The sequence below is a fragment of the Microbacterium sp. NPDC089188 genome, assembly GCF_040685155.1.
In the GTDB taxonomy this organism is placed as follows: domain Bacteria; phylum Actinomycetota; class Actinomycetes; order Actinomycetales; family Microbacteriaceae; genus Microbacterium; species Microbacterium galbum.
Window position 1 is genome coordinate 455,480 of record NZ_JBFBHH010000001.1, and the last position, 224,779, is coordinate 680,258.

The 224,779-nt window shown below is 69.7% G+C and carries 217 protein-coding genes, 3 tRNA genes and 1 pseudogene (1 of these 221 only partly in view); 94 read left to right on the plus strand and 127 right to left on the minus strand.

The features are described from left to right. Positions 1 to 533 precede the first annotated feature (533 nt). The 3 genes from AB0N80_RS02040 to AB0N80_RS02050 all read right to left on the minus strand — a co-directional run bounded on the left by AB0N80_RS02040 (position 534) and on the right by AB0N80_RS02050 (position 4,537). Positions 534 to 1,091, minus strand: a complete 558-nt coding sequence (locus AB0N80_RS02040) for a dihydrofolate reductase family protein (RefSeq protein WP_363577260.1) — start codon at positions 1,089 to 1,091, stop codon at positions 534 to 536. 99 nt (positions 1,092 to 1,190) lie between these two features. Further along, positions 1,191 to 2,378 carry a hypothetical protein gene (locus tag AB0N80_RS02045; RefSeq protein WP_363577262.1) on the minus strand — a complete coding sequence of 396 codons (1,188 nt, stop codon included), beginning with the start codon at positions 2,376 to 2,378 and terminating at the stop codon, positions 1,191 to 1,193. Next, positions 2,375 to 4,537 (minus strand): AAA family ATPase, encoded by a 2,163-nt coding sequence (locus AB0N80_RS02050; RefSeq protein WP_363577264.1) that lies wholly within the window; start codon positions 4,535 to 4,537, stop codon positions 2,375 to 2,377. The genes AB0N80_RS02045 and AB0N80_RS02050 overlap by 4 nt, the downstream gene beginning before the upstream one ends. Positions 4,538 to 4,629: 92 nt before the next feature. Here AB0N80_RS02050 and AB0N80_RS02055 point away from each other — a divergent pair, with 92 nt between their 5' ends. Continuing rightward, positions 4,630 to 5,127, plus strand: coding sequence for a hypothetical protein (locus tag AB0N80_RS02055; RefSeq protein WP_363577266.1), 498 nt, complete (start codon positions 4,630 to 4,632; stop codon positions 5,125 to 5,127). Positions 5,128 to 5,175: 48 nt separating this feature from the next. Here the strand turns inward: AB0N80_RS02055 and AB0N80_RS02060 are convergent, their stop codons facing one another. The 6 genes from AB0N80_RS02060 to AB0N80_RS02085 form a co-directional block, all read right to left on the minus strand. Continuing rightward, positions 5,176 to 5,529 (minus strand): dihydrofolate reductase family protein, encoded by a 354-nt coding sequence (locus AB0N80_RS02060; RefSeq protein WP_363577268.1) that lies wholly within the window; start codon positions 5,527 to 5,529, stop codon positions 5,176 to 5,178. Between the two features lie 122 nt (positions 5,530 to 5,651). Further along, on the minus strand, positions 5,652 to 6,968 hold the full coding sequence (locus AB0N80_RS02065) for a hypothetical protein (RefSeq protein WP_363577270.1): 1,317 nt from the start codon (positions 6,966 to 6,968) through the stop codon (positions 5,652 to 5,654). Next, positions 6,965 to 7,975 (minus strand): AAA family ATPase, encoded by a 1,011-nt coding sequence (locus AB0N80_RS02070; RefSeq protein ID WP_363577272.1) that lies wholly within the window; start codon positions 7,973 to 7,975, stop codon positions 6,965 to 6,967. Before AB0N80_RS02070 ends, AB0N80_RS02065 begins: the two co-directional genes overlap by 4 nt. After that, a complete protein-coding gene (locus AB0N80_RS02075; RefSeq protein ID WP_363577274.1) occupies positions 7,957 to 8,745 on the minus strand; it encodes a hypothetical protein in 789 nt (262 codons plus the stop codon). Before AB0N80_RS02075 ends, AB0N80_RS02070 begins: the two co-directional genes overlap by 19 nt. Further along, complete coding sequence (locus tag AB0N80_RS02080) at positions 8,699 to 10,006, minus strand: DNA adenine methylase (RefSeq protein WP_363577276.1); 1,308 nt, start codon at positions 10,004 to 10,006, stop codon at positions 8,699 to 8,701. The genes AB0N80_RS02075 and AB0N80_RS02080 overlap by 47 nt, the downstream gene beginning before the upstream one ends. Further along, the gene (locus AB0N80_RS02085; RefSeq protein WP_363577278.1) at positions 10,003 to 11,226 is read right to left on the minus strand and encodes a hypothetical protein; all 1,224 of its coding nucleotides are present in this window, start codon (positions 11,224 to 11,226) and stop codon (positions 10,003 to 10,005) included. Before AB0N80_RS02085 ends, AB0N80_RS02080 begins: the two co-directional genes overlap by 4 nt. A gap of 287 nt (positions 11,227 to 11,513) precedes the next feature. Between AB0N80_RS02085 and AB0N80_RS02090 the strand changes: the two genes are divergently transcribed. After that, positions 11,514 to 12,122: a hypothetical protein gene (locus AB0N80_RS02090; protein WP_363577280.1), complete on the plus strand. Its 609-nt coding sequence runs from the start codon at positions 11,514 to 11,516 to the stop codon at positions 12,120 to 12,122. Here the strand turns inward: AB0N80_RS02090 and AB0N80_RS02095 are convergent. The 3 genes and pseudogenes from AB0N80_RS02095 to AB0N80_RS02105 all read right to left on the minus strand — a co-directional run bounded on the left by AB0N80_RS02095 (position 12,097) and on the right by AB0N80_RS02105 (position 14,465). Further along, complete coding sequence (locus AB0N80_RS02095; RefSeq protein WP_363577282.1) at positions 12,097 to 12,324, minus strand: hypothetical protein; 228 nt, start codon at positions 12,322 to 12,324, stop codon at positions 12,097 to 12,099. The two genes, AB0N80_RS02090 and AB0N80_RS02095, sit on opposite strands and share 26 nt — an antisense overlap. Before the next feature lie 308 nt (positions 12,325 to 12,632). Continuing rightward, positions 12,633 to 13,022 (minus strand): annotated as a pseudogene (locus AB0N80_RS02100) (DnaB-like helicase C-terminal domain-containing protein); the annotation flags it as partial. A 90-nt stretch (positions 13,023 to 13,112) separates the two neighbouring features. Further along, positions 13,113 to 14,465, minus strand: a complete 1,353-nt coding sequence (locus tag AB0N80_RS02105; RefSeq protein WP_363577284.1) for an aspartate aminotransferase family protein — start codon at positions 14,463 to 14,465, stop codon at positions 13,113 to 13,115. Positions 14,466 to 14,602: 137 nt separating this feature from the next. On the opposite strand from AB0N80_RS02105, the gene AB0N80_RS02110 reads away from it, so the two are divergent. Beyond that, positions 14,603 to 16,123 (plus strand): PucR family transcriptional regulator ligand-binding domain-containing protein, encoded by a 1,521-nt coding sequence (locus tag AB0N80_RS02110; RefSeq protein ID WP_363577286.1) that lies wholly within the window; start codon positions 14,603 to 14,605, stop codon positions 16,121 to 16,123. 112 nt (positions 16,124 to 16,235) lie between these two features. Here AB0N80_RS02110 and AB0N80_RS02115 read toward each other — a convergent pair whose 3' ends face one another. After that, positions 16,236 to 17,765, minus strand: coding sequence for a CoA-acylating methylmalonate-semialdehyde dehydrogenase (locus AB0N80_RS02115; RefSeq protein ID WP_363577288.1), 1,530 nt, complete (start codon positions 17,763 to 17,765; stop codon positions 16,236 to 16,238). A 336-nt stretch (positions 17,766 to 18,101) separates the two neighbouring features. Between AB0N80_RS02115 and AB0N80_RS02120 the strand changes: the two genes are divergently transcribed. Next, positions 18,102 to 18,425, plus strand: coding sequence for a hypothetical protein (locus AB0N80_RS02120; RefSeq protein ID WP_363577290.1), 324 nt, complete (start codon positions 18,102 to 18,104; stop codon positions 18,423 to 18,425). A gap of 267 nt (positions 18,426 to 18,692) precedes the next feature. On the opposite strand, the gene dnaB is transcribed toward AB0N80_RS02120, so the two are convergent. Beyond that, the gene (gene dnaB / locus AB0N80_RS02125) at positions 18,693 to 19,988 is read right to left on the minus strand and encodes a replicative DNA helicase (RefSeq protein ID WP_315994599.1); all 1,296 of its coding nucleotides are present in this window, start codon (positions 19,986 to 19,988) and stop codon (positions 18,693 to 18,695) included. Positions 19,989 to 20,652: 664 nt separating this feature from the next. On the opposite strand from dnaB, the gene AB0N80_RS02130 reads away from it, so the two are divergent. Continuing rightward, positions 20,653 to 21,753, plus strand: coding sequence for a hypothetical protein (locus AB0N80_RS02130; RefSeq protein WP_363577292.1), 1,101 nt, complete (start codon positions 20,653 to 20,655; stop codon positions 21,751 to 21,753). A 78-nt stretch (positions 21,754 to 21,831) separates the two neighbouring features. Further along, on the plus strand, positions 21,832 to 23,343 hold the full coding sequence (locus AB0N80_RS02135; RefSeq protein ID WP_363577294.1) for a chaplin family protein: 1,512 nt from the start codon (positions 21,832 to 21,834) through the stop codon (positions 23,341 to 23,343). 146 nt (positions 23,344 to 23,489) lie between these two features. On the opposite strand, the gene AB0N80_RS02140 is transcribed toward AB0N80_RS02135, so the two are convergent. The 10 genes from AB0N80_RS02140 to rpsF form a co-directional block, all read right to left on the minus strand. Continuing rightward, positions 23,490 to 24,233 carry an amino acid ABC transporter ATP-binding protein gene (locus AB0N80_RS02140; protein ID WP_363577296.1) on the minus strand — a complete coding sequence of 248 codons (744 nt, stop codon included), beginning with the start codon at positions 24,231 to 24,233 and terminating at the stop codon, positions 23,490 to 23,492. Next, positions 24,230 to 25,096 (minus strand): amino acid ABC transporter permease, encoded by an 867-nt coding sequence (locus AB0N80_RS02145; RefSeq protein ID WP_363577298.1) that lies wholly within the window; start codon positions 25,094 to 25,096, stop codon positions 24,230 to 24,232. Before AB0N80_RS02145 ends, AB0N80_RS02140 begins: the two co-directional genes overlap by 4 nt. Positions 25,097 to 25,102: 6 nt before the next feature. Then, the gene (locus AB0N80_RS02150; RefSeq protein WP_363577300.1) at positions 25,103 to 25,969 is read right to left on the minus strand and encodes an ABC transporter substrate-binding protein; all 867 of its coding nucleotides are present in this window, start codon (positions 25,967 to 25,969) and stop codon (positions 25,103 to 25,105) included. A 231-nt stretch (positions 25,970 to 26,200) separates the two neighbouring features. Beyond that, complete coding sequence (locus AB0N80_RS02155; protein WP_363577302.1) at positions 26,201 to 26,659, minus strand: cupin domain-containing protein; 459 nt, start codon at positions 26,657 to 26,659, stop codon at positions 26,201 to 26,203. Continuing rightward, entirely contained in the window at positions 26,656 to 27,945 is a 1,290-nt protein-coding gene (locus AB0N80_RS02160; RefSeq protein ID WP_363577304.1) for an amidohydrolase family protein, read from the minus strand. The genes AB0N80_RS02155 and AB0N80_RS02160 overlap by 4 nt, the downstream gene beginning before the upstream one ends. Beyond that, positions 27,942 to 29,318 (minus strand): adenosylhomocysteinase, encoded by a 1,377-nt coding sequence (locus AB0N80_RS02165; RefSeq protein WP_363577306.1) that lies wholly within the window; start codon positions 29,316 to 29,318, stop codon positions 27,942 to 27,944. The genes AB0N80_RS02160 and AB0N80_RS02165 overlap by 4 nt, the downstream gene beginning before the upstream one ends. 278 nt (positions 29,319 to 29,596) lie before the next feature. Continuing rightward, the gene (rplI, locus tag AB0N80_RS02170) at positions 29,597 to 30,049 is read right to left on the minus strand and encodes a 50S ribosomal protein L9 (protein WP_295839745.1); all 453 of its coding nucleotides are present in this window, start codon (positions 30,047 to 30,049) and stop codon (positions 29,597 to 29,599) included. A 10-nt stretch (positions 30,050 to 30,059) separates the two neighbouring features. Further along, complete coding sequence (gene rpsR, locus AB0N80_RS02175; RefSeq protein WP_013584646.1) at positions 30,060 to 30,314, minus strand: 30S ribosomal protein S18; 255 nt, start codon at positions 30,312 to 30,314, stop codon at positions 30,060 to 30,062. A 104-nt stretch (positions 30,315 to 30,418) separates the two neighbouring features. Beyond that, positions 30,419 to 30,937, minus strand: a complete 519-nt coding sequence (locus AB0N80_RS02180) for a single-stranded DNA-binding protein (protein ID WP_076673071.1) — start codon at positions 30,935 to 30,937, stop codon at positions 30,419 to 30,421. 5 nt (positions 30,938 to 30,942) lie between these two features. Then, positions 30,943 to 31,335 carry a 30S ribosomal protein S6 gene (gene rpsF, locus AB0N80_RS02185; RefSeq protein WP_058622540.1) on the minus strand — a complete coding sequence of 131 codons (393 nt, stop codon included), beginning with the start codon at positions 31,333 to 31,335 and terminating at the stop codon, positions 30,943 to 30,945. Between the two features lie 188 nt (positions 31,336 to 31,523). On the opposite strand from rpsF, the gene AB0N80_RS02190 reads away from it, so the two are divergent. The 6 genes from AB0N80_RS02190 to AB0N80_RS02215 all read left to right on the plus strand — a co-directional run bounded on the left by AB0N80_RS02190 (position 31,524) and on the right by AB0N80_RS02215 (position 35,905). Beyond that, positions 31,524 to 32,678, plus strand: a complete 1,155-nt coding sequence (locus tag AB0N80_RS02190; RefSeq protein WP_363577308.1) for a hypothetical protein — start codon at positions 31,524 to 31,526, stop codon at positions 32,676 to 32,678. Between the two features lie 92 nt (positions 32,679 to 32,770). Then, positions 32,771 to 33,061 carry a WXG100 family type VII secretion target gene (locus AB0N80_RS02195; protein WP_315994166.1) on the plus strand — a complete coding sequence of 97 codons (291 nt, stop codon included), beginning with the start codon at positions 32,771 to 32,773 and terminating at the stop codon, positions 33,059 to 33,061. Then, entirely contained in the window at positions 33,058 to 33,606 is a 549-nt protein-coding gene (locus AB0N80_RS02200) for a hypothetical protein (RefSeq protein WP_315994165.1), read from the plus strand. Before AB0N80_RS02195 ends, AB0N80_RS02200 begins: the two co-directional genes overlap by 4 nt. Continuing rightward, positions 33,599 to 33,922 (plus strand): hypothetical protein, encoded by a 324-nt coding sequence (locus AB0N80_RS02205; protein WP_315994164.1) that lies wholly within the window; start codon positions 33,599 to 33,601, stop codon positions 33,920 to 33,922. The genes AB0N80_RS02200 and AB0N80_RS02205 overlap by 8 nt, the downstream gene beginning before the upstream one ends. Next, the gene (locus AB0N80_RS02210; protein ID WP_315994163.1) at positions 33,919 to 34,719 is read left to right on the plus strand and encodes a hypothetical protein; all 801 of its coding nucleotides are present in this window, start codon (positions 33,919 to 33,921) and stop codon (positions 34,717 to 34,719) included. The genes AB0N80_RS02205 and AB0N80_RS02210 overlap by 4 nt, the downstream gene beginning before the upstream one ends. A gap of 61 nt (positions 34,720 to 34,780) precedes the next feature. Continuing rightward, entirely contained in the window at positions 34,781 to 35,905 is a 1,125-nt protein-coding gene (locus AB0N80_RS02215; protein WP_363577310.1) for a hypothetical protein, read from the plus strand. A gap of 146 nt (positions 35,906 to 36,051) precedes the next feature. Here the strand turns inward: AB0N80_RS02215 and AB0N80_RS02220 are convergent, their stop codons facing one another. The 6 genes from AB0N80_RS02220 to AB0N80_RS02245 all read right to left on the minus strand — a co-directional run bounded on the left by AB0N80_RS02220 (position 36,052) and on the right by AB0N80_RS02245 (position 43,899). After that, positions 36,052 to 37,743, minus strand: a complete 1,692-nt coding sequence (locus AB0N80_RS02220) for an ABC transporter ATP-binding protein (RefSeq protein ID WP_363577312.1) — start codon at positions 37,741 to 37,743, stop codon at positions 36,052 to 36,054. After that, the gene (locus tag AB0N80_RS02225) at positions 37,740 to 38,804 is read right to left on the minus strand and encodes an ABC transporter permease (protein ID WP_363577314.1); all 1,065 of its coding nucleotides are present in this window, start codon (positions 38,802 to 38,804) and stop codon (positions 37,740 to 37,742) included. Before AB0N80_RS02225 ends, AB0N80_RS02220 begins: the two co-directional genes overlap by 4 nt. Position 38,805: 1 nt before the next feature. Continuing rightward, positions 38,806 to 39,879 carry an ABC transporter permease gene (locus AB0N80_RS02230; RefSeq protein WP_315994159.1) on the minus strand — a complete coding sequence of 358 codons (1,074 nt, stop codon included), beginning with the start codon at positions 39,877 to 39,879 and terminating at the stop codon, positions 38,806 to 38,808. Between the two features lie 70 nt (positions 39,880 to 39,949). Continuing rightward, entirely contained in the window at positions 39,950 to 41,581 is a 1,632-nt protein-coding gene (locus AB0N80_RS02235; protein WP_363577315.1) for an ABC transporter substrate-binding protein, read from the minus strand. 204 nt (positions 41,582 to 41,785) lie between these two features. Further along, positions 41,786 to 42,535, minus strand: coding sequence for a 3-hydroxybutyrate dehydrogenase (locus tag AB0N80_RS02240; RefSeq protein WP_315994157.1), 750 nt, complete (start codon positions 42,533 to 42,535; stop codon positions 41,786 to 41,788). A 5-nt stretch (positions 42,536 to 42,540) separates the two neighbouring features. Next, the gene (locus tag AB0N80_RS02245; RefSeq protein ID WP_363577318.1) at positions 42,541 to 43,899 is read right to left on the minus strand and encodes an MFS transporter; all 1,359 of its coding nucleotides are present in this window, start codon (positions 43,897 to 43,899) and stop codon (positions 42,541 to 42,543) included. A gap of 105 nt (positions 43,900 to 44,004) precedes the next feature. Here AB0N80_RS02245 and AB0N80_RS02250 point away from each other — a divergent pair, with 105 nt between their 5' ends. Next, positions 44,005 to 44,907 (plus strand): LysR family transcriptional regulator, encoded by a 903-nt coding sequence (locus tag AB0N80_RS02250; RefSeq protein WP_363577320.1) that lies wholly within the window; start codon positions 44,005 to 44,007, stop codon positions 44,905 to 44,907. 7 nt (positions 44,908 to 44,914) lie between these two features. Here AB0N80_RS02250 and AB0N80_RS02255 read toward each other — a convergent pair whose 3' ends face one another. Then, on the minus strand, positions 44,915 to 45,955 hold the full coding sequence (locus AB0N80_RS02255; RefSeq protein WP_363577322.1) for a putative FMN-dependent luciferase-like monooxygenase: 1,041 nt from the start codon (positions 45,953 to 45,955) through the stop codon (positions 44,915 to 44,917). Positions 45,956 to 46,060: 105 nt separating this feature from the next. Then, positions 46,061 to 47,194, minus strand: a complete 1,134-nt coding sequence (gene sfnG, locus AB0N80_RS02260) for a dimethylsulfone monooxygenase SfnG (RefSeq protein WP_363577324.1) — start codon at positions 47,192 to 47,194, stop codon at positions 46,061 to 46,063. A 124-nt stretch (positions 47,195 to 47,318) separates the two neighbouring features. Here sfnG and AB0N80_RS02265 point away from each other — a divergent pair, with 124 nt between their 5' ends. Further along, positions 47,319 to 48,380, plus strand: a complete 1,062-nt coding sequence (locus AB0N80_RS02265; RefSeq protein ID WP_363577326.1) for an LLM class flavin-dependent oxidoreductase — start codon at positions 47,319 to 47,321, stop codon at positions 48,378 to 48,380. A gap of 2 nt (positions 48,381 to 48,382) precedes the next feature. On the opposite strand, the gene AB0N80_RS02270 is transcribed toward AB0N80_RS02265, so the two are convergent. Next, the gene (locus tag AB0N80_RS02270) at positions 48,383 to 49,696 is read right to left on the minus strand and encodes a PLP-dependent transferase (protein WP_363577328.1); all 1,314 of its coding nucleotides are present in this window, start codon (positions 49,694 to 49,696) and stop codon (positions 48,383 to 48,385) included. Further along, on the minus strand, positions 49,689 to 50,630 hold the full coding sequence (locus AB0N80_RS02275) for an alpha-L-glutamate ligase (protein WP_363577330.1): 942 nt from the start codon (positions 50,628 to 50,630) through the stop codon (positions 49,689 to 49,691). The genes AB0N80_RS02270 and AB0N80_RS02275 overlap by 8 nt, the downstream gene beginning before the upstream one ends. 102 nt (positions 50,631 to 50,732) lie before the next feature. Here AB0N80_RS02275 and AB0N80_RS02280 point away from each other — a divergent pair, with 102 nt between their 5' ends. Beyond that, on the plus strand, positions 50,733 to 51,563 hold the full coding sequence (locus tag AB0N80_RS02280) for a class I SAM-dependent methyltransferase (RefSeq protein WP_363577332.1): 831 nt from the start codon (positions 50,733 to 50,735) through the stop codon (positions 51,561 to 51,563). Here AB0N80_RS02280 and AB0N80_RS02285 read toward each other — a convergent pair. The 3 genes from AB0N80_RS02285 to AB0N80_RS02295 are packed head-to-tail and all read right to left on the minus strand — an operon-like array spanning position 51,541 to position 54,115. Then, complete coding sequence (locus AB0N80_RS02285; protein WP_363577334.1) at positions 51,541 to 52,047, minus strand: hypothetical protein; 507 nt, start codon at positions 52,045 to 52,047, stop codon at positions 51,541 to 51,543. The two genes, AB0N80_RS02280 and AB0N80_RS02285, sit on opposite strands and share 23 nt — an antisense overlap. A gap of 5 nt (positions 52,048 to 52,052) precedes the next feature. Further along, on the minus strand, positions 52,053 to 53,828 hold the full coding sequence (locus AB0N80_RS02290; protein ID WP_363577336.1) for an alpha/beta hydrolase: 1,776 nt from the start codon (positions 53,826 to 53,828) through the stop codon (positions 52,053 to 52,055). Further along, complete coding sequence (locus AB0N80_RS02295) at positions 53,825 to 54,115, minus strand: type VII secretion target (protein WP_363577338.1); 291 nt, start codon at positions 54,113 to 54,115, stop codon at positions 53,825 to 53,827. The genes AB0N80_RS02290 and AB0N80_RS02295 overlap by 4 nt, the downstream gene beginning before the upstream one ends. Before the next feature lie 190 nt (positions 54,116 to 54,305). Between AB0N80_RS02295 and AB0N80_RS02300 the strand changes: the two genes are divergently transcribed. From AB0N80_RS02300 to AB0N80_RS02315, 4 genes are read left to right on the plus strand one after another with little or no spacing between them, the layout of a single operon-like run. Continuing rightward, complete coding sequence (locus AB0N80_RS02300; RefSeq protein ID WP_363577340.1) at positions 54,306 to 55,235, plus strand: ABC transporter ATP-binding protein; 930 nt, start codon at positions 54,306 to 54,308, stop codon at positions 55,233 to 55,235. After that, positions 55,232 to 56,029: an ABC transporter permease gene (locus tag AB0N80_RS02305; RefSeq protein WP_363577342.1), complete on the plus strand. Its 798-nt coding sequence runs from the start codon at positions 55,232 to 55,234 to the stop codon at positions 56,027 to 56,029. The genes AB0N80_RS02300 and AB0N80_RS02305 overlap by 4 nt, the downstream gene beginning before the upstream one ends. 17 nt (positions 56,030 to 56,046) lie before the next feature. After that, the gene (locus AB0N80_RS02310) at positions 56,047 to 57,156 is read left to right on the plus strand and encodes a sensor histidine kinase (protein ID WP_363577344.1); all 1,110 of its coding nucleotides are present in this window, start codon (positions 56,047 to 56,049) and stop codon (positions 57,154 to 57,156) included. Then, positions 57,153 to 57,758 (plus strand): response regulator transcription factor, encoded by a 606-nt coding sequence (locus AB0N80_RS02315; protein ID WP_315994143.1) that lies wholly within the window; start codon positions 57,153 to 57,155, stop codon positions 57,756 to 57,758. Before AB0N80_RS02310 ends, AB0N80_RS02315 begins: the two co-directional genes overlap by 4 nt. A 7-nt stretch (positions 57,759 to 57,765) precedes the next feature. Here AB0N80_RS02315 and AB0N80_RS02320 read toward each other — a convergent pair whose 3' ends face one another. From AB0N80_RS02320 to AB0N80_RS02350, 7 genes are all read right to left on the minus strand, one after another. Then, positions 57,766 to 58,569, minus strand: coding sequence for a hypothetical protein (locus AB0N80_RS02320; RefSeq protein WP_363577347.1), 804 nt, complete (start codon positions 58,567 to 58,569; stop codon positions 57,766 to 57,768). A 59-nt stretch (positions 58,570 to 58,628) separates the two neighbouring features. Beyond that, positions 58,629 to 58,901: a hypothetical protein gene (locus AB0N80_RS02325; RefSeq protein WP_363577349.1), complete on the minus strand. Its 273-nt coding sequence runs from the start codon at positions 58,899 to 58,901 to the stop codon at positions 58,629 to 58,631. An 839-nt stretch (positions 58,902 to 59,740) separates the two neighbouring features. Further along, the gene (locus AB0N80_RS02330; RefSeq protein ID WP_315994598.1) at positions 59,741 to 60,133 is read right to left on the minus strand and encodes a DUF779 domain-containing protein; all 393 of its coding nucleotides are present in this window, start codon (positions 60,131 to 60,133) and stop codon (positions 59,741 to 59,743) included. 98 nt (positions 60,134 to 60,231) lie between these two features. Continuing rightward, on the minus strand, positions 60,232 to 61,782 hold the full coding sequence (locus AB0N80_RS02335; protein ID WP_315994141.1) for an aldehyde dehydrogenase family protein: 1,551 nt from the start codon (positions 61,780 to 61,782) through the stop codon (positions 60,232 to 60,234). Positions 61,783 to 62,216: 434 nt separating this feature from the next. Further along, positions 62,217 to 62,741 (minus strand): hypothetical protein, encoded by a 525-nt coding sequence (locus AB0N80_RS02340; protein WP_315994140.1) that lies wholly within the window; start codon positions 62,739 to 62,741, stop codon positions 62,217 to 62,219. A 76-nt stretch (positions 62,742 to 62,817) separates the two neighbouring features. Then, positions 62,818 to 64,104, minus strand: a complete 1,287-nt coding sequence (locus AB0N80_RS02345; RefSeq protein WP_363388364.1) for a GAF domain-containing protein — start codon at positions 64,102 to 64,104, stop codon at positions 62,818 to 62,820. A 93-nt stretch (positions 64,105 to 64,197) separates the two neighbouring features. Next, positions 64,198 to 64,749, minus strand: a complete 552-nt coding sequence (locus tag AB0N80_RS02350; protein ID WP_363577351.1) for a hypothetical protein — start codon at positions 64,747 to 64,749, stop codon at positions 64,198 to 64,200. A gap of 111 nt (positions 64,750 to 64,860) precedes the next feature. On the opposite strand from AB0N80_RS02350, the gene AB0N80_RS02355 reads away from it, so the two are divergent. Continuing rightward, positions 64,861 to 65,895 carry an NAD(P)-dependent alcohol dehydrogenase gene (locus tag AB0N80_RS02355; RefSeq protein ID WP_363388361.1) on the plus strand — a complete coding sequence of 345 codons (1,035 nt, stop codon included), beginning with the start codon at positions 64,861 to 64,863 and terminating at the stop codon, positions 65,893 to 65,895. A gap of 61 nt (positions 65,896 to 65,956) precedes the next feature. On the opposite strand, the gene AB0N80_RS02360 is transcribed toward AB0N80_RS02355, so the two are convergent. Together AB0N80_RS02360 and AB0N80_RS02365 are read right to left on the minus strand one after the other, a co-directional pair. Continuing rightward, positions 65,957 to 67,384, minus strand: coding sequence for a CCA tRNA nucleotidyltransferase (locus AB0N80_RS02360; RefSeq protein WP_363577353.1), 1,428 nt, complete (start codon positions 67,382 to 67,384; stop codon positions 65,957 to 65,959). Between the two features lie 104 nt (positions 67,385 to 67,488). Further along, complete coding sequence (locus tag AB0N80_RS02365; RefSeq protein WP_363577355.1) at positions 67,489 to 69,000, minus strand: methyltransferase; 1,512 nt, start codon at positions 68,998 to 69,000, stop codon at positions 67,489 to 67,491. A 131-nt stretch (positions 69,001 to 69,131) separates the two neighbouring features. On the opposite strand from AB0N80_RS02365, the gene AB0N80_RS02370 reads away from it, so the two are divergent. The 4 genes from AB0N80_RS02370 to trxA all read left to right on the plus strand — a co-directional run bounded on the left by AB0N80_RS02370 (position 69,132) and on the right by trxA (position 74,445). Next, complete coding sequence (locus tag AB0N80_RS02370) at positions 69,132 to 71,384, plus strand: DUF6049 family protein (RefSeq protein WP_363577357.1); 2,253 nt, start codon at positions 69,132 to 69,134, stop codon at positions 71,382 to 71,384. Further along, positions 71,381 to 73,000: a murein biosynthesis integral membrane protein MurJ gene (gene murJ, locus AB0N80_RS02375; protein WP_315994134.1), complete on the plus strand. Its 1,620-nt coding sequence runs from the start codon at positions 71,381 to 71,383 to the stop codon at positions 72,998 to 73,000. Before AB0N80_RS02370 ends, murJ begins: the two co-directional genes overlap by 4 nt. Before the next feature lie 72 nt (positions 73,001 to 73,072). Further along, on the plus strand, positions 73,073 to 74,059 hold the full coding sequence (gene trxB, locus AB0N80_RS02380; RefSeq protein WP_363388344.1) for a thioredoxin-disulfide reductase: 987 nt from the start codon (positions 73,073 to 73,075) through the stop codon (positions 74,057 to 74,059). A 62-nt stretch (positions 74,060 to 74,121) separates the two neighbouring features. Beyond that, on the plus strand, positions 74,122 to 74,445 hold the full coding sequence (gene trxA / locus AB0N80_RS02385) for a thioredoxin (RefSeq protein WP_315994132.1): 324 nt from the start codon (positions 74,122 to 74,124) through the stop codon (positions 74,443 to 74,445). Positions 74,446 to 74,950: 505 nt separating this feature from the next. Here trxA and AB0N80_RS02390 read toward each other — a convergent pair. The 9 genes from AB0N80_RS02390 to rpmH form a co-directional block, all read right to left on the minus strand. Then, the gene (locus AB0N80_RS02390; protein WP_315994131.1) at positions 74,951 to 75,301 is read right to left on the minus strand and encodes a tryptophan synthase subunit alpha; all 351 of its coding nucleotides are present in this window, start codon (positions 75,299 to 75,301) and stop codon (positions 74,951 to 74,953) included. A gap of 69 nt (positions 75,302 to 75,370) precedes the next feature. Continuing rightward, positions 75,371 to 76,336 (minus strand): ParB/RepB/Spo0J family partition protein, encoded by a 966-nt coding sequence (locus AB0N80_RS02395; protein ID WP_315994130.1) that lies wholly within the window; start codon positions 76,334 to 76,336, stop codon positions 75,371 to 75,373. Then, positions 76,336 to 77,256: an AAA family ATPase gene (locus AB0N80_RS02400; protein ID WP_315994129.1), complete on the minus strand. Its 921-nt coding sequence runs from the start codon at positions 77,254 to 77,256 to the stop codon at positions 76,336 to 76,338. Before AB0N80_RS02400 ends, AB0N80_RS02395 begins: the two co-directional genes overlap by 1 nt. 5,288 nt (positions 77,257 to 82,544) lie before the next feature. Beyond that, positions 82,545 to 83,174 carry a 16S rRNA (guanine(527)-N(7))-methyltransferase RsmG gene (rsmG, locus tag AB0N80_RS02405; RefSeq protein WP_363577361.1) on the minus strand — a complete coding sequence of 210 codons (630 nt, stop codon included), beginning with the start codon at positions 83,172 to 83,174 and terminating at the stop codon, positions 82,545 to 82,547. Positions 83,175 to 83,182: 8 nt separating this feature from the next. Beyond that, entirely contained in the window at positions 83,183 to 83,686 is a 504-nt protein-coding gene (locus AB0N80_RS02410; protein WP_315994127.1) for a R3H domain-containing nucleic acid-binding protein, read from the minus strand. A gap of 15 nt (positions 83,687 to 83,701) precedes the next feature. Continuing rightward, positions 83,702 to 84,775 carry a membrane protein insertase YidC gene (gene yidC / locus AB0N80_RS02415; protein ID WP_315994126.1) on the minus strand — a complete coding sequence of 358 codons (1,074 nt, stop codon included), beginning with the start codon at positions 84,773 to 84,775 and terminating at the stop codon, positions 83,702 to 83,704. A 2-nt stretch (positions 84,776 to 84,777) separates the two neighbouring features. Continuing rightward, positions 84,778 to 85,134, minus strand: a complete 357-nt coding sequence (gene yidD / locus AB0N80_RS02420; protein ID WP_315994125.1) for a membrane protein insertion efficiency factor YidD — start codon at positions 85,132 to 85,134, stop codon at positions 84,778 to 84,780. Beyond that, positions 85,131 to 85,469 carry a ribonuclease P protein component gene (rnpA, locus tag AB0N80_RS02425; protein WP_315994124.1) on the minus strand — a complete coding sequence of 113 codons (339 nt, stop codon included), beginning with the start codon at positions 85,467 to 85,469 and terminating at the stop codon, positions 85,131 to 85,133. Before rnpA ends, yidD begins: the two co-directional genes overlap by 4 nt. A gap of 8 nt (positions 85,470 to 85,477) precedes the next feature. Beyond that, on the minus strand, positions 85,478 to 85,615 hold the full coding sequence (rpmH, locus tag AB0N80_RS02430; protein WP_005054680.1) for a 50S ribosomal protein L34: 138 nt from the start codon (positions 85,613 to 85,615) through the stop codon (positions 85,478 to 85,480). 294 nt (positions 85,616 to 85,909) lie between these two features. Here rpmH and dnaA point away from each other — a divergent pair, with 294 nt between their 5' ends. The 10 genes from dnaA to AB0N80_RS02480 all read left to right on the plus strand — a co-directional run bounded on the left by dnaA (position 85,910) and on the right by AB0N80_RS02480 (position 96,665). After that, positions 85,910 to 87,340 carry a chromosomal replication initiator protein DnaA gene (dnaA, locus tag AB0N80_RS02435; protein ID WP_363577363.1) on the plus strand — a complete coding sequence of 477 codons (1,431 nt, stop codon included), beginning with the start codon at positions 85,910 to 85,912 and terminating at the stop codon, positions 87,338 to 87,340. A gap of 450 nt (positions 87,341 to 87,790) precedes the next feature. Further along, on the plus strand, positions 87,791 to 88,942 hold the full coding sequence (gene dnaN, locus AB0N80_RS02440; RefSeq protein WP_363577365.1) for a DNA polymerase III subunit beta: 1,152 nt from the start codon (positions 87,791 to 87,793) through the stop codon (positions 88,940 to 88,942). A 59-nt stretch (positions 88,943 to 89,001) separates the two neighbouring features. Continuing rightward, entirely contained in the window at positions 89,002 to 90,156 is a 1,155-nt protein-coding gene (recF, locus tag AB0N80_RS02445; RefSeq protein WP_363388317.1) for a DNA replication/repair protein RecF, read from the plus strand. Continuing rightward, positions 90,149 to 90,637: a DciA family protein gene (locus AB0N80_RS02450; protein ID WP_363577367.1), complete on the plus strand. Its 489-nt coding sequence runs from the start codon at positions 90,149 to 90,151 to the stop codon at positions 90,635 to 90,637. The genes recF and AB0N80_RS02450 overlap by 8 nt, the downstream gene beginning before the upstream one ends. Before the next feature lie 119 nt (positions 90,638 to 90,756). Continuing rightward, entirely contained in the window at positions 90,757 to 92,793 is a 2,037-nt protein-coding gene (gyrB, locus tag AB0N80_RS02455) for a DNA topoisomerase (ATP-hydrolyzing) subunit B (RefSeq protein ID WP_363388311.1), read from the plus strand. Positions 92,794 to 92,852: 59 nt separating this feature from the next. Beyond that, positions 92,853 to 95,480 (plus strand): DNA gyrase subunit A, encoded by a 2,628-nt coding sequence (gene gyrA / locus AB0N80_RS02460; RefSeq protein WP_315994118.1) that lies wholly within the window; start codon positions 92,853 to 92,855, stop codon positions 95,478 to 95,480. Then, on the plus strand, positions 95,477 to 95,878 hold the full coding sequence (locus AB0N80_RS02465; protein WP_136586371.1) for a DUF3566 domain-containing protein: 402 nt from the start codon (positions 95,477 to 95,479) through the stop codon (positions 95,876 to 95,878). The genes gyrA and AB0N80_RS02465 overlap by 4 nt, the downstream gene beginning before the upstream one ends. A gap of 65 nt (positions 95,879 to 95,943) precedes the next feature. Continuing rightward, a tRNA-Ile gene (locus tag AB0N80_RS02470) sits at positions 95,944 to 96,017 on the plus strand. 13 nt (positions 96,018 to 96,030) lie between these two features. Beyond that, positions 96,031 to 96,103, plus strand: a tRNA-Ala gene (locus AB0N80_RS02475). A 130-nt stretch (positions 96,104 to 96,233) separates the two neighbouring features. Beyond that, positions 96,234 to 96,665, plus strand: a complete 432-nt coding sequence (locus AB0N80_RS02480; protein WP_315994117.1) for an NUDIX hydrolase — start codon at positions 96,234 to 96,236, stop codon at positions 96,663 to 96,665. Positions 96,666 to 96,671: 6 nt separating this feature from the next. On the opposite strand, the gene AB0N80_RS02485 is transcribed toward AB0N80_RS02480, so the two are convergent. Beyond that, positions 96,672 to 97,145, minus strand: coding sequence for a YbaK/EbsC family protein (locus tag AB0N80_RS02485; protein WP_315994116.1), 474 nt, complete (start codon positions 97,143 to 97,145; stop codon positions 96,672 to 96,674). Continuing rightward, complete coding sequence (locus AB0N80_RS02490; protein WP_315994115.1) at positions 97,142 to 97,714, minus strand: DNA helicase; 573 nt, start codon at positions 97,712 to 97,714, stop codon at positions 97,142 to 97,144. Before AB0N80_RS02490 ends, AB0N80_RS02485 begins: the two co-directional genes overlap by 4 nt. Before the next feature lie 101 nt (positions 97,715 to 97,815). Here AB0N80_RS02490 and AB0N80_RS02495 point away from each other — a divergent pair, with 101 nt between their 5' ends. Next, complete coding sequence (locus tag AB0N80_RS02495; protein ID WP_363388302.1) at positions 97,816 to 98,373, plus strand: peptidylprolyl isomerase; 558 nt, start codon at positions 97,816 to 97,818, stop codon at positions 98,371 to 98,373. A 16-nt stretch (positions 98,374 to 98,389) separates the two neighbouring features. Further along, positions 98,390 to 99,316 carry a rhomboid family intramembrane serine protease gene (locus AB0N80_RS02500; RefSeq protein WP_315994113.1) on the plus strand — a complete coding sequence of 309 codons (927 nt, stop codon included), beginning with the start codon at positions 98,390 to 98,392 and terminating at the stop codon, positions 99,314 to 99,316. A 51-nt stretch (positions 99,317 to 99,367) separates the two neighbouring features. Here AB0N80_RS02500 and AB0N80_RS02505 read toward each other — a convergent pair whose 3' ends face one another. Beyond that, positions 99,368 to 99,607, minus strand: a complete 240-nt coding sequence (locus AB0N80_RS02505) for a cell division protein CrgA (RefSeq protein WP_076673116.1) — start codon at positions 99,605 to 99,607, stop codon at positions 99,368 to 99,370. 54 nt (positions 99,608 to 99,661) lie between these two features. Between AB0N80_RS02505 and AB0N80_RS02510 the strand changes: the two genes are divergently transcribed. Genes AB0N80_RS02510 through AB0N80_RS02520 form a run of 3 tightly spaced genes read left to right on the plus strand, consistent with a single transcriptional unit; the run spans position 99,662 to position 101,252 of the window. Next, positions 99,662 to 100,444, plus strand: coding sequence for a class E sortase (locus AB0N80_RS02510; protein ID WP_363577370.1), 783 nt, complete (start codon positions 99,662 to 99,664; stop codon positions 100,442 to 100,444). Continuing rightward, entirely contained in the window at positions 100,444 to 100,599 is a 156-nt protein-coding gene (locus tag AB0N80_RS02515; protein WP_315994111.1) for a hypothetical protein, read from the plus strand. The genes AB0N80_RS02510 and AB0N80_RS02515 overlap by 1 nt, the downstream gene beginning before the upstream one ends. Continuing rightward, a complete protein-coding gene (locus tag AB0N80_RS02520; RefSeq protein WP_363577372.1) occupies positions 100,596 to 101,252 on the plus strand; it encodes a gamma-glutamyl-gamma-aminobutyrate hydrolase family protein in 657 nt (218 codons plus the stop codon). The genes AB0N80_RS02515 and AB0N80_RS02520 overlap by 4 nt, the downstream gene beginning before the upstream one ends. Here the strand turns inward: AB0N80_RS02520 and pknB are convergent. Genes pknB through AB0N80_RS02555 form a run of 7 tightly spaced genes read right to left on the minus strand, consistent with a single transcriptional unit; the run spans position 101,224 to position 110,163 of the window. Further along, positions 101,224 to 102,924: a Stk1 family PASTA domain-containing Ser/Thr kinase gene (gene pknB, locus AB0N80_RS02525; protein WP_315994109.1), complete on the minus strand. Its 1,701-nt coding sequence runs from the start codon at positions 102,922 to 102,924 to the stop codon at positions 101,224 to 101,226. The two genes, AB0N80_RS02520 and pknB, sit on opposite strands and share 29 nt — an antisense overlap. 29 nt (positions 102,925 to 102,953) lie before the next feature. Then, positions 102,954 to 104,744, minus strand: a complete 1,791-nt coding sequence (locus AB0N80_RS02530; RefSeq protein ID WP_315994108.1) for a serine/threonine-protein kinase — start codon at positions 104,742 to 104,744, stop codon at positions 102,954 to 102,956. After that, entirely contained in the window at positions 104,741 to 106,195 is a 1,455-nt protein-coding gene (locus AB0N80_RS02535) for a penicillin-binding protein 2 (protein ID WP_363388282.1), read from the minus strand. Before AB0N80_RS02535 ends, AB0N80_RS02530 begins: the two co-directional genes overlap by 4 nt. A 40-nt stretch (positions 106,196 to 106,235) precedes the next feature. Continuing rightward, positions 106,236 to 107,639, minus strand: a complete 1,404-nt coding sequence (locus tag AB0N80_RS02540) for an FtsW/RodA/SpoVE family cell cycle protein (RefSeq protein ID WP_315994106.1) — start codon at positions 107,637 to 107,639, stop codon at positions 106,236 to 106,238. Continuing rightward, complete coding sequence (locus tag AB0N80_RS02545) at positions 107,636 to 108,874, minus strand: PP2C family serine/threonine-protein phosphatase (protein WP_315994105.1); 1,239 nt, start codon at positions 108,872 to 108,874, stop codon at positions 107,636 to 107,638. The genes AB0N80_RS02540 and AB0N80_RS02545 overlap by 4 nt, the downstream gene beginning before the upstream one ends. Positions 108,875 to 108,883: 9 nt before the next feature. Then, the gene (locus AB0N80_RS02550; protein ID WP_315994104.1) at positions 108,884 to 109,429 is read right to left on the minus strand and encodes an FHA domain-containing protein; all 546 of its coding nucleotides are present in this window, start codon (positions 109,427 to 109,429) and stop codon (positions 108,884 to 108,886) included. After that, positions 109,426 to 110,163 carry a DUF3662 and FHA domain-containing protein gene (locus tag AB0N80_RS02555; RefSeq protein WP_315994103.1) on the minus strand — a complete coding sequence of 246 codons (738 nt, stop codon included), beginning with the start codon at positions 110,161 to 110,163 and terminating at the stop codon, positions 109,426 to 109,428. The genes AB0N80_RS02550 and AB0N80_RS02555 overlap by 4 nt, the downstream gene beginning before the upstream one ends. Before the next feature lie 152 nt (positions 110,164 to 110,315). Here AB0N80_RS02555 and AB0N80_RS02560 point away from each other — a divergent pair. Further along, positions 110,316 to 110,399: transfer RNA gene (locus AB0N80_RS02560), tRNA-Leu, on the plus strand. 314 nt (positions 110,400 to 110,713) lie between these two features. Here the strand turns inward: AB0N80_RS02560 and AB0N80_RS02565 are convergent. After that, positions 110,714 to 111,631, minus strand: a complete 918-nt coding sequence (locus AB0N80_RS02565; protein WP_363388277.1) for a DUF368 domain-containing protein — start codon at positions 111,629 to 111,631, stop codon at positions 110,714 to 110,716. Between the two features lie 158 nt (positions 111,632 to 111,789). Between AB0N80_RS02565 and AB0N80_RS02570 the strand changes: the two genes are divergently transcribed. Both AB0N80_RS02570 and AB0N80_RS02575 read left to right on the plus strand, forming a co-directional pair. After that, complete coding sequence (locus AB0N80_RS02570) at positions 111,790 to 112,056, plus strand: GlsB/YeaQ/YmgE family stress response membrane protein (protein ID WP_315994068.1); 267 nt, start codon at positions 111,790 to 111,792, stop codon at positions 112,054 to 112,056. 141 nt (positions 112,057 to 112,197) lie between these two features. Continuing rightward, entirely contained in the window at positions 112,198 to 113,196 is a 999-nt protein-coding gene (locus tag AB0N80_RS02575) for an endonuclease/exonuclease/phosphatase family protein (protein ID WP_363577376.1), read from the plus strand. Positions 113,197 to 113,409: 213 nt separating this feature from the next. On the opposite strand, the gene AB0N80_RS02580 is transcribed toward AB0N80_RS02575, so the two are convergent. Genes AB0N80_RS02580 through AB0N80_RS02595 form a run of 4 tightly spaced genes read right to left on the minus strand, consistent with a single transcriptional unit; the run spans position 113,410 to position 116,433 of the window. Then, positions 113,410 to 114,087, minus strand: a complete 678-nt coding sequence (locus tag AB0N80_RS02580; RefSeq protein ID WP_363577378.1) for a response regulator transcription factor — start codon at positions 114,085 to 114,087, stop codon at positions 113,410 to 113,412. Next, complete coding sequence (locus tag AB0N80_RS02585) at positions 114,084 to 115,343, minus strand: histidine kinase (protein WP_363577380.1); 1,260 nt, start codon at positions 115,341 to 115,343, stop codon at positions 114,084 to 114,086. The genes AB0N80_RS02580 and AB0N80_RS02585 overlap by 4 nt, the downstream gene beginning before the upstream one ends. Positions 115,344 to 115,347: 4 nt before the next feature. Next, positions 115,348 to 115,776, minus strand: a complete 429-nt coding sequence (locus AB0N80_RS02590) for a hypothetical protein (RefSeq protein WP_363577382.1) — start codon at positions 115,774 to 115,776, stop codon at positions 115,348 to 115,350. 48 nt (positions 115,777 to 115,824) lie between these two features. Further along, a complete protein-coding gene (locus AB0N80_RS02595; RefSeq protein ID WP_363577384.1) occupies positions 115,825 to 116,433 on the minus strand; it encodes a GntR family transcriptional regulator in 609 nt (202 codons plus the stop codon). Between the two features lie 331 nt (positions 116,434 to 116,764). Between AB0N80_RS02595 and AB0N80_RS02600 the strand changes: the two genes are divergently transcribed. Then, positions 116,765 to 116,971, plus strand: coding sequence for a cold-shock protein (locus AB0N80_RS02600; RefSeq protein WP_315994062.1), 207 nt, complete (start codon positions 116,765 to 116,767; stop codon positions 116,969 to 116,971). A 57-nt stretch (positions 116,972 to 117,028) separates the two neighbouring features. Here the strand turns inward: AB0N80_RS02600 and AB0N80_RS02605 are convergent, their stop codons facing one another. The 5 genes from AB0N80_RS02605 to AB0N80_RS02625 all read right to left on the minus strand — a co-directional run bounded on the left by AB0N80_RS02605 (position 117,029) and on the right by AB0N80_RS02625 (position 123,107). Beyond that, positions 117,029 to 119,092, minus strand: a complete 2,064-nt coding sequence (locus tag AB0N80_RS02605; RefSeq protein WP_363577386.1) for a phosphatidylglycerol lysyltransferase domain-containing protein — start codon at positions 119,090 to 119,092, stop codon at positions 117,029 to 117,031. Between the two features lie 36 nt (positions 119,093 to 119,128). Continuing rightward, positions 119,129 to 120,325, minus strand: a complete 1,197-nt coding sequence (locus AB0N80_RS02610; RefSeq protein WP_363577388.1) for a hypothetical protein — start codon at positions 120,323 to 120,325, stop codon at positions 119,129 to 119,131. Beyond that, positions 120,318 to 121,004 (minus strand): HAD hydrolase-like protein, encoded by a 687-nt coding sequence (locus AB0N80_RS02615; RefSeq protein ID WP_363577390.1) that lies wholly within the window; start codon positions 121,002 to 121,004, stop codon positions 120,318 to 120,320. Before AB0N80_RS02615 ends, AB0N80_RS02610 begins: the two co-directional genes overlap by 8 nt. A gap of 121 nt (positions 121,005 to 121,125) precedes the next feature. Next, positions 121,126 to 121,824: an endonuclease NucS gene (gene nucS / locus AB0N80_RS02620; RefSeq protein WP_076673136.1), complete on the minus strand. Its 699-nt coding sequence runs from the start codon at positions 121,822 to 121,824 to the stop codon at positions 121,126 to 121,128. A 44-nt stretch (positions 121,825 to 121,868) separates the two neighbouring features. Then, positions 121,869 to 123,107 carry an MFS transporter gene (locus AB0N80_RS02625; protein WP_315994058.1) on the minus strand — a complete coding sequence of 413 codons (1,239 nt, stop codon included), beginning with the start codon at positions 123,105 to 123,107 and terminating at the stop codon, positions 121,869 to 121,871. A 77-nt stretch (positions 123,108 to 123,184) separates the two neighbouring features. Between AB0N80_RS02625 and AB0N80_RS02630 the strand changes: the two genes are divergently transcribed. The 7 genes from AB0N80_RS02630 (at position 123,185) to mnhG (ending at position 130,640) form a co-directional block, all read left to right on the plus strand. Continuing rightward, a complete protein-coding gene (locus AB0N80_RS02630) occupies positions 123,185 to 124,234 on the plus strand; it encodes a LacI family DNA-binding transcriptional regulator (protein ID WP_315994057.1) in 1,050 nt (349 codons plus the stop codon). A gap of 96 nt (positions 124,235 to 124,330) precedes the next feature. Further along, the gene (locus tag AB0N80_RS02635; RefSeq protein ID WP_363577393.1) at positions 124,331 to 127,258 is read left to right on the plus strand and encodes a Na+/H+ antiporter subunit A; all 2,928 of its coding nucleotides are present in this window, start codon (positions 124,331 to 124,333) and stop codon (positions 127,256 to 127,258) included. Continuing rightward, positions 127,255 to 127,836 (plus strand): Na(+)/H(+) antiporter subunit C, encoded by a 582-nt coding sequence (locus tag AB0N80_RS02640; protein WP_315994055.1) that lies wholly within the window; start codon positions 127,255 to 127,257, stop codon positions 127,834 to 127,836. Before AB0N80_RS02635 ends, AB0N80_RS02640 begins: the two co-directional genes overlap by 4 nt. Beyond that, positions 127,833 to 129,389 (plus strand): Na+/H+ antiporter subunit D, encoded by a 1,557-nt coding sequence (locus tag AB0N80_RS02645; protein ID WP_315994054.1) that lies wholly within the window; start codon positions 127,833 to 127,835, stop codon positions 129,387 to 129,389. The genes AB0N80_RS02640 and AB0N80_RS02645 overlap by 4 nt, the downstream gene beginning before the upstream one ends. Further along, on the plus strand, positions 129,386 to 130,000 hold the full coding sequence (locus tag AB0N80_RS02650; protein WP_315994053.1) for a Na+/H+ antiporter subunit E: 615 nt from the start codon (positions 129,386 to 129,388) through the stop codon (positions 129,998 to 130,000). Before AB0N80_RS02645 ends, AB0N80_RS02650 begins: the two co-directional genes overlap by 4 nt. Then, positions 129,997 to 130,263: a monovalent cation/H+ antiporter complex subunit F gene (locus AB0N80_RS02655; protein ID WP_315994052.1), complete on the plus strand. Its 267-nt coding sequence runs from the start codon at positions 129,997 to 129,999 to the stop codon at positions 130,261 to 130,263. Before AB0N80_RS02650 ends, AB0N80_RS02655 begins: the two co-directional genes overlap by 4 nt. Then, positions 130,260 to 130,640, plus strand: coding sequence for a monovalent cation/H(+) antiporter subunit G (mnhG, locus tag AB0N80_RS02660; protein WP_363577395.1), 381 nt, complete (start codon positions 130,260 to 130,262; stop codon positions 130,638 to 130,640). Before AB0N80_RS02655 ends, mnhG begins: the two co-directional genes overlap by 4 nt. A gap of 49 nt (positions 130,641 to 130,689) precedes the next feature. Here mnhG and AB0N80_RS02665 read toward each other — a convergent pair whose 3' ends face one another. From AB0N80_RS02665 to AB0N80_RS02680, 4 genes are all read right to left on the minus strand, one after another. Next, positions 130,690 to 132,366 carry an FAD-binding dehydrogenase gene (locus AB0N80_RS02665; protein ID WP_315994050.1) on the minus strand — a complete coding sequence of 559 codons (1,677 nt, stop codon included), beginning with the start codon at positions 132,364 to 132,366 and terminating at the stop codon, positions 130,690 to 130,692. A gap of 116 nt (positions 132,367 to 132,482) precedes the next feature. Next, positions 132,483 to 133,025: an SRPBCC family protein gene (locus tag AB0N80_RS02670; protein WP_363577397.1), complete on the minus strand. Its 543-nt coding sequence runs from the start codon at positions 133,023 to 133,025 to the stop codon at positions 132,483 to 132,485. A 337-nt stretch (positions 133,026 to 133,362) separates the two neighbouring features. Beyond that, the gene (locus tag AB0N80_RS02675) at positions 133,363 to 134,070 is read right to left on the minus strand and encodes an ABC transporter ATP-binding protein (protein ID WP_363577399.1); all 708 of its coding nucleotides are present in this window, start codon (positions 134,068 to 134,070) and stop codon (positions 133,363 to 133,365) included. Positions 134,071 to 134,101: 31 nt separating this feature from the next. Next, positions 134,102 to 135,562 (minus strand): ABC transporter permease, encoded by a 1,461-nt coding sequence (locus AB0N80_RS02680; protein ID WP_363577401.1) that lies wholly within the window; start codon positions 135,560 to 135,562, stop codon positions 134,102 to 134,104. A 133-nt stretch (positions 135,563 to 135,695) separates the two neighbouring features. On the opposite strand from AB0N80_RS02680, the gene AB0N80_RS02685 reads away from it, so the two are divergent. Both AB0N80_RS02685 and AB0N80_RS02690 read left to right on the plus strand, forming a co-directional pair. Next, a complete protein-coding gene (locus tag AB0N80_RS02685) occupies positions 135,696 to 136,418 on the plus strand; it encodes a response regulator transcription factor (protein ID WP_315994046.1) in 723 nt (240 codons plus the stop codon). Further along, positions 136,415 to 137,899, plus strand: a complete 1,485-nt coding sequence (locus AB0N80_RS02690) for a HAMP domain-containing sensor histidine kinase (RefSeq protein WP_363577403.1) — start codon at positions 136,415 to 136,417, stop codon at positions 137,897 to 137,899. The genes AB0N80_RS02685 and AB0N80_RS02690 overlap by 4 nt, the downstream gene beginning before the upstream one ends. Positions 137,900 to 137,992: 93 nt before the next feature. Here the strand turns inward: AB0N80_RS02690 and AB0N80_RS02695 are convergent, their stop codons facing one another. The 3 genes from AB0N80_RS02695 to AB0N80_RS02705 are packed head-to-tail and all read right to left on the minus strand — an operon-like array spanning position 137,993 to position 141,143. Next, complete coding sequence (locus tag AB0N80_RS02695) at positions 137,993 to 139,930, minus strand: YhgE/Pip domain-containing protein (RefSeq protein ID WP_363577405.1); 1,938 nt, start codon at positions 139,928 to 139,930, stop codon at positions 137,993 to 137,995. Then, positions 139,927 to 140,535, minus strand: a complete 609-nt coding sequence (locus AB0N80_RS02700; RefSeq protein WP_363577407.1) for a hypothetical protein — start codon at positions 140,533 to 140,535, stop codon at positions 139,927 to 139,929. The genes AB0N80_RS02695 and AB0N80_RS02700 overlap by 4 nt, the downstream gene beginning before the upstream one ends. Then, entirely contained in the window at positions 140,535 to 141,143 is a 609-nt protein-coding gene (locus AB0N80_RS02705; protein ID WP_315994042.1) for a helix-turn-helix domain-containing protein, read from the minus strand. The genes AB0N80_RS02700 and AB0N80_RS02705 overlap by 1 nt, the downstream gene beginning before the upstream one ends. A gap of 70 nt (positions 141,144 to 141,213) precedes the next feature. Here AB0N80_RS02705 and AB0N80_RS02710 point away from each other — a divergent pair, with 70 nt between their 5' ends. Continuing rightward, entirely contained in the window at positions 141,214 to 141,714 is a 501-nt protein-coding gene (locus AB0N80_RS02710) for a hypothetical protein (protein WP_363388184.1), read from the plus strand. 70 nt (positions 141,715 to 141,784) lie between these two features. Here the strand turns inward: AB0N80_RS02710 and argG are convergent, their stop codons facing one another. The 4 genes from argG to AB0N80_RS02730 form a co-directional block, all read right to left on the minus strand. Continuing rightward, complete coding sequence (gene argG / locus AB0N80_RS02715; RefSeq protein ID WP_363388181.1) at positions 141,785 to 143,227, minus strand: argininosuccinate synthase; 1,443 nt, start codon at positions 143,225 to 143,227, stop codon at positions 141,785 to 141,787. 81 nt (positions 143,228 to 143,308) lie between these two features. Next, positions 143,309 to 143,986: a peptidylprolyl isomerase gene (locus AB0N80_RS02720; protein ID WP_363577409.1), complete on the minus strand. Its 678-nt coding sequence runs from the start codon at positions 143,984 to 143,986 to the stop codon at positions 143,309 to 143,311. A gap of 19 nt (positions 143,987 to 144,005) precedes the next feature. Then, on the minus strand, positions 144,006 to 145,004 hold the full coding sequence (locus AB0N80_RS02725) for a glycoside hydrolase family 6 protein (RefSeq protein ID WP_363577411.1): 999 nt from the start codon (positions 145,002 to 145,004) through the stop codon (positions 144,006 to 144,008). 71 nt (positions 145,005 to 145,075) lie between these two features. After that, positions 145,076 to 145,768, minus strand: a complete 693-nt coding sequence (locus AB0N80_RS02730; protein WP_363577413.1) for a Pr6Pr family membrane protein — start codon at positions 145,766 to 145,768, stop codon at positions 145,076 to 145,078. Positions 145,769 to 145,871: 103 nt separating this feature from the next. Between AB0N80_RS02730 and AB0N80_RS02735 the strand changes: the two genes are divergently transcribed. Together AB0N80_RS02735 and AB0N80_RS02740 are read left to right on the plus strand one after the other, a co-directional pair. Further along, on the plus strand, positions 145,872 to 147,158 hold the full coding sequence (locus AB0N80_RS02735) for an adenylosuccinate synthase (RefSeq protein WP_363388169.1): 1,287 nt from the start codon (positions 145,872 to 145,874) through the stop codon (positions 147,156 to 147,158). Continuing rightward, positions 147,158 to 148,357, plus strand: a complete 1,200-nt coding sequence (locus tag AB0N80_RS02740) for a beta-propeller fold lactonase family protein (protein ID WP_363577415.1) — start codon at positions 147,158 to 147,160, stop codon at positions 148,355 to 148,357. Before AB0N80_RS02735 ends, AB0N80_RS02740 begins: the two co-directional genes overlap by 1 nt. 66 nt (positions 148,358 to 148,423) lie before the next feature. Here the strand turns inward: AB0N80_RS02740 and AB0N80_RS02745 are convergent, their stop codons facing one another. After that, positions 148,424 to 149,548 (minus strand): AI-2E family transporter, encoded by a 1,125-nt coding sequence (locus tag AB0N80_RS02745; RefSeq protein WP_315994034.1) that lies wholly within the window; start codon positions 149,546 to 149,548, stop codon positions 148,424 to 148,426. An 80-nt stretch (positions 149,549 to 149,628) separates the two neighbouring features. On the opposite strand from AB0N80_RS02745, the gene AB0N80_RS02750 reads away from it, so the two are divergent. The 4 genes from AB0N80_RS02750 (at position 149,629) to AB0N80_RS02765 (ending at position 153,680) form a co-directional block, all read left to right on the plus strand. Continuing rightward, on the plus strand, positions 149,629 to 149,934 hold the full coding sequence (locus AB0N80_RS02750) for a chorismate mutase (RefSeq protein ID WP_315994033.1): 306 nt from the start codon (positions 149,629 to 149,631) through the stop codon (positions 149,932 to 149,934). Positions 149,935 to 150,316: 382 nt separating this feature from the next. After that, entirely contained in the window at positions 150,317 to 151,651 is a 1,335-nt protein-coding gene (locus tag AB0N80_RS02755; RefSeq protein ID WP_315994032.1) for a glycine betaine/L-proline ABC transporter ATP-binding protein, read from the plus strand. Then, positions 151,651 to 152,652 (plus strand): proline/glycine betaine ABC transporter permease, encoded by a 1,002-nt coding sequence (locus tag AB0N80_RS02760; protein WP_363577417.1) that lies wholly within the window; start codon positions 151,651 to 151,653, stop codon positions 152,650 to 152,652. The genes AB0N80_RS02755 and AB0N80_RS02760 overlap by 1 nt, the downstream gene beginning before the upstream one ends. Before the next feature lie 125 nt (positions 152,653 to 152,777). After that, the gene (locus AB0N80_RS02765) at positions 152,778 to 153,680 is read left to right on the plus strand and encodes a glycine betaine ABC transporter substrate-binding protein (RefSeq protein ID WP_363577419.1); all 903 of its coding nucleotides are present in this window, start codon (positions 152,778 to 152,780) and stop codon (positions 153,678 to 153,680) included. Between the two features lie 72 nt (positions 153,681 to 153,752). Here the strand turns inward: AB0N80_RS02765 and AB0N80_RS02770 are convergent, their stop codons facing one another. After that, positions 153,753 to 154,484 (minus strand): DUF2071 domain-containing protein, encoded by a 732-nt coding sequence (locus AB0N80_RS02770; protein ID WP_363577421.1) that lies wholly within the window; start codon positions 154,482 to 154,484, stop codon positions 153,753 to 153,755. A gap of 47 nt (positions 154,485 to 154,531) precedes the next feature. Between AB0N80_RS02770 and AB0N80_RS02775 the strand changes: the two genes are divergently transcribed. Next, complete coding sequence (locus tag AB0N80_RS02775; protein WP_363577423.1) at positions 154,532 to 154,792, plus strand: DUF3253 domain-containing protein; 261 nt, start codon at positions 154,532 to 154,534, stop codon at positions 154,790 to 154,792. Between the two features lie 62 nt (positions 154,793 to 154,854). Here AB0N80_RS02775 and AB0N80_RS02780 read toward each other — a convergent pair whose 3' ends face one another. Both AB0N80_RS02780 and AB0N80_RS02785 read right to left on the minus strand, forming a co-directional pair. Further along, entirely contained in the window at positions 154,855 to 155,595 is a 741-nt protein-coding gene (locus AB0N80_RS02780) for a hypothetical protein (RefSeq protein WP_363388156.1), read from the minus strand. Positions 155,596 to 155,620: 25 nt separating this feature from the next. After that, positions 155,621 to 156,610, minus strand: coding sequence for a hypothetical protein (locus AB0N80_RS02785; protein WP_363577425.1), 990 nt, complete (start codon positions 156,608 to 156,610; stop codon positions 155,621 to 155,623). Between the two features lie 91 nt (positions 156,611 to 156,701). Here AB0N80_RS02785 and AB0N80_RS02790 point away from each other — a divergent pair, with 91 nt between their 5' ends. After that, the gene (locus AB0N80_RS02790) at positions 156,702 to 158,072 is read left to right on the plus strand and encodes a potassium transporter TrkG (protein ID WP_363388151.1); all 1,371 of its coding nucleotides are present in this window, start codon (positions 156,702 to 156,704) and stop codon (positions 158,070 to 158,072) included. Continuing rightward, positions 158,065 to 158,760, plus strand: coding sequence for a TrkA family potassium uptake protein (locus tag AB0N80_RS02795; RefSeq protein ID WP_315994024.1), 696 nt, complete (start codon positions 158,065 to 158,067; stop codon positions 158,758 to 158,760). Before AB0N80_RS02790 ends, AB0N80_RS02795 begins: the two co-directional genes overlap by 8 nt. Before the next feature lie 6 nt (positions 158,761 to 158,766). Here AB0N80_RS02795 and AB0N80_RS02800 read toward each other — a convergent pair whose 3' ends face one another. From AB0N80_RS02800 to purL, 3 genes are all read right to left on the minus strand, one after another. Next, positions 158,767 to 159,207: a hypothetical protein gene (locus AB0N80_RS02800; RefSeq protein WP_363577427.1), complete on the minus strand. Its 441-nt coding sequence runs from the start codon at positions 159,205 to 159,207 to the stop codon at positions 158,767 to 158,769. A gap of 19 nt (positions 159,208 to 159,226) precedes the next feature. After that, positions 159,227 to 159,361, minus strand: coding sequence for a hypothetical protein (locus AB0N80_RS02805; RefSeq protein ID WP_315994022.1), 135 nt, complete (start codon positions 159,359 to 159,361; stop codon positions 159,227 to 159,229). A 97-nt stretch (positions 159,362 to 159,458) separates the two neighbouring features. After that, positions 159,459 to 161,798 carry a phosphoribosylformylglycinamidine synthase subunit PurL gene (gene purL / locus AB0N80_RS02810; protein ID WP_363577429.1) on the minus strand — a complete coding sequence of 780 codons (2,340 nt, stop codon included), beginning with the start codon at positions 161,796 to 161,798 and terminating at the stop codon, positions 159,459 to 159,461. Between the two features lie 257 nt (positions 161,799 to 162,055). Between purL and AB0N80_RS02815 the strand changes: the two genes are divergently transcribed. The 9 genes from AB0N80_RS02815 (at position 162,056) to AB0N80_RS02855 (ending at position 173,872) form a co-directional block, all read left to right on the plus strand. After that, positions 162,056 to 162,436 carry a hypothetical protein gene (locus AB0N80_RS02815; protein WP_315994020.1) on the plus strand — a complete coding sequence of 127 codons (381 nt, stop codon included), beginning with the start codon at positions 162,056 to 162,058 and terminating at the stop codon, positions 162,434 to 162,436. Positions 162,437 to 162,445: 9 nt separating this feature from the next. Continuing rightward, entirely contained in the window at positions 162,446 to 163,453 is a 1,008-nt protein-coding gene (locus AB0N80_RS02820) for a glycerate kinase (RefSeq protein WP_363577431.1), read from the plus strand. Positions 163,454 to 163,626: 173 nt separating this feature from the next. Continuing rightward, the gene (locus AB0N80_RS02825) at positions 163,627 to 164,796 is read left to right on the plus strand and encodes an ROK family transcriptional regulator (protein ID WP_315994018.1); all 1,170 of its coding nucleotides are present in this window, start codon (positions 163,627 to 163,629) and stop codon (positions 164,794 to 164,796) included. Between the two features lie 182 nt (positions 164,797 to 164,978). Then, positions 164,979 to 166,262 (plus strand): extracellular solute-binding protein, encoded by a 1,284-nt coding sequence (locus AB0N80_RS02830; RefSeq protein WP_315994017.1) that lies wholly within the window; start codon positions 164,979 to 164,981, stop codon positions 166,260 to 166,262. Positions 166,263 to 166,318: 56 nt separating this feature from the next. Further along, positions 166,319 to 167,248: a sugar ABC transporter permease gene (locus tag AB0N80_RS02835; protein WP_363577434.1), complete on the plus strand. Its 930-nt coding sequence runs from the start codon at positions 166,319 to 166,321 to the stop codon at positions 167,246 to 167,248. Further along, the gene (locus tag AB0N80_RS02840; protein WP_315994015.1) at positions 167,248 to 168,147 is read left to right on the plus strand and encodes a carbohydrate ABC transporter permease; all 900 of its coding nucleotides are present in this window, start codon (positions 167,248 to 167,250) and stop codon (positions 168,145 to 168,147) included. The genes AB0N80_RS02835 and AB0N80_RS02840 overlap by 1 nt, the downstream gene beginning before the upstream one ends. Before the next feature lie 36 nt (positions 168,148 to 168,183). After that, positions 168,184 to 170,223 (plus strand): beta-galactosidase, encoded by a 2,040-nt coding sequence (locus tag AB0N80_RS02845; RefSeq protein WP_315994014.1) that lies wholly within the window; start codon positions 168,184 to 168,186, stop codon positions 170,221 to 170,223. Continuing rightward, on the plus strand, positions 170,220 to 172,433 hold the full coding sequence (gene yicI / locus AB0N80_RS02850; protein WP_363577436.1) for an alpha-xylosidase: 2,214 nt from the start codon (positions 170,220 to 170,222) through the stop codon (positions 172,431 to 172,433). The genes AB0N80_RS02845 and yicI overlap by 4 nt, the downstream gene beginning before the upstream one ends. Beyond that, complete coding sequence (locus tag AB0N80_RS02855) at positions 172,430 to 173,872, plus strand: GH1 family beta-glucosidase (protein WP_363577438.1); 1,443 nt, start codon at positions 172,430 to 172,432, stop codon at positions 173,870 to 173,872. The genes yicI and AB0N80_RS02855 overlap by 4 nt, the downstream gene beginning before the upstream one ends. 9 nt (positions 173,873 to 173,881) lie before the next feature. On the opposite strand, the gene fgd is transcribed toward AB0N80_RS02855, so the two are convergent. From fgd to aqpZ, 15 genes are all read right to left on the minus strand, one after another. Then, complete coding sequence (gene fgd, locus AB0N80_RS02860; RefSeq protein ID WP_363388113.1) at positions 173,882 to 174,892, minus strand: glucose-6-phosphate dehydrogenase (coenzyme-F420); 1,011 nt, start codon at positions 174,890 to 174,892, stop codon at positions 173,882 to 173,884. An 8-nt stretch (positions 174,893 to 174,900) separates the two neighbouring features. Further along, on the minus strand, positions 174,901 to 175,731 hold the full coding sequence (locus AB0N80_RS02865) for a nitrilase-related carbon-nitrogen hydrolase (protein ID WP_363577440.1): 831 nt from the start codon (positions 175,729 to 175,731) through the stop codon (positions 174,901 to 174,903). After that, positions 175,728 to 177,095: an aminotransferase class III-fold pyridoxal phosphate-dependent enzyme gene (locus tag AB0N80_RS02870; RefSeq protein WP_363388107.1), complete on the minus strand. Its 1,368-nt coding sequence runs from the start codon at positions 177,093 to 177,095 to the stop codon at positions 175,728 to 175,730. The genes AB0N80_RS02865 and AB0N80_RS02870 overlap by 4 nt, the downstream gene beginning before the upstream one ends. Next, the gene (locus AB0N80_RS02875; RefSeq protein ID WP_363577442.1) at positions 177,092 to 177,655 is read right to left on the minus strand and encodes an amino acid synthesis family protein; all 564 of its coding nucleotides are present in this window, start codon (positions 177,653 to 177,655) and stop codon (positions 177,092 to 177,094) included. The genes AB0N80_RS02870 and AB0N80_RS02875 overlap by 4 nt, the downstream gene beginning before the upstream one ends. Further along, a complete protein-coding gene (locus AB0N80_RS02880; RefSeq protein WP_363388101.1) occupies positions 177,652 to 178,503 on the minus strand; it encodes a nitrilase family protein in 852 nt (283 codons plus the stop codon). The genes AB0N80_RS02875 and AB0N80_RS02880 overlap by 4 nt, the downstream gene beginning before the upstream one ends. Before the next feature lie 53 nt (positions 178,504 to 178,556). Further along, positions 178,557 to 179,699 carry an ABC transporter substrate-binding protein gene (locus AB0N80_RS02885; protein ID WP_363577444.1) on the minus strand — a complete coding sequence of 381 codons (1,143 nt, stop codon included), beginning with the start codon at positions 179,697 to 179,699 and terminating at the stop codon, positions 178,557 to 178,559. 83 nt (positions 179,700 to 179,782) lie between these two features. After that, entirely contained in the window at positions 179,783 to 180,592 is an 810-nt protein-coding gene (locus AB0N80_RS02890; RefSeq protein WP_363388095.1) for an ABC transporter permease subunit, read from the minus strand. After that, the gene (locus AB0N80_RS02895) at positions 180,589 to 181,383 is read right to left on the minus strand and encodes an ABC transporter ATP-binding protein (RefSeq protein ID WP_363388092.1); all 795 of its coding nucleotides are present in this window, start codon (positions 181,381 to 181,383) and stop codon (positions 180,589 to 180,591) included. Before AB0N80_RS02895 ends, AB0N80_RS02890 begins: the two co-directional genes overlap by 4 nt. Continuing rightward, positions 181,380 to 182,228: an ABC transporter permease subunit gene (locus AB0N80_RS02900; RefSeq protein ID WP_363577446.1), complete on the minus strand. Its 849-nt coding sequence runs from the start codon at positions 182,226 to 182,228 to the stop codon at positions 181,380 to 181,382. Before AB0N80_RS02900 ends, AB0N80_RS02895 begins: the two co-directional genes overlap by 4 nt. A 257-nt stretch (positions 182,229 to 182,485) precedes the next feature. After that, positions 182,486 to 183,307, minus strand: a complete 822-nt coding sequence (locus tag AB0N80_RS02905) for an IclR family transcriptional regulator (RefSeq protein WP_363388087.1) — start codon at positions 183,305 to 183,307, stop codon at positions 182,486 to 182,488. Then, positions 183,304 to 184,311, minus strand: a complete 1,008-nt coding sequence (locus AB0N80_RS02910; RefSeq protein ID WP_363577448.1) for an LLM class flavin-dependent oxidoreductase — start codon at positions 184,309 to 184,311, stop codon at positions 183,304 to 183,306. Before AB0N80_RS02910 ends, AB0N80_RS02905 begins: the two co-directional genes overlap by 4 nt. A gap of 23 nt (positions 184,312 to 184,334) precedes the next feature. Then, on the minus strand, positions 184,335 to 185,759 hold the full coding sequence (gene hydA, locus AB0N80_RS02915; protein ID WP_363577450.1) for a dihydropyrimidinase: 1,425 nt from the start codon (positions 185,757 to 185,759) through the stop codon (positions 184,335 to 184,337). 250 nt (positions 185,760 to 186,009) lie between these two features. Next, positions 186,010 to 188,331, minus strand: a complete 2,322-nt coding sequence (locus AB0N80_RS02920; RefSeq protein ID WP_363577452.1) for an FdhF/YdeP family oxidoreductase — start codon at positions 188,329 to 188,331, stop codon at positions 186,010 to 186,012. Between the two features lie 61 nt (positions 188,332 to 188,392). Then, positions 188,393 to 189,271, minus strand: coding sequence for a formate dehydrogenase accessory sulfurtransferase FdhD (fdhD, locus tag AB0N80_RS02925; RefSeq protein ID WP_315994010.1), 879 nt, complete (start codon positions 189,269 to 189,271; stop codon positions 188,393 to 188,395). Positions 189,272 to 189,383: 112 nt separating this feature from the next. Then, positions 189,384 to 190,196, minus strand: a complete 813-nt coding sequence (gene aqpZ / locus AB0N80_RS02930) for an aquaporin Z (RefSeq protein WP_315994009.1) — start codon at positions 190,194 to 190,196, stop codon at positions 189,384 to 189,386. Positions 190,197 to 190,503: 307 nt separating this feature from the next. On the opposite strand from aqpZ, the gene AB0N80_RS02935 reads away from it, so the two are divergent. From AB0N80_RS02935 to AB0N80_RS02960, 6 genes are read left to right on the plus strand one after another with little or no spacing between them, the layout of a single operon-like run. After that, entirely contained in the window at positions 190,504 to 190,983 is a 480-nt protein-coding gene (locus AB0N80_RS02935) for an Asp23/Gls24 family envelope stress response protein (RefSeq protein WP_315994008.1), read from the plus strand. Next, on the plus strand, positions 190,980 to 191,168 hold the full coding sequence (locus AB0N80_RS02940; protein ID WP_076673182.1) for a DUF2273 domain-containing protein: 189 nt from the start codon (positions 190,980 to 190,982) through the stop codon (positions 191,166 to 191,168). The genes AB0N80_RS02935 and AB0N80_RS02940 overlap by 4 nt, the downstream gene beginning before the upstream one ends. Then, positions 191,165 to 191,557, plus strand: coding sequence for a hypothetical protein (locus tag AB0N80_RS02945; RefSeq protein ID WP_363388067.1), 393 nt, complete (start codon positions 191,165 to 191,167; stop codon positions 191,555 to 191,557). Before AB0N80_RS02940 ends, AB0N80_RS02945 begins: the two co-directional genes overlap by 4 nt. Then, positions 191,557 to 192,135, plus strand: a complete 579-nt coding sequence (locus tag AB0N80_RS02950; RefSeq protein WP_363577455.1) for a DNA/RNA endonuclease G — start codon at positions 191,557 to 191,559, stop codon at positions 192,133 to 192,135. The genes AB0N80_RS02945 and AB0N80_RS02950 overlap by 1 nt, the downstream gene beginning before the upstream one ends. Next, complete coding sequence (locus AB0N80_RS02955) at positions 192,135 to 192,722, plus strand: hypothetical protein (RefSeq protein ID WP_363388061.1); 588 nt, start codon at positions 192,135 to 192,137, stop codon at positions 192,720 to 192,722. The genes AB0N80_RS02950 and AB0N80_RS02955 overlap by 1 nt, the downstream gene beginning before the upstream one ends. Before the next feature lie 19 nt (positions 192,723 to 192,741). Beyond that, a complete protein-coding gene (locus AB0N80_RS02960) occupies positions 192,742 to 193,680 on the plus strand; it encodes an Asp23/Gls24 family envelope stress response protein (protein ID WP_315994005.1) in 939 nt (312 codons plus the stop codon). Between the two features lie 63 nt (positions 193,681 to 193,743). Here the strand turns inward: AB0N80_RS02960 and AB0N80_RS02965 are convergent, their stop codons facing one another. The 4 genes from AB0N80_RS02965 to AB0N80_RS02980 form a co-directional block, all read right to left on the minus strand. Continuing rightward, on the minus strand, positions 193,744 to 195,108 hold the full coding sequence (locus AB0N80_RS02965) for an extracellular solute-binding protein (RefSeq protein WP_363388057.1): 1,365 nt from the start codon (positions 195,106 to 195,108) through the stop codon (positions 193,744 to 193,746). Positions 195,109 to 195,135: 27 nt separating this feature from the next. Continuing rightward, positions 195,136 to 196,071 carry a carbohydrate ABC transporter permease gene (locus AB0N80_RS02970; protein ID WP_363577457.1) on the minus strand — a complete coding sequence of 312 codons (936 nt, stop codon included), beginning with the start codon at positions 196,069 to 196,071 and terminating at the stop codon, positions 195,136 to 195,138. Next, on the minus strand, positions 196,071 to 197,039 hold the full coding sequence (locus tag AB0N80_RS02975; protein ID WP_363577459.1) for a sugar ABC transporter permease: 969 nt from the start codon (positions 197,037 to 197,039) through the stop codon (positions 196,071 to 196,073). Before AB0N80_RS02975 ends, AB0N80_RS02970 begins: the two co-directional genes overlap by 1 nt. Before the next feature lie 304 nt (positions 197,040 to 197,343). Next, the gene (locus tag AB0N80_RS02980) at positions 197,344 to 197,829 is read right to left on the minus strand and encodes a DUF1990 domain-containing protein (protein WP_363577461.1); all 486 of its coding nucleotides are present in this window, start codon (positions 197,827 to 197,829) and stop codon (positions 197,344 to 197,346) included. 127 nt (positions 197,830 to 197,956) lie between these two features. Here AB0N80_RS02980 and glp point away from each other — a divergent pair, with 127 nt between their 5' ends. The 3 genes from glp to AB0N80_RS02995 are packed head-to-tail and all read left to right on the plus strand — an operon-like array spanning position 197,957 to position 200,391. Further along, entirely contained in the window at positions 197,957 to 199,144 is a 1,188-nt protein-coding gene (gene glp, locus AB0N80_RS02985) for a gephyrin-like molybdotransferase Glp (protein ID WP_363577463.1), read from the plus strand. Then, entirely contained in the window at positions 199,138 to 199,968 is an 831-nt protein-coding gene (locus tag AB0N80_RS02990) for an NTP transferase domain-containing protein (RefSeq protein WP_363577465.1), read from the plus strand. Before glp ends, AB0N80_RS02990 begins: the two co-directional genes overlap by 7 nt. Before the next feature lie 6 nt (positions 199,969 to 199,974). Beyond that, positions 199,975 to 200,391 carry a DUF1232 domain-containing protein gene (locus tag AB0N80_RS02995; RefSeq protein ID WP_363577467.1) on the plus strand — a complete coding sequence of 139 codons (417 nt, stop codon included), beginning with the start codon at positions 199,975 to 199,977 and terminating at the stop codon, positions 200,389 to 200,391. Between the two features lie 3 nt (positions 200,392 to 200,394). Here AB0N80_RS02995 and AB0N80_RS03000 read toward each other — a convergent pair whose 3' ends face one another. Genes AB0N80_RS03000 through AB0N80_RS03010 form a run of 3 tightly spaced genes read right to left on the minus strand, consistent with a single transcriptional unit; the run spans position 200,395 to position 202,247 of the window. Beyond that, positions 200,395 to 200,880 (minus strand): type II toxin-antitoxin system VapC family toxin, encoded by a 486-nt coding sequence (locus AB0N80_RS03000; RefSeq protein ID WP_363577469.1) that lies wholly within the window; start codon positions 200,878 to 200,880, stop codon positions 200,395 to 200,397. After that, positions 200,787 to 201,035, minus strand: coding sequence for a type II toxin-antitoxin system prevent-host-death family antitoxin (locus AB0N80_RS03005; protein WP_315993996.1), 249 nt, complete (start codon positions 201,033 to 201,035; stop codon positions 200,787 to 200,789). Before AB0N80_RS03005 ends, AB0N80_RS03000 begins: the two co-directional genes overlap by 94 nt. Positions 201,036 to 201,071: 36 nt before the next feature. Further along, positions 201,072 to 202,247, minus strand: coding sequence for a citrate synthase (locus tag AB0N80_RS03010; protein ID WP_363577471.1), 1,176 nt, complete (start codon positions 202,245 to 202,247; stop codon positions 201,072 to 201,074). A 52-nt stretch (positions 202,248 to 202,299) separates the two neighbouring features. On the opposite strand from AB0N80_RS03010, the gene AB0N80_RS03015 reads away from it, so the two are divergent. Together AB0N80_RS03015 and AB0N80_RS03020 are read left to right on the plus strand one after the other, a co-directional pair. Continuing rightward, positions 202,300 to 203,385: a citrate/2-methylcitrate synthase gene (locus tag AB0N80_RS03015; protein WP_315993994.1), complete on the plus strand. Its 1,086-nt coding sequence runs from the start codon at positions 202,300 to 202,302 to the stop codon at positions 203,383 to 203,385. An 88-nt stretch (positions 203,386 to 203,473) separates the two neighbouring features. After that, a complete protein-coding gene (locus AB0N80_RS03020; protein ID WP_363577473.1) occupies positions 203,474 to 204,673 on the plus strand; it encodes an MFS transporter in 1,200 nt (399 codons plus the stop codon). Positions 204,674 to 204,876: 203 nt separating this feature from the next. On the opposite strand, the gene AB0N80_RS03025 is transcribed toward AB0N80_RS03020, so the two are convergent. Beyond that, on the minus strand, positions 204,877 to 205,764 hold the full coding sequence (locus AB0N80_RS03025; RefSeq protein WP_363577475.1) for an AraC family transcriptional regulator: 888 nt from the start codon (positions 205,762 to 205,764) through the stop codon (positions 204,877 to 204,879). A 95-nt stretch (positions 205,765 to 205,859) separates the two neighbouring features. Here AB0N80_RS03025 and AB0N80_RS03030 point away from each other — a divergent pair, with 95 nt between their 5' ends. Further along, entirely contained in the window at positions 205,860 to 206,369 is a 510-nt protein-coding gene (locus AB0N80_RS03030; protein ID WP_363577477.1) for a hypothetical protein, read from the plus strand. Positions 206,370 to 206,373: 4 nt separating this feature from the next. Here the strand turns inward: AB0N80_RS03030 and AB0N80_RS03035 are convergent, their stop codons facing one another. Further along, positions 206,374 to 206,739 (minus strand): hypothetical protein, encoded by a 366-nt coding sequence (locus tag AB0N80_RS03035; protein WP_363577479.1) that lies wholly within the window; start codon positions 206,737 to 206,739, stop codon positions 206,374 to 206,376. Positions 206,740 to 206,920: 181 nt separating this feature from the next. On the opposite strand from AB0N80_RS03035, the gene AB0N80_RS03040 reads away from it, so the two are divergent. Continuing rightward, positions 206,921 to 207,685, plus strand: a complete 765-nt coding sequence (locus tag AB0N80_RS03040) for a DUF429 domain-containing protein (protein ID WP_363577481.1) — start codon at positions 206,921 to 206,923, stop codon at positions 207,683 to 207,685. Positions 207,686 to 207,724: 39 nt separating this feature from the next. On the opposite strand, the gene AB0N80_RS03045 is transcribed toward AB0N80_RS03040, so the two are convergent. Genes AB0N80_RS03045 through AB0N80_RS03055 form a run of 3 tightly spaced genes read right to left on the minus strand, consistent with a single transcriptional unit; the run spans position 207,725 to position 209,974 of the window. Next, complete coding sequence (locus AB0N80_RS03045; RefSeq protein ID WP_363577483.1) at positions 207,725 to 208,126, minus strand: arsenate reductase ArsC; 402 nt, start codon at positions 208,124 to 208,126, stop codon at positions 207,725 to 207,727. Positions 208,127 to 208,182: 56 nt separating this feature from the next. Next, a complete protein-coding gene (locus AB0N80_RS03050; protein WP_315993987.1) occupies positions 208,183 to 208,695 on the minus strand; it encodes an N-acetyltransferase family protein in 513 nt (170 codons plus the stop codon). 1 nt (position 208,696) lies between these two features. Beyond that, the gene (locus AB0N80_RS03055; protein ID WP_363577485.1) at positions 208,697 to 209,974 is read right to left on the minus strand and encodes an NAD(P)-binding domain-containing protein; all 1,278 of its coding nucleotides are present in this window, start codon (positions 209,972 to 209,974) and stop codon (positions 208,697 to 208,699) included. 84 nt (positions 209,975 to 210,058) lie between these two features. Between AB0N80_RS03055 and AB0N80_RS03060 the strand changes: the two genes are divergently transcribed. The 3 genes from AB0N80_RS03060 to AB0N80_RS03070 all read left to right on the plus strand — a co-directional run bounded on the left by AB0N80_RS03060 (position 210,059) and on the right by AB0N80_RS03070 (position 211,995). Continuing rightward, the gene (locus tag AB0N80_RS03060; protein ID WP_315993985.1) at positions 210,059 to 210,424 is read left to right on the plus strand and encodes a metalloregulator ArsR/SmtB family transcription factor; all 366 of its coding nucleotides are present in this window, start codon (positions 210,059 to 210,061) and stop codon (positions 210,422 to 210,424) included. 117 nt (positions 210,425 to 210,541) lie between these two features. Next, on the plus strand, positions 210,542 to 210,997 hold the full coding sequence (locus tag AB0N80_RS03065; protein WP_363577487.1) for a metalloregulator ArsR/SmtB family transcription factor: 456 nt from the start codon (positions 210,542 to 210,544) through the stop codon (positions 210,995 to 210,997). Positions 210,998 to 211,017: 20 nt separating this feature from the next. After that, positions 211,018 to 211,995: an SRPBCC family protein gene (locus tag AB0N80_RS03070; RefSeq protein WP_363577489.1), complete on the plus strand. Its 978-nt coding sequence runs from the start codon at positions 211,018 to 211,020 to the stop codon at positions 211,993 to 211,995. A gap of 55 nt (positions 211,996 to 212,050) precedes the next feature. Here AB0N80_RS03070 and fdhA read toward each other — a convergent pair whose 3' ends face one another. From fdhA to AB0N80_RS03090, 4 genes are all read right to left on the minus strand, one after another. Continuing rightward, positions 212,051 to 213,268 carry a formaldehyde dehydrogenase, glutathione-independent gene (gene fdhA / locus AB0N80_RS03075; protein WP_315993982.1) on the minus strand — a complete coding sequence of 406 codons (1,218 nt, stop codon included), beginning with the start codon at positions 213,266 to 213,268 and terminating at the stop codon, positions 212,051 to 212,053. A gap of 190 nt (positions 213,269 to 213,458) precedes the next feature. Further along, a complete protein-coding gene (locus AB0N80_RS03080) occupies positions 213,459 to 213,896 on the minus strand; it encodes a hypothetical protein (RefSeq protein WP_363577491.1) in 438 nt (145 codons plus the stop codon). Positions 213,897 to 214,145: 249 nt separating this feature from the next. Then, positions 214,146 to 214,601: a Fe-S cluster assembly sulfur transfer protein SufU gene (gene sufU, locus AB0N80_RS03085; RefSeq protein ID WP_363387990.1), complete on the minus strand. Its 456-nt coding sequence runs from the start codon at positions 214,599 to 214,601 to the stop codon at positions 214,146 to 214,148. Further along, positions 214,598 to 215,839, minus strand: a complete 1,242-nt coding sequence (locus tag AB0N80_RS03090) for a SufS family cysteine desulfurase (RefSeq protein WP_363577493.1) — start codon at positions 215,837 to 215,839, stop codon at positions 214,598 to 214,600. Before AB0N80_RS03090 ends, sufU begins: the two co-directional genes overlap by 4 nt. A gap of 96 nt (positions 215,840 to 215,935) precedes the next feature. Here AB0N80_RS03090 and AB0N80_RS03095 point away from each other — a divergent pair, with 96 nt between their 5' ends. Then, positions 215,936 to 216,286, plus strand: coding sequence for a hypothetical protein (locus AB0N80_RS03095; RefSeq protein ID WP_315993978.1), 351 nt, complete (start codon positions 215,936 to 215,938; stop codon positions 216,284 to 216,286). Position 216,287: 1 nt separating this feature from the next. Here AB0N80_RS03095 and AB0N80_RS03100 read toward each other — a convergent pair whose 3' ends face one another. After that, positions 216,288 to 216,824, minus strand: coding sequence for an Lrp/AsnC family transcriptional regulator (locus AB0N80_RS03100; protein ID WP_315993977.1), 537 nt, complete (start codon positions 216,822 to 216,824; stop codon positions 216,288 to 216,290). A 201-nt stretch (positions 216,825 to 217,025) separates the two neighbouring features. Between AB0N80_RS03100 and AB0N80_RS03105 the strand changes: the two genes are divergently transcribed. From AB0N80_RS03105 to AB0N80_RS03130, 6 genes are all read left to right on the plus strand, one after another. Then, on the plus strand, positions 217,026 to 218,615 hold the full coding sequence (locus AB0N80_RS03105; RefSeq protein WP_363577495.1) for an ABC transporter substrate-binding protein: 1,590 nt from the start codon (positions 217,026 to 217,028) through the stop codon (positions 218,613 to 218,615). An 11-nt stretch (positions 218,616 to 218,626) separates the two neighbouring features. Further along, complete coding sequence (locus AB0N80_RS03110; protein ID WP_363577497.1) at positions 218,627 to 219,685, plus strand: ABC transporter permease; 1,059 nt, start codon at positions 218,627 to 218,629, stop codon at positions 219,683 to 219,685. Next, positions 219,682 to 220,593, plus strand: coding sequence for an ABC transporter permease (locus AB0N80_RS03115; RefSeq protein WP_315993974.1), 912 nt, complete (start codon positions 219,682 to 219,684; stop codon positions 220,591 to 220,593). Before AB0N80_RS03110 ends, AB0N80_RS03115 begins: the two co-directional genes overlap by 4 nt. Beyond that, the gene (locus AB0N80_RS03120) at positions 220,590 to 221,399 is read left to right on the plus strand and encodes an ABC transporter ATP-binding protein (RefSeq protein WP_363577499.1); all 810 of its coding nucleotides are present in this window, start codon (positions 220,590 to 220,592) and stop codon (positions 221,397 to 221,399) included. Before AB0N80_RS03115 ends, AB0N80_RS03120 begins: the two co-directional genes overlap by 4 nt. After that, the gene (locus AB0N80_RS03125) at positions 221,392 to 222,231 is read left to right on the plus strand and encodes an ATP-binding cassette domain-containing protein (RefSeq protein ID WP_363387980.1); all 840 of its coding nucleotides are present in this window, start codon (positions 221,392 to 221,394) and stop codon (positions 222,229 to 222,231) included. The genes AB0N80_RS03120 and AB0N80_RS03125 overlap by 8 nt, the downstream gene beginning before the upstream one ends. A 96-nt stretch (positions 222,232 to 222,327) precedes the next feature. Continuing rightward, entirely contained in the window at positions 222,328 to 222,804 is a 477-nt protein-coding gene (locus AB0N80_RS03130) for a hypothetical protein (RefSeq protein ID WP_363577501.1), read from the plus strand. 167 nt (positions 222,805 to 222,971) lie between these two features. Here the strand turns inward: AB0N80_RS03130 and AB0N80_RS03135 are convergent, their stop codons facing one another. Beyond that, the gene (locus AB0N80_RS03135; protein ID WP_363387974.1) at positions 222,972 to 223,643 is read right to left on the minus strand and encodes a response regulator; all 672 of its coding nucleotides are present in this window, start codon (positions 223,641 to 223,643) and stop codon (positions 222,972 to 222,974) included. Then, positions 223,640 to 224,779: the final stretch of a DUF4118 domain-containing protein gene (locus tag AB0N80_RS03140; protein WP_363577503.1), read on the minus strand. It continues 1,434 nt past the right edge of the window; 1,140 of the gene's 2,574 nt are visible here — the last part of the coding sequence; its start codon lies beyond the right edge, outside the window — the gene reads right to left on this strand; it ends in the stop codon at positions 223,640 to 223,642. Before AB0N80_RS03140 ends, AB0N80_RS03135 begins: the two co-directional genes overlap by 4 nt.

The window sequence follows — 224,779 nt, forward strand, 5'->3', positions numbered from 1 at the left end:
TATGAGCATGTTGCCCTAAAGCGTCACTCAGGGGGCGGCTTCTGGACGAACACGGGATCAGCCACGCAATTCGGTCCAGCCGGGCCCCGCGGAGTTCTCGATGGAGAAGGATCACCGCGCTGGAAGCAACGAGCCTTGTACGACTCGATGCGAGATTCCCTCGCAGCAACAGGAGCGGTGTCGCTCGCTCGACTGTCCGTACACGATCGACTCGGATCTATTCGCCTGGGCGACGCGCTCCGCGCCCCCGCTCTCCTCGACTTGCAGATGCTGCGCGACCTCCTCGTCAGGCGGACCGCGAACCCCTCATTCTCTGATTGATGTCAAAGCGTCTGCGCGGTCCAGTTCGCCCGCGGGTGGCATTGCCGACTACCCCTTCCCCGCTGGGAGTGAGACGAGCAAGGTGCCGAAGTCGAAGATGTCAACTAGCCATCGGCCCACAGGACCGACGCGCACGGCGCTCGAACCACCTGTGGCTGCACACAACTGCCAGTGACAGGAGCGCCGCGCGTGACCAGTTCGCGCGGCGCTCCCTATGCGACGGACCGGTAGCGCTGCACCGTCGCGCCCGATCGGAACTCACTTTGCTCGACCGGCTCGAGCTTCAGGTCGACCCCCTCAAGGAGGCGTGGACCGCGTCCGGCGACCACCGGGTGCACGACGAACGTGAACTCGTCAATGAGCCCATGCGCCGCGAGCGTCACCGGAAGCTTCACGCCGCCGAGTGAGATTCCCCTCCCCGGCTGCTCCTTGAGCCGCCGGACCGCCTCGACCACGTCGCCTCTGACCAGCTCAGCGTTCCAGTCGACGGCGTCCAGAGTCGCGGATAGCACGACCTTCCGCATCGGATCCATCACCTCCGCGAACGCCACCTCGCTGGCATCCATCCAGTCGGGCCACTCCCCCGAATCCGGTCGGCGCCACGCACCCTCCATCAGCTCGTACGTGACTCGCCCGTAGAGGAGGGTGTCGGAACGGCGGAGCTCGTCGGTCCAGAACGCCATGGACTCGGTGTCCGGCGGCAGGCCCGCCTCGTGTGAGCAGCAGCCGTCCAGGGTGACGTTGATCGCGTAACGCAGCGGCTGAGTCATGTCTGATCCTCTCAACGAGACGCGCTCCCTCGCACTTCTGCCTTCATCGTCTCCGCACCGACGACATCCGTCCACCGCTTCCCTGCTGAGATCCGCCACCTACTCAGGCGCAGCGATAACTTTCGCCAGCCGAGCCATCTCGGCCTCAAGATCGTCGAGGCCTCCGGCGAGGCTCACCGCATGCACGTGAACGTCGACTCGTGCCGAGGGAATGCGAATGATCTGAGAGACCACGTCGCCCGAAACGTAGATGAGGTGCGCGGTTCGCACGTTCAGAGCGAGCGCGTAAGCGACCATCTGGTAGACGTCACCGCTGGGCGGACCACCGCTCCCATCAGTGAGCACCTTGTACTTCGTGTCGGCCACGCTCGTCGGCACATGGGTTTCGACCACCATGTCCGGACGAATAGCAACCACGCGCTGCGTGTCCAGCCACCATCTTCTGTCCTGCGGGGTGACCCGCAGACCTTTCGGCTCGAGGAGGGCGCGCAAACGTTCAGCCACGAACGACTCGAACACGGTCGCCATATTTAGCAGGAATGTCCCGCCCCGCCGAACGCCTTCACGATGCGTCCATGAGACCGCCTCGAGGATCAGCCGGGCGAGCATGAGAGCGGGCCCGAGGTGCTCATTCAGTCTCGTGATCACGACAGTCGGCAGCGGCATTCCGCGCGGCACGAGACCCGTCTCCAAGAAGTCCATTCCAAGCTGCAAGCGAATCGACTCGACGCCGCGCGAGAGATCCACTGCTCGAAGCGCACGGATGGCGGTATGCAGGATGCGATTGGCTGGCACATCGTCACTGAAATGGTCGTAGTCGATCTCGAGAGGTAGTGGCAGCCCCGGACGGACGGCTAGTTGTCGCGACACATCCCACCGACCCCGCATGACCGAGGCGGACTCGTGCGTCTCTTCGTAACCCTTCACCAGACCTCGACGCGTGGCACGTTGCACCTCCAAAAGGAATGCGCGGGCGAGAGCCGCGGGGAAGGCTCGCTCCCCGTCGTGATCCACGAGGTGTTGTCCGACGCTAATGTGCCGACGCCCTGAGGACGCCATGTAGACGAGATTCTCGATGGGCGTTTTGGGCACGACGTGCAGCACCGTTTCACCCACCACCGCGGTGCCAACCCGCGTCACGTCCGAGACGCGCCAAAGTCCGGCCTGCGTTGTCGGGCTCACACGACAGAACCGCATCTCCTGCAGTTCCATCGCCTCGCCGAGCGTGAGCTCGACGAGGCTCTCACCCTTCTCGGTGATGAAGGCGCGCGGACGTGATTCGCTCACCTACCCGAGGACTCCTGGACGCCGCTTTCCTGCTCGGGTGGTTGCGCCACCGGGGGAGTGACCTTCTCAAGCAGAACCTCCAGCGAGAACGTCGCGTGTACATCGACAGCACTCCCGAGATGACGCTCCTCGAGCAACGGCATCAGGTTCTCCGTCCAAATCGCATCGAGGGCCTGCCGACTCAGATCTTCGGTGCGCAGCAGGTGACTGGGGCCGATGCGGTCCTCCCGGTCGCGAATGCGCGAATTGAGCTCGGCGAAAAGGGCGGAGATATCAACGGACTGCGGGTGCGCGGCCGTCCACCGATCCAGAATGCCGGCCACCGGCGGAACGTCTGGGTGGAGCTCGAAGAACGAGAAGCGCCGACGCATCGCCGAGTCCAGGAGCGCAATCGACCGATCGGCCGTGTTCATCGTGCCGATGATCACGACGTTCGGCGGAAGCGAGAACGTGTCTCCGCCATCCGTCCCCGATCCGGCGTAGAGCAAATCGATCGGTTCGTCCCGGTACTCGAGGAGGTAGTAGAGCTCGCCGAAGACTTTCGAAAGGTTCGCGCGATTGATCTCGTCAATCATCAGGACGTGCGTCACATCGGGATCACGCCGAGCTGCATCTGAGATGCGGCGCAGAGGCCCCTGCGTCAGTTCGAAAACCAGCTGACCGTCTTTCTCGCGCGGCCGGTAGCCGGCGAAGAAGTCTTCGTACGTGTATGAGGGATGGAACTGAATTCGTCGAGCCGCATCGGGTTTGGTGGTGAGCGCCTCCGTGATCGCCTTGGCGACGAAGGTCTTACCCGTTCCCGGCGGCCCGTAGAGGATAATTTGGCCCCGTCGATACAAGGCATCGATCACGCGAGCAATCCAACCCTCGTCGAGCTTGAGACGTTCGCTCAACGCTGCGGTGTCGATATCGGCTGGGCGGAAGCCGCGTGGGTCGACCTCCTCTACGACTGGTTCTACGGGGACCGGATCGATCACCGGGTCCGGCACATCCAGCCACTGCTCCCGCAGTGGCGTCCGATAGAAATCGATCGGCTTCTGTTTCTTCACCTGAAGTGCGATGGCGATGCGCTGGAGGTCCGCATCGGCGTCGGAGGAGAAGCTCCCCCCGATCTCGCCGATGAATGCTTCGCGAACGCGCCGGCGGTGATCAGCCGAAACAATGGGGCCAAAGAAGCCGGGATGGACGAGATAGAGCAACGACCACCGCTGGGTCGGGAAACCGTCGCCGTCGAGCCCCAAGACGAATTCCCGCCAGCGGAGCGGATCCGCCAGCGTCGATTCTTGTTCATCAGCGTCGAGCTCGACCCACGCTTTCGCCAGGTTGATGATGATCGTGACCGCGTGATTGACATTGGTGAGCATGCCGGATCCGGGGTGGAATGACCCACCGCCGAACGCCTCGTCGAAAAGCGTCGGGATCGACACCTTATGCTGCATGAGCGCGAGAACTGCCTCGACCTTGGCCGTCTTCTTGGCGTGGCCGATGGCCGTTGAAATGGGGAGAATTTGCAGCGCCACCACCTCCGCCATCAGCAATTTGACGTCGTCGCTCTCGTCAGCGAGCTGTAGCGCGACGTTCTCGACGAAGTTCTTGCCCTCGACCTTTTCGCTCGTCGTCCACACCGTGTGCAGGCGCTGAACCGTCTCCAGCGACCACACCTCGCGGCCCGGACTGAAGACGGATTCGCCGGCCTGCAGCGACCTTTCTACCCACACGCGCGCAGCCTCGAGCAGCTTGCGCTGAGCATTGTCGGTCGACACCCACGTCGTCGGGAGGGCCGCGGTGACCGCCGACTGCAACTCAATGCGCCCTGCCGCGTATCGTCGCGTCGCCTCCGCGTGCAACTCGTCGCCCGCGAACCCACGCAGCGCCTGTCTGCCGGCGTCAGTGATTGCCCACTGCCCCGACCCGTCGGGGTGCTTGCGCAGCCACCCGGCGGCAGCGAGATCCGCGCTGGACCACCGCCAATCGCTCTCCCCGCGGGGGCGGCCCTTTCGCACAAGCTCGGCCTCGTGATCTGAGAACGGAACGCGCTCCTGCGTTGCGGCCCACACCTCGGCGAGAGGCAGGAATTGCTCGCCGACGGTGTTCTCATCGAGGTACTCCAGTGACGCTCGAGCACGAGCCGCTCGTCGGACATTCTGATCTGCGGCCACGCTGCTCCCTTGCCTGAACGATGAACGATCCCATTCATCGTGGGCGGTATCCCCCGCCCCAGCCTTTCACGAGCCCGCCGTTTTGAGCGAGCATGGCGACTCAGCGCAGGATTGATCGCGCCCGCTTCGTCATCGAGGTCGCTCAGGCCATCGTCGCCGAGATCGGCGCCGACCGCGTCGGCATCCGCATCTCTCCCGCCCACAACATCCAGGACGTCTGGGAGAAGGACGACGCCGAAACCCGCACCTCCTACGGAGCCCTCATCGCCGGCCTCGCCCAGCTGGGCCTCGCCTACCTCCGCGTGCTGCAAGCCGATCCCGCCGGCGACCTCATCCAGGACCTGCGCCGCGCCCTCGGCGGCACCTTCATCGTCAACTCCGGCTTCTCGAAGATGACCACGCGTGACGAGGCCATCACCGCCGTCGACGAGAGCATCGCCGACCTGATCGCCGTCGGACGCCCCGCCATCGCCAACCCCGACCTGGTGACGCGCTGGGAGCAGGGCGCCGAGGAGAACGAGGTCGACCACGCCTCGGTCTACGGGCCGGATGAGCGCGAGTACACGGACTACCCGTTCCTTCAGGGCTGAGTTTCGGATGCCAGGGCCCCGCGGGATCTAATCGCGCGGGGCCCTGGCCTATGCGATAGGCCGGTAACGCTGGGCGACGGCCCCAGAGCGGAACTCCCGCCGCTCGATCAGTTCGAGCTGCAGATCGACGCCATCGAGCAGTCGCGGCCCGCGCCCCGCGACCACGGGATGCACGATGAACGTGTACTCGTCGATGAGCCCCTGCCCCGCCAGCAACGCGGGGAGCATTACCCCACCGAGCGAGATCCCCCTCCCCGGCTGCTCCTTCAGCCGCCGGACCGATTCGACGACGTCGCCCCGGACGAGTTCGGCGTCCCGGTCGACTGCGTCGAGGGTTCCGGATGCCAGGACCTTCCGCATCGGATCCATTGCTCCGGCGAACGCGACCTCACTGTCGTCCATTCAGTCGGGCCACTGCCCCCCTCAAAACGCCACTTTCAGGCAACGAGGCTTGTTGAGAATTTTGACCTAGGCGAATAGCGATCTGTACCCGCGTGCCGTGATTAGAGCCGGTGGCCACCTAGTCAGTTCGTAATTTGGTTGGTCGCCAGTTTCGGACGGACCACCTGATCACACCATTCGTGATCCGAGCGCCGTAAGGCTCGCACCCCATCGTCGACGGGCACCAGAAGCAGGTCGAGCCGTGCGGTGTCGACATTGTCCTCACCCCAGCGCACAGTCCTGAATGCCTCGTGAGGCGCCTGACCGCCGTCGAGCAGTGGCGCAGCGATTGCGGCCGGCAAAGGGCGCGATTGGTTGTGACGTTGCGCGAGCCTCGTCGCGTAGAAGAAGGTTTGAAAAATGTCTTCGCGGCTCAGGCGATGTTTGCCGCTGGGCTTTTCCCCTCCGGTCGCGTATACCGGTTTGAATTTGCTGTCGATAACACGCTTGGGGACCTCACCGTTGTACACAACAAGGTCCGGCCGAATGGAGCGGTAGGTACGCCCTAGACCGTCGACGAGCGCCTGGCCCTCCGAAGTCTGTCGAGTGACTTGCAAGCCGTGACGCTTGTACGCGAGTGCCGCGATGTCTTCGACAAGAGTCTCGAACAGCAGCGCGAGGTCGAAGGTTGGAGAATTAATGCCCACGTCCGCACGATCCGGCTCGAAGTTCAGGCCGAACAGGAGCGCTTGAGCTAAGGACAGCACAGGTCCGTACGCCTCGGTCAGACGGTTTAAACGGCTCATAGCTATGTCAAAGTCGTGTTTAGCTGGAACGACCGGCTCAGCCAGGGACCGCCACACAAACTCTTGCGTGCGCAGCTGGACCCCGCCGGAAAGCCACCGTTGCGCACCTGCGATGCCGGCGAGAACAAGCCGGTTCTCCAAGACGTCCGTGGTCTTCTCGTCGAACCGGGTCAAGACGGTCCCGTCCTTGGGTCGACCACCTTGTCGATGCCATAGCGGACGACCGCGTACGACTCCGAGGCGTTGGGTGCGTTGCGCGTAAGCCTGGGCAATGTGGGCGGCAGCGAGCTTTTCCGCCTCACGGCCCATCAATAATGCCAGCACCGTCATGATGCTGCGATGTCCTCGGTCGTGCCCGGTCGACGCGAGCTTGTAAGCGCTGTCCGCTAATTCGGGGAGTCCACTGCGTCGGAGCAGCAGATAAAGGAAGGCGGCTGTGCTGAACGGAGGCTCGATCCACAGTGCGAGCGAGGTTGTCCGAACCAGCCCCGCGTACCGTCCGCTGCGCGTGATAGACCATTTGTCCCCCGCAACCTTCACGCGAACCAACTTAGAGAGCGACGCTCGCTCCTTGTCGGTCAGCGACTCTAGTGGGTCCTCGGAGACGATGACCGGGTGTGCGCCGACGATCAACACAGGCACCGCGGCTGTCATGCGAGGGACGTCTTCGCCTCGGCCCCTGTGGGCTGCGCTTCCTCGTTCTCGTCCGTGAGGTCGTCACCAGGGCCCTTCTCCTCAACGGTTTCAGGCACCCAACCTCTGAGCACGTCAACGGTGAGGTCGGCAACCACCAATGCTCCGTTACTGTCGACGATGCCGGGAAGGACGGTTTGCATCCTCTCGGCGTCGCCGAAAAGGTACTCATCGATGAGCGGGTACACGTCGTACTGAATTCGGTCCAGCAGATCCTCCTCGGTTCCGTCCGCTGGAACCGCGAGCAAGGCTTGGCCCACAAGCCGATCGCGCGCGATTCCCACCCCACCCAAGCGTCCGTTGATTCCGGTGAGAAGGTCGGCGAGGTAAATTCCCGCGACCTGCTCAGCCCACCCGTCCGCTGTCGCGAAAGCTGTCGCATCGGGCGGGCAGTCGATGAAACGGAACCGTCGTCGCAGCGCAACGTCCAACAGACTCACACTCTTGTCCGCGGTGTTCATGGTGCCCAGAATGTGCAGGCCTTCGGGAATCGCCTGAGCGACGGTGGGTTGCTGAGCCGTGCGGAAGTTCACCTCACGCTTATCGCGTTCGATGTAGGTAATCATCTCACCAAACACCTTGGCGACGTCAGCACGGTTGATCTCATCGATGACAAGGAGAGTGGGTGTTTTCCGAGCGTGATTTGCAGCTTGCAGCAGCACGCCGGGCGTCAGTATGAACTGCCCGGGGTTTTTCAGGTCCGGACGGAAGCCTTCGATGAAGTCCTCGTAAGAATAGGCCGGGTGGAAGGTGACGTTGATGACACTGTCAGCACCGTGCTCAGCTTCCCACTCACCAGCGACCACCTGGGCCGCGTGGCTTTTGCCCGTTCCGGGAGGCCCAAAGAGAATGACGTTGTCCCCTCGCGCCAACAACCGTCGCGCTTCGGATGGCGGAGATTGATGCTCCAAGAGGGCCATCGCCACGCTGGTTACGTCCTGCGGTGTCGTCATTTTGTGCCCGCCCATTCCTCGATCACTTTGCCCAGAGCCGGCGCGGTGACGCCTTCACCTCGCTGACAGACCGCTTCCATGGCCTGGTGAAATCGGCGACGCGGGCCGATCCGGGCGACGGCAGCTTGCACGCGATCTCGCAGCAGGACGGCGAGCCGTGACTCATCCCACCCATCGGGGATGGCCATCTCGTTCGACCAGGTCTTTAGCTCCGCTTTGTGCTGCCAGGGCGGGACACCTGCGGCGAGCATGACTCTCAGCGGAGTAAAACCTACGCGCTCCACATTGAAGACCAACGACATGATGAGCCCATCTGGATCGTCGAACCACTCCTGCGCCGGGCGAAGGGTTCGCAGATACCGCCAGCGGCTTAGGTACTCCTGGTAGGCCGAAGTATTCATGTCCAAGGCGCGCAGTAGGAGGGCGATGTTGCGCGGCAATTCGTGTCTCTCGGCATCTTCATCGTCGAGCTCCCAGATTGCGTGGGCTTCCAACGTGCGTTTGAACGAACGACCCAGCGGGGTGATGGCTGGCTGGTCCACGTCTCCGGCCACGAGACGGGTATGACGTGTATCAGCGAGACGCTGACCCGCCATCTTCGCCGTCTGCGTGAGCAACGTGCCTGCTTCGATATGGCGCATCGTCTCGAGCGCTTTGGCGATGCTGCGAGTGGAGGACCGATAGGGATCGATGTCAAAAAGCGAGACCTTGGCACCAGCCGGTGCGGTGATGGTCGCGTTAAGCCACCTCTGAAACCCGTCCGTCAACTGTTCTCGCAGCACCACTTTGTCTCCGCTTCTTCGCCACGAGGATGAGCTCCTGGACGGTTCGGGCTTTGTACCCACCGTAGCTGGCGTAATTCTTTCGCTCGACCTCAAGCGCGGTGAACGACTCCGGTTCGAACATGGTGCCGGTCATGAGGCCTCGCAGCAACTCGAGTCCGGTGTCGTTCCGGTCGGAGTTGAATTTGCTCCAGTGATTGGCGCCTGTGTAATACGAGACGACGACCGTGTCGGCTTGCGCGTCACGCATGACGGCGCCCATGTCCGACAGGAACATCTTGGAGCTACAAAATGACGATGTGAAATCATCCTCTGGATTCTGCCCTCGAACGAAGGTGACCTTCGAGAAGTAATCATCGAGGTCGGTGATGCTCGGATACCGGCAGACCAGGTTGAGGAGGAAGTAGTAGGCCGAGTACTGGCGGAAGTTGTAGGGCGGGTCGAGGTAGAGAATCGCGTGAGGGTCCACTGTCTTCACAAACTCGCGAGAGTCTTCTTCCCGTCCGACTCGGTGCCCCGCAACCGGGGAGACCATCGGATCTGTGCTTGCCGCTTCGACGCGAAGCGGGGTGAGCGCTCGCGCGTCCCACGTTTCCCGGGGAAAATCGTGGAAGGTCCCCTGCGTGTTCGCGACGCGTTCCACCGCCCTCATCAGCGTTGCCAGCAGATATGCCTCGACGGGAGGGGAGATGGCGCCGCTGCGGCTCCAAAGACGCACCTGTCCGAGGGCAACGTCGATTCGCTTGCCGTTCGAACTGGAGAAGAACCGTCGACGTCCGGAACGGCCGCGTGATGAGGTGTACCCGGAGTTCTTGCCCTCCTCCGTGTACGTGTCGAAGAAGTCGGTACGGCGGTAGCGCGGAGCTAGGTCCGACTGTTCAACCATATTCAGCCACAATGTGAGAGCGACGAGCCGCGTCGCGAGATGCTGTTGCCCAGCCGCTCTGGTCACGGCAAATCCGCGCTCAGACAGGACGACTGCCTGCGCCTCACGGAAGCACGCTCCACGTGCCCGTTCGGGTATCAGCGCAAGATCAGCTTCCGGCACCCCAGTGGGAACGAGGAACGCTTCACCGATGATGTTCGACAGGAGATTTGCGTCGTTCGCTGAGACGCGGTACCCCGCCTCCTTCATCGCGAGCGACACACTCAGGCTGCCGGAGAAGAGATCTACCACATGGGCGCCCTCTTCCGCATGCGCGCGAAAGGTTGTCAGCAGGTGCTCGAGGTAACGGGTCTTGTTGCCGAGGTATCTCTGAATCACGCGTGTTCCCCCACGATGAGGACTTCTTCGGCGGTGTCACGGTCTCCGCGACGGTTCACAGCGTTGAACTGCCGGTACCCATACTCCAAGGGAATAACCGAAACTCGAGCTGCACCGTACCGTTCGCTCACGATCCGTATCAGTTCGCTTTCGGTGACGGTGCGCTGGTTGCCGGAACGCTGTCCGCTCGTCGAGTAGCTGAGCATCAAGCTGGCACCTCCGGCGTGTGCCGTGTCGGTCAGGCGCTCAAACGCGGCCGGCGCCTGGACGCGCGAGCAGAATGGCGAGCTGTACCGGCCTTCCGGGTACAGACCGCGCAAAGTCTTACCGCGAACAGTCTGCAGCGGAGCGCTCTGACCGCTGATAAGCGTGTCAAGCACGTGATAGAAGCGCGAGTATTGCTGAGCGGTGTAGGGCGGGTCAGCGTACACCACGGCGGTGTCGCGCTCCCGCAGAGTTCCGGCCGTCACCGATAGAGCGTCAATAGTTCGAGCCTCGTGGAAGGCCTTCCCCACGAACCGGCTCGCGATCTTGCTCGCGGCTGTTCGAGCGAGACCCGGGATGGACACCGACCGGTCGTCGAGTGCCCGACTTCGTATGAACGGGTAGTTGTCGGCGCCGGGCACTGCGGCTTGAAGCGGCTGCGCGAAATGCTTACCTGCGCTGTGAACAGCTCGTGACGCAGCGTGACTCAAAGCGGTCAATATCGCGTTCTCTGTCCACCTCCCCAGGTTTCCGTCAGACCTCAACTCCTGCAAGCGGATGCGCGCGGAATCAAGGAGCATTGACTGCTCGAGGGAGAGATACGTCCCCGCGAACGTCGTCGTCATAGGAGTGCGAGCATTCCACGACCCCGCGTGCGCGCTCCAACGTTGGGGGAGCTTCGCGTACAGCGCGAGGAGGCGTTCGTAGTCGCGGCCTTCAAGGGCCTCCTGCTCCTGCTTGAGGTAGGCACTCCACGCCGCCTCGTCGGGGTGGGGAGCATCGAGGACTTCGTCCAGTCGTGTCGGCAGGTCATCGACCTGTGTCGCGTCTGCTCCGACGGGTAGCAACGCGTGCGCGAACGCACCCGCAGCGCGCTGAGTGTCGGTCGCCAAGACAGACATGCCGATATTGCCGGCAGCCTGCGAAACGATTGAAGACCCGGAGAACGCATCCCAGAACCCGCGACCTGCGCCGAGTGTCCGCGCGGTCTCTGAGATGGCTTCGAGCGCGCGCATCTTCGATCCAAGATACTGAACGGGCCTCCACACAGGCGCGGGGCGCGGGTTGCTCCATTCAAGCGGTTCGGCAGCAGGGGGCATAGGTTTCTCTTCAATCTCGAAAGTCTATGGGGGCACGGGCGCCTACCTGAGGCGCCGACACTCCCATGCGCGGTATACCGCGTCAGGATCACCGAGCTGGCCGCATCCGACCTGTCTTGAGCGTTCGCCCGCAACGGTACGCAGGACCACCGACATCGCCCGAGAGGCCGACCCGTCGAGGGCATGGGCGGTGGCGTCACGAGATGCGCCAGCTCGCCATCCCGCAGATCTACTTGTGCGGGTTTGCGACGCGGGATGGCCGCTTGTGGTCGTTTGACCTGCACACGGGCAGATCTCTCGGGATCAAGGCCGACCGCGCCACCACAAAGGACCACCTTTATACCGCTCCGACCTTCTGGACGGAGTTCTTCTTGTACGCCGACGCCGCGCTGCGCGAAGTCGTCGGCCAGCTTGACCCCGCCGACTTCTCGACCCCCGCGCCGGGAGTGGATCCAGCTCGAGTAGCCGAGGCTGCTCGGCATCATCGGCCGGCGCCCCTATACGAGGCGTCGATCTCCGACAAGATCGCCGGGCGCACCACCGTCGGAGGCGACCCGTACGCCAACTGCGATGTGCTCGGCGACGACCCAATTTCCTCCTGCGGCGCTCTAAAAGACGCGGCGACTGAGGCCGTTCGCGCGGGTGACGTTGCAACGTTGATCTCGGGATTGATGTTGGCGAGCACCGACTCCGCCGCGTCCACCAGAGTGAAGTCGCCCGACGCGTACCCGGCGGTGAGGGCGGCGCCGCTCATCTCGATCGGAGCGATGATGGTGGGCTGCGCGGTCATCGGGTCTCCTGCACGTGGCTGATGGTCGGGGTGGCGTCGATGAGGACGCGCGTGTACTCCTGCTGGGGGGATGCGTAGACCCACTCCGTCGAACCCTGCTCGACCATCTCCCCCTTGCGCATGACCGCGACGCGATCGCACAGATACCGCACGACGTGAAGGTCGTGCGAGACGAAGATCAGGGTTAGGCGGTACTCGTCCACGAAGTCGGCGCGTAGAGCCACGGAAATCTGCCCGGACAGCGAATCACGCGCACGCCGTCATCGTCCAGGCTGACTGCTATGAACCTTGAAGAATCGTGGTACTCGCATCTCCGGGCGCAGTGGAAGCCGGCCCACGTCAAACTGCTGTTGATTGCGGAGAGCGCACCGGACGACGGCGGCAGTCTCGAGAACCGTCGGTTTTTCTATTCAGACCGGTTGGCCGCCGACAACCTGTTCGCCAGTAAGAACCGCGCATCGCGCGAACAAACCTTCACAGGCGTCGGCCCACGCTGAGCGGCCCCGCGACATCTCTTACCGACCCATATCCCCGGCGCCACATCCGCGAACCGTGGATAGTGCGCCTTGAACGCCACCGTGATCGTGTTCGTCGGCCCATTACGGTGCTTACCCACGATCAGATCCGTCTCATCCGCGCGCGGGAAGTCCTTCTCATACGCGGCCTCGCGGTGCAGCAGCACCACCATGTCGGCACCCTGCTCGATCGATACCGATTCACGCAGGCCGGACAGGGCCGGCTTCTTGTCGGCGCGCTGCTCGGCACCACGGTTCAGCTGCAAGAGGGCAATGACGGGAACCTGCAGCTCCTTCGCCATCAGCTTCAGCGCACGCGAGAACTCACTGACCTCCTGCTGGCGCGACTCGACACGCTTACCGCTGGTCAGCAGCTGCAAGTAGTCGGTGACGACCATCTTGAGACCTCACACTGGTACTCATCGGGTTGCACCGGTATGCCGCGTCGGCGACTGCGCGCCCGACGAACGACTGAAGGAGCCAACCGCCCGGGGCGCTCAGCCCAACGTCACGCCCGCCTCACCCGCGCCAACCTCCGCAAGCACCGCATCGATGACATCAAGCCCCCGCCGCGCCTCGGCATCCGTCACCACGCACGGCGGCACCACGTGGATGCGGTTGTCGGCGATGAAGGGCAGCAGGCCGCGGCTCAGCAGGGCGGCTTTGATGGCGCCCATCGTCGCGGGCGTGACGGGCGTGCGGGTCTCGCGGTCGGAGACCAGCTCGATCGCCCAGAACACGCCGCTGCCGCGCACCTCTCCGACGATCTCGTGGCGCTCGGCGAGCTCGGCGAGACGCGGGCCGATGACCTCGGCGCCGATGCGCTTGGCGTTGTCGACGATGCCCTCCTCGCGCATCGCGCCGAGGGCGGCGACGATGCTCGCCGCGGCGAGCGGGTGACCCGAGTACGTCAGACCCCCGGGGAACACCGTGTCGTCGAAGTGGTGGGCGATGGCATCCGAGATGATGACCCCTCCCACCGGCACGTACCCGGAGTTGACGCCCTTGGCGAAGGTGATGAGGTCGGGCGTGACGTCGTGCGCGTGGAATGCGAACCACTCCCCCGTGCGGCCGAAGCCGGCCATGACCTCGTCGAGGATCATGACGATGCCGTACCGGTCGCAGATTTCGCGCACGCCGGCGAGGTAGCCCTTCGGCGGCGTCATGATGCCCGCCGTGCCGGGCACGGTCTCGAGCAGGATCGCCGCGATCGTCGAGGCACCCTCGGCCTGAATGACGCGCTCGAGGTGGTGCAGCGCGCGGGCGCACTCCTCCTCTTCGGTGGTCGCCCAGAACTCCGAGCGGTAGAGGTAGGGGCCGAACACGTGCACGTGGCCGCGCGCGTACTCGTTCGGGATCCGGCGCCAGTCACCCGTCGCGACGATCGCCGCTCCGGTGTTGCCGTGGTACGAGCGGTAGCGCGAGATGACCTTGTCGCGACCGGTGACCAGGCGCGCCATGCGGATCGCGTTCTCGTTGGCATCCGCCCCGCCGTTGGTGAAGAAGACCTTCTCGAAGCCCTCGGGCGCGAGCTCGCAGATCATCTCCGCCGCGCGGGCGCGCGTCGCGTTGGCGTGCGCGGGCGCCACGGTGGTGAGCAGCTCGGCCTGCTCGCGGATCGCCGCGACGACCTTCGGATGCTGATGACCGATGTTGACGTTCACGAGTTGGCTCGAGAAGTCGAGGTACTCGTTGCCCTCGGCGTCCCACACGACCGACCCGGACCCCGAGACGATCGGCATCGGCGCGAGCGCCCCCTGCGCCGACCACGAGTGGAAGACGCGGCTGCGGTCGGCCTGCGAGATGTCGGCGTTGCTGCGAGCGGTGAGGGGGTCGGCGACGAACGTCATGGGTCCTCCGGTGATCGGATGCGGTTGCCTCCATCATCACGACGGGAGTGCGAACATGGGATGCCGGTATGTCGTTCGCAGGACCGCTTCTTCGACCATCCGGCATCCCGAACCTCATCCCGAGAGGAAGGCCCCGCGTGCCCGCCGATCTGCGTTCCCTCATGGCCGAGCCGTCGTTCCGGCTGACGCCCCTGGCCGCCGTCGACGACGCCGCCCTCGACGCGCCCCTGCGGTGGGCGCACAACTCCGACCTGCCCGACCCCACCCCCTGGCTCGAACCCGGCGGCCTGCTGCTCACCGACGGCGCCCCGTTCCTCCCGCCGCACAGTGCCCCGGTCGACGACTACGTCGAGCGCCTCGTCGCCCTCGGCGTGCGCGCCCTGGGCGTCTCGGTCGGCATCCTTCTCGAGCGGGTGCCGCCCGAGCTGGTCACCGCGTGCGATCGGCTCGGGATGCCGCTGATCGAGGTCTCGCGCCAGACGCCCTTCATGGGCCTGATCAAGGCCGTCTCCGACGCGACCGCGGCCGACGAGCGGGCACGCCTGGAACGCTCGCTGCTCGCGCAACGCCGGGTCGCGCGCGCCGCGCTCCGACCCGACGGGCTCAGCGCCATCCTGCGCGAACTCGAACGCGCCCTGGAGACCTGGGTCGCCCTCTTCGACGCCTCCGGCGCCCTCGTGCTCGTCCCCGAGACCACGGGGATCCCCGCCGCGCTCGACGAGCCGGTGCGCGAAGCGGTCGCCGCCGCCCTCGCCGGACGACGCGCCGCCGCGGCCCGCGTGAGCCTCGGCGGGGTGGGCGAGGTCACCCTGCAGACCCTCGGGCAGCACGGCACCCTCCGCGGCGTGCTGGCCGTCGGCATCTCGAACGGCCCCTTCGACCGCGCCCGCCAAGACCTCGTCGACAGCGTCATCGCGCTCGCGAGCATCTCGCTCGAGCAGAGCAGCACCCTCGACAGTGCGCGTCGACGCCTGCGCAGCGGCATCCTGGAGCTCCTCGCCGCCGGCGACACCGACGTCGCCGGCGACACGGTCAAGCACCTCTGGGGTCGGCTGCCCCCGGCCCCGCTCCGCGTCGCCCGGCTCGACGTGCGCGATTCGGAGCGGACCCTCGACTCCCACCCGCTGATTCCCGCCCTCGAGGTGCTCGCCGAGAAGCGGCCCGGAGCGCTCTTCTTCGCGCAGCAGGGCGACCACGTCGTCGCGGTGTACACCGACGGCGACGACGCGGGACTGTTCGCCGCCGCGGCCCCTCATCGCCCGACGGGAGGCGTGTCGTCGCGCGTGGGCTGGGACCAGATCGCCGCGGCGCTCGGCGAAGCACGGCGGGCGCAGGAGCGGGCATCGGCCCGACAGCCCATCGTCTTCTTCGACGAGCTCGCCGGATCGGGCATCCTCGGCCATCTCGAGCAGACGCGCGCCCACGACGTCGCGCGCCGCATGCTGCTCCCCCTCGACGACGACCCCGAACTGCGGCGCATGCTGGAGGTCTGGCTCGAGCACAACGGCTCGTGGGGAACGGCAGCGGGGGCCCTCGGCATCCATCGCCACACCCTGCGGCACCGCGTCGACGGGGCGGCGCACCGCCTCGGTCTCGACCTCGACACCTTCGGGGGACGCTCCGAGCTCTGGAACGCCCTGCGCCTCACGGCGGAGTGACGGATGCCGCGGCCGTTCACTCGGACACCCTCGCGCGTGAGGGGTCAAGATCTGTCGCTCTGGCGCGTCCCAGGCGACGAATTCTGACCCCTCACCCGGGAGGAGAGGGAGCTCAGCTGTTCTGCGGGAAGCCCAGGTTGATGCCGCCGTGGGTGGCGGGGTCGAGCCAGCGGCTCGTGACGGCCTTCTCGCGCGTGAAGAAGTCGAAGCCGTGCACGCCGTAGGCCTTCGCGTCGCCGAAGAGCGACTTCTTCCACCCACCGAACGAGTGGTAGGCCACGGGGACGGGGATGGGCACGTTGATGCCGATCATGCCGACCTGCACTTCGCTCTGGAACCGCCGCGCGGCTCCCCCGTCGTTGGTGAAGATCGCGGTGCCGTTGCCGAATTCACCGCTGTTGATGAGGTCGAGACCCTCTTCGTACGACGAGACGCGCACGATCGAGAGGACGGGTCCGAAGATCTCCTCCGTGTAGGCGCGCGAGGTCGTGGGCATGCCGTCGATGAGGGTCGGTCCGAAGAAGAAGCCGTCCTCGTGCCCGTCGACCGTGAAGCCGCGGCCGTCGACGACGATCTTCGCCCCGTCGGCCTCGGCGATGTCGACGTACGACGACACCTTGTCGCGGTGCACGTCGGTGATGAGCGGACCCATGTCGGGCTCCGCGCCGTCGGTCCCGGCGCCGTTGCCGATGCGGAGCTTCGCGATGCGCTCACTGATCTTCGCGACGAGGTCGTCGGCGACAGGCTCGACCGCGAGCACGACGCTGATGGCCATGCAGCGCTCGCCCGCCGCGCCGTACCCGGCGTTGACGGCCGAGTCGGCCACGAGGTCGAGGTCGGCATCCGGGAGGACGAGCATGTGGTTCTTCGCGCCACCCAGCGCCTGCACGCGCTTGCCGTGCTTCGAGGCGGTCTCGTAGATGTACTGCGCGATGGGCGTCGAGCCCACGAACGAGATGGACTGCACGACGGGGCTGGTCAGCAGACCGTCGACGGCGAGCTTGTCGCCCTGCAGCACGGTGAACGCGCCGTCGGGGAGACCGGCTTCCTTCCACAGCTTCGCGATCCAGAGAGCCGCGGACGGGTCCTTCTCGCTCGGCTTGAGCACGACCGCGTTGCCGGCGGCCAGCGCGATCGGCACGAACCACAGCGGCACCATCACGGGGAAGTTGAACGGCGAGATGACCCCGACCACGCCGAGCGGCTGCTTGAGGGAGTAGACGTCGACACCGGTGGAGGCGTTCTCGCTGTACGCGCCCTTGATGAGGTGCGGGAAGCCGGTCGCGAGCTCGACGACCTCCTGGCCGCGCAGGATCTCGCCCATCGCGTCGGAGACGACCTTGCCGTGCTCGCTGGTGACGAGGCGGGCGAGCTCGGGTTTGCGGGCGTTCAGCAGCTCACGGAACGCGAACAGCACCGACTGCCGCTTCGCGATCGAGTACTGCGACCACTCGCGGAAGCCGCGCTCCGCCGAGGCGATGGCCTCGTCGATCTCGGCCTGGTCGGCCAGAGCGACCTCCGCCTGAACGGCGCCGGTGGCGGGGTTGTACACGGGCGCGGTGCGTCCCGAGGTCGAGGGGCGCTCCGCGCCATCGATCCAGTGCGAAACCACCGCGACGTCGACGAGCGACTCACTGACCATGCTGTTCTCCTCCGTTCGGCGCCGGCGGGCGCAAGGGAGACAGTACGTCGGCGTCGTGTGCGGGTGGTCTGCCGAGAGGTCGATTCGTCGCGGTGGGGATCGACAGATCGGCAGGATCCGGCCGATTGGCCGCCCATTCGCGGAAGGCCGCAGCCACGCCAGAGGCGGATGCAGTTCTGACGCCCGCGCAGGTCGCCTCGGTGTTGGGGGTGAAAACGTTGCTCTGCAGGTGGCGCGGGGTCCTCCGAAGAGGGGACAGACCGCGCGGAGCCACAGCCGATAGCGTGACGCCCGGGGAGAGCCGAACGAGAGTCACACCAAGAAAGGGTTTGACACGTGAAGGCTCCACAAAGGGCACGCCGCCTTGCGATCGTCGGCGCGTTGGGGCGCAAACCGATCTTCGCCGGCGTCGCTCTGATCGTCGGTGTCGTCCTAGTTTGGTGGGGCGGCTCGACCATCTACGCGGATGCGGTCGCAGCAGACCTCCAAGGCACACGAGGCGAACTGACGCCGCCACCGCTCCTCGCACTGGCGGTGGGTATCTGCGCTGTCGTGTGGGGCGTATGTGCTCTGGCGTGGCGTCTGGCCAAGGCACTGCACGGCGGCGATCCGTCGACCGAAGAAAGCGTGAACGCGCCCACGCGTCCTGACACTCCCTGACCCCAGGTGCTCCCGGCCTGCGATGAGGCCGGGAGCACCTCAACGCGCGATAAAGAAGCGCGCGCGACCGACGACGCCTCCTACGAGTCCGCGTTGCCTGCCTTGACTTCGTAGTAAATCGCTTGATCGGCGTACCAGGTGAACTTGTCAGCGTCACCGGCAAAAGGCAGATCTCAGTCATCGAAGTGCCCTCCTGGGCACCGCGTGGACAATCCCCCGCGAAACGGGCATTTCAGATGAATCCCTAGAGAGGCCGTGAGCCCCGAGTCACATCCCCGGCGCCATGTCGGCGAAGCGTGAGTAGTGACCCTGGAACGCCACCGTGATCGTGTCGGTCGGACCGTTTCGGTGCTTCGCGACGATGAGGTCGGCCTCGCCGGCGCGCGGGGAGTCCTTCTCGTAGGCCGCCTCGCGGTGCAGCAGCACCACCATGTCGGCATCCTGCTCGATCGAGCCCGACTCGCGGAGGTCGGACAGGGCCGGCTTCTTGTCGGCGCGCTGCTCGGCGCCACGGTTCAGCTGCGAGAGGGCGATGACGGGAACCTGCAACTCCTTCGCCATCAGCTTCAGGGCACGCGAGAACTCACTGACCTCCTGCTGGCGCGACTCGACGCGCTTACCGCTCGTGAGCAGCTGCAGGTAGTCGATGACGACCATCTTCAGACCCTCGCGCTGCTTCAGTCGACGGCACTTCGCACGGATCTCGACCAGCGTCATGTTCGGGCTGTCGTCGATGTAGAGGGGAGCGTCGTTGATGCGACCACGGGTGGCGGCGACGGTCGTCCAGTCGCGGGAGTCGAGGGTTCCCTTGCGCATGCTCTGCAGCGGGATGGCCCCCTCGGCGCTCAGCAGACGCATGGCGATCTCGCTGCGCCCCATCTCGAGCGAGAAGAAGATGCACGGGGCGTTCGACTTGATCGCGGCGGCGCGGGCGAAGTCGAGCGCGAGCGTCGACTTACCCATCGCGGGACGCGCGGCGAGCACGATCATCTGACCGGGGTGCAGGCCGTTGGTGAGCTGGTCGAGACCGGCGAAGCCGGTGGGGATGCCGGTCATCGACCCGTCGCGGCCGCGAGCGGCCTCGATCTCGTCGACCGCGGCATCCACCGCCACCGTCAGGGGGATGTAGTCCTCGGCGCTGTCGTCGCCCGAGACGTTGTAGATCTCGGCCTGCGCGCTGTTCACGAGCTCGACCGGGTCGCCCTCGCCGGCGTAACCCATCTGCACGATGCGCGTGCCGGCCTCGACGAGGCGGCGCAGCATGGCGCGCTCCGACACGATCGAGGCGTAGTAGCCGGCGTTGGCCGCCGTGGGCACGATCGAAGTGAGCGTGTGGAGGTAGTCCGCACCCCCGGCGCGCTGCAGCTCGCCGGTCTTGATGAGCTCGTCGGTCACGGCGACGACGTCGGTGGGCTCGCCGTGCGAATAGAGCGTGAGGATGGCCTCGAAGATCAGCTCGTGCTTCGGCACGTAGAAGTCGGGGCCGCGGAGGGTCTCGATCACATCGGCGACGGCGTCTTTCGACAGCAGCATGCCGCCCAGTGCGCTCTGCTCGGCCAGCATGTCGTGCGGCGGCGTGCGCTCGGGACGCGGTGCTTTTCCGAGACGGTCTTCGGCGATGTCGGCGATGGCCACGTGCTCTCCTTCTGTGCTCGGACGCCCCGTCACCGCCCCACGCGCGCGCGTGAGGGGGATCGGAAACACTGCGGGTGGGACGACCTCGTCAGCATGGAATCAGGGAGTTCCGACATCGACGCGCGCGGCTGGTGAGCGGGATGCCCGACGGGCTGGACCCACGCTAGATACCACGGTCCCCACATGCAAACAGGCCTGTGGATAACTCTGTGGAGAGTTTGCGGGAAACGCCGCCACGTCTGTGCACAACTACTGTGGAGAACTCGGTGGATGGATGCCAATTTGGAGCCGAAAACTGACGTTGATCTGGACAATCTCTGTCCACAGGTTTCCTGCGCAAAACCTGCGTGAACTTCGCCTTGAAGGTTCTGCGCTAGGGACTCCACATGTGCACAACTCGGGGGATAACTCGCCGGAGCACTACCGATCCGAGCCCCCCGCTGTCAAATCTTTTTTTCCATCCGGCGTGTCGCCCGTCACCGCGCGGCAACCCTCCGACTACTGGGATTTCACCCGACCTCTTTCGGAGCCGCGACCGCAGGCGTACCGTGGCCCGCGCAGAATCGCCGACGATTCTCTTGGGGGTGCATCGATGGATGCCATGGCGAAGCGAGGGGTGTCGCACACGCTGCGACTGCTCCTCCTCGGCGCCTGCGCGGCATTCGCCCTCGCGTTCCTCTCGCTCGCCCTGTCGGTGTCGTCGGCTTCCGCCGATGACGGCAGCGGATCAGGACTCCTCGGAGGCATCGTCTCGACGGTCGATGACGCGACCGACACGGTCGAGAAGGTCGCCCAGCCGATCACCGACGTCGTCGAACCGGTCACCGATCACGTCGCCGACACTGCGGCATCCGTCACCGACACCGTCTCGGAGGCTCTGCCCGAGCCCGTGGCGGCCCCGGTCGCCGAGATCACCGACACGGTGACCGACACCGTCACCGACACGGCCGGCTCCGTCGGCGACACCGTGGACGACGTGACCGGCGGGGCCCTCGACACGGTCGACACCGTCGTCGCCGACACGACGCAGGGCGTCTTCGACGTCATCGACTCCGGCGTCGTCGGCACGATCGTCGAGCCGATCGTCGACACCGTCGAATCGCTCCCGGCGGTCGGACCCGTCGTGGGCGACACGGGCCTCGGCGAGGTCGTCACCGACGTCGGAGACGCCGTCGACGGGACGGTCCCCGTCATCGTGGGCGAGCTGCCCTCGGTCGACCCCGTCGTCCCGGTCGTCCCCGCGCCGTCGTTCCCGGTCGAGCCGGTCGACCTCGGCGGAGACGTCGCTCCCCCGGCCGCGACTCCCGCCGCCGACACCGCGCCCCCGACGCCGGTGAGCGCATCGACAACGGCTTCCCCGGCCGCCCCCACCGGTGCGCTCACCGCGCAGGCGCGCGAGACCGCCGCGTTCTTCACCGCGGCCGCGCACTCCGCACCGTCGGCGCAGGCCGCCGCGGCCCCGGCATCCCCCGTGACTCCCGCCGACGCACCCGCGCCTCTCGGCGCAGACGTCGTCTCGGGTGTTCCGGCCTCGTCATCGGCATCCGGGAGCACTCCGACGGCCGCCACACCCTTCGCAACGCCCGCCGACGCCGCACTCGGCGCCGGGCTGCTGCTACTCGCTCTCCACCGCGGCGTCGACGACGACCTGCCGGGGAGCCCCGTCTTCGCCACCGACGTCTCTCCTGACTGAGGACGGTCGCGCCGTGCCCCGCACGGCAGACGACCCCGCGCGTTCGCGCACCCTCATTCACACACAGGAGAAACTCTCATGCGCAAGTTCTACTCGCGTGCCCTGCTGGGCGCGCTCGTCGGGGGCGGCTTGGCCGTCCTCGGATGCGGCATCGCCAATGCCGCGGAGACCTCGGGGGCAGACGGTCTGCTCTCGGGCGACCAGGCGGCGATCTCGGTCGACCTGCCCGTCACCGTCGGCGGCAACGCCGTCTCGCTCATCGGAGACAGCCACAGCGAGGATGCCGACACCTCGGCCCCCGCGCCGGATGCCGCCCCGGTGGCCACCACCGACGGCAGCGACGGAGTGGCCTCGGGAAACCAGGGCATCATCTCGATCGATGTGCCCGTCACCGTCGGAGGCAACGCCGTCTCGGTGATCGGCGACAGCCACAGCGAGGATGCCGACACCTCGACGCCCGCGCCCGAGGCGGCGCCGGAGCCCTCTCCGGAGGCCGCTCCCGAGCTGCACACCATGCCGGTGTACGTCGAGGAGACGCCGAGGGCGACCACGGACGGCACCGACAGCGTCGCGGGCGGCAACCAGGTCGTCGCGCCGGTCGAGGTTCCGGTCACGGTCGGCGGCAACGCCGTCTCGGTGGTCGGCGACAGCCACACCGAGGATGCCACCACCACCGGCGGCACCACCGGCGGCTCGGTCGGTGACGTCGAAACCGACGGCACCGACAGCCTGCTCGGCGGCAACCAGGCGATCATCCCGATCGAGGCACCCCTCACCATCGGCGGCAACGCCGTCTCCGTGATCGGCGACAGCCACACCGAGGATGCCACCACCACCGGCGGCAGCACCGGCGGCTCCACCGGCGACGTCGAAACCGACGGCACCGACAGCCTGCTCGGCGGCAACCAGGCGATCATCCCGATCGCCCTGCCCGTCACGAGCGGCGGAAACGCCGTCTCGGTCATCGGTGACAGCACCTCGACGGGTGCGACGACCACCGGCGGTGCGAACGGTGGGGGTGTCGTTGGGGGCATCATCACCGACGGCACCGACAGCCTCGGCGGTGGTAACCAGCTGATCATCCCGATCCAGCTGCCCGTCACGATCGGCGGAAACGCCGTCTCGGTCATCGGTGACAGCACCACCGAGGGCTCGCACACCGGTGGCACGCCCGGAACCCCGGGGACCCCTGGTACTCCGGGCACCCCCGGAACCCCCGGAACGCCCGGCACCCCCGGCACGCCCGGAACCCCCGGCACCCCCGGGACCCCCGGGACCCCCGGCACCCCGGGAACGCCCGGCACCCCGGGAACGCCCGGCACCCCGGGAACGCCCGGCACCCCCGGTACCCCCGGTACCCCCGGTACCCCCGGTACCCCCGGTACCCCCGGCGGTCACGCGAGCACCGGCGGAACCCCCGTCGTCGGCTCGGTCGCCTCGGCGAGCGCGGTGACGCCGCTGTCGACGAGCGCCGCGAAGACGCTCGCCGTCACCGGAACCGATGGCCCCGCGGCCCTCGGCCTCGGCCTCGCCGGTCTGCTCGCGCTGCTGATGGGAGGGGTGCTGCTGCGCCGCCGCTCCCGCGCATGACCCGCGGAGGGCTCTGACCCTCGGCGGAACGACACCGGATGCCGACGTGCTGTCGTGGCATCCGGTGTCGTCGCGCGCTCGGAACGGGGCTCGACCGGGCCCGGACCCTTCGACAGGCTCAGGGCCCTCCGCCGCGGGGGGCCGCGCTACAGGGCGCCGCCGCGGCGCTCGCGCTCGAGGAACGCGATCGTCTCGGGGCGCTGCGGGGCGTCGAAGATCTGCGCGGGTGTGCCCTGCTCGACGATGCGGCCGCCCTTCATGAACACGATGCGGTCGGCCACCTCGCGCGCGAACGACATCTCGTGCGTCGCCATGAGCATCGTCGAGCCACGGTCGCGCAGCACGCGCACGAGGTCGAGCACCTCGCCGACGAGCTGCGGGTCGAGCGCGGAGGTGATCTCATCCAGCAGCAGCAGCTCGGGGTTCGTCATCACGGCGCGCACGATCGCGACGCGCTGCTGCTGACCGCCCGAGAGGCGGTCGGGGAACTCCCGCGCCTTCGCCCCGAGCCCCAGCTGCTCCAACAGCTCGGTGCCGCGGGCGTAGGCCTCGGCCTTCGGCATCCCGTGCACTTTGCGCGCGGCGAGCGTGACGTTGTCGATCACGCGCAGGTGAGGGAAGAGGTTGAAGTGCTGGAAGACGACGCCGATACGGGCGCGCGCAGCGTCGGGGTCGATCGTCGGATCGGTGAGGTCGTCGCCGTTGAGCAGGATCTGCCCGTCGTCGACGCGCTCGATCAGGTTGATCGTGCGCAGCAGCGTCGACTTGCCCGACCCGGAGGCGCCGATGAGCACGACCACCTCGTGCTGGTCGATCGCGAGGTCGATGCCGTCGAGCACCACGTGGTCGCCGAAGGCCTTGCGGACGCTGCGGACGTCGAGCACGGTCATACGGTCCCGCCCATCTGCTCGCGCTTCGCCAACCGCGCCGAGACGTAATCGGTGAGGCGGATCATCGGCAGCGCCATCGCCACGAAGAGCAGCGCCGCCACGATGTACGGCGTGAAGTTGTAGGCCTGAGCCGAGGCGATCTGGGCCGCACGGACGGCATCCACCGCTCCGAGGACGGAGATGAGCCCGACGTCCTTCTGGAGCGACACGAAGTCGTTCATGAGCGCCGGCACGACCTTGCGCACACCCTGGGGGATCACGACGATCCGCAGCGTCTGCGCGTGGCTGAGGCCCAGCGAGCGGGCGGCGACGCGCTGAGAGGGGTGCACGGCCTCCATCCCCGCGCGCAGCACCTCGGCGATGTAGGCCGAGTAGGTCAGCACGATCGCGATCGTGCCCCACAGCACCACGGGCACGCGGCCGAAGACGCCGAGCGCGGGAAGGCCGAAGCCCACCAGGTACAGCACGATCAGCAGCGGGATGCCGCGGAACAGGTCGGTGTAGATCGTCGCGAGGGCGCGCAGGGGGAAGAACACCGGCCCGCGCAGCGAGCGCAGCACGGCGAGCGTCGTGCCGAGGATCGCGACGGCGATCGCCGCGACGAAGAGCACCTGGATGTTGACCCACAGCCCCGCGAGGATCGACGGAAAGCTCGCCAGCGCGATCTCGGGGTCGAAGAACGCGCGCCGCACGTCTTCCCACCCGGGGCTCGACAGGATCGCCCAGCCGACCACGACGACGAACACGACCGAGCTGACCAGCGCGATCAGCACCGACTTCGTCGATTGCCGACGCCGTGTGGCGCGCCGACCGAGCTCGAGCTCGCTCGGCCGCCACGCGGCCTCGGACGGGGTGGATGCCACGGGGTGTTACTTCAGGACGGGAGCGGCGTCGGTGCCCCCGAGCCAGGTCTGCTGCAACTCGTCGAGCGTGCCGTCGGCGCGCAGGGCGTCGACCGCGTCGGTGACGGGCGCCGTCAGAGGCGAGCCCTTGGGCAGGACGAACGCGAGCTCGTCGCCACCGGCCGAAGAGTCGGGCAGCTGACCGACGACCTTTCCGTCGTCGAGCACGGCCCCGGCGAGGTAGAACGCGGTGGGCAGGTCGACCACGATCGCGTCGACCTGGCCGGACTGCAGGGCGGCGACGGCGTCGTCGTTGGAGTTGTAGACGCTGAGGTTGGCGGTGCCGAGCTGGTCGGCGGCGACCTGGTAGCTCGTGGTCGCACTCATGACGCCCACGGGCAGGTTCTTCAGCTCGGCCACGGTGGTGGCGGACGCGGCGGGCGAGGTGCCGGTCGTGACGACGGCCTGGGTGGTCGTGTAGTACGGCGACGAGAAGTCGACGGCCTGCTTGCGCTCTTCGGTGATCGAGAACTGCTGCAGGTTGAGGTCCCAGTCCTTGGCGCCGGGGGCGATCGCGCTGTCGAAGGTGCTGCGCACCCACACGACGTCGTCCTTCGAGAAGCCGAGCTGCGTCGCGACGGCGTCGGCGACCGCAGCCTCGAAGCCCTCGCCCGAGGCGGGGTCGTCGTTCTCGACCCACGGCGAGAACGCGGGCTCGCCCGTGGCGATCGTGAGCTTGCCGGCCGTGACGGTCTGCAGCGCTCCCTCGGTGGCGGGTGCGGCGCCGGCGTCGGAGCCGGTGGGGGCGAAGGCGCAGGCGGTCAGCGACACGACGGTGGCCGCGGCCACGGCGGTCAGGGCGGCGGCGCGGCGCAGGCGTGCGAGAGCGGTCACGATGTCTCCTCGTGGACGTATCGGGGTCATCCCCGGAGTGCTGTGATGGTCACAGCGTATCCGGGGCATGTTTCGGGGACGGTCACCCGTGAAATCTGGCGACACGGGGCGCCTCGGGACCGGCGGGGCTGTTGCGGGTCGAGTGCGGGCTGCCGTGCAGGGCGACGGGGGTGCGGCGGTGCGGCGGGTCCGGACCCGGCCCCGGGTCACGGCATCCTGCCGACGCGCCCCTCACTCCGCCAGACGCCAATCCTCGAAGCTGAACCCCGGCGACACGAGGCAGCTCACGACGACCTCGGCGTCGCCGGCGGGCCGGGCCGCCTGCCACACGCCCGCGGGCACGGTGTGCTGCAGCACGTGTCCCGCAGCGAGGTCGGGGCCGAGGGTGACCGTCTCCGCCGCGCCCGGCTCGGCCCCCGCTCCACCCAGCGAGAGCTCGAGCGCCCCGGGACCGTGCCACAGCCAGACCTCGTCGCTCGTCACGACGTGCCAGGCGCTGCGCTCGTCGGGCCGGAGCAGGTAGTGGATGCAGGTCGCCGCGGGCCGTGGGCCCGCGGGCGTGTCGACGGCGTACGACCCCGTCCACATGCGGCGGAACCACCCGCCCTCCGGGTGCGGCTCGAGGTCGAGCAGCCGTGCGGTCTGCGGACGGTCGTCCTCAGCCCGAGTGGTGTCGGCTCCATCGGTCATGCGGGCACTCCTGTCTCGCGGGTGAAGGTGTCGGTGACGAAGCGCGCCTCGCCGTCGATGAAGGTCGCCGCCGCCGTTCCCGCCCCGGCCACCACGAGGTGTTCGATCGTGGCATCCACCTCCGACACCGGGACGTCGAAGAACGCCAGATCCGCCACGGCGCCGACCGCGAGGTACCCCGTGCGGGCGGGGCCGGTGTCGAGGCCCATCGCGTGCGCGCCGCCGAGGGTCGCCGCGCGCAGCAGCAGCTCGGGCAGGTCGCGGTTGACGTACCCCTGCGTTCGCGCGAGCCGGTGCAGTTCGGCGACGTCGGCGAGCAGATCGAGCGAGGGACTGGATGCCAGCGAGTCGGTGCCCACGGCCAGCGCGTTGCCCTCGGTGAGGTAGGCCGCGACCGGCGGCTCGTCGAGGCCGATGACCGCGTTCGAGCGCGGACACAGGGCGACGGTCGTCCCCCGGGCGCGCAGGATGGCCCGGTCGCGCGCCGTCATGTACACCCCGTGCGCGATGTGGCAGTCGGGTCCCAAGACGCCGAGCTCGTCGACGAACTCCGTCGCCCCGGTGCCGAACCCCTCGTCGCGCAGGGCACGGAAGCTCGCGGGACGCTGCTTCTGCCACGGCACCGCCTCGCCGTGCTCGCGCTCGAACGCGGCCTCGCCCAGGTGCAGGTGCAGGCGGCTGCCCCGCTCGCGCACGATGTCGGGGATCTCGAGCAGCGGCTCGACGTCGAGCGAGTACGGCGCGTGCGGAGACAGTCCGGTGCCGGGCGGGGAGGGCAGCGCGTCGAGCCGGGCTTCCACCTCGGCGCGGCCGCGCTCGGCCCAGGCGGCGTTGGTCCAGCTCATCACCTCCCAGTACGTGATGCCGTGCAGCCGCGCGTCGTGCAGCGCCGAGGCGGCCTCGACGTCGGTGACGATGTCGGCGACGGCGGTCGTGCCGGCGGCGATCATCTGGAGCGCGCCGGACGCGGCATCCCGAGCCCAGTCGTGACCCGCGCGATACACCGGCGTGAACGCGTCGTCCCAGTCGTCGAAGCCCGCGTACGACCCCCGGCCCACCGCGGCCATGCCGGTGTACTGCAGGTGGGAGTGGGCGTTGACCAGGCCAGGGGCGAGGACCCCCGGCCAGTGCACCTCGTCGAAGGAGACGCCGCGCGTGCGCAGTTCGTGGACCACCCACTCGCGGTCGCCCACGTGCCGGATGCGCCCACCCGCCACCGCGATAGCCCCGCCCGGGATCGGCGGTGCGGTGATCGGCAGGACGAGGGATGCCGAATACACCCTCATCGCCCACCCCCGGCGTAGCGCGGCGACCGCCACTCGTCGAGGCCCTCGGGGTCGAGGGGCCGTGGCACGTCGATCTGCGCGCCGCGCACGCGGAGCGCCTCGTGCGCGACGAGGTCGTCGACGTCGGGCCCGAGGGCGTGCACCCCCGACGACGGACGACGCCGCAGCAGCTCGCCGAGGGCCGCGAGCTGCACGGCGAACGAGAGGTCCATGATCTCGATGGGGTTGCCCTCGGCGGCGGTGATGTTGACGGCTCCTCCCCCGCCGAGTACGAGCGCATCGTTCTCGGCCCCCGGCGCGATCTCGCCCGGCACTCCCCCGGCCACGGCGATCGCCCGCGCTTTCGCGGCGAGCTCCGCGGTCACCGTGCCGGGCACCCCGGTCGCCGAGACGACCAGTGCGCCGGCCGCCGATTCGCGCGCCGGGCCGGTGGAGAACCCATCGTGCCGCGCCTCGAGCGCCCTCACCGGGTCGGTCTCGGCCACGCGCACCTCGGCGCCCAACGCGCGCAGGTGCGCGGCGACGCCCCGCCCCACGGGGCCGTACCCCAGCACGAGCGCCGGTTGGTCGGCGAGGCCGATCCCCCGCTCCTCGAGCAGATCGGCGATGGCGAACACGCACGACTGCCCGGTGCCGTAGCGGTTGTCGAACATCGTCTTCGTGCGCGCGTCGTTCACCGCCATGACCGCGGTGCGCAGGATTCCGGCATGCTGCATCCGCCGCAGGGGTGTGAGCCCGCTCGTCGTCTCTTCGCACGCGCCGATCCACCCCGCGACGAGCGCGGGATCGTCCTCGTGAGCGAGGCGGATGAGGTGCGCGCCGTCGTCGAGCAGCACGTCGAGGCCCGCGCGGAGGAAGGCGCGGGCGGCGGCCAGCTCGGCGGGTCCGCTCAGCGTCGGGTCGGCCGTGACCGCGAGCCCCTCGGCGCGCAGCGCGTCGGCGACCGCGGGGTCGGTCTCGTCGGGATGCGCGTACACCGACACCTCGGCTCCGCGCTCGCGGAGCAGCAGCGACAGCACGGCGGTCTTCGGCTCGAGCACCATCGCCACCCCCACGCGCAGGCCGGTCAGGTCGAGGCGCTCCGCCATCGCGGCCGACACCGGCATGTGCGCCCGGGCGAAAGAGATCCGGCCGGCGGCATCTCCCCGCTCGGGCAGCGGCGCCCCGTCGAGGCTCACCGTGTCGGCATCCAGGTCGAACTCGACCCGCCCGGGGGCGGGATGCAGACTCGGGATGCCACCGAGCCGCACGAGCAGATCGTGCAGGTCCGCGGAACCGGCGCCCTGCACCACGAACGGGCGCCCGGCGAGCATGAGGTTGGACGCACGCGCGAAGCGCCGGACGATGCGCTCGGGTGCGCGAGGGTCGGTCACGGGGTTCAGCCTAGGGTCACGGGTGCAGGCGTCCGCGCGACGGGGAAGCGACGTCAGCTGCTCGGATAACACCCGGCGCTTCATCACCCGCCGCGGCGAGCGCTGCCTGGAGCGGTTTGGGGCGCATTCTTCCGGCTGGGGCGTGAAATTTCGCGCCCCAACCGGAAAATCGTGCCCCAAACCCCGTCCCCCACAGCCCCACACCCCGCCCCCGGACGACGCGGAACGGCCCCGCCCTGCCGAAGCAGGAGCGGGGCCGTTCTCGAGAGTGCAGCGAATTACTTCGCGGCGACCACCTGGAGGGTGATCACGGCGGTGACGTCGTCACGCAGGCGAACGGTCGCCTCGTGCTCGCCGACCGACTTGATCGAGGAGGTGATCTGGATCTTGCGCTTGTCGAGCTCACCGAGACCGGCAGCCTTGACGGCGTCGGCGACGTCGGCGGGCTTGACCGAACCGAACAGGCGTCCCTCGTTGCCGGCCTTGACCGACAGCTTGACGGTGTTCGACTCGAGCGAGTTCTTCAGGGCCACGGCGTCTTCGTGCGCGTGGATCGCGCGGGACTCGCGAGCGGCGCGGATCGACGCGACCTGCTTCTCGCCACCGCGGCTCCAGGCCACGGCGAAGCCCTGCGGGATGAGGTAGTTGCGGGCGTACCCGTTCTTGACCTCGACAACATCACCGGCGCTACCGAGCCCGGTGACCTCATTCGTGAGAATCAGCTTTGCCATCGGGTGCTCCTTAGCGGCCGGCGCCGGCGTAGGGCAGGAGAGCCATCTCGCGCGCGTTCTTGATGGCGCGGGCGATCAGGCGCTGCTCCTGCACGGAGACACCGGTGATACGACGGGCGCGGATCTTGCCGCGCTCCGAGATGAACTTGCGGAGGGTTGCGACGTCCTTGTAATCGATGACGCCGACGCGGATCGCCTTCGCGGGGGCTGCGTTCTTCGCACCCTTCCGCGGCTTGCGGCGGTCGCCAGTGGCCTTGCCAGCCATGCTTCCTTCTTTCGTGTGGTTCGGATGCCGAGGCGGTCACGCGGACCGGGATGCGGCATCCGGAATTTCAGGGGGTCGTCGTGCTCGAGAGAGCGCGGCGAAGATCAGAACGGGGTGTCGTCGCCGTAGGAACCGGGAGTGCTCCACGCGTCAGCGCCGCTGTTGCCGCCGCCGTTGTTCGAACCGGGGGTCGACCACGGCTCGTCGTTCGACTGCTGCACCTGCGCGCGCTGGCCGCCTCCGCCACCCCCGCCGCCACCGGCGGCACGGGTGACCTGGGCGGTCGCGTAGCGGAGCGAGGGGCCGATCTCATCGACTTCGAGTTCGATGGAGGTGCGGTTGTTGCCCTCGCGGTCCTGGTAGGAACGCTGCTTCAGGCGACCGGTCGCGATGACACGGCTGCCCTTCGTCAGCGACCCGGCGACGTGCTCGGCGAATTCGCGCCACACCGAGGCGCGCAGGAAGAGCGCCTCGCCGTCCTTCCACTCGTTCGCCTGACGGTCGAACGTGCGGGGGGTCGACGCGATGGTGAAGTTCGCGACCGGGAGCCCGTTCTGCGTGTAGCGCAGCTCGGGGTCGGCCGTGAGGTTACCCACGACGGTGATGACGGTTTCGCCGGCCATCGTCGTTACTTCGCAGCCTTCTCGGCGGACTCGACCTTGCGGGGAGCGGCGGCCTTGCGGGCGGCCTTCTCCTCGGAGCGCTTGGCCTCGGCGGCGACCTGGGCGATCGCTTCTTCGGCGCGCAGGACCTTGGTACGCATGATCTGCTCGTTCAGCTTCAGCTGACGGTCGAGCTCGTTCGTGGCCTCGCTGGTCGCGACGAAGTTGACGACGGCGTAGATGCCCTCGTTCTTCTTGCGGATCTCGTAGGCGAGACGACGGCGGCCCCAGATGTCGATCTTGTCGATGGTTCCCCCATCGGCCGTGATGACCTTGAGGAATCCGTCGAGCTTCGGAGCGACCTGGCGCTCGTCGACCTCGGGATCGAAGATGACCATGAGTTCGTACTGGTGCGTCACTAACCCACCTCCTTCGGACTAGAACGGCTGACGGGCATTTCCCGGCAGCAGGAGGGTGTGTTGCACGTCACCGCGGGCTCACACGCGCATGGGCGTCGCCGGGCAACCTTCGTAGTCTAACGGATGCCGACTCACCCGGGGAATCGGAGACGGATAGCCTGGACCATCCGACGAGGGCAGGGGGCCGCATGACCGGAATCCGACCGTTCGACGCCCGCGCGCTGACGATGCCGGGCGACACGACTGCGGCACGCGCCTTCACGGCCCGGCTGCGCACGGAAGGGCGTCTGCCCGCGGCCAACACCGCCGTGGCGATCGTCGCGTACGTGTTCGCGTTCGCCCTCGTCGGTGGCGCCGGCCTCTTCCTCGTCGTCCTGCTGGCGATCTTCCGCGCCGCGATCGGCGACGGTGTCGTCGTCCTCGGCCTGGTCTTCGCCATCCCCCTCCTCCTCGGCCTGGGGGCGCTCGTGGCCGCGCTGTTCGCCGTCCGCCACGGTCGACGCGCGCAAGAAGATCGACGGTGGCGCATCGCCGGCTTCGCACGCGACGTCGGTATGGAGTACGTGGCGGCGCTCCCCGAGCCCGCCCTCCCGGGCGCGATCTTCCAGATCGGCGGCGACCGCACCGCGTCCGACCTGGTCCGTTCGTCTCACCCGCGCTTCGTCGAGGTGGGCAATCACTCGTACACCGTGAGCAACGGCAAGAACACCACGACCTCGCGGTGGGGATACATCGCGATCCGTCTCGACGTCCCCCTGCCGCACATCGTCCTCGACGCGATGGGCAACGGCGTCCGGCTCGGGCTGTGGGAGCGCGGTCAGCACCTCAGCCTCGAGGGAGATTTCGACCGGTACTTCCGCTTGTACTGCCCGACCGGCTACGAGCGCGACGCGCTCTATCTCTTCACTCCCGACGTCATGGCGCGCTTCATCGACAACGCCGCCGTGCTCGAGGTCGAGATCGTGGACGACTGGCTGTTCCTGTACTCCCCCACCGAGCTCTCCACGCTCGATCCGGCGCGATGGGCGTGGGTGTTCTCGGTGGTGGCGGCCCTGCTCGACAAGTTGGAGCAGTGGGGCCGGTGGCGCGACGACCGCATGGCGGCCGGGGCCGCGGGCCCACCGCTCGCCGCGCGGACGCCTCCCGCATCCACGGTGTGGGGTGCTCCCGACCCCGCCCCCGCGCCACCGACCCTCCCCGCCCCGCCCGTCGGGGTCGCACCCGTGGGCCGCCGGCTACGGCGACGCAGCCCCTGGGTGATCGTGCTGTCGATCGTCGGCGGAACCTTCGCGCTGGGACTGCTCCTCCTGCTCATCCCGTTGGTGTTCTTCCTCGCTCGCTGACCGTGCGGCCGACCACCGCCTCAGATGAGACGGCGATGAGAAAAACGCAAACCCCTTCCTTCCGCCCGACGGCGCTGGGTAGCGTCGGCGGAATGAGTCCACGAATGTCGTTCGATCCGGCGCTCATCTCCGAGACCGCCTCGAACCTCCGCTCCGCCGCGGATGGCATCCAGGCCCACCTCGCGCAGCTCGAGAGTGAGGCGTCACGTCTGCAGTCCGCGTGGAGCGGTGAGGCCATGGAGGCCTACCGCACGGCGCAGCAGAAGTGGACGGCAGGCTTGCGAGCCCTGAACGGGATCGTCGCCGACGCCTCCCGCGCGGGTCAGGCGTCGTCCGATCGGTACGCCGCTGCGCAGTCGACGGTCGAAGGGATCTGGTCGTGAGCACCGACGCCGCGGCATCCCCGGACGCCCTCTCGCTCTTCCGGGCCCAGCAGGAGCGCATCGCGGAGCTGACGCCGAAGTTCGAAGCCGCCGAAGAACGCGTGCGCGAGCTTCTCAGCCCTCTCGCCCCGCCCGCAGACGCACACGCGACGATCCGGATCGATGAGCGTGGTCTCGTCACGGCCGTCACCCTCGAGCGCGCCGAGGGGGCCACACCCGAGTCCGTGACGGCGGCCTTCTCCGATGCCGCCGTCGCTGCTCGACTGAGCGGCCCCCCTCTCCCCCTCGAGGCCGCCGACGCTCTGCTCACCCTGGCCGCCCGCGGCGAGACCGGACCGGTCGTCACGGTCGCCGACGACCTGCACCAGTTCCGCGTCATGGCCCAGTACGGCGCGATCCTCGGCGTCGACGGAACGCCGGCCTGGCTCACGCAGACCCCTGTCGATGTGATCGCCGACGAGGTCCTGCGGATCGGCCGTAAGGCCGCTCTCGCCTCGGACTCGTTCGACCGCTTCTCGGAAAGCGAAGGAGAATCCCGTGGTTGATGTCGATCCCGATGCCCTGCAGTCCGACGCCAATGACCACTGGCAGAAGTGGAGCCTCGAGCTGGCCGCGTGGCGGACCGACCTCGACGGCATGACGTACTCCCCCAGCGACTTCTCGCTGGCCCCGGGCTCGACCGAAGTGCTGTCGAAGTTCCGCACCTCGGTGCAGCTGCTCTCGGACTATCTGCACACCGGGGAGGAGATCTTCGAGGGCTTCGCCCGCGCGCTGCTCACCACCTCGATCGAGTACATGAAGGCCGAGGGCGACGCGCAGTCGGAGATCGACGCCGTCCAGAAGGAATTGGAGGGGCTGTGAGCTACGTCGACCTCACCCGTCAGGTCATCGCCGGACAACTCGACGATGCCGAGGCGAAAGTCCGCGGCGCCATCAGCTCCGCCCCGGCGAGCATCCGTCGTGCGGTGCAGAAATGGGTGGACGAGCAGGCGCACGGCCTCGGCGTCCTCGTTCCCGACGGCCTCGTCGACCAGGTCGCCGACATCATCATCTCCGTCGCCCTCGACGCCCTCGAGCAGTGCCTCGACACGATCGCCGTGCTCCGCGTGTGCAACGCGTACCTCGGCAGCCCCGACCGGCTGCGCAATATGGCGTCGACGATCGGCGACATCTCGGGCTCCGCCGAGAACCTGCAGATCAAGAAGGACCAGCTCGACGGCCTCATGAGCTGGGACGACGGCAAGGCCAGCAAGGTCTACGAGTACGGCATCGACGACCAGGTACGGGCGCTGGGGGTGCTCCCGGGCAAGCTCGGCGGTGTCGCCGGCGTGCTGCGCACCCAGGCCGACGACATCGAGAGCTTCTACCTCAACCTCGCCGGGCTCGTCGGGGGCACCGTCCTGGCCATCGGCGGTGTGGTCACCGCGATCCTGTCGCTGATCGGCGGGGCGCTCTCCTCCCCCACCGGAGTCGGCGCCGTCGTCGGGCTCATCGGCGCCGCGCTGTCCGCGGTCCTGGCGCTGGCCGGTGTCGGCATGGCCGGCATCTCGGCTCTTCAGCTCTTCCTGTCGGCGATGCAGGGGACGTCGAACAAGCTCGACGACCTCCTTTCGTCGATGCCCGCGTGGGACCCGCCCCGCTTCGCCATCGTCCAGTAGCCGCCCCGGGCCCGCGCGGGGGTCGGATGCCGCCCGTTAGGGTCTGACACGGGGGTGCGACATGACAGACGCCACGACGTTCGATCCGACGCCGCTGACCGCGCCGGTCGATCGCAAGGCAGCGCAGGCCTTCACGGCGCAGCTGCGTCGCGAGGGCCGGCTGAGTGGCACCGTGGTGCCATTCATCGTGTTCGCGATCGTCGGTGCGGCATTCCTCTTCATCGCCATCCCGGTCTTCGCCGCCGTCGCATCATCCCTCTTCGACCGGGGTAGCTCCGGGCCGCTGCCGCTGCTGGTCGTCGTCTTCATTCTCATCGTTGCCTCGTTCATCGTCGGCGCGATCGTGCGCGGTTTCGGGGGTGCTGCCGAACGGCGCTACCGACTCGATCGCTTCGCCCGCGCGAACGGGATGACGTGGCATCCGGGATTCGACGATCCCGAGCTGCCGGGCATGATCTTCGCCCTCGGTCACGACCGCGAATCCCGGGATCTGCTCCGATCCGGCGACCCTCGGTTCGTCGAGGTGGGCAACTACCGGTACGAGACGGGGTCGGGCAAGAGCAAGCAGACGCACCGGTGGGGTTACGTCGCGATACGCCTCGACACCCCGCTTCCCCACATCGTCCTGGATGCCGTGGGCAACAACGGGCTGTTCGGCGCGTCGAACCTGCCGGTCACCTTCGGCCGCGGCCAGAGGTTGAGCCTCGAGGGCGACTTCGACCGGCATTTCGCCCTCTACTGCCCCGAGGGGTACGAGCGCGACGCCCTGTATCTGTTCACGCCCGACGTCATGGCGCGGTTCATCGACAGTGCTGCCGCCCTCGACGTCGAGATCGTCGACAACTGGCTGTTCCTCTACTCCCGCCGCGACCTGTCGACCCTCGACCCCGCGACCTGGCGGTGGTTGCTGACCACGGTCGCGGCGATCGACGAGAAGTTCGCGCAGTGGGCGCGCTGGCGCGACGAACGCCTGGTCGCCGAAAAGCCGTCCACGTCGCACGCGGTCGGCGCCGCGGCATCCGGGGCCCCGGCGCAGGCGCTGCCCCTTCTCACGCCGCCCCCCACCGGGGTCGCGCGGCAGGGCCGACGCCTGCGCCGCGGGTTCTCCTGGGTCACCGGGGTGTTCGTCGTGATCGGCGTCGGCTGGTGGTTGCTGACGATGTTCGCCGACGTGTTCATCCGGTGAGACGGGCGGCTGCGCGCCCCATCAGGCGCCGGTGAGGCCCGCTTCGTCGCGCCTCCGCACGGGTGTACGGCGCCGCTGAGGCGCGCGGCGGAGCTCCCGGTCCCGCCGGAGCCCGCGCCCGACGCGCGGACGCGGAAGGACGCGCCTCAGGCCCCCCGCGTGGTTCGCCAAAGCTCGCGGCGCGCCTCCTGCTCGACCGGGTCGGGCACGGGCAGCGACGCCAACAGCCGCTTCGTGTAGTCGTCGCGCGGCCGGGTGAGCACCTGCACCGTCGTGCCCTGCTCGCGGATGACGCCCTGGCGCAGCACGATCACGCGATCGGCCACCTCGTCGACGACGGCGAGGTCGTGACTGATGAACAGGCACGCGAAGCCGAACTCGGCCTGCAGCTGCGCGAACAGCTCCAGCACGCGCGCCTGCACCGACACGTCGAGCGCGGAGGTCGGCTCGTCGGCGATGAGCAGCTTCGGATCCAGCGCGAGGGCGCGAGCCAGCGACGCGCGCTGACGCTGACCGCCCGACAGCTCGTGCGGGTAGCGGTCGCCGAACGCCCGCGGCAGCTGTACCGCGTCGAGCAACTCGTCCACGCGCTGTCGCGCGGCCCGGGCGCCGCCGGCGCGCTTGTGCACGACGAGCGGTTCGGCGATGCACTCCGCGATCGTGAGCAGCGGGTTGAAGCTCGTCGCCGGGTCCTGGAAGACGAACCCGATGTCGGGGCGCGTCTTGGCCAGGTGCCGGGGTTTGGCCCCTCGCATCTCGGTGCCGAGCACCTTGAGCGACCCGCCGACCACCGACGTCAGCCCCACCATCGCGCGACCGATCGTGGTCTTGCCCGAACCGGACTCCCCCACGAGGCCCAGCACTTCGCCGGGGCCGATCCAGAAGTCCACGCCCTTCACGGCGACCACACCGGCGGAACCGAAGCGTCCGGGGTAACCGATCTCGACCTTCTCGGCCACGACGAGGCTGCCCTCCGGCGGCGCGGTGGGGGCGGGCGTCTCCAGCGACTGCCGGGAGCTCTTCCCCCGGCCCACGTGCGGCACCGCGGCGAGCAGATCGCGGGTGTATTCCTGCTGCGGGCCGGCGAACAGGTCGCGGACCGGAGCCTGCTCGACGATGTCGCCGCGGTACATCACGATCACGCGGTCCGCGAGGTCGGCGACCACGCCCATGTTGTGCGTGATGAGCACGATCGTCGCCCCGAACTCGTCGCGGCACGTGCGCAGCAGGTCGAGGATCTCGGCCTGAACGGTGACGTCGAGTGCGGTGGTGGGCTCGTCGGCGATGATCAGCCCGGCATCCAGGACCAGGGCCATCGCGATCACGACGCGCTGCTTCTGGCCGCCCGAGAACTGGTGCGGATAGTCGTCGACGCGCTTCTCGGGATCGGGGATGCCGACACGGCGCAGGATGTCGACCGCCTTGGCCTTCGCCTCGGCGTTCGACAGCTTCTCGTGCGCCCGCAGTCCCTCGGCGATCTGCCATCCGACGGTGTACACCGGGTTCAACGCGGTGGAGGGCTCCTGGAACACCATCGCCGCGTCGCGCCCGCGCATCTCGCGCAGCTGCGCCCCGGTGGCGTGGACGATGTCGGTCTCTCCGCCGTCGCGACCGCGCACGATCACGGCGCCCGACAGCGTCGCGGTCTCGGGAAGCAGACCGAGCAGCGTGTTCGCGGTCACGGTCTTGCCCGAGCCCGATTCGCCGACGATCGCGAGCACCTCGCCGGCGCGCGCCTCGAGCGAGATGCAGTTGATGGCGGCGACGGGGGCGCCGTCGGTGGCGAAGGTGACGCGCAGGTCGTCGATGCGGGCGACGGATGCCGCGGTGCCGGTCATGAGGGGCTCCCGTCGGTGGTCGAGGCCGGGGTTCCGGCGGGGGCGGTGGTCGACGCGTCGGCCGGAGCCGCGGACGGGTCGAGGGCCGTGACCGGTGCGGGTGCCCGCCCCGCGCGGCGACGCGTACGCAGGCGCGGGTCGCTGAGGTCGTTCAGGCTCTCGCCGACGAGGGTGATGCCGAGCACGGCGAGCACGATCGCGATGCCCGGCGGAATGGCCGTCCACCAGATGCCGCTCGTGACGTCGCTGACCGAGCGGTTGAGGTCGTAGCCCCACTCGGCGGCGGCGGTGGCCTCGATGCCGAAGCCGAGGAAGCCCAGTCCCGCGAGCGTCAGCAGGGCCTCCGAGGCGTTGAGTGTGACGACGACCGGCAGCGAGCGCGTCGAGTTGCGGAGCACGTGGCGCAGGAGGATGCGCGCGGTCGGCACCCCGATGACGCGGGCCGACTCGACGAACGGCTCCGCCTTGACCCGCACCACCTCGGCACGGATGACGCGGAAGTACTGCGGCACGAACACCACGGTGATCGAGATGGCGGTGGCGAGGATGCCACCCCACAGCGTCGACTGGCCCTTCGTGATCGCGATCGACATCACGATGGCGAGCAGCAGCGACGGGAAGGCGTAGATCGCGTCGCACAGCACCACGAGGATGCGGTCGAGCCAGCCACCGAAGTAGCCGCCGACCAGGCCGAGGAAGATGCCGAGGAAGATCGAGAACGCGATCGCGCACACGATCACCAGCAGCGCCGTCTGCGCGCCCCAGATCACGCGCGAGAGCACGTCGTAGCCGCCGACGGTCGTGCCGAGGAGGTTCATGGCATCCGGCGCCTGCTGCGTGCCGAACTTGACCCCGTCCGCCTCCTGCTGCGCGAAACCGTAGGGGGCGAGGAGGGGGGCGAGGACCGCGATGATCACGAACACCGTCGTGATGACCAGGCCCAGCACGAGCATCGTGCGCTGGAGCCCGACGCTGCGACGCAGATGCGAGATGACGGGCAGGCGGTCGCGCAGCGGGACCTTCCGCTCCGACAGGGCCGTGGAGGTCGTGGCATCCGTCATGTCAGTACCTCACTCGCGGGTCGATGATCGCCGCGATGACGTCGACGAGGAAGTTCGTGAAGGCCACCAGCACGGCGATCATGACGACGATGCCCTGCACGGCCACGAAGTCGCGGGCCTTGAGGTACTCGCTCAGCATGAAGCCCAGGCCCTTCCACTCGAAGGTCGTCTCGGTCAGGACGGCGCCCGAGAGCAGCAGGGCGATCTGCAGACCGATGACCGTGATGATCGGGATGAGCGCCGGACGGTACGCGTGCTTGGTGACGAGGCGGTACTCCCCCACGCCGCGGGAACGCGCCGACGTGACGTACTGCGATCCCAACGTGCCGATGACGTTGGTGCGCACCAGCCGCAGGAAGATGCCCGCGGTCAGGATGCCGAGGGCCACACCGGGAAGGATCGCGTGGGTCAGGACGTCGCCCACCGCCGCACCGTCGCCGAGACGGATCGCGTCCAGCAGATAGATGCCGCTCGGGGCATCCAGAGTCGACAGCTTCAATTCGGTGCGGGTGCTGGCACGGCCGGCGACCGGCAGCACGCTCAGCCACACCGCGAAGACGAGCTTGAGCAGAAGACCGACGAAGAAGATGGGGGTCGCGTAGCCGAGGATCGCGCCGATGCGCAGCGTGGCATCCTGCCAGCGGTCGCGGCGGTACGCGGCGATGAGCCCGAACGGGATGCCGATCAGCAGCGCCACGACGAGCGCGTAGATGGCCAGCTCGAGGGTGGCCGAGCCGTACTGCAGCAGGATGCCGATGACCGGACGGTTGTCGGTGATCGTGGTGCCGAAATCGCCCCGCAGCACGCCCCAGATGTACTCGAAGTACTGCTGGTAGAGGGGGCGGTCGTAGCCGGCGGCGGCAATGCGTTCCGCGAGCTGCTCGGGAGGGAGGCGCCCGCCGAGAGCGGCCGTGATCGGGTCGCCGGTGACCCGCATGAGCAGGAACACGACGGTCACGAGGATGAAGACCGTGGGGATGATCAGGACGAGTCGGACGAGGATGTAGCGCCAGAGTCCGCCGCCTTTGGGGGCGGCGGGCGCGGCGATGACGGGGGCGTCGACGGCGGTGGCCATGAGGACCTAACTGGGGGACGGAAAGCGGCGGGCACCCGGTCCGCCGAGGGACCGGGCACCCGCCGATCGATTACTTGTGCAGCGGGGCGTAGCGGAACTTGAAGGAACCGTCGAGGACGGCGCCCTCCACGCTGGAGCCCACGACCGCGACCTGCTTGCCCTGGAGCAGCGGCAGCGTCGAGAGGTCGGCGGCCACCTTGTCCTGGATCTCGCCGAGCTGCTGCTCGCGCGTGGTCTTGTCGGTCTGCGTCGCCTCCTCGACGAGGAGCTTCTGGACCTCGGCGTTGTCGTAGTGGTTGCCGAGGAAGTTGTCCGCCGAGAAGAACGGGGTCAGGTAGTTGTCGGCATCCGAGTAGTCCGGGAACCAGCCGAGCTGGTACGCGGGGTACACGTCGGCCGTGCGGTCCTTGGAGTACTGCACCCACTCGGTCTGCGCGAGGTTGACGGTGAACAGACCGTCCTCCTCGAGCTGCGCCTTCACCGCGGCGTACTCGTCGCCCGACGAGGGGCCGTAGTGGTCGCCGTTGTACTGCAGGTTCAGCGTGACGGGCGTCGAGACCCCGGCGGCCTCGAGCGTGGCCTTCGCCTTCGCCGCGTCGGGCATGCCGCTGCCGTCGCCGTACAGACCCTTCAGGGCCTCGTTGGCGCCCGCGACACCCTGCGGCACGTACGAGTACAGCGGCGAGTAGGTGTCTTTGTAGACGTCGGTCGCGATGGCCTGACGGTCGATGAGGTCGGCCGCCGCCTGACGCACGGCCAGGGACTTGGCCGCATCAGCCTCGGGCGTGGTGGCGCCGAAGGGCATCGTGTCGAAGTTGAAGACGATGTAGCGGATCTCTCCACCGGGGCCGTCGACGATCTTGACCGCGTCGTTCGACGACAGGTCGGCGATGTCCGTCGCGCTCAGGCTGCGGAACGCGACGTCGATCGCTCCGGACTGCACGTCGAGCTTGAGGTTGGAGGCGTCGGCGTAGTACTTCGCCGAGATGCCGCCGTTCTCGGGCTTCGGCAGCGAGCCCTGGTAGTCGGCGTACGGCGCGTACGAGATGAGCTCGTTCTGCTTGTACGACTCGATCGTGTACTGCCCCGCGAAGGGCTTGGCCTCGACGATGGTGTCGTCGGGGGTGACCGCATCGGCCGAGAAGACCTCTTCGTCGACGATGGGCGCTGCCGGACTCGACAGGATCTGCGGCCAGATCTGGTCGTTGCCGTTCTTCAGGGTGAAGACGACGGTGGTGTCGTCGGGCGTCTCGACGCTCTCGAGGTTGCCGAGCAACGAGGACGGGCCGTTGGGGTCGGCGATCGTCACCTGACGGTCGAACGAGAACTTCACGTCCGACGAGGTGAGGTCGTGGCCGTTCGCGAACTTCAGGCCCGACTTCAGCTTCACGGTGTACTCGGTCGGCGAGGTGAACTCCGCCGACTCGGCGATGTCGGGCGTGACGTCCGAGGTGCCGTACTGGCTGTTGAGCAGGAAGGGGTAGACCTGGTTCATCACGGCGAACGAGCCGTTGTCGTACGAGCCGGCCGGGTCGATCGAGCTGATCTTGTCGGTCGTGCCGACCACGAGCGGATCGCCCGAGCCGCTGTCGGAGCCGTTGTCTCCCCCGCCGGCGGAGCAGCCGGCCAGGACGATTGCCGAGGCGCCGAGAGCGCCGAGGGCGAGACCGAGACGGCCTCGACCGCTGGTGTGCAGTGTCATTGCGTTACCTCTGCTGTGAAGTGTCGATCGCGACAAATGCCGCCATCCTTCGGACATCTTTGTCCTCGGCGGGCTGGTCACCAATTGCTCCGAGGTTTTTTTACATTACCGAAACCCACGGGAGAATTCGGATTTCTTCTTGCGCGATCTCCCGGACCCCCGAATATCTCCGCGCGGGAGCGCTCCCGACACGGCCGCCGCCGCTCAGTGCGCCGACCAGCCCCCGTCCATCACGTAGCTCGTCCCGGTGACCATCGCGGCATCCGGTCCCGCGAGCCAGAGGGCGAGGGAGGCGACCTCGGCCGGCTCGACGAGCCGTTTGACCGCGGCGTCCTTCAGCAGCACCGTCTCGAGCACCTCGGACTCCGGGATGCCGTGCGACCGCGCCTGGTCTGCCAACTGCTTCTCCACGAGCGGCGAACGCACGTATCCGGGGTCGATGCACACGCTCGTCACGCCGCGGGCACCGCCCTCCAGTGCGGTCGTCTTGGACAGCCCCTCGAGGCCGTGCTTGGCGGCCACGTACGCCGATTTATATGCCGAAGCGCGTATACCGTGGACGCTCGACACGTTGAGCACTCGTCCGTATCCGCGCTCGTACATGGCGGGGAGCGCCGCGCGGATCAGCAGGAACGGCGCCTCCAGCATGAGTCGCAGCATGAAGGAGAACTTCTCCGGAGCGAAGTCCTCGATGGGACTGACGTGCTGGATGCCGGCATTGTTCACGAGGATGTCGACGTCGAGCTCCAGATCGGCCAACGCCGCCGTGTCCGACAGGTCGACCCCCCAGGCGCGGCCGCCGATCTCGTCGGCGAGGGCCTTCGCCCCCTCGACGTGGAGATCGGCGACCGTCACCTCGGCGCCTGCTTCAGCGAACGCCCGCGCGATCGCCGCCCCGATGCCGCCGGCACCACCGGTGACGAGGGCGCGGCGTCCGCTGAGGTCGATGGTCATGGTGCTCACTTCCCCCGCGCGGCGTCGGCGGCGTCGATGTCGCGCAGCGAGATGCCGCGCGTCTCCTTCAGCGACAGTACGGCGATCGAGGTCAGCACGCAGGCCGCGACGATGTACAGCGCGATGGGCAGCCACGAACCGAAGTCGCGCAGCCACTGCGTCGCGAGGATCGGCGCGAGCGAACCGGCCAGGATGGCCGTCACCTGGGCCCCGAGCGAGACACCCGAGTAGCGCATGCGCGTCGGGAACAGCTCGGCCATGACCGCCGGCTGCGGCGCGTACATGCCGGCGTGGAAGACCAAGCCCAGCGCCACCGCGGCGACGATGACTACGGGGTTCAGCGTGTCGAACATCGGGAAGGCGAAGAACGCCCAGGTCGCGCTGAGGATCGCGCCGGTGAGGTACACGGGCTTGCGCCCGATGCGGTCGGCGAGACGCCCGATCGGGGGGATCACGGCGAAATGGATGACGTGCGCGATCAGGAGCGCGAGCAACAGCTGGCTCGTGTCGTAGGAGTGCACGACCTTCAGATACACGATCGAGAAGCTGACGACGATGTAGTAGACGATGTTCTCCGCGAAGCGCACGCCCATGGCCTGGACGACGCCTTTCGGGTAGCGGCGCAGCACCTCGACGACGCCGAACGAGGTGGCCTTCTCCTGCTGCACCTGCTTCTTGGCCTCGAGGAAGATCGGGGCCTCCTCGACGTGGGTGCGGATGTAGAAGCCGACCAGCACGATCACCGCCGACAGCCAGAACGCGACGCGCCAGCCCCAGTCGAGGAACGCGGCGGGGGAGAGGATGAACGACATCACCAGCAGCACGGTGGTCGCGAGGAGGTTTCCGACCGGGACGGCCGCCTGCGGCCAGCTCGCCCAGAACGCACGGGAGCGGTTCGGGCTCTGCTCCGCGACCAGCAGGACGGCACCGCCCCACTCGCCGCCGACCGCGAAGCCCTGGATGAACCGCAGGGCCACGAGCATGGCGGGCGCCCAGTAGCCCACTGAGGCGAAGCCGGGCAGGCAGCCCATCAGGAAGGTCGCCGCGCCGACGATGATGATCGTCGCCTGAAGGGTGGGCTTGCGTCCGAAGCGGTCACCGATCTGTCCGAAGACGATGCCCCCCAAGGGGCGGGCGACGAACCCGACGGCGTAAGTGACGAAGGCGGCGATGATCCCGTCGAGCGGGGAGCCCGACGACGGGAAGAAGAACGTGCCGAACACCAGGCTCGCAGCCGTGGCGTAGAGGAAGAACTCGTACCACTCGACGACCGTGCCGGCCATCGACGCGGCGACGACCCTCTTGATCTTTCCGGTGGAGGTTTCGGAGGAGGCGCTGCGCTGCGCCGTGGCGGGGGGTTCCATGCTGGCTCCTTCGGTGTCGACGGTGACATCCGTCGTCGAGTCTGCGGCGACCCGTGCGTTGCGGCAATGCCCAGTCCTGCGGAGTGTGTGTGCACAATTGCACACATGGATGCCACGACCGTCCGCGCCGACGACCTCCTTACGCTCCTCGCGGTCGCGCGTACCGGGCGCTACACGGCCGCGGCACAGCTTCGTGGCGTCGACCACACGACAGTCGCGCGGCGGATCTCGGCGCTCGAAGACGCCCTCGGCGGCCGGGTCGTCTCGGCATCCGGCCGCGGGTGGGCGCTGACGCCCCTCGGTCATCACGCGGTCGAGACGGCGGGCCGCATCGAGGCGGCGATGTCGCACCTCGCCGGCGGGGGAGTCGAACCCGACCCCGTGTCCGGCGTCGTGAGGATGTCGGCCACCGACGGCTTCAGCGCCTACATCGCGGCTCCCGCGGTCGCGGCTCTGCGGGAACGGCATCCCGAGCTCTCGGTCGAGATCGTCACGGCGCAGCGACGGGCAGCCCTGCACCCCGGGCTCGACGTCGAAGTGGTGGTGGGGGAGCCGCAGTCGTCGCGGGGGCACGCCGTCGAGCTCGGGCGCTACACGCTCGGTCTGTACGCGTCCTCTGCTTACCTCGCCCGGGCCGGTCGACCCGCGCGCATGGAAGACCTCGAGCAGCATCGGCTCGTGTACTTCGTCGACGCGATGCTGCAGGTCGAAGCCCTCGATCTGCCGCGCCGCGTCGTGCCGCACATGCGCGACGGCCTGAGCTCGACCAACGTGCTCGTGCAGGTCGAGGCGACGCGCGCGGGCGCCGGGATCGGGCTGCTGCCGTGCTTCACGGCCGACCGGCACGACGATCTCGAGCGGTTGCTCCCCGAGGAGGTGAGCGAGAGCCTGCCGTACTGGATGATCGTGCGCGCCGACTCCCTGCGGATCCCCGCCGTCGTGGCCCTGGCCGACGCGCTGCGCGAGCAGACGGCGCGGGCAGCGGCGATGCTCGCCGGCCGAGGGTGACGCCCGGTCAGGACGAGATGGACGGCGTTCCCACCTCGCGGAGCTCCGCAGCGGCCTCCGCTCCCGTCCGCAGTCCCAGCCGCGGCGCGACCTCCGTCGCGAGCAACTCGATCGAGCGGAGGATGATCGCGGGCGCCGGGTCGACGGAGTGCACTTGGAACGCCACATCGGTCGCGAACGCGAGGGTCCGGTCCGCGGAGAGAGAGGTCACGACCTGATCGACCGTCCCCAGGTGCGTATCGGTCAGGCGTGCGAGGTCACGGAGGTCTCCCTTCGCATTCCTCTTGAGGAATGTACGCGTCAAGCGCCGAACACCGTGATCGGCTGCGCTCCACGCCTCATCGAGGTGGTCGGCATCCACCACCACCGCTGTTCGCGAGGCGAGGATGCGCGGCGGCACACCGCCGGGCAGAGCGGCGAGATACGCCTCGACGATCGGGACCTGCACCTCGTGGAGCGTCTGTCGGTCGTCACGCGGTTGCGTGCGGGACAGCAGCAGACCGTCGCCCGCGAGTCCCGCACGGCGGCCTCCCTCGACGGAGAACGTCGCCTGCCAGAGCCGCACGCCGAGATGCGGTGCGGCGGGGTTCAGGAGCAGCTCCGTCCCGCGGATGCCGCGCCCGGCGAACGCATCCCGCAGCACCGCCACGTGAGCGGCCTGTATTTCGCGTCGGTCGTCGGAGAAACGCTCGAACGCGGCGAATGATGACGGGGTTCCGCCCGTACCGATGCCGAGCTGGACGCGACCCCCGCTCAGGGCATCGACGACGGCGGCGTCCTCCGCCACCCGCACCGGATCGTCGAGGGGCAGGGTGACGATACCGGTGCCGAGGGCGATGCGCTCGGTCTGCACCGCAGCCGCCGCGAGGAAGGGGAACGGGGACGGCAGCCCGCCCTCATCCCGGTCGAAGTGGTGCTGCGCGACCCACGCGGAGGCGAACCCGTGCTCTTCAGCGGCGCGCACCTGCGCGAGCCCGGTGCGATACCGCTCGCCGTCGGTACCGGCATCCAGCAGCCGCGTGAAGAAACCGAGCCGTGCACTCGTCATCCCGTCGTCCTCTCCCACTCATTCCCGGTGCGGAATGTCGTCGACGTCCAGGCTAGGACGAGTGCCGGGGGAGCAGGCGGGTGGGCGACGACTCCCACGCCCTTCTCAGCGCGCGGCGACCTCGATCGGGTCGCCGGTGCGGGCGAGATCTGCCTCGAGCTCCCGCACGATCGGGATGACCGTCTCACCGAAGCGCTCGAGCTCTTCCTGGAAGTGCAAGAAGCCGAGGAGGAACAGGTCGACTCCGCGCTTCTTGTAGGCGATGATGCGCTCCGCGATCTGTTCGGCGTCGCCGAAGAGCTGCGTACGGAAGCCGTCGTTGTACTGCACCAGATCTTCGAACGACGAGTCCGCCCACATGCCCTTCTTGTCCGTCGTCGCGTTCCCCGCCTCCTGGACGCTGCGGCGGAAGCCCTCGACGGCCCCTCCATCGGCGTGCGCGATGATCTCGCGCAGCTGCGCCTCGGCCTCGGCCCGGCTGTCGCGCTGGATGACGAAGCCGTTCAGCCCGAACCGCGTGCGACGACCGTGCTCCGCGGCGACACGGGTGACGTCGTCGTACTGCTCGGTGAAGCCGTCGAAGTCCTTACCGTTCGAGAAGTACCAGTCCGAGAACGCCCCGCCGTTGAAGCGGGCAGCTGTCGAGTTGCCGCCCTGGAAGATCTCGGGATGCGGACGCCCCGGCACCTCGTACGGGAACGGACGCAGCGTGAAGTCGGTGATGTCGTAGTACTTCCCGTGGAACGAGAAGGTCTCCTGCGTCCACAGCCCCCGCAGCACCTGGATGAACTCGGCCGCGCGCTCGTACCGCTCGTCGTGCTCGAGCCACTCGAGCCCCAGATCGGTGTATTCGTCTTTGAACCAGCCGCTGACGACGTTGACCGCCGCGCGTCCGTGCGAGAACTGATCGGCCGTGTTGATGAACTTCGCCAACACCGCCGGATGCCAGATCCCGGGGTGTATCGCCGAGATCACCTTCAGCTTCTCGGTGGCCAGCAGCAGGGCGAGGCTGATCGAGGTCGACTCGTGCTGCTGTGCCGCCCCGTAGCTCGAGGCGTAGCGCACCTGGCTCAGGGCGTACTCGAAGCCGACGCGCTCCGCCGTCTGCGCCAGTTCGACGTTGTAGTCGTAGCCCCAGTCGGTGCGCTGCTCGACCGAGCTGATGACCAGCCCGCCGCTGACGTTGGGCACCCAGTAGGCGAACTTCAGCGGCTCGTGGGTGGGAGTGGGATCGGTCACGGGGTCCTCCTCGCGAATCGGAACCCGGCTACCGTCGCACCGCCGTCGACATCGGGCAACGGTGTGTGACGGACCGTTTCCTCGCGTGACGACACACGACGTCGACCGGGTCAGGATGGATGCCATGACCTCCCCCCAGCGCGTGCGTTTCGGCTACTGGACCCCGATCTTCGGCGGCTGGTTGCGCAACGTCGACGACGAACGGACGCCCGTCTCCTTCGCTCACATCGCCGAGATCGCCCGGGTCGCCGAGGAGGGCGGTTTCGATCTGACCCTCATCCCCGAGCTCAACCTGAACGACATCAAGGGCGTCGAGGCGCCGTCGCTCGATGCGTGGGCGGTGACGGCGGGACTCGCCGCGGTGACGTCGACCCTCGAGCTGATGACCGCCGTGCGCCCCGGTTTCCACAACCCGTTTCACACCGCGAAGCAGGCTGCGACGATCGACGAGATCAGCGGCGGCCGATTCACGTTGAACGTCGTCTCGGCGTGGTGGGCCGAGGAGGCCAAGCAGTACGACGGTCTGTTCAGCGCGCACGACGATCGCTACGCGCGGACCATCGAGTGGGTCGAAGTGCTGCGCGGCCTGTGGTCGCAGACGCCGTTCGCGTACGAGGGCGAGTACTACCGCACCGAGGGCACGTACACCGAGCCGAAGCCGCGGGTCGTGCCGCGGTTGTACGCGGGCGGCGAGAGCGAGGCGGGCCGTACGGCGATCACGCGCTTCGCCGACGCGTATTTGACGCACGGCGGCACGCTCGACGAGCTCGAGGTCAAGGTCGCCGACATGCGCCGCCGCCGCGCGGAGGCGGGGGCCACGCCGTTCGAGGCGTTCGGGATGGCCGCCTATGCGGTCGTGCGCGCCACGGAGGACGAGGCGCAGGCCGAGATCGACCGCATCACCGACGTGCGCGGGGGAGCGGCATACGGGTCGTACCAGGACTTCGTGAGCAAGTCGAAGCTCGACACCCAGGTCGACCTCAAGGAGTACTCGGTGTCGAACCGTGGCCTCCGCCCCAACCTCGTCGGAACGCCCGACCAGGTCGCCGAGCGCATCGTGCAGTTCGCGAACGTGGGTGTCTCGACGCTGCTGCTGCAGTTCTCGCCGCACCTGCCTGAGTTGCAGCGCTTCGCGGAAGAGGTCATCCCGCGCGTGCGGCGCTTGGAGGCGCAGCGCGACGCGTGACCTCAGTGCGCTGCGCGCAGCGCGTGCTCGAGATCGGCGATGAGATCGTCGGCGTCCTCGAGGCCGATCGACAGGCGGATGAGGCCGTCACCGATGCCGAGGCGGTCGCGCGTCTCCTGCGCGAAGCCGAGGTGCGTGGTGGTCGCGGGATGCAGCGCCATGGAACGCGTGTCGCCGATGTTCGTCATGCGGCTGAACAGGCGGAGAGCGTCGAAGAAGCGCTCCGCGGCGGCGCGGCCGCCTGCCACGGTGAAGGAGAAGACCGAGCCCGACAGGCCGTCATAGTCCCGCTGTGCGAGCGCGTGCTGCGGATGCGAGGGGAGACCGGCGTAGTCGACGCTCTCCACCGCTTCGTGCTGATCGAGCCATTCGGCGATGGTGCGGGCGCTCGCGAGGTGCTGACGCATGCGAACCGACAGGGTCTCCATGCCCTGTTGCAGGAGGAAGCCGTTCAGCGGCGACAGCGCCGGTCCGGTGTCGTTGGCTATTCCGAAACGCAGCGACAGTTCGAAGGCGCGCGCACCGAAGGCCTCGACGAACGACGGATGCGTGGCCACGGGCGTCTCGGTGAGCGCCGGGTAGGAGCGATCGGATGCCGCCCAGTCGAACGTTCCGCCATCGACGACAGCGCCGGCGAGATTGGCACCGTGCCCCGAGAGGAACTTCGTCGCGGAGTGCACGACGACGTCGGCGCCGTGCTCGATCGGCCGGATGAGGAACGGCGTCGCGATGGTGTTGTCGACCACGAGAGGGATGCCGTGGCGGCGCGCCACCCGCGCGACGGCGTCGATATCGACCACGTCGTTCTTCGGGTTCGGGAGGGTCTCGGTGAAGATCGCCTTCGTCTCGGGTCGGATGAGGGCGTCCCACTCCGCGTCGTCACCGGGGTTCCAGACGTACTCGACAGTGACGCCGAGACGCGCGAACGTGCGGTCGAAGAGCACGCGCGTGCCGCTGTAGATGCTCGCCGTGGACACGATGTGCTCGCCGCTGCCCGCGAGACCGAGGAGCGCCATCGAGATGGCCGCCTGTCCGGATCCCACAACGAGCGCCCCGGACCCGCCCTCGAGCGAGGCGAGACGCCGTTCGGCCACCTGGTTGGTGGGGTTGGCGTTGCGGGAGTACAGGTGGCCGAGGTCGACCGCTCCGAACCGGTCGGTGGCCTCCTGGAACGACCGGAACCGGTATGCCGCCGACAGGTGCACGGGGGTGATCCGCGATCCGTGCGTCAGGTCTTCTTCTTCGCCGGCGTGGACTTGGCGGGTCGCGAACCCGAATCCCGTCCAGTCGGTGTGAGGAGCAGCCGGTTCAGCCACGCAGACCGACCGCTTCCTTCGGGAGCAGAGAGCCGAGCCAACGGGCGACCTCACGAGGGCCCGAGCGGGGAGCGGTGGCCTCGACGTCGGGGTTGTAGTTCGTGTTGGTGTTGACGTCGTAGGTCACGGTGCGACCATCGCGGGTCTCGATGAACTCGATGCCGGCGATACCCACTCCCTCGGCTGCGAGGAAGGCGAGGTAGCGGTCGATGAGCACAGGGTCGACATCATCGCGACGGCGGAAAAGGGGTTCCGGTTCCGCTCCGTCTGCGCCGGGGACGGCGCACGCCTCGGCGGGGCACAGCTCGAAGCTGCCGGCGCTGGTGTCGACGCGAACGGCGTAGACGAACTCACCCGCCACGAACTCCGCCCGGGTGATGAATGGCGACGCGGCGACCAGGAGCTCCTGCAGGAGCGTGATCCCGTCGGGGGAGGGCTCGAAGTCGGGGCTGCCGACCCACTCCGCGAACTCGTCGACCGTCTCCCACCGCCGCACGCCGAGACCCTTGCCGCCCTGGTTGTGCTTGCTGATGAACGGGGCGCCGAACTGCTCGGCCTGGCTGACGAGGTCGTCGATGCCGAACACCGCCACCGTACGCGGGACATCGATGCCCGCGTGTCTCAGCGCCGCGTGCTGCGCGACCTTGCTGACCTCGAGTTCGAGCACATCTGCGCCGTTGATCACCGTTCGTCCCCACGACGAGAGCCACCGCAGGACGGCGCGCCCGAACTCCTTGCTGTGGGCGTGGTCGCGCGTGTGCGCGGAGGCGCTCAGGCGCGACCAGAAAATGCCCTCTGGCGGCTCGACGGCCAGGTCGATCGACCCGTCGGTGAGCATCCACTCCTCGAATGGCACGCCCTCGGCTTCGAACGCCGCAGCGAACGGCGGGATCCACTGGGGATTTTCGTGGATGACATAGACCTTGCCCGACATGCGGCCAGGCTAACGCGAGGCTCCGACATCGCGCTCTCCCGCCGTCACGAGGCGACACCGTCGGCGCTTGTCCCTAGGCTCGAATTCCGCCGAAGGGATGCCATGACTTCTGACTTCATCGACGCCAACCGCGCCAACTGGGATGAGCGCGCCACTCTGCATGCCGCCCGAGACGGTTCGGGCTACGGCGTTCAGCGATACGTGGACGATGCCGAGGCCCTGTCCGACGTCGTCCGCTTCGACGCACCCCTACTGGGAGACATCGCCGGCAAGCGCACGGTGCACCTGCAGTGCCACATCGGCACCGACACCCTGTCACTCGCCAGGCTGGGCGCCCGGGTGACCGGTCTCGATTTCTCCGAGAACGCGGTGACCGAGGCCCGCAGGCTGGCCGATGAAGCCGGCGCCGACGTCGAGTTCGTCCAGTCGGATGTGCGGAAGGCGGCCGAGGTGCTCCCGCACGGCGCGTTCGATCTCGTCTACACCGGGATCGGAGCACTGTGCTGGCTACCGTCCATCGATGAGTGGGCGGGCGTCGTGGCGGATCTTCTGACGCCGGGCGGAACCCTGCACATCCGCGAGGGGCACCCCGTGCTGTGGTCGATGAACGAGACCCTGCCGGGCCTGACCCTGGCGTTCCCGTACTTCGAGCAACCCGTTCCGCTCGAGTGGGACGACGACAGCACCTACGTCGAGGTCTCGGCGCCGCTCACGTCGACGCGCACGTACGAGTGGAATCGCGGGCTCGGTGAGATCGTCACCGCCCTGCTCTCGCACGGACTGCGCATCGACGCCCTGATCGAGCACGACAGTGTGCCCTGGGAAGCGCTGCCCGGTCGGATGACCCTGCGCGCCGACGGCGAATACGCGTTGTCGGAACAGCCTTCCGTGATGCCGCTGAGCTACACGATCAGGGCGACGAAGGTGGGGTAGGCGCGGTCGACGCGGTGCCACCTAGATCCGCGAGATCGCCCTCGATGCAGGGACTGATGACCTGCAGGAGGACCGCCGTCTTATAGAGAGACAACTGGGTCACACTCCCGTCTGCATTTGCGCCCTGCAGATACGCGGGGTCAGAAATGATGAGACCGCCCGTGCCGTCGTCGGATTGCACCACCGGCTTAAGACCAGCCGATCGCCAAACGTCGACAACCATTTGCGCGAGAGCCGGTGTGGCCTCTGGAACGTCGACCAGGCTCTGGGCGACGAACATCGATTGCACATACCCATCGCGAGGGTTTTCACATGGGCCCCACGTCCTCTCTGTGGTCCATTTCTCTGCGGGGACGACCGCCGATGTCCGGGCGAAGATGTCCCTTGCGTCGCGCTCGACTTCATCCGGGGTCACGGTGCTTCCCTCCGACGCTGTGCATCCGGTCAGCGCCAGCGACGCCAACATGGCTGCGGTGATTGCCACGATCCTCATTTGTGAACTCGTCTCATCTCGGCCTCCACTCGCCACGTGACCCGGTCCTCCGGTGTTCCCCTCTCCGGCAACTCGGATCCACGGCCCACGGAAATCATCGCTGCGCTCTTCAAAGCGGCAGAGTTGGCGTCCAAGTAACTGACCCTCCCGTCTTGACCACTGAAAGGTCCATGCATGCCCACCGGGAGCGTTTGCTCGCCGTCCACGAGGACCCCTTCGGAGCTGAACGGGTGCGCGCCGAACTCAGATGAGGTGGGGTCCGCCCGGAAAGACAGGCCCTGACCGACAGGTGCCCATCCGTCTTTTGTCGACTGAGATGCGTACACCTCCCCAGCGGGTACGCGGAGTTCGCTCGCATTCGTCACCTCGTCGGAGACCCCCGCAGAGCCGAGCAATACAAGGTGATCGACTGGCACCTTCTCGATTGCGAGAGCTGCTACGTCGGTTCCATACGAGTGGGCGATGACCGTCAGAGCGATCGACTCCTGGCATGCGTCGTGGGCCGCCGTCAGAGAACCTAAGTCGTAGGCGAGGGACCGGGACCCCACTGATGCGCGCTCGTCCGAGACCACCTCGATCGCGTTCACGATCGGTTCGGGCATCGGCGGGTGATAGCCGATCCATGCGAGAACGCTTACTTCATCAAGCGATATAGAGCCAGCTTGTGCCTCGGCCACTCGCAGCTTTCGCGCCGCCGCGACGTATTCATCGACACTGTCAGCGACCGTGGTCCCCATGCCCGGAACGATGACACTCACATGCCCCGCCGTATCCAGATCCCCCACCGCGACCTGCGCCAACGGCGGCTGATCCAGCACGAGCGAAACGAGCGTGTTGCCGCTCGACGCTCTCTCCAGCGCCTCCAACGCGCGCACCTGATCCGACCCATCCGGCGCGATGTGTCGCGCCACCTCCAGCGCCTGCGCGAGCACGATGCGGTTCGCGCGGTCACGCGCGGCGTATGCCACACCTCCGAGGTTTCCGATGACGCCGGACGCCTCGGCGATCAGCACGTTCTGTTGCTCGGCGGTCAACCGCCGCCACCACGGCGCGACCTCTTCCGGCGGCGTCTGCTTCAAGCGGGCGATCAGGTCGGGGCGCACTCGCAGCAATGCCGTCAACGCCCGCGCATCGAGGGACTGGAGCACGTCGAGAACGCGTTCCGTCGTGACGGTCGCGACCCCCAGGCCGACCCCCACGGAGGCCCAGACATCACCTCGTGCCCGCACTCTCTCGATCGCCGCGCGAACAGCCTGAGCGGCGACCTCGCCGGCGGCCGCCACGTCGGCGCGTGCGTCGGCGAGCATCGCCTCGGCTCGCCGACGCCCCTCCGTCCGCGTCACCGGTGCCGGACCCTGATGCCGCGGGTCGGTGATCAGCACCGGCCACCCGCGTGCGAGCGAGGTGAACGCCTGCGCCGCCGGTGCGGCATCCTCCGGCAAGGTCGATGCGAAGCTCCACGCTTCGATCGCGGCTGCGGCCAGCCCCTGCGCCCGTCGAAGCGCGAGAGCGTACGTCCGCATCGGTTCGACGATCGTCGCCACACCCTGACCGATCTCGACCCACCGCTGCGCGACGGCGCTCATGCGCGCCGCGTAGGAGTCGGCTCCTTCGCCCGTCCAGCCGTCGATCGAGATGTGCCGACGGAGGTCGGTTCCCGCCTCATCGGCGACCTTCTCACGTCGCTGGGCGACGTGGGAGACCTCATAGGCGGCCTCCACGGACCCCGGGACGAGCTGTTCGGGGAAGGACGCCGAACCGAACCCGCTCACGACGGCCGTCCCAACGCTCTGATGCTCGCTTGGGCGCCTTCTTCCGACCGCTCGTAGAGACCGGCGGATTCGCGCAGCCCGTCTGCGACATCGTCGGTCTGCGCGACGGCCTCCGTCCACCCACCCGTCATCGCCTCCATGAGATCGGCCACCGCGGTGCCGAGCGCGCCGTGACCGAGGTCACGCGCATCGGCGACGGCCGTCTCGGCCTCGGCGCGGTGGACCGTCGCGTCGACGCCTGCTGCCGCGCGACGAAGGTTGTCGGGGGTGACCGTGAAGCTCCGCACCCCCGCAAGGTACTCAGAACGCCGCGACGAGCGCGGCGGTTGTCCACAGCCTCACCCGGACCGTGGCCCACCTTCGCCCGAGACGACGACGATGGGCGATCCGCGCCCGACCCCACCCATGACGAACGTCACCCCTGAGACGTGACCGGCGCCCCGGGTGCGCGGACCGGGTCGGCGACAGCATGAACACATGACCTCCTCCACCACCGGCCCCGCCGCGATCGACGCGCGGGGCGTCATCAAGAGTTTCGGCTCCGTCCACGCCGTGCGCGGCGTGGATCTGCGCGTCCAGCCCGGCGAGATCGTGGCATTCCTCGGCCCGAACGGCGCCGGCAAGACCACCACGATCGACATGATCCTCGGCCTCACGAACCCCGACTCGGGCTCGATCGAGGTGTTCGGCCACAACCCGCGCGGCGCTGTCGCGCGGGGCCTCGTCTCCGCCGTGCTGCAGACCGGAGGGCTTCTGAAAGACCTCACCGTCCGCGAGACGGTCGAGCTCACGGCGAGCCTGTTCGCCGAGAAGCGTCCCGTCGACGAGGCGCTCGAGCGGGCCGGCATCCGGAATCTGGCGAGCCGACGCGTCGGCCTCTGCTCGGGCGGTGAGCAGCAGCGACTGCGCTTCGCGATGGCGCTCGTGAGCGACCCCGCCCTCTTGATCCTCGACGAGCCGACCACCGGCATGGACGTCGAAGCGCGCCGCTCGTTCTGGAGCGCGATTCGCGCGGATGCCGCCCGCGGCCGCACCGTGATGTTCGCGACGCACTACCTCGAGGAGGCCGACGAGTACGCCGACCGCATCGTGCTCATGCGCGGCGGCGAGATCGTCGCCGACGGCCCCACCTCCGAGATCAAGAACCTCGTCTCGGGTCGTGTGGTTCACGCGACGCTCCGGGATGCCGACCTCGCCGCCCTCGCGGCCCTCCCCGGCGTCGAGTCGGTCGAGACCGCCGGAGAGCGCGTCGCGATCCGCACGAGCGACTCCGATGCCCTCGCGCGTCATCTGCTCACCACCACGGACGCGCGCGACGTGGAGATCACGGCGCAGAACCTCGAGAGCGTCTTCCTCACCCTCACCGCCGACGACGCCGCACCCACCCTGAAAGAAGCCGTCCGATGACCGCCATCACCCTCGACCGCCCGGTCCCCGCCTTCGGCGGTTTCACCCTCACGTACCTGCGCATCGAGCTGATGCGGAAGCTCCGCAACCCGCGCAGCCTCCTGTTCACGGTCGCCTTCCCCGTGCTGATGTTCTTCATCGTCGGGTTCCAGACGCTCGACGTTCCGCTGACCGATACCCCTCTGGCATCCGGTGGCGTGTCGGTGGCCGCGTACATCATGGTGTCGATGGCGATGTACGGAACCATGATGTCGGCGACCCAGACCGGGGCGTCGGTCGCCGTCGAGCGCGCGCAGGGCTGGAGTCGGCAGCTGCGCCTCACTCCGCTGAACCCCGTCGCGAACGTCGTCGTCAAGATGATGGCGGGCATGGTGTTCGGCCTCATCGCGGTCATCGCGACTTACGCCGTCGCCGCCTTCGCCGGCGTGACCCTGACCCCTGTGCAGTGGATCGTGACCGGCCTCGCGGCCTGGCTCCTCGCGAGCGCGGTCTTCACGACGCTCGGTCTCATGGTCGGGTACATGTTTCCAGGCGAGAACGCGGCGCAGATCACGAGCCTCGCCGTCGTGCTGCTGTCGTTCCTCGGCGGCCTGTTCTTCCCCCTGTCGTCGATGCCCGACTTCCTGCAGACCATCGGCAAGCTAACGCCCGTCTACGGCATCGGCGAGCTCGCCCGGGCACCTCTGACGGGGGATGCCTTCGACCTCGGCGCCCTGATCAACGCGGTGGTCTGGCTCGCGGTGTTCGTCGCCGGGACCGTGTACTTCTTCCGTCGCGACACGCGGCGGGCCTGACGCCTAGGGTGAACGACGTGAGCACGACGACCGGCCCGGAGCGCACCCGCGTTCCGGGCCGCCGTCCGTTCCGCCGCGGCTGGTTCATCGGCGCGTCGATCTCGCTGATCTGGACCTACCCGGTGCTGGTCGAGCTGTGGCAGGGCCCGAGCGTGACGGGTCACCTCGTCGGCACCGCGATCATCGTCGTGTTCGCCGCCGTGTTCATGGCGACGGTCCCCTACGCCCGCGACACCACGTCGCGGCTGCGTCGACTGCTGCCGACGGTGGTGCTCTTCGCGCTGAGCCTCACGCTGCTGCCCTGGCTCGGCACCGACATCCGGTGGATGTGGACCTTCGTCGGCGTCGCCTTCGCCGTCTCGGCGATGGGCCGCCGGACCACCTGGCTCTTCGTCCCGGCCCTGAGCGCTCTGTCCTTCGTCGTGGGTGAAGCGATGGGCGCCGACGCGTTCTCGAGTGTCGTGAACTCGGCCATCATCCTCTCGATCTCGATCATGATGTTCAGCTTCGTCGAGAACATCTCCACCCTCGAGCGCCTGCGTGCGGCGCAGGAGCAGATCGCCGAACTCGCCGCCGAACGCGAGCGCGGCCGCGTCGCGCGCGACGTGCACGACATCCTCGGCCACTCGCTCACCGTGATCACCGTCAAGGCGGAGCTGGCCGGAAGACTGCTGGATGCCGGCTCCCTGGCCGCCCGCGACGAGGTCGCCCAGATCGAGCAGTTGGCGCGCGGTGCGCTCTCCGACGTCCGCACGACGGTCCACGGATATCGCGGGGTGAGCATCAGCGGAGAGCTCGCGGCCGCCCGTGCCGCTCTGGAGAGCGCCGGGGTCTCCGCCGACCTCCCCGGGACCACCGAGCAGGTGCCCGCCGACCGCCGTGAACTCGCCGGTTGGGTCGTGCGCGAAGCCGTGACCAACGTCATCCGCCATTCCGGAGCCACCGCCTGCCGCGTGCGGCTCGACGGCCGGTCGATCGAGGTCGCCGATGACGGCTGCGGCCCCTCGCCCGCGGCATCCACGGGCTCGGGGCTGACGGGCCTCCGCGAGCGCGTGGAGACCTCCGGCGCCCGTCTGATCGTCGGTCGCGGCGACCTCGGCGGATTCACACTGAAGGTGGCGTGGTGATCCGACTCCTCATCGCCGACGACCAGGCTCTGGTCCGCGGCGCCCTGGCCGCCCTGCTCGGGCTCGAGCACGACATCGAGGTCGTGGCCCAGGTCGGTCGCGGCGACGACGTGGTCGAGGCCGCCCGCGCCTCCCAGGCCGACGTGGCCCTGCTCGACATCGAGATGCCCGGCATCGACGGCATCGCCGCGGCGTCCCTCCTGCGTTCGGAGGTCCCCGGATGCCGTGCCCTCATCGTCACGACCTTCGGTCGCCCCGGCTACCTGGCGCGCGCCATGCAAGCCGGCGCGTCCGGATTCGTGGTCAAGGACACCCCCGCGGCGGAGCTGGCCGACGCGGTACGACGCGTCTCTCTCGGCCTGCGGGTGGTCGATCCGGCCCTGGCGGCCGAGTCGCTCGCGCAGGGCGACTCCCCGCTCACCGAGCGCGAGACCGACGTGCTCGCCGCGGCGCGCGACGGCGGCTCGATCGCCGACATCGCGCGGACGGTGCACCTGTCCGAGGGGACGGTGAAGAACCACCTCTCCAGCGCGATCGGCAAGACCGGTGGGCGGAATCGGGCGGATGCGGTGCGGGTGGCGGTGGAGCGGGGGTGGCTGTAGCGAGCCGTCAGCGTCCGCCGATGATCAACGCGGCGACGGCTCCGCCCACCATGGCGACCGCCAGCAGGCTGAGCTGCCAGGCGACGCGGCGCCCGTTCACCCACGCGTCGCGTGCCTCCCGGGCGTGCGTCCTGTTCGAGGTGCCGAATGGTGAGTGAGCACCGGCCGGGTGCCACTCACGCATCCGGCGCACGACGAGATCGACCGTGTGGAGGACGTGTCTCCACGACTCGGCATCGTCGGTGGAGAGCGACCGCGGCGCGTACAGGAACAGCCAACGACCCGCGAGCTCGAGATTCAGAGGGTAGGTCTGATCACCGAGAGCGGCGACGATCTCGGTGGTCAGGAGGGAGTCGGCATCCTGTTCCGACCCGGGGGCCGCCTCGACGAGCACCCCGGGATGACGCTCGTCCTGCACGGCGCCGGCGGGAGTCGCGGGGAGGGGCGAGAGCCGACGGTTACTCCGCGCCTCGACGGTGAGCGACGGCGCGTCGACGCCCAGGTCGACGGCGGCATACCCCCACGTCTGGGTGTACTGATTCCCCTGGGCGATCTCGGCGTAGAAGCTGTCGCCGATCTCGATGTATGGGCTTCCGGAAATGCGCACGATGTTGACGGAGCGTTGCGAGGAGCGGGGCCGTCCGTCCGGTTCGCGGAAGACGACGCCCGGGAGGGGCTGCGCGACGGCGTGGGTGCAGTACTCCCACCCGTTCACCTCGGCGAGACGACTGACCGCGTAGGCGGTGGCGTTCGTCCGCGTCGGAGCGGGCACGGGGTGCGTCAGCGGGGAGTAATCGATCGCGGCGGGCACCCGCCCAGTCTGGTCGCCTCGAGCCCTCACTCGGCGCGCGAAACGAGTCCGAATGACATTCAGTCGGGCAGGAACAACGCCAGCGCGATGAGAGGGGAGGCAACGATGCCGGCCAACGCGATCGCGGCCGCCCACGATCCATCGACGACGAGAGTCCGCCCGTCCCCGGTCGGGTCCTTCGTCCCCGTGTACGTGACGAGATGGGGGATGTCGATGGTGGTCGCCATCTCGGTGGCGACAACCGCGAGCAGCATCAGCAGGATCGCGACGAAACCGGCCGCGATGACGGGGGAGAGCACGGCGAGAGTGAGACGCCGGACGCTGAACCTCATCTGGCGCCTTTCACACGGTGAACCCGCTCCGCTCGATGGCGGGCCGGGGACCGGGCGCCGGGCCCGGAGGCACCACACGCTAGCGAGAGCCGCACGAACGAGGATGCGTCAGGGGTCTGTCTTCACCCGGTTACCGGTGACGTTCGCCCACTCGCGTCCGCCCACGACGCGGCGATATCGGCCCTGTCGGCGACATCGCCCGGGCGGTGCACCTCCCCGGCACCATCGACGAGACTGGCGGGCCGAATCGCGAGAACGACGCGCGATCAGATGTGTCCGCAGCAGGGCATAGCGCATTTGCGAAGTCACCCTCCGGGCCAACTTTTATCGTCGGCCATGTGGGCGACAACGCGTCCCGGTGATGAAGTTCGTTGCCGATCACTATGCGCACATGCGAATCTTCACGTGATCCTGTCTGCGACCTTCCATGAGCGGCGAGGTCACGTCGGTGACCCCCGAACGAGAGACGTCCTGCTGAGCCGTGCACGAAGTCTTCGAGTTCCTCCGAGTCCCCGCGGTCGTGACCGTGCTTTCGGTCTTCGTCGGAGTGGGTTCGGGTGCGGCGCTCGAGCTGAGGAGTGCCCGCGCCTTGTGGGGCAGCGCGAGTGCTGTGTGCCTCACGGGTCTCAGCATTTCGGCCCTCGCGCCCGAAGCCGTCCTCGCACCGTCAGGCATCTGTCTGGGCTACGCCGTGACTGCCATGCTGAGAGACCGCAATCGACGAGAGCGCACAACGCCCGGTGGCACAGAGGGCTAAGACGGGGCACCCGGGAAGACACCCGGGTGCCCCGTCCCCTGCTCGATACGGCGTCCGCCGCTCAACCTGGTCCGCTGCAACGTCATTCGGCAGCAGCACGAACCCCGAACGCCACCGCCTCCTCCTCCGTCAGCATCCGCGACCGGATGAGGAACCGCATCCCCGTCGGACCCTCGACCGAGAACCCTGCGCCACGCCCCGGCACGACGTCGATGGTCAGGTGCGTGAATTTCCAGTACTCGAACTGCGACTCCGACATGTAGACCTCGATCGGATCGTCCACGCCGATATCGACCGTGCCTAGCAACACATCGCTCGGCCCGGTGAGGAACATGCCGACCGGGTAGCACATCGGCGAGCTTCCATCGCAGCACCCCCCGGACTGATGGAACATCAGCGGGCCGTGCTTCGCCGTCAAGTCGCGCAGCAGCGCGGCCGCGGCATCCGTCACATCCACGCGGGAAAGGTCTGGCATCCGTTCTTCTCCTTCGAATCCGGGAATGGGTGTGACCCCCGGGACGAACCCGGGGGTCACGCGGGTCGGGATCGCCGCCACGACCCCGGCTCGGCCGATCAGAAGAAGCCCATCGCGCCTTCGGCGTACGACACGAGCAGGTTCTTCGTCTGCTGGTAGTGGTCGAGCATCTTGAGGTGGTTCTCGCGGCCGATGCCCGACTGCTTGTACCCGCCGAACGCGGCGTGCGCGGGGTACTGGTGGTAGGTGTTCGTCCAGACGCGTCCGGCCTCGATCGCGCGGCCCGCGCGGTAGGCGGTGTCGCCGCTGCGGCTCCACACGCCGGCGCCAAGGCCGTAGAGGGTGTCGTTCGCGATCGAGATGGCGTCGTCGAAGTCGTCGAACGAGGTAACCGACAGCACTGGTCCGAAGATCTCCTCCTGGAAGATGCGCATGTCGTTCGTGCCCTCGAACACCGTCGGCGCGACGTAGTAGCCGCCCGACAGGTCGCCGCCGAGGTCGACGCGCTCACCGCCCGTGAGCAGCTTCGCGCCGCCCTGCTTGCCGATGTCGATGTACGACAGGATCTTCTCGAGCTGGTCGTTTGAGGCCTGCGCGCCGATCATCGTCTCGGGGTCGAGCGGGTTGCCCTGGCGCACCTTCTTCACGCGCTCGAGGCCGTCGCCGAGGAACTGGTCGTAGATCGACCGCTGGATGAGCGACCGCGACGGGCACGTGCAGACCTCGCCCTGGTTGAGCGCGAACATCGTGAAGCCCTCGAGAGCCTTGTCGTAATAGGCGTCGTCGCTGCGCAGCGCCACGTCCTCGAAGAAGACGTTCGGGCTCTTGCCGCCGAGCTCGAGCGTCACCGGAATGAGGTTCTGCGACGCGTACTGCATGATCAAGCGCCCGGTCGTTGTCTCACCCGTGAACGCGATCTTGCGGATCCGCTTGTGCTGCGCGAGCGGTGCCCCCGCCTCGATGCCGAACCCGTTGACGATGTTGACCACGCCCGCCGGGAGCAGGTCGCCGATGATGTCGAAGAGGAACAGGAGGGATGCCGGGGTCTGCTCCGCCGGCTTGATCACGACGCAGTTGCCCGCGGCGAGGGCCGGAGCGAGCTTCCACGCCGCCATGAGAATGGGGAAGTTCCATGGGATGATCTGCCCGACCACGCCGAGCGGCTCGTTGAAGTGGTACGCCACGGTGTTCTCGTCGAGCTGGCTCAGCGAGCCCTCCTGCGCCCGCAGCACGCCGGCGAAGTAGCGGAAGTGGTCGACGGTCAGCGGAATGTCGGCAGCGAGGGTCTCGCGCACCGGCTTGCCGTTCTCCCACGTCTCAGCGACGGCGATCTTCTCGAGGTTCTCCTCGATCCGGTCGGCGATCTTGTTCAGGATGACGCTGCGCTCGGCCGGCGTGGTCTTCCTCCACGATGCGAACGCCTTCCACGCGGCATCCACTGCTCTGTCGATGTCGTGCGCGTCGCCGCGGCCGACCTCGCAGAACGGCTTGCCGGTGACGGGGGTGACGTTCTCGAAGTACTCGCCGCTGTGCGGTTCGACCCATTCGCCGCCGATGTAGTGCCCGTACCGCGAGCGGTACTCGGCGACGGCCCCGCGGGTTCCGGGTGCGGCGTAGACGCTCGAGACGCCTTCTTCGACGATGGTCATGCGTGTCTCCTTCGACGGTCATGAGTCGCCGCAACGGCTTCGGGCGGCGATGCGCCGACGGTACGCCGGGGGAGGTTGCATCGGGTTGCACCTGTCGCGGGGCGCGGGCGGGGCGCGCCGAGATCACATGATCCGCGCGAGATCACGAGCTATTCGCGCGAACGGCGTGTGATCTCGAAGAGAACGTGTGATCTCGCCGCTCCGGCGCTGCGGCGACACGGCAGGGCCGGGCGACGGGGCACCGCACCGGCGTGGCGATGCCTCAGCTGACGTCTCACCGAGACCGGCGCAGGCGCGCGCCGTACCCGCCCGTCGAGGAGCGGGGCCCACCCGAGACGCCGCACAGGCCCCCGGACGCGACCAGCCTCACCTCGCACCCGAGAACGACGATGCCGCGACCCTCGGGCGACGGCATCCGTTCGCGCGAGCGCGGTTTACGCGTCGGCGTCGGCCAGCACCGAGCGCAGCGGCGGCACGTTGACCTCGTGCAGGTCGACGTCGTCGAGGCGCTCGATGCTCTGAACGCGCGGAGCGATCGTGCGGTCGTCGGCGACGATCCAGCTGCCGACGAGCAGGAAGCGGTCGTTGCCCGCGGTGATCGGCCCGGTGAGGGCGAACGTCTGGTGGGTGGGCGTGAGGAAGGTGACGCGCACGGGTGTGCCGTGGGGGAGCGTGGACGGGTCGACGACGTCGGCCTCGAGGGCCGGCTGCGGCGCCTCGAGACCCAGGTCGATGCGCTGGATCTCGGAGCTCGTCGCGAGGATCACGTCGCCCACGAGCGGCTGACCTCCGACCCCGATGCGCACCGTGCCCTCGAGGGCGTAGAGCCCGTATCGCGGCGATCGGACGATGACCCGGGCGACATCGCCGGCCTTGACCTCGGCGAGCGCCTCGCGGATGCGCGCCACGTCGCGACGGGCACGGGCTGCCGAGAAGATGTCGAGCGCTTTTTCGTCCATATGTTCACTGTAACCACGGGGTCCGACATCGGACCCGCGCACGGCGCGTCGCCTGTGGAAAGCCGGCGCCCCCGCCTCAGGCGCGTTCGAGCCGCTCGATCCGCGCGACCAGACCGGCCCGCTTCGGCGACCGCGGTGGCAGCATCGACAGGCACAACCGGAGCACCCCGTCGTCGTCGCGGCCCTCCAGGGTCTCGGCATAGGCCAGCAGCACGTCGACGCCCGCCTCGGCCATCAGCGCTTCGCGCAGAGCCGACCGCACCGACTCGCGCACCTCGACGACTCCCGGCGCCTCCGAGTCCGGCAGCACCGGACCGGCATAAGCGGCGAGGGCGACGCGATGCGCCCCCCGGTCGAGCAGCGACAGCATGTGCTGCGCGTCCGTCTCGAGACCATCGGGGAGGCGGTAGGGCCGGGATGCCGGCACCAGACGCGGCGCGACCGGGACCAGCGCGCGGCGCAGGCGCACCATCTCGGGGCGGAGCGTCTCGACGGCCGCGTGGCCGTAGACGGCCTCACTCAGCGCCTCAGCCGACAGTCCCTCCCGGTGCACCGCGAGCAGCAGCAGGATCTCGGCGTGGCGCGCGCTGAGCTCCAGTGTCGACCCGCCGGCCTCGAGCAGCGCACGGTCGCGGCCGAGGATGCGCAGCAGCGCCCGCGACGGCGTCGAGCGCTTGGGGGGAGGAGCCTGCTGCGCGCGCAATCGGGCGACGAGAAGTTCGCTCTCGATGGCCCGGGCCGTGGCATCCACGAGCAACTGCGCCTGCGGGGTGACGGCCTCGGGTCCTCCCGTGACGTCGATGACGCCGAGGAGCCGCCGCGTCTCCGGATCGTGGACGGGCGCCGCGGTGCACGACCACGGCTGGACGAGACGGTTGAAGTGCTCGGCTCCGCGGATCTGCACCGACCTGTCGAGGGTCAACGCGGTTCCCGGGGCCGAGGTGCCCACGGCATCCTCCGCCCAGTTCGCTCCCGCGACGAAGCCCATGTCACCCGTGAGCGATCGGATGTGACGGTCGCCCTCCACCCACAGCAGGCGACCCGCCGCATCGCCGACGGCCACCACGACTCCGGACTCCTCAGCCGTTCCGGGCAGGAGCAGGGCGCGGACCATGTCCATGACCCCGGCGAGAGGGTGGGCCCGTCGGTAGGTGTCGAGTTCTTCGCTGGCGAGGTCGAGCGAGGGGAGTCCCTCCGGACCGACGAGGGATGCCAGCGACCGCCGCCACGATTCCTGCACGAGAGGACGCACGTCGGCGAGCCGACGGTCCTCATTGCCGGCGAGGAGTTCATCGTGGGCGCGCGCGATCAGCAGCCCCGACGTCTCGGGGGAGATCGCGGGACGCGACCACGGTGAAGGCACGGAACTCCCATCGACGGTGACGGCAAGTGCGACAAGTGTAGGTCGGGCGGCAGCCCGTGAGGGAGGGTTCGCTGCGGTCTCGCAGGTGGGCGGTCACGGTGCATCGCACCACGAGACGATGCGCGCCCGATCGAGCGACACCGCACCGGGCGCCAGCACATGCGGCACGCCGTGGAACCACGCTCCGCTTACCCGCCGACGCGCGCACTCCTCGAGCCACCTCCGGTTCGAGGCGGTCGTCTCGAGGGCGGTGCGGTGAGTCCGACGATCGAAGGGCCGCACCTCGCGGGGGTCGATCGGGTCGCCGGTCGCCGTGCGGGTGCGATCCAGGAGCACCGTGCCCTCGGGCAGGTCCGCGGCCGGGATCGCCCAGAACTCCATCGCGGCCCGGTCCCGACCGGTGATCTCGCGCCACGCACGCCAGATCGCGTGCGGATGCACGGGGGAGAGGAACACCACTTCCGTCCACGTCCGATCCATGCCCGGAACCGCCGTGTCACGCAGCCGGCGACGCTCGGGGGTGTCCTCGTACTTCTCCATCGCGGCGCGATGGGCCTCGGCATCCACCACCGCCAGATCGCTTGCGGGCAGCAGGGACGAGGTGCCGGGAGCCAGGCGGACACGGGCGTGGAAAACGGCATCCATCGCCCCACTCTGCCGGTGAGAACGGTTCCCGATCAGCGGAAAACGCCGTCAACCCCGCCGTCGACGCGGGAGGGTCGAGGCAGCGTGAATGGACCGAGAGAAAGGGATGCCATGAAGGCAGTGCAGTATCGCGAGATCGGCAAGGGCCCCGAGGTGGTCGACATCGAGGAGCCCCACGCGGGTCCGGGCCAGGTGCGACTGAAGGTCACGGCCGCGGGGCTGTGCCACTCGGACTGGTTCGTGATGGACCTTCCGGAGGACCAGTACACCTACGGCCTGCCGCTCACGCTCGGCCACGAGGGGGCCGGCATCGTCGACGAGCTCGGCGAAGGCGTCGACGGCGTGAACATCGGCGAGGCCTACGCGATCTACGGGCCGTGGGGGTGCGGTCGCTGTCACGCGTGCGCCCAGGGCGCCGAGAACTACTGCCCGTACGCGGCCGAGATGGGGATCACCCCTCCGGGACTCGGCAGCCCGGGTGCCATGGCCGAGTACGTCATCGTCGACGACCCGCGACACCTCGCGCCGCTCGGCGACCTCGATCCCGTCGAGACCGTCTCACTGACCGACGCGGGGCTGACGCCGTATCACGCGATCGTCGCGGCCAAGGAGAAGCTGTATCCCGGGGCGACCGCCGTCGTGATCGGCGTCGGCGGCCTCGGTCACGTGGGGGTGCAGATCCTCCGCGCCATCACGCAGGCGACGGTGATCGCGGTCGACCTCGGCGACGACAAGCTCGCCCTCGCGCGCGAGGTGGGCGCGCACCACGCGGTCACCTCCGACGAGCACGCCGCCGACCGTATCCGCGAGCTGACGAACGGCCTCGGCGCCACCGCGGTCTTCGACTTCGTGGGCGTGCAGCCGACCATCGATCTCGCCCGTGCCGTCGCCGGTCTCGACAGCTTCATCCACATCGTCGGCATCGGAGGCGGCATCCTCCCCGCCGGCTTCTTCTCCACGCCGATGGGCGCGGCCGTGCGTGCGCCGTACTGGGGCACCCGCAGCGAGCTCATCGAGGTGCTCGATCTCGCGCGCAGCGGCGCGGTGGGTGTGCACGTGGAGCGCTACGGCTTCGACGGCGCCGTCGAGGCGTACGCGAAGCTGCACAAGGGACAGGTGCGCGGCCGGGCGGTCGTGGTTCCCTGACAGAAACGTCGAGGGGGTGGCATCCGGTCCAGGGATGCCACCCCCTCGACGTTCGCGGGTCTCAGCCCCGCACCGCCCACCACTCCCGCAGGCGCTTCTCGGCCTCGTCCTCGCCGAGCACTCCCTCGTCGAGACGCAGGTCGAGCAGGAAGCGGTACGCCTCACCCACCTCGCGACCGGGTCCGAGCCCGAGAATCTGCTGGATCTGGTTGCCGTCGAGCTCGGGGCGGATCGCATCGATCTGCTCCTGCTCGCGCAGCGCGGCGATGCGAGCCTCGATGTCGTCGTAGGCGGATGCCAGGCGCTGGGCCTTGCGCTTGTTGCGCGTGGTCACGTCGGCCCGCGTGAGGATGTGCAGACGTTCCAGCTCGTCGCCGGCGTCGCGCACGTACCGCCGGACCGCGGCATCCGTCCACGCGCCCTCGGCGTAGCCGAAGAACCGCAGGTGCAGCTCGACCAGGCGCGAGACGACCGTCGTGGTCGCGGCGTCGAAACGCAGCGCCTGGAGGCGTTTACGGGCCATGCGCGCGCCCTTGAGGTCGTGGTGGTGGAAGGTGACACCACCTCCGGCCTCGAGACGCCGGGTGGCGGGCTTGCCGATGTCGTGCAGCAGGGCCGCCAGGCGCAGCGGCACGTCGGGAGCGGCATCCGGGTGACGCTTCTTCTCGAGCGCGATGGCCTGGCGCAGCACCGTGAGGGAGTGCTCGTAGACGTCTTTGTGGTGGTGGTGCTCGTCGACCTCGAGGCGGAGGGCCGGGACCTCGGGCAGGAACTCCTCGATGAGCCCGGTCTCGACGAGCACGCGGATCCCCCGCACGGGATCGTCGGTCTGCAGCAGCCGCACGAGCTCGGCCTGCACCCGTTCCGGGCTGACGATCGACAGAGACGCGCGCAGCTCATGGACGGCGTCGAGCGTCGCGGGATCGACCGCGAACTCGAGCTGAGACGAGAAGCGGGCCGCGCGCAGCATGCGCAGCGGGTCGTCGCCGAAGCTCACGGCCGGATCGATCGGCGTGCGGAGGCGGCCGGCGAGGAGGTCTTCGACCCCGCCCGTCGGGTCGACGAGGGTGCGGGCGGGTACGCGCAGCGCCATGGCGTTGACCGTGAAGTCGCGGCGGCTGAGGTCGGCCTCGAGGGTGTCGCCGAACTCCACCGTGGGCTTGCGGGTGACGCCGTCGTAGCTGTCGGCGCGGAACGTCGTGATCTCGACCTGCTCGCCCTTGACGCGTGCGCCGATCGTTCCGAAGGCACGACCGACGTCCCATTGCACCGAGGAGATGGGCTTGATCAGCGCGAGGATCTCGTCGGGGCGAGCGTCGGTCGTGAAGTCGAAGTCATGGGTGAGGCGCCCCAGGAGAGCGTCGCGGACCGGGCCGCCCACGATCGCCAGGTCACGGCCCGCGCCGGCGAAGGCGTCGGCGACCGCGGAGACGACGGGATGCGCGGCGAGCTCCTCGAGGCGCGCGAGACCCTCGGCCATGTTCAGCATGCCTTCGAGCCTAACCGGGGGCTCCGACGGCTCTCAGCGGGCTGAGCATGACGACGACATCCGTGCGCCCGCGGCGGGGACGGCGCTCGGAGAACCGCCGCGGATCAGTCCTCGAACGACAGGAAGCCGGTCACCAGCAGCTCGCGCACGCGGGGGAGGAGATCCGCGCGGAGGTGCGCGGCATCCACCTCCATCAGCTGGGCGATCGCGTCGACGAGGGTCCCCACGGGCAGGTCGCCGTCGCACGCGCCGACGAGCGCGGCCAGAGCCGGATCGACCTCGATCGTCCGAGCGAAGCCGCCGCCCTGCCGCAGCTCGATGACCGAGGGATCGCCCTCACCGGGCCGATGGTGGCGGGCCTCGGTGACGTCGGGCGCGACGCGCAGCAGGCTGTCGGCGAGGTCGTCGTCGTCGAGCAGCGCGGCACGATCGTGCGCGGCGAGGCAGTCCGCGAGATGCGGTCCGAATCCCGCCTCGCCGCCGCCCGCCACGCGTTCGTAGCGCGCGAGCGTCGGGCCACCGGCGAGCGGCCGGCGCACCAGCACGTACCCGAACCCGACCCCGGTCACTCCACGTCGCGCGAAGTCGTCGAGCCAGGCCTCGATGAGGCGGGCGTAGGCGGGGGTTCCGGGCACGGTCCCCCCGTCGCGAACCCACAGCTCCGCATACGCCAGCGGATCCAGCACCTCGCGCTCGATCACCCAGGCATCGAGCCCGTCGCCGACCCATCCGCGCACGCGGTCGAGCCCCGACTCGCCCTCGTGGTACTCCCAGTTGCCGAGCGACTGCGCCACACCGCCCGGCGACAGATGCGCCCCGACCTCGCGGACCACGGTGGCCACGAGAGCGTCGCCCTCCATGCCTCCGTCGCGGTATTCGTACGCGGGAACCCCCTCGACGCGCGGGGTGATGACGAAGGGAGGATTGGATGCCACCCGGTCGAACGTCTCGTCAGCCACCGGCTCGAAGAGCGAGCCGAGCCGCGTCTCGATGCCGTCCACGCCGTTCAGCAGGGCGTTGAGTCGGGTGAAACGCAGCGCGCGCACGGAGATGTCGGTCGCGACGACGCGGTCCACCAGCCGCCGCAGACGCAGGGCCTGGATGCCGCAGCCCGTGCCCAGGTCGAGCGCGGTGCCGCCGCGGCGCGTGATCTGCAGCCGGGCGAGGGTCTGCGACGCCCCGCCGACCCCCAGCACATGGTCCTCGGGGAGGGGACCGCCGAGGGCCGCCTCGTCGAGATCGCTCGCGATCCACCACTCCACCTCGCCCGCGTCGTCGGCGAAAGCCTGCGGTCGCACGAGCACCGCGGGTCGCGCGTCATCGCCGGTCAGGGTCAGCAGGCCCAACGCCTCGGCTCCCTCGACACCGAGTGCGGGCAGCGCCGCGGCGACCTTCCTCCGCGCAACCGCGAGGCCCAGACCCCACAGGCGCCCCAGAACTGCGAGAGCGTCGTCGCGAGCGCCGAGTGCGCGCTCCGCCGGCCCGCGCAGCCCCCGGGCCACGGCGTCATCCGCCTGCTCGCCCCATGCTTCCCGCAGGGCGGCGCTGGAGTAACCCGCCGCGCGAAGGTCGGAGGCGAGCGCGTCGCAGAGCTGGGAATCGGGTTCAGGGAGCACCGGTCCATTCAACCGTCTGCGCGAGGCTATCGGCGGGCGTGAAGGGACGCGTCCTAGACTCGACGCGGTAGGAGGCCCCCTCCTGCACCGACGCTCGTATGACCGTGACTTCCCCGCCTTCGGGCTCACCCGTGCCACGGCGCCCTCGCACGCGCCGGCTGCTGGCGACCCTCGCGGCGTTCGCCGTGGTCCTGGGCGTCGCGCTCCCGGCCTCGACCGCCGTCGCCGACACCACCCCGTCTCCCTCCTCATCGGCCACCCCGGCGACCCTGTCCGCAGCGCCCGCCGCGAACGGCATCCTCCGATCCGGCGACGCTCTGTCGGTCGTCACGACCCTCACCGCGGGTTCCTCGAGCGCCGTCTCCACGCCTGTCGCCCTGGGGATCGGTCGCGACCCGCTCGCCGACGACGCGGCCCTCGAGCGCTGGCTCAGCGGCGATGCGACCGGAGTGAGCGTCCAGCAGGTCGCGACCGGGTCGGTGGATGCCGCTCCCGCCGGCGCGCAGAGCACCACCACCCTCGCGGTGGCGGCGACCGATGCGGCTCTGGCGGGTCGTGCCGCGGGCGTCTACCCCGTGCAGGTGACCGCCGCGAGCGTCGGCCTCTCGGCCGCGAGCGTGATCGTCGTCCCCGCCGACACCGGCGCCCAGACGCCCATCGCCCTCGTCGTCCCCATCACCGCCGCCCCCCTCACCCGGGGCCTGCTGACGGCGAATGAGCTCGCCGAGCTCACCGCCGTCGACGGCGCACTCTCAGCGCAGCTCGACGCGGTCGACGGCACGGGGGCGACCCTGGCGATCGACCCCGCGATCCCGGCCGCGATCCGCGTGCTGGGCTCATCCGCCCCACCCACCGCGGTGGCCTGGCTGCAGCGGCTGCTCGGCCTGCCGAACGACCGCTTCGCCCTGCAGTTCGGCGACTCCGATGTCGCCGCGCAGCTGCGCGCCGGCCTGTCCGCTCCGCTCAGTCCGACATCGCTGCAGACGTACATGGCCGCCGCCGACTTCACCCAGCCGGCCCCGGCCGTCTCGGCCGTCTCCACCCCCGACCCCTCACCGGCGTCGACGCCGGGGCAGCCGACGTACCCCTCGATCGCGACACTGCTCGACATCGGCACCGCGACGGCGAACGTGTACTGGCCGTCCACCGGTTCCGCCGGCTCGGACACCGTCGCGGCGCTCGGAGCCCTCGGCACCGCCGACGACCCCGCTCACGTGCTCGTGCCGTCGACGAGCGTGGCCGGGGGCGCGCGTCAGGCCGCCGCATCCGTCGGGGGAGTATCGACGCCCGTGTACGACGCCGAGGTGTCGCGCGCCCTCGCCGACGCCGCGGGACAGAATGACGCCACGCTGCGCGGCTCCTCGCTCGCAGCCGCCCAGGGATACCTGGCCATGGCCCGCGCCGCGACCGGCGAACAGCCCGTCCTCGCCGTCCTGGACCGCGGGACGGATCGCTCGCGCGTGAGTCTGCGCGCCACCCTCGGGCTCATCGCCACCGCGCCGGGGTTCGCCGGCTCGCGCCTGGCGACCCTCGCGGAGCTGCCGGCATCCGAGATCGCCCTCACCGAGCCCGCGGTCGATGACGCGCGGGTGAGCGAGGTGAGCGCCCTGCTCGACGACGAGCAGGTCGTCGACCGCTTCGCCACGATCCTCGATCAGCCCGAACTGCTCACCGGCCGCGAGCGCGCCGAGGTCCTGCAGGTCACGAACATCTCCTGGACGGGGGATGCCGCCCGCAAGGCCGTCTCCGACCATCGCGCCGCGACGTCCACGACGCTCGACTCGGTCGGCATCCTGTCCTCCGACTTCCGCCTCGTCAGCTCGAGTGCGCCGCTGCGCCCCTGGGTGCGCAACGACCTCCCCTGGCCGGTCACGGTGGTCCTGTCGGTACGCCCCGACGACGCGCGCCTGCGCGTGCAGGACCACACCACCGTCGACGCACAGGCCTCGGCGAACACCCGTGTCGAGGTACCGGTCGAGGCGCGCATCGCCAACGGCGAGGTCGGCGTCGACCTGCAGCTGTTCAGCCCCACCGGCGAGCCGATCGGACAGCCGCAGGCCGTCGACGTCGAGGTGCGCGCCGAGTGGGAGAGCATCGGCCTCATCGCCATCATCGTGCTGGTGGTGGCGTTCTTGAGTCTCGGCGTGGTCCGCACCGTCGCGCGCCGTCGTCGCGCCGCAGCTGCGCCACCCGAAGAAGACCACGACGCCGTCGACGGGGTGGGGAACAAGGATCCGGATGCCGACGGGCGCGGCGACGCCGATCCCGACGACGCGGATCCCTCCGACATCGACCCCCACGACGGCGACCCCGAGGGCGCCGATCCGGACGCCCCCGCCGGTGACACCGACGACACCGACATCGAGCAGGAGACACGCCCGTGAGCAGTATCGGACGGGCGAGCGTGCTCATCGGGGCGGGCACCATCGTGTCCCGGCTGAGTGGTCTGTTGCGCCAGGTCGTGCTCGTCGCGATCGTCGGTTCGGTCCAGAGCTATGCCGGCGACGCGTTCGGTCTGGCCAACTCCCTGCCGAACGCGATCTACGCGATCATCTCGACGGGCGTCTTGACCGCGGTCATCGTGCCGCAGATCGTCAAAGCCGCGTCCCACTCCGACGGCGGACGCGCGTTCATCTCGAAGCTGTTCACCCTCGGCACCGTCATCCTCCTGATCGCCACGGCCCTGGCGATGATCGCCGCTCCGTGGATCGTCGCGCTGTACACGCCCGCGAGCGCGGCTCCCGATCAGATCGCCCTCGCCACGGCCTTCGCGTACTGGTGCCTTCCGCAGATCTTCTTCTACGGTCTGTATTCGCTGCTCGGTGAGGTTCTCAACGCGCGCAAGGTCTTCGGGCCGTACACGTGGGCGCCCATCGTCAACAACGTCGTCTCGCTCGTCGGTTTCGGCGTCTTTCTGCTGATCTTCGGGGGACCGAACACGGCCGTCGATCAGTGGACGCCCGCCATGATCGCGCTCCTCGGCGGGGTCGCGACCGGCGGCATCGTGCTGCAGACGATCGTCCTGCTCGTGTTCTGGAGACGCGCGGGTCTGCAGTTGCGGCCCGACTTCCAGTGGCGCGGTGTGGGCCTGCGACACATCGGCCGGCTGGCCGGGTGGACGTTCCTCATGGTCATCATCGGCCAGCTCGCGGGGATCGTGCAGAGCCGCGTCCTCTTCGAGGCATCCGGGAACGGTCCCGCCGTCCTCGCCTCGCAGAACGCGTGGCTGGTGTTCATGCTCCCGTACTCGCTCATCGTGCTGTCGATCGGTACCCCCTACTTCACGCAGCTGAGCGAGCACGCCGCGGCCGGTCGTGACGACCGCGTGCGCGACGACATCATCCGCAGCATCCGGGTGCTCGGGCTCTTCATCGTCGCCGCCACGGCGGCACTGGTCGCGGCATCCGTTCCCGCCTCGCGCATCTTCACCAACGACTCGCGCGAGGCCGTCGCCGCGGCTCCGGTCCTCCTGTGCTTCCTGGTGTGTCTTCTGCCCCTCGCCGTGCTGTTCGTGATCCAGCGCACCTTCTACGCCTACAACGACACGCGGACGCCGTTCTTCTTCACGCTCGTGCAGGGCGTCCTGGTCGCGGTGACCGCCCTCGGCGCGGGCTGGGCTCTGGATGCCGGCCTCCTCCCGGTCGCCGAACTCGCGGCCGCGGTCGCTCTCGGCCAGTCGCTGTCGAGCCTCGTCCAGGTGATCATCGCGACCGCGATCCTCAACCGTCGGCTCGGGGGCATCGGCATCCGTGAATGGCTTCTGCCCCTCTTCCGCTTCATCCTGGTCGGCATCCCGGCCGGTGCGGCGGGGTGGGGAGTCGTCCTGCTCTGCGGCGGTCCCGAGGGCTGGCTCTCCGCGGATCGTCTGACGGGTGCCCTCGGCTCGGCGCTCGTCGGGGGAGTCGTCCTCGTCGTGTACCTCGGCATCCTGGCCCTCTTCCGCACTCCCGAACTCGCCCCGGCGCTCGCGCTCGGTCGGCGGTTCCTCCCCGAGCGCTAGCCCCCGCCCCCGGAATACCCCAGGGCTAGCATGGGTTTCATCCGGCGGAATCAACGAAGGGAACGCGCTACCGTGCGTCACGTCATCATCATCGGATCCGGCCCGGCCGGCTACACGGCTGCGATCTACGCGGCCCGCGCCAACCTCGAGCCCCTCGTCGTCGCAAGCTCGGTCGAAGCCGGCGGCGACCTCATGAACACCACCGAGGTCGAGAACTTCCCCGGCTTCCCCGACGGCATCCAGGGTCCTGACCTCATGGCCAAGATGCAGGCGCAGGCAGAGCGCTTCGGTGCGCAGGTGCTCTACGACGACGTCGTCTCGCTCGAGCTCGACGGACCGGTCAAGAAGGTCACGCTCGGCAGCGGGAAGGTGGAGGAGGCCGTCTCGGTCATCTACGCCACGGGGTCGGCCTACCGCAAGCTCGGCCTCGAGGGCGAAGACCGCCTGTCCGGCCGTGGCGTGTCCTGGTGCGCCACCTGCGACGGGTTCTTCTTCCGCGACCGCACGATCGCCGTGGTCGGCGGTGGCGACTCCGCGATGGAAGAGGCGAACTTCCTCACGAAGTTCGCGTCGAAGGTCTACGTCATCCACCGCAAGGACTCGCTGCGGGCGTCGAAGATCATGCAGGAGCGCGCCTTCGCGAACCCCAAGATCGAGTTCATCTGGAACAGCGCGGTCGACGAGATCCTCGGCGACGAAGCTGTGAACGGCGTTCGCCTGCGCTCCACCATCGACGACACCACGCGCGAGTTGCCCCTCGACGGACTGTTCGTCGCGATCGGCAACGACCCGCGTACTCACCTCGTGCACGACAAGCTGCAGCTCACCGACCAGGGCACCATCTGGGTCGACGGTCGCTCGTCGCGCACGTCGGTCGAGGGCGTTTTCGCCGCCGGTGACGTCATCGACCCGACGTACCGCCAGGCCATCACGGCTGCCGGAAGCGGCACGGTGGCTGCTCTCGACGTGGAGCACTTCCTCGCCGCTCGCGGGGAGGCCGGCGAGCCCGCCGTCGCCGAGAGCCCGATCGAGGGCCTCCCCGACGCCGCCGTGGTCTGAGGAACAAAAACGCACTCACCTGCGTTTTCACACACTGACGATCTCATCTAAGGAGAAATCACATGACCGCCAAGGCGACGACCTCCGCGACCTTCGAGCAGGACGTCCTGCAGGCCGACGGACCCGTTCTCGTGGACTTCTGGGCTGAGTGGTGCGGACCGTGTCGCATGGTCGCGCCCGTGCTCGACGAAATCCAGAGCGAGAACGCTGACAAGATCACCGTCCTCAAGCTCAACGTCGACGAGAACCCCGACCTCGCGATGAAGTACCAGATCACCTCGATCCCCGCGATGAAGGTCTTCCACGGCGGTGAGGTCAAGACGACCATCATCGGCGCGAAGCCGAAGTACGCGCTCGAGCAGGACCTGGCCCCGTTCATCGGCTGAGTCCCTCTTCGCACGACGAGAGCCCCGGCACTTGGGTGTCAGGGCTCTCGTCGTCTCCGCACTCCTGTGGTGCTTTTCGTGAGGCCCGGATGCCGCCTGTCGGCGCGTGTGGGCATATGGACCACACGATGACCGGCGAGACGCCGCTCGCGCCCGAGCCGCTCGCGAGTGCTCGCGCGGCATGATCGATCAGGGGGAGTCGGACGCCGTGACGTCCGGATGCCGTGCTCCGCACGTCTTCTCGATCGCGACTGGACCGTCGGGAGCGCGGCCGGTCGAATCAGGACGTGCGGGGAGGCCGTTGTCGGCGCCGGGACCGTAGCTCCCTCGGCTCGGTCACATGCGATGCGCGTGACCACGAGGCTCAACGATCCGGGGGGCCCGTCGGAGTCATCAGAGGCGTGTCGAGCCCGGCGTCATCTCCGCGGCCTCGGCCCCACCCATCAGACGACGGACGTGCCGAGGGCGTCCCGTCCGTCGCCGTTCGCAACGGCGTGTGCGGCGTTCAGGACGCGTCGAGACGCACCGACGCGTCCCAGCGTCGGTGCGGCTCTTCGTCGCCCAGAATGCGCCACACAGCGCGCGTGAGGGCGGGGTAGTCGAGAGCGATCTGGCGCAGCACACGGTAGTTGCGCGCCTTGTTGGGGCGGACGCCCCCGTTCTCGGCGATGTTCTCGGCTCGCAGAGTCAAGACGACGAGTTCATCGACGCTGGGCAGGTCTTCCATGAAGTCCCACGGGTCTTCGCCACCGCGCAGGCGCTCGTGAATCAGCACCGCCAGTTCGTCGGACGCCTCGGCGCGCAGAAGCTCGAGGCTGGCGCGACGGCGCAGGTTCTCATCGTTCGCGGTCACCATTCCAGCGTACGTTGCACCGCCGACATCAGGGCCCGGGGCCGTTCGCTCCCCGCGGATGCACGGCGAGGATCAGCCGGTGTAGCTTTCCTCGCCGAGTGCCGCAAGAATTCGGTTGAGGTCTTGAATGCTCGCGAAATCAATGCTGATCTGGCCTTTTTTAGCGCTCAGCGAGACACGCACTTTCGTGTCGAGTCGGTCACCGAGACGATCGGCGACGTCGTCGAGTCCTGAACGGCGCGATCCGGCGGTCGGCTTCTGGCGGACCGGGGCGACACCGGGCATCTTGGCGGCCGCCTCGGCGGCACGCACCGACAGATCCTCGTTCACGATCTTGTCGGCGAGCTTCTGCATCTCTTTGGCGTCGTCGAGGGAGAGGATCGCGCGAGCATGGCCCGCGCTCAGAACTCCCGCCGCAACTCGCTGCTGCACCGGGACCGGCAGCTTCAGAAGTCGGATGGTGTTGCTGATCTGTGGGCGGGAGCGCCCGATACGCGTCGCGAGCTCCTCCTGAGTGATCCCGAAGTCCTCGAGGAGCTGCTGATACGCGGAGGCTTCTTCGAGGGGATTGAGCTGCGAACGGTGCAGGTTCTCGAGAAGCGCGTCGCGCAACAGGTATTCGTCGTCCGTCTCACGCACGACAGCGGGGATCGTCTCCAAGCCGGCTTCGCGCGAGGCTCGCGTGCGTCGCTCGCCCATGATGAGTTCGTAGGTACCGTCACCCTTGTCACGGACTACGACGGGCTGGAGAACCCCGAACTCACGAACGGAGTGGATGAGCTCGGCGAGATCATCGGGATCGAAGTGCGTTCGTGGCTGACGAGGATTCGGGACGATCGACTTCGGATCGATGTGCACGAGCCGCGCGCCGGGGACGGAGACGAGGGTGTCCTCAGCAGCACCATTGTTCGCGGAGGAGTCGTTCTGCGTGGTCGCGTTCCCCTCGGGGAAGAACACATCGACAGGGCGCGCCTCCGAGGGTTCCGCCGTGGGGATGAGGGCGCCGATGCCGCGACCCAGTCCGGTCCTCTTCGCCATCAGGAACCCTTCTTCGTGGTGTCTCGTGCGACGATCTCCACCGCTGCTTCGCGGTAGGCGATGGCGCCCGCTGACTGGCCATCGTACGCGATGACCGTCTGCCCGAAGCTCGGTGCCTCAGAGACACGGACAGAACGTGGGATGACCGTGTCGAGCACCTCGCTGGTGAAGTGCGAGCGGACTTCCTCGGCCACCTGCTGGGCCAGGCGAGTGCGCCCGTCGTACATGGTCAACAGGATCGTCGAAACGTGGAGCGTCGGATTCAGGTGTTTCTGAATCATCTGCACACTACCCAGAAGCTGGCTCAGACCCTCCAGCGCGTAGTACTCGCATTGAATGGGGATCATCACCTCGTCCGCTGCAGTGAAGGCGTTGATCGTCAGCAGGCCGAGGGAGGGCGGGCAGTCGATGATGACGAAGTCGAGATGGTTGTCCTCGATCGCCAAGTAGTCCCGCAGGGCGCCGCGCAACCTGTGCTCGCGCGCTACCTGAGAAACGAGCTCGATCTCCGCTCCGGCAAGATGAATGGTGCTCGGAGCACAAAGTAGGTTCGGCGACTCCGGACTCGTCTGAATGATGTCAGCGAGGGGGAACTCGTCGATCAGGACGTCGTAGATGCTGGGGGTGTCGGCGGTGTGTGCGACACCCAGCGCTGTCGACGCATTTCCTTGAGGATCCAGGTCGATGACGAGAACGCGGGCTCCGACGGATGCCAAAGCCGCGGCGACATTGACGGCGGTGGTCGTCTTACCGACGCCGCCCTTCTGATTCGACACGGTGAACACGCGCGTGCGGCCCGAGAGCTCCACCTTCGCGGCCTCTAGCGCGCGACGACGAGCAGACAGATCGGCGATCTCGCGAGCGATGGGGGAGTCGTCGAGTGAGAAGGACGACGCGGGCGCCTCATCGGACTGTTTCACGTGAAACACACCTCTCCGTCACGAACTTGCCCAGTCTACCCGCGCGATATGCGCTGCACGATGACTTATGGACGTGGCGAGGCTCGGCGGTTCGGGAGTTGAGGTGGCGGCGAGAACGTCCGCTCAGCCCCACGGTGCATGAGCGGCGCCGACTGCTTGTCTCCGTGTGGACGCCAGGCGCGACGTGCCTACTGGGTGCGTCGTTCAGCCTCCCGACACCGCCGCGTCCACGTACCTGACAAGGACCACACAGACGATGGACCGACACGGTAAGGCGCGATGACTCCGGCGCGGCCCCGTCGTCAATCGACGCCCGTCGTCAATCGACGCCCGTCGTCATTCGACGAGCATCGACTCCAGTACCGATAAGCACCCCACGGCGCGGTGATCGCGATGAGCCGTTATCGGGCTCAGCGGAAACGGACGGTCTGGTGGCGTCTCGTGAGACCGACGCGCGTTTGCTTGCCGGACGACTTCGACCGCACCTCTCTCACCGGTTGCCGGAAGGGAGGTTGCCCACTGCGCTGAAACGCGTGGCGTGAACGGTCGACACGAGACTCAGGCGCTACACGCTGGAGGGGCCGCACACGGGGCGCTCCGCCTCAGTCGGCGACACTGCAAGACCACTCCTGCACGTCGACGATCAATCCGGCTCGTGCCACTATTGCGGGCGTGGGCTCGAGTACCTCCCCTTCAGAACGGCGGTTTGTTGGTACAGCCTGCACGCCTAACTGCGCCACAGACAGAAAGTCGGTGGGTGGAGCACCAATTCACCGGAGGTTTACGCCGTGATCGATGCACCCACCCACGCTCCGAGCATGTCTTTCCGCGGAGCTGTAGTTTTCACCGAGAGGCGACGGTTCACGGTAGGGGAGTCTGGATGCGATCACTCGTCAAACCCGGACGGATCATCACTACGCCTAAATGATCCGGCATACCTGTGATCGCGTCTGGTCCGCCACGGCGCCCGAGCACGTGGAAGATCTGTGTGAGCATCTCTGGGGATACGACCCGCCCTCTACGTAGCCGACGACGAGGTTGAGAAGGCGGCGCAAGCTCCCTTGATCGGAGACGGTGTGATGCAGAGATGTTTCACGTGAAACGTTGGCACGAGCGACGAAGTCGCCGCTAACCGCGCGGCATGGCTTGTCGACATCTCACCTCGCCACTCCCACTTCAGGATCGACGAGCAGGTCACGAACCGAGCTGGATTTGTGCGTCACCACCCGGTGCACTCCGGTGCGATGTTTCACGTGAAACGCGCTGGGGTAGCGGGCGCCCGCGCGTCTGGTCGTCTTCTGGAGAGAGTCATCGGCTGGCGCACGTGGTAGGCCTCTCAAGGGTCTTGCTCGACGCGATCCGCCGCCACTACGTTTTCGCCCGTCCGTGCACGCCAGGTGTATTGGTGTGCTATCGACCGATCGAGGATTCTTGTCTCACACCACTGCACTGACTGAGCGCAGCACGCCGGTGTGAAGCATGCCGATGAAATTGTCCGGGTCCTTACCCTGGTGGGGTCTCTTCGCCCTCATCCTGTTCCGCGAGCTGCGACTGTCGCAGCGGCTAACCATTGCCCAATGCCACCAAGCCGCAAAGCTGGTGGAGTCCATAGGAAGGGGGGGTTCCCCCCATCGGTGGACGGTGAGCAAGGCAGCCGACGCCACATGAGTGACACCTCGCGCGCGCGTAACCCGCCCACATGAAGCTGGCGGCCCAGCGCGCGCCGCCCGCCCCCCGGGTCCAGAGATGCAGGATTCAGCCAACACTTAAGGGGAGCGAACGAATTGCTCACCCGGCTCGACGGCGGCACTTTAGCAGCCGCCGGACATGGCCCCACCTACCGTCACAGCGCGGAACGTGACCGTTGACGCGCTGGCCTCGCGGTTCCGACATTCCGTCAGCCAAGCTCGCGCGTCGACACAGAGATGACGATGAGACATCTGCGCGAACGGCGTCCACTGTGTCCGTGGCCTCTCATTCATCCGTCATCCCTGACCTCTCACCGCGGCAGAAACGCCACACCGGCCGCCATCGTGGCGAACCCGCGGCCACGACTTCGCCTTGTGCCTCGAAACGCCGCCCTGAGGGAGACCACGCAGGTCACCGACGCACCTCCAAACCGCTCGTGTCCGGGTTCCGTCCTCCCGCGCGCGCCACGGTCGCGCGTCTCACCTCGACGAAGCGGCGAGACGGGAGACTACCCGGGTGGGGCCTACTGACGTCCCACTCCGACCCATATCGGGTCTGTCGTGTGATGCGGGTCTCACCCCTCCGAGACTCTCGACGATCCCGTGAGGGCGGCTTTCAGGCTCGTCCTATCTCGTCGATGCTGCCGCAGCCTGAGCGCCGCCGTACCGCGGGCGGCATCGTGTACCCATTGGACCAGCTCACTGTCTCCATGTCCCCGAGGTTGGCGCACCCGCCGCGAACTTCGCACTCACGGAATCGTCCGACCCTCCGGCAGCACAGATTCAGCGGCCTACCCTCACCGGCACGCACCCCTCACACTGGCGCATCCACGTCCGTCCGCGTGCGGTCTCCAGCCGGACAACCCTTGCACCGATACTCGTTGAGTGACGAGTGTCAAGGTCGGGGGAGAGCGACCATGTTTCACATGGAACGCTGCGCGACAGCCACGGCGCACGGTCACGTCATCCGGCGGGACTTAGGCGCGATCCGAGGGTCGGTCCGGGCGATACGACTCTCCATGGGCCCTCGTGGGGACGACCGGCAACCAGCACTCGCCCCGCCCTGGTCGCATGCTCGTGGTCGAGCCGGCGGCGCATGAACGTTTGAAGCGGATCGAGGGGAGTCGCGGAGGGGTCGGTTCAACGAGCCTGAGTGAAGGGTCGATCTCTGGTGCTCCACCTCGCAACAGCTCCGGATCGACACCGAAGGAATCCCGCGCACGCGCCGGTGGGGAGCCTTCACGCGACAGACTCGCTCCCACGCACGCCGAACAACGAGGTTGTAGCGCGGCCTCGCCCGACTTGTATTTTCCAGTCCATCGACACGGGACGTATGGCCAGCTCGGGTGGGGAAACGCACGCTGTTTCACGTGAAACATTCCGGAGGTGACTCTAGAAATCCGAATTGCCACGTCATCGGCCTCAAGGTGACTACCGTGAGCTGACCAGATAGTCACCCGCTGTCCGGCTATGGGGACGGAGCATATCGAGAATTTCGGACGTCGAACGTCTCGGACCACCACCTCATCGCATCTGCGACCACCGAATCTCTGGCACCTTCGACGCAGCAGTGTGTCAGCTCTCCCTCCTGCGTCTTGCGCCATCGTCAGGCGTGGGGCGGAGGGAAGACAAAACTGTTGAGGCGGAACGGGCGCACCCCGTCCGCGAACTCCCATCGACCTCAGGCCCATCCCGACCGATTCGACCGCAGCGCTGGGCGCAGCGATTCCGTCGTCGAGGCGTCCAGCGGGCGGCCCGATCGCCCGCCCTGCGCCCTAGCCTTGAAGCGGCACAGCGGGCCAGCAGATAGCCCGGAGATGGCTAGCACCTCGTCAACCTCGTACGTCGCGCCGCACCTCTGAACAGTCGCGTCTATCCGGGGTTGCGCCGATCCAGCCGCACGGGCGCTTCGCTCATGATCGCGTCACGAGGCCCCCACGGAATCCCACCGACAAGCCACGACATCCGATGCCGCTGGAAAGCCCGGAAATCACCACCCGCAATCATCCTGGGAGGCCACCCACGGCCCGTTGGGGAACCAACACACGCGGGGGAGGAGCGGTCGGCCGCCAGCACGATCTAACGGCCAATCGACGGAGCGAGCCACGATCCCCGCCGACGTCCCGGGAACGGGTCTCGGCACCGAGTCTCGGCACGGCGTCTCGGCGACCCCTCCCGCGCTCCGTTGCCGGCGGAACTCCAAAGCGATGATCTGGCGGACGTGCGGCGGCGCGTTCGTTCTCGCCCGTATGTCGCGTGAGAGCTCCACGTCGGAGCTCGCCACCACACACCGCAGGCCGATGCCGAATCTTCTCTCTTTCGTCCCGGCGCGAAGCACTGCACTGCGTGGAGGTGAGGGGAAACCCCCCAGCAAAGCAGGGACTGGGTCTCCTCATTCAGGGGTGTCACGTGTCACACAGCTCGAGGGCATCCGGGGAAAGCGTGGCGTAAGGCGGGCGGAATCCCACCGGAACCTGCCCCGCATGCCGCGGACCGCAAAGCACAAAGCGCCCCGCCGCTCCGTCATCACGCCTCACCACCGGCAACGTGCAGGGGGCAACCCCCGGTTGCAGACCGTTCGATGGAGATCGTCGCGACCTCGCTCGGCTGCCGAACCAAACCCGTCGCCGCGTGACATCCGGCCTCACGAGGTGAGTGAAAGCCCGAGAACCGGCACGACTCAACGCACGGTCGACATCGGCCCCACGCTCCGGCCCACCACAGCTTCTGTTTCACGTGAAACGGCCCGTCTCTCGAAGACGGACAGAAATTGATTGACGCGCCATACCGGGGGAGATCGGGAGTCACGCCCAGGCCCAGTTCCTGCGCGCCGCCGGCCCAACGTTCAGTTCTCGGGTGCCGAGCTGACCTCGAATCAAAGCACCCTGAGTGTGAATGCCAGCACTTCTCTTCCTCACCGCGCGCCGAGCACAGTCCGCTGTCATGACGGAACCGAAGTCTTCACGGCAGTGAACAAGAGCTTGAAGCTGGCCCCCTCTTGTTCACTCCTCGATGGTGCCCGGCGCAGTGCCTCGACCGATAGCCACCGAGGTCCTCGTTCCGGCTACGCAGGCGAAGCCGGACGATCCGCGGCGGGGGAGTAGCCATGTGCCCACACTTGATCAAGATCCCTCTCGGCCGCCTAGGGCGAAGCACCTGCGGTAGGCCGCGGCTCCGGCGAGCAAACGCCCGACCGGTCAGACCTTCCTCGCTCGACGCAGACGATCGAACAACCCGCTCGGAGTGGGTCACGCGGTCAGGGACCCGACGCCCGGCCAGCGTGTGGGCGCGCGATCCCTCGACAAGCGCCACCGGTCCACGTTCGGACACGTGCGGCTTTTAACGCGACCGCCCACAACAGACAAGCCGGCACACTCGCAGAACCCGTACTCCGCCTGCACCCCTCACGGCCGGCGTCTGGACCGATGTGACGATCATCGGAACGTCGACAGATTGAGGTTCAACTGGTCGAAGTCCGTATGAGACACGACACCACTCAGGCCCAACAAGAGGGAGCGACAAACCCTACGTCAGACGAAAGGCAATATAACTGACCCACTAAATTCCTGATCAGAAGCGTTTTTTTGAATTATGAGCTTCTCAGTGCGACACGGTCGCCACGAATACCCGCGTCGGCTCGTCGAGCACGCCCTCCCCGACCACCTCAATCGACACGTCCTCCAGCCCGAACTTCCGCACCTGCTTCGACGCCGCTTCCAGCTCCGCACTGACGTTGGCGCCCTTGAGAAATACCAGACGTCCCTGAGGTCGAACGAGCGGCGCGGTGAAGGGGAGCAGGGTACGAAGAGCGCTCACCGCGCGAGCGGTGGCGACATCGAAGACACGACCGCCGGTCCACTCCTCGCCGCGCATCCGTTCCACGGTGACGTTTGAGAGGGACAGCTCATCGACCTGCTCGGACAGCCATGCCGTACGGCGTTCCATGGGCTCGATCAGGGTCCACGCGACGTCCGGTCGGGCGATCGCCAGCACCAGCCCGGGAAGACCCGCCCCCGAACCCACGTCGACGGCCCGACCGTGGAAGTAGGGCGCCGCGATCGCGCTGTTCAGGATATGACGTGTCCACAGGCGAGGGACCTCGAGTGGACCGATCAACCCGCGCTCTTCGCCGTGCCGCGCGAGGTTCTGAGTGAACCGCCGAGCACGCTCGATGTTCTCGCCGAAGATCGACGCGGCGACGGCCGGCTCGTTCTCGAGCTGATCCGGCATGTCCGGCCTCAGCCGCGGCGCAGCACGGTGTGACGATCGGCTCCCTCGCCGAACGACTCCGACGAATACCCGCGGTCCGCGGCGATGTCGTGCACGAGCTTGCGCTCATAGCTCGACATCGCCGGCAGCGACGCCTGCGACGCACCCTCGTCCAACCGCGCGATCGCACGGTCCACCAGGGTCTCGAGCTGGCGCTGCCGCGCGTCACGAGATCCTCCGATGTCGAGGATGAGCCGCGAGAAGCGACCCGTCGAGTTCTGCACGGCCAGTCGGGTCAGCTCCTGCAGCGCCTGGACCGTGTCGGGGTGGGACAGGCTCGCGAGCGCGGCGGTGTCCTCCGCCTCAACGGAGACGTAGGCGCGACCGGCCCGGACATCCATGGCCAGATCGCCGTCGATGTCGGCGATGTCGAGAAGACCCTCGAGGTAGTCGGCGGCGATATCGCCTTCCTGCTCGAGCTGCTCCTCGGTGGCGGCGGTCTGGTCGGGGGCGATCTGATCGGACGTCGTCATCGTGATCTCCGGATGTCAGGAAGCGGGGGAGGAGCCGGGGCTGCCGGCGGGTCCACCCGCGGCACCGGTGTTCTTGGCGGACTGCTGCTTCTTCGCACGCTGCTTGCCCACGGGCTGCTGGCGCTTCGGAGCTGCGGCGCGGGCGCGCTCGGCCTCCTCGAGGAGACGCTGCTGTTCCGCCTCGTACTTCTCGATCGGGACGACCTTGCCGGAGGAATCGATCGCCTTGCCCTTGCGGGCCAGGCGCTCTTCGCGGGCCTTGGCGGCGTCCGAGCCCGGCGTGGGCATCTCGCGGATGACGACGAACTGCTGCACCATCGTCCACAGGTTGCTGACGAACCAGTAGATGACGACGCCGAGCGGGAAGAAGACACCCGAGAAGATGAAGGCCAGCGGCAGGATGTAGAGCATGATCTTCTGCATCTGGTACGCCTGACCGGTCTTGGCCTCGGGCGACAGGTTCTTCGAGATGATCTGCAGCTGGGTGAAGAACTGCGAGCCGATCATGAGCACGACCAACGTCAGAAGGATCGCGACGGTGACCTGTCCATCGGGCTGGCTCCACGCGGTGACCAGGTTCACGTGCATGGATGCCACATCGAACAGACGCGCGTCGTAGAACTCGGTCGTGAGTTCGGGGGTGAGCAGCCCCACACCGCCGACACCGCTCGCTGCGTGCTTCGACACGTCGTTGAGCACGCTGAACAGGGCGAAGAAGATCGGCATCTGCACCAGCAGCGGCAGGCAGCTGGACACGGGGGTCGTGCCGTGCTTCTTGTAGAGCGCCATCGTCTCGCGGCTCATCGCCTCACGCGAGAGCTGGTCGCGCTTGCCCCGGTACTTCTCCTGCACCTTGCGGAGCTCGGGAGCGATCTCCATCATCTTGCGCTGGCTCTTGATCTGCTTGACGAAGAGCGGGATGAGCGCCGCGCGGACGATCAGCACCAGGCCGATGATCGACAGCACCCATGTCAGACCGGCCGCCGGCGGCATGCCGAGGGCCGTGAACAGCGCGTGCCAGCCCACCAGCACGAGCTCGACCGCCCATTTCAGCGGCCAGAGGATGGTCCCAATGAGATCGAATTGCACGATCAGTCCTTTCGGGCGGGCACGACGAATCCGTGCCGAGTGAGTTCGTGGCGGAAGGCCCGGTGAGGACGGACGTCGTCGATGCCACCCTGAGCCCAGGGATGACACCGTGCGAGACGGGCCGCGGTGAACGCGATGCCCTTCACGAGTCCGTGCTGCTGCACGGCGCCCACCGAATAGGCGGAGCAGGACGGGTAGTACTTGCACACGTCGCCGTAGACGTGCGAGATCGTCGAGCGATAGGCGTGCAGAAGCGCGAGCCCCGCGTTACGCGGAAGGAGCGGAACGGATGCCAGGACGGCATCCACTCGGAAACGACCGGACCCCGTAGAGGACGTCGGGAGTGTCGAAGCGCTCATGCTGACGCTTTTCGTTCGAGGCACCTCACCACGTCGGCGCGAAGAGTCGCGTAGTCGATCGTGGCGGCGGAGGGAAGTGCACGGATGACGATCGAGGCGCCCCCGCGGATGGACGGGAGCGCCTCGGCGCACACCGCCTTGAGACGGCGGCGGATGGTGTTGCGGGTGACAGCGGAGCCGACCTGTCGGCTCACGATGAAGCCGAAGCGAGGCGATTCGGTCTCGGCCGACGAGCCGACGTAGGTGATCGTGTGCGCTCCGGCACAACGAGAACCCCGTCGGACTGTGGCTTTGTAGTCCGATCCGCGGGTGAGTCGGTTCGGCTTCGCGAGCACCGGGTCTGTCAGGCCGAGAGCTCGGTACGGCCCTTGGCGCGACGCGCCGAAAGGATGCTGCGGCCGGCACGCGTACGCATGCGGGCGCGGAAGCCGTGCTTCTTGGCGCGGCGGCGGTTGTTGGGCTGGAAGGTGCGCTTGCTCATGGGTCACTCCGGAGGTGGTGTCGCCCGATGCTCTTCTGCCGGGGACGGGGTCGGGACTGCCGTATAGGCATAAGTCAACCGACTAAGGCTACGTCGCGCGCGCCGTTAACTCAAACCGGGCGGCCGACCGCCTATTATCCCCAGGCGTTGTCCACAAGCATGGCAAAGACACGCGGCCGGGTCCTACAGTGGATTTTGCTCCGCGAGAGCCGCGAACTAGCGTGGCCCCGGAAGTTATCCACAGGTTCGGCGCGACACGTCGATCGCCCGTCGCGTCTAGATCCCGGAGGGGATATGTCTCTGCACGAAGTACCGGATGTTCCCGTCTGGTCGGCCGTGCTGGACCATCTTCTCACCGACGACCGCGTCACCCCGCAGCTCCACGGCTTCCTCAACCTCGCGGTGCCCCAGGGAGTGATGGGCGGGACGCTGTACCTCGATGTCCCCAACGACCTGACCGCGGCTCAGTTCAACAAGCGCATGCGGGCACCGATCATGGAGGCCCTCGCGCAGGTCCAGGGAGAAGACCCCGCGGTCGGCACCTTCCGGGTGGTCGTGAACCCCGATCTCGTCGAGAATCCGCGGCCGTCCACCGCGCCAACGCCCGCCGCGTCGGATCGCTCCTCGGCAGCGACGGCGACCCACTCATCGTCGGTCGAGCAGACTCCGGAACCCATCGTCCCGGCCTCGCGCAACGACACGCGGCTGAATCCGAAGTACACCTTCGACAACTTCGTGATCGGTCAGTCCAACCGATTCGCGCACGCCGCCGCCGTCGCGGTCGCCGAGGCTCCGGCCAAGGCCTACAACCCCCTCTTCATCTACGGAGATTCCGGCCTCGGGAAGACGCACCTCCTCCACGCCATCGGCGACTACGCCGCGAGCATGTACGCGGGCATCCGCGTGCGTTACGTCTCGAGCGAGGAGTTCACGAACGACTTCATCAACTCGATCGCCAATAACCGGGGATCGGCCTTCCAAGCGCGATATCGCGACGTCGACATCCTGCTGATCGACGACATCCAGTTCCTGCAGGGTCGCGCCGAGACGCAGGAAGCGTTCTTCCACACGTTCAACACGCTGCACGATCACGACAAGCAGGTCGTCATCACCAGCGACCTCCCCCCGAAGCAACTGACCGGCTTCGAAGACCGCATGCGAAGCCGCTTCGAGTGGGGCCTCATCACCGACGTCCAGGCACCCGACCTCGAGACGCGCATCGCGATCCTCCGTAAGAAGGCCCAGAGCGAACGACTGCTGATCCCCGACGACGTCCTCGAGTACATCGCCACGGTCGTCTCGTCGAACATCCGCGAACTCGAGGGCGCCCTCATCCGCGTCTCGGCGTTCGCGAGTCTGAACCGATCGACCCTCGACATGTCGCTGGCGCAGACGGTGCTGCGCGACATCATCGACCAGGACGACGCCAACGTGATCTCGCCGACCGACATCATCACGGCGACCGCGCAGTACTTCAAGCTGTCGGTCGACGATCTGTACGGCTCGAGCAGATCGCAGGCCGTCGCGACCGCGCGACAGATCGCGATGTATCTCTGCCGGGAGCGGACCAGCCTGTCGTTGCCGAAGATCGGGCAGCTTTTCGGCAACCGGGACCACACCACGGTGATGTACGCCTACAAGAAGATCAGCGACCTGATGAAGGAACGTCGTTCGATCTTCAACCAGGTCTCCGAGATCACCAGCCAACTCGGGCGCATGCGCTGAGCGCCCGTTTGCGAGAGGGGCCCGTCCGAGGTTTTCGGACGGGCCCCTCGGTCGTTTTCGGGCGTCAGCGAGCCGCGAAACGCCGTCGACCGATATCTTTCAGCCGGTTCTACACAGTGTGGAAAACCTGTGGATAACTCCGATTTGCTGCGGATGAGATGTGCACGAACGCGTTAACACTGTGGATGACGAGGGGATGCCGGCATCCTCGGCCTCTGTTAAGTGCCCAGGGTCTCCGCAACGCGTCCACAGTTAACAGACCGCGCGATCCCTTGTGTTAACACGCGTGTCGGAAGTTATCCACAGTCTCCACAGCGGTTAACAAGATGAAGATCCTTTATCCGAGTTAAGAGAGATTCGATGACCTTGCCGTGCAAGCGGCGCACGACGGGCGCAGCCGGAGCAGGGCACTAGCATGGGTAAGCCATACCCGCCGTCAAGGGAGCGCCCGTGAAGTTCCACGTCAATCGCGATGTGTTCAGCGAAGCCGTCTCGTTCGTGGTCAAGCTCCTGCCTCAGCGCAATCCGCAGCCGATCCTGGCCGGCGTGCTGATCGAGGCGGGCGAGCAGGGGCTCACCCTTGCCGCCTTCGACTACGAGGCTTCGGCGCGCACCACCATCGAGGCCACCGTCGACGAGCCGGGCACGATCCTCGTCCACGGCCGCCTCCTCAGCGACATCGCCAGCCGTCTCCCGAACGCCCCGATCCAGATCGCCGTCGACGACGACGGCGGCATCCTGCTCACCTGCGGATCGGCCCGGTTCACCCTGGCATCCATGCCGGTGCAGGAATACCCCGCCATTCCCGAGGTGACGGGCGAGTCGGGTCTCGTGCCCGCAGACGAGTTCGCCACCGCGATCGCACAGGTCGCCTTCGCCGCCTCCCGTGACGACGTCACCCCCGTGCTCACCGGCGTCCAGCTCGAGGTCACCGGAACGCAGCTCAGTCTGGTCGCGACCGATCGCTACCGCGTCGCCCTCCGCGAGATCCCGTGGGATGGCGGGGCTGCGGCCTCCGACGAGCCGACGTCGGCTCTCGTTCCTGCCCGCACCCTGCAGGAGGTCGGCAAGACCTTCGCGCACGGCGGCGACATCTCGATCGCATTCTCGGGCTCGGGAGACCGCGAGATCATCGCGTTCTCGTCGGGCAACAAGACCGTGACGTCGTTGCTCATCAAGGGCAACTTCCCGCCCGTGCGCCGGCTCTTCCCGGCGCAGACCGAGCACCACAGCGTCGTGAACACCGCCGAGCTGGCCGAGGCGGTCCGTCGTGTCGCGCTCGTGCTCGACCGGTCGGCGCCGCTGCGCTTCACCTTCGGTTCCGAGGGCGTGTCGATGGATGCGTCGGGGACCGAGCAGGCGCGCGCGACGGAGTCCGTCGACGCCACGCTGGTGGGCGACGAGGTGACCCTCGGCCTGAACCCGCAGTACCTGCTCGAGTCCCTCGGCGCGGTGCGCAGCGAATTCACTCGCATCACGTTCACCTCGAGCGACAACGCCAACAAGCTCAGTCCTGTGCTCGTCACCCCCCAGACCTCGGTCGAGAAGGGCGGCGAGGGGTCGTTCAAGTACCTCCTGCAGCCGAACCTGCTGCTGCGCTGACGTCGGCCGGACGCCTGCGGCGCCGTGGTGGTGTCGGAGGCGACGGGTAGTCTGACTCGGTGATCGTGGAGCAGCTCGGACTGAAGGACTTCCGCAATTACGCGGGCGCCGACGTCTCGCTCTCCGCGGGAGCCAATGTGTTCGTCGGGCGCAACGGGCAGGGCAAGACGAATCTCGTCGAGGCCGTCGCGTACCTCGCCACGCTCGGTTCCCACCGCGTCTCGAACGACGCACCGATGGTGCGGGACGGCACGGATGCCGCGATCATCCGCGCCAGGCTGGCCCACGGCGAACGCAGCGTCCTGCTCGAGCTGCAGCTGAACCGGCAGGGAGCGAACAAGGCGCGCGTGAACGGCGTCAACGTCCGCACGTCGGAGCTCCCGCGTTACGCGCAGGTCGTACTGTTCGCCCCGGAGGATCTCCAGATCGTCCGCGGCGACCCCTCGTCCCGGCGTCGATTCGCCGATCAGCTCATCGTGCAGCGCACACCGCGGATGGCCGCCGTCCTGGCGGATTACGACCGGGTGCTGCGCCAGCGCAGTGCCCTCTTGAAGTCGGCGCGGGCACGCGGTGTGCGGGGCGACGCCCTCAGCACGCTCGATGTGTGGGACGAGAAGCTCGTCTCGCTCGGCACCGAGGTCATCGAATCCCGGCTCGCCCTGGCATCCGATCTCTCCGCACCGATGGCGCGGTCGTACGCCGCGATCGCGGGAGCCGACCACGACCCGCGGTTGTCGTGGGCCCTGTCCGTCGGCGGGGGCGATCCCGAAGAGGGGGAGTCCGGGGATGCATCCGGTCCGTCGGGCCCGCTCGCCGATCAGTTCCGCGCTGCGCTCGCCGCTCGTCGCAGCGCCGAGCTCGAGCGCGGTCTCACTCTCGTCGGACCTCATCGCGACGACCTCGTCCTCGAGGTGAACGGCCTGCCCGTCAAGGGGTACGCGTCCCACGGGGAGTCCTGGTCGGTCGCCCTCGCCCTGCGGCTCGCGTCGGCGGAATTGCTGCGGGCCGAATCCCGCCTCGGCGATCCGGTCCTCATCCTCGACGACGTGTTCGCCGAGCTCGATTCCGGGCGGCGCACCCGTCTGGCCGAGATGGCGGGCGGGTACGAGCAGGTCATCGTCACCTCCGCGGTGGAGGAGGACGTGCCTGAGGGGCTGCGCGCCCACGTCGTACGGGTCGAGGCTGGTCGCATCCAGGAGTCCCTCGATGGCTGACGAGCCGGAGCTCCCGGAGACCATGGCGACCTATCTGCGCCTGCGCGGGCTCGAGCCGTCGCCCTACCGCCGGAAGAAGCGGCGGCGTCGCGCCGATGACGGCGAGAACGCCCCGTTCACGCCTGGTCGTGATCCCCGGGGCCTCGGCGACGTCCTGTCGTCGCTCACCCGTTCCGCCGGGTGGGAGCCCCAGCTCTCGCGTGAGGATCTCGTGCGCACGTGGGATGAAGTGGCGGGTGGCGACACGGCCGCGCACACCCGTCCGGTCGCGTTGGACGCGGGCACGTTGACGGTCCAGGCCGACTCCACCGCGTGGGCGAAGCAGCTGCAGCTCATGCGCGCGCACATCCTGTCGGAGATCATCCGACGCTTCCCCGAGGCGGGGGTGGAGGCGATCCGCTTTGTCGGCCCCGACGTCCCCTCTTGGAAATGGGGCCCCAGAGCCGTTCCAGGCCGCGGTCCGCGCGATACCTACGGTTAGGCCATGGTCGGTCCCGGCTCGACGCGATTTCTGCCCGCGTAGGGGCGTACACGCCATTTCGGCGAGTCCCGCGCGGTAAGATGGAGGTTCCGACGATTCGATCTGGAGCGCGTGTACTCATGACGTCCGAGAACCCCGACAACGTTTCCGAGGAACCCGAAGCGACCACTGCCGCAAAGGTTCCCAACGAGTACGGGGCAGACGCCATCCAGGTGCTCGAAGGTCTCGAGGCCGTCCGCAAGCGCCCCGGCATGTACATCGGTTCCACCGGAGAGCGGGGACTGCACCACCTCGTTCAGGAGATCGTCGACAACTCCGTCGACGAAGCCCTCGCCGGCTACTGCGACACGATCGACGTGACGATCCTGAGCGACGGCGCCGTGCGCGTGATCGACAACGGCCGTGGTATCCCGGTCGACATGCACCGCACCGAGGGCAAGTCGACCGTGGAGGTCGTGCTCACCGTGCTCCACGCCGGTGGCAAGTTCGGCGGCGGCGGCTACGCCGTCTCGGGAGGTCTGCACGGCGTGGGCTCCTCGGTGGTGAACGCTCTGTCGACCCGCCTCGAGGTCGAGGTGCAGCGTCAGGGACACGTGTGGCGTCAGTCGTTCCGCAACGGCGGTGTGCCACTCGCCCCCCTCGAGCAGGGGGAGGAGAGCGAGGCGACCGGTACCTCGATCACCTTCTGGCCGGATGCCACGATCTTCGACACGATCGACTTCGACTACGACACACTGCGCACTCGGTTCCAGCAGATGGCGTTCCTCAACAAGGGCCTGCGCATCAGCCTGCGCGACGAGCGTCCGCAGTCGGTCGTCACCGAGGGTGAGCCGGGCGAAGAGGTGACCGAGGCCCGTCACGACTCCTTCCTCTACGAGCGCGGTCTGGTCGACTACGTCGAGCACCTCAACCGCGTGCGCAAGGCCGACGTGGTGAACGACGAGATCATCGAGGTCGAGTCCGAGGACACCGAGCGCAAGATCGCCCTCGAACTGGCGATGCAGTGGACGACGGCGTACACCGAGAACGTCTTCACGTACGCCAACACCATCAACACGCACGAGGGCGGCACCCACGAAGAGGGCTTCCGTGCCGCTCTGACCACACTGGTCAACCGGTACGCGCGCGCGAACAACCTCCTCAAGGAGAAGGACGACAACCTCACCGGCGACGACATCCGCGAGGGTTTGACCGCCGTCATCTCGGTCAAGCTGTCGGAGCCGCAGTTCGAGGGTCAGACCAAGACGAAGCTGGGTAACACCGAGGCGCGCGCGTTCGTGCAGAAGGTCGTCGGAGACAAGCTGGGCGACTGGTTCGACCGCAACCCGGGCCAGGCCAAGAACATCATCCGCAAGGCCATCGACGCGGCCACGGCGCGTCTGGCCGCACGCAAAGCGCGCGAGACCGCTCGCCGTAAGAGCGTGTTCGAGTCGGCCGCGATGCCCGACAAGCTCAAGGACTGCACGTCGAAGGACCCCTCGATCAGCGAGATCTTCCTCGTCGAGGGTGACTCCGCCGGCGGCTCGGCCGTGCAGGGGCGCGACCCCCACACGCAGGCGATCCTCGCCCTGCGCGGCAAGATCCTGAACGTCGAGCGCGCGCGCCTCGACCGCGCTTTGGGTAACAAGGAAGTCCAGGCGATGATCCAGGCCTTCGGCACGGGCATCGGCGAGGACTTCGACATGGCGAAGGCTCGCTATCACAAGATCGTGCTCATGGCCGATGCCGACGTCGACGGCCAGCACATCACGACGCTTCTGCTGACGCTGCTGTTCCGCTACATGCGCGGTCTGATCGAGGCCGGGTTCGTCTACCTTGCGCAGCCCCCGCTGTACCGCCTGAAGTGGTCGAACCACCCGCACGAATACGCCTACAGCGACCGCGAGCGCGACGTGATGCTGGTCGACGGACAGGCCTCGGGCCGCCGCATCCCGAAGGACAACGGCATCCAGCGCTACAAGGGTCTCGGCGAGATGAACGACCACGAGCTCTGGGAGACCACCATGGACCCCCAGACCCGCACGCTCAAGCAGGTCACGATCGACGACGCCGCGGCAGCCGACGAGATCTTCTCGGTCCTCATGGGCGAAGACGTCGAGTCGCGCCGCAGCTTCATCCAGCGCAACGCCAAAGACGTCCGCTTCCTCGACATCTGATCTCGCCGACGCGAGACACGGCATCCAGACGACGAACGCACTTACGGAACTGAGAAGACATGGCTGACGACACCACCCCCGAGCCCGACGACGTCCGGGGTGAGCCGGTGCACGACCACGGCAAGATCGACCAGGTCGACCTGCAGCTCGAGATGCAGCGGAGCTACCTCGACTACGCGATGAGCGTCATCGTCGGTCGCGCGCTGCCCGATGTGCGCGACGGGCTCAAGCCCGTGCACCGCCGCGTGATCTACGGCATGTACGACGGCGGCTTCCGGCCCGACAAGTCGTTCTCGAAGTGCGCCCGTGTCGTCGGCGAGGTCATGGGCCACTATCACCCGCACGGTGACGCGCCCATCTACGACGCCCTCGTGCGCCTCGTTCAGCCGTGGTCGCTGCGCTACCCGCTGGCCCTCGGACAGGGCAACTTCGGTTCGCCCGGCAACCAGGGCGCGGCCGCGCCGCGGTACACCGAGACGAAGATGGCTCCCCTCGCGCTCGAGATGGTGCGCGACATCGAGGAAGAGACCGTCGACTTCCAGGACAACTACGACGGTCAGACCCAGGAGCCCACGGTCCTGCCGGCGCGCTTCCCGAACCTGCTGGTCAACGGCTCCGTCGGCATCGCGGTCGGTATGGCCACGAACATCCCGCCGCACAACCTGCGCGAGGTCTCCGCCGGAGCCCTGTGGGCTCTCGAGAACCCGGATGCCACCCGCGAGGAGCTGCTCGAAGCGCTCATGCAGCGCATCCCCGGGCCCGACTTCCCCACCCGTGCGCAGATCCTCGGCACCCGTGGCATCAAGGACGCGTACCGCACGGGGCGCGGCTCGATCACGATGCGCGCCGTCGTGAACATCGAGGAGATCCAGGGCCGGACGTGCCTCGTGATCACCGAGCTGCCCTATCAGGTGAACCCCGACAACGTCGCCGTGAAGATCGGCGACCTGGCCCGTGAGGGCAAGATCACCGGCGTTGCCGACATCCGCGACGAGAGCTCGGGACGCACCGGGCAGCGCCTGGTCGTGGTGCTCAAGCGCGATGCGGTCGCGAAGGTCGTGCTCAACAACCTGTACAAGCACACCCAGCTCCAGGAGAACTTCGGCGCCAACATGCTGGCCATCGTCGACGGCGTGCCGCGCACGCTGTCGCTCGACGGTTTCATCAGCCTGTGGATCGACCACCAGATCGAGGTCATCGTCCGTCGCACGCGCTACCGCCTGCGCAAGGCGGAGGAGCGCATGCACATCCTGCGCGGCTACCTCAAGGCGCTCGACGCGCTCGACGAGGTCATCGCGCTGATCCGCCGCTCGCCCACGGCTCAGGATGCCAACGACGGGCTGCAGAAGCTCCTCGACATCGACGAGGTGCAGGCGCAGGCGATCCTCGACATGCAGCTGCGTCGTCTCGCCGCCCTCGAGCGTCAGAAGATCGTCGACGAGGCCACCGAGCTCGAAGCGCGCATCGCCGACTACAACGACATCCTCGCCACCCCCGGTCGTCAGCGCACCATCATCCGCGACGAGCTCACCGCGATCACCGATCGTTTCGGCGACGACCGTCGCACCGAGATCCTCCACGGCTTCGACGGCGACGTCTCGATCGAAGACCTCATCGCGGAGGAGGAGATGGTCGTCACGGTCACCCGCGACGGCTACATCAAGCGCACACGGAGCGACAACTACCGCTCCCAGCACCGCGGCGGCAAGGGCGTGAAGGGCGCGCAGCTGCGTGCAGACGACGTGGTGGAGCACTTCTTCGTCACGACGACGCACCACTGGCTGCTGTTCTTCACGAACAAGGGCCGGGTCTACCGTTCGAAGGCGTACGAAGTCCCCGAGGCCGGGCGGGATGCCAAGGGCCAGCACGTCGCGAACCTGCTCGCCCTGCAGCCCGACGAGGAGATCGCGCAGATCCTCGACATCCGCGACTACCAGGTGGCGACCTATCTGGTGCTCGCGACCCGGGGCGGTCTCGTGAAGAAGACGCGTCTCGACGAGTACGACACCAACCGTCAGGGTGGCGTGATCGCCATCAAGCTGCGTGGTCAGACGTCCGACGAGGGCGACGACGAGCAGGCCGGCGCCGATGAGCTCGTCAGTGCGCTCCTGGTCGACGAGGGAGAGGACATCCTCCTCATCAGCCGCCTGGGAATGTCGCTGCGCTTCTCCGCCACCGACAGTGCTCTGCGCCCGATGGGCCGGTCGACGTCGGGTGTGAAGGGCATGGACTTCCGCGAGGGCGACAGCCTGCTCTCGGCATCCGTCGCCAAGGACGACGAGTTCGTGTTCGTGGTGACCGAGGGCGGCTATGCCAAGCGCACCGCGGTGACCGAATACCGCATGCAGAACCGCGGCGGTCTGGGCATCAAGGTGGCCCGTCTGACCGATGATCGCGGGGTGCTCGCGGGCGGGATGATGGTGTCCGAGACCGACGAGGTCCTTGTGGTTCTTGCCAGCGGCAAGGTGGTACGCTCCTCCGTGGCCGAGGTGCCCGCCAAGGGACGCGACACGATGGGTGTCGTTTTTGCCCGCGCAGGAGGCGACGACAAGATCATCGCGATCGCCCGCAACGCCGAGCGCAACCTGACCGAGACGACGGAGACGGCCACGGAGCCCGCCGCAGATTCTGCGGACGAGGTCACCGCCTCCACTCCCGAGACCCCCGAGGAAAGTACTGACGCATGAGCACGGTAGCCGACAAGCTCGCCAAGAAGTCGACTCACAAGACCCCTGCCAAGCAGGTGCGGCTGCGCCTGGTGTACATCGACTTCTGGTCGGCGGTGAAGCTGTCGTTCCTGGTGGCGGTCGCTCTCGCGATCGTGACCGTCGTGTCATACTTCCTGATCTACCTGGTGGTCTCGGCGACGCTGCTCACGAAGCTCGATGAGTTCTTCACCAGCTTCACCGACGGGGGAGCGACGCTCTCGCAGTACATCGGTCTGCCGCAGGTGATGGCGTTCGCGGCGATCGTCGCCATCCTGAACCTCGTCGTGGTCACCGTCCTCGGAGCCGTGATGGCCGGGATCTACAACCTCGCCGTCAAGGTGACCGGCGGCCTGCTCGTCGGTTTCACCTCGAACTGACGCCGATTCGTCAAAACCTCGCAAGTCCGGTAAAGTCTTCGAGGTTGACATCACGTCAGCGAGACGGGGCTATAGCTCAGGCGGTTAGAGCGCTTCACTGATAATGAAGAGGTCCCAGGTTCAAGTCCTGGTAGCCCCACCCCTTCCCTCGCGGGGCCTTAGCTCAGCTGGTAGAGCGCCTGCTTTGCAAGCAGGATGTCAGGAGTTCGAATCTCCTAGGCTCCACATCCGCGATATGAAAGCCGGCCTTCGGGCCGGCTTTCGGCGTTTCTGCTCCGAGGATGCGTTCGGTGCGCGGCTCCGGCTCTCCGCTCGGCGATGAGGGGCCGCCGTCGCCGGTCGGTAGAGTTCGGTCATGGACATGCGGGTCGCCGCGTACGCCGTCATCACCGACGCCGACGACCGCGTGCTGCTCGCCCACTGGATCGAAGGTCGACGGGCCGCCTGGACGCTCCCCGGTGGCGGACTCGAGCCCGGAGAGGATCCGGTGCACGCGGTGCGCCGAGAGGTCCAGGAGGAGACCGGGTTCCGGGTCGTCGTCGGCGACCTCCTCGGCATCCATTCCCGTGTCATCCCCGCCGAGTCGAGGCTCGCGGAGGGGCCTTCGGAGCCTCTGCACGCGTTGCGGATCGTCTACCGCGCGCGCATCGTGGGCGGTCGGCTCCGCTTCGAGACCGACGGCTCGACCGACCGGGCCGCGTGGTTCACGCTCGCGGCCGCCAGGAAGGTGCGGCGGGTGCAACTCGTCGACATCGCATTGCGCATGGCCGACCTGCCGCGGCCCTGATCGCGGTCAGGATCGCGCGGTGGTGATGTCGGCGACAACGGCGCTGTACGCGGCGATCAGGTCGTCGGCTTCGACGAACAGGCTGTATCCGTGTGCTCCGGCCCCCATCGCGATACGAGTGCCCACGATGCGTTCATCGGCGAAGACGGGCCATGCGGTGGAACTGCCGATCGGCACTATCGTGCCGCGCTCATAGCCCGTCGCCGCGAGGGCCAGCTCGGGCTCGGGCAGGCGGAGTTTGTTCACCCCGACGACGGCTCGCAGCTTCGGCCAGGAGATGGCCCGATCGCCGGGAACGAGCGCGAAGAGGTAGGTGTCGTCAGACCGCTTGACGACCAGCGTCTTGACGATGGATGCCGAGGGGATGCCGAGCAGAGCCGCCGCCTCGTCGAGGCTCGATGCGGCGGGTCGCTCGCGCACATCGACAGAGAGGCCGCGCTCGCGCGCGGCCTCTCTGACTCTGATGGTGGGATCGCTCACGCGTCCGGCGCCCGCAGCGGGTCGTCAGCCACCCAGAGCTCGTCGTCGGCCCGCAGCGTCTGCCAGGCGGCGTACGCGACGCCCGCCGCGGCGACGACGCCGAGGATGATGGCGATGACGCCACCGGCGCCGATGCCGTCGTGCTGCGACGGAAGCTTCTTGGAGAGGCGCTTCGAGGCCTGCTTGCCGTACTTCTCGGCCCGCTTCGCATACTTGTGGGTGTCGAGCTCGAAGCCCTTGCCCTTGGCGAGACGGTCGCGGGTGTCGCCTGCGGCGTCCCACACCGAGAGTGCACCGCCGACGACAGCACCAGCGGCCGGAACGACCTTGTTGCTGAGGAAGCGGTTGCTGTACTTCACGCTCTTGTCGACGTACGGCGCGGCGTACTTGTTGTAGCCGTCCTGCACGGCGGGGACGAGGTCTTCGCGGCTGAAGCGACCGAGCTGGTGGCCGGCTTCGCGAGCGACCTTCCCGCTCTCGCCCAGCAGCACCTGCTGCGACTCCCACACCTTGGCGGCGTGCTTCTGGAGCTTGCGCAGTTCCTTCTTGCTCTTGCGGCTGAGGCCCACGGCTCATCCTCCCTGTCGATGGGATGTACGTTGCCCTCATCTTGCCAGAACGGGCCGTCCGCGCCGCCGACCCTTGCAGATAACTCTGAGAGAATGTACCCATGGCCAACCACACCGCCGTCGCGACCCTGCACACCAACCACGGCGACATCGTCGTCAACCTCTTCGGTGACCACGCTCCGCGCACCGTCCGCAACTTCATCGGTCTCTCCGATGGGACGCAGGAATGGACCAACCCGGCCACCGGCGCCAAGGGCGAGGGTCCCCTGTACAAGGACGTCATCTTCCACCGCATCATCCCCAACTTCATGATCCAGGGCGGCGACCCGCTCGGTCAGGGCATCGGCGGCCCCGGATACAACTTCAACGACGAGATCCACCCCGAGCTCGACTTCACCGCGCCCTACAAGCTCGCCATGGCCAACGCCGGCCTGCGTCGCAACGCGATCACGGGTCAGCCGGAGGGAACGAACGGCTCGCAGTTCTTCATCACCACCGACCCCACTCCGTGGCTCCAGGGCAAGCACACGATCTTCGGCGAGGTGGCGGATGACGCCTCGAAGGCCGTGGTCGACGCCATCGCCGCCGTTCCCACCGGCGCTCAGGATCGGCCGAAGGCGGACGTCGTGCTGCACTCGGTCGACATCGCCGCGGTCTGATCCCGGACGGCGGCGGGTGTCCACCACCGAGGAGTTCCGTCGCAACAGCGACAACTTCTGCTACCGGCATCCCGACCGGCAGAGCTTCGTGCTGTGCCAGCGGTGCATGCGCACCGTGTGCTCGGAGTGCCGGACCCCCGCCGCCGTCGGAGTGATCTGTCCCGAATGCATGGCGCAGCAGCGCGCCACGCAGACACCGGCGCAGAAGAAGGCTGAGCGCCGCTGGGCGTCCCGTCCCATGTCGGTGGTCTCGTCAGGTCGCCCGACCATGACGCTCGGCATCATCGCCGTGACCGGATTGGTCTACATCATCGGGCTGATCCCGGGTGTCGGAAGCGTGCTGTCCGATCTCCTGGCGTTCAACAGCTTCTTCGTGCTGCCGCAGGCGGGAATCCTGCAGCCGTGGCGTCTGCTCACGGTGGCACTCGTGCACGGCAGCTTCCTCCACATGGCGCTGAACATGCTCGCGCTGTGGTTCATCGGGCGCAGCCTCGAGCCGTTGCTCGGCAGGGCGCGGTTCCTGATCCTCTACCTGCTCGGGGCGCTCGGCGGCTCGGTCGCTGTCGCCCTCCTGGCACCGGGCGTGTGGACGGTCGGCGCCTCGGGAGCCATCTTCGCGCTGTTCGGCGCATTGCTCGTGATCGGTCGGCACCTCGGCGCCGACATCCGGGTGATCGCGATCCTCATCACCATCAACTTCGCCTGGCCGTTCGTCCTCGCCGGGATCAACGCGATCGGGTCCGGAGACTTCGCGTCGTCGCTCGCAGCCATCGGCATCTCGTGGCAGGCGCACCTCGGTGGCCTCGTCACCGGCGCCGTGGTCGGCGTCATCTACTCGCGCACACGAGCGCAGCGTCAGCGGGGTCTGCAGACCGGTCTGCTCGTGGCCGTCACCGTGGTGCTCGTCGCGCTGCTGGCGATACCCGCGGTGGCCTACCTCTGAGACTTATCCACAGCTCCATCCACAGGTGGGGATGAATTACACGGGTGTAAGTCAGCGCCAGCGGGTGGTCATGAGGAAGCCCACGAAGGCGATGCCGAACCCGATGACGAGGTTCCAGGGGCCGATCCCCGGGATGGGGAACTGCGAGTTGCTGAGGTAGAACACCAGCACCCAGACGAGTCCGATCAGCATCAGGCCGATCATGATGGGCAGGAACCACACCGGGTTCGGGGCGGATCCACCGTCGTTGCGTTCGGCGATCGGGTCTTCGCCTTTGCCAGTTCGAGCCATGCGGCACAGTCTAATGCTCAGGTGTGCGCGAACCCACGGAACTAGACTCGCCTCGTGCACACCGTCCCGCAGCCTCAGACCCGACGGGCACGGCGGCGCACGACGGCTCCCCGCCGTGGTCTCTCGGTCATCGGCGTGATCGGCGATCTCCTCGTGACCGCCGGTGTGCTGGTGCTCCTCTTCGTGGTCTGGCAGCTGTGGATCGGCGACGTCATCATCGGGTCGCAGTTCAAGAACGAGGCGCGCGACATCACCGAGTCGTGGGCGGCCGATCCGCCTGCTCCGGCTCCGAGCGACACCTCGACCCCGGGCATCCCGCCCACTGCCGATCCGCCGGCGATGGCGCAGCCCGACGATGCCCAGATCTTCGGCGTCGTGCGCATCCCACGGCTGGGTTCCGACTATCAGTTCCGCCTGGCCGGTGGGGTGAGTGCGTCGCGGACGCTCGACCCGATCGGCCTCGGACACTACCCCGACAGCGCCATGCCCGGTCAGCTCGGCAACTTCGCCATCGCCGGTCATCGCGGCAGCCACGGGGCCCCCTTCGCGGATCTGCCGTCGCTGCACATCGGTGACGCCATCGTGGTCGAGACCGAGACCGGGTGGTACACCTATCGCTATCGCAACCTCGAGTACGTGCGTCCGGACGCGGTCGACGTGCTGCTGCCCCTCCCGCAGCGCCCCGAGATCGAGGCGACCGACCGCATCATCACGATGACGACCTGCAGCCCGCGCTACGGCTTCTCCGAACGAGCGATCGCCTACGGTGTCTTCGAGTCGTACACCCCCCGCACCGACGCGGGCCCGCCTCTCGCCCTGACCTCTGGAGCAGCCTGATGTACGGAGCCCTCTGGCGCGTCCTCCCCGGTCCGTGGTGGGTGCGCCTGCTGATCGTGATCGTCCTGCTGGCGGCCGTGCTCTACGGCCTCTTCTTCTACGTCTTCCCCTGGGTCAGCGACATCGTCTACCCGCAGGAGGTCACGGTCGAGTGAGCCCCTGGCGCGTCGTCATCGTCGACAACCGCGACAGTTTCGTCCACACCCTTGCCGGCTACCTGCGCGACCTGGGTGCGCAGACGGACCTCCTGTCCGCCGACGACACCCGGCTGTCGACCGTCGTCCGGGGATCCGCCGACGCCGTCCTGGTCTCCCCGGGACCGGGGCATCCCGCCGAAGCCGGCCAGTCCGAGCGGGTGATCCTCGAGGCGGCGGAGCTCGGCATCCCTCTTCTCGGGGTGTGCCTCGGGCACCAGGCCATCGCGACGGCGTTCGGAGGGCGCGTGGGGCACGCCCCCGAGCTGCTGCACGGGATCACGAGTGTCGTGCGACACGACGGCGCGGGCGTCTTCGCCGACCTGCCGGATGGATTCTCGGCGACGAGGTACCACTCCCTCGCGGTGGACCCGACGTCGGTGCCGGATTTGCTGGAGGTGACGGCGCTCACGGATGGCGGTGTCGTCATGGGGATCCGCCACCGAACCGCGCCGATCGAGGGGGTGCAGTTCCACCCCGAGAGCGTCCTCACCGAGGGGGGTCACGCCCTCCTGGGTCGGTGGTTGGAGAACGCCGGCATGCCCGGCGCGGCCGAACGCGCCGCCCGCCTCAGCCCGCGTGGCCTCAGGAGCCCGAGCAGACCGACAGCGTGATCTCGCTGTGCACCGGCACCTCACCCGGGGCGAGCGACTGGCCGCTCACCGTCTGGGGCGTCGTGGCGCGGCATCCGGGGTCTTCCTGCGTGATGACCGTCAGCTGCTTGCTGTCGGACTCGAGGTCGCGGATGGCGGCTTCGAGGAGGTACCCCGTGTAGTTGACGATGACGACCTGGCCGCTGGCGACGACCAGGTTGACCGCGGTGCCCTTGGCCAGCTGCGTGTCGGCCTCGGCGCTCGCGGACATCACGGTGCCTGCGGAGAGAGCGGGATCGGTGGTGCGGCGGATCGATCCGACCGACAGACCCGCGTTCTGCAAGGCGGTGCGCGCCTCGGACTCGGACAGGCCCTCCAGCGACGGCACCGACGCGGTGTCAGGCCCGGTCGAGACGTAGACGGTGACCTGCTGACCGGACGCCACGGTGGTCCCCGCGTCGGGGGTGGTGCGCGTGACGTTGCCTGCGGCGATGTCCGCGTCGGGTTCGTTGACACGGCTCGCGGTGAGCTCCTGCGCCTCGAGTGTCTCGACGGCCCGCTCGTACGACATGTCTACGACGTTGGGGACGGTGAAGGAGTTGGTGGGCACGTCCTCGTTCGGCTGGATCTGCATCACCCAGATGAGGACGGCGACGAGCAGGACGGCGAGCACCGTGACGCCGGCCCAGATCCACGCGACGGGCGGTCCGGGCTGGGTGCGACGCATGGTCGTGTCGGTACTGAGCTGCCGGAGCGAACGGGCGGTCTCGGCAGCCTGGCGGGGGTTCGGTCCGTAGAGCTCGTTAGAGAGGGCCGACATCTGGCGTTTCGTCGGCGACTTGCCGTCGGCGGTCTCGTCGAGTGCCTCGCGGAAGCCCGCGGCATCCTGCGGACGCTGGAACGGGTCTTTCGCGAGTGCGCGCAGCACGATCGCGTCGAGGGCGCGGGGGATGCTCTCGTTGACCTCGCTCGGAGGCAGCGGGGCCTCGCTCACGTGCTGGTACGCGACGGCGACGGGGGTCTCGCCGCGGAAGGGAGGGCGGCCCGTGAGCAGTTCGTAGAGCACGACACCGGTGGAGTACAGATCGGCTCGGGCGTCGACGGACTCGCCCTTCGCCTGCTCCGGCGAGAAGTACGCCGCCGTGCCCACGATCGCGGTCGTCTCGGCGACGGTGGACGACGAGTCGGACACGGCTCGCGCGATACCGAAGTCCATGACCTTGACGCGCCCGGCATCCGTGATCATGACGTTGCCGGGCTTGATGTCGCGGTGCACCACTCCGGCGCGGTGGGAGTACTCGAGGGCCTCGAGGATGCCGTCGACGTAGCGCAGCGCATCGTCGACCGGCACCGAGCCCTCGGCGATGATCTCCTTCAGCAGGCGCCCGTGCACGAGCTCCATGACGATGTACGGAACGGGGCGCTCCTGGCCGTCGACGCCGACCTCGACGTCCTCGCCCGCGTCGAAGACACGGACGATGGTCGGATGAGCCATGCGCGACGCGGCCTGAGCCTCGAGACGGAAGCGCGTGCGGAACGCGGCGTCGCCCGCCAGATCCGCCTTGAGGATCTTGATGGCCACCGTGCGCCCGAGCGTCTGGTCGTAGCCACGATAGACGCTCGCCATGCCGCCGCGACCGATGAGGTCGTCGACGCGGTAGCGCCCGGACAGGACGCGCGTCTCAATGGTCACGAAAACTCCCGGAGGGGGTGGGTCGAAGCTCAGGGCTTGGTGGTGGCGCCGGCGCCGTTGCCCGTGGTGGAGGGGCTCGGCGAGTTGCCTCCCGTGATCGAGGCGGATGCCTCGCCCGAGGGTCCTGCCGTGCGGTCGGTGCCCGAGCAGCTGACGGTGTACGTGACGCGCAGCGACTGCCCGACCGAGTTGCTCACCTTCAGCTGCGCGTTGCGCTCGTCGGGCGAGAACGACGCCGTGGACTGACCGTTCGTGTCGAACGTGCCGTTCGTCGCGGTGAAGTCGTACGACGTCACGCTGCCGGTACCGGCGGGGCAGGAGTACTGCTGCCACGACACCTGGATGTCGCTGCCGGCCGTGACGGACGTGCCCGGGAGAGTGGGCGTACCCGGCTGCTGCAGCGGCGTCTCTTCGCCGTACACGGTCACCGTGATGTTCGTGCCCTCGAGGTTGCGTCCCGTGGGGTCGACGATGTACACGAGACCGATCTGGTCGGCGTTCTCGGCGGCCGTGCCGGTGGCGCACGTCGCGCCGAGGTTCGCGTCACCCAGGATGCTGCGCGCTTCGTCGCAGGTCTTGCCGATGAGGTCGAGGGCGTCGACGTCGACGAGCTGTGCCGACTGCGTGGGCGTCGGCGAGGTCGACGGAGAGGCGGGGGTGCTGGGAGTGGCGGAACTGGGAGCGGCACTGGTGGGGGCGGCGTCCGGCTCGTTCTGGTTCGCCAGGAGCGTGAAGAGCGTTCCACCGAGGACCAGGGCCAGCAGCACGATGAGCGCGACCAGCGGCCACGTCCAGGGGCTCCGCTTCTTCTTCTGCGGGGCGGCGTCCTCTTCGGTGTGCTCCTCCGTGAGGATGGGAGCGACACCCGCCGCTGCGGCGCCGGCCGCGGGCAGCAGGCGCGTGGTGGCCGAGGTCTGCCCCGAGGTGAGGAGTTGCGTGGCGTCGTCGACAGCGGCGGCACCGGCGGCGATCGCCGGGACGGCCGCCGCGGCAGCGGCGAGGTCGCCGCGGCGGAGCGCGGCTGCGGCGCGCGAGACGGCGGCGGAGGATGCCGGGCGGTCCTCCGGCTTCTTCGCGATCATCGCCATCACGAGGTTCTGCACCGGGACGGCGACCGTGGGCGGCAGCGGAGCGGGCTGCTCGTTGATCTGCGCCATGGCGATGGCCACCTGCGACTCGCCCGTGAAGGGACGCTTGCCCGCCAGGCATTCGTACGCGACGATGCCCAGCGAGTAGGTGTCGGTGGCCGGTGACGCCGGGTGTCCCGAGGCCTGCTCGGGGGAGAGGTACTGCACCGTGCCCATGACCTGGCCGGTCGCGGTGAGCGGGACCTGATCGGCGATGCGTGCGATGCCGAAGTCGGTGATCTTCACGCGGCCGTCGGGGGTGATCAGCAGGTTGCCGGGCTTGATGTCGCGGTGCACGAGGCCCGCGGCGTGCGCCGCCTGGAGGGCGGCTGCGGTCTGCGCGACGATGTCGAGGGTCTTGTCGCTCGACAGCGACCCCTCGCGCTCGAGGATCGTGGACAGGGCCTCGCCGGGGACGAGCTCCATCACGAGGAAGGCGCTGCCGTCTTCCTCGCCGTAGTCGAAGACGCTCGCGATGCCCTCGTGGTTCACGAGCGCGGCGTGGCGGGCTTCGGCGCGGAAGCGCTCTAAGAAGCCCGGGTCGCCCATGTACTCGTCTTTGAGGATCTTGATGGCGACGGTCCGGCCGATGACGTGGTCGGTCGCCTCCCAGACCTCGCCCATACCGCCGATCGCGATCCGTGAATCGAGCTCGTACCGCCCGCCGAAGGTCACACCCTGTGTCGGTCTCATTTACCCAGCACCGCCTCCATGACCTTCTTCGCTATCGGGGCGGCGATCTCGTTGCCGCTCCCGCTCTGCCCCTGGCCTCCACCGTCTTCGACGACCACGGCGACGGCGACCTGAGGGTCGTCCGCCGGTGCGAAGCCGGTGAACCAGAGAGTGTAGGGGCGGGAATCGTTCTCCGCGGTGCCGGTCTTACCCGCCACCTGGACCCCGTCTATTCTTGCATTCGATGCCGCGCCGTCCTGGACGTTCGCCGTCATCATCGACACCATCTGGGCGGCGACGTCGGACTCGATCGCGCGACCGAACTCACTGCTGGTGCCCTCGTCGGTGACCGACAGGTTCGGCTCGATCACCCGATCGACCATCCGCGGGTTCATCACCACACCGTCGTTCGCGATGCCTGCCGAGACCATGGCCATCTGCAGCGGCGTGGCGCGGACGTCGCCCTGGCCGAAGCCGCTCAGCGCGGTCTGCGGCGCGTTGGGGCTAGCCGGGTAGGTGGACGCGGTCGACGTCAGCGGCATCGTGAAGGACGTGTTGAAACCGTACTTCTCCGCCTCCGCGCGGATCGCGTCGTCGCCCAACTCGACGGCGAGCTCGGCGAACGGGATGTTGCAGCTCAACCGCAGGGCCGTGGCGATGGTCACGGTGTCGCCGCCGCCGCACGTTCCGCCGCCGGCGTTGCTGACGACGTTGGTCGACTGCGGCAGCGTGTAGGCGGCGAGATTGGGGAAGGCCGAGTCGGGGGTGTACTTGCCGGATGCCAGGGCGGCCGAGGCCACGACGAGCTTGAACGTCGACCCCGGGGGGTTGAGGTTCCCCGAGATCGCGCGGTTGTCGAGCGGCTTCGCGCTGTCGGCGACCAGCTGGTCGTACGCCGCGTTCACGGCATCCGTGTCGTGGGAGGCGAGCGTGTTCGTGTCGAAGCTCGGCTTCGAGACCATGGCGAGGATGCGACCGGTCGAGGGTTCGATCGCCACGACGGCGCCCTGCTGGTCGCCGAGGGCGTCCCACGCGGCCTTCTGCACGTTCGCGTCGAGCGAGAGTTCGACGTTCGATCCGCGCGGGGCCTGACCGGTGATGGCGCGGTCGATGCGCGAGAAGAACTGGTTCGAGTCGGAGCCGCTGAGCACGCTGTTCTCGGCGGACTCGATGTTGGTCTTCGCGTCGAGCACGGGGTTCATGTAGCCGGTCACGGGCGCCCACATGGCGGCATCCGCGTATTGGCGCTGCCAGCTGTACACGTCGTCGGACGGGACCGACTGGGCGATCGGCGTGCCGCTGACGATGATCGATCCGCGCTGGATCTCGAAGGAGTCGTAGAGGGCGCGGGTGTTGCCCTGGGTGTTGGTCAGGGCGTTCGCCTGGACGACCTGGATGACGCTCGTCGAGGCGAACAGCGCCAGGAACATGGCGAGCATGACGATGCTGAGGCGTCGGAGTTCTTTGGTCACGGTGCCTCCTCGGGTCGGGGGGCGGCGGGGGTGCGGCGCATCAGCCGATCACCACCCGGGGGCGGGAGCGGACGGCGTCGGAGATGCGCAGCAGGAACGCCACGATGATCCAGTTCGCGATGAGCGACGATCCGCCGGCGGCGAGGAAGGGCGTGGTCAGACCCGTCAGCGGGATGACGCGCGTGACGCCGCCGACCATGATGAACACCTGCAGGGCGATCGTGAACGAGAAGCCCGTCGCGAGGAGCTTGCCGAAGTCGTCCTGACCGGCGAGACCGACGCGGATGCCACGGCTGGTGAACACCATGTACAACGCGAGGATCGCGAAGATCCCGACGAGGCCGAGCTCCTCGCCGAGGCTCGGGACGATGTAGTCGCTCTGCGACAGCGGCGTGATGTACGGACGCCCCTGGCCGAGCCCGGTGCCGAACAGTCCACCGTGGGACAGCCCGAAGATGCCCTGCACCAGCTGGTAGCTGCCGCCGTCGCGGTCGATGACCTCGGGGTCGAAGGCGTTCAGCCAGTTGGCAAAGCGGCCCTGCACGTAGGGCAGAACCCGGGATGCCAGGAACGCACCGCTGGCGACGAGGATGAGGCCGATGACGACCCAGCTCGTCTTGCCGGTCGCGGCGTAGAGCATGGCGACGAACATGCCGAAGATGAGCAGGCCGGTTCCGAGGTCGCGCTGCAGCACGATGATGCCGAGCGAGACGAGCCAGATGATGAGCACCGGGCCGAGCTCGCGCGCCCGCGGCCAGGTCATGAAGAGGAACCGGGTGCCCGTGGAGGTGAGGCTCTCTCGGGTGCGCACGAGGTAGCCGGCGAAGAAGATCGCGAGGCAGATCTTCGCCAGCTCACCGGGCTGGAACGACACGAAGCCGAGCGAGACCCACACATCGGCGTTCTGGTCGGTGCCCAGACCGGGCACGAACGGCAGGAGCAGCAGCAGGATGCCGACCAGTCCCGAGAGGTAGGTGTACCGGAAGAGGACGCGGTAGTTGCGGACGAAGATCAGCACGGCCAGTGCGCAGATCATCGCAATGGCGGCCCACGCGATCTGGCGGTGACCCGTGGCATCCCATCCGGTGCTCTGATCGGCGAGGTCGATGCGGTAGATCATCGCGATGCCGAGTCCCGTCAGCACGGTGGCGATGGGGAGGACGAACGGATCGGCGTCGCGCACGCGCAGGCGCAGCACGACGTGCATCACGAGGCCGAGCACGGCGGGCACGGCGGCCAGCGAGAGGAAGCCGGTGTCGATGGCGCCGGTCGCCCCGAGCTGGACGAGGGCCACGGCGGAGCCGTAGACGGCGATCGCGAAGAAGAGCAGACCCAGCTCGCGGTTGCGCTGCGTCGCCGGGACGCGGATCTTCTTCAGGGCGCGCATCACAGCCGTGTCGGTCGACACGGCGTCGGGGGAGCGCGTCTGCTTCTGGTCGGTCATCCGCTTCCCTCCGCCGCCGGGCGCAGGCGGTCGACGATCAGCTCCGCATCGGAGAGCGAGCGCGCCGAGATCGTGGCCTCGACGGTCTGACGGTCGAAGTCCGACAGATCGGCGAGCACGATGTTGGTGTCCTCGTAGACGGTCGAGAGCGAGATCGGCCCGATGGACTGCTGGATGCCGCGGTAGATGACGACCGAGTTCTCGTCGGCGCCGACGTAGTACCGCGTCTGGGTCCAGTTGTACCCCGCGAACAGGGCGAGCCCGATGCCGGCCAGCACGACGAGCAGCGCGGCGAGCCAGCCGAAACGGCGACGGCGCGCGCGACGGCGGTCTTCTTCGATGAGCTCCTCGAGGAACTCCGCGGCGGGCTCGAAGTGGGTCGGTTCGTTGGCGACCTGGCGGGCGTGGTGCAGCCAGTTCGGACGGCTGGGCCGGGCCGCCGGGACGACCACGCCGCTCGGGTTGGAGGCGGAGCCGACGATCGCCGGGGTGCCGATGAACACCGGATGCTGGCCGCCCACGTCGACGAGCACCACGGTGACGTTGTCGGGCGCGCCGCCGTCGAGCGCCTGCTTGAGCAGCGCGTCGGCCGTGCGCGCCGGGGGCATGCCGAGGGCGAGCGTCTTCGCGGTGTGCGGGTCGTCGACGACCCCCGACAGCCCGTCGGAGCACAGCAGCCAGCGATCGCCGTCCTGCGTCGGCATGATGAAGCTGTCGACCTCGGGATCGGGGTCCATGTCGCCGAGCACGCGCATGAGGACGGAGCGCCGCGGGTGGTATCGCGCCTCTTCGGGCGTGATGCGGCCCGAGTCGACGAGGCGCTGCACGAAGGTGTGGTCGGCCGTGATCTGCGTGAGCGTGTCGTCGCGGTAGAGGTAGATGCGCGAGTCGCCGATGTGGCCGATGACGGCGTAGTCGTCGACCATCACCAGGGCGCTCACCGTGGTGCCCATACCGGCGAGCTCGGGGCGGCGGGCGACCGTGTCGATCAGCTCGGCCGCGGTGTCGGCGAGGGCGTCGCGGATCGCGTGCTCCGCCTGCGCGGGGGTGCCGAAGGGCTGGTCGAGCTCGGTCAGTCGGTGGATCGCCAGACTCGAGGCGACGTCGCCCCCGGCATGACCGCCCATCCCGTCGGCGACGACGAAGAGGTTGGACCCGGCATAGCCGGAGTCCTGATTGTTGGAGCGCACCTTGCCCGTGTGAGAGATGGCGGCGCTCGAGCCCTGGAAGACCATGGGGGTGGCTTACGTCCTCAACTCGAACGTGGTCGCGCCGACCTTGATGGGCGCACCCACCTTGACCTGCACGGGCGACGCGACGCGGACGCCGTCGTGCGTCGTTCCGTTGGTGGAGTCGAGGTCCTGCAGCATCCACTGATCGCCCCACAGCACGAGTCGGGCGTGGTGGCTGGAGGTGTAGTCGTCGCGGATGACGAGCCCCGACTCGCTCGACCGGCCGATCGTGAGCGGCTCGGTGCCCAGCGGGAGTTCGAGACCCGCCTTGGGGCCGCTCGTGATGACGATGCGCGAGACCGCCGCGGTCGTCGCGAGAGCCCCGACCGGGGCGGGAGCGGGCGGTGCGGCCGGACGCTTGACCTGCGTGGTCACGGCGTCGGGAGACGCGGTCGGCGCCGCGGCCGCGGGAGCGGACGACGCTGCCGCCGGCTCGGGGAGCTTGCGCACCTTCACGCCGAAGAGGTCGGCACGCAGCGAGTAGACGACGCCGAACACGAAGAACCACAGCAGCACGAGGAACCCGCCCTGCAGAAGAAGAAGAGTCAGCTGACTCATGACAGGGGTCCCCGTTCCCGGACGTCGAAGATGCTCGTGGCGTCGGACGCCTGCGGGCGCCGCGGCGGCTGCGCCTGCGCGACCACACGGAACACGATATTGGTGCGGCCGATCGAGATCGTCGAATCGGGGGGCAGTGCCGCCTCCGAGACCTTGCGGCCGTTCAGGGTGGTGCCGTTGGTCGAGCCCAGGTCGCGGACCATCGCGCGCTCGCCGTCCCACAGGATCTCGACGTGCTTGCGGCTGGTGCCGGCGTCGGGGATGGTGATGTCGGCGTCGCTGCCGCGTCCGATCACGGTGCGCGAGCTCGTGAGCGGATGACGTGTGCCGTCGATGTCGACGACACCGCGCCAGGCGACACGGCCCTCGGTGGTCTGCGAGTCCACGCGGAGCGTGCCCGTCGACAGGGAGGAGTCGCGTTCGATCGTGATGGCGACGGGCCCCGCGAACGAGTAGCCCTGCGTGCGGGCGTGCTTCTTCACGAGCGTGTCGAGCTCGGTGAGCAGTGTGGAGCCCAGGGCGCCCATCTTCTCGTCGTCGGCGGGGGAGAGGCGCACCGAGAAGGCGTTCGGCGCCAGGATGCGCTCGCGCGTGACCACCACGGCCTTCTTGTCGAGCTCGCTGCGCAGCGCGGAGGCGATCTCCACCGGCTGGATGCCGCTACGGAAGGTCTTCGCGAACGCACCGTTGACGGCGCGTTCGAGACCTTTCTCGAAACTGTCGAGTAGTCCCACGAGACTCCTTCGGGCAGGCAGACCAGTAGGCACATCGTAGCCAGGGCGGCTGGGCAGGTCATGGAAGCGGCCTCCCGCGGCCGCGTTTCGTCACGTGGACCCCGCCGTGATATTCTCGGGAAGTTGAGTTCGTGGCATCCGTGCCGTGACTCGCGCGAGTGGCGGAATAGGTAGACGCGCTGGCTTCAGGTGCCAGTGCCCGCAAGGGCGTGGGGGTTCAAGTCCCCCCTCGCGCACAGAACGACGAAGACCCCGGGGTTCATCCCCGGGGTCTTCGTCGTTTGCCGCACGAGAAGTCGTCCGCGTCGGAAAGTTATCCACAGTTTCCACCCCCTGTGAGCGAAGTTCTCCCCAGGACGTTCTCCGCCGCGATCACGGGGGCGGTCTCGCGGAATTACGCGGATGTAATTCCCCTCGACGCCCGGAATGACGGGCGCGTGAACCGCGTCGACGTGACGTCGGCGAGCTGTCCGCGCGGACTTCCCACAGGGTTATCCACATGAGTTTTTCGACTGTGCACAGAGTTGTCCACAGATTGGGGACGAAGAGCTCAACGGCGCGGACGGTCGAGTCGCGCCTGCATCGCGACGACGAGGAGCACCACCGCAGCGCCCCCCAGCGCGAGCAACGCCATCGGGACGGCATCCGGTCCCGCCGGCGTCGCCTGCCCGAACGCGTCCTGCCACGGCCAGAGGGCGCGGAGGGAGCCGAGCATGAGGCCCGTCATCAGCGCGAGCATGATCTCGCGGAACCGGGCGAGGAGCACCCGCAGCAGGTTCACGAACAGGCTGAGGCCCACCACCGCCCCGATGGCGAAGGCGAGGATGTACGGGACATCGCGTTCATTGACGGCGACGAGTGTCGTCTCGTACAGCCCGAAGACCAGCAGCAGGAACGCGCCCGACAACCCCGGCATCACGAGGGCGCAGACAGCGACCGCCGCGGCGAGGGCCACGAGCAGGAGGGGCGGATCGATCACCCGCGATGACGGCAGGCCCGTCACGAGGAAGGCTCCCGCTGCGGCGAAGCCGGCGAGCAGGGACAGCCGCCACGTCCACGACCGGCCGAGCAGGCGCACCGGTATGAGGAGGGATGCCGCGATCATCCCGCCGAACACGGCCCGTGTCGCCGTCGGGTGCTCCTCGACGAGGGGAGCGAGAACGCGCGCGCCCAGGACGACGGCGAGCACCATGCCGACGAGGACGGGAGCGACGACGCTCCAGCGCACCGCCGCGAGATGCGCCCGCGCGCGGCTGATGCCCCGCCCCCGAGGGAGGTCGCCGAGGGCGACGACGGCGCGCACCACGTGGCTCGCGGCCTCGATCAGGGTGGTGTAGACGCCGACGATGAGGGCGACCGTGCCCCCGCTCACCCCCGGGACGACTTCGACAGCCCCGATGAGGAGGCCTCGCCCGAGGTCGAGCGCGGGGCGGAGAGGGGGACGGCGGTCGGCAAGATGGTCGGCCATCCGCCCACGCTATGCGAACAGCCGATCGCGCCTCGCGCGAACCAGACAATCAGCGCCGATGCAACCCACCCCGCGAAACGCTTTCCTGGGAGGAGGCTGTATGCAATGAGTCCCGCCGTGCGCGGGCTTCGGTTCTCACTCGCGAAAGGAACGACAACATGGGATTCTTCGGATTTCTCCTCCTCGGCCTCCTGGCCGGCGCCATCGCCAAGCTGATCCTCCCCGGGAAGCAGGGTGGCGGCTGGCTGATCACGCTGGTGCTCGGCGTCGTGGGCGCCCTGCTCGGCGGCTTCCTCGGAGGACTGCTGTTCAACGCCCCGCTTCAGGACTTCTTCTCGATCCAGACGTGGCTGCTGGCCATCGGCGGATCGATCATCGTGCTGCTGATCTACGGCCTCATCGTGGGGCGTCGCGCCGCGCGCTGATCACGTGACCCGAGGGCCCGGGGCGGGGAACCGCGTCCCGGGCCCTCGCGCGTCGTGACGGCGACGTCGATCCGGCGTCCGAGCACGCCGCCGTCTCAGCGGACGTGCGAACCGCGTGACGGGCGCGCTTTACTGATCAGGATGCCGACCAGACCCCGCCCCTCGTTCGTCATCGCGCTGCTGCTCGGTGCGGTCGCGGCTGCCGCCGCCATCTGGCCCCAGGGGATCGGCATCCATCGTCTCCCGCTCGTCGCCAACGCCATCTCCCTCCGGGCTCCACTGGCCATCGGCCTCGCCGTGGCGGCCCTCGCGTGCGCGGCGATCGCGGTGCGACGTCGGCGCTGGGGTGTCTCGGCGGCCCTCGCCCTCTCGCTCGTCGCGGCGGCGGTGGGTAACGGCGTCGTGCTCGCGGTGCGCGGCCCGGGCGCGGCCGTGCCCGACGGGGAGCTCACCGTCATGGCCTGGAACACCTACGGAGGATCCGTCTCGCCGGAGTGGATCGCGCGCGCCGTACGGGAGACGGGCGCGGACGTCGTGAGCCTGCCCGAGACGGATGCCTTCGCCGCGGCGGAGGTGGTCGTTATCCTGCAGGCGAGTGGAGTCTCGATGCGCCACGACACGGTGTGGGCGGCGGAGGGCGGCGAGACGATCCCCACCTCGATCCTCATCTCCGACACGCTCGGCGTCTACACGCGAGACGTCCCCGCGGGATCGACGCCCGGACTGCCGAGCGGCCTGTGGCGCCCGGTCGACGGCGGGGGACCGACGCTCGTCGCCGCGCATCCGATGCCTCCCCTGCCCGCAGTCCTGGATGAGTGGGACGCCGGGCTGGCCTGGATCGCCGATGCCTGCGCCGCCGCCGATGTGATCGTCGCGGGCGACCTCAACGCGACCGTCGACCACTTCGACGGCTACGGCGCCGCCGGAGGCGATCTGGGCGGATGCCGCGATGCCGCCGCCGCCGCCGGCTCGGCCGCTGTGGGAACGTGGCCCGTCCGGCTCCCGGCGATGCTCGGCGCCCCCATCGACCACGTGCTCGTCGGCTCGGAATGGACGGTCGACGGGTTCTCCGTCATCGCGGGGTTCGATGACGCCGGAAGCGACCACCGCCCGATCGTCGCGACGCTGTCCCGGCGCTGACGCAGCGGCGTCCGCACGGGACCGGTGTGGCCGCGCGGGGCCGCCCCCAAACTCCCGGCCCCGCGCGGATGAGCGGCGAAGCCACGCCGCTGTGAGCAGCATTCTGGCGCGTTCCCGCCGCCCGCGCGCACCATTCGTCGCGAACGCGGCGCGCGATTCCTCGCGAGGTGCGGAATCCGGCAGGGGGACCGGTCGCGATTTCATCCGTTCGGACTACGCGTCGCGACGATCGAGGCCGTTCCGGGCGCCCCAGAGCGCGAGCTGCGTCCGGTCATCGAGGTGGAGCTTGCGCAGGGCGGCCGCCGTCTGACTCCGTACGGTGTTGACCGAGACGGAGAGATGGCGCGCGATGTCGTCGTTGGAGGTCACGCCGCTGCTCAACAGCCCCACCACGCGCCGTTCGGCGGCGGTGAGCAACTCGAGCTGTGCGGGATCGGCCGGCGTCGGCCGCGCCTCGCGGAGCTCGCGCAGCAGCCGGGGGGCGACGAGTGGCGAGATCGTCGCCATGCCGGCCGCGGTGCCGCGGATGACAGGCAGCAGCTGGTCGCTGTCGTGGCCCTTCAGCAGATACCCGCTGGCACCGGCCTCGAGGGCATCGACGAGGAAGGAGTCGGACACCTCGCTGGTCAGCAGGACCACTCGGCAGCGATCGGCGCGCTCGGCCGTGATCCGACGGGTCGCCTCGATGCCGTCCATGCCGGGCATGTGCAGATCCATGAGCACGACGTCGACGCGCTCGGCTCGCGCCAGGACCACGGCATCCTGTCCGTTCGACGCCTCTCCGGCGACGCGGATCCCCCGGGCGTTCTCGAGCCGCAGGCGGATGCCGCGGCGGACGGTGCGGTTGTCGTCGACGATGAGGACGCTCACCTCGGGCTCGGCGGCTGTCACGGCGAAACCGCGTCGAAGGCGCCGACGGGAGCGCGCAGGGTGACCGACCATCCGCCGTCGTCGCGGGGACCGGCGGTGAGGGTGCCATGGATCAGGTCCACCCGCTCGGCCATGCCGGTCAGTCCCCATCCGAGACCCTCGGCATCCGGCGCCGTGCGGGGGACGAGGGCGGGGGCGTTCCGCACGGCGACATGCAGGGTGGCGGGGGACGCCTCGACATCGACTCGCGTCGCGGCTCCCGGGGCGTGCTTGCTCGCGTTCGTGAGCGCCTCCTGCACGACGCGGTACGCCGTCGTGGAGACCATCGCGGGGAGGTCGGCCATGGATCCGCGCACCTCGATCTCGATGCTCATGCCCCGCGCCGCCCAGAAGTCGCGCAGGCCGTCGAGGGAACGCAGGTCGAGGGTCGGTCCGACGCGCGAGCCGTTCTGGATGCGGAGGTCTCGCAGGGCGGCGTACAGGCTGGCCGACGCGAAGCGCCCCTCGGCCCGCATCTCGGCGATGAGCTCGGTCGCCTGCGCGGTGTCGAGGACGTCGATGTCGACTGCCGCATCGGCGAGGGAGAGCAATCCGGCGAGGTGCTGACCGGCCACGTCGTGGAGCTCTTGAGCGATGCGCGCGCGTTCGAGGGTGGTGACGCGCTCGATCTCGGCGGCATGGCGCTCGGCGGCGGCGGCGAGTTCGTCGCGCGTGCGTCGGAGGACGCGCATGCGCCGCGCCCACCAGATGCCCAGGGCTGCCGCGCCCGCGATCGGGGTGCCGAAGGCGAGGACGGCCTCGAGGACGAAGCTGCCCACGATGCCGAGGGGGACGCCCGTCGAAAGGGCCCACCCGAAGAGGGAGAGGCTCACCGCGGCGACCACCGTGACGGACCACCCGACGGCGACGAGCGGTCGCCTGCTCACGGCGAGGAGGAAGACGGCGACCGCCACCACGAGCGGGAGAGCGGTGAGCCAGCGGGGGATGGACAGGCAGACGACGAGAGCGACGTAGCAGGCCGCGGTGCCGATGACGGCGACCACCGGCGCGCGGGCGCTGAGGAAGAGGAACGCGCTCTGGGCCGCGCAGCCCAGGACGACGAGGGCGACGACGGCGGCCAAGGGAACGGGTCCGTCCCAGGGGAACTCGCCCTCCAGCAGCCCCGCGAGCGGGTTGGTCAGCACCTGCACGGTGGTGACGAGGAAGACGATCGCGACGAAGACCGCCAGCGAGCGGGGACGCGTCAGGACGCGGGTGAGGTCGTCGTTCGTCGGCACCGCGTCACTCTAGCGTCGGCGGGAGGACGTAAACCACGTCCGCCCCATCGCGTTCGTGCTCGACGAAACCGATGCGCGCGAGCATGTCGTGAGCGGGCTCGTCGTCGACCGACACGCAGGCGTAGAGCGGCCTCTCGGCCTCCCGTACGGTCAGCTGGCGCAGGGCCTCCGTCGGCGCCTCGTCCCCGGCATCCGGTGTCACGGCGAGCAGGATCTCGCGGTCGCCGTCGACGTCCATCGCGGCGGCGACGCCGGAGAGCCGGCCGTCCTCCGAGACCGTGTACACCTCGACGTCGGTGCGGTCGACCCACTCGTCGAAGGAGGCCCGCCCCTCGAAGACACCGCGCGGCCAGGAGGACCTGCTGGCCGACACGGCGTCGAAGGCGGCATCCCGGTGGTCGTCGGTCAGGGCGCGCAGCTCGATGTGGGGCATGCCGTCACGGTAGTGCCGTGGCGCGGTGCGGGGTGAGACCTTGTGCCGTCAGGCGAAACCGTGCAGCGCGAGGAACGTCCAGCTGGCGCCGTTCGCGTCGCGCCTCGCGGTCTGTTCGCGGAGATGCCGGAACAGCGGTTCGCGGGTGTCGTCGTCGATGCTCTCCCATCCGTCCAGATTGCGGCGGAGCACGAGATCGGTCTGCTCGAAGGCCTTCCGGAAGACGATATTGCGCGATTCGGCCACCAGCTGCGAGTACAGGGCCATCATCGCCCCGACATACGTACGCGATGACGGGGCATCGCGGAGGGCGTCCAGGAGAGCGATCGTCTCGGCGATCTCCTCGTCGGTCGCGCGATCGAGGGCGACGTGCAGCACGCCGGCGATCGTGTGGGCGGCGTATTCGCGCATGTCCGTGCGGGCACGGTCGGTGAGGGAGGCCACACGCGTGTATCTGTTGGCGGCGACCTCGACGAGACCGATGCGTTCGAGGCGCTGGAGGGCCTCGCGGACGGGAGTGCGCGAGATGCCCATGAGTGCGGCGAGTTCGACGTCGCGCAGACGGTCGCCGGGCTGCAGGCGACCGTCGACGATGGCCTCGCCGAGAGAGCGGTACGCCGCGTCGACGAGGGCCGAAGCACGCCGCCGACCATCCATCAGCCGGATTTTACGACTCATCGCTAGCACAGAACATCGACATAACTGACTGATTCTTCGTTTTCGTGTCGCGCGCACGCTCGCGCGCCGGTAAAGTGATCGCCGTCACGCATCGCGTGGCATATCCGGGGGGATCCGTCGACGCCCGGGCTTCGAGCTCTGCTCAGCCCGGGCGTCGTATGGGCTCAGGACAATTCCCCCGTCATTCCGGCGCATTCCTCCGACCGCAACGTTTGTGTCACGGTGCCGTGCGCCGGAGGATTCCGGCCGTTACCGTGGGGGCACAGACCGGCGCGCTCGGCGTCGGCTCAAAGGGGAAAACGGCATCACGATGAGCACGCAGGGCACGGTCAAGTGGTTCAACTCGGAGAAGGGCTTCGGCTTCATCGCCCCCGATGACGGCGGACAGGACGTCTTCGCGCACTACAGCGCGATCCAGTCGGGCGGCTACCGCTCGCTCGAGGAGAACCAGCGCGTGGAGTTCGAGATCGCCCAGGGCCCCAAGGGCCTGCAGGCGGAGGACATCCGCCCGCTCTGACGCCGTCGGCTGCGGCCGATGCCGCCCCGCCCGCACGCTGCTTCGCGGTCGGGGCGATCAGCGTTCCTGGCGGACGAGCTCGACCCCGGCGGCCGCGAACTGCCGGATCGTGGCGTGGGGCAGGAACGCCCGCGTGAGCGCCGCCCCGATCCTCGTGAGGTCCGCCTCGTCGCGGTAGAGGAGATACATCGTCTCGTACCGCGGGTGGAACTTCTGCTTGAAGCGGTGGAGCGACGCGAACCCGTAAACGGGCTCGAGCATGTCGGCCATGCGCGTCTGCAGATCGGCGATGGCCCCGGCATCCGGGGGATACTCGTGGGCCAGAGGAGCGCCCGACAGCGACATGACCTGCGCGCCCTCGGCCGAGAACTGCTGCGCCGACGATCCGATCAGGTATTCCATGACGGGGCCGAAGCCGCCGTCGCGCCGTCGCATGAGGTCGAGGGTCCATCCCCGCACCTCTCCCTCGCCGTAGACCGGTAGCCACGAGAGGAAGCCGTCGACGTCGCCGTCGGGGGAGACGGCGAGGGCCAGGCGCACCTCGGGGTCGGAGGCCTCGTGCAGGGTGCCGAGGGTGAAGCCCATCTCGGGCAGTCCCTTGTCGCCCACCCAGCTCTCGGAGATGGCCCGCAGCTGCTGACGCACGCCCCACGGTTCGTCGGCGAGGCGCGTGAGCCGGAAGGTCATGCCCTCGCGCTGCGCGCGGTTCAGCGACGTGCGCACCGCGCCCCAGGCCTTGCCGGTGAACTGCAGACCGGGCAGATCGACCACGGTGTCGTCGGCGACCACGATGCGGCGCCAGTCGGGGGGAACGGCGGCGCTCGTCGCCCCGCCGGCACTGAAGAAGCAGGGCGCCAGGCCGGCGGCCTCGGATCGCTCGATGAACCGTCGGACGGTGGCGGCGCGATCGGCGTCGGGACCGAGAGGGTCGCCCAGCGCCAGGGCGACCCCCGACCGGCGTTGGTAGGCGACGATGCCACGGCCGAACCGGGCGTACGACATGCCGTCCCACGTCGTCATCCACGACAGCGTTCCGCCACCGCTGGCACGCAGCTCGGTCTTCACGTCGTCGAGCGTCGGCGCCGGTGCGTCGCCGAGGGCGGCGCGCGGGCGGGCGCGGAACGCCCCGCGCACCAGCACGACGTATACGGATGCCACGACCCACAGCACCGACGACGCCAGCACGCTCGTGACGTCGGTGTCGATCTCGGCCTCGATACCGGACAGACCGACGGCGATCAGGAGGCCGATGACCGCGAGGACGAGCAGGACGTTGAGGAGGCAGTAAACCAGGACCACGACCCAGGCCCACCGGCGACCGCGGCGCAGTGACGTCGCGACGACGAGCACGACCGCGGTGTTGATCGCGACGTCGATCCACGATCCGGAGGTCGCCGCCGAGCTGCCGAAGGGACCTGTCATCGGCGCGACGTAGCCGAGGATCTCGAAGGCGCCCAGGCCGCACACCACCACGAAGGCGATGAGCCGCTGTTCGCGCACGCTCACCCGCTGCGGCCGGAGCGAGCGGTCGACGGCGAGCACGAGGCCCACGGCGAGCACGTGCTCGAGGTCGGGGAGGGAGCCGTAGTAGACGAAGGTCACGGCCAGGATCGCGATGAACACGGTCCACGCACGCAACCGCCACGGTGACGGCAGAAGGGCGAGCGCCCCGGCGATGCACGCGAAGACGCCGCCGGAGGGGCCGACGTCGAGGGCGACGGCCTGCTGCTGCGCCCACGCCCACGGCAGCAGCGACGCGAGGGCGAGGAATCCCGCGGACGCCAGGACGGAGAAGAGCTGGCCTCCGGCGAAGAAGACCGCCGTGACGCGGCTACCCCGCCGGTACTCGAAGAACGCCATGATCGCCACGGCGGGCACGCCCGCGAGGTAGACCCAGGGCGCCGAGACGAAGAACGTCCCCGTGACCAGGGTCCACCACCGGCCCTCGGCGAACGCGGGGAGCCCGTAGGCGACATCGGCGTACATCGAGGATGCCGAGAACGGCGACCACAGGCCGCCTCCGATGATCCCGCAGAGGATGAGGACGGTGATCAGCCCGAGCGTGACCGGTACGCGCCGGGCGACGACCGAGAGGCGTCGGATGGGGGAGGAGTCCGCCATAGCGCTCACCATATTGCACGGTGCGGCGACGCTGCCTCAGTCGAGAGCGCCCGGAACGGCGTGCCACGCCGCGCGCGCGTTGGCCAAGGCCTCGGCGGCGTCGGTGGCGGCGCGGGCCGCGGCGAGCTCGCGCCGGGCTCGCGCGAGCTGCAGGCGGTCGGCGATGGGGGGGAGGTCGTCGCGCGCGTCCGCGGCGGCGAGGGCGGCTCGCGCGCACGCGAGCGTGCCGGGAAGAGCCGCGCGAGCGGCCTCGAGCCGCTGACGTGCGTTGACGGCAGCGCCGAGAGCGCGATCGCGCGTCTCGCGCACGCGCGCCACGGTAGCGATCGCCTCGCGCGGGCGGTGCACGGCAGCTGTGGCGGCGGTCTCGAGCTCGCGGGCGGCCGCCCGCAGCATCTCGTCGGCGGACGGAGTGCACTCCGCGGGTCGGGCGCTCGCGATCGCGATCGCTTCATCGAGCTCGTCGCGGGCGGCCGCGAGCTCGGCGTCGGCGTTCTCGGCCGCCTGCAGGGCCATGCGGTGCACGTCTTCGACGGCGCGCCCGTTCCGCTCGGCACGACGCAGCGCCGCGGTCGCGCGACGAAGGACGGAGGGTGTCGGGTCGGTCTCGGCGTCGCGCAGTGCCGCGTCGGCGTCGGAGATCGCCGAGGCCGCGGCGTCAGCGGCGCGCTGTGCGTCGATCCAGTCGGACGCATCGAAGCGTCGGCGCAGCGCCCCGAGCAGAGGATCCGGATCGCCCGTCGCCTCGAGGAGACCGTCGCGGCGCACCCGGGCGGCGTCGCGCAAGGCGGCGGGGAGTCGGCTGTCGGCCGCCCATTCGTCGAGGCGGCTCTGCAGGGCGTCGATCCGCGCGCGGCTCGTGTCGAGGTCTCGGCCGACCCGTCGGGCCTGGTCCCGCCGACGAGCGGGGACGGCGGAGCGGTCGTCCAGCGCCCACAGGTCGGTGAAGCCGCGGTCGCGGGCGCGGTGCGCGGCGGTGCGCCCCCGTCGCAGGTCGGTGGGGGCGTCGGGTGCGTCGAGGGCGTCGACCGCCTCGAAGGCCACGTCGAGGTCGTCGACGGCGTCGTCGAGGCGCCGTAGCGCCTCCGCCGCCTCCGCGACGGCCTCGTCGGCGGCCGCCCGCGCGCGCGGCGATCGGCGCGTCGCCCGCACGACGAGAGCGACCACCCCGGCGACGACGAACACCGCGACCAGGGCGACGACGAACGGCAGTGCCGCGCCGAGGTCAGGCACCGGCGGGGTCCTCCACCAGCAGCAGAGCGCGCAGCTGCGAGACGTCGTCGACGGCGGCCTGAGCACCATCGGCCTCGTGGGGCCAGCTGAAGCCCCAGCGGACGAAGATCACCGGCACACCGGCATCCGCCCCGCCTTCGACGTCGTGATGCCGATCGCCGATCAGCACGGGGCGCGAGACGTCGGCCCCCGTGGCGGCGAGACGACGCAGGGCCTCGCGGACGATGTCGGCCTTGGAACTCAGGGTTCGTTCGTCGAGGGTCGCCCCCACGACGGCCTCGAGGTCGGGGGCTACGCCGAAGTGGTTCATGAGCGCCACGACCTGCACCTCGGGCTTGGAGCTCGCGGTCGACTGCGGCACTCCGGCCGCGTGCACATCGTGCAGGAGGTCGGCCACTCCGGGGTAGAGCTGCGCGCTGACGGTGTAGCCCTCGCTCTTGTTGAGCTCGCGGTAGAACACGACCGCCGCGGTTGCCTCCTCGGGGGTCATGCCGACGTTGGCCTGGAACGACTCGAACATCGGCGGGCCGATCCAGTGCGACAGCTCGCCGCGCGTGGGCGCCCGGTGGCCGAAGTGCTCGAGCGTGATGGCCAGACGGCGGAGGATCCCCTCCGATGCGTCGACGAGAGTGCCGTCGACGTCCCACAGGATGCAGGAGAAAGGAGAGCGAACGCGCATACGACCACGCTACCGGCGGAGCCGTGCGGGGTGGGTCTCAGCGTCGGGGCCGTCGCGGGGACGGAGCAGAGCGGTCCGCAGAAAGCCGGCCCCGGGCGTCGAGAAGGACGACCGGGCGACCTCAGAACAGCCGCGGAGCCCCCGACTGCACGCCCTTCATCTCGTCGTAGTCGAGGGTGAGGCACCGGATGCCGCGGTCGGTGGCGAGCACGCGAGCCTGGGGCTTGATCTCCTGCGCCGCGAACACGCCCGTCACCGGCGCCAGGAGCGGGTCGCGGTTGAGCAGCTCGAGATAGCGCGTGAGCTGCTCGACCCCGTCGATGTCGCCGCGGCGCTTGACCTCGATGGCGACCGTGCCGGGACCGTCGTCGTTGCGCAGCAGCAGGTCGACCGGGCCGATCGCGGTGGGATATTCGCGACGGACGAGGGTGAGGTTCTCGCCCACGACCGACACCTGTTCGGCCAGGAGGCGCTGCAGGTCGGCCTCGACGCCGTCTTTGATGAGCCCGGGGTCGACCCCGAGGTCGTGTGCCGTGTCGTGCACGATCTCGTGGATGCGGACGAGGAGGGCGTCACCGGTCTTCGCGTGCGTCACGCGCCACCGCTCGATCACGCCGTCCTCCACGTCGACCTCGTCGGGGTCTTCGCGCGTGAGGCTGCACGGCGGGCTCATCCAGTTCAGCGGCTTGTAGGAGCCGCCGTCGGAGTGCACCAGCAGGCTGCCGTCGTTCTTGTGCACGAGCAGGCGGGTGGCGAGGGGGAGATGCGCGTTGAGACGGCCGGTGTAATCGACGGAGCAACGGGCGATGACGAGACGCACCCGACGAGCCTAATCGCGCTCGCCGGTGTCCGCCCCGTCGGGCGTCAGCGGCGTGCGGCCTCGTCGACCTTCGCCTCGTCGACCACGAGCGGCTTCGCCGCGCCGGAGAAGAGCCCGGATGCCACGATCAGCCCGACCACGATCAACAGGGTGTTCAGCAGGCCGATGTGGTCGCCGATCCAGCCGAGGATGGGCGGGCCGCACAGGAATGCGACGTACCCGATGGTCGCTGCGGCCGCGACGCGGGAAGCGGCCTTGGCGGGGTCGTCCGCGGCGGCCGACATGCCGATCGGGAATCCCAGCGACGCGCCGAGGCCCCACAGTGCCGCGCCGACGAACACGAGCGGTCCGTACGGCGCGAGGATGAACAGCAGCAGACCCACGGCGGCGGTCGCCGCGAGCACGCGCAGCACGATCACGCGGCCGAGGCGATCGACGACCGGGCCGCCCGCGATGCGACCGACGGTCATCGCGACCGAGAACACCGCGAGCACGGCGGGACCCGCCTCTTCGGGGGCGCCGTGGCCGTAGACGACGGCGGAGGGCAGCCAGTCGTTCGCGCTGCCCTCGGCGAAGGCCATGCCGAGCATGATCACGCCGAGCGTGTAGGTGCGCGGTTCGCGCCACGCCTGGAGCGAGGTGGCGAGGCGATCACGCCAGTGCGCGCGCTCCTCGGCGGCGGGGGCGTCCATCGCGACCTCGGCCCGCGGCACGTTCGCCACGGAGACGAAGGCGACCACGAGGATGACGACACCCATCGCGACGCAGTGCGCGAGCACGGGGATCCCCGCGCTGACGGCGACGAATCCCAGGCCTGCGCCGATGACCGTGCCGAAGCTGAAGAACGCGTGCAGCAACGGCATGATGGTGCGGCCGGTCGCCTTCTCGAGGGCGGCCCCCTCGACGTTCATCATCACGTCGACCGCGCCGTTGCCGAAGCCGAAGAGGGCGAGGCCGACGAGGGCGACGCCGAAGACCTGCAGTGTGTCGGCGCCGAACCCGATGACGCCGAGTCCGACGCCGACGAGTACGAGCGCGACGAGCATTCCGGTGCGCGCACCGAGGCGTGCGATCACCGCGGGCGCGATGGAGAGGCCGATGATGGATGCCACGCCCATACCGAGCAGCAGCAGGCCGACCCCGGAGTTCTCGATGCCGAGCGACTCGCGGATGGCGGGGACCCGGGACGCCCAGGTCGAGATGCTCAGTCCGCTCGCCAAGAAGATGGCGCAGATCGCGATGTGCCAGCGCACGAGCTGGGAGCGGGTGAGAGAGGTGAGCATGCCGACACTGTACCGAATCGATTCGACATCGATCGAATCGATTCGGCGGCACCGTGCGTCGCGGGTACGATCGGGCCGTGAGCACCCGCCGCGCCACCATCAGCGACGTCGCCCGTGAGGCCGGCGTCTCCCCGTCGACCGCCTCGGTGGTCTTCAGCGGGAAGACGCCCACCTCTGAGGCGACCCGCGCACGCGTGCTCGCCGCCGCCGATGCGCTCGGTTACACGGGGCCCGATCCGCGCGCGGCCTCGCTGCGGCGCGGTCGCAGCGGGATCGTCGGCGTGGTGTTCGACACGCACCTGGGCACGGCGTTCCTCGACCCCGTCACGACGCACATGATGGACGGCCTGGCCGACGGCGTCTCGCGCCTCGGCGCTGCGCTGCTGCTCCTGCGCGACGACGGCGAGACCGTCAGCGAGCCCTCTCTGCACACCGCACCCATCGACGCGGCGGTTTTGATCGGGTGCAGCCCCCGCATGCGCGACTCCCTCGAGATCGTCCGAGGGCGTGGCATCCCGGTGGTGGTCGTCGAGGGCGACGCGGGCGAGGGTGTCCCGCAGGTGCTGCTCGACAACGCCGAGGCGCAGCGTGCCGCAGCCCAGCACGTCGCCGACCTCGGCCACCGCGACGTGGTCATCGTGACCCTCCCCATCGACACCTCGCGACGCCGCGGATGGGTGACGGCCGACGAGCCCGTCCGCGTCGACGTCACCGCCGACCGCCTTGCGGGTGCGCGCGAGGTGTTCCCCCGGGCGCCGGTGCTCGCCGCGGCGACGAGCTCGATCGACGAGGGGGCGATCGCGGGACGCACCATCTTCGGCGACCCGTCGCGCCGACCCACGGCCGTGATCGCGCAGAGCGATCTGCTCGCCGCCGGAGTCATCCGCGCGGCGGAAGAGGCCGGGCTGCGTGTTCCGCACGACGTCAGCGTCACCGGCTTCGACGGCGTGGTGGTCGACGGCCTCGCGCCTCACGTGCTCACGACCCTCGTGCAACCCGCGACCGCGAAGGGGCGGGCGGCGGGCGAGGCGGTGGCCGCGATGCTGGAGGACGACGAACCCTCCGGCCTCGACCTGACCTGTACGTTCCGCGTGGGGACGACGACGGCCCCACCGCCTACCACATGAGAACCCGTGGTCCACGGACTCTCATGCTCCGCATAGAATAGGTTCGACACCCCGAGAGCCCGGGCATTCGCCCGTCGACCCCGAGGAGGCCCGCACATGCTGATGTTCCTGGGCGCCTTCGCGGCTCTCCCTCTGCTCCTCCCGTGGCTCGTCTCGAGGATCGGTGCGCGCGCGTTCTACGTCGCGGCCGTTCTCCCGGCCCTGGCGTTCGCCCACGCCCTGGTGCTCGCTCCCGCCGTGTTCGCCGGAAACATTCCCTTCGAGGAATACCGCTGGATCCCTGCGATCGACGTCTCGCTCTCCATGCGAATGGACGTGCTCGGCTGGATCCTCACCCTCGTCGTCACCGGCGTCGGCGCCTTGGTGATGCTGTACTGCCGCTGGTACTTCCGCGGCAAGACGAAGGGCGTCGGGCAGTTCTCCGCGGTGCTGCTCGCCTTCGCCGGCGCGATGTACGGCCTCGTCCTGACCGACGACGTCGTCGTGCTGGTCATGCTGTGGGAAGTCACGAGCGTGCTCTCGTACCTGCTCATCGGCTACTACCACGCGCGTGCCGCCAGCCGACGGGCGGCTCTGCAGGCCCTGTTGGTCACCACGCTCGGCGGCCTGGTCATGCTGATCGGCGTGGTGCTGCTCGTCGTGCAGGCCGGTACCTCGAGCCTGTCGGCCATCCTCGCCGACCCGCCCACCGGCACGGTCGTCGACATCGCCGTGCTGCTGCTGATCGTCGGGGCGTTGAGCAAATCGGCCATCTTCCCCTTCCACTTCTGGCTCCCCGGCGCCATGGCGGCCCCGACCCCGGTCAGCGCGTACCTGCACGCCGCCGCCATGGTGAAGGCGGGCATCTACCTCATCGCGCGCCTCGCGCCGGGCTTCGCCGAGACGCCGTTCTGGCGACCGACGCTGATCGCGCTCGGGGTCTTCACCATGCTGCTCGGTGGTTTCCAAGCCCTGCGCGAGCGCGACCTCAAGCGGATCCTGGCGTTCGGCACGGTCAGTCAGCTGGGCTTCCTGACCGTCATGCTGGGCTACGGAACGCGGGATGCCGCCCTCGCCGGCGCGGCTCTGCTGCTGAGCCACGCGCTGTTCAAGTCGTGCCTCTTCCTCGTCGTGGGCGTCATCGACCGCCAGCTCAACACCCGTGACATCGGGCAGCTGTCGGGCCTTGGTCGGCAGGCTCCCGTCATGGCGACGGCGTCGTTCGTCGCGATCGCATCGATGGCGGGCGTCATCCCGACGCTGGGCTTCGTGGCGAAGGAGACCGCGCTCACCGCCCTCCTGCACGAGGCCGAGGCGGGCGCGGGGTGGGGGACCGTCGCCCTGATCGGAATCGTGCTCGGCTCGGCGCTCACGGCGGCGTACGGCATCCGGTTCCTGTGGGGCGCGTACTGGACCAAGCGCGACGTCGAGACCACCGAGTGGCCCGACCCGCCCATCGGCTTCCTCTCGGCGCCCGTGCTGCTGGCGGCGGCTTCGCTCGCGCTCGGTGTGCTGGCCCCGGTCGTCGACCATTGGCTGGCGCCCTACGCCGACGGTCTTCCCGAGGCGACGCCGGGCGTCGCCGCGCCCGAGTACCCGTACCATCTGGCCCTCTGGCACGGTCTCGAGCCGGCGCTGTTCATCTCGCTCGGCACGCTCGCGCTCGGCGCGGGGATCTTCTGGCTCGTGCGCAAGACGCAGCTGCACAAGCGGCGCCGCGCACTCCCCTTCACGGCGAACGATGTGTACAACGTCGCGCTCCGCGGTATCGATCACTCCTCGGAGTGGGTGACCGCACGCTTCCAGCGGGGTTCGCTGCCCTTCTACGTCGGCACGATCTTCATCGTGCTCGTCATCGCCGAGGGCACGGCCCTGTTCGCCTCGGCCGAGTGGCGGGCGCAGTTGGACGCCTGGCACTCCCCGACGCAGCTCATCGCCGCCCCGCTGATGATCGCCGCCGGCATCCTCGCCGTGCGCGCTCGCAAGCGCTACACGGGCGTTGCGCTCGTCTCGGTCACCGGACTCGGTCTGGTCGTGCTGTTCGCGACGAGCGGCGCCCCCGACCTCGCCCTCACGCAGGTGCTGGTCGAGACCGTCACCCTCGTCGTCTTCGCCCTCGTGCTGCGGCGTCTGCCCGCGCGCATGGGGGAGCAGAACGCCTCCGTGGCGCCGCTGGCCCGGGCCGTGCTTGGCGCGGGCGTCGGTCTCACGATGGCCCTGGTCGCCATCGTCGCGACGGGAGCCCGTCAAGACCTCCCCATCTCGCTCGAGTGGCCCCCGCTGGCGTACGAGATCGGCCACGGCCGCAACGTCGTCAACGTCGCGCTCGTCGACCTGCGCGGATGGGACACGATGGGCGAGCTGTCGGTGCTGGTGCTCGCGGCGACAGGTGTGGCATCCCTCGTCTTCATCACCGATCGCAGCGACAACCTCTCGCGCCGCTCCGGCACCGCGCGCAGTCGGACGGGTCTCGGACGTCGCCGTCCGCTCGTCGAGACCGACAGCGGCGTCCGCGCGCAGCGCGTCGGCGAGACCGGGGCGCCGCGGGCCTGGCTCGTGTCGGGCGCGAAGGTGCAGCCCGAGAACCGGTCGATCCTGCTCGAGATCATCATCCGCGTGCTCTTCCACACGGTGATGGTCATCTCGCTCTACCTCCTCTTCGCGGGGCACAACCTCCCCGGCGGCGGCTTCGCCGGTGGGCTCGTCGCCGGTCTGGGCCTCGTCATGCGCTACATCGCCGGTGGGCGCTGGGAGCTCGGCGCCGCCGCCCCCACCGACGCCGGTCGCCTCCTCGGCGCCGGAATGGCGATCGCCGTGCTGTGCGCCCTGGTGCCGATGTTCTTCGGGTTCGCCCCCCTGCAGAGCTTCACCTTCGAGGGGGAGCTGCCCCTCATCGGTCACTGGGAGTTCGTCACGAGCACGATCTTCGACATCGGCGTCTACCTCGTCGTGATCGGCCTCGTGCTCGACGTGCTGCGCAGCCTCGGCGCCGAGGTCGACCGGCAGTCGCAACTGCCCGAGGACGCGGAGGTGGTGAACCCGTGAACATCTCCCTCGTGCTGGTGATCGTGATGGCCGTGCTCTTCGCGTGCGGCGTCTACGCGATGCTCGAGCGCAGCCTCACGCGCGTGCTCATCGGCTTCCTGCTGCTCGGAAACGCCGCCAACCTGCTGCTGCTCATCGTCATGGGGCGACCGGCCATCGCCCCGTTCTACGACGGCGAGACGGATGCCGCAGAGATGTCGGATGCGCTCCCGCAGGCCCTCATGCTCACCGCGATCGTCATCACGTTCGCGATCTCGGCCTTCCTGCTCGCCCTCATCTACCGCTCGTGGCAGCTCGGTCAGGCCGACACGGTCGTCGACGATGCGGACGACGTCGCCCTGCGCACCCGTACGGCGGAGGAGGTCGAGGACGCGATGGACGAGGAATCGCGCTCCGACGACGACGACGTCACCACCGACTTCGTGGGCGACGTCGCGAACCCGATCCGCGTGCTGCACCAGGGCGATCTGTCGCACCTCGTCGACGACGCGCCGGTCGACCGCGTGGCCGTCCGGCGCCGCACATCCGACGACGACCCCGAGGCCCCCCGCGACCCCCAGGACGGTGATCGCTCGTGAGCGCCCTCGTGCCCCTGCTCGTCGGCATCCCGCTCATCGGCGCCGCGATCAACCTCATCTTCGGTCGTCGCAAGAAGACGCAGATCGTCGTGTCGGTCGCGTCCCTCGCGGCGGTGCTCGTGCTCGGCGCGATCCTGCTCGTCGCGGTCGACACCAACGGCCCCATCGCCGTGGCGATCGCCGCGTGGCAGATCCCCCTCGGCATCGTGCTCTACGTCGACGTGCTGGCCGCTCTGCTCGTGGTCGTCACGAGCATCGTCCTGCTCGCGGTCCTGCTGTTCTCGATCGGTCAGGGGGCGGCCGACAACGACGAGGACACCCCTGTCTCGATCTTCTACCCGGCGTACCTCATCCTGGGCGCGGGCATCTTCAACGCCTTCATCGCCGGCGACCTCTTCAACCTCTACGTCGGCTTCGAGATCCTGCTCGTCGCGTCGTACGTGCTCATCACCCTCGGCGGCACCGAGTCCCGCATCCGCACCGGCGTCGTCTACATCGTCGTGTCGCTGGTGTCGTCGATCCTGTTCCTCGCGGCCATCGCGATGGTCTACGGGGCGCTGGGCACCGTCAACATGGTGCAGATCAGCGAGCGCATGGCGATGCTGCCGCAGGACACGCAGACGATCCTGCACCTCATGCTGCTGCTGGCCTTCGCCATCAAAGCCGCGGTGTTCCCGCTGTCGTTCTGGCTGCCCGACTCGTACCCGACGGCACCGGCCCCGGTCACGGCCGTGTTCGCGGGGCTGCTGACGAAGGTCGGCGTCTACGCGATCATCCGCACCGAGACGCAGCTGTTCGTCGACAACGACATCAACTTCCTGCTGCTCATGGTGGCCCTCGCGACGATGATCGTCGGCGTGCTGGGCGCCGTGGCCCAGGCCGAACTCAAGCGCATCCTGTCGTTCACGCTCGTGAGCCACATCGGCTACATGATCTTCGGCCTCGCGATCAACACACCGCTCGCGGTGGGCGCGACGATCTACTACATCGTCCACCACATCATCGTGCAGACGACCCTGTTCCTCGCCGTCGGGCTGATCGAGCGCCGGGCCGGCAGCACCTCGATCCTCAAGGTCAAGGGACTCATGCGCGCGGCTCCGCTGCTCGCGGTGCTGTACTTCATCCCGGCGATCAACCTGGGCGGGCTCCCGCCGTTCTCGGGCTTCATTGGCAAGTACGCGCTGTTCGACGCCGCGGCCCAGGTGGGCACGCCCGTCATGATCGTGCTCATCGTGGGCGGTATCGTCACCTCGATCCTCACGCTGTACGCGCTCATGCGCGCGTGGAACCTCTCGTTCTGGCGCGAGGACGACGACTCGGCCGAGACGAGCGAGCGCATCGCCTACCTCGGCAACGCCCCCGCGGCGACGATCTCGACCGAGCGACGCACGATCCCGCGCATCATGACCGTCGCGACCGCCGGCATGGTCATCGTTACGATCTCGCTGACGGTGTTCGCCGGTCCCCTTCTCGACGCGTGTCTGCGGGCCGGGGAGCGCATCTACGGCGGGGTCACCCTCGTGCAGCTGCAGGATGCGGAGGACCCGCGATGAGCCCCACCCGCCGCGCGCAGGTGTCGCTTTTCCTGCACCAGCTACCGCTCCTGCTGTGGCTGATCGCTCTGTGGATGCTGCTGTGGGGCCAATTCACGTGGCTCGCCTTCGTGACGGGTCTCGTCATGGCGGTCTTCGTCACGCGTGTGTTCCGTCTGCCGCCGGTGGAGCTGTCGGGTCGCATCAACCTCTGGTACGGCGTGATCTTCGTCGTCACGTTCCTCGGTGCCGTCGTCAAGGGGTCGCTGATCGTGGCCTGGCAGGTGCTGGACTTCCGTCGCCAGCCCGGCGCCGCGATCATCGCGGTGCCGTTGCGGGTCGACGACGACGTGATCATGGCCCACACCGCGGTGACGGCATCCCTCATCCCGGGGTCGCTCATCGTCGACGTCGACCGCGAGAACCGCACCCTGTATCTGCACACGATCGGGGTGCGCAGCGAAGAGGATGCCGAGCACCAGCGCCGCATCGTGCTCGGCTGGGAGGCGCGCATCACGCGCGCCGTCGGCTCGCGCGAGGAGCTGCAAGAGCTGCGCGCCCGCATCGCCGACAGCTCGACCCATCACCACAGTTCGATCGAATCGCCGCGAGAGGGGAGGACCCTGCTGTGACCGCCCTCGTCGTCGTCATCCTCGTCGTCTTCGCCGTCGCTGCGGTGCTGGCCCTCATCCGGTTGGTGATCGGCCCGTCGATCCTCGACCGTGCGGTCGCCGCCGACGTGCTGCTCACCGAGGTGATCTGCATCCTCGGTGCCGACATGGTGATCAACCACCACACGCGCTCTCTGCCCGCGATGCTCATCATCGCGGCGGTCGGCGTGTTCGGTTCGATCGCCGTCGCCCGCTTCGTCGCGCGGAAGGAGAACCCGCGGTGACCCTCGAATCGGTGCTCGACACCGTCGCCCTCGTCCTCGTGCTGATCGGCGCCGTGCTCTGCCTCACGGCGACGCTGGGGCTGCTGCGCTGGCGTGACGTCCCGACGCGTCTGCACGCGGCGACCAAGCCCCAGGTGCTGGGCGTACTGCTCATCGTCATCGCGGTCGCGCTGTCGCTGCGCACGTGGGAGGTGGTGGCCTTGGGCATCCCGATCGTGCTCATCCAGTTCGCCACGGCTCCGCTCGCGGCGCACATGGTGGGTCGGGCGGCCTACCGCAACCGCACGACCGACGAGGCGAACCTCTTCGTCGACGAGCTGCAGCACAGGACCGAGCAGCCCGGGTCGACCGGGGCGGAGACGCGGCCGGAGAGCTGACGAGTCGGGCGGCCCTCGCGGCCGTGGCGATTCGGTCGGATGCCGGGGTTCACAGCGCCGCGGCGAGGGCCCGACCGACGGTGCGGCCGGTGAACAGGCAGCCGCCGAGGAAGGTGCCCTCGAGCGCGTTGTAGCCGTGGGCGCCGCCGCCGCCGAATCCCGCCGCCTCTCCCGCGGCGTACAGACCCTCGATCGGGCGGCCCGTGGCATCCATCGCCCGTCCGCTCAGGTCGGTCTGGATGCCGCCGAGCGACTTGCGCGTCACGATCCAGAGGCGCACCGCGATGAGGGGTCCGTGGCGCGGGTCGAGCAGTGCGTGGGGCTTCACGGTGCGGAAGATGCGGTCGCCGAGGAACCTTCGGCTGTTGCGGATGCCCATCGCCTGCGCGTCCTTCGCGTAGGGGTTCACCATCTCGCGGTCGCGGTCGACGATCTGTCGGCGGATCGCGTCCTCGTCGAGCAGACCGTCGCCCGTGAGCGCGTTCATCTTGCCCACGAGGTCGCCGAGGGTGTCGGCGACGACGAAGTCGACGCCCCGGGTCTTGAATGCCTCGACCGGCCCGGGCGCGGTGCGACCGAGCCGACTGCGCAGGAGCAGCCCCAGGTCACGGTCGGTGATGTCGGGATTCTGCTCCGACCCCGACAGGGCGAACTCCTTCTTGATGATCGTCTGGTCGAGCACGAACCACGAGTAGTCGTAGTCGGCGAGGTCGGGGGTGGTGCGCAGCAGGCGCAGGGTGCCGAGCGTGTCGTATCCGGGGAGGCCGGGTGTGGGCAGACGGCGGCCGCGCGCGTCGAGCCACAGGGACGAGGGACCGGGGAGGATGCGGATCGCGTGGCCCGGCCACACCGGCGCGAAGTTCTGCACGCCCTCGGTGTAGTGCCACATGCGGTCGCGGTTGACCAGGCGCACGCCCTGCGATTCCGCGATGTCGAGCATGCGCCCGTCGACGTGCGCGGGGACGCCCGTGACCATCTTCTTCGGCGGGGTCCCCAGCCGTTTCGGCCACCAGGCACGGACGCGGTCGTGATCTCCGCCGATCCCGCCCGTGGCGATCACCACGGCGTGCGCGGACAGCTCGAAGGTCGACACCTCGTCGCGCGACGACGACACCCCGCGCGCGGAGTCGTCGGGGGCGAGGATCGCCCCACGGATGCCGGTCACCCGGCCGTCCGTGAACACCAGGGCATCGACCCGGTGGCGGAAACGGAGATCGAGGGCGCCCTCCGCCGCGGCGGCGCGGGCACGGTCGGCGAACGGCTCGGAGATCCCGGTGCCGGTGCCCCAGGGCACGTGGAAGCGAGGGACCGAGTTGCCGTGACCCGCGGCCGAGAGCGACCCGCGCTCCGCCCATCCCACGACGGGCGTGAAGCGCACGCCGTGCTCGTGCAGCCAGGCGCGCTTCTCGTCGGCGGCGAACTCGACGTAGGCGCGTCCCCACTTCTTCGCCCACTCGTCCTCGGCGTGCGGCCCGTCGAGCCGGTCCCACCCGGCCGAGCCCTGCCAGTCCTGCCACGCGAGGTCGAACGAGTCGCGGACACCGAGCCGGCGCTGCATGGGGGAGTCGACGAGGAAGATCCCTCCGAACGACCAGAACGCCTGCCCGCCGAGGTTCGACGCGTTCTCCTGGTCGACGAGCAGCACCCGCTTGCCGGCGCGCACGAGCTCGTTGCTCGCGACGAGGCCGGCCAGCCCCGCGCCCACGATGATGACATCGGCATCCATCGGTTCCTCCCTCGACGCGTCGGCGGTGACGTGCGTGTTCGCATCATCTCTCGGAACGACCGAGAGGCGCGAGGACCGCGCGGCGACTCAGTGCTGTTCGAGAAGGGCCGTGAGGGTCACACGCCGGCTTCGCGGACGTCTTCCGCCGCTTGCGGTGACGGGGTCCCCTCCGCGGGGTCGGGCGTCTCGGTGCGGTGGTCGAGTTCGCGTGCCTCCCGCTCCTCCCGGCGGCCCTCGGCGAGGAATGCCAGGCGGTTCAGGCACTCGTGGTTGCGCGCCACGAGCATCGGTTTCCACAGCAGCGAGGGCAGCAGGGCGGCGGCACCCGAGACCGGCTCCTCGAGGATCGTCACGGCGATCCCGTCGCCGTGCGGGCGCACATCGATGCGGATCACGCCTCGACCGAGGAGACCGGCTTCCGGCCGCAGCCGGAGTCGTCGCGGCGGGTCCCACTCGACGATCTCGGTCTCGTCGTGGATCATCACGGGCCAGACGCCGAGGGAGTGATGGATGCGGCTGCCCTCGCGGGGCCACTCCGCGTCGACGTCGCGCATGCGGGCGGCGCCGACGACCCACACGGGGTAGAGCCACCCGTCGGACAGCACCGCGAAGAGGTCGTCGGGTGTGCACCGCATGAGGCGGGTGTTGCGGGCGGCCATGGCACTGCATCCCTCCGGTCGACGTGATTCGACTGTAGGGGGTGGATGCCGCGTCCGCGGCGGGACTTGACGGTTCGGTCGGGAGGGGGCGTCGAGGTGGCTGAGCTCGTCGAAGCCACCGGGGTTGGTGCGGGCCCGGCCCCTTCGACAGGCTCAGGGGCCTCGCGTCGCGAAGGGGCCTCGCGTCGCGCCGGGGCCTCGGCGCTGCGCGAGGCCTCGGCGTCGCGAAGGGGCCTCCGGCGTTGCGCAGGGCCGGCGCTGCGCCGGGGCCCGGGGTGGAGAGTGGCCCCGGGGCGCGAAGGACCACCTCCGCGCCCCGGGCACCTCCGCGCCCGCCTCAGCCGCGCGTGATGTCGGTCACCACGCCCTTCGCCAGGCGCAGCCGGCGGCGGGCGCGGCGGGCCACCGCCGAGTCGTGCGTCACGACCACCAGCGTCAGCCCCTCGGCGTTGAGCGTCTCGAGCACGTCGAGGATCTCGTCGCGCATGCTCTCGTCGAGGTTGCCCGTCGGTTCGTCGGCGAGCAGCACCCGCGGTTGCTTGGCGACGGCCCGCGCGATGGCGACGCGCTGCTGCTGCCCGCCCGAGAGCTCTCCCGGGCGGTGATCGGCGCGGTCGGCGAGACCCACGCGCGTGAGCGCCTCGGTCACGCGTCGGTCGCGCTCGCCGCGATCGAGGCGCAGCGGCTCGAGGCCCATGTCGACGTTCTCCGCCGCCGTCAGGGTCGGGATGAGGTTGAAGCCCTGGAACACGAAGCCGATCTCCTCGGCACGCAGACGACTCAGCTGCGCGTTCGACGCCCGTGCGATGTCGACCTCGCCGAGGGTCACCGACCCGCTCGAGGGCCGGTCGAGGGCGCCGAGCATCTGCAGCAGCGTCGACTTGCCGCCGCCGGTCGGGCCCTGGATGGTCACGAAGTCGCCCGCGGCGATGTCGAGGTCGATGCCCGCGAGAGCCTGCACGGTGCGCTCCCGCTGACGGTACGTGCGCGTCACCTGCGAGAGGCGGTACGCGGTGGCGGTGGCGGTGGGAACGGTGAGGGTCATGATGTCTCCTTCGAAGGACGGGGGATGCCGCTCACGCGACCGAACGGAGGGCGGCGGCGGGGCTGAGGCGTGCAGCACGCCATCCGCCGAACGCTCCGGCGAGCACGCCGCCGAGGACGGCGATGCCGACCGCGGCCACCACGACGACCGGGGTGACGGGGGCGCTGAGGACGATGTCGGTGGCCTGCGCGGCCGCCTGACCGAATCCGCCGCCGGGGCCGCCGGCTCCCGGCCCGCCCTGTGCACTACCGGAGGTGTTCGCGGCGACCGACACGGTCGGCGAGATGACGTTGACCAGCAGGATGCCGCCGAGCCCGAGGATCAGACCCGCGACACCGCCGAGCAGGCCCTGGACGAGCGACTCGCCCGCGACCTGCCGCACGATGCGCGCGTTCGACCACCCGATGGCCTTGAGCGTGCCGAATTCGCGCGTGCGGCGGGCGACGCCCGAGATCGTGAAGAGCACCGCGAGGGCCAGGGCGACCAGCAGCACGACGAGGCTGAGCCAGGTGCCGAGGTTCGAGATCATCGTCGAGGCGCTCGAGAGCGACCCCGAGACGGTGGAGGCGAGCTCCGACTGCGAGCTCACCGTCGCGTCGGGCAGCGCGGCGGTGAGCTCGCTCTGCACCTGGTCGATGGCATCCGCCGAATCGGCCTGCACGTACACGGTCGAGACCACGTCGCCGACCCCGGCCAGCGTCTGGGCCACGTCGAGGGGGAGGTAGACGTTCGCGGCGGTGTCGGCGTCGGCCGAAGCCGAGGCGACGATGCCGACGATCTGCATCGCGGTGCCGCCCACGTCGACGGTGCCGCCGAGGCTCAGTCCGGCGCTCGCCGCGTACGTCGCGTCGATGACCGCGACGTTCGTTCCGGCATCCGCTGCCTCCAGGGCACGACCCTCGCTGACCGTGACGGAGGAGAGGGGGCCGACGGATGCCGCCGGGTCGACGCCCAGCACACTGAAGGAGTCCACGCCGAAGGCGCTGTCGCCGTCGCCGCCCGGGCCGCCCGCCGGCGGTTGGCCCATGCCCTGTCCCTGCTCGGTGCCGGTGCCGGTGTCGGCGCTGCGGTCGGGGATCTCGCCCGAGAACGTCGTGTTGGTGAGGGCGAGGGCGCCGGTCGCGGCCGTCACCCCGTCGAGACCCATCACCGTGGTCACGGTCGACGCGTCGAGCGTGCCGCGCATCATGTCGGTCATCAGGCGCGACTGGCTGAGGGTGGTCGTCCCGTCGCTGGTGGCGCCGTCGTCGGCGCCGAAGTCGAAGCGCGGACCGCCGCCGCCTTCGCCCGGCTCGGTCTGCGCCCCGGTGACGGTGAGGTCGGTGCCGACTCCGTAGACCGACGACAGCGCCTGCGACTGCGCGTCGCGTACCCCCGCCGAGAGCGCGTTGACCACGATGACGAGCGCGATGGCGATCGCGAGTCCGACCGCGACGATCACGGTCTGTTTGGTGCGGCCGGCGAGTTCGCGCCGCAGGTAGGTGCCGTACATGCTTCTCCTTCCGGACGCGGGGTGCGGCCGTCGCAGTGAACGTAGGAACGGCACCCTCACCGCCGCCTCACGCTTTCTATGAAGCGCGTATGTCGCGGTGACACGGCCGCTGTGGGCGGGCATGCTGGCATCCATGACCTCCCGCCCCGCCCCCCTGCTGCGTCCCGACGGCACGCCGATCCGCGCTCTCGTCGTCGACGACGAGGCCAATCTGAGCGAGCTGCTGCGTATGGCACTGCAGAACGAGGGGTGGGACGCCCGCACCGCCGCCGACGGCCAGGAGGCGCTCGGCGTCATCCGCGACTTCGACCCCGACCTGCTGGTGCTCGACATCATGATGCCGGGGCTCGACGGCATGGGGCTGCTCGCCCGGGTCCGCGCGGCCGGGAACGACGCCCCCGTGCTCTTCTTGACGGCGAAGGATGCCGTGGAAGACCGCATCGCCGGCATCTCGGCCGGCGCCGACGACTACGTCACCAAGCCGTTCAACCTCGAGGAGGTCGTCGTCCGACTGCGCGGCATGGCCCGACGCCACGTCGCCGCCGTCGCCGACGCCGATCCGCGACTGCGCGTGGGCGATCTGACCCTCGACGAGGAGGCCTACGAGGTCGAGCGCGGCGGCATCCCGATCAAGCTCACCGCGCGCGAGTTCGAGCTGCTGCGCTACCTCATGCAGAACCCCCGCCGGGTGCTGAGCAAGGCGCAGATCCTCGACCAGGTGTGGAGCTACGACTTCGGCGGCGACGGCAGCGTCGTCGAGATCTACATCTCGTACCTGCGCAAGAAGATCGACACCCTCGGCGAACCCCTCATCCACACGGTGCGCGGCGTCGGCTACACGATCAAGGCGTCATGACCGCGTCCGCCGTGTCGCGGCATCCGTCGTCGCGGCGGCGGTGGACGCTGCGCCGCACCCTCGTCGTCGGGACCAGCCTGCTCGTCGCGCTGGCCTTCGTGGTGATGAGTCTCGCGACGATCGTCTCGCTGCGTTCCTTCACCCTCGACCGGCTCGATCAGCAGGTGACCGAGGGGCTGTCGTTCGCGGCGGGCCGCGGGTCGTTCGAGAACCGGAGCGGATCGCAGCCGCCGCCGAGCCAGACGCAGGGTCAGGATGCCGACCGCCCGGCGCCGCGGATCGGCTCGCTGCAGGTGACGGTCGCCTCCGACGGCACCGTTCGCGCGTCGGAGTACACCCGCAGCGACGGCACGCAAGCGCAGCTCACCGCGGACCAGGTGGCGTCGCTGCGGGCGGGCGTGCCGACCGACCGCATCCCGACCACGATCGACCTCGGCGGTGACCTGGGCTCGTTCCGGGTCGCCGCGGCCGAGGTCGACGGCACGACGGTGTTCGCCGGCAACTCGGATGCCGACGTCACGGCGACCACGACGGCCCTGACGGTGATCCTCCTCGCGGTGAGCGCGGCGACCCTGCTGATCGCCGTGGTCGGCCTCTCGCTCTTCGTGCGCCGGAGTCTGCGGCCCCTCGACCGCGTGGCCGCGGTCGCTCAGCGGGTGTCGACGCTGTCCCTCGCGGCCGGCAGCGTCGAGATCCCCGACCGGGTCGCCCCCGCCGACACCGATCCGGTCACGGAGGTGGGCCGGGTCGGCGCATCGCTCAACGGGCTGCTCGGCCACGTGCAGTCCTCGCTCGCGGCCCGTCAGCACAGCGAGGACCAGCTCCGCCGTTTCATCGCCGACGCCAGCCACGAGCTGCGCACGCCCCTGTCGAGCATCCGCGGCTACGCGCAGCTGTCGCTGGGCGAAGACGCACCGATGACGCCGACGCAGGCCCGCTCGTTCGACCGGATCGAGTCGGAGGCCACGCGCATGGCATCCCTGGTCGACGACCTGCTGCTGCTGGCCCGCCTGGATGCCGGTCAGCCCCTGCGCCGCGACGACGTGGAGCTCACGCTCCTCGCCGTCGACGCCGTGAGCGACGCGCAGGCGGCGGATGCCGCGCACGCCTGGCGCCTCGACGTCACCGACGACCTCATCTCGGTGACGGGCGATGAGAACCGCCTGCGCCAGGTCGTGGCCAACCTGCTGCGCAACGCGCAGGTGCACACCCCTCCGGGGACGACGGTGACCCTGTCGCTCGCTCGCGACGGGGCGGGGGTGGTGCTGCGCGTCGCCGACGACGGACCGGGGATCGACCCGGGGGTCGCCGGGCGGCTGTTCGACCGATTCGCCCGTGCCGATGACTCCCGCAACCGGGATGCCGGCAGCACGGGCCTCGGGCTCTCGATCGCCCAGGCGATCACCGAGGCCCACGGCGGGAGCATCGCGGTCGAGAGCGTTCCGGGGCGGACGGTGTTCGAGGTGCGGCTGCCGGTGTGACCCGGCGCTCACGCGTGAGTCGCCAGAAATCGTCGCCGGGGAACGACCGGAAGCGACAGATTCTGGCGACTCGCGCGGGGTGCGGAGGGCGCGTCAGCCGATCAGGCTCGGCTGCAGGTCGCGCAAGGTGCGGTGGTGCGTCATGCGGGTCACGCCGATCGCCGCGAGCAGCACGCCGCCGACCATCCACGCCCCGAGCACGAGCAGGTCGGGGCCGACCCGCGAGACGTCTCCGCCGTACATGACCTGGCGCATCGCATCCACGACGTACCCCATCGGCAGCACGTGGTGCAGCGCCGCCAGGGGAGCGGGGAGCGTCTGCCACGGGAACGTCCCGCCCGCGGTGACGAGCTGCAGGACCATCAGCACGAGGCCGAGGAACTGCCCCACCGAGCCGAGCCACACGTTCAGCGCCAGCACGATCGCCGCATACGTCGCCGAGGCGAAGAGCAGGATGCCGAGGGCGGCCCACGGATTCGCGAACGAGAACTGCAGGGCGATCGCGAGCACCGTGAACAGCCCCACCATCTGCAGGGCACCGAGGCCCGCCGGCGTGAGCCATCCCGCGAGGGTCACCCGCACGGGGGAGCGCAGGGCCGTGATGGCGCGCTTGGAGACGGGCTTGACGATGAGGAACAGCGCGTAGATGCCGATCCAGCCGGCCAAGGCGGCGAAGAAGGGCGCGAGGCCCGCACCGTAGTTCTGCGCTTTCGTGACCGAGCTCGTGCCGACGGCGACGGGATCACTGATGGCCGCGGCCTGGGCCGCCCGCGTGGCGTCGTCGGAGTCGGGGATCTGATCGACGCCCGCCGAGAGACCGTCGCGCAGCTGGGTCGCGCCGTCGGAGAGCTGGCCGATGCCGCTGTCGAGCTGGGCCGCGCCATCGCGCAGCTGGGCGGATCCGTCGCGCAGCCGCACGGCACCGGATGCCGCCGAGGCGGCGCCGTCGGCGAGGGCCGACGCCCCGTCGGCCGCGTTCGCCGCGCCGGACGCCACCGAGGCGCTGCCGTCGGCGACCTGGCGGGCGCCGTCGTCGAGCTGATTGATCTGGTCGACCGTGCTCTGCACGCGATCGTTCGCCGATGTGAGACGTTCGCCCACGGGGTCGAGGCGCGACAGGATCTCGTCGATGCGCGCCTGGTCGAGACCGGCGTTCGCGAGGGCTGTGGCGATGTCGGCGCGTGCCTGGGGGAGTTGCGCCGCGGCGTCGCCGGCGATCGAGCCGACCTGCCGCGCAGCCGCGTCGATGCGGTCCACGCCGTCGGCGACCTGCGCCGCCCCGTCGGCGACGCGCACCGATCCGTCACGCAGCTGCGCGGTGCCGTCGCGAAGCTGACCCGCTCCCGCTGAGAGCTGGGCCGTGCCATCGGCCAGCTGCGCCGATCCGTCGGCGAGGGTCGTCGACCCGCCCGCGAGCTGCGACGAACCGTCTTTCGCCGTGCCGAGACCGTCGACGAGCTGGGTCGCCCCGTTGGTGGCATCCACGAGCTTCACGCGGATGGTGTGCAGGGCGTCGAGCAGGGTCCCCCCGGCCTCGTCGATCACCTTCTGCGCGACGGAGGTCTGGATCTTGGCGACCGCTTGCGTGCCGATGGTGGAGGCGAGGTAGTTGTTCGCGTCGTTCGTGCGCAGCTCGATGTCGGCCTGGCGCGGGGTGTTCGTCGAGAGCGAGGCCACGGCATCGGTGAAGTCGGTCGGCAGGGTCACGACGAAGTCGAAGTCGCCGGCCTGCAGGCCGGCGTCGGCCTGATCCGACGAGACCCGGTGCCACTCGAACGTGCCGTCGTCGAGCAGCTGCTCGGCCGCCTCGTCGCCGAGGTTACGCTGCTCGCCGTTGACGTCGGCGCCCTGGTCATCGACCACGAGGGCCACGGGGACCTCGGACAGGTTGCCGTAGGGGTCCTGATTCGCCCACAGGTAGAGGCCGCCGTAGAGGATCGGGACCGCCAGCAGCGCGACCAGCGCCAGCACCGACATGCGCGTGGACGTGAGGCGGCGCAGCTCGGCCGCGATCATCTGGGGGATCTTCACCGCGTGGCCTCCTCGGCCTCGTCGAACGAATCGATCGCGGTGCGCGAAGCGCTGCCCGCGATCACGAGCACGGCGTAGCCGCGTTCGGCGAATTCCCGCGCGATGCGCCACCACCCGAGAGGCTCGCCACCGTGGCGGTCGGGTGCGACGAGCACCAGACCCTCGACGTCCGCACGCAGGGCGGCGAGCTCGAGCAGCAGCCGCACGCGTGCGGCGGGATCGATGTTGCCGATGGGCAGTCCGGCTATCGCCTCGAGCCCGATCTGCTCGAGCCAGCGCGCCGCGGCGAACGGCGTCGGCGCGCGCCCGGCGAACATCAGCTCCTCGGCGACGACACCGGTGACGGTGACGTTCGGCTCGGGCTCCGACACGACCGGTGCGTCGACGAGCGCGACGCGACGGCGGATCGCCCCGCGGTCGGCGCGACCGTCGATCAAGACGGTGCCGGCGTCGACCTTCATGCGACCGGATGCCACGAGGCCCAGCACCGTGGGCCGCTGCTCGGTCTCGGCGACGACGAGGGAGGCCGCGCCGGTCTCGTAGGCCGTCGAGGTCTCGGGCAGGGCACTGCGTCCTTTGGCGACGGCGTCGACGACGATTCTCATCAGGCCTGCGCCTCCAGCTCGGGGTGCTGCGCGAGGATGCCGCGCGCCTCGGTCCACGACAGGCCGGCCATGCCCAGCACGGCGCACACCGCGATGGAGCGGGCGGTCGAGGACTCGGCATCCACCCGGGAGACCACCATGCGGCCGGTCTCTTCGAGCAGGCGCGCCAGGGTGGGCGCGGGGAGATCGGTGCGCAGCTCTTCCGCCTCCTGACCCCGGCGCACGATCGCGTCGATGCGGCGGCGCAGCGGAGCCAGGGCCGCCGAGGTCTCGGGCAGGTGCGCGTCGTCGAGCGCGAGGGCCGCGGCGGCCTGCACGTGGGCGGCTTCGCGCCAGAGCTCGGATGCCAGGCGGGCGAGCGCGACGCGGGAATCCGCGTCGTCGACGTCGTCGGCGATGGCGTTGAAGCGCGCGGCACCGGCGGCGATGACCTCGCGCACGATGGCGTTGCGGTCGTCGAAGTGGCCGTAGAGGGCGCGGCGCGACAGGCCGGCGCGGCGGGCGATCGTGTCGATCGAGGCGCGGGGGTCGTGCCCGATGGCGGCGGTGGCCGCATCGAGGATGCCGGCGCGGTTCTCGACGGCGTCGCGGCGGGTGGGGATGCTCACGCGTCGAGTGTACGCCTAAAGTGCACAGTGGTGTGCAACTTAGTTTCGCCGCCCTCTGAAGGATCGAGCGGTGCGCCGATCCCGCCTCCTCTGTCTGCTGACCGTTCCCCTCGTCGCGACGAGTCTCGCCGGGTGCACGGCGGATGCCCCGACCGACGCCGCGACGCCGACGTTCACGAAATCGATGAGTGAGCTGCGTATCGACGCTCGCGAGACCAGCGATGATCTGGTTGCCGCGTTCGGCGAGATCCGCTTCGATCAACCCGTCGACGTCGACGTCGAGGACTGCGCGGGGGAAGAAGCGGGAATCGGTCGCTGGCACGGGAATCGCGTCTTCGAAGCCACCGCCCCCGCCTCGACGATCGCGGGACTCCGGGATGCGTACGCCACAGATGCCTCGGTGACGACGGGCGCGCCCGGAGACGTGGAAATGACGCCGGGCAGGAGCGTGATCGCACAGATGCCGTGGACACTCATCCGCGATGACGCCGGGTCAGATCTCCTCCAAGCCCCGGAGGGCCCCGAGGGAAACGTCTCGATCACTGTCTTCACCGCCTGCGGCGTCCTCTAGAAGAGCAGGCCGTCGAGAACGCACGAGAGCCCGCGACGCCAGGCGCCGCGGGCTCTCGTGCGTGACTGCCTCAGTCGGTGCCGGCGTCAAACGCGGCGGACTCGCCCGCGGCATCCGTCGCCTCGGCCAGGCGCTCGCCGGCGGCAGAGAGGGGAGCCGCGGGCTCGATGATCTCCTGCGCGCCGCCCGCGGCGACATCGCCGACGAGCTCGCCGGTCGGGCCGCCGATGAGGCCGAGCGAGGCGTACTGCTCGAGACGGGCGCGCGAGTCGGCGATGTCGAGGTTGCGCATGGTGAGCTGACCGATGCGGTCGACCGGACCGAACGCGGCGTCGCCGACGCGCTCCATCGACAGCTTCTCGGGCGAGTACGACATGCCGGATGCCACGGTGTCGAGGATCGTGTAGTCCTCGCCGCGGCGCAGGCGCACCGTGACCGAGCCGGTGATGGTCGATCCGACCCACTTCTGGATCGACTCGCGGAGCATGAGCGACTGCGGCTCGAGCCAGCGGCCCTCGTACATGAGGCGACCGAGGCGACGACCCTGCTCGTGGTAGGTGGCCAGGGTGTCTTCGTTCAGGATGCTGTTGACGAGGCGCTCGTAGGTCAGGAACAGCAGCGCCATGCCCGGGGCCTCGTAGATGCCGCGCGACTTGGCCTCGATGATGCGGTTCTCGATCTGGTCGCTCATGCCGAGGCCGTGGCGTCCGCCGATCGTGTTCGCCTCGCGCACCAGGGCGACCGGGTCGTCGAAGCGCGTGCCGTTGATCGCGACCGGACGACCTGCCTCGAAGGCGACGGTGACGTCCTCGGTCTCGATCTCGACCGCGGGGTCCCAGAAGCGCACGCCCATGATCGGCTCGACGATCTCGAGCGAGACGTCGAGGTGCTCGAGGGTCTTGGCCTCGTGCGTGGCGCCCCAGATGTTGGCATCCGTCGAGTAGGCCTTCTCGGCGCTGTCGCGGTAGGGGAAGTCATGCGCGACGAGCCACTCGCTCATCTCTTTGCGGCCGCCCAGCTCGGTGACGAAGTCCGCGTCGAGCCAGGGCTTGTAGATGCGCAGGGCGGGGTTGGCGAGCAGGCCGTAGCGGTAGAACCGCTCGATGTCGTTGCCCTTGTAGGTGGAGCCGTCGCCCCAGATGTCGACGCCGTCTTCTTTCATGGCGCGCACGAGCAGCGTGCCGGTGACGGCACGACCCAGGGGTGTGGTGTTGAAGTAGGTGCGGCCGCCCGAGCGGATGTGGAACGCGCCGCAGGCGAGCGCGACGAAGCCCTCTTCGACCAGCGCCGTCTTGCAGTCGACCAGGCGCGAGACCTCGGCGCCGTACTGCGTCGCGCGGCCGGGGATCGAGGCGATGTCGTCTTCGTCGTACTGCCCGAGGTCGCCCGTGTAGGTGCAGGGAACCGCGCCCTTGTCGCGCATCCACGCGACGGCCACGGAGGTGTCGAGACCACCCGAGAAGGCGATGCCGACGCGCTCGCCGACGGGAAGGGACTGCAGGACCTTGGACATGCCCTCGATTCTAGGGCGGAGGGATGCCGCAGCCCGACTCCGGTGGAGGAGTGCGGCCGGCGAGCTGCCTGGGGAGGAGCCTCAGCCGACCACGACGTCGGTGATCGTGACGGGGGTGGCCGGACGCCCATCGCGGGCGCCGCCCTCCGCGCCGGCTGCCGCGATGCCCTGGACGACCGCGAGACCCTCGGGCGACATCGTGCCGAACACGGTGAAGTTCGGATCCAGCGTCGTGTCCTCGTAGACGAGGAAGAACTGGGAGCCGTTGGTCCCGGGGCCGGCGTTGGCCATCGCGACCGTGCCCGCCGGGTACTTCTCGGCGCCGTCGAGCTCGTCGGCGAATCGGTAGCCGGGACCACCGCGACCGGTGCCGGTGGGGTCGCCGCACTGCAGCACGAAGATGCCCGAGGTCGTGAGGCGGTGGCATTCGGTGTTCGAGAAGTACTGCTGCTGCGCGAGCGAGACGAAGCTCTCGACGGTGCACGGGGTGCGCTCGCCGGCGAGGGTGAGGGGGATGTCTCCCGCCGAGGTCTTCAGCACCGCCTCGACGTCACCAGCGGGTCGGTCGGTGCCCGCGGCGGGCGGGGTCACGTCGACGGCGGGCTGCCCGGAGGCGGGGTAGGAGCACTCGGCGCTGCCGGCGCTCGCCGCGGAGGCGCTCGAAGCGGGATCGGCCTCGTCCGAGGTGCCGCCGGAGCAGCCGGCGAGCAGGAGCAGGGCGGAGGCGGCCAGGGCCGCGGACATCAGTCGCGTACGCACGCGTCCAAGGGTAGGGCGCTCAGCTCTTGCGCAGGGTTACCAGGTCGAGCGCGGCCTTCTCGAACCAGCTCCCCGCCGAAGGACCCCCGTTGCAGGTGCCGTCGCTCTCGCCCGGGCGCTTGATCCACAGCAGGGCGTCGAGCCCGCCGCTGCCGCTGACGGCGCGGGGCGTGCCGCCGAGACCGACACCGGAGGGGTTGCACCAGTCGCCGGTCCACCCACGGCCGTTGCGCGAGGTGTCGATGACGTACCGCGTCTTGCCGCCGAGGAGGGCGCGCACGCGCTCCGCGTATTTCTGCTCGGATGCCGTCGTGTAGAAGTTCGAGACGTTGGTGGCGAACCCGCGGGCGTCGGCGACGCCGGCGTCGCGCAATCGTGCGGCCATCGTCTCGGCCGGGATCCATCCGGAGTTGCCCGCGTCGATGTACGAGGCCACCCCCGCCGAGGCGAGCGTACGGACGGCGTCGCGGATGAGGCCGGTGCGATCGCCCTGCCCGGCGCAGTCGCCGAGCATCGCGAGGGCGTCGGGCTCGACGATCGTGACCGCGCGGGTCCCGCGCAGCGTCTGCGCGATGAGGGCGACCCACTCGCGATACGCAGCGGGGTCGAGGCCGCCGCCGGAGTGCAGGCCGCAGTCGCGGGCCGGGATGGCGTAGAGCACGAAGACGGCCGTCTTCTTCTGCTGCGCGGCGGCGCGGGTCTCGGCCTGCAGCACCCGCACGAGGGCCGAGCGGTCGTACCACTCGCCCAGCCAGACCGCCGTGGGCTGACGCGCGATGATGCCGATCTGCTTCGCGACCTCCGTGCGACCGGCCGCGGCGGCCGCCTTCTGCGCTTCGGCGGCCGCCGAGTACGTCGGAAGGGCGGGCCCGGATGCCAACGGGTTGGCGGTCGCCACGCGAGGCGTCGCACGGGGGCTCTCGCCCGCTGCCGGACCGGCGACCGCGAACGGCGCGATCAGGGCCACGAGGGTGCCCGCGAGCAGGGCGATCGTGCGGAACGTGCGACGCGGCGGCATCCGGCGGGCTTTCGTCGAGGGGCGGGACGAGTCATTATGCCCGGTTGCGCCGGGAAAGCGCCCCGTTCGGGTCAGATTGCGCGCCGACCCCGCGCACGGCCGATCGCCACGACGCCGAAGGCGAGCCCGACGATCACGACCGCGATGATGACGATGTAGACGACCACGCTGCCCCAGCCGCCGCCCTCGTTCGGGTTGAGGAACGGGTAGGGGTACCAGAAGGGCGCCCCCGTCGTGGGGTTGGTGATGAGGGGCGCGCGCACCAGCGTGTAGACGATCCAGGCGATCGGGAAGATCGCGGCGCCGAGGGCCGCGCCCCATCCGAGGCGTCGGCGACCCGCCCCGAGGAGCACGTCGAGGAGCAGGAACAGCGGACCCCACACGTGCAGGATCTCGTTCGACCAGCCGACGGTCTCGGGCTGGAGGGGGAGACCGCGCAGCAGCAGGTTGTAGACGATGCCGGTGACGATCATGTAGGTCGACACCCACGCCAGCGCGGTCGCGAGGGCGGGCGGATCGGCCTCGAGGCTCCGCCGTCGGAGGAACCGTGCGGCGAGCAGAAGCAGCACGATCGCCGCCGACACGTTCGAGAGGATCGTGAAGAAGCTGAAGAAGTTCGCCACGGTGGTGACGACGTCGCGTCCGTTGTCGACGGCCCCCGCGACGGTCGAGACGAACTGCGCCACGACCGCGGTGATGATGGCCGCGGCCGCGACGGCCCGGGCGATGTTCCAGCCGGTGGCCCACCCATTCGTTCTCGTCATGGGCTCAGGCTAGTGAGACGGCGCTCACGACGACAGGCTGCGGGCGTGCCGCACCCTCTCGGTAGGATGGGGTGTACCGCCGGACAACATGCGAGGAGCACTCATGCCCGGAATCGTGATCGTCGGCGTCCAGTGGGGCGACGAGGGCAAGGGCAAGGCCACCGATCTGCTCGGTGAGCGCACCGACTGGGTGGTGAAGTTCAACGGCGGCAACAACGCCGGCCACACCGTCGTCATCGGCGACGAGAAGTACGCGCTGCACCTCCTGCCCAGCGGCATCCTGTCTCCCGGGGTGACCCCGGTGATCGGCAACGGCGTCGTGGTCGACCTCGAGGTGCTCTTCAACGAACTCGAGGCGCTCAACGCGCGCGGTCTCGACACCAGCCGGCTCAAGATCAGCGCCAACGCGCACATCATCACGCAGTACCACCGCACGCTCGACAAGGTCACCGAGCGCTTCCTCGGCAAGCGCATGATCGGCACCACCGGGCGCGGGATCGGCCCGGCTTACGCCGACAAGATCAACCGCGTCGGCATCCGCGTGCAAGACCTCTTCGACGAGAACATCCTGCGCCAGAAGGTCGAGGGCGCGCTCGATCAGAAGAACCACCTGCTGGTGAAGATCTTCAACCGCCGGTCGATCACGGCCGACGAGATCGTCGACGACCTGCTGGCCTACGCCGACCGCGTGCGTCCCATGGTCGCCGACACCTCGCTGCTGCTCAACGACGCGCTCGAGGCCGGCGACGTCGTCGTCTTCGAGGGCGGCCAGGCCACCATGCTCGACGTCGACCACGGCACCTACCCGTTCGTGACCTCGTCGTCGGCGACCGCCGGCGGCGCCGCGACCGGCTCGGGGGTCGGTCCGAACCGCCTCGACCGCATCGTCGGCATCGTGAAGGCGTACACGACGCGCGTCGGGTCGGGTCCGTTCCCGACCGAGCTGTTCGACGAGAGCGGTGACTGGCTGCGCTCGCGCGGCTTCGAGTTCGGCACGACGACCGGCCGCCCGCGCCGCGTGGGCTGGTACGACGCGCCCATCACGCGCTACGCCACGCGCATCAACGGCATCACCGACCTCGTGCTGACCAAGCTCGACATCCTCGGGGGGCTCGACCAGATCCCCGTGTGCGTCGCGTACGACGTCGACGGAGAGCGGTTCGACGACCTTCCGGTCAACCAGACCGACTTCCACCACGCGAAGCCGATCCTCGAGTACTACCCCGGCTGGAGCGAGGACATCTCGTCGGCGCGCACGTTCGACGACCTGCCGCAGACCGCCCAGGACTACGTGCTCGCCCTCGAGAAGATGAGCGGCACCCGCATCTCGGTCATCGGCGTGGGTCCCGCCCGCGACCAGGTGATCGTGCGCCACGACCTCATCGACTGATGCGCCTCTGGGTCGGTGCCTACGCCGCGGATGCCGGCTCAGCCGAGGGGATCGGCATCCTGCAGGCCGGAGAGTCCGATGCTCCCGGGGCGAGTGGTCCTCTCGGCATGGTCGGCACGGCCGTCGCCGCGCCGGGATCGCCCTCGTGGATCGCGCCGCACCCCTCGGGCGACCTGCTGTACGCCGCCCTGGAGTCCGACGGCGTCGTGCAGGCCTACCGCCGCGTGTCCGACACGCGGCTGGCCCCCATCGGCGTGCCGATCGAGGCGGGTGAGGCCGTGTGTCACGTGGCCGTGGCGCCCGACGCGACGTCCCTCGTCGCGAGCTGCTGGGGCGACGGACGCGTGGTGCGCATGGACCTGGATGCCGCCGGCCGCCCCTCCCGGCCGGTGATCGCCGCGGAGGCGGCCGACCCGTACGGCTCGTCACCGGAGGAGGGCACGGTGTCCACCGGCGCGCGGGTGTCGGGCGCCGTCGTCCCCGACCTCGCCGCCGCGGCCCGCGCTCTGCGAGATGCCGCCGGCGACGAGTACGCGCACCTCGTGCCCGCGTACGACGACGTTCCCGAGACCGACGCCGAGTCGGAGGAGGCGGCGGCGGGCGCGCGCGTCTCGCGCGCCCACCAGGCCACGTTCCTCCCCGGCGGCCTGGTCGCGACGACCGACATGGGACTCGACCTCGTGCGCCTGTGGCGCAACGCGCCCTCCGGACTCCGTCTCGTGCAGGAGGTCCTCCTGCCGAAGGGCAGCGGGCCGAGGCACGGCGTGTGGCATCCGTCGGGGCACCTCTACGTCGTCACCGAGCTCAGCCGGGAGGTGTTCGCGCTCGCCGCCGACCGCGAGGGCCGCTGGCACGTACGCTCCGGCGAACCGCTGCTCGGCACCCTCGACACCGACACTGCTGCGGAGCTGAGTATGAGTCGCGACGGGGCGACGCTCTACGCCGGCGTTCGCGGAAGCGACACGGTCGGCGTCCTCGCGGTCCGCGGCGCGGGGGAGGCCCTGCAGCTCACCGCGCTCGCCGAGACGGGCACGCACTGGCCGCGGCACCATCTCGTGGTCGACGACACGCTGCTCGTCGCCGGTCAGCTCGCCGACGAGATCGTGTCGCTCCCGCTCGACGCGCGCACGGGCGTGCCCGGCCGGGTGCGGCATCGCACCATGTCGGCGTCCCCGACGCGTCTACTCGCGATGCGCTGAGCGGCACGGGCACGTCGGCCCGCGGCGACGACGAGCCGTCCGCACGCCGCGGCGAAGCAGCCGACGCTACTTCTTGGCATCCTGTCGCGGGATGACGATCTGCTTGATGATCAGCAGCACCGACGCCGTGACGGGGATCGCCACCAGCGCCCCGAGCAGACCGAGGAGCGTGCCGCCGACGAGCGCGCCGATGACCACCAGCGCGCCGGGGACCGAGATCGTGCGGTTCATGACGCGCGGCGTGAGGATGTATGCCTCGATCTGCATGTAGACGAGGTACACGATGGCGAAGATGAGTCCCGCGGTCGGGCTGACGATCAACGTGAACAGCGTCGCGGTGGCCCAGAACAGCACCGACCCGACGAGGGGGATCAGCGTGATGCCGAATGCGAGGGCCGCGAGCAGTGCGGCGAACGGCTGCTGCAGGATCGTCAGCACGATGAACGCGAACACCGCGTTGCACAGCGCGAGCACGACCATGCCGGCGAGGTAGCCGCCGACGGAGTCGGTGATCTGGCCGGTCATGTCGGAGACCGTCTCGCGGCTGCGCGCGGGGGTGAGGCGCACGAGGCTGTTCTTCATCTTCGGCAGGGATGCCAGGAAATACAGGCTCAGCACGAGCACGATGATCGCGCCCGAGATGAACTCGCCGATGCTGATGCCCACCTGCAGCAGCCCCCCGCCGATGGCGGCGATGTTGGCGGGGTTGGTGACGAAGCCCTGCACCTCTTTCAGCACGTCGCCGAGGCTGTCGCCGAAGTTCTGCTCCACCCACCGCACCGCGTCGCTGTCGATGACGTCGTTGACGAACGAGGGGATGTCCCCGACGAATTGCTCGACCTGACGCACGACCGGCGGGATGAGCAGCCATAACGCCCCGGCGAGCACGAGGGCGAGGCCGCCGAAGACGATCACGATGCCCCAGGCCCGCGACAGTCCGCGGCGCACGAGCATGCGCACGAGGGGGTCGAGGGCGAGGGCGACGAAGAGCGCGATCGCGATGTAGATGAGCACCGTCGAGAGCTTGCCGAGCGCGAGCGCCAGCAGGAAGGCGGTGAGCCCGCCGAGGGTGAGGAAGAAGCCCGCCGCGTAGGGGCGGGAGATCGCCGACCACACGGGCTTGTCGCGCGACGTGGCGGCCCCGGCGTCGGCGCCTACGGCGGTCGGGTCGGGGCGCGTCGATCGGCTCATGGTCACACTGTAGGACTCGGCTCCCGCCGACGGCGGCCCACGGCTCGGCGCGGTAGGGTCGGAGCGATGTGGGAGGACTCATGACCGACGCCGATCCCTCGACGATCCTTCAAGGGCTGCGCGGCAGCATCGACAACATCGACGCCGCGCTGATCTTCCTGCTGGCCGAGCGCTTCCGCTGCACCAAGCAGGTCGGGGTGCTCAAGGCGAAGCACGGGATGCCGGCATCCGATCCCACCCGCGAGGAGCAGCAGATCGCGCGGCTGATGCGTCTGGCCGAGGACGCCGACCTCGATCCGGCCTTCGCGGAGAAGTGGTTCAACTTCGTCGTGGCGGAGGTCATCCGCCACCACCGCACGGCCGCGGCCGAGCCGCAGGACGACTGACCTCGGCACATCCCGCCCCCTGGTGCAAGGGCGCTGCGACACGCCCGGGGTGACATGCGCGTGCATGGATCCCTCCCCCGTGCGGGAGGTCGGGTCAGGCGCGCGCGCGTGCCACACGGAACCCGGTTCCGCAAGGCGCGGGGCGATTTGCCAGCCGATCCATCACCGTGAAACGTTGGGTGAGGCCCTTGAGGGGCCGTTCACCCGACCAGTCCGCGGTCGTCGGTGTCTTCTCGGGGGAGGGGATGCCGCGAGCGTACGGTCGGCGGCCAGGACTCCGGACCCGATGTCCGGTGTCGACGTGCTCCACCCCCGGAGAGCGCCGACGGCTGCCACCCGGGCGTGACCTATGCGGCCACCCGAAGGCCGCTGAGGTGCACCAGTGACACATCCGCCTGCTTCGACGGAGCCCGCTCCGTCCGCACCCGCGAGCGAGACACCCGCCCTCGCCGCCAAGAATCTCTTCAAGGTCTTCGGCCGTGCCCCGCAGGCCGCCGTCGACAAACTCCGCGCGGGTTCGACGCGCGACGAGATCGCCGACCACGGAACGGCCGCCGTCATCGACGCGAGCTTCGACGTCCGCCCCGGCGAGATCTTCGTCATCATGGGCCTCTCGGGCTCGGGCAAGTCGACGATCATCCGCATGCTGAACGGCCTGCACGAGGCGACCGCCGGCACCGTCGAGGTGAAGGGCGACGCCCTCACCGGTGTCGGTCCCGCCCGCTTGCGCTCTCTGCGGCGCGATCGCCTCGCGATGGTCTTCCAGCACTTCGCGCTCCTTCCGCACCGCACGGTCGCGGCCAACGTCGCCTACCCCCTGGAACTCCGCGGCGTCGGCAAGGCCGAGCGCCTCGCGAAGGCGAACGAGATCCTCGGCCTCGTCGGCCTCGAGGGCTGGGGCGAGAAGCTCCCCTCGGCGCTGTCGGGCGGGATGCAGCAGCGCGTCGGCATCGCCCGGGCGCTCGCCGCCGACACCGACATCCTGCTGATGGACGAGGCGTTCAGCGCGCTCGACCCGCTCATCCGCCGCGAGATGCAGGAGCAGCTCATCGAGTTGCAGCGGACGCTGAAGAAGACCATCGTCTTCATCACCCACGACCTCAACGAGGCGATGTTCCTGGGCGACCGCATCGCCGTGATGCGCGACGGGCGCATCGTGCAGATCGGCACCCCGGAGGACATCCTCACCGACCCGGCGAACGACTACGTCGAGCAGTTCGTGCAGGATGTCGACCGCGCTCGCGTGCTCACCGCCGGCAACGTGATGGAACGTCCGCGTCCGCGCGTCGACGCCTCGGCCGGTCCCCGGACGGCCCTGCGCCAGATGCGCGACGCCTACATGTCGGCCGTCTACGTCACCGACCGCGACCGCAAGCCGCTCGGCATCATCACCGATCGGGATGCCATGAAGCTCGTGCGGGCCGGGGAGAATTCCCTGCTCAGCCGGCTCAAGCCCCTGCCCCAGGCGGTGCGCGAGGATGACGTGCTCATGAACCTCTTCGTGCCGTCGGTCGAGTCGCCCCTGCCGCTCGCCGTGCTCGATGCCGACGGTCGCCTGACCGGTGTCATCCCGCGCGTGACCCTGCTGGCCGCGCTCGGACCCGGGCCCAGCTCCACCGAGGAGATCACCGTGCTGCCCCAGCCCCTGCCCTCCGCTGAGATCGACGCGGTGCTCGACGCGCCGGTCGTCGCCTCCGAGACCGAGGGGGTGCGCTGATGGACGGGTTCCGCATCCCCGTCGGCTCGTGGGTCGACTCCGCCGTGGACTGGCTGCGCGACAACCTCTCGGGCCTGTTCGACGTCATCGCCGTGACGGTGCGATTCCTCGTCGGCGGGCTCAGCGACGTGCTGCTGTCGGCGCCCATCGTGGTCGTCATCGTGGTCGCTGCGCTCCTGGCCTGGCTGCTGCGCTCGTGGAAGCTCGCGCTCGGCACCGTGGTGGGCTTCGCCCTCATCCTCGCGATGGGGCAGTGGGTCACCGCGATGCAGACCCTCGCGCTCGTGCTCATCGCGACGATCGTCGCCGTCGCGATCTCGGTGCCGCTCGGCATCTGGTCGGCGCGCAACAGCACCGTGCGTGCCGTGCTGAAGCCGATCCTCGACTTCATGCAGACGATGCCCGCCTTCGTCTACCTCATCCCCGCGATCACGTTCTTCAGCATCGGCGTCGTGCCCGGTGTCGTCTCGACCGTCATCTTCGCGCTGCCCCCGGGCGTGCGACTGACCGAGCTCGGCATCCGCGGGGTGGACTCGGAGACGGTTGAGGCGGGTCAGGCGTTCGGTGCCACCCCGTGGCAGATCCTGCGCGGCATCCAGCTGCCGTTGGCGACGCCCACGATCATGGCCGGCGTCAACCAGGTCATCATGCTCGCGCTGTCGATGGCGGTGGTGGCCGGCATCGTCGGCGCCGACGGCCTCGGCAAGGAGGTCGTGCAGTCGATCTCGACCGTCAATCTGCCCAAGGGTGTCGAGGCGGGCCTCAGCGTCGTCATCCTCGCGGTCTACCTCGACCGCCTCACCGCGGCTCTCGGCAATCGCGCCGACAACACCGGCTCGCTGCTCGGAGTGCTCGCGCGTCGTCGTGCCGCCCGCTCCACGGCGGCGGCCACGGCCGGCGCCCCCGCGGCCGGGCCCGTCGACACCTCGGCGGAAGCCGCACGCGAGGCCGAGCGCGCGGAAGCGTCTCCGCGCCGCGCGCCGATCTCGACGGGCCGCTGACCCTCCCTCCCCTTCGCGTGAGTCGCCAACATCTGTCGCCTCGGCACGCGCTGAAGCTGCGAATCCTGGCAACTCGCGCGGGGGGGCCCACGGAAATCACATACGAAAAGGAAGAGAACACAGCAATGAAGACACGACACCTCACCGCAACCCTCGCCCTCAGCAGCGTGGCGGCGCTCGCGCTCGCCGGCTGCGCGAGCGGCAACCAGGCCGAAGGCGGGTCGGGCGACGGTGGCGACAAGGGCACCATCACGCTCGGCTTCCTCCCCTCGTGGACCGACGGCCTGAGCACGGCGTACCTGCTCGAGGACCAGCTCGGCAAGCTCGGCTACACCGTCGAGATGCAGACGCTCACCGAGGCGGGACCGCTCTACGCCGGCCTCGCCCAGGGCGACGTCGACATCTACCCCTCGGCCTGGCCCGAGCTCACGCACGCCGACTACATGAAGACGTACGGCGACTCGATCGAAGACCTGGGCGCCTACTACGACGACGCCAAGCTCACGATCGCGGTGCCGAGCTACGTCGACATCGACTCGATCGACCAGCTCCAGGCGAACGCCGCGCGTTTCGACGGCAAGATCTACGGCATCGAGCCCGGCGCGGGTCTGACCAAGCAGACGCAGGAAGTCGCCATGCCCGGGTACGGCCTCGACGGCCTCGAGCTCGTGACCTCGTCGACCGCGGCGATGCTCACCGAGCTCGACAACGCCATCGCCGCGCAGAAGGACATCGCCGTCACGCTGTGGCGCCCCTTCTGGGCGAACGACGCCTACGACGTGAAGGACCTCGAAGACCCCCAGGGCCTGATGGGCGACCCCGAGGCGCTGCACTTCCTCGGCACCAGCGGCTTCGCCTCGACCTACCCGGATGCCGCTGAGCTCATCGCCGGCATCCAGCTCGACGACGCGCAGTACGGCTCGCTGGAAGACCTCGTCGTCAACGAGTACGGCGAGGGCAAGGAAGCCGACGCGATCGACGCGTGGCTCGAGCAGAACCCCGACGCGTTCTCGACGCAGCGCGACTGACCCCGCGCGCAGTGACGGCCCCCTTCGCTCTCGGGTGAAGGGGGCCGTCCGGCGTTCCGGGCCGTGGCGCCGTCAGGCGATGGCGCGGGCCGCGGTGAAGCGCGTGATGAAGCCGGGGTGGCCGGCGGGCATCGCGAGCACCGAGTCGGGGGCGCGTCCCGCCAGCTGCGGGAAACCGGCATCCGCCACGAGCTCGTCGTCGACCGCCTCGAGCTCGGCGGTGACGAGGGGCCACGGCTCGTGGCTGTTCGCGGCCCAGATCGTGCGGCCCAGGTGGCGCTCGTGGAAGCCCCAGCGCGCGGTCAGGAAGCGCGAGAGGTCGTCGTCGACCGTCTCCGTGCCCAGCCGGGCCCGGATCCGCGTGCCCGGCTGCCGGCCCCCGTGGCGTCGCGAGCGGTACTCGATGCGCTCGCCCTCGGTGCGCACGCCGGCGCGCGCCCAGCGGTAGGGCAGGCCGAAGAGGGCCCGAGCCGCGAGGACCGGCGCGAGATGCTCCGCCTCGAGCGTGCGGAAGACCACGCCGCGACGCCCGGCGTCGTCGACGGCGTAGGTGCGGACGTTGATCTCGGTGAAGGTGCCCACGAAGGGCACCGGGGGCAGGGGCAGGAAGCGGAACTCGCTCAGCACGAACGGCACGAGCCCCACCCAGGCCGACCCGTCGTGCATGTCGGGACGGGTTCCGGGCGGCAGGAGCGGCGCGACCTCCCCCGGGTCGATCCGCCAGTGCACGAAGACCGCGCGGTTCCACCGCTGGGCGATGACGGCGCGACCGGGGAGGTCGGGGGCGTGGCGCTCGGTGATCACCGGGTCATTCTGGCCCCGACTCCCCGCAGCGGAGGGAGACTGGACAGATGACCCCGTCGTCTGGTGCGGATCCTCGGCTCGTGGCATCCATTCGCGAACTCCTCGCGGCGAGGGATGCCGGCAAGACGATCTGTCCGTCTGAGGCCGCCCGCGCGGTCGGCGGCGAGAAGTGGCGCGACCTCATGCAGCCGGCGCGCGACGCCGCGCGAGAGTTGGTCGACCTGGGCGAGGTCGAGGTCACGCAGAAGGGCGAGGTCGTCGATGTGACCACCGCGCGGGGTCCCGTGCGCATTCGTCGCACAGACTGACGAGAAGGCGCCGCGGAATCCGCGGGGTTCGGCGCGGGCCGCGCGATGCGGCGGAGCGCGCCTCAGACCGCGGGCTCGGGAGGGGTCGTCGAGGGACGCGGCTGCGTGGAGCCGCGGGGGAGCTCGAGCGCGACCTTCTTCTCGAGCTCGTCGACCGCCTCGTCGCTCAGCCAGATGAGGCCGTCGAGCTCCTCGCGCACGCGCTTGTACGCGAGCTGACGCTCGTTCGACGTCGCCGCCTGATCGGTCGCGACGGTGAGCAGCTGCTTGGCCGTGTCGAGGCGCTTGCGTTCGTCGGCGGTGAATGCCGCATCCTTGACGCGGCGCGCCTCGCGCTCGGCGACGTCGAACGCGACCTCGTAGTCGGTGACGGCCTCGCGGTATTCGCGCAGGCGCTCGGGCGAGAGCGTCTCGTCGGCGGCCGGTCGCAGATTGTCGGCGACCTTCTTCGCGCGCAGGAACGCCGCCGTCAGCGGCTGTCGGCCATCGCTCATCGCGGGGTAGGAGATGAGTTTGGTGGCATCGAGCTCGTATTCGAGCCAGCGATGGGTGACCGCGTCGTGCGCGGACGTGAGACGGGCGCGGGCGTCGTCGGTCGCCGGGGCGAGCGCGGCAGGAGGCTCGCCCCCCGCGGCCAGACCCTTCGCCCGCAGCAGCTCCAGCTGCTCTTTGTGGCGGCGGCGGGCGGTGACCTCGCGGTGCTTCACCCTCGCGTTGACCGCCCCCATCGTCATTCCGAAGAGGGGGAAGACGAGCCACCAGTAGTGGCCGGCGAAGTTCCAGAAGTCCTGCACCTGCGCCATGCTACGCCGCCCGGCTTCGCCGTCATCAGGATGCCGGAGGTCGCGGCCGATCGCGTGCGGGAGGCGGCCAGACCGGACCGTTCTGCGGCCGGGGGCCCGCGGCATCCGGGGTCCGCTTCTGAGCGCGTCGGGCGCCGCGCTCCTCCCAGCTGCGGGCGGCGGCGCGGCCCATCGACTCCATGGACCGGGCGAGGGCGCGCTGGGCGGTCTCGGCCAGATCGGATGCCACGCGGCTCCACGCCTCGGGGCCCTCGACGCCGTGCTGGTCCGCACCCTGGCGGGCTGCGCGCTCGGCGCGGTCGAACGCGTGCGCGGTGCGGCGCACGGCATCGCGGTAGGCGAGGTAGTCGGCGGGCTCCAGGCGCGTCTGCACCGAGGCGGGCCGCAGCCACTGCGCCCTCTCGTGCGCGCGCAGGAAGTCCGCGAGGAGCGGGGAGCGCGAGTCGCTCATCTGCGGGTAGTCAATCGCGAGACCGGGGTCCGTCTCGTAGGCCATCCAGCGCGCCAGGATCGCGTCGTGCTCCGAGAGCAGGCGCGCCACCGGCAGAGGGGCGCTGCCCGCGCGGATCGCGGGGAGCATCGCTTTCGCGGCCCTCACCCCGGCGCGGCGGGCGCGCACCTCGGCCAGCGCGGCGCGCAGGTCGCGTTGCGCGTCGGTGAGGCGTCCGCGTGCGGCGGAGACGACGTCGGACGAGACACGGGATGCCGCCCGCTCGGCCTGAGCGCGCACCACCTCGGCGTCGGCGACCTTGACGTCGGCGCGTCCGCGGGTGACGGCGTGCCGCGCGGTCTGCAGATCGAGCAGAGCCGCGTCGAGTTCGAGGCGCCGCGCCGCCGCCTTGCCCAGGGGGCGTGACGCCCACGCGCGAGCGGCGCGATCGCCGGTGGTCGTCGCTCCGGCCGGCAGCGCGCGGTGTCGGGATCGACGCACGCCGATCCAGCCGACGGTGCCCGCACCGGCCGCCGCGGGGCCGATCCACCACCACTCGGCCAGAAAGACCAACAGCGGTTCCACACGCCCATGCTATGCCGGGCTCCCGACAGCGGGCTGGGCGGTGGGCCGGAATGCGCACGGGGTGAGCCGCGGGATGTGAGATCGTAGGCCGGTGACTCGGCGAACGCGCGCGGCCCTCTTCGCAGGGTCAGCCCGGAGGCGCGTCTCCCTCACACCCGGCCGGGCCATCGCCCTCGCGTTCGGGGGAGTCCTCGCCATCGGCACGGCGCTGCTCTCGCTGCCCATCGCGACTCAGGGGCGGCCGGCCACCTTCATGGAGGCACTCTTCACCGCGACGAGTGCCGTGTGCGTGACGGGGCACATCATCGTCGACACCCCGACCTTCTGGTCGCCGTTCGGCCAGGTCGTGATCATGGTGCTCATCCAGATCGGCGGATTCGGCGTCATGTCGCTCGCGACGCTGCTCGGTCTGCTCGTCGCGCGACGACTCGGGCTGCGCACCCGCCTCACGGCCGTGAGCGAGACGCACACCGTCGCGGTCGGCGATGTGCGCCGCGTGCTCCTCGGGGTGGCCCTGATCGCCCTGATCACCGAGGCCGTGGTGGCGCTGGTACTCACCGGACGCTTCTGGCTCGGCTACGGCGAGTCCTTCGGGCACTCCCTCTGGCTGGGCGTGTTCCACGCGGTGTCGTCGTTCAACAACGCGGGCTTCGCGCTCTTCAGCGACAGTCTCATGTCGTTCGCGACCGACCCGTTGATCTGCCTGCCGATCTGCGCGGCCATCATCCTCGGCGGCCTTGGTTTCCCGGTCATCATGGAGCTCTGGCGTCAGTACCGCTTCCCCCGGCGATGGACGCTCAACACCGTCACCGTGCTCGTCGGAAGCGCCGTGCTGCTGGTCGCGGGGACGGTCGTCCTCACGGCGTTGGAATGGTCGAATCCGGCGACCCTGGGGGCGATGGATCCTGCCGGCCGTCTGCTCGCCGGGTTCACGATGTCGGTGATGCCGCGCACCGCCGGCTTCAACTCGATCGACGTGTCGCAGATGTTCCCCGAGAGCTGGTTCGTCACCGACATCCTCATGTTCATCGGCGGCGGCCCCGCCGGTACGGCCGGAGGCGTGAAGATCACGACATTCGCGGTGCTGCTGTTCATCGTGCTGGCTGAACTGCGTGGCGACACCGCGGTCAACATGTTCGGCAAACGTCTTCCCCGATCGACTCACCGCGAGGCGCTCACGGTCGCACTGCTCTCGGTCGCTCTCGTGGTCGGATCGACCCTGGCGATCATGGTGCTGAGCCCGTTCGGCTTCGACCGGGTCTTCTTCGAGGTCATCTCGGCGTTCGCCACCGTCGGCCTCTCGACCGGCATCACGGCGGATCTGCCGACGCTGGCCCAGCTGATCCTCATCGTGCTGATGTTCATCGGGCGACTCGGTCCCGTCCTGCTCGGCGCCGCCCTGGCGCTGACGCGGGAGAAGCGCATGTACGAACTCCCGAAGGAGCGTCCGATCATTGGATAGCAACACGTTCTTCAGCCGGCGCCGGATGCGCGGGAACGCGGCGACGTCGATCGCGGTGATCGGTCTCGGGCGCTTCGGCGGGGCGCTCGCCACCGAACTCGCGCGCAGCGGCAGCGAGGTGCTCGGCGTCGACACCGACGAAGACATCGTCCAGTCGCTCAACGGCGTGCTCACGCACGTCGTGCGGGCCGACTCGACGAAGCAGGCGGCCCTGGAGCAGCTCGGGATCGCCGAGTTCGACCGCGTCGTCGTCGGGATCGGATCGGACATCCAAGCGAGCATCCTGACGACGTCGCTGTTGAAGCGCATGGGCACCCGCTCGATCTGGGCGAAGGCGATCAACGAGCAGCACGGGCTCATCCTCGAGCAGCTCGGAATCGAGCACGTCGTCTACCCCGAGGCCGACATGGGCCGCCGCGTCGCGCACCTCGTGCGGGGGTCGATGCTCGATTACGTCGAATTCGACCGCGACCTCGTCGTCGCGAAGACCGTGGCCCCGCGCGAGCTCGTCGGTCAGACCCTCGAGCAGGCGGCCGTGCGCCGGCGCCACGGTGTGACGATCGTCAAGATCCGGCAGGCCGACGGGCAGTGGCACGCTGCGGGCGCGGCATCCATCGTCGGAGAGGGCGATCTGCTGATCGTGATCGGTCCGGTAGACAAGACGGAGCGATTCGCCTCCCTGGCGTGACCCGCGTCAGGCCGGAGGAGCGCTCGCGATGTGCGCCTGCATCGGCAGGAGGTTCTGCAGCGGGGCCGTGTAGCCCTGCGCGGGCATGTCGAACACGACGCCTACGACGCCCTGCTGCGCGAACCCGGCGAGCCACTCGACCGCCCCGGGGAGCGGAACGCTCAGCACGCGTGAGGCGGCCTCTTCGTCGAGTCCGTTCGCGAGGGCTCCGTCGTGCGCGCGCTGTCGCGTGGTGAAGGCGAAGACCATCGGCCCGTTCGCGAGCTGACCGATGAACGGCGACGGGGCGTCGTCGGGTCCGCGCGCGATGAACGACCAGTGCGGCAGCGCGTAGACGGCGCGCCAGAGGGCATCCATCGCTGCGAAGCTGGTGGGCTGGGCACGCGCCGCATCGGAGAGGGCGTCGAGCGTGGCGACGGTCTCAGGAGTCGGGTCGATCAGGGACATGCGGAACGGCCTCGCGTCGTCAGCCCAGAATGAGCGAGATCACCGTCGCGCCCCCGCCGGTGAGGATGAGCGCACCGATCACGATCCAGGCGGTGATCTTCACGCGCTTCTGACGCTTGTCACTGAAGACGGTCATGTCGTCGTCGTCGGTCATCGCGCATCTCCTCTCGGCTGGGGTCCGTTCCGTGTGTCGGCGGCGTCGAGCGGGGCGGCCGATGCCGCGCGGGTGCGAATCCCGCGCGGCGATCGGCTCACGCCACCGGCTCCGCGACGGTGGGTCCGAAGACCGCGGGAAGGGTCTCGGTCGACAGGCGACGCAGTTCCGCGAGGGGGACGGTGAACACGTCCTGGATCTCGAGGGATGCCTCGGTGCCCGGCTCGATGTCGGTGACGCCGATGCGCAGCACCGGATAGCCGCGACCGTCGCACAGCCCACGGAACTTCACGTCCTCCTCGCGCGGCACGCTCACCAGCACGCGACCGGTCGACTCGCTGAACAGGGCGGCGGTGGCATCCAGTCCGTCGCGCTCCATGAGCTCGGTGAGCCAGACGCGCGCGCCGACGCCGAAGCGCATGACGCCCTCGGCGAGGGCCTGTGCGAGGCCGCCCGACGACAGGTCGTGAGCGCTCGAGACGAGCGACTGCGAACCCGCGGCCTGCAGCAGTTCGGCGAGCTTGCGCTCCTGCGCGAGGTCGACCTTCGGCGGGCGACCGCCGAGGTGGTCGTGGATGGTGCCGGCCCACTGCGAACCGTCGAGCTCGTCGGCGGTGACACCGAGCAGGTAGAGGTTCTCGCCGGCATCCTGCCATCCGCTCGGGATGCGGGCTGCGACGTCGTCGATGATGCCGAGCACGCCGACCACCGGGGTCGGGTGGATCGGCTGGTCGCCGGTCTGGTTGTAGAACGATACGTTGCCGCCCGTGACCGGGATGCCGAGCTCGAGGCAGCCGTCGCTCAGACCCTCGACGGCCTGGCTGAACTGCCACATGACCTCGGGGTTCTCGGGGCTGCCGAAGTTGAGGCAGTCGGTGACCGCGGTGGGCACGGCACCGGTGACGGCGACGTTGCGGTACGCCTCGGCGAGGGCGAGCTTCGCGCCGTTGTAGGGGTCGAGCTGGTTGTAGCGGCCGTTGCAGTCGGTCGCGATGGCGAAGCCGAGGCCGGTCTCCTCGTCGACGCGGATCATGCCGGCGTCGTCGGGGAAGCTCAGCGCGGTGTTGCCCAGCACGTAGTAGTCGTACTGGTTCGTGATCCACGAGGTGTCGGCGAGGTTGGGGCTCGCCACCAGCGTGGTGAACTGCTCGCGGAGGGCGTCGGCATCCGTCGCCCGGGGGAGGGATGCGGCGGAGTCGGCCTGCAGCGCGTCGATCCACGTCGGGTAGGCGACGGGACGCTCGTAGACGGGGCCGTCGACCGCGACGGTCGAGGGGTCGACGTCGACGATGCGCTCGCCGTACCAGTCGATGACGAGGCGGCCGTCGCCGGTGACCTCGCCGAGCACGCTCGTCTCGACGTCCCACTTGCCGACGACGGCGAGGAACGCGTCGAGCTTCTCGGGCGCGACGATCGCCATCATGCGCTCCTGCGACTCCGACATGAGGATCTCTTCGGGCGTGAGCGACGGGTCGCGCAGCAGCACCTTCGACAGCTCGACCTTCATACCGCTGTCGCCGTTGGCGGCCAGCTCGCTCGTGGCGCACGAGATGCCCGCGGCCCCGAGGTCCTGAATGGCCTCGACCAGATCGTCCTTGTAGAGCTCGAGGCAGCACTCGATGAGCACCTTCTCGGCGAACGGGTCGCCGACCTGGACCGCGGGGCGCTTCGTGGGTCCGCCGTCGGCGAAGGTGTCGGATGCCAGGATGCTCGCGCCGCCGATGCCGTCGCCGCCCGTGCGCGCGCCGAACAGCACGACCTTGTTGCCCACGCCCGTGGCGTTGGCGAGCTTGATGTCTTCGTGGCGCATGACGCCGACCGCGAGGGCGTTGACGAGCGGGTTGCCCTGGTAGACGGCGTCGAACACCGTCTCGCCGCCGATGTTGGGCAGGCCCAGGCAGTTGCCGTAGAACGAGATGCCGCTGGTGACGCCGTGCATGACGCGGGGGGTGTCGGGGTGGTCGATCGCGCCGAAGCGCAGCTGGTCCATGACCGCGACGGGACGGGCGCCCATCGAGATGATGTCGCGGACGATGCCGCCGACGCCGGTCGCGGCGCCCTGGAAGGGCTCGATGTAGCTCGGGTGGTTGTGCGACTCGACCTTGAAGGTCACCGCCCAGCCTTCGCCGACATCGACGACGCCGGCGTTCTGGCCCATGCCCACCATGAGGCGGGTCTTCATCTCGTCGCTGACCTTCTGGCCGAACTGACGGAGGTAGATCTTGCTCGACTTGTAGGAGCAGTGCTCGCTCCACATGACCGAGTACATCGCCAGCTCGCCGCTGGTGGGGCGGCGGCCCAGGATTTCGCGGATCTTCGCGTACTCATCGCTCTTCAGGCCCAGAGCGCCGTAGGGCTGGTCCTTCTCGGGCGTGGCGATCGCGTTCTCGACCGTATCGGCGAGGGCGGTACGGGCGGCGGGGTTCGGGGTGGTCACGCGGCTGAGCTCCAAGAATCGCAGGGGCCGGACGGGAGCCAGTCTAGTTGGGCGGGCCGACATGCCCGGGCGGTCATCTCCCCTCCCCGGGTGGGGAGGCTGTGGGGAGGAGGGGTCGAGGACGGCATCCGTTCCGCCGCCCTCGCCGCGCGACGATTCGCACACCCCCGGTCCGCACCGAGCGGCGCGAAGCGAGGTTGTGCAGAGGAGGGCGGAACCGACAGGCTGGGCCGCACCCGAGCGAAAGGCGCACGCCCATGGCCATCCTGAACTTCCACCTCGTCGTCTCGGGCGACCTCGCCGCCGCCCAACAGGCCACGCGGACCGCGCTCGAGGCGGCCGGCTTCACCGTGACCGAGGGGCGCGACCACTGGAAGGCGACCCACGGCAGCGTCGCCACGACCATGTTCCTCGGTCTGCGCGCGAACGACGCCGACGTGCGCGAGGTGCTCGACGTGCGCTTCACCGACCTGGACGGCACCGTCCGCGTCGACCTGCACCGCCCGATCTTCCAGCCGGCCGGCGGCAGCGACGACGGTCTGGAGCAGCGGAAGCTGCACACGGCGTATCAGGACGTCGTCTCCCGCGTGCAAGCCGACCTGCAGCGGCAGGGCGTGCTCGTCAGCGCCGACGTCTGACGCGGCCGCATGCGCGTGATCGTCGCCCCCGACAAGTTCAAGGGCACCCTGAGTGCCCGGGCGGCGGCGGATGCCATGGCCGAGGCCGTGCACGCGTGGCGACGCAGCGCGGAGGTGGTGGGCGTGCCCATCGCCGACGGCGGTGACGGCACGCTCGACGCTCTCGGCGGCGCGAACCGCGAGGACGTGGTGACCGGACCCCGGGGAGCGCCGGTGCGTGCGCCGTGGCGCCTCGACGGCGATCGGGCCGTCATCGAGTCGGCCGTGGCATCCGGGCTCGTGCTCGCCGGGGGAGCGAGCGGCAACGATCCCTGGGCCGCCACGAGCCGGGGCGTGGGCGAGCTCGTCGCCCTCGCACTCGACGGCGGCGCGTCGCGCATCGTCGTCGGCATGGGCGGCTCGGCGATGACCGACGGCGGACGCGGAGCGCTCGAGGCTCTCGGTGATCGCGTCCCCTTCGCTTCCGGGCGGGTCGTCGTGCTGACCGACACGACCGTCGCGTTCGACGACGCTGCGCGGGTCTTCGCGCCGCAGAAGGGGGCGGATGCCGCCATGGTGCGGCGCCTCACGCAGCGGCTCGAGACGGATGCCGCGGAGTGGGCGCTTCGCTTCGGATGCGACGTGCGTCGCGTTCCCCGCACGGGCGCCGCGGGTGGGCTCTCGGGCGCGCTGTCGGCGGCGGGTGCGGAGCTGGTCGACGGGGCCGCCTACGTCTCCGACGCGCTGGGGCTGGACACGCTGATCGCGGGCGCCGACCTCGTGCTCACCGGCGAGGGGGCCTTCGATGAGACCTCCCTGGCCGGGAAAGGCCCCGGGCACGTGCTCGCGCTCGCCGCGGCGTACGGGGTGCGCGCCCTCGTGGTCGCGGGGGTCGTCGACGCGGGGGCGGCGGACCTGCACGCGATCTCGCTCGTCGAGACCGTGGGCGAGCAGCGGGCCCGTCAGGAACCCGCCACCGCCGTCCGGATCGCGACCGCGACGGCGCTGGAGCGGTGGAGCGCCGTCATCCCCTCCTGATCAGGGGCGGGAGGCTGTGTGCCTGTGCCTCGACCTCGACGGCGCCGTGCGGTGGGGGCTGCGCCCGCGCGAGCGCCGGGGCGATGGCATCCACGGTCTCGTTCGCCGGTTGCCGCGCCGCCGGCACGGCGGGAGGAGGGTCTGCGAGTGCCGGTGGGGCGTAGCCTCATCTCGTGACGTCGCACCCCGCCGAGATCGCCTCGGGCCCGCCCCTGCGGTGGTCGGCGCTGAGCGCGACGGGTCGGCGGGTGCTGCTGGACCTGCTGGTGCACGGGCCGCGCTCTCGCATCCGCATCGCGGAGCGCCTGGGGCTCTCGCGTGCGAGCCTCACGCGAGTGGCGCGCGAGTTGGTCGATGCGGGTCTGATCCTGCCGGGCGACATGCTGGCCAGCGCCTCGCGCGGGCGTCCCGCCGAAGAGCTGCACCTGCGGCCGCAGGCGGCGCACTTCGTCGGGGTGAAGGTGACCGCGGAGCGGGTGTACGCGGTGGTCACCGACCTCGCTGCGACCGTCGTCGACGAACTCGAGATCGCCCTCGTCTCGCCGGCCGAGGGTGAGGTCGTCGACGCGATCGTCGACGCGACCCGGGCGCTGGGAGCCCGGCACGGGACGATGTCGGCGCTCGGCGTCGGGCTCGCGGCCGACGTCCTGCGACGGGAGGGGGAGCCCCTCGTGGCGAGCTCGCCCCTGCTCGGGTGGAGCGCCCCGGTGCCGCTGGCGCGGCTGCTGGCCGAGCGGGTCGGGATGCCCGTCACCATCGCGAACGACGTGCACGCGTTGACAGCCGCTCACCACTGGTTCGGCAGCGGCGTCGACCACCGCTCCGTCGTCGTCTACGGGGTCGGCGCCGGCATCGGGTGCGGCGTCGTGATCGACGACGAGTTGGTGCAGGGGTCTCACGGGCGCAGCGGCCGGGTGGGTCACACCCGGATCGCCCGGACGGGGCGTCCGTGCACGAACGGGCACCCCGACTGCGTGCACAGCTTCGTGAGCATGCCGGCCATCGAAGCGAACGCCGGCGTGGCGCCCGGCGACTATGCCGTCGCCCTCGAGCGTGCGCGCGCCGCCGACGGGCGCGAGCGCGCGGCGTTCGCGTCGGCGGCCTACGCCCTGGGGGCGGCGGTGGCCGAGACGGTGAACCTCCTCGACCCGGAGCTGATCTCGCTCATGGGCGAGGGCCTCGACATGCTCGACCTGGACCCCGCCGCGTTCGACGACGGCCTCAGCGCGCACCTGGAGCAGGTTCCGCGCACGAGCGTCCGCATCGACCGACCGCCTTTCGCCTTCGGTCTGTACGCCCGCGGCGCCGCCGCGACGGCGATCCGCGAGCTGCTCTCGGTCTGACCCGGCGCACACCGCCCCCGACGCGGGGACCTCCTTCGCGTGCGCGCGGATCGTTTTTGTTTCATAGGTTGACAAAATCGAGCGGGGCGGCGAGGGTAGGACGCGAGCACCCGGGGGTCGGCCCCGGGGAGCATCGGCCGCACCCTCGCCCGGAGCCGGTCGCACCTACAAAGGAGTAGTTCGTGAAGCGCAGCAGTCTTTTCCGCGTCGGGGCCCTCGCCGTCGCGAGTGCCGCCGTCCTGACCACCGCCGGCTGCGCCGGCGATGCGGGGCAGTCCTCGGGTCCGGTGACCCTCGAGTACTGGGCGTGGGCACCCGGCATCGGCGACGTCATCGATGTCTGGAACGAGCAGAATCCCGACATCCAGGTGAAGGTGGTCGAGGCCGCGGGCGCCGACGACATGATCGCCAAGCTGCTCGCGGCACAGCGCGCGGGCGAGGGTCCCGACCTCGCCCAGGCCGAGTACCAGAAGCTGCCCAACATGGTCGTCAGCGACGTGGCTCTCGACATCAGCGAGTACGCCGACACGTTCACCGACGGTTTCTCCGAGGGGGCGCTGAGCCTGGTCACCGTCGGAGACGGCGTGTACGCCGTGCCCCAGGACACCGGCCCCATGATCTTCATGTACCGCAAGGACGTCTTCGACCAGAACGGATGGACCGCGCCGTCCACCTGGGACGAGTACGCGGCACTGGCGCAGACGGTGAAGACCACCCTCCCCGGCACCCTGCTCGGGGGCTACCCCGACGATGCGTCGACGATGGCCGCCTACGCGCAGCCCCTCGGCGCCGAGTGGTGGGCCACCGAGGGCGACGCCTGGAAGGTCGGCATCGACGAGGCCCCCACGCAGCGCGTCGTGGACTTCTGGCAGCCGCTGGTCGAGCAGGGTCTCGTCGACACCACGCACTTCTTCACCCCGGAGTGGGGCACGAAGATGAACGACGGCAGCATCCTCAGCTGGACCGCGGGGGCCTGGGCACCCGCCGCCGCGTTCTCGGTGGCGCCCGACACCGCGGGCCTCTGGGCCGCCGCGAAGATGCCCACGTGGGACGGCGAGACCGGCACCGGCTTCATGGGCGGCTCCTCCGTCATGGTGACCAAGAACACCGAGCACCCGAAGGAGGCCGTCGAGTTCCTCCAGTGGCTCAATGCGAGCGACGAGGGCACCAAGGGGCTCATCGACATCGGTCTGTTCCCGGCCTCCTCGGCGGGCCAGTCGCAGCTCGCGGGTCAGCCCGTGCCCGACCTGGTGAGCGACCAGGCGGACTTCTGGGACCTCGCCGTCGACATCGCCGAGAACAGTGCCCCCTTCACCTGGGGTCCGAACGTGCAGGTGGCCTTCGACTCGTGGTCCGACGGGGTGAAGGCCGCGACGCAGAACGGCGGCTCGTACACCGCCGTCTTGAAGTCGGCTCAGGATGCCGTGGTCGCCGACCTCGAGAAGTCCGGATTCACGGTCCAGTGATCGCCCCGCGGTGGGAGGGCCCGCGCCCTCCCACCGCCGACCCAGGAGAACGACCTGTGACCACCACCGTCTCGCGCGCGGCATCCCGGCGCACCTCCCTCCGGCCCCGCGTGGCCCCGTGGGCGTTCCTCGCGCCCGCGCTCGCGCTGTTCACGATGTTCCTCATCGTGCCCATCGGGTACGCCATCTACCTCAGCGTCATGCAGCTGCGCTCCAGCGGCGGCGCCTTCGGCATCCGTCAGCAGACCTTCGTCGGTCTCGACAACTACGTCGCCTCGCTCACCGATCCCGAACTCGTGGCATCCCTGGGTCGGCTCGGGATCTTCGCCCTCATCTCGGTGCCGCTGACCCTCGGTCTCGCGCTGACGTTCGCGCTGCTGCTGGATCTGCCCGGGGTGCGCCTGGCCCGCTTCTCGCGCCTCGCGATCTTCCTGCCGTATGCCGTGCCCGGGGTGATCGGCGCTCTGCTGTGGGGCTTCCTCTATCTTCCGCGCACGAGCCCTGCGACCTACGTGCTGCAGGCGGTGGGGCTGCCGTCGGTCGACTTCCTGAACGGCTCGTGGCTCTACCTGTCGCTGTCGAACATCGCCGTGTGGGCGGGCGTCGGCTTCAACATGATCGTGATGTACACCGCGTTGCGGTCCATCCCCAGCGAGCTCTACGAGGCGGCCAAGATCGACGGCGCCTCGGAATGGCAGATCGCCTGGCGGATCAAGGTGCCCCTGCTCACCCCCGCGCTCGTGCTGACGTTCCTGTTCTCGATCATCGCCACGCTCCAGGCGTACGGCGAACCCACGACGCTGCGGTCGATGTCGAACTCGATCTCGTTCAACTTCTTCCCGCTGATGAAGATCTACCGCGACGCGTTCAACCTGGACAACACCTCGGGAGCGGCAGCCGCCTCGGTCGTGCTGGCCCTGGGAACCCTCGTCGTCTCGCTCGGGCTCCTCCGCCTCCTGCAGCGCCGCACCTTCGGAGAGAACTGATGGCCACCCTCACCGCCGACGCCCCCACGACGCGCGCCCCGCGGCCGCCCGCGCGCCGCCCACGCCCCGTGACCCGGGGCCGCGTCATCCCCACCCTCGTGCTGTTGATGGGCGCGATCTACACGCTCATCCCGATCGTCTGGGTGATCACCGCCTCGACGAAGTCGCGCGGGGAGCTGTTCAGCACCTTCTCGTTCCTGCCCGGGACCGGGTTCTGGCAGAACCTCGTCGACCTCTCCACCTACGGCGGCGGCGTGTACTGGAAGTGGGCGGGCAACAGCCTGCTCTACGCCGGGGGCGGAGCCGTCCTGTCGACCCTCGTGTCGGCGGCGGCCGGGTACGCGCTCGCCCGCTACCGGTTCCGGGGGCGCGCCGTGGTGTTCAACGTGCTGCTCGCGGGCGTCATGCTGCCGCAGATCACCCTCGCGATCCCGCAGTACTTCCTCATGGCCGAGCTGGGCCTCGCGAACACGTACTGGGCCGTGCTGCTGCCGAGCATCATCAACCCGTTCGGGATCTATCTCGCCACCATCTACGCGCAGTCGTCGGTGCCGGAGGAGACCGTCGAGGCCGCTCGCCTCGACGGGGCGAGCGAGTTCCGCATCTTCCTGTCGATCGCGATGCCCGTGATGGTCCCCGGCCTGATCACCGTGTTCATGCTGCAGTTCGTCGGCATCTGGAACAACTTCCTGCTGCCGTTCATCATGCTCAGCAACGAGCAGCTCTATCCCCTCACCACGGGTCTCTACCTGCTGCTCAATCGCGGCACGGGGACGCCCGCGCTCTACTCGCTCGCAATCGTCGGTGCGCTGCTCGCCATCGTGCCGCTCCTGCTCCTGATGATCTTCCTGCAGCGCTTCTGGCGACTCGACCTCGTCAGCGGCAGCCTCAAGGGCTGACGTCCTCCGCTCGCGCCTCCTCCCCACGAAAGAACCATGAACGACTTCTCCTCGCACGCCGCCGACCTGCCCGCCCCCACCCGCTTCGACTGGATCGCCGACGGCATCGCCTTCGGAGCCGACTACAACCCCGAGCAATGGCCCGAGGAGCTGTGGCCCGAGGACATCGCGCTGATGCAGCGCGCGGGAGTGACCTCGGTGTCGCTCGGCATCTTCTCGTGGGGCCTGCTCGAGACCGCCGACGGGGTCTGGGACTGGGGGTGGCTGGACCGCATCATGGACCTGCTGCACGCCGGCGGAATCGGGGTGAACCTGGCCACCCCGACCGCGGCGCCGCCGATCTGGCTCCTGCGGGCGCACCCCGAGATCGCGACGGTGGATGCCGACGGCCACCGCACCGCGCAGGGAGGGCGCCTCGCCTGGTCGCCGAGTTCTGCGGTGTTCCGCCGCTACGCGCTGCGCGTCGTGCGCGCGATCGCCGAGCGGTACGGCTCGCATCCGGCGCTGCGCATGTGGCACGTCAGCAATGAGATCGGCAATGAGAACGGGCGCTGCTACAGCGAGGAGACGGCCGCGGCCTTCCGCCTCTGGCTCGCCGAGCGCTTCGGCGAGGTCTCGCGTCTGAACGCTGCGTGGGGCACCGCGTTCTGGGGCCACCACTACACCTCGTTCGACCAGATCGAGCCGCCGCGCGGCGCACGCACGGGGCACAACCCCGGTCTGCTGCTCGATTTCGAGCGCTTCACCTCCGACGCGTTGATCGGCCACTACCGCGCCGAGCGCGACGAACTGCGACGGATCACCCCCGGAATCCCGATCACGACGAACTTCATGGTGATGAACACCCCGGGCGCCACCGATCATGAGGTGTGGGCCCGCGAGGTCGACATCGTCGCGAACGACCACTACACGATCGGGGCCGACCCGTTCCGGCACAGCGAGCTGGCCTTCAGCGCCGACCGCGTGCGCGGCCTGGTCGGCGGGCGCCCCTGGATGCTCATGGAGCACTCGACGGCCGCGGTGAACTGGCAGGGCGTGAACCGCGCGAAGTCCGTCGGCGAGATGGCGCGCGACTCCCTCGCGCACGTGGCTCGGGGCTCCGACGGCATCCTGTTCTTCCAGTGGCGGGCGTCGACGGCGGGAGCCGAGCAGTACCACTCGGCGATGCTGCCGCATGCCGGGGCGGACTCCGCGATCTTCCGCGACGTCGAACGGCTCGGCGCGACGCTGAAGGCCCTCGCCCCCGTGCGGGGGACGCGGGTCGAGAAGGCGCGGGTCGCCCTGCTCTTCGACCACGACACGGTCGCGGCCCTGCGCAGCGGCCGCATGCCCAGCGACCTCGTCGACCCGATGGACATGCCGATCGCGATCCACCGCGCCCTCACGCTGCGCGGCGTCGCCGTCGACGTGCTGCCGTCCTCGGCCGACCTCGACGGATACGCGGCGGTCGTCGTTCCCACGCTCTACCTGGCCGATGACGCGCTGCCCGCGCGCCTCGAGCGGCTCGCGAACGACGGCGCCCATGTGCTCGTGACGTACCTCTCCGGCATCGTCGACCCCGAGAACCGCGTGCGCGCCGGCGGATATCCGGGCGCCTTCCGCGATCTGCTCGGCATCCGCGTCGACGAGTTCTTCCCGCTCATGGCGGGCGAGAGCGTGACGCTCGACAGCGGCCATACGGCATCGGTGTGGCTCGAGGACGTCGATGCCCGCGACAGCGAGGTGCGCGCGCGCGTGACCAGCGGCGAACGCTCCGGCACGGCGACCTGGACGCGGCGTTCGCTCGGACGTGGCAGCGCGTCGTACCTCGCGACCCGCCCCGACACCGAAGGTCTCGACGCGGTGCTGTCCGATCTGCTTGCCGCCGCCGGGGTGGGCCCGGTGGTCGCGTCCGAGCCCGGGCTCGACGTGATCCGACGGGTGGGCGACGGCTCGTCGTACCTCTTCCTCCTCAACCACACGGATGCCGAGCGCTCGGCGGCGGCGTCGGGGCGCGACCTCGTGACCGGTGAACGGTACGACGGCACCGTGCGGGTGGCATCCGGAGCCGTCGTCGTCGTGGAGGAGGAGCGATGAAGTTCACCGACGGGTTCTGGCAGCTGCGGCCGGGCGTGCGCGCGCTGTACGCGCAGGAGGCGGTCGACATCCGCGAGGTCGAGACGATCGACGGTCCGGGCCTGCGCGTGCTGGCCCCGACGAAGGTGATCGAGCGCCGCGGCGACACGCTGAACCGGCCCGTGCTCACCACCACCCTGTCGTCGCCGGCCGAGGGGGTCGTGCGCGTGCGCATCGAGCACCACACCGGTCGGGGCCGCGGCTGCTCCTTCCCGCTGCCGGGCGCCGGTCGCGGGGCCGGAGCGGTCGATGCGGAGGCGGGGGTGCTGCGCAGTGGGGCCCTCGAGGCGCGGGTGACTGCCGGTGCGCCGTGGGCGCTGTCGTTCCGATCGGACGGCCGTCTGCTCACCGCCAGCGCGGCCAAGGCCCAGGCCTACGTCACCCTCGACGAGGGGGCGCAGGTCGACCGGGCGATCGTCGACCCGGCGGGATCGAGCCCGCCGCGCACGTTCGTCCACGAGCAGCTCGACCTCGGCGTCGGCGAGCTCGTCTACGGCCTCGGCGAGAGGTTCGGGCCGCTGGTGAAGAACGGCCAGTCCGTCGACATCTGGAACGCCGACGGCGGCACCTCCAGTGAGCAGGCGTACAAGAACGTGCCCCTGTACGTCTCGAACCGCGGGTACGGCGTACTCGTCAACGACCCGGGCCACGTGTCCTTCGAGGTGGGCTCCGAGGCGGTCGAGCGCGTGCAGTTCTCCGTCGCGGGCGAGGCTCTGGAGTACTTCGTCTTCGACGGCCCGACCCCGAAGGACGTCCTCTCGCGCTACACGGCTCTCACCGGCCGGCCCCCGGTCGTGCCGGCATGGTCGTACGGCCTGTGGCTGTCCACGAGCTTCACCACCGACTACGACGAGGCGACCGTCACCTCGTTCATCGACGAGATGGCCCGCCGCGAGCTGCCCGTGTCGGTGTTCCACTTCGACTGCTTCTGGATGCGCGAGTTCCAGTGGTGCGACTTCGAGTGGGATCCCCGCGTCTTCCCCGACCCCGACGGCATGCTCCGGCGCCTGCACGAGCGCGACCTGCGCGTGTGCGTGTGGATCAACCCGTACATCGGCCAGGCCTCGCCGCTGTTCGCCGAGGCGGCCGAAGCGGGCTACCTCGTGCGCCGAGCCGACGGATCGGTGTGGCAGTGGGACCTGTGGCAGGCCGGAATGGGCCTGGTCGATTTCACCGACTCGGATGCCACCCGCTGGTTCCAGGAGCACCTCCGACGCCTCGTGCGACAGGGCGTGGACTGCTTCAAGACCGACTTCGGAGAGCGCATCCCCCTCGACGTCGTCTACGCCGACGGCACCGCGCCCGACCGCATGCACAACCTCTACACCGAGCTGTACAACCGCGCGGTCTACGACGTGCTCGTCCAGGAGCGCGGCGAGGGCGACGCGGTGCTGTTCGCGCGGTCGGCCACGGCCGGCGGGCAGAGCATGCCCGTGCACTGGGGAGGGGACTCCACCTCGACGTTCGCGTCGATGGCCGAGACCCTGCGCGGAGGCCTGTCGCTCGCGATGAGCGGCTTCGCGCACTGGAGTCACGACATCGGCGGCTTCGAAGGGCTTCCGGATGCCGCAGTGTTCAAGCGCTGGACCGCATTCGGCCTGCTCGGAACCCACAGTCGCTTCCACGGATCCGAGTCGTACCGCGTGCCGTGGCAGTTCGACGACGAGGCGGTGGAGATCACGCGCCTGTTCACGAACCTCAAGATGCGGCTGATGCCGTACCTCTTCCAGCTCGGTCTGACCGCCGCCGACACCGGCGTGCCGGTCATGCGGCCGATGGCGTTGGAGTTCCCCGACGACCCGGCCGTCGCCCACCTCGATCGGCAGTACATGCTCGGCTCCGACCTCCTCGTCGCGCCGGTGTTCTCGGCCGAGGGCGATGTGGAGTTCTACCTCCCCGAGGGGCGCTGGACCCACCTGCTGAGCGGCGAGACGGTCGAGGGCGGGCGGTGGCTGCGCGAACGCCACGGCTTCGACAGCCTGCCGCTGTACGCCCGCCCGGGCGCCGTCATCCCGTGGGGGGCGCGGGGGGACCGGCCCGACTACGACTACCTCGACGGACTCGAGGTGCGCGTCTTCCCCGGCGGCAGCGGAACGCGCGAGATCATCGTCACGACCCCCGACGGGCGATCGTCCGTCCTCACCGTCGACCTCGAGGAGCCTTCCCGATGACCCTTCCCCCGACGGTCGGCTCGACCGACTACCGCGACAGCGGGCTCGTCTTCCCCGAGGGCTTCACGTTCGGCTCGGCCACGGCGTCCTACCAGGTGGAGGGGGCGGCGGCGCAGGACGGCCGGCTCCCCTCGATCTGGGACACCTTCAGCAAGACCCCGGGTCGCGTCTGGAACGGCGACACCGGCGACGTGGCCTGCGACCACTACCACCGCTGGGAGGCCGACCTCGATCTCATGGCGGAGCTGGGCCTCGGCGCCTACCGGTTCTCGATCGCGTGGCCGCGCATCGTCCCCGAGGGCACCGGCGCGGTCAACCAGGCGGGCGTCGACTTCTACTCGCGTCTCGTCGACGGCCTGCTCGAGCGGGGCATCCGGCCGGTGGCGACGCTGTACCACTGGGATCTGCCGCAGACCCTGGAGGATGCCGGCGGTTGGCCGATGCGCGCGACGGCCGACGCCTTCGAGCGCTACGCCGAGATCATGGGCGCGGCTCTGGGCGATCGCATCCACACCTGGACGACGCTGAACGAACCCTGGTGCTCGGCCTACCTCGGCTACGGGCAGGGCGGACACGCGCCGGGGCGACACGAACCGGCCGCCGCGCTCGCCGCGGTGCACCACCTGAACCTCGCGCACGGCCGCGCGGTGCAGGCGCTGCGGGCCACCTCGACCGGCGACCCGGAGTACTCGGTGACGCTGAACTTCCACGTGCCGCGGGGCCGCGGTGAGCAGGCGGCGGAGGCGGTGCGACGCGTGGACGCCCTCGCGAACCGGGCCTTCACCGGCCCGATACTGCGCGGGGCCTATCCCGACGACCTGCTGGCCGACACGGCATCCGTCACCGACTGGTCGTTCGTGCACGAGGGCGACCTGGAGGCCATCCATCAGCCCCTCGACGTGCTGGGCGTGAACTACTACTCCACCGTCACCGCGCAGATCTGGGACGGGGTGTCGCCGAAGCAGAGCAACGACGGACACAAGGCTGCCGCCGGCGGCACGGCGTGGCCCGGGAGCGACGACGTGCTCGAGTTCCTGCCGCAGCCGGGCCCGTCGACCGCCATGGGCTGGAACATCGCGCCCGAGGGACTCGAGGAGCTCCTGCTGTCGCTGCGCGAGCAGTTCCCGCAGCAGCCGCTCATGGTGACCGAGAACGGCGCCGCGTTCGACGACGTCGTGGGCGACGACGGGTCCGTCCCCGACCCGGAACGGCTCGACTACCTGCGCCGTCACTTCACCGCCGCCCACCGCGCCCTCGAGCAGGGCGTCGATCTGCGCGGCTACTTCGTGTGGTCGCTGATGGACAACTTCGAATGGGGCTACGGCTACGCGAAGCGCTTCGGCATCGTCCGCGTCGACTTCGACACCCTCGAGCGCACCGTGAAGGACAGCGGGCGCTGGTACGCCGAGCTCGCGCGCACGGGGGTGCTGCCGGCCTGAGGCATCTCCTCAGCCGAAGCGCTCGCGCAGGCGGGGGATGATCTCCTCGCCGTACATGCGCAGGAACTCCTCCTGGTCGTGTCCGGGGTCGTGGAACACGAGGTGGCGGAAGCCGAGGTCGACATAGCGCGCGATGCGGTCGACGTGCTCGTCGGGGTCGGTGGAGACAATGAAGCGGGATGCCGCCCGCTCGATCGGCAGCTCGTCGGCCAGGCGCTGCATCTCGAGCGGATCGTGAACGCTCATCTTCTCTTCCGCCGACAGGGCCAGCGGCGCCCAGAAGCGGGTCTTCTCCAGTGCGGTGTCGTGGTCGGGGTGAAACGACACCTTCACCTCCATCAGGGTGTCGATGTCGTCACGCGTGCGGCCCGCCTTCGACAGGCCGTCGTCGAGCGCGGGCAGGAGCGTCTCCGCGTAGAGGGAGGGGTCTTTGCCGCTCGTGGTGATGTAGCCCTGGGCGATCCGGCCCGCCAGACGCGTCGCCGCCGGACCGGAGGCGCCGATGTAGATCGGGACCTTCTGCTCGGGGCGGTCGTAGATCGTGGCATCCTTCACCGAGTAGTACGTGCCGTCGAAGGTGACGCGGTCCTCGCTCCACAGCCTGTCGATGAGGGTGATCGCCTCTTTCAGCCGCTGGAAGCGCTCAGGACCCTCGGGCCAGTCGAGACCGAGGGTCACCTCGTTGAGCGCCTCGCCCGTGCCGACGCCGAGCGCCACCCGGCCGGGGAACATCACGCCCAAGGTCGCGAACACCTGGGCGATGACACCCGGGTGGTAGCGGAAGGTCGGGGTGAGCACGCTCGTGCCGATGATCACGCGTTCGGTGCGCGCGCCCAGCGCGCCGAGCCACGGGAGGGCGTTCGGGGCGTGTCCGCCGTCGTGTCGCCACGGCTGCAGGTGGTCGGAGAGGAAGACGGAGTCGAAGGCCATCTCCTCGGCCAGGACGCCAAAGTCAAGGAGCTCGTTGGGCCCGAACTGCTCGCTCGAGGCCTTGTATCCCAAACGCAGGGGTACGCCCATGGTCGTCCTCACTCGGCGACGGCGAGGCCGCCGTACAGATCGGTGCGCCGGTCGCGCAGGAACGGGCGGGTCGCGCGGATGGATGCCACGCGGGCAGCATCCATGTCGGCCACCGCCACCCCGTCGCCCTCGTCGACGACCGCGAGGATCTCGCCGCTCGGGCCGTAGACCGCGCTCGTGCCGAAGTAGTCCTTCACGCCCTCGACGCCGGACCGGTTGGCGCACACGACGTACATGCCGTTCGCGACGGCTTGGGCGCGCAGCTCGAGCTGGAAGACCTCTTTCATGGGGGCGCTGGCACAAGCGACCGGGATCGACAGGACCACCCCGCCGTCCAGCGCGACCAGGCGGCCGAGCTCGGGGAAGTGCCGCTCGTAGCAGATGATCGTGCCGACCGGACCGACCGTCGTGTCGACCGCCGCCGGCGGTTCCTGCCCGGGACGGAAGTAAAACTTCTCGGGGAAGCCGTTCGAGAACGGCAGGTGCGACTTGCGATATACCTGCACCAGCTCGCCGTCGACGAACGTGCACGCGGTGTTCGCGTAGACGCCCGGTACCTCGCGGCTCTCGAAGATCGACGAGACGATGCTCACCCCGTGACGGCGCGACGCGTCGCGGACCATCGCGTTCGAGGGGCCGTCGAGGGACTCGGCGTGCACGAAGAAGTCGGGGTCGGGCTCAGGCTGCACGAAGGGGGCCGCGAACAGCTCGGGCAGGACGATCAGCCCGGCCCCCTCGCCGACGGCCTCGGCGATCAGGCGATCGGTCGCCTCCAGCACGTCGTCGCGATCCCGCCCGGTGGCCAGCTGCAGGGCGGCGACCCGCGAGACGGCGCTCACGCGAGGCCCATCTCGGTCGACAGCTCGCCGATGACGTCGTCGAGCACCGAGAGGGCGAACGAGATCTCGTCCTCGTTGATGATGAGCGGCGGTGTCAGACGCAGCACGTTGTTGTTCGCGCTGAGGTACAGGCCCTGGCGCCAGGCCGAGGCGACCAGCTTCTGCATCGGGGCGGCGGCCGCCCCGACCGCACCGAACGGAACGAGCGGTTCGCGGGTGGCCGGGTCGGTGACGAACTCGACGCCGTAGAAAAGGCCGATGCCGCGGACGTCGCCCATCACCGGGTACCGGCTCTGCAGCGCGCGGAGGCCGGCATCCAACTGCGCCCCACGGGCGCGCACGTTGTCGAGGATGTTCTCCTCTTCCATGATCCGCAGGGATGCCAGCGCGCTGGCCGCCGCGAGCGGGTGGCCCGCGTAGGTCTGTCCGCCCCAGAACTTGTTCTCGTTCAGCCACGCGCGCGAACGCTCGCCCACCGTCATGGCGCCGAGCGGCACGTAGCCGGAGTTCAAACCTTTGGCGCTCGTGACGATGTCGGGCACGACGTCCCAGTTCTGCACCGCGAAGTACTCGCCCGTGCGGCCGTAGCCGGCCATGACCTCATCGCAGATGAGGAAGATGCCGTGGCGATCGCACACCTCGCGGAGCGAGGCGAGGTAGCCGTCCGGCGGGACCAGGATGCCGTTGGTGCCCGTGACGGTCTCGATGACGATCGCGGCGATGGTCGACGGATCCTCGTACTGCAGGATCTCCTCGACGTGAGGCGCGCCCAGGCACACCGGATCCTCCTCGGGAGGACGGCCGCTCGGGGTGCGGTACACGTACGGGTCGTGGAACCGGACGACGCCCGGGACGCCCGGGCCGCCCGCATGGTGGTGGCGCGGGTCGCCGGTCAACGACAGCGCTCCCGCCGTCGCGCCGTGGTACGAGCGATAGCGCGCCATCACCTTCGGGCGCCCGGTGATGTGCTGCGCCAGACGCACGGCGTTCTCGTTCGCCTCGGCGCCGCCGGTGGTGAAGAAGCTCATCTCCAGGTCGCCCGGGGCGATCTCGGCGATGCGCTCGCCGAGCTCGGCGCGCGCGCGGACGGCGAAGTTCGGGCCCATGTACGCCATGGTGCGCACCTGGTCGACGATGGCCTCGACGAGCTTCGGGTGCTGGTGGCCCAGGTTCAGGTTGACCAGCTGCGACTGGAAGTCGAGGTAGCGGTTGCCCTCCGTGTCCCAGAACCAGCTGCCCTCGCCGTGCGAGATCGCGGCCTGTGCGGGCTTTCCCTGCACGGACCAGGAGCGGATGACGTAGCGCTGCTCGGCCTCCTGGATGCGCGAGGTCGTCCAGGTGTCGCTCGCGGTGTCCAGGCTCACGGGGCCACCTCCGCTCCGAAGGTGGCGAGACGGGCGAGGGGGCGGCCGGTGTTCGCGGCGACGCACGCGATCACGATCTCGTCGGGGCGCGGGGCGTCGGGGATCACGAGGGTGATCGTCTGATGGTGCGAGCGGGTCTTGGCATCCAGCTTGTGCTTCAGCGGCACGTCGATCGCGGCACCGGTGAGCCCGACCTTCTCGGCGGCGGGCAGGAGTTCGGTGCCTCCCGCGGCCGTGCGGAACTCGTTGCCGAAGCGCAGGTTGTGGATGAGCGCCGAGCCGTGCTCGACCTCTCCGCCGAGTCCCACCAATGCGGCCTTGCCGAAGGCCTCGACCTCCGCGTCGAGCAGGTCGACGCACGCGGGGCCGAGCAGGCGTCCGATCTCGGCGCCGATCTCGTCGGCCGTGCTGACCAGGTCCTGCACATAGGCGCCGGTGCCGTACGGGTTGGCGATGACGGCGGCCACCCAGGCGACGACGTGCGTCGAGGGCAGGTCCTGCCCGTTCTCGCGGAGGGTCTCCTCGCGGTGACGGACGATCTTGCGGACGGAGAGGGTCATTGCGGCGCTCGATTCTCTGAACTCGGGGTGAGGTGATAGGCCTCGGGACGACGGTCTCCGAGGGGGCGGTTGAAGGGATCGTTCCGGCGGGCGGGGCGCGACCCGATGGGGTCGATGCGCGCGGTGACGATGGCGGGGGTGTCGGGCGCCGGGCCGGCGAGGAGCCACCCGTCGGGTCCGACGATGACGCTGTCGCCGATGAAGCGCTGGCCGCGTTCGATGCCGACGCGACTGCAGGCCGCGACGAAGACCTGGTTCGAGTGGGCGTTGGCCATCGCCATCATGTTCGCCAGCGACGGGCCCGGCTGCTGCCCCGGATTGGGGACCCAGTCGCTCGGGGCGAGGACGAGGTCGGCGCCCTGCAGGGCGAGGCTGCGCGCGCTCTCGGGGAACCACGCGTCGTAGCAGATGAGCATCCCCACGCGGCCGAAGGGGGTCTCGACGACGGGGAAGCCGTCTCCGGCGTCGAACACGTCCTTCTCGGTGTTCCACAGGTGCACCTTGCGATACACCGCCTCCACACCGGAGGGCGAGATGAGCACCGCGCTGTTGTAGACCCGGTCGCCGTCTCGTTCGCCGACCCCGCCGCAGATCCATACGTCCAGCTCCCGAGCGAGCTCGTGCCACGCGACGATCGTCGGTCCGTCAGGGATCGGCTGCGAAGCGGCGTACGACTCGGCGTAGTCGGTGAAGGCCCATCCCGCGCTCGCGCACTCGGGAAGCACGATGACGCGGGCGCCGAGGGCGGCGGCATCCCGGATCGCTGTCTCGCTCGACGCGATGTTCGCGGGGATGTCGCCGATCTGCGGATCGAACTGCGCGCAGGCGATGAGGAAGTCGGTGCTCATGGTGTCTCGCTCTCGCGAGGGCGGGCGCGTGCCCGCCCTCGCTCGGGGTCGGGTTACTTGCCGCCCTCGGTGAGGGTTACGGTGGCGGGGGTCCAATCGGCGCCCGTGACGTCGACCCCCTTGGCCTCGAGCAGCTTCAGCGCCGCGGCGTTGAGGTCGGTCCGGTAGGCGTCCGTGCCGGGATCCTTCGTGAGGACACCGCCCTCGATGCCGACCTGGACGGTGCGCTTCCAGTCCTCTTCGGACAGCGCGCCGATGCCGGCCGTCGACGGCCACATGAGCTTGTTGATCTCGTTCATCATCCAGGCCTGGTGCGTGCGGCCGAGCGCGCTGCCCTGGGCGACGACCATGTCGACGCACGCGTCGGCGTCGTCGCGGCAGAAGGCCCAGCCCTCGTTCGTCCCGGCGAGGAAGCGCGTCGCGATGTCGGCGTTGTCGCCCTCGGCGAGCCAGTCGCCGCGGGCGTAGACACCGTCTTCGAGCGTGCCGTAGCCGAGCTTCTGGAAGTCCAGCACCGAGAAGTCGGACGGCTGGTACAGCTTTCCGGTCGCGGGGTTGACGGTCTCGAGCAGCTGGGCGTACTCGTTGTAGGTCTTGGCCTGGACCGAGTCGGCCTCGTGGTTCAGCAGCATCGACATGTCGAAGGGCTGCTGGAGCACCGTGATGTCGGTCGTCGGGTCGATGCCCTCCGCCTTGAGCGCCGCGTACAGCGTGAGCTCGTTTCCGCCGCCCCAGCTGCCCATCTTGGTGCCCTTGAGGTCGGTCAGGGACGAGATGCCGCTGTCGGCCCACGACACCTGGAGGTAGGCGCCGCGCTCGAAGGTCTGCGAGATGTTGACCACATCGGCGCCCTGCTCGCGCGACGCCATGCTCTTGATGACGTGGCTCACGGCGAACTCGGCGTTGCCGCTGGCGAGCACCTGCTGGGGGACGACGTTCGTGCCGCCCTCCTGGATGGTGACGTCGAGGCACTGGTCGGCGTAGAAGCCCTTGTCCTTGGCGGCGTAGTACCCCGCGAACTGGGCCTGGGTGACCCACTGGAGGACGACGGTCACCTTGTCGACGGAGGCGCAATCGGCGTTCGCGGACGGGGCGGCGGCTTCGGCGGAGCCGCCCATGCCGGCGCAGCCGGCGAGGGAGAGCAACAGACCGGCGGCAGCGGTGACGGCGCCGGCGCTGCGGAGGGTGGGGGTCATGACGGGTCCTCTCGGGTACGGGTGGTGCGTTCGGGTGCGCGTGCGGTGGTACGGAGGGTGGGGCGTTCGGGTGAGGGGGTGGGTCAGGATGCCACGGCGCGTCGCCACGGAACGACGAGCGCCTCGACGAGGGCGACGAGGGCGTACAGCGCCAGGCCGATGGCGCTGGCGAGGGCGACGGCGGCCCAGGTGAGGTCGAAGCGCGACACGGCCGCGCTGTTCGCGATGACGACGCCCAGCGCCTGGGCTGTCCCGCCGAAGTACTCGGCGACGATGACGGCGATGACCGACATCGTCGAGCCGATCCGCAGCCCGTCGAAGAGCGACGGAAGGGCGCCCGGTAGACGTACGAACCACAGCAGCTGGCCGCGGGTTCCCGACAGCGAGTCGAGCAGCTCGCGGTGCAGCGGGTCGACGCGCAACAGGCCGCGCGTGGTGTTGACGACGACGGGGAAGGCCACCGCGACCGTCGCCACGGCGATCTTCGACATGAGCGAGGTGCTTCCGAACCACGCGTTGAAGATCGGTGCGAGCGCGACGATCGGCGCGCAGCTCGCGATGGCGACGAGCGAGAGCACCACCTTCGCGACGCCCTCGAACAGGGTGATGACGATGGCGCCGACGACGCCCAGGATGCCGCCCAGCACGACGGCCGAGACGATCGCCGTCGTCGTCGGAACCGCCGCGGCGAGCAACTGGGGAGCATCGGACACGAGGGCGGCGGCGATCGTGGTGGGGGCCGGAAGAAGGTAGGCCTGGATGCCGCCGAGGCTCACGACGACCTGCCAGAGCGCCAGGACCACAGCGCCGAGGACGGCCGCGGGGGCAAGTGTGCGGATCACGCCCGTGCCGGTGGAGAACCGGACGGGACGGGCCGGAGAGAAGGCGCTCACGGGGTCACGCTCTCGTACGGGTCGAGGACGGCGTGCAGGGCCGTACGCACGCGGCTCTCGGCGGCGTAGAACTCCGGGGCCACGCGCGTGTCGTCGGTGCGGGGGAAGGGCAGGTCGATCGCGATACGCTCGGCGATGCGCCCGGGGCGGGGCGACATCACGACGACCTCGGTCGAAAGGAAGGTCGCCTCGGGGACGCTGTGGGTGACGAAGACGATCGTCGTGCCGGTGGCCCGCCAGATCCGCAGCAGTTCGCGTTGCATGTGCTCGCGGTTCATCTCGTCGAGCGCGCCGAGCGGCTCGTCCATGAGGAGGACGCGGGGCTGCATGGCCAGGGCGCGGGCGATCGCGACGCGCTGCTGCATCCCGCCCGACAGCTGCCGGGGTCGGTGGTCGGCGAACGCCGTGAGGCGGACGAGCTCGAGCATCTCGTCGGCCCGCGCGCGGCGTTCGGCGCGCGGCACGCCCTGCACCTGCAGCGGAAGCTCGATGTTGCGCCGGACGGTGCGCCAGTCCATCAGGCCCGGCGCCTGGAACGCCATGCCGTACTGACGTGTACGTCGCGCCTCGCGGGCCGTCATCCCGGCGACGGTGACCGTTCCCGAGGTGGGCGGGATGAGATCTCCGATCACGCGAAGCAGTGTGCTCTTGCCGCAGCCCGAGGGGCCGAGCAGCGAGACGAACGCGCCGGAGGGGATCTCCAGGTCGATGTGGTCGAGCGCGAGCGTGCTTCCGGAGGAGGTGACGAACTCCTTCGAGACGCCGGACAGCTGGATGGCGGGGGCGGTCATGAGGACCTCTTCCTGAGGGTGAGCCACTCGACGAGGACGATGAATTGGACGAAGACGATGCCGGCGAGTGAGGCGACCAGGATGGCGGCGTAGAGGTTCGCCGGGGCGAGGGAGTAGTAGTAGGCGGCGGTGAGGATGGCGCGCCCGATGCCGGCGCCGGTGCCGGCCGACAGTTCGCCGACGATCGCGCCGATGACGGCCGCGGTCGCGGCGAGTCGCAGGCCGGTGAAGAAGCTGGGGAGGGCGGTCGGGATGCGCACGTGCACCAGCACGCGCCAGCGTGATGCCGAGATCGACCGCAGGAACTCCACGTGCAGGGGGTCGGCCGCGTTGAGCCCGGTCAAGGTGTTCAGCGTGACCGGGAAGAAGGAGAGGTAGGCCGCGATGGCGGTGACGGCGATCCAACTGGGAAGACCGGCGCTGCCGATCCACACGACGATGATCGGGGCGAGGGCGACGAGGGGGATGGTCTGGCTGACGATCAGCCACGGGAGCGTGGCCTTCCCGAGGAGCGGGATCTCGCGCAGGAGCATCGCGAGGAGGGCGCCGATCACGGCGCCGATGAGCATGCCGTACAGGGACTCCCGCAGCGTCACGCTGGTCTCGACGAGGTAGTACGACAGCAGTGTCCCGCCGCCCGCGACGCTGGCGGGCGAGGCGAGAGCGCCGACGATCTGGGCGATGTGGGGCATCGCCGCGTCCGTGGTCGCGATCGGGAAGGGGAAGTTCAGGCCGGGGATGACGTCGCCGAAGGCGCGGCCGAGCGCTTTGTAGCCCTCCCACACCAGGCCGGCCGAGACGATCAGGGCCGCCGCGATGGCGAGACTGCGCAGGGGGGCGAACACGCTGGCCGCTCGACGCCGAGACGGCGGCGTGGCCGCGGTACGCGATGGCGAGGCATCGCGGGGGCGGGTCACGAGGTGAGCGGTCATCTCTCTCCAGTGGTTCATCCAGCGAACCGACGGTTCGCTCTTGTGACCATCATGGAGGAGCGGCATTTCCGCGAGAGGCGGGGGAGGTTACTGCTGTGTTTCGAGTTGTCCCGCAAAGGCAACTGCCCCCGGTGCGCCGAAGGCGCCGGGGGCAGTCGAGGAGATGCGCGTCACGAAGAACGCGTCGTGCGCCCGTCCAGATCGGTCCCCGCTCGCTGCAACAGACGGGCCAAGCTCGCGGCACGCTCCGTCACGGCGGTGACCGCGCCGTCGATCCGCTCGTCGAGTCGGTAGTTCGGTCCGCTCGTCCACACGGCGTATCTCGCCGCGCCGTCGATCAGCACAGGGGCGGCAATGGCGGTCAGCCCCTCTTCGAGCTGGCTGCGGGTCACCGCGTAGCCCTGCTCGCGAACGGTGGCGATCTCGGCCAGGAAATCGTCGTAGGTGGTGAAACCCGCGGGCAGTCGGCCCGCAGCGGCATCCTTCTCGAAATCGGCGCGACCCAGCTCCGGATCGTTCCAGGCGAGCAGGACGCGTCCCGTCGATGTCCGCCAGCTCGACAGCAGGCGCGGCACCGGCCGGGGTGCGTGACCGATGAGGTGCGGGCCGCTGGCCTCCATAAGCACCGTGACCTGCGACCCCGTCAGGGTGTCGATGCCCGCCGTCTCGCCCGTGGTCGCCGCGATGTCGGCCAGCACGTCACGGACGTACCGGGTGAGAGACCCCCCGGTGACGACGCTCTCGGTCATCAGGATCAGATCGAGCGACAGGCGGGAACGCTTGGTCACCGGGTCGGAGACGATCCACCCTTCGCGTTCGAGGGTCGTCAGGATGCGATAGCAGGTGGCCTTGGCCACTCCGCACGCCCGCGCGAGCTCCGAGAGTCCGAGTCCCTCGGGATGGGCCGCGACCGTCCGCACGATCGCGACGGTCTTCTGGATCTGGCCGGCATCCGAGCCGCTGCGCACAGCGGGCTCGGTGGTCTCGGTCACGAGAAGGCCTTGCCGAGCGCGGCGATGGTCTGCATCTTGGTCGGTCCGAGCGGGTTCAGCACCGGCACCCGCACACCCGCCGCGACGTACTCCTCCAGCTTGTCGGCGGCCTGGGCCGTGGACCCTGCGGCACACACCCGTCGTACGGCTTCGTCCGGCACCAGCCGCATGGCGCGGCGGATGTCCTCGGGGCGCGCGGGCCACCCCGCGACCTCCTGGATGCGGGTGACGAGCTCGGGCTCGACGCCGCAGTGCTCGGCGATGTGGGGCTGCTGCATGAGGTACAGCGTAAGGAACGCGCGGCACTCGTCGAGGGCGGCCGCGGGGTCGTCGTCGTCGACCGCGACGGCGATGGCCTGCGTCATGTCGAGGGCGGTGACGCCGTCGGTCCGCTTGGCCAGCCCCGCGCCGATGTGCGTCGCGGCGAAGTCGAGGTAGGACACCGGCAGCAGGAAGTCGAGATAGACGCCGTCCATCGTCTGTCCGGCGAGCTCCAGCATGCGGGGCCCGACCGCTCCGGCATAGATGGGGATGTCGACGGCGACGTTCTCGGCGTACATCCGGTCGAACCGCACGCCGTCCATCTGCACGAACTCCCCCGAGAACGTCACTTCCTCGTTGCGGAAGAAGGACTGCAGGACGCCGACGTACTCGCGCATCGCGGTGACCGGCTTGCGAAGCGGCGTCCCGACGCGCGTGGCGAGCGGCTCCCACCACGCGCCGAGGCCGCAGATGATGCGCCCAGGTGCCAGCTCGTCGAGGGTCTTGAAGGTCACCGCCATCAGGGCGGCGTTGCGCGTCTTGTTGTTGACCACGCCGGATCCGATGCGGACCGTGCGCGTCCGCGCGGCGAGAAGAGCCATGAGCGAGACGGCGTCGCGGGTCAGGCGACCTTCGGCGACCCAGAGCGAGTCGAAGCCGAAATCCTCGGCCATCTCGGCGGCCGCCCAGGTCTCGTCGAGGGTGAATCGCTCGCCCAGGTGGATGCCGAGGGGAATGCGCATGATGAGGGTCCTGTCGTCGGAGGTCAGTAGGTGGGGAGGGTGCGCGCGAGGTACGAACCGCGCCCGCGGATGGCCGCCTCGGTGGGTTCGCCGTCGCGCGCGACGAGCTCGCCGCGGGCGTACACGGCGGCGGGAGCGCCGCGGACGGTCATCCCCTCGTAGACGCTGTAGTCGGCGAGGCTGTGGTGGGTCTCGGCGCTGAGGGTGCGCTCGGCCTCGGGATCCCAGACGACGATGTCGGCGTCGGCGCCCGCGACGATCGCGCCCTTGCGCGGCGCGAGTCCGAAGGTCCGCGCCGGCGCCGTGGCGGTGAGCTCCACGAAGCGTTCGAGCGAGATGCGACCGGTGCCGACGCCCGCGGAATACATCACCATCAGGCGTTCCTCCACACCGGGGACGCCGTTCGGGGTGGCCGAGAAGATGCCCTTGCCGACGTCCTTCTGGGGCATCTCGGGGTCGGTGGTCTGCAGGGCGAACGCGGCGTGATCGGTGCCAATCGTGTCGATCGTGCCGTTGGACACGGCGGCCCAGAGTTCCTCGCGATTGGCCTGTTCGCGGATGGGCGGAGAGCAGATGTACCCCGCGGCCCGTGAGCCCGCATCGGCGTAGTCCTCGTACGCGGTGACGAGGTACTGCGGGCACGTCTCGGCGCGTACATCCGCTCCCGCGTCGCGCCGGGTGCGGACGACGCGCGCCGCATCCGCGGCGGAAACGTGAACGATGAAGAGGGGGGTGTCGACGTGCTCGGCGAGGGTGATCGCCCGATGTACGGCCTCGACCTCGGCGTCGGCGGGATGCGCGTGCAGGTGCTCGTGCTCGGCCGTGCGGCCGGCATCCGTCAGCCGCTCGACGGCGTCGGCGATCATGTGGCCGTTCTCGGCGTGCACCATCGGGAGCGCGCCGCACTCCCGTGCCGCGCGGAAGCCGCGGATCAGCACGTCATCGGACACCATCGAGCCGGGGTACGCCATGAAGAACTTCCAGCTCGCGGCTCCGTGCTCCCGGGTCAACCGGGTGAGGCGCTCGAAGGTGTCGTCTTCGCCCGCGGTCGCCGGCACGATCGGGTGGAAGCCGAAGTCGATCACGCAGGATGCCTCGGCGGCCGCGCGCCGAGCGTGGAAGGCGTCATCGATCGCCATGCCGGCGGGAGCGCGGACGAAGTCGACGATCGTCGTCGTCCCCCCGCACGCCGCGGCGACGGTGCCGGAGAAGAAGTCGTCGGCGGTGCGGGTCGCGCCGCTGGCCACGCGATGCTCGAGATGGGTGTGCGTGTCGACGCCGCCGGGCAGCAGATACGTACCCGTGACGTCAATCCGCCGAGCGTCGGCGGGCGGGGTGGCGTCCGGGGCCAGGATCGCGGCGATGCGCGTCCCTTTGACGAGCACGTCGGCGCGAACGCGGCCTTCGCTGCTCACGACGGTGCCGCCGTGCAAAATGAAGGTGTCCATGTCACTCGGTTCATTCAGTGGACTGTTGGTTCACTGAACATAGAGCGTCTGCATTACGCGCGTGTTTCCCCCTGTCCCGGTCCCGCCGTGCGCAACGGCGGAAGACGCGGTCGACACGCCGCCGCGGGCAGGTACGCATCGACGGGTCGGGCAATCGACCCGCCGATGTGCACATGGACGGGACTTCAGCCCGGTCCCGGCGTGGCACCGGCCGGAGCCGAGCCACGACGGCCCGGGCCGTGACCCGGCGTCACGCCGTCTTCGCGATCCTGACCCGGATGTCCTTCATCAGCGGCTGATCGCTCTGGCGGCTGTAGTCATCGGGGCCGAGCAGCACGTTCAGCTCCGGGAAGTAGCCGGCGGCGCTGCCGCGCGGGGTGTCGTACTCCAGGGCGCGGAACGCGGTCACACGGCGCACCGACCCGTCTCGCGAGGTCGCCACGATGTCGACGAGGTCGCCCTCGGCGAGACCGCGTTCCTTCATGTCGCGCCGGTTCATGAACACCAGCTCGCGGATGTTGCGGACGCCGCGGTAGCGGTCGTCGGCCGAGTAGATGGTCGTGTTCCACTGGTCGTGCGAGCGCATGGTCTGTAGCACCAGCACGTCGGCTTCCTCGGGGATGACGTTCGGCAGGTCGGCATCCGAGAACTCCGCCTTGCCGGAGGGCGTCTGGAACTCGCGCTCGCGCGCGGGCTGAGGGATGCGGAATCCGTACTGCTGGCGCACCAGCTCGTTGAAGCCCTCGAAGCCGGGCAGCGCCTTCGCCATCGTGTCGCGGATGCGGTCGTAGTCGCCCACGTACCACTCCCACGGGGTCGCCGAGCCGGGCATGGTCGCCCGCGCGATGCGCGCGATGATCTCGGGTTCGCTGAGCAGGTGCGGCGACGCGGGCTTGCGGGAGCCGAGCGAGAGCATGACGGAGCTCATGGCATCCTCGGTCGAGATCGACTGCGGGCCCGCCTCCTGCATGTCGCGCTCGGTGCGGCCGAGGCACGGGAGGATGAGCGCCTCCTTGCCGTGGGTGAGGTGACTGCGGTTGAGCTTGGTGCTCACGTGCACGGTCAGCTCGCAGCGGCCCATGCCCTCGGCGGTCAGCTTGGTGTCGGGAGCGGCCCGCACGAAGTTGCCGCCCATGCCGAGGAACACCTTGAGGTCACCACGGTGCAGGGCCGCGACCGTGTGCACGGTGTCGAGGCCGGGCTCGCGCGGCGAGGTGATGCCGCACACCTCGTCGAGCTTCGCCAGCCATTCCTCGGTGGGCTTGTGGTTGATGCCGCAGGTGCGGTTGCCCTGCACGTTGCTGTGGCCGCGCACGGGGGAGGGACCGGTGCCCTTGCGGCCGACGTTGCCGCGGAGCAGCAGCAGATTGACGATCTCGCGCACCGTGTCGACGCCGTGCTGGTGCTGGCTGACTCCGAGGCACCAGCTGATCACGCACGCCTTCGAGGCGAGATAGATGTCGGCGGCCGCGCGGATCTCGGCCTCGGTGAGTCCCGCCTGCTCGACGAGCTCCGACCACGGCGTCGCCTCGACGAGGGCGCGGTAGGCGTCGAGGCCGCTCGTGTACTGGTCGAGGAAGGCCTGGTCGAGCGCCGTGGGGTCGGTCTTCGACGCCTCGAACACCACTTTCGCCATACCGCGGACGAGGGCCAGGTCGCCGCCCGGGCGCACCTGCAGGTTCATCGTGCTCGTGGGGGTGCTGTTGAACGTCGCCATGTCGACGATCTCGTGCGGCACGATCGTGCGGGTGCCCGCGACCTCGCGCAGCGGGTTGACGTGCACGACCTGGGCGCCGCGATCGATGGCCTCGGCGAGGCTCGTGAGCATGCGGGGGGCGTTCGAGGCGGCGTTGACGCCGAGCACGAAGAGGGCGTCGCACGCCTCCCAGTCCTCGAGGTCGGCCGTGCCCTTGCCGGTGGCGAGGGATGCCGTGAGCCCGCGGCCCGAGCCCTCGTGGCACATGTTCGAGCAGTCGGGGAGGTTGTTCGTCCCGAGCTCGCGCGCGAACAGCTGGTAGAGGAACGACGCCTCGTTGCTCAGGCGGCCGGAGGTGTAGAACGCCGCCTGATCGGGGGAGTCCAGGGCCGTGAGGTGCTGCGCGATCAGGCGGAACGCGTCGTTCCACGAGATCGGCACGTAGTGGTCGGTCGCGGCGTCGTACGCCATCGGCCCCACCAGCCGCCCGGCGTCCTCGAGTTCGAAGTCGCTCCACTGCGACAGCTCGCTCACGGAGTGCTCGGCGAAGAACTCCTTGCCCACGCGCTTGTGGGTCATCTCCCACGTGACGTGCTTGATGCCGTTCTCGCAGATGTCGAGGGTGACGCCCTTGTCGTCGGGCCACGCGCATCCCGGGCAGTCGAAGCCGCTCTTCGGGTGGTTCATCGTGAACATCGCCTTGGTGCCCGCCAGGGGCTGACGCTGTTCGTAGAGCACCTTGCCCACGGTGAGGGCGGCGCCCCATCCGGCGGCGGGATGCTCGTAGGGGCCGGTGCTCGACCACTCGCCGTCGACCTGCGGCCCGAGGCCTCCCTGGCGCGGTTCCTCGGTCATCAGCCCGAACGACTCACCCATGTTCACCCTCCGTGGTTTCCGGCGCCGAGCCGGTGGCATCCACACACCGCGCGCACGAACGTCAGCGTACGCCCGCGACCTCTTCCGCCACGGGGGTTGTGGATGGGACGACGATGCGATCCGCGCGGGTGTACAGGTTCATGCTCGACCCGCGGACGAAGGCGGCGAGCGTGAGGCCCGCGCGCTCGGCGAGTTCGACGGCGAGCGACGACGGCGCCGACACGGCCGAGAGCATCGGGATGCCGGCCATCACGGCCTTCTGCACGAGTTCGAAGCTCACGCGGCCCGACACCTGCAGCACCGTCTCACGCAGGGGAAGGCGGTCGTTCAGCAGAGCCCACCCGACGACCTTGTCGACGGCGTTGTGTCGACCCACGTCTTCGCGGGCGACGAGGAGCTCGCCCGTCGTGCCGTCGAAGAGTGCGGCCCCGTGGAGGCCGCCGGTCTTGTCGAACGTCTTCTGCTGCTCGCGCAGCCGGTCGGGGAAGGCCGCGACATCGTGTGCCGGCACCGACAGCGCGTCACGGGAGACGTCGTAGGTCGAGACCTTCTCGACCGCCTCGATCGACGCGGTGCCGCACACCCCGCACGAGCTCGTCGTGTAGAAGGAGCGGGCGATGTCGGGGGAGGGCAGGGCCACGCCCGGCGCGAGCGTGAGGTCGAGCACGTTGTAGGTGTTGCCGTCGGCGCCTCCCGTGCCCGGACCGCCGCAGTGGATCGCGCGGGCGAACTGGTCGCCGCGGCTGATCACGCCCTCCGACACGAGGAAGCCGGCGGCGAGCTCGACGTCGTGGCCGGGCGTGCGCATCGTCACGGCGAGCGGCGATCCGGCGACGCGGATCTCGAGCGGCTCCTCGACCGCGATGGCATCCGGTCGCTGTCGGTTCGCCCCCTCGAGGGTGATGCGCGTCACCCGGCGCGAGGTGGTGAGACGGCCCATGTCAGGACCGCACCGACGGGAGCTGGGGGGACATGGGTCGAGCGTACGCCCGGCCGACGCGGGATCGGCCCGGGAACCCCACGTTCCCGGGCCGGTGGTACGGCGTCCTCGATCAGGCCGTGACGGTGCGACGACCCCGCACGCGCACCACGGCGCCGGCGACGAGGGCTCCCGCGATCGGGGCGACGATGAAGACCCACAGCTGGCTCAGCGGCAGGGTTCCGCCGTAGACGGCGGTGGCGATCGACCGTGCGGGGTTCACGCTCGTGTTGCTGATCGGGATGCTGATGAGGTGGATGAGCGTCAGCGTGAGGCCGATGCCGATCGGGGCGAACGCCTGGTACTCGGCCTTGGCGGTGACCGAGAGGATCACCGCGAGGAAGATGCCGGTGAGCACGGCCTCGGCGACGAACACCGCCGCGAGGCCGTAGCCGCCCGGGCTGCCCTCGCCGAAGCCGTTCGAGGCGAAGCCCGCCTCCTGCGCAGCGGCGAATCCGTCGGGGCGCCCCGCGAGCACGAGCGCGATGACGCTGGAGGCCAGGATGCCGCCGATCAGCTGCGCGAGGATGTACCCCGGCACGTGGCGGGCGTCCGTACGGCCGGCCGCCAGCAGACCGAGGGTCACGGCGGGGTTGAAGTGGCCACCGCTGATGTGGCCGACCGCCGCGATGCCCGCGACCAGGGTCAGGCCGAAGGCCAGGGCCACGCCGAGGAAGCCCACGCCGGCCTGGTTGTCGTCGGCGCTGGGGAAGTTCGCCGCGAACAGCGCCGTGCCCACCCCGCCCAGCACCAGCAGGAAGGTGCCGAACAGCTCCGCGGCGTACCGCGCGGGCGACGACCAGCTGCCCGCCTTCTGCCGCTGCTGCTCCGAGGTGGAATCCGCGATGTCGACCGGCTCGTTGCGCTTCTTGTCCTTCTTGCCCATGATGCTCCGTTCTGTCCGTTCCCACGGGTGTGTCGGGGGGATGACGTTGCGAGCAGGGCGAGTGTCACACCCGAATTCCTCGGATGCCGCCGCAACCCCCGAATGATGGCGACACGAAACGAACGGGAGGTGGCGCTTGACCCTCCCGCCACGACAGCGATATACGCCGTAAGCGCATTCGCTGACATACACATCGCGAAAGGAATTTCAATCCCGGCGTGACGATTCCGAAAGCCGGTACGTCTTAGTGATGTAGGCCGAAGCGCCCACCCCGAATCATCGGGTCACGACATCGAAAGGCACGGACATGGCTGAGAACGCCCCCACCACCCCCGCTGCGCAGAACGTCCCCCAGTCGGCGTCGCGCGTGAACCGTCCCCTCGCCGCGCGCGGTCAGGAGACCCACACCGAGGGCAAGACCACGATCGCCGAGGGCGTCGTCGCCAAGGTCGCCGGCATCGCCGCCCGTGAGGTCAACGGCGTGTTCGCGCTCGGCGGCGGCGGAGCCCGCGCGCTCGGCGCCATCCGCGACGCCATCAACGCCACCGACCTGACGCAGGGCGTCAAGGTCGAGGTGGGCGAGACCCAGGCCGCCGCCGACGTCACCATCGTCGTCGAGTACGGCGCCCCGATCCAGGAGGTCGCCGACCAGGTCCGCGGTCGCGTCGCGGGTGCGATCAGCCGTCTCGTCGGTCTCGAGGTCGTCGAGGTCAACGTCGATGTGAACGACGTCCACATCCCGGGCGACGACAACAACGACGCCGAGTCCGAGAAGCGCGTCCAGTGAGCGCCACGACGAAGGGCGCTCTCGCCGGCCTCGTGCTGGCCCTCAGCGCTCTGATCTTCGGCTTCTGGGGATTCATCCTCGTCGCCCTCTTCATGGCGATCGGTGTGGTCGTCGCCCGCATCACCGCGGGTGAGATCGACTTCCGCAACGTCGTCAACGCCTTCAAGGGTCGGAGCACATCGTGACCACCGTCACCGCTTCCCCCGGGGTCGGCAGCCGCAGCGCGGTTGCCGGCCCCGGCCTCCCGGCCGGCCGGGTGAACATCGCCGACCGCGTGCTGCAGAAGACGGCCGAGCGCGCCGCCGCCGACATCATCGGGGTGGATGCCAAGGGCGTCCACGTCGAGATCGTCTCGGCCCGCGACACCGCCGCCGTGCGCGTGACGTCGCCGTTCCCGGTGCCGCGTCTCGACGACACCGCGGCCGTCCAGGCCGCCACCCCCGTGCTCGACGCGGCCGCTGCCGCCCAGAGCGAACTGCGCACGCGCCTGTCGCGGCTGTTCGGCCGCGAGATCTCGCGCGTCGACCTGACCATCTCGGGCGCCACCGCCCCCCAGCGAAAGCGAGTGCTGTGATGACTGACGCCGTGCTCCGCACCGTCGTGCGTCGCGAGACGCACTCCCCGCGCACCGTGGCCATGCTCGTCGTGGTCGTGCTGCTCCTGCTCGTCCTGGCGTACGCCGCGGTCGAGATCATCCTCGCCCTCACCGGTGCCCAGCCGCTGCTGGTCTCGCCCGGCGAGGCTCTCAGCGCCGTCGTCGCAGCCCCGACCGCTCTCATGCCGGTCGCCTTCATCGTCGGCGGCGTCGTGCTCGCGATCCTCGGACTCATCGTCCTCGTGATCGCCCTCAAGCCCGGGCGCCTGTCGCGTCACGAGATGGAGTGGGGCCAGCGTGCCGTCGTCGTCGACAACGGCGTCGTGGCATCCGCCCTGGCTCAGCACCTCAGCAACGAGTCCGGGATCGCCCGTGACGACATCGTCGTGGGCGTCGCCCACCGCGCCGTCGACGTGACGGTGCGCCCCCCGGTCGGCATCCCGGTCGACGAGGCGCAGCTGCGCCGGATCGTCGACGCCGAGGTCGCCGCCTACAAGCTCACCCCCGCCGTGCGCACTCACCTGCGCATCGAGCGTCCCGACACCAAGGAGTCCTGATGAACGCCACGCGTCGCGGTCTGAACCGCTTCATCCTCTTCCTGGTCGCCCTCGTGCTGCTCGGCCTGGGCGCTCTGGCGCTCGTCGTCGGACTGCTGCCCGGTGGCGCCGACACCTGGACCTCCGTCATGGGCGGATTCCAGGGCTGGCTCGAGTCGCTGGGCCGTGACTCGGCGGGCTGGGGTGCCGTCGCCGCCTTCGTGGTGCTCGCGATCATCCTCATCGTCGTCGCGTCGGCCGCCGTGCGCGGGCGCCGCCACGCTGCGCTGCAGTCCACCGGCAGCGCGAACGACGCCGGTCGCATCACCGTCACCGACGGTTTCGCCTCGGAGGCGCTGAAGAACGCGCTCGCCGAGCGTGACGAGATCCTCTTCTCGCGCATCACCGCCGGCGAGATCAAGAACGAGTCGGTCCTGCATGTCGCGGTCACCCCGCGACAGAACACCTCGCCGCGCCAGGTGGCGGAGCACGTCGACACGCTCGTCACCAACCTCGCCACCCTCACGGGCCAGAACCTGCGCGCGTACATCTCCATCCACTCGGGTCTGCGTGCGAAGCTCGCTCGCGACAACACCCGCGTGCACTGACCCCCCACGAGGAGACGTCATGACCACCATCGATGCCACCATCGACCCGCCCGACCTGGATGCCGCGGCGAGCCTCGCCGCCACGGCTGCCGGCTCCGTGCCGGGCGTCCACGCCCTGGGCAGCCTGCTCGGCCGCGCGTCGGATGCCGTCCGTGAGCGCGTGGGCCTGGCCAGCACCGCTCCCGGCGTGAAGATCGACACCGACCGCGCCGATTCGGTCACGGCGACGATCTCGCTGGTCGTCGACTATCCGCACAAGCTCCACGAGGTGTCGGACGCGGTGCGTACCGCCGTCCGCACGGCCCTCGAGCCGCTCGGACGCGGGCGCATCGACGTCGACGTGGTCGTGACCGGCGTCTTCGGCCCGTTCGACCGCGACGTCGTCGCCGAGGCGGAGGAGAAGGCGGACGCCGCGACGGCCGTCGTGCGCGAGAAGGCTGAGGCGGCGGGCGACCGCGCCCGCGAGATCGCCGGTGAGGCGAAGGAGAGGGCGGATGCCGCGTCGGCGGCGGTGCGCGAGCAGACGGCCGACGCTGCTGCCGTCGTGCGCGAGAAGGCCGATGACGCCGCGAAGGCGCTCGGCGACGCGAAGGACGCCGCCTCCGACCTCGCCGCCGGAGCGGCCGCTGCGGCCGGGGAGTTCGCCCGTCAGAACGCCGAGGCCACGCGCCGTGAGCAGGCGGAGGCCGACATCGACGCCGCCGACCGCGTGACCGAGGGTCTCGAGCCGACCGACGAGGGCTCGGCCCTGGACAGCACCGACCCCGTCGCCGAGAGCGAGCGCGCCGACGTGCGCGGTGTCGAGGAGCGCGCCGACGTGCGCGACGTCGTCGCCGAAGCGCTCGAAGACGCCGCGGTCGACATCGCGATCGCGGCCGACGAGGTGCGCGCCGACGACGAGACGCCGGCCGTCGACGGCGTGCAGTCGGTCGTGGAGGACGAGCGACCGCGGAGCTGAGATCACAGACGTGAGAGGGCGCCCCGGCTTCGGCGGGGGCGCCCTCTCATCGTGAGGCGAGGCCTACTGCGCCGTCGCGTTGTCGTACGCGCGCTGCGCGGCCTGCTGCGCGTCGGCCAGGGCCTGCTCGGTCGTCTTGTCGCCCAGCAGAGCCGCGGTGATGGCGTTGTTCAGCTCGTTCTGGATGTCCTGGCCGGCGGGAGACGAACCGAACGACCGGCCGGAGCCGACGACGTCGTAGTAGGTGGAGATGACCTGATCGAACCCGCTGTCGCCGGTGGGCGTGACGTACTGCGACCGGATCTTCTCGTCGGCCTCGGGCGACCCGGTGAACAGGCCCGTGTTGAGTCCGCCCTTGCCCTCGATGGTCGCGGCGCGCGCGGCGCCGGCCGCCATCCACGCCTCGGTCGAGGTCAGATCGGTCATCCACGCGCACGCCGCGGCGGGATTCTTCGCCCCCGCGGGGATCACGAACGCGGTGCCGGAGGCGAGGGAGAACGGCTGGCCCTCGGCATCCCGGAAGGGGACCGCCTGCAGGGAGATCTGATCGCGGTAGGCGCTCAGCACGTTCGGGTACCACTGGTTGGCGACCTGCGCGCCGACCTGGTTCGACACGAACTGGTTCGCGTCGCCGAAGGTGTCGAACGAGTCGGTGAAGCTCTTCACCGCGGCGTACCCGCCTTGCGCGTCGGTGATCCTCTTCAGTGCGTCGATGCCCGCGGCGTTCGAGGGGTCGTCGAGGGTGGGCTTGCCGGTGTCGTCGGTGAGCTGCCCGCCCATGCCCAGCACCCACAGGCCGCCCTGTCCGGTGGCGACGGGATCGAATCCGAGGCGGGTCGGGGTGCTGCCCGAGCCCTGATAGATCTTGCCGATCGCGGCGAGGAGGCCGTCCATGTCGGAGGTGTCGAAGGCGTCGGGGCTCACGCCCGCCTCGTTCAGCACGTTCATGTTCAGCAGGATCGCGGGCGGCTGATAGAACTGCGACACCGCGTAGACGGCGTCCTCGTACGTGACGTCGTCCACGACGTTCTGGTACCACCGGTCGGTGGGGGTCACGCCCTTCGCCTCGAAGCACGCATCGAGCGGCATCAGCAGTCCTTGAGCGGCGTAGGTCGTCACGTACCGGCGGTCCATCTGCACGACGTCGGGCACGTTGCCGCCGGCGATGCGGGTCGTGAACTTCTGCGCGTCGAAGGCCGTGGCATCCAGGGTCACCTGCACGTCGGGGAGCTGCTCCGCGGCGTAGTCGAGGCGCGACTGGCCCACGTCGTCGGCGTTCTCGAAGCCCCACGCCGCGAGGGCGCCGCTCGGCGTGGCGGAGAAGTCGACGTCGGCCGCCTGCTCCTCGGCGCCGCCACCGCTGCAGGAAGTCAGGAGGAGGGCGGATGCCGCGACCGCGGCGACACCGGCGAGGGAGCGTTTGCGCATGATGGGTCCTTTCGGGACGGGGGGATCTCAGCCCTTACGGCCTTGGGTGGCGACGCCCTCGACGAAGTACCGCTGGCCGAAGGCGAAGATGATGAGCATCGGGAGGGTCACCAGGAGGGAGGCGACCATCACGTACTGGTAATCGCCCTGACCGCCCGCACTCGGGCTGTACTTCGTCATCGCGTAGGCGATGCCGAGCGGGGCGGTGAAGTCCTCGACGCTGCCGGCGTTGAGGTAGATGAGCGCCGCCTGCAGGTTGTTCCAACTGGCCTGGAACTCGAAGAGGAACACGATGATGAACGACGGGATCGACAGCGGCATCGCTATGCGCCAGAACAGTCCCCAGGCGCTGCAGCCGTCGAGCCGCGCCGCCTCGAACAGCTCGCGGGGGACGCCGAGGAAGAACTGCCGCTGCAGGAAGATGTAGAAGGCGCTGCCGAACAGGTTCATGCCCCACAGCGGCACCCACGTGCCGAGCAGGCCCGTCTCCTTCCAGATCAGGTAGATCGGGATCATCGTCACCGCGCCCGGCAGCATCATCGTGGCCAGCACAAGGCCGAACAGCAGTCCGCGGCCGGGGAAGCGGAAGTAGGCGAAGCCGAAGGCGACGATCGAGCTCATCACCGCCACGGTGGTGGCGGCGAGCAGGGCGATCGCGACGCTGTTGAACATCCAATTCAGCAGCGGCAGCTGGTTCCACACCTCGGCGTAGTTGCCCGGCAGGAACGTCTTCGGGATGAGGGCGTTGTCGAACACCTCACCGCGCGGCTTGAGGCTCGCCGCGAGCAACCATGCGAAGGGATAGAGGAACAGCAGCGCGAACAGCACCAGCACCGCCGCGAGCGCGACGCGGCCGGCGAGGGTCTTCGGCTGGCTGAGCGCCCGGCGCCAGCGTCTGCGGGGCGGGACGACGAGTTCGGGACGCGCCTGCGCGACCCCGGGCGTCTGCAGGGTCGTGGCCATCAGCGGTCCCCCTCGTAGTAGACGAAGCGGTTGCCCAGGCGCACCTGCACGAGCGTGATGAGCAGGATGATCACGAACAGCAGCCACGCCATGGCGGCGGCGAACCCGAAGTTGAACTGCCGGAACGCCTGCTGGAAGAGGTAGATCGCATAGAACAGGGATGCTTCGGGCGAGGCGTTGCTCTGATCGCGCCAGAACAGCAGGTACGCCTGGTCGAACACCTGGAACGCAGCGATCGTCAGCACGATGACGTTGAAGAACATCGCGCCCGAGATCATCGGCAGGGTGATCGAGAAGAACCGGCGGATCGGCCCCGCGCCGTCGATCTGCGCGACCTCGTGGAGATCGACGGGCACGTTCTTGATCGCCGCGAGGAAGATCACCATGGTGCCGCTGACGGTCCACAGCGCCATGATGACGATGCTCGGCTTGACCCACGCGGGGTCGACGAGCCACTGCGGACCCTGGATGCCGATGGCCCCGAGTGCCTGGTTGATCGCGCCGGAGTTGCCGTTGAGCAGCAGGAAGAACACCGCTGCCGTCGCCACCGCCGGCGTCATCTTGGGCAGGTAGTAGAGCGTGCGGAAGATGCCGGCGCCGCGACCGACGCGGCTCAGCAGCAGCGCCAGGAAGAGAGCGAAGGCGATCTCGAGCGGCACCGCCATGACGGCGTAGAACAGGGTGTTGCCGAGTGACACGGCCACCCGCGGGTCTTCGAAGAGCTGGGCGTAGTTGGCGGCCCCGACCGGCCGGGCGGCGCCGGTGGCGAGGTTGTAGCTCGAGAACGAGATGACGAGGCTGTAGATCATCGCCCCCGCCGTGAAGACGAGGAAGCCGATGATCCACGGTGAGATGAACAGGTAGCCCGCGATCGCTTCGCGGCGGTTGTATTTGACCCTCTGTCGAGGAGGTCGGCGGTGCTTTCCGGCGGTGTCGCTCTCGGTGGCAGGGGTGGAGGAGACGGTCACCGGCAGGACCGGTCGGCGGCGGAGGACCCGGGGATGATGTCGCGCATTGTCTTCTCCTTTCGCGCGCCGTCTCGGCATCGAGAAGCGCTTCGCCAGGGTCGGGAAGTGCTCCGAGAAGGTCCAGGGCGTTGCCAAGACGTCGGCGACGTGCGATAAGCGCTCGGCCGGGCCGACGGCGCGTCATCCCTCCGCGAGATCGCACGATCGGCACGCCGTCGCACGCCGACCGACGCCACCGGCGGGCGTGATCCCGCGCGGATCGTGCGACTCGCGGGGGCGTCGCGCGGGGCGGACCGCGGCGCCGTCAGAGCGCGCGGAGGTAGCGCCGGGTCATCCACGCCTGCACGAGCCGACCGACCGGCGCGCCGACCCGCGTGAACCAGCGCCCCGGGCGCGAGAACGCGGCGATGTCGAACACCACCTCGCCCGACGGTCGCAGCGTGAGCGTGAACCGTTCCTCCCCGCGCTCGGGGTGCCCCGGCAGCGTGCCGTAGGCGAATCCCGCGACGGTGTCGGAGCGTTCGGCCCACACCACGAGGCACGGGATACGGAAGCTCAGGATGCCGACCCCCAGGCGCATCGTCACGCGGGTGCCCTCGCGCATCGGCGTCTCGCTCAGCACGACGCGCGCTCCCGCCCGGCGCTGCGCCTCACCCGCGAGGAGGGCATCGGCGGCGCGCGCGAAGACGTCCGACCCGCGGCCGATCACCCGGTGGGCGCGTACGTGGTGGGAGCCCGCGGGCATCTCGCCGGCGGTCGCGCCGACCTCCGTGTAGGTCAGGCCGTCCATGCGCACACGGTAGCGGGGTGCGGCGGCCGGACGACCCGGGTTGCGGTCGGCGCCGGCCTCCCGCGCCGGCGCCGGGCGGCGAAGCCTACGCTGAGCACATGCCCCTCCTCCTCCCCGGATCCGCCGCGTGATCGACGTCGCCGAGCACCTCGCGACGATCCTCGAGGCGGTGCGGCCCCTCGACCCCGAGCCGCGCGACGTCGCCGCCGCGCGCGGCCGGGTGCTCCGGCATCCGGTCACGGCCGCCGTCGACGTGCCGGGCTTCGACTCCTCCGCGATGGACGGCTTCGCCGTGCGCGACCTCGACGCCCCGGGGACCCTGCGCGTGGTCGCCGACCTCCCCGCCGGCACCGACCTCGACCCGCGGATGGATGCCGGCGACGCCGCTCGCATCATGACCGGGGCGCCCGTGCCCACCGACGCCACCGCCGTCGTCCCGTTCGAAGACACCGCGCGCGGTCTCGACGGGGGCCTCGAGCCCGTCGACGTCGTCGTCGCCCCGCGGGCGCCGGGCGCGCACATCCGCCGCCGCGGCTCGGACGTGCGGGCGGGCGAACTCGTCGTCGAGGCCGGCGTGCGCCTGACCGCAGCGCGGATCGGCGCGATCGCGGCATCCGGTGTCGGCGTCGTCGAGGTCTCGCGCGCCGCCCGCGTGGCCGTGGTGTCGACCGGGTCGGAGCTCGTCGCGCCCGGCGCCGAGCTGCGTCGTGGGCGGATCCCGGAGTCGAACAGCGTGCTGCTCGCCGGCCTTGCCGAAGAGGCCGGGGCCGAGGTCGTGCTGCGCACGAGCGTCGACGACTCCGGCGACGGCCCGCGCCGCGCGATCGCCGCCGCCGAGGCCGCCGGCGCCGACGTCGTCGTCTTCTCGGGCGGCGTGAGCGCGGGCGCGTACGAGGTCGTGAAGAACACCCTCGGCGACCTCATGCGGTTCGACCGCGTGCGCATGCAGCCGGGCAAGCCCCAGGGCTTCGGGCGCGCCCCGGGCGGTCTGCTGCTCTTCGGGCTCCCGGGTAATCCCGTGAGCGCGGCGGTGTCGTTCGAGCTGTTCGTGCGCCCGGCGCTGCGCGCACTCGAGGGCGACGTCGAGCCGAGCCGTGCGCGTGTGCGGATCGCGCTGGCCGCCGGGTGGCGGGCGAGGGCCGACAAGACGCAATACGTCCCCGTGACGATCGACCGCAGCGATCCCGCGCGGTGGTGGGCGACGCCCACGGCCCGCGGCACCCGGGGATTCGGCACCGCCGAGGGGCTCGCGGTGATCCCGCCGACCGTGGCCGATCTCGTCGCGGGCGACACGGTCTCGGTGGCCCTGTGGTGAGCGTCGACGCGATCCTGCTCGCCGGTGGTCGCGGCTCACGGGTCGGAGGTGCGGTGAAGCCGCTCTTCGAGGTCGGGGGCTCGACGCTGCTCGCCGCCGCGGTCGCCGCGGTGCGAGCCGGCGGCGCGCGGCGCATCGTCGTCGTCGCACCGGTGCTCGACGCCTCCCTCGACGTGGAGTGGGTGCGCGAGGACCCGCCCTTCGGTGGTCCGGTCGCCGCCGCCGTCGCGGCGCTGGACACGGTGGATGCCGACGAGGTCTACGTCATCGCCTGCGACCTCGCCGCACCGGCTGCGCCCGTCGAGCGGCTCGCCGCCCCGCTGCCGCCCGGAGCCGACGGGGCGTGTCTCGACGACGGCCGACGCCAGTGGCTCCTCGGCCGCTATCGCACCGCGGCGCTGCGGGCAGCGGCATCCGCTCTTACCGATGCGGGGCGCGATGCCTCGATGCGCGCGTTGCTCGGGGGGCTGGTGATCGCATCGATCCCGGCCCCCGCGAGCGAGACGCACGACATCGACACGTGGGACGATCTCCGCAGAGCCCGAGGAGGAGCCATGACCGAGAACCGCACCCTGCCGCCCGAGGCGCTGAACGACTGGAGCGCCGCGCTCGCCGAACGCTTCGGCCTGGCCGACGGCGACATCCCCATCTCGCTCATCCTCGACCTCGCTCGCGACGTCGCGAACGGCGTCGCCCGCCCCGCCGCTCCGCTCAGCGCCTTCGTGGCCGGACTCGTCGCGGGCCGCGCCGGCGGGACGCCCGCCGACACCGCGGCCGCCGTCGCCGCCGTCGTCGAAATGGCGCGCGAGTGGGAGAGTCGCTGATCCGCGATGCCGGAGTGGCTCGCCGTCGTCCTCGGTGTGCTCGCCGGTCTCGTCATCCTGTGGCTGGCCCTCGTGGCGGTGCTGTGGGTGCAGCAGAAGCGCTCGGGCGGGGCGGTCGATTGGCGTGCCGTGCTGCGTCTGGCGCCCGACGTGGTGCGACTGATCCGCCGGGTGGCGGCTGACCCGACGGTGCCGCGGGCGACGCGGTGGTGGCTGGGCGGACTGCTGGTGTATCTGCTGCTCCCGATCGACCTCATCCCCGACTTCCTGCCGGTGATCGGCTATGCCGACGACGCGATCGTGGTCGTGATCGCTCTGCGCTTCGCGATCCGGCACGCGGGGATGCCGGCGATCGAGCGGCACTGGCCGGGGACGCCGGAGGGGCTGCGAAGCGTGCTGACGCTGGTCGGCGCCGCGCGGTGAGGGTCAGGCCGCCGTCAGGACGTCGACGGCGAAGTCGTGCGCGATCGCGGCGAGACGCGAGCCGTTCGTCCACAGGCGCGAACACCCCGCGTGCTGGGCGATGGCGAGGTGCAGAGCGTCCGCCGTCCGCAGACCCGGGTTCCTCGCCCGCAGGCGCGCCGCGCTCAGATAGGCGTCGGGCCCGGCCGACAACATCTCGAAGCGCTCGAAGATGCTCCACATCCGCAGCTGCGGCTCGGCGTACCCGTCGCGCATCGGACCGACCATGGCTTCGAGCATGACGAGCGGACTCGCGGCCAGGGCGGAGTCCGTCTCGGCCAGCGCCTGGCGGGCCCGGTCGCCGAGCTCGTCGTCGCGCTCGACCGCGTAGATCACCAGGCAACTGTCGACGTAGATCACGCTCCGGCGACCCGGTTCTCGGCGATGATCTCCTCGATCTGCTCGACGGGTCGCGCCAGCTCCGGCGTCAACGGATTCTCTCGCAGCCACGTCGCGACGGCGGTCCCAGGTGGTTCCGCCGCGTCGAACGGAACGATCCGTGCCACCGGAACGCCGCGTCTCGCGATGGTGACTTCTGCTCCCGATTCGACGTCGGCGATCAGCCGCGACAGATTGTTGCGCGCCTCCAGGACGTTGTACATCATGGCCGCATCCTAGCCATGTACCTGGCTAGACCGACTCTACCGCCCCACGTATTCGCCCCTCGGGCGAAGCCGCATCGCGGGCTCGGCGTATTCCGCGGCGATGTGCGCGATCCACCCCGCGAGTCGGCCGACGACGAAGATCGTGCTCGCGGCGTCCTCGGGCAGACGGGCGGCGGATGCCAACGCGGCCAGCGCCAGATCCACGTTGGGCCGCAGGCGCGCCCGCGCGGCGACGACCTCCGAGAGCCGGTGCACGGCATCCATCGTCGCGGCCCCGTCGGGGAGAGCGGCGATGAACGGGAAGAGGGCGTCGGCGCGGTCGTCGACGTCGCGATAGAGCGGGTGGCCGAAGCCCGGGATGCCGTTGCCGTCCTGCAGCGCCTCGGCCAAGGCCCGCTCGGGGTCGAGGCCCCGGCGCACACGCGTGAGCAGCCGTGCCGTGCGCGTGGCGGCGGAGATGTGCAGGGGGGAATCCGCCGCCCCGAGGGCGGCGCTGACGGCGGCGTATCCGTCGGCGCGCGCCGACGCGGCCACACGGGCGGCGAATGTCGAGACTGCGAGGTCGTGATCGATGAGCAGCACGAGAGCCGCGTTGACGGCGGGGCCGACGGATGCCGGGGCGTTCCACGCCCGGGCCAGCGACAGCGCGATGTCATGGTCGGGGTCACCGCCGAGGGCGACCGGGAGACCGGTGAGCAGCGTCCACCCGATGCGGTGCAGCGTGGCCGGGGAGGCGTCGTGCCGCAGGGGATCGTCGGCGGCGAAGCCGGTGAGGGCGGCGCGCAGGCGGTCCATGGCACCGGCGTGCGGCGGCAGCGCCGCCACCATCTCGCGCGCGCTCCCGATGGCGGGGTCGGGGGCATCGACGCGCTCGGCATCCCAGAGCCACGCGACGACCTCGGCGAACGGGCGGTCGACGAGATCGCGGGCGCGGCGACCGCGGTAGAGCAGCTCGTCGTCCTCGATGTCGGCGATGTCGGTGTGCACGACCCCCAGCGGCATGCCGGTGGTGGGGTGCGAGGGCGCCTGTGCGGCGGCGCGTCGCCTCCCGGTCGCGAAGGCCTCGACCTCGAGGGCGTCGAAGGTCGATCCGCGCGCGTCGCGCTCGCGGCCGAGCAGCCCGCGGGAGACGTAGGCGTACACCGTCTCGGGCTTGACGCCGAGTCGGGCGGCGGCTTGGGCGGCGTTGAGGCGGGGGAGGGGCGCTGGCATCTTGATCCGATCAACGTTGACGCTGTCGACGTCATGTTCGCACACTGAGCGCATGAGCGATCTGATCGAGGTGCCCCGCGGACTCAACGGCGTCGTGGCCGCCGAGACGGCCATCAGCGACGTCGACGGCACGGCCGGCTTCTACCAGTACCGCGGCCACTCCGCGGTCGACCTGGCCCGCACCCGCACCTTCGAGGACGTCTGGCACCTGCTCGTCGTCGGCGGGCTGCCCGATGACCCGGGCGCCTTCGCCGAGCGGATCGCCGCGGCGCAGGCGGACGACCGGATGCCGCCTCTGATCGCCGCCGTGCGGGAGCACAGCGATCACCCGCTCGCGGTGCTCCGCGCGGTGTGGACGCTGGCGGCATCCCTCCGCCGCTCCCCGGCGCTCTACGACCTCGACGAGTCCGGGAGGCTCGACGAGGCGATCGCCTTCGCCGCGATGGCGCCGCTCGCACTCGCTCCGGCTGCGGAACGGATGCCGGCGGGCCGCGGCCTCGTGTCCGACTACCTCGAGCGTGTGTCCGGCGTCGTCCCCGATGACGTGCACGTGCGCGCCCTGTCGGCCTACCTCGTCGCGGCGATGGACCACGGCTTCAACGCCTCGACGTTCACGGCTCGGGTCGTCGCGTCGACCGGGGCCGACATGGCGGCGTGCCTGACCGCTGCGCTCGGGGCGCTGTCGGGACCGCTTCACGGGGGAGCTCCGGCGCGCGCCCTCGACAGCCTCGACGCCGCGGGCGCCGACCCCGGCGCGTGGATCGCGGGGGAGTTGTCGGCCGGACGACGACTCATGGGCTTCGGGCACGCGGTGTATCGCACGGCGGATCCGCGGTCGGAGCTCCTGCGCGAGGTCGCGCGCGGTCTCGGCGGCGACCGGGTGCAGCAGGCGCTGGCGTTCCAGGCGGAGGCGGAGCGGCAGCTCGCCGCGCGGCATCCGGAGCGGCCCCTCCGGGCGAACGTCGAGTTCTTCGCCGCCGTCGTGATGGAGCAATGCGGCATCCCCCGTGAGATGTTCACGCCGACCTTCGCCCTCGCCCGGACGATCGGCTGGACGGCGCACGTGCTCGAACAGGCGCGCGACCCGAAGATCATCCGGCCCTCGGCGCGGTACGTGGGGCCGGCGCTGATGCGCTGAGGAGGGGCTCACGGTCCCCCGGACGATCGGTCGGATGCCGCGGACGAACGGCCCGGCGCGAACCACGATCGCCCGCGAGCATCGGAGGATGACCACCACCGCTCCCGTTCCCACGCCCGTCGCCGGGCCGTCCACGATGCGTTACGGCGGACTGATCGTCGTCATGCTGCTGAGCTTCCTGCTCGTCACCGCCGAGTTCCTCCCCAACGGCGTGCTCACCGAGATGGCCGCCTCGCTCGGCGTCACCGCGGGTCAGGCCGGTCAGACGGTCACCGTCACCGCGCTCGCCGGGCTCCTGTTCGCCCCCACCGTGGGGCTGCTGCTGCCGCGTCTCGACCGGCGCACGCTGCTGGTCGGCGCGGCCGCCTCGGCCACCGTCTCGAGCCTGGTCGTGGCGATCGCGCCGAGCCTGCCCGCGATCCTCGTCGCCCGTTTCCTGCTGGGAGCCGCGATCAGCGCGTTCTGGTCGATGTCGATCACGGTCGCCGCGCGCCTGTCGAGCCCCGACCGCATCGGACGGGCCATGATGTTCGGCTCCGCCGGCCTCTCCCTGGCCACGGTCGCGGGCGTCCCGATCGGGGTGGCCCTGAGCGAGGCGCTCGACTGGCGCCTCGCCTTCCTCCTCGTCGCCGTCGCGACCGCGGCCGTGGGCGTCGCGGTGCGCGTGGCGCTGCCCCCGGTGCCGCCGGCCGCGGCGTCGAGTCTCGGCATCCTGTTCGACACCCTCCGGCGCCCGGGCAACACGGGTGGCATGGCCGGGCACGTGCTCGTCGTGCTGGGGCACTTCGTCGCGTACACCTACGTGCGTCTCTCGCTCGAGCGCATCCCCGACGTCGACGCGGGCACGATCGTGCTGCTGCTCGCCCTCTTCGGCGTGGGCGGATTCGTCGGCAACATCCTCGTCGGCCTCGTCGTCGACCGCGCCTTCGCGCGTCTCGCCGTCGTCGGACCCCTCGCCATCGCCCTCGCGATCGCGGCCGTCATGCTGATGCCCGGGTCGCTCGCGGTCGTCGCGATCGCCGTCGCGGTCTGGGGCTTCTTCTTCTCGTCGTGGCTGATCATCGTCAACACGTGGGTCGGCCACCGCATGCCCGACCGTCTCGAGGCCGGCGGGAGCCTCGTCGTCACGGGGTTCCAGCTCGCGATCACCATCGCTGCAGGTGTGGGTGGCATCCTCGTCGACGCGACGAGCGTGCAGACGGTAGATGCCATCGGCATCGCGCTCCTCGCCATCGGCGCCGTGCTGTTCGGAGTGTCGGTGCGCGAGCGGCGGTCCGCTCGGCCCTGAGTCGCGGTGGAGCCGGGACCGCGAGGCGGGGTGCTCGGGGGTCGGGGCGCATTCCTGCGGGTACGGGGCGGGACGCTCGGGGTTCGGGGCGCATCCCTCCGTTCGGGGCGGCATTCTTTCGCCCCGAACGCCGGATCGCGGCCCGAACGCCGGGCATCGGGACCGCGTCCCGAACCGGGCCCGCGACCCGCAACCCCGCCGGGTCAGACCGCGAGCTCGCGCCGACCCGCCCGCCATGCCGACGGCGCGACGCCGACGTGGCGACGGAACGCCCGTCGGAAGCCTTCGTCGGAGGCGTAGCCCAGGGCCCGGGAGGTCTCGGAGACGCCGGTTCCGGCATCCAGCAGGTCTTTCGCCCGCCGCATGCGCACCTCGGTCACGTACGACGCGGGCGAGGTGCCGAACACCTGCCGGAACCGCGCCGCGAACACCGACCGCGACATGGCGCCCAGGGCCGCGAGCTGATCGATGCTCCACTCGCGACCGGGCTCGTCGATCACCGCCGAGACCACCCGCGCGAGGAAGGGGTCGTCGGTGCGGGGCGGCCAGGTCTGCTCGTGCGCGGTCGCCGCCCACGCGCGCAGCGCTGACAGCAGCACCGTCGTGACCATGAGCTTGCAGATCGTGCCGTCGCCGCCGCGCGGGCTCTTGACCTCGGGTGCCGGGATGCCGAGGTGCGCGGCCAGTCCGGCGGCGGCGGGCTCGGCACGCGCGAAGTCGCTGACGAACACGACCGGCGGCAGTGCGCGGGTGTCGCTCGTGGGGGTGAGGGCGAGCGGCACGACGGTGACCTCGGCGCCGGACTGCGACGTCAGGGTGAGGGCGTGGCATCCGAGCGAGACGACGGCGTCACCCGCGAGGAGCGTGCGGTCGCCGGCGATCGCCGCCGCGGCGCCGGACGGGGCGTCGACCGCGCACGCCGATCGCTGCGAGGCGCGGCCGGTGAGCTCTCCGGCGAGCAGGTAGACCAGCGCCGCGTCACCGCGTGCGAGGGTGAGCCGATCACCGGCCGCCAGACGTTGCCGCCGGGCGTGGCCGGGCGACACGTCGATGCGCGAGAAGGCGCGCTCGAGGGCGTGCGACGGTGTCATGTCACGGTCGAACCCGCCCCGAGGCCGGGGTATTCCACGGTGACGCCCACCTCACCCGACTGGCACCACGGAGCCGCCTGGCCGAGGATGGAGGCATGCGATCCCCCCGCCCGCTGCTTCTCGCCGCGCTCGTCGGAGCCGGCCTCGTCCTCTCCGCCTGCACCGGCCCGACGGCATCCGAGCCCGCTCCCGACGACGGCGCTCCGACCGCCTCGGCCGCCGCGAGCCCCGTCGCCACGGCGTCGGCATCGCCCGATACCGGGCCGGTCGAGGCCTTCCGGTTGTGGTGGAGCGCTGTGCGTGCGGCCGACACCGTCGCGGCGTGCGGCGCACTGACCGACCCCCTGCAGCAGCGCATGATCCAGGAGTACAACGACGCGCTCGGCGCCGGCATCACCGACTGCACCACGTTGGTCACCCAGACCTCGGCGATGTATGCCGCGACCGGAATGTCGGCCGACGTCGAGGTGCAGGTCGTCTCCCAGACGGCGACCGAGGCGGTCCTCGACGTGGCCTACGACAGCGGCGACTGCGGGACGGTGCACCTGGATCGCTCGAGCGGAGCGTGGATGCTGACCGAGCTCAGCCGGGAGTGCGCCGGCTGACGCGTCAGGTCAGCAGTTCGCTGAAGAACCCGATCGAGATCGAGAGCAGGCCCGCCGCGACCCCGGCGATGAAGCCGGCGGCGGCGAGTTCGCGCGCCATGCGCGCGTTGAGGCTCAGGATGCCGCACACGAACGACACCCCGGCGAGAACCCACATGCCGATCTGGATCCACGGCAGCTGGTCGATCTCGGCGACCGTGCGCGCTGTCGCGATGAACAGGTACCAGGCGATGACGATCACCCCCGTGACGATCGCGATGATCGAGACGGCCCTCAGGTCGCCCTTCGGGGTCGGGGGAGCGGGTGGCTCGTCGCGTGGCGGGACGCCGGTCGCCGGTTCGAGCGAATCGGGGAGATCGTCGTCTGCCATGCGTCGATCCTCCCAGGTCATCGCGCGGATCGGCGATGTCTTGTCAGGTGCGTGCGGCCGTGATCTCGCACATCGGCGGTGCTCTCACACCGGGCGGAGGTTCTGCGAGACCTCGGCGGGTCGGCGAGCTCGGGGCCTCGACGCCGTGCCGTCGCCCCCGGCGTGACCTAGGCTCCTCCCGATGAGAACCGTCGGAGTCGACCTCGCCGCGGGAGCGCCCGGCACCGCGCTCGCCGAGATCACCTGGACGCGGGATCGTGCCGTGCTCGAGCGCCTCGACATCGGGATGACGGATGCCGACATCGTGGCATCCGTCCGCTCCGGCGTGGCGTGGCTCGGCGTCGACTGCCCGCTCGGCTGGCCCGACGCGTTCGTCGACTTCATCGGTGCGCACCATGCCGCCACCGATCCGCTGCTCGGACCGGTCGAGGGCCACGCAGACTGGCGTCGGCCGCTCGTCTACCGCCACACCGACCACGTCGTGCGCGAGCGCATCGGGCGCTGGCCCCTGAGCGTCTCGACCGACCGGCTCGGCGTCACCGCCCTGCGCGGCGCGGGTCTGCTCCGCCGACTCGCCGCCGTGGGATTCCCCGTCGACCGCGCCGCCGAGGGGCGCCTCTTCGAGGTCTACCCCGGCGGCTCGCTGCGGCTGTGGGGCTTCGACACCGCGGGATACCGGGTGGATGCCGCCCGCCGGGCGATCCTCCTCGACGCGCTGCGCGAGCGAGCGCCGTGGTTCGATATCGGCGATTTCGCCGCGCTGGCGATCCGCAAGGCAGACGCCTTCGACGCCGTCATCGCCGCCCTCGCGACCCGCGCCGGGGCGCTCGGGCGGTTCTCGCCCCCGGCATCCGACATGCTCGCCGTGGCGCGGCGGGAGGGATGGGTCGTGCTGCCCGACGGGCCGCCGGAGGGTTTGATCGACGGTCTCTCAAGCAAAGGCTAGACATCTAGCCTTTGCTTACGAGGGCGAAGTCCCCGAACGTCAGGCCCCGGACAGGCTCGTGATCAGCCCCTCGACCCGCGTCTTGATCTCGTCGCGGATGCGGCGCACGGCATCGAGGTCCTGACCGGCGGGGTCGTCGAGTTCCCAGTCCTCGTAGCGCTTGCCGGGGAAGATGGGGCACGCGTCGCCGCAGCCCATCGTGATGACGGCGTCGGAGGTCTTGACCGCGTCGACGGTGAGGATCTTCGGCTCGTTGGCCGAGATGTCGATGCCCTCTTCGGCCATCGCGGCGATCGCCATCGGGTTGATCGAGTCCTTCGGCGCGGATCCGGCCGAGAGCACATCGATGCGGTCGCCGGCGAGCTCTTGCAGATAGCCGGCGGCCATCTGCGAGCGTCCGGCGTTGTGGACGCAGACGAAGAGGACGGTGGGGCGGGTCATGATCTCGTCATCCTTCTCGGTCGAGGTGAACGGTTGGTGTCGTACGGGCGGAAGGGTCACTCGCGCCCGTTCATCGCACTGCGGCGTTCGATCAGCACGGTGTCGCGCCACTGCCCGGCCCACGGGCCCACCGACGATCGTGCGATGCGCTCGCGTCGTCCGATCTCGCGGAAACCGAGGCTCTCGTGCAGGCGGAGGGATGCCACGTTCTCGGGGAACACGCTCGACTGGATCGTCCACACCCCGTTCATCTCGGCCGTGGCGATGAACGCGCGCAGCAGAGCGGCGCCGAGTCCGCGACCGTGTGCGCGTCCGGCGACGTAGACGGAATGCTCGACGACACCCCGATAGGCGGCGCGCGTCGACACGGGCGACGCCGCCACCCATCCGACGACGGCGTGCGTGTCGTCGACGGCGACCAGTCGTCCGAACCGCGTCTTGGCCTGATCGAACGCGTCCCACGTCGGCGTCTCGCTCTCGAAGGTCGCGTTGCCGCCCGCGATGCCCTCGCGGTAGATGTCCTCCACCGCCGCCCAGTCCGCGCGTTCCAGCGCCCGCACGAGTGTCATGTCAGCAGCACCCGCCGGCATCCGTCGAGCACACGCCCGTGGCCGGCAGCGTCAGCTCGACGCGGGAGGCCGAGGCGAGGTCGCCGGCGAGCCAGGCCGTGATCGAGCGCACCTGTTCGTATCCCGTGGCGAGGAGGAACGTGGGCGCCCGACCGTACGACTTCATTCCGACGAGGAAGAAGCCGTGCTCGGGGTGCGTCAGCTCGCGGAAGCCGTGCGGTTCGACCGTGCCGCACGAGTGCACGTTGGGGTCGATGAGCGGGGCGAGCAGCCGCGGCGCCTCGACGACGGCATCCAGGTCGGTACGGATCTCGCGCAGGGGCGCGAGGTCGGGGCGGAACCCCGTCGCGTTCACGACGATGTCGGCGGTGACCTCGGCGGGATCGCCGCTGCGCGATCCGAAGAGGCGGATGCCGTGCGGTAGCGCCTCGACGCGGCCGATCTCGAAGGAGTCGACCTTCTCGACGGCGCCGGTCTCGACGTACCGGTCGACGCGTGCGCCGAGCTGCGCGCGACCGATCAGCTCGTCGTCCACGGAGGAGGACACGCGCACGGCGCCCGCGTTGCGGATGAGCCAGGTGACACGGGTGCGGGGGGCGTCGCGCTGGAGGCGGACGAGCGAGATGAGCGTGTTCGCGGCGGAGTGACCGGCGCCGACGACGACGGTGTGCTGACCGGCGAAGCGTTCGCGCTCGCGGCCGAGCACGTCGGGCAGGGCGTGCGAGATGCGCGCGTCGTCGATGGCGGGCAGACCCGTCGACAGGAGCGAGTTGGGCATGTCGTACGTGCCCGAGGCGTCGAGCACGGCCCGGCCGAGGATCTCCCCCTCGGTGGTGCGCACGAGGAACGGCGTGTTCTCGCGGTCGGCGGAACGGGTGCGATCCATCCCCTGGCGGGCGACACCGGTCACGCGGGCGCCGTAGCGCACGTGGGCCGCGATCCGGGGCAGCGCGGCGAGGGGCCGGAGGTAGTCGTCGATGAGCTCGCGGCCCGAGGGCGCGCGCCCCGCGGCCGGCATCGTCCAGCCCGTGGCCTCGAGCAGGCGGCGGGCGACCGGGTCGACGACCTCGCGCCAGGCCGAGAACAGGCGGGTGTGGCCCCACCGCTGCACCGCGGCGGCGGGACCGGATGCCGCCTCCAGCACGGTGAAGGCGATGCCGCGGTCGGCGAGGTGGGCGGCGGCGGCCAGGCCCACCGGACCCGCCCCGATGATGACGACAGGGAGGGTCGCGAGGCGGTCGGTCACGCGCGGTCGCGGCGTGAGGGTGAGCGTCGACATGGGGCTCCTCGTGCATCGATGGCTGTCGATGCCTTATCGTGCCCCTAACTATCGACGGATGTCAATATCGACTACTGTCGATGCATGACCTCGCTGCCGCTCGTGGAGTCCACCGCCTGCTGCGTGTCCTCGGGGGGCGCGCCGATGTCGGTCGACGACGCCGAGGGGCTCGCCAGGCGGTTGAAGGCCCTCAGCGACCCGACGCGGCTGCGCCTGCTGTCGATCGTCGCGGGCGCCACCGAGCAGGAGGCGTGCGTGTGCGACCTCACGGATCCGGTCGGCCTCTCGCAGCCCACGGTCTCGCACCATCTGAAGGTCCTGACGGAAGCGGGGTTCCTCTCGCGCTCGAAGCGCGGAACCTGGGCCTACTACCGGCTCGTCCCCGGCGCGCTCGACACCGTCGCGGGGGTGCTGTCGCGGCAGTTCGCGGCGGTGCCCCCGACGCGCTGACGCGCGGCCGCCGCCTCGGTGCGACGCGGTGCTGTGAATGATCCCACCGCGCCGCCCGACCCTTTTCCTCGAGACGGCTCTTGTCTATAGGGCAGGCACGCGCTAACGTGCAACCAAATGGTTGAACAACAGACCGACGCCGACATCGACCGGGTGTTCCACGCCCTCGCCGATGCCACGCGGCGCGACATCGTGCGGCGCACGCTCGTCGCCGAGCAGTCGGTGACGCAGCTTGCCGCGGCGTACGCGATGTCGTTCGCGGCGGTGTCGAAGCACATCGCCGTGCTCGCCGAGGCGCGGCTCATCACCAAGCGCGCGGAGGGGAGGGTGCGACTCGTGCGTGCCGACCCCGCCATGATCGCCCGGGCCCAGCGGCTGCTCCGCTCGTACGAAGACCTGTGGCGCGGGCGCATCGACCGGCTCGACGCGTTGCTCGACGCGGACCCGGGTGCCACGGCATCCCCCGTCGACTCGTCCGCTGTCGGGGCGCCTCGAGCGGGCGACGCAGCCGCGCATCGCGGGACGTCCGCGCCCGCGGCATCCAGCCCCCCGCCCGACACCCCCACGCCCTGAACCGACGAAGGAGTACGTCCATGCCCGTCACGTCCGTCGAGAGCGACACCGAAGCGCTCACCATGACCCTGGTCGCCGACTTCCCGGTCGGCCCCGAGCGGGTGTGGGCCGCGTTCACCGACCCGCGCCAGCTCGAGCGCTTCTGGGGTCCTCCGGGGTGGCCGGCGACGTTCACCTCGTTCGCGTTCGAGGCGGGTGGTCGCGCCCGGTACGAGATGCGCAGCGCCGGCGGAGAGGTGGCCCGCGGCAGCTGGCGGTTCGTCGACATCGAGGCTCCGCGCGGGTTCGAGGTCGTGGACTCCTTCGTCGACGAGGAGGGCGAGGCCATCCCCGGGATGCCGTCGATGCGCATGACCTTCGCGTTCGAGGCCACCGAGGCCGGCGCCCGCCTCACGAACGTCACGTACTTCGACTCGCTCGAGGCCCTCGAGCAGCTCATCGACATGGGCGCCGTCGAGGGCGCGACCCTCGCGATGAACCAGCTCGACGCGGTGCTGCAGGGGCTGCGGGAGTTCGCCCAGGGCAAGGGCACGCGACTCGAGATCCTCGACGACCAGCACGTGCGCATCATCCGGCTCATCGAGGGACCGCGCGCACTCGTGTGGCGCGCGCACCTCGATCCCGACCTCATGCGGCGCTGGATGCTCGGCCCCGACGGCTGGCGCATGTCGGTCAGCGAGATCGACCGCGTCGAGGGCGGCCGCTACCGCATCGCCTGGGAGCCCGAGCCCGGTACGGAAGGCGAGGCGTTCGGCTTCGACGGCGAGATCCTGCTGCTCGACGAGCCGCGGCGCATGGTGCAGACCGAGCACATGACCGGCACCGACCTGCCGACCACGACCAACGACCTCTCACTCTACGAAGAGGACGGCGCCACCCTCGTCACCCTGCTGATCGAGTACCCGGATGCCGCCACTCGCGACGCCGTGCTCGCCACGGGCATGGTCGATGGGATGGAGCAGAGCTTCCAGCGGATGGAGCGCGTGGTCGTGGGGTGAGCGCACGGATGCCGCGGCGTCGGGGCCGCGGCATCCTGCACTCCGGCGCGCGCGATCAGCTCGTGATGTACCCGTTCGGGTTGAGCACGTACTTGCGCGGGGCGCCCTTGTCGAAGTCGGCGTAACCCTGCGGGGCGTCGTCGAGGCTGATGGGCGTGGCGTTGACGGCCTTCGCGATCTGCACCTTGTCGTGCAGGATCGCCATCATCAGTTGCCGGTTGTACTTCATCACCGGGCACTGACCCGTGGTGAACGACAGCGACTTCGCCCAACCGAGGCCCAGGCGCAGCGACAGCGAGCCGACCTTCGCCGCTTCGTCGACGCCGCCCGGGTCGCCGGTCACGTACAGACCCGGGATGCCGAGGGCCCCACCGGCCGCGGTGATGTCGAACAGCGAGTTGAGCACCGTCGCCGGGGCCTCGTGCGACGAATCGGAGCCGTGGCCGCGGGCTTCGAAGCCGACCGCGTCGACCGCGGCATCCACTTCGGGGGTGCCGAGGATCTGCTCGATCTGGTCGCGCGGATCGCCCTTCGACACATCGACGCTCTCGAAGCCGAGGGAGCGGACCTGTTCGAGGCGCTCGGCGTTGAGGTCGCCGACGAGCACGGCAGCCGCGCCCAGCAGCTGCGCGCCCACGGCCGCCGCGATGCCGACCGGACCCGCGCCGGCGATGTAGACCGTCGAACCCGGACGCACGCCCGCGGTGTACGCGCCGTGGAAGCCGGTGGGGAAGATGTCGGACAGCATCGTCAGGTCGAGGATCTTCTCGAGCGCCTGCTCGCGGTCGGGGAAGACGAGCAGGTTCCAGTCGGCGTACGGCACGAGCACGTACTCCGCCTGCCCGCCCACCCAGCCGCCCATGTCGACGTAGCCGTAGGCGCTGCCGGGGCGGTCGGGGTTCACGTTGAGGCAGATGCCGGTCTTGCCCTCCTTGCAGTTGCGACACCGCCCGCAGGCGATGTTGAACGGCACCGAGACGATGTCGCCGACCTTGACGAACTCGACGTCGGGACCGACCTCGATCACCTCGCCGGTGATCTCGTGCCCGAGCACCAGACCGGCCGGAGCGGTGGTGCGACCGCGCACCATGTGCTGGTCGGAGCCGCAGATGTTGGTGGAGACGGTGCGCAGGATCGCGCCGTGGGGGACCTTTCGGCCGACGTTCGCGGGGTTGACGCCCGGACCGTCCTTGAGCTCGAACTCCGGATACGGGGTGTCGATGACCTCCACCACGCCGGGTTCTTTGTACGCCACTGCCTTGTTGCCGGACATCATCGTCCTCTCCGGCCGGGCGCCCGCCCAGCCTGGTCGTGTCCTGCGGGGCGGGGCCCGCAGACCCGTCCGATCGCGACGGGTGATCTCGGATCACGTTCGTCGCGAGCGGATGCCTTCAGCCAAACTCGCAGGCCCTGGTGACGTCAATGCGTGTCACCTGTGAGCGTGCAGTTGAGAACTCTTCTCGTCAGGCCGGTGCCGGTGCTGCGCGGCGCACGAGCCGGCGGATCTCCTGCTCCACCTCGGTCGTCACCTCGACCACCGCGAACGACACCGGCCACATCGGGCCGTCGTCGAGCTGGGCGCTGTCGTCGAAGCTCACCGTGCCGTAGCGGGTCTTGAACTTCGACGCCGGCTGGTAGAACACCACGACCTTGCCGTCCTCGGCGTAGGCCGGGAAGCCGTAGTACGTCTTGGGGCTCAGGTGTGCGGCCTCCTCGAGCACGATGACGTGCAGGCGCTCGGCGACCGCGCGGTCGACGCCCTCGAGCTTGTCGATCGCCTCGAGGCAGGCCTCGTTCTCCTTCTGCAGCTTCGCGAGGCCCTTCACGCCCTTCATGGCCTGGAGTTCCTCGGCCCGCTGCTTCATCGCCGCGCGTTCTTCCGCACTGAATCCGGTGGCCATGGCATCCGCCCTCTCTCCGTCGTGGTCGCAGGATATCGCCGCCCCGGCGGCTCCACCATCCGCTGCCCGCCTCGTTGGAGACGCCGACGGAATCACCTCGTGAGTGTCCAAAACACTCGGACGGTGTTCTGCGGCGTCCGGGTGTTTTGGACACTCAGTGGGCATGAGCGGCGGCGGGGCCGTGAGCGAGCAGCGGGGGCATGAGCGGCGGCGGGGGCGTGAGCGAGCGGACGTCCGGATGCCGCGGCGTCAGGCCTGCCGCAGCCCCTCTTCCAGCGCGACCCACGCGAGCATCGCGCACTTCACGCGCGCGGTGTACTTCGACACCCCCGACAGCGCGGCGGCATCCGCGAACGTCTCCTCGTCGAGGGGGATCTTGCCGCGCGAGCGCAGCGCCTCGCGGAACGACGCGATCAGGGTCTCGGCGTCGGCGCGCGGCATCCCCTCGTCTCCGCCGTCCTCCCGTAGCAGGGCGACGAGCATCGACGCCGAGGCCTGCGAGATCGAGCAGCCCGCCCCCTCCCAGGTGACGGATGCCACGCGGTCGCCCTCGACGTCGACGCGCAGCGTGATCTCGTCGCCGCAGACGGGGTTGCGCTGATGCACGGTCGCGCTGTGGGCGCCGGGTTCGGCGAGGCCGAACCCGCGGCGGTTCTTGGCGTGGTCGAGGATGAGCTCCTGGTACAGCGACTCGAGACCGCTCATGCGTCGACTCCGAAGAAGCCACGGACGCCCGCGACGGCGTCGAGGAAGGTGTCGACCTCGGCCTCGGTCGTGTGGATCGCCGCGCTCGCGCGCACCGAGGCGGTCATCCCGAAGCGGCGGTGCAGCGGCTGCGCGCAGTGGTGCCCGACGCGCACGGCGACGCCGCGCGCATCGAGGAACTGGCCCACGTCGTGCGCGTGCACCCCCTCGACCTCGAAGGCCTGCAGGGCGACGCGCTCGGCGGCATCCGTGTCTCCGAGCAGGCGGATGCCGGCGATCGAGCGCAGCCCGTCGCGCATGCGCTTCTCGAGCTCCGCCTCGTGCGCGCGCGCGGCGTCGAGGTCGTGCTCGCCGAGCCATCGCACCGCGGCGGCGAGGGCCACGGCCTGCGACACGGGCTGCGTGCCCGCCTCGAAGCGCTGCGGCGGCGGGAGGTATTCGGCCGCGTCGAGGGTGACGGTGGTGATCATCGAACCGCCCGTGGTGAAAGGGGGCAGGGACTCGAGCACCTCGTCGCGGCCCCACAGGGCGCCGATGCCGTACGGTCCGTGGATCTTGTGCCCCGAGAACACGGCGAGGTCGACCCCGGATGCCGGCAGGTCGAGCGCGAGGTGCGGTGCCGACTGGCAGGCGTCGAGCACCGTCAGTGCGCCGACACCGCGCGCGAGCGTGACGAGCTTCGCGACCGGATTCACGATGCCGAGCACGTTGGACACGTGCGGGAACGCGACGACCTTCGTGCGCGCGCCGATCAGGTCGGCGGCGGCGCGCATGTCGAGCGTGCCGTCGTGGAGGACCGGGATGTGGCGCAGGCGCGCGCCCGTGCGGGCGGCGAGTTCCTGCCAGGGGATGAGGTTGGCGTGGTGCTCGGCCTCGGTGACGACGATCTCGTCGCCCTCGCGCAGGCGCCCGGCGTAGCCGAGGGAGCCGGCGACGAGGTTGAGACCCGCGGTCGCGCCGCTCGTCCAGACCAGCTGCTCGGGCTCGGCGCCGACGAACTCGGCGACCGTCACGCGGGCGTCTTCGAACAGCTCCGTCGCCTCGGCGGCCAGCGTGTGCGCTCCGCGGTGCACGGCGGAGTTCGCGCGCTCGAGGAAGTCGCGCTCGGCGTCGAGCACCGCGCGCGGCTTCTGGCTCGTCGCTGCGGAGTCGAGGTAGACGAGCGGGTGGCCGTCGACCTCGGTCTCGAGGATCGGGAAGTCGGCGCGAACGGCGTCGACGTCGAAGGGGAGGGTCACGCTTCCAGGCTACGCGGCGCGGGGTGAGTGGGAGCCGGATGGGATGGAGCCCGCGGACGAGCGGACGACGTCGGCGGCGCCCCCCATAATCGACAGATGACTGCGACGCTCCCCTCTCTCGACGGCCGCCGATTCCGCATGGTGTCCTCCACCACTTCGGTCGTCGACCCCGATGCTCCCAGCGTCTTCGAGTACTTCGAACGGGACGGAGCGATCTGGGGCGGCTACGAGGGCGACACCGTGACCTTCGGCAAGTTCGTCGGAACCCGCACGGCTGACAAGATCTGGGTCTCGTTCGTGCACGTGCTCGTGGCCGACGGCACCGTGGTGACCGGAGACGGCGAGAGCGACCTCGAGCTCACCGAAGGCGGCGGCATCCGGCTCGTCGAGCACTACGAGATGCACGGCGCCCCGCAGCTGAGCGTCTGCGAGGAGATCCCGGCCTGACCTAGCGCGGCGGCAGGGTGTCTCGGCCCGGGGTCGCGGGGGTCCAGCGCGTCATCCCGAGCAGGGTGTTGGTCGCCGTGCGGTCGGGCAGATCGCCCGGCAGAAGGTACGGGCGGCGGATGACCTCGTCCAGCACCACGACGCTCACGACGGTGCGCACCTCGGGCAGTTGGGCGATGACGCCGGTCGAGAACTCGTGCACGCCGCTGACGTCGACGGCGCGGATCAACAGCATCGCGTCGTGCTCTCCCGTCGTGATCGCGCACCATTCGACGTCGGGCATCTCCACGACCCGGTCGCGGAACGAGGCCCAGGCCTGCGGCATGACCGTGACGAACACCAGGGCGCCGATCGACAGTCCCGCCCGGGCGTGGTCGACCTGGGCGCTGAAGCCCGTGATGACCCCGTCCTGAACCAGCGCCTCGACCCTCGTGTAGGCGTTGGCGCGCGAGATCCCGACCTTCTCGGCGAGAGCGGCTATCGAAATGCGACCGTTATCTCGGAGGACGGCGAGGATTTTGTATGCCGTATCGTCCAATGGCGTGCCACTTCGTCCAGAATCCCTCGAGGGTTCCGCATCATTGCTGGACATTCTGCTCCAAGATGGTCATTATCTGGACGGACCGACGCCTCTGTGTAACATCGCTGGACACATCGTCGCATAAGGTGCGAATCTAAACCCGGTCGTCCACTTGTCCGACGACTTTTCCGAATGTACTCCTCGGCTCCGGAGGCCCCCATGTCGTCACGTCGCACCACGTCGGTTCTCGCGATCGGAGCGGTCGCGCTGTTCGCGCTCGCCGGGTGCACCGGGGGCAACTCGGCGAACACCAACGGCGGCGGCGGCCAAGGCAACCAGTCGCTCGTCATCGACACCGCATTCTCGATCGAGACTGCCGACCCGGGCCACACGTACGACCCGACCGGCAACATGATCGCCAAGGCGATCTACGAGACCCTCGTCGACTTCGACGGGTCCGATGTCTCCACGCCCGTCCCGGGACTCGCCTCCTGGACGCAGAACGATGCCGCGACGGAGTTCACCTTCACGCTCGAGGGCGACCGCGTCTTCTCCGACGGCTCGCCGATCGAGGCGAAGGACGTCGTGTTCAGCCTGCAGCGCATCCAGGGCATGGCCGACGCCAAGCCGAACTTCCTGCTCGGCGGCATCACCATCGCCGAGGTCGACGACAAGACGATCACGTTCACGTCGCAGACGCCGCTGCTGCAGCTCCCCGCGATCCTCGCCAACCCCGCGCTCGGCATCGTCAATTCCGACGTCGTGAAGGAGAACGGCGGCAGCACCGACGGCTCCGACTCGGCGCAGAAGTACCTCGACGGTGCCTCGGCAGGCTCGGGCCCGTTCGTGCTCGACACCCTCGACCTCTCGTCGCAGGTCGTGCTGACGCGCAACGACGCCTACAACGGTGACGAGAAGTCGGACTTCTCCCGTGTCGTCGTGCGCAACGTGACCGAGAGCGCCACGCAGCTGGCGAACCTCAAGGGCGGCGACTCCATGGTCGCCATGGACCTCAACGGCGACCAGGTCTCGGGCCTCGGCGACTCGCTGACGGTCGACTCGGTGCCCTCGGGTCAGACGATCTTCCTGCTGCTCAACCAGTCGCCCGCGGTCGCCGGCGACCTCGCGAACGTCAAGATGGCCGAGGCCATCCGCTACGCCCTCGACTACGACGCACTACTGGAGCTGGCCGGCGCGGGCGCCGCGCAGGCCACCGGAGTGATTCCGCTGGGCTTCGAGGGGGCGCTGGACTCCGGCGTCACCCAGGACCTCGCCAAGAGCAAGGCGGCGCTGGCCGAGGCCGGCTACGCGGGACAGACGCTGCGCCTGCAGTTCCCGAACGACTACCCGGTCGGCGGCGTCGAGTTCACCCCTCTCGCCGAGCGGGTGCAGTCGCAGCTGAAGGATGCCGGCATCGCGGTGGAGCTCGCTCCCGCTCCCTTCGCGACCGAGCTCGACGCCTACGTCGGCGGCACCGAGGGCTTCGGCCTGTGGTTCTGGGGTCCGGACTACGCCGACTCCGCGAACTTCCTCCCCTTCGGCCCCGGCCTGAAGGTGGGCCTGCGCTCCGGCTGGACCGCGGAGGCGAACCCGTCCATCGCGAAGATCGCCGCAGACGCCGCCTCGGCCACCGATGCGTCCGCGCGCACCGCGGCCTTCACCGACTTCGCCGAGGCCATGCAGGCCGAGGGGCCGTTCGTGCCGCTCATCATCCCCGGCCGCAACATCGCGACCGCGAACACCGTCACGGGTGCCGTGTACAACTCGGTCTGGGAGATGGACATCGCCGAGATCACGCCGGCCGGCTGAGCGGGACCCTCATGACGACACAGCCGGCGCAGCGGCGGGCGCGTCGCCGATCGCCCCTGATCGGCTACCTGCTGCGCCGCGCGGGGACCTCCCTCATCCTGCTGGTGGGCGTGACCGTGGTGACGTTCGCGCTCACCAACCTGGTCCCCGGCGACCCGGTCTCGGCCGCCCTCGGCGAGGGCGCCTCGCAGAACCCGGCGACCCGCGAGGCCTTCATCCGCGCGCAGGGGCTCGATCAGCCCGCGGTCGTGCAGTACGTCATCTACATGGGGAACCTGCTGCGCGGAGATCTCGGCACCTCGCTGGTGACCGGTCGCCCGGTCACCAGCGATCTCGCCACGGCGGTCCCCGCCACGATCGAGATCGCCATCGGCGCGATCGTCCTGAGCCTCGTCGTCAGCATCGTGCTCGGCACCCTCGCGGCCTACCGCCGCGGGCTCGTGTCCGATCAGGTGATCCGCGTCGTCACTCTCATCGGCCTCAGCGTGCCCACGTTCTGGCTGGCACTGGTCAGCTTCTACGTGTTCTTCCTCGAGCTGCGCATCGCGCCCGGCTCGGGCCGCATCTCGCCCGCCATCACCCCGCCCCCGCGGGTCACCGGGCTGTACACGGTCGACTACCTCCTCAACGGCGACGGTGTCGGCTTCTTCGATGCCCTCGCGCACCTCGCCCTGCCGGTCATGGTGCTCTCCCTCGTGACGATCGGTCTGCTCACCCGCTTCATCCGCACCTCGGTGCTGGAGGTGCTCGGCAGCGACTACGTCCGCGCCGCCCGCGCGAAGGGGCTCCCCGCGATGCGGATCATCCTCGACTACGTGCTGCGCGGGGCGTCGCTGCCCATCCTCACCGTCGTCGGCGTCGCGTTCGGCGCGCTGCTGTCGGGCACCGTCCTGGTCGAATCGGTCTTCGCCTGGCCGGGGCTGGGCACCTACGCCTACAACTCCGCCGCCAATCTCGATCTGCCCGGGATCATGGGCGTCGGTCTCGTCGTGGGCCTGATCTACCTGCTCATCAACTTCGTGGTCGACCTGCTCTACGGCGTGCTCGACCCGAGAGTGAGGATCGCATGAGCCACCTCGCCGCCGCGTCGAGGCGCGGACGACTCCGCTTCCGCTGGCCCCGCGCCTGGCGCACGCCTCTCGGGATCATCGGCTCGATCATCGCCGGCGCCTGGATCGTGGTGGCCTTCACCGCGCAGTGGTGGGTGCCGTTCGGTCCGAACGCGCAGGTGCTGCCGCGCCTGCAGGAGCCCGGCGTCGACACGCTGCTGGGCACCGACGGCAACGGACGCGACATCTTCTCGCGACTGATGACCGGCGCCACCGTCAGCCTCCCGCTGGCTCTCATGCTCGTGATCGCGGCCATGATCATCGGCACGGTCGTCGGCTCGGTCGCCGGCTACTTCGGCGGGTGGGTCGATGAGACCCTCATGCGCATCACCGACCTCTTCATGGCCTTCCCCACCGTCATCCTGGCCATGGTCGTCACCGCCTCGCTGGGGCCTTCGCTCTTCAACGCCGTGATCGCGGCGATCGTGGTGTCGTGGCCGCAGTACTCGCGCGTGACCCGCAGCATCGTGCTCGGACTCCGCGGACAGAACTACGTCATCGCGGGGCGCCTGCTCGGCCACTCGCCGCTGCGGACGCTCTTCGTCGACATCCTCCCGAACATCGCCGGCCCCGTGCTCGTGCTCGCGACCCTCGACATCGGCGCGGCGATCCTCCTGCTGTCGGGCCTGTCCTTCCTGGGCCTGGGCGCGCAGCCGCCGACGGCCGAATGGGGGTCGATGATCTCGGGTGCGATGCAGAACTTCGACGCCTGGTGGCTGGGAGTGTTCCCGGGCCTGGCCATCCTCACGGTCGTGCTGGCCTTCAACTTCCTCGGCGATGCGATGCGCGACGTACTCGACCCGACGGCGGAGATCACGCACGAGCGCCAGGCCGACCACCAGGCCTCGGCGACGGGGGTGGCCGCGTGAGCGCCCTCTCCATCCGCGACCTGACGATCGACATCGGCCGCCCGCTGGTGCGCGGCGTCTCCCTCGAGCTCGAGGCGGGTCGCATCCACGGCCTCGCCGGAGAGTCGGGGTCGGGCAAGACGCTCACCTCCCTCGCCGTGCTCGGGCTGCTGCCGCGGCAGGCGCGTACCGGGGGCTCGATCCTGCTCGCCGGCGACGAGATCCTCGGGCTCGGTCGGCGCGCGCTCAACCGCATCCGCGGGAAACGCATCGCGATGGTCTTCCAGGACCCGTCGTCGTCGCTGCACCCGCAGCTGACGGTCGGTCGCCAGCTCACCGACCACCTGCGCGTGCACCTCGGGCTGACGGGCAAGGCCGCTCGCGCGCGGGCCGAGGAGCTGCTGCAGACCGTGCAGGTGCCGCGCCCCGCGGAAGCCCTCGGACGCTATCCGCACCAGTTCTCCGGCGGTCAGCGCCAGCGCATCGCGATCGCGTGCGCCCTCGCGTGCGACCCGGAGGTGCTGCTGGCCGACGAGCCGACCACCGCCCTCGATGTGACCGTGCAGGCCGGCATCCTGCAGCTGCTGCGCGATCTGGCGACCGAGCGCCGCCTCGCGGTCCTGCTCGTCACGCACGACCTCGGCGTGATGAGCGCGATCGCCGACGAGGTGGCCGTGATGAAGGACGGGCTCATCGTCGAGCGCGCCGACCGTGAGACCCTCTTCCGCGACCCGCGGCATGCCTACACGCGTGCACTGCTGGCGGCGCTGCCGGGGTCGAAGATCGAGATTCCGGATGCCGCGACGAAGGGCGAGATCGATGACTGACACCGCCGTCCTCGACGCGCAGAGCGTCACGGTGCGCTACCCGGGGACTCCTCCCGTGGTCGCCGTCGACCAGGTGTCGCTGCGGGTCGCCCCGGGCGAGACCGTGGCGCTGGTGGGGGAGTCGGGCAGCGGCAAGTCGAGCTTCGCGCGTGCCGTGGTCGGCATCGAGAAGACCGCCGGTGGCACCGTGCTGTTCCAGGGTGAGCCCGTCGCCCCGCTCGGGCTGCGCCGACGCGCGAGGGCGCTCACCCGCATCCAGATGGTGTTCCAAGACCCGTCGACCTCGCTGAACCCGCGCCGACGGGTCGGCGATCAGATCGCCGACGGCATCGCGACCGCTCGCGCGCGCGGGGCGGCCGGATCGAGCGTCGAGGAATGGCTCGAGCGCGTGGGGCTGCCGGCCGCCGTCGCCACTCGTTTTCCGCATCAGTTCTCGGGCGGTCAGAAGCAGCGCCTCGCGATCGCACGCGCCCTTGCCGCGCGTCCGTCGCTGCTCGTCGCCGACGAGCCGATCTCGGCCCTCGACGCGTCGACGCAGACGAGCGTGGCCGCGCTCATGCGCGACCTGGTCGCCGAGGCGGGCGCCGGGATGCTGTTCATCTCGCACGACCTCGCGGTCGTCCGGCGCATCGCCGATCGCACGCACGTCATGTTCGGCGGGCGCGTCCTGGAATCGGGGCCGACCTCCGACCTGTGGGCGCAGCCGCGGCATCCCTACACGCGCGCCCTGCTGTCGGCGATCCCCGAGCCGGACGGTGAGGGGCGCATCCCGGCGGCTCCCTCGGTCGCGGATCGCGCGGTCTGGGCCGAGGTACCGTCCGTCTTGAACTGAGCCTGCCGTAGGCGAACAGTGAGAACCGCCGCGGCGGTCGTTCGGAAACCATGAGGGCGGCGGATCGGCGCCCGTTCGCGGCGTAGACCGGATGCCATGACCCTCACGGCCCTGCTCCCCACCCTCCGCGCCAGCATCCCGGCGCCCTTCGACGCGGCGGCCTGGCCCGCCGGCTCCGCCCCCACGCTCGACGACGTGACCGTGCGGGCGATGTCGGTAGCCCGATACGCCGAGATCTGCGGCACGCCGTGCGTGTGCACGGGCCCGGCGGTGATCGCGGCGTCGGGCGGGGTGGCATCCGCCGTGCTGTCGACGACCGTCGTGGTCGCGACGGTGGTGGATGCCACGCCCGCGACGCTGCGCCTGGACGCATGCGTCGCGGGCCTCGAGGCGGTCTGGCGCGAGGCCCGGCTGCTCGGGCGGGTGTCGTACGCGTACGACGAGCCCTTCACCGTGCTCGATGCGCACGGGGAGGACTCGTGCGGCACCGTCGTCCTGCCCGGCGACGTGCGCGTGGGCGACCGCATCGCCTTCCCCTGCCCCGGATGCCACACGGTCGGCGAGGTGCGCTGATGCTGCTGCACTCGATCGTCTTCGCCTGCCGCTGCGCACGCGTGCAGGCGGAGTTCGAGGCTGCGCAGGCCCCGGATGCGGTCGAGGTCGAGCCGCGCTCCTGAGGACCGGCCTCGCGGTGCGGACGCGACACCGGCGGTGGCGGGACGGGACGGCTTCCGCCGGTGTCACACCACCAGCCGGTACCCCATCCCCTGCTCCGTCAGCAGGTGAACCGGGTTCGAGGGGTCGGCTTCGAGCTTCTTGCGCAGCTGCGACATGTACAGCCGCAGATAGCCGCTGTCGGCAACCTGCTCGCTGGCCCAGATCTCCTTCAGCAGGGTCTGTCGCGTGACGAGGGAGCCGGGGTTGCGGGCCAGGAACTCCAGCATCCGCCACTCCGTCGGGGTGAGGTGCACGCGGGTTTGCGCCCGCAGCACCGCCTTCGCCGCGAGGTCGACCTCGACGTCGCCGAAGCGCACGATCGACTCCCCGGTCGAGGGCGCCGTGCGCCGCGCGTGCACGCGCAGTCGTGCGAGGAGCTCGTCGATCTGGAACGGCTTGGTCACGTAGTCGTCGGCGCCGGCGTCGAGCGCCTCGACCTTGTCGGCCGAGCCCGTGCGGCCCGACACGACGATGATCGGGGCCGTCGTCCACCCGCGCAGCGCCTGGATCACCTGCACGCCGTCGAGGTGCGGCATCCCGAGGTCGAGCAGCACGATGTCGGGATGCGCCTGCGCGGCGAGCGTGATGGCCGCGGCGCCGTCGGCCGCGGCGACGACGTCGTAGCCGTGCGCGGCGAGGGTGATGCGCAGGGCTCGGACGAGCTGGGGATCGTCGTCGGCGATCAGTACCTTCACGCTGCGTCCTCTCGGGATCCGGATGCCGCGGCCTGGGCGCCGAGACCCGCTGCGGCACGGCTCGTGTACGGGTCGTCGACCGGCCGGTCCGGGGCCACCGGCAGCGCCACGACCATCGTCAGGCCCCCGCCGGGGGTGTCCTCGGGGGTCAAGGTTCCGCCCATGCCCTCGGCGAAGCCGCGCGAGAGCGCGAGTCCGAGGCCGAGGCCCGCGGTGTTGTCGGTGTCGCCGAGGCGCTGGAACGGCGAGAACATGTCTTCGCGGCGGTCGGCGGCGATGCCGGGACCGTGATCGATCACGCGGATCTCGGCCGTGCCGCCCAAGCGGCTCGTCGCGATACGCACGCGCCGGCCCGCGGGCGTGTAGCGGTCGGCGTTGGCGAGCACGTTCACGATCACGCGCTGCAGCAGCACGGGGTCGGCCCGCAGGGGCGGCAGATCGGCGTCGAGGGCCAGCTCGACGGCATCCGGGCCCAGATCGAGCTCGTCGAGGGCCGCGAGCACGACGCCGGCGGCATCCACCTCGGTGAGCGACACGGCGAGCACCCCGGCCTGCACGCGACTCACGTCGAGCAGGTCGGTGACCAGCACCGACAGCGTCGCGAGGCTCTCGTCGGCGGTCTCGAGCAGTTCGCGGCGATCGTCGTCGGAGAGGTTGTCGCCGGCCGCCCGCAGGCCCCCGAGGGAGGCGACGGCGGCGGCGAGCGGGCGACGCAGATCGTGGCTCACGGCCGACAGCAGGGCGCTGCGCACCTGGTCGGTCTCGGCCAGCGCCCCCGCCTCGGCCGCGGTCTCGGCCAGGTCGGTGCGTTCGAGGGCGGCGGCGAGCTGCGCGACGACGACGTCGAGCAGGCGCCGCTCTCCGGCATCCAGGTCGCGCCCGTGCAGCTCGAGGCGCGCGCGGTCGTCGCCCACGGGCACGGTGGTCGAGCGTCCGTCGCGAACGGGCTCGCCGTCGGTGGCCAGGGTCGATCCGTCGGATGCCACGAGTCGCACGCCGGCGAGTCCGAACGCCTCGCGGGCACGGCTGACCAGCGCGGGAACGGCGCTCTCGCCGCGCAGCACGCTGCCGGCGACGGTCGCCAGCAGCTCGGCCTCCGCCGCGGCGCGGCGGGCCGCGCGGGCGCGTCGGGCGGC

Excerpts from the sequence above, each read along its gene's own strand:
- AB0N80_RS02040 (WP_363577260.1), bottom strand. The coding sequence starts at position 1,091 with ATGACTCAGCCGCTGCGTTACGCGATCAACGTCACCCTGGACGGCTGC.
- AB0N80_RS02055 (WP_363577266.1), top strand. The coding sequence starts at position 4,630 with ATGGCGACTCAGCGCAGGATTGATCGCGCCCGCTTCGTCATCGAGGTC.
- AB0N80_RS02060 (WP_363577268.1), bottom strand. The coding sequence starts at position 5,529 with ATGGACGACAGTGAGGTCGCGTTCGCCGGAGCAATGGATCCGATGCGG.
- AB0N80_RS02065 (WP_363577270.1), bottom strand. The coding sequence starts at position 6,968 with ATGACAGCCGCGGTGCCTGTGTTGATCGTCGGCGCACACCCGGTCATC.
- AB0N80_RS02070 (WP_363577272.1), bottom strand. The coding sequence starts at position 7,975 with ATGGGCGGGCACAAAATGACGACACCGCAGGACGTAACCAGCGTGGCG.
- AB0N80_RS02085 (WP_363577278.1), bottom strand. The coding sequence starts at position 11,226 with ATGCGCGCGCTCGAAGCCATCTCAGAGACCGCGCGGACACTCGGCGCA.
- AB0N80_RS02090 (WP_363577280.1), top strand. The coding sequence starts at position 11,514 with ATGCGCCAGCTCGCCATCCCGCAGATCTACTTGTGCGGGTTTGCGACG.
- AB0N80_RS02105 (WP_363577284.1), bottom strand. The coding sequence starts at position 14,465 with ATGACGTTCGTCGCCGACCCCCTCACCGCTCGCAGCAACGCCGACATC.
- AB0N80_RS02115 (WP_363577288.1), bottom strand. The coding sequence starts at position 17,765 with ATGGTCAGTGAGTCGCTCGTCGACGTCGCGGTGGTTTCGCACTGGATC.
- dnaB (WP_315994599.1), bottom strand. The coding sequence starts at position 19,988 with ATGCTGGCCGAGCAGAGCGCACTGGGCGGCATGCTGCTGTCGAAAGAC.
- AB0N80_RS02130 (WP_363577292.1), top strand. The coding sequence starts at position 20,653 with ATGGATGCCATGGCGAAGCGAGGGGTGTCGCACACGCTGCGACTGCTC.
- AB0N80_RS02135 (WP_363577294.1), top strand. The coding sequence starts at position 21,832 with ATGCGCAAGTTCTACTCGCGTGCCCTGCTGGGCGCGCTCGTCGGGGGC.
- AB0N80_RS02140 (WP_363577296.1), bottom strand. The coding sequence starts at position 24,233 with ATGACCGTGCTCGACGTCCGCAGCGTCCGCAAGGCCTTCGGCGACCAC.
- AB0N80_RS02155 (WP_363577302.1), bottom strand. The coding sequence starts at position 26,659 with ATGACCGATGGAGCCGACACCACTCGGGCTGAGGACGACCGTCCGCAG.
- AB0N80_RS02160 (WP_363577304.1), bottom strand. The coding sequence starts at position 27,945 with ATGAGGGTGTATTCGGCATCCCTCGTCCTGCCGATCACCGCACCGCCG.
- rplI (WP_295839745.1), bottom strand. The coding sequence starts at position 30,049 with ATGGCAAAGCTGATTCTCACGAATGAGGTCACCGGGCTCGGTAGCGCC.
- rpsR (WP_013584646.1), bottom strand. The coding sequence starts at position 30,314 with ATGGCTGGCAAGGCCACTGGCGACCGCCGCAAGCCGCGGAAGGGTGCG.
- AB0N80_RS02180 (WP_076673071.1), bottom strand. The coding sequence starts at position 30,937 with ATGGCCGGCGAAACCGTCATCACCGTCGTGGGTAACCTCACGGCCGAC.
- AB0N80_RS02190 (WP_363577308.1), top strand. The coding sequence starts at position 31,524 with ATGACCGGAATCCGACCGTTCGACGCCCGCGCGCTGACGATGCCGGGC.
- AB0N80_RS02195 (WP_315994166.1), top strand. The coding sequence starts at position 32,771 with ATGAGTCCACGAATGTCGTTCGATCCGGCGCTCATCTCCGAGACCGCC.
- AB0N80_RS02215 (WP_363577310.1), top strand. The coding sequence starts at position 34,781 with ATGACAGACGCCACGACGTTCGATCCGACGCCGCTGACCGCGCCGGTC.
- AB0N80_RS02220 (WP_363577312.1), bottom strand. The coding sequence starts at position 37,743 with ATGACCGGCACCGCGGCATCCGTCGCCCGCATCGACGACCTGCGCGTC.
- AB0N80_RS02225 (WP_363577314.1), bottom strand. The coding sequence starts at position 38,804 with ATGACGGATGCCACGACCTCCACGGCCCTGTCGGAGCGGAAGGTCCCG.
- AB0N80_RS02230 (WP_315994159.1), bottom strand. The coding sequence starts at position 39,879 with ATGGCCACCGCCGTCGACGCCCCCGTCATCGCCGCGCCCGCCGCCCCC.
- AB0N80_RS02235 (WP_363577315.1), bottom strand. The coding sequence starts at position 41,581 with ATGACACTGCACACCAGCGGTCGAGGCCGTCTCGGTCTCGCCCTCGGC.
- AB0N80_RS02240 (WP_315994157.1), bottom strand. The coding sequence starts at position 42,535 with ATGACCATCGACCTCAGCGGACGCCGCGCCCTCGTCACCGGTGGTGCC.
- AB0N80_RS02245 (WP_363577318.1), bottom strand. The coding sequence starts at position 43,899 with ATGGAACCCCCCGCCACGGCGCAGCGCAGCGCCTCCTCCGAAACCTCC.
- AB0N80_RS02250 (WP_363577320.1), top strand. The coding sequence starts at position 44,005 with ATGGATGCCACGACCGTCCGCGCCGACGACCTCCTTACGCTCCTCGCG.
- AB0N80_RS02255 (WP_363577322.1), bottom strand. The coding sequence starts at position 45,955 with ATGACGAGTGCACGGCTCGGTTTCTTCACGCGGCTGCTGGATGCCGGT.
- AB0N80_RS02265 (WP_363577326.1), top strand. The coding sequence starts at position 47,319 with ATGACCTCCCCCCAGCGCGTGCGTTTCGGCTACTGGACCCCGATCTTC.
- AB0N80_RS02275 (WP_363577330.1), bottom strand. The coding sequence starts at position 50,630 with ATGTCGGGCAAGGTCTATGTCATCCACGAAAATCCCCAGTGGATCCCG.
- AB0N80_RS02280 (WP_363577332.1), top strand. The coding sequence starts at position 50,733 with ATGACTTCTGACTTCATCGACGCCAACCGCGCCAACTGGGATGAGCGC.
- AB0N80_RS02300 (WP_363577340.1), top strand. The coding sequence starts at position 54,306 with ATGACCTCCTCCACCACCGGCCCCGCCGCGATCGACGCGCGGGGCGTC.
- AB0N80_RS02305 (WP_363577342.1), top strand. The coding sequence starts at position 55,232 with ATGACCGCCATCACCCTCGACCGCCCGGTCCCCGCCTTCGGCGGTTTC.
- AB0N80_RS02325 (WP_363577349.1), bottom strand. The coding sequence starts at position 58,901 with ATGAGGTTCAGCGTCCGGCGTCTCACTCTCGCCGTGCTCTCCCCCGTC.
- AB0N80_RS02330 (WP_315994598.1), bottom strand. The coding sequence starts at position 60,133 with ATGCCAGACCTTTCCCGCGTGGATGTGACGGATGCCGCGGCCGCGCTG.
- AB0N80_RS02335 (WP_315994141.1), bottom strand. The coding sequence starts at position 61,782 with ATGACCATCGTCGAAGAAGGCGTCTCGAGCGTCTACGCCGCACCCGGA.
- AB0N80_RS02340 (WP_315994140.1), bottom strand. The coding sequence starts at position 62,741 with ATGGACGAAAAAGCGCTCGACATCTTCTCGGCAGCCCGTGCCCGTCGC.
- AB0N80_RS02350 (WP_363577351.1), bottom strand. The coding sequence starts at position 64,749 with ATGGATGCCGTTTTCCACGCCCGTGTCCGCCTGGCTCCCGGCACCTCG.
- AB0N80_RS02355 (WP_363388361.1), top strand. The coding sequence starts at position 64,861 with ATGAAGGCAGTGCAGTATCGCGAGATCGGCAAGGGCCCCGAGGTGGTC.
- AB0N80_RS02360 (WP_363577353.1), bottom strand. The coding sequence starts at position 67,384 with ATGCTGAACATGGCCGAGGGTCTCGCGCGCCTCGAGGAGCTCGCCGCG.
- trxA (WP_315994132.1), top strand. The coding sequence starts at position 74,122 with ATGACCGCCAAGGCGACGACCTCCGCGACCTTCGAGCAGGACGTCCTG.
- AB0N80_RS02390 (WP_315994131.1), bottom strand. The coding sequence starts at position 75,301 with ATGGTGACCGCGAACGATGAGAACCTGCGCCGTCGCGCCAGCCTCGAG.
- AB0N80_RS02395 (WP_315994130.1), bottom strand. The coding sequence starts at position 76,336 with ATGGCGAAGAGGACCGGACTGGGTCGCGGCATCGGCGCCCTCATCCCC.
- rsmG (WP_363577361.1), bottom strand. The coding sequence starts at position 83,174 with ATGCCGGATCAGCTCGAGAACGAGCCGGCCGTCGCCGCGTCGATCTTC.
- AB0N80_RS02410 (WP_315994127.1), bottom strand. The coding sequence starts at position 83,686 with ATGACGACGTCCGATCAGATCGCCCCCGACCAGACCGCCGCCACCGAG.
- yidD (WP_315994125.1), bottom strand. The coding sequence starts at position 85,134 with ATGAGCGCTTCGACACTCCCGACGTCCTCTACGGGGTCCGGTCGTTTC.
- rpmH (WP_005054680.1), bottom strand. The coding sequence starts at position 85,615 with ATGAGCAAGCGCACCTTCCAGCCCAACAACCGCCGCCGCGCCAAGAAG.
- dnaA (WP_363577363.1), top strand. The coding sequence starts at position 85,910 with ATGTCTCTGCACGAAGTACCGGATGTTCCCGTCTGGTCGGCCGTGCTG.
- AB0N80_RS02450 (WP_363577367.1), top strand. The coding sequence starts at position 90,149 with ATGGCTGACGAGCCGGAGCTCCCGGAGACCATGGCGACCTATCTGCGC.
- gyrB (WP_363388311.1), top strand. The coding sequence starts at position 90,757 with ATGACGTCCGAGAACCCCGACAACGTTTCCGAGGAACCCGAAGCGACC.
- gyrA (WP_315994118.1), top strand. The coding sequence starts at position 92,853 with ATGGCTGACGACACCACCCCCGAGCCCGACGACGTCCGGGGTGAGCCG.
- AB0N80_RS02465 (WP_136586371.1), top strand. The coding sequence starts at position 95,477 with ATGAGCACGGTAGCCGACAAGCTCGCCAAGAAGTCGACTCACAAGACC.
- AB0N80_RS02480 (WP_315994117.1), top strand. The coding sequence starts at position 96,234 with ATGGACATGCGGGTCGCCGCGTACGCCGTCATCACCGACGCCGACGAC.
- AB0N80_RS02495 (WP_363388302.1), top strand. The coding sequence starts at position 97,816 with ATGGCCAACCACACCGCCGTCGCGACCCTGCACACCAACCACGGCGAC.
- AB0N80_RS02505 (WP_076673116.1), bottom strand. The coding sequence starts at position 99,607 with ATGGCTCGAACTGGCAAAGGCGAAGACCCGATCGCCGAACGCAACGAC.
- AB0N80_RS02515 (WP_315994111.1), top strand. The coding sequence starts at position 100,444 with ATGTACGGAGCCCTCTGGCGCGTCCTCCCCGGTCCGTGGTGGGTGCGC.
- AB0N80_RS02530 (WP_315994108.1), bottom strand. The coding sequence starts at position 104,744 with ATGAGACCGACACAGGGTGTGACCTTCGGCGGGCGGTACGAGCTCGAT.
- AB0N80_RS02540 (WP_315994106.1), bottom strand. The coding sequence starts at position 107,639 with ATGACCGACCAGAAGCAGACGCGCTCCCCCGACGCCGTGTCGACCGAC.
- AB0N80_RS02545 (WP_315994105.1), bottom strand. The coding sequence starts at position 108,874 with ATGGTCTTCCAGGGCTCGAGCGCCGCCATCTCTCACACGGGCAAGGTG.
- AB0N80_RS02550 (WP_315994104.1), bottom strand. The coding sequence starts at position 109,429 with ATGAGTCAGCTGACTCTTCTTCTTCTGCAGGGCGGGTTCCTCGTGCTG.
- AB0N80_RS02565 (WP_363388277.1), bottom strand. The coding sequence starts at position 111,631 with ATGGCCGACCATCTTGCCGACCGCCGTCCCCCTCTCCGCCCCGCGCTC.
- AB0N80_RS02570 (WP_315994068.1), top strand. The coding sequence starts at position 111,790 with ATGGGATTCTTCGGATTTCTCCTCCTCGGCCTCCTGGCCGGCGCCATC.
- AB0N80_RS02575 (WP_363577376.1), top strand. The coding sequence starts at position 112,198 with ATGCCGACCAGACCCCGCCCCTCGTTCGTCATCGCGCTGCTGCTCGGT.
- AB0N80_RS02590 (WP_363577382.1), bottom strand. The coding sequence starts at position 115,776 with ATGCCCCACATCGAGCTGCGCGCCCTGACCGACGACCACCGGGATGCC.
- AB0N80_RS02595 (WP_363577384.1), bottom strand. The coding sequence starts at position 116,433 with ATGGATGGTCGGCGGCGTGCTTCGGCCCTCGTCGACGCGGCGTACCGC.
- AB0N80_RS02600 (WP_315994062.1), top strand. The coding sequence starts at position 116,765 with ATGAGCACGCAGGGCACGGTCAAGTGGTTCAACTCGGAGAAGGGCTTC.
- AB0N80_RS02605 (WP_363577386.1), bottom strand. The coding sequence starts at position 119,092 with ATGGCGGACTCCTCCCCCATCCGACGCCTCTCGGTCGTCGCCCGGCGC.
- AB0N80_RS02615 (WP_363577390.1), bottom strand. The coding sequence starts at position 121,004 with ATGCGCGTTCGCTCTCCTTTCTCCTGCATCCTGTGGGACGTCGACGGC.
- AB0N80_RS02625 (WP_315994058.1), bottom strand. The coding sequence starts at position 123,107 with ATGCTCACCTCTCTCACCCGCTCCCAGCTCGTGCGCTGGCACATCGCG.
- AB0N80_RS02635 (WP_363577393.1), top strand. The coding sequence starts at position 124,331 with ATGCTGATGTTCCTGGGCGCCTTCGCGGCTCTCCCTCTGCTCCTCCCG.
- AB0N80_RS02650 (WP_315994053.1), top strand. The coding sequence starts at position 129,386 with ATGAGCCCCACCCGCCGCGCGCAGGTGTCGCTTTTCCTGCACCAGCTA.
- AB0N80_RS02665 (WP_315994050.1), bottom strand. The coding sequence starts at position 132,366 with ATGGATGCCGATGTCATCATCGTGGGCGCGGGGCTGGCCGGCCTCGTC.
- AB0N80_RS02670 (WP_363577397.1), bottom strand. The coding sequence starts at position 133,025 with ATGGCCGCCCGCAACACCCGCCTCATGCGGTGCACACCCGACGACCTC.
- AB0N80_RS02675 (WP_363577399.1), bottom strand. The coding sequence starts at position 134,070 with ATGACCCTCACCGTTCCCACCGCCACCGCCACCGCGTACCGCCTCTCG.
- AB0N80_RS02680 (WP_363577401.1), bottom strand. The coding sequence starts at position 135,562 with ATGTACGGCACCTACCTGCGGCGCGAACTCGCCGGCCGCACCAAACAG.
- AB0N80_RS02685 (WP_315994046.1), top strand. The coding sequence starts at position 135,696 with ATGACCTCCCGCCCCGCCCCCCTGCTGCGTCCCGACGGCACGCCGATC.
- AB0N80_RS02690 (WP_363577403.1), top strand. The coding sequence starts at position 136,415 with ATGACCGCGTCCGCCGTGTCGCGGCATCCGTCGTCGCGGCGGCGGTGG.
- AB0N80_RS02700 (WP_363577407.1), bottom strand. The coding sequence starts at position 140,535 with ATGAGAATCGTCGTCGACGCCGTCGCCAAAGGACGCAGTGCCCTGCCC.
- argG (WP_363388181.1), bottom strand. The coding sequence starts at position 143,227 with ATGTCCAAGGTCCTGCAGTCCCTTCCCGTCGGCGAGCGCGTCGGCATC.
- AB0N80_RS02725 (WP_363577411.1), bottom strand. The coding sequence starts at position 145,004 with ATGCCGCCGCGTCGCACGTTCCGCACGATCGCCCTGCTCGCGGGCACC.
- AB0N80_RS02730 (WP_363577413.1), bottom strand. The coding sequence starts at position 145,768 with ATGACGAGAACGAATGGGTGGGCCACCGGCTGGAACATCGCCCGGGCC.
- AB0N80_RS02735 (WP_363388169.1), top strand. The coding sequence starts at position 145,872 with ATGCCCGGAATCGTGATCGTCGGCGTCCAGTGGGGCGACGAGGGCAAG.
- AB0N80_RS02740 (WP_363577415.1), top strand. The coding sequence starts at position 147,158 with ATGCGCCTCTGGGTCGGTGCCTACGCCGCGGATGCCGGCTCAGCCGAG.
- AB0N80_RS02745 (WP_315994034.1), bottom strand. The coding sequence starts at position 149,548 with ATGAGCCGATCGACGCGCCCCGACCCGACCGCCGTAGGCGCCGACGCC.
- AB0N80_RS02750 (WP_315994033.1), top strand. The coding sequence starts at position 149,629 with ATGACCGACGCCGATCCCTCGACGATCCTTCAAGGGCTGCGCGGCAGC.
- AB0N80_RS02760 (WP_363577417.1), top strand. The coding sequence starts at position 151,651 with ATGGACGGGTTCCGCATCCCCGTCGGCTCGTGGGTCGACTCCGCCGTG.
- AB0N80_RS02765 (WP_363577419.1), top strand. The coding sequence starts at position 152,778 with ATGAAGACACGACACCTCACCGCAACCCTCGCCCTCAGCAGCGTGGCG.
- AB0N80_RS02775 (WP_363577423.1), top strand. The coding sequence starts at position 154,532 with ATGACCCCGTCGTCTGGTGCGGATCCTCGGCTCGTGGCATCCATTCGC.
- AB0N80_RS02780 (WP_363388156.1), bottom strand. The coding sequence starts at position 155,595 with ATGGCGCAGGTGCAGGACTTCTGGAACTTCGCCGGCCACTACTGGTGG.
- AB0N80_RS02800 (WP_363577427.1), bottom strand. The coding sequence starts at position 159,207 with ATGTCCCTGATCGACCCGACTCCTGAGACCGTCGCCACGCTCGACGCC.
- AB0N80_RS02805 (WP_315994022.1), bottom strand. The coding sequence starts at position 159,361 with ATGACCGACGACGACGACATGACCGTCTTCAGTGACAAGCGTCAGAAG.
- AB0N80_RS02815 (WP_315994020.1), top strand. The coding sequence starts at position 162,056 with ATGGCCATCCTGAACTTCCACCTCGTCGTCTCGGGCGACCTCGCCGCC.
- AB0N80_RS02820 (WP_363577431.1), top strand. The coding sequence starts at position 162,446 with ATGCGCGTGATCGTCGCCCCCGACAAGTTCAAGGGCACCCTGAGTGCC.
- AB0N80_RS02840 (WP_315994015.1), top strand. The coding sequence starts at position 167,248 with ATGGCCACCCTCACCGCCGACGCCCCCACGACGCGCGCCCCGCGGCCG.
- AB0N80_RS02845 (WP_315994014.1), top strand. The coding sequence starts at position 168,184 with ATGAACGACTTCTCCTCGCACGCCGCCGACCTGCCCGCCCCCACCCGC.
- yicI (WP_363577436.1), top strand. The coding sequence starts at position 170,220 with ATGAAGTTCACCGACGGGTTCTGGCAGCTGCGGCCGGGCGTGCGCGCG.
- AB0N80_RS02855 (WP_363577438.1), top strand. The coding sequence starts at position 172,430 with ATGACCCTTCCCCCGACGGTCGGCTCGACCGACTACCGCGACAGCGGG.
- fgd (WP_363388113.1), bottom strand. The coding sequence starts at position 174,892 with ATGGGCGTACCCCTGCGTTTGGGATACAAGGCCTCGAGCGAGCAGTTC.
- AB0N80_RS02875 (WP_363577442.1), bottom strand. The coding sequence starts at position 177,655 with ATGACCCTCTCCGTCCGCAAGATCGTCCGTCACCGCGAGGAGACCCTC.
- AB0N80_RS02880 (WP_363388101.1), bottom strand. The coding sequence starts at position 178,503 with ATGAGCACCGACTTCCTCATCGCCTGCGCGCAGTTCGATCCGCAGATC.
- AB0N80_RS02885 (WP_363577444.1), bottom strand. The coding sequence starts at position 179,699 with ATGACCCCCACCCTCCGCAGCGCCGGCGCCGTCACCGCTGCCGCCGGT.
- AB0N80_RS02895 (WP_363388092.1), bottom strand. The coding sequence starts at position 181,383 with ATGACCGCCCCCGCCATCCAGCTGTCCGGCGTCTCGAAGGAGTTCGTC.
- AB0N80_RS02910 (WP_363577448.1), bottom strand. The coding sequence starts at position 184,311 with ATGCGCATTCCCCTCGGCATCCACCTGGGCGAGCGATTCACCCTCGAC.
- hydA (WP_363577450.1), bottom strand. The coding sequence starts at position 185,759 with ATGGACACCTTCATTTTGCACGGCGGCACCGTCGTGAGCAGCGAAGGC.
- AB0N80_RS02920 (WP_363577452.1), bottom strand. The coding sequence starts at position 188,331 with ATGGGTGAGTCGTTCGGGCTGATGACCGAGGAACCGCGCCAGGGAGGC.
- fdhD (WP_315994010.1), bottom strand. The coding sequence starts at position 189,271 with ATGGGCCGTCTCACCACCTCGCGCCGGGTGACGCGCATCACCCTCGAG.
- aqpZ (WP_315994009.1), bottom strand. The coding sequence starts at position 190,196 with ATGGGCAAGAAGGACAAGAAGCGCAACGAGCCGGTCGACATCGCGGAT.
- AB0N80_RS02935 (WP_315994008.1), top strand. The coding sequence starts at position 190,504 with ATGGCTGAGAACGCCCCCACCACCCCCGCTGCGCAGAACGTCCCCCAG.
- AB0N80_RS02950 (WP_363577455.1), top strand. The coding sequence starts at position 191,557 with ATGACTGACGCCGTGCTCCGCACCGTCGTGCGTCGCGAGACGCACTCC.
- AB0N80_RS02955 (WP_363388061.1), top strand. The coding sequence starts at position 192,135 with ATGAACGCCACGCGTCGCGGTCTGAACCGCTTCATCCTCTTCCTGGTC.
- AB0N80_RS02960 (WP_315994005.1), top strand. The coding sequence starts at position 192,742 with ATGACCACCATCGATGCCACCATCGACCCGCCCGACCTGGATGCCGCG.
- AB0N80_RS02965 (WP_363388057.1), bottom strand. The coding sequence starts at position 195,108 with ATGCGCAAACGCTCCCTCGCCGGTGTCGCCGCGGTCGCGGCATCCGCC.
- AB0N80_RS02970 (WP_363577457.1), bottom strand. The coding sequence starts at position 196,071 with ATGGCCACGACCCTGCAGACGCCCGGGGTCGCGCAGGCGCGTCCCGAA.
- AB0N80_RS02980 (WP_363577461.1), bottom strand. The coding sequence starts at position 197,829 with ATGGACGGCCTGACCTACACGGAGGTCGGCGCGACCGCCGGCGAGATG.
- AB0N80_RS02995 (WP_363577467.1), top strand. The coding sequence starts at position 199,975 with ATGCCGGAGTGGCTCGCCGTCGTCCTCGGTGTGCTCGCCGGTCTCGTC.
- AB0N80_RS03005 (WP_315993996.1), bottom strand. The coding sequence starts at position 201,035 with ATGATGTACAACGTCCTGGAGGCGCGCAACAATCTGTCGCGGCTGATC.
- AB0N80_RS03010 (WP_363577471.1), bottom strand. The coding sequence starts at position 202,247 with ATGCCAGCGCCCCTCCCCCGCCTCAACGCCGCCCAAGCCGCCGCCCGA.
- AB0N80_RS03015 (WP_315993994.1), top strand. The coding sequence starts at position 202,300 with ATGAGCGATCTGATCGAGGTGCCCCGCGGACTCAACGGCGTCGTGGCC.
- AB0N80_RS03020 (WP_363577473.1), top strand. The coding sequence starts at position 203,474 with ATGACCACCACCGCTCCCGTTCCCACGCCCGTCGCCGGGCCGTCCACG.
- AB0N80_RS03025 (WP_363577475.1), bottom strand. The coding sequence starts at position 205,764 with ATGACACCGTCGCACGCCCTCGAGCGCGCCTTCTCGCGCATCGACGTG.
- AB0N80_RS03030 (WP_363577477.1), top strand. The coding sequence starts at position 205,860 with ATGCGATCCCCCCGCCCGCTGCTTCTCGCCGCGCTCGTCGGAGCCGGC.
- AB0N80_RS03035 (WP_363577479.1), bottom strand. The coding sequence starts at position 206,739 with ATGGCAGACGACGATCTCCCCGATTCGCTCGAACCGGCGACCGGCGTC.
- AB0N80_RS03040 (WP_363577481.1), top strand. The coding sequence starts at position 206,921 with ATGAGAACCGTCGGAGTCGACCTCGCCGCGGGAGCGCCCGGCACCGCG.
- AB0N80_RS03045 (WP_363577483.1), bottom strand. The coding sequence starts at position 208,126 with ATGACCCGCCCCACCGTCCTCTTCGTCTGCGTCCACAACGCCGGACGC.
- AB0N80_RS03050 (WP_315993987.1), bottom strand. The coding sequence starts at position 208,695 with ATGACACTCGTGCGGGCGCTGGAACGCGCGGACTGGGCGGCGGTGGAG.
- AB0N80_RS03055 (WP_363577485.1), bottom strand. The coding sequence starts at position 209,974 with ATGTCGACGCTCACCCTCACGCCGCGACCGCGCGTGACCGACCGCCTC.
- AB0N80_RS03060 (WP_315993985.1), top strand. The coding sequence starts at position 210,059 with ATGACCTCGCTGCCGCTCGTGGAGTCCACCGCCTGCTGCGTGTCCTCG.
- AB0N80_RS03065 (WP_363577487.1), top strand. The coding sequence starts at position 210,542 with ATGGTTGAACAACAGACCGACGCCGACATCGACCGGGTGTTCCACGCC.
- AB0N80_RS03070 (WP_363577489.1), top strand. The coding sequence starts at position 211,018 with ATGCCCGTCACGTCCGTCGAGAGCGACACCGAAGCGCTCACCATGACC.
- fdhA (WP_315993982.1), bottom strand. The coding sequence starts at position 213,268 with ATGTCCGGCAACAAGGCAGTGGCGTACAAAGAACCCGGCGTGGTGGAG.
- AB0N80_RS03080 (WP_363577491.1), bottom strand. The coding sequence starts at position 213,896 with ATGGCCACCGGATTCAGTGCGGAAGAACGCGCGGCGATGAAGCAGCGG.
- sufU (WP_363387990.1), bottom strand. The coding sequence starts at position 214,601 with ATGAGCGGTCTCGAGTCGCTGTACCAGGAGCTCATCCTCGACCACGCC.
- AB0N80_RS03095 (WP_315993978.1), top strand. The coding sequence starts at position 215,936 with ATGACTGCGACGCTCCCCTCTCTCGACGGCCGCCGATTCCGCATGGTG.
- AB0N80_RS03105 (WP_363577495.1), top strand. The coding sequence starts at position 217,026 with ATGTCGTCACGTCGCACCACGTCGGTTCTCGCGATCGGAGCGGTCGCG.
- AB0N80_RS03110 (WP_363577497.1), top strand. The coding sequence starts at position 218,627 with ATGACGACACAGCCGGCGCAGCGGCGGGCGCGTCGCCGATCGCCCCTG.
- AB0N80_RS03115 (WP_315993974.1), top strand. The coding sequence starts at position 219,682 with ATGAGCCACCTCGCCGCCGCGTCGAGGCGCGGACGACTCCGCTTCCGC.
- AB0N80_RS03125 (WP_363387980.1), top strand. The coding sequence starts at position 221,392 with ATGACTGACACCGCCGTCCTCGACGCGCAGAGCGTCACGGTGCGCTAC.
- AB0N80_RS03130 (WP_363577501.1), top strand. The coding sequence starts at position 222,328 with ATGACCCTCACGGCCCTGCTCCCCACCCTCCGCGCCAGCATCCCGGCG.